The organism is Streptomyces tanashiensis, from assembly GCF_014648895.1.
GTDB classification, from domain to species: Bacteria; Actinomycetota; Actinomycetes; order Streptomycetales; family Streptomycetaceae; genus Streptomyces; species Streptomyces tanashiensis.
The window spans coordinates 1-230,686 of the sequence record NZ_BMRZ01000002.1; the positions used below are offsets into that span (position 1 = coordinate 1).

187 protein-coding genes and 13 pseudogenes (1 of these 200 cut by a window edge) are annotated in these 230,686 nt (G+C 69.9%); 91 read left to right on the forward strand and 109 right to left on the reverse strand.

Annotated features, from left to right (window positions below):
* Nucleotides 1–485: 485 nt before the first annotated feature.
* From IE237_RS05590 to IE237_RS05605, 4 genes are all read left to right on the forward strand, one after another.
* Entirely contained in the window at nucleotides 486–1,331 is an 846-nt protein-coding gene (locus IE237_RS05590) for an IclR family transcriptional regulator domain-containing protein (protein WP_189800698.1), read from the forward strand.
* Between the two features lie 467 nt (nucleotides 1,332–1,798).
* A complete protein-coding gene (locus IE237_RS05595) occupies nucleotides 1,799–2,089 on the forward strand; it encodes a hypothetical protein (RefSeq protein ID WP_189800699.1) in 291 nt (96 codons plus the stop codon).
* Between the two features lie 318 nt (nucleotides 2,090–2,407).
* Nucleotides 2,408–3,262: a helix-turn-helix domain-containing protein gene (locus IE237_RS05600; RefSeq protein WP_189800700.1), complete on the forward strand. Its 855-nt coding sequence runs from the start codon at nucleotides 2,408–2,410 to the stop codon at nucleotides 3,260–3,262.
* A 535-nt stretch (nucleotides 3,263–3,797) separates the two neighbouring features.
* The gene (locus IE237_RS05605; protein ID WP_189800701.1) at nucleotides 3,798–4,628 is read left to right on the forward strand and encodes an SAM-dependent methyltransferase; all 831 of its coding nucleotides are present in this window, start codon (nucleotides 3,798–3,800) and stop codon (nucleotides 4,626–4,628) included.
* Here the strand turns inward: IE237_RS05605 and IE237_RS05610 are convergent.
* Together IE237_RS05610 and IE237_RS05615 are read right to left on the reverse strand one after the other, a co-directional pair.
* Entirely contained in the window at nucleotides 4,549–5,556 is a 1,008-nt protein-coding gene (locus tag IE237_RS05610; RefSeq protein WP_189800702.1) for a helix-turn-helix domain-containing protein, read from the reverse strand. The two genes, IE237_RS05605 and IE237_RS05610, sit on opposite strands and share 80 nt — an antisense overlap.
* An 88-nt stretch (nucleotides 5,557–5,644) precedes the next feature.
* Nucleotides 5,645–5,878 (reverse strand): DUF397 domain-containing protein, encoded by a 234-nt coding sequence (locus IE237_RS05615; protein ID WP_189800703.1) that lies wholly within the window; start codon nucleotides 5,876–5,878, stop codon nucleotides 5,645–5,647.
* A gap of 257 nt (nucleotides 5,879–6,135) precedes the next feature.
* Here IE237_RS05615 and IE237_RS05620 point away from each other — a divergent pair, with 257 nt between their 5' ends.
* A complete protein-coding gene (locus IE237_RS05620; protein ID WP_189800704.1) occupies nucleotides 6,136–6,597 on the forward strand; it encodes an ATP-binding protein in 462 nt (153 codons plus the stop codon).
* 302 nt (nucleotides 6,598–6,899) lie between these two features.
* Here IE237_RS05620 and IE237_RS05625 read toward each other — a convergent pair whose 3' ends face one another.
* The 5 genes from IE237_RS05625 to IE237_RS05645 all read right to left on the reverse strand — a co-directional run bounded on the left by IE237_RS05625 (nucleotide 6,900) and on the right by IE237_RS05645 (nucleotide 12,035).
* The gene (locus IE237_RS05625) at nucleotides 6,900–7,322 is read right to left on the reverse strand and encodes a hypothetical protein (RefSeq protein ID WP_189800705.1); all 423 of its coding nucleotides are present in this window, start codon (nucleotides 7,320–7,322) and stop codon (nucleotides 6,900–6,902) included.
* A gap of 238 nt (nucleotides 7,323–7,560) precedes the next feature.
* Entirely contained in the window at nucleotides 7,561–8,277 is a 717-nt protein-coding gene (locus tag IE237_RS05630) for a helix-turn-helix domain containing protein (protein ID WP_189801554.1), read from the reverse strand.
* Nucleotides 8,277–10,370, reverse strand: a complete 2,094-nt coding sequence (locus tag IE237_RS05635; protein WP_189801555.1) for a hypothetical protein — start codon at nucleotides 10,368–10,370, stop codon at nucleotides 8,277–8,279. Before IE237_RS05635 ends, IE237_RS05630 begins: the two co-directional genes overlap by 1 nt.
* Nucleotides 10,370–10,984 (reverse strand): helix-turn-helix domain-containing protein, encoded by a 615-nt coding sequence (locus IE237_RS05640; protein ID WP_189800706.1) that lies wholly within the window; start codon nucleotides 10,982–10,984, stop codon nucleotides 10,370–10,372. Before IE237_RS05640 ends, IE237_RS05635 begins: the two co-directional genes overlap by 1 nt.
* Nucleotides 10,985–11,393: 409 nt before the next feature.
* On the reverse strand, nucleotides 11,394–12,035 hold the full coding sequence (locus IE237_RS05645) for a hypothetical protein (protein WP_189800707.1): 642 nt from the start codon (nucleotides 12,033–12,035) through the stop codon (nucleotides 11,394–11,396).
* A gap of 361 nt (nucleotides 12,036–12,396) precedes the next feature.
* On the opposite strand from IE237_RS05645, the gene IE237_RS05650 reads away from it, so the two are divergent.
* Nucleotides 12,397–12,600: a cold-shock protein gene (locus tag IE237_RS05650; protein ID WP_147981444.1), complete on the forward strand. Its 204-nt coding sequence runs from the start codon at nucleotides 12,397–12,399 to the stop codon at nucleotides 12,598–12,600.
* A gap of 76 nt (nucleotides 12,601–12,676) precedes the next feature.
* Here IE237_RS05650 and IE237_RS05655 read toward each other — a convergent pair whose 3' ends face one another.
* Nucleotides 12,677–13,948 (reverse strand): cytochrome P450, encoded by a 1,272-nt coding sequence (locus IE237_RS05655; protein ID WP_189801556.1) that lies wholly within the window; start codon nucleotides 13,946–13,948, stop codon nucleotides 12,677–12,679.
* 791 nt (nucleotides 13,949–14,739) lie between these two features.
* Between IE237_RS05655 and IE237_RS05660 the strand changes: the two genes are divergently transcribed.
* Nucleotides 14,740–15,054, forward strand: coding sequence for a hypothetical protein (locus IE237_RS05660; RefSeq protein WP_189800708.1), 315 nt, complete (start codon nucleotides 14,740–14,742; stop codon nucleotides 15,052–15,054).
* 77 nt (nucleotides 15,055–15,131) lie between these two features.
* Entirely contained in the window at nucleotides 15,132–15,440 is a 309-nt protein-coding gene (locus IE237_RS05665) for a hypothetical protein (RefSeq protein ID WP_189800709.1), read from the forward strand.
* 242 nt (nucleotides 15,441–15,682) lie between these two features.
* On the opposite strand, the gene IE237_RS05670 is transcribed toward IE237_RS05665, so the two are convergent.
* The gene (locus IE237_RS05670) at nucleotides 15,683–16,603 is read right to left on the reverse strand and encodes a helix-turn-helix transcriptional regulator (RefSeq protein ID WP_189800710.1); all 921 of its coding nucleotides are present in this window, start codon (nucleotides 16,601–16,603) and stop codon (nucleotides 15,683–15,685) included.
* Between the two features lie 109 nt (nucleotides 16,604–16,712).
* Between IE237_RS05670 and IE237_RS05675 the strand changes: the two genes are divergently transcribed.
* The 7 genes from IE237_RS05675 to IE237_RS05700 all read left to right on the forward strand — a co-directional run bounded on the left by IE237_RS05675 (nucleotide 16,713) and on the right by IE237_RS05700 (nucleotide 22,390).
* The gene (locus IE237_RS05675; protein ID WP_229842309.1) at nucleotides 16,713–17,402 is read left to right on the forward strand and encodes a DsbA family protein; all 690 of its coding nucleotides are present in this window, start codon (nucleotides 16,713–16,715) and stop codon (nucleotides 17,400–17,402) included.
* Entirely contained in the window at nucleotides 17,399–18,160 is a 762-nt protein-coding gene (locus IE237_RS05680; RefSeq protein ID WP_189800711.1) for a nuclear transport factor 2 family protein, read from the forward strand. The genes IE237_RS05675 and IE237_RS05680 overlap by 4 nt, the downstream gene beginning before the upstream one ends.
* A gap of 30 nt (nucleotides 18,161–18,190) precedes the next feature.
* Nucleotides 18,191–18,514, forward strand: coding sequence for a MoaF-related domain-containing protein (locus IE237_RS05685; RefSeq protein WP_189800712.1), 324 nt, complete (start codon nucleotides 18,191–18,193; stop codon nucleotides 18,512–18,514).
* Between the two features lie 446 nt (nucleotides 18,515–18,960).
* Complete coding sequence (locus IE237_RS05690; RefSeq protein ID WP_189800713.1) at nucleotides 18,961–19,878, forward strand: protein-ADP-ribose hydrolase; 918 nt, start codon at nucleotides 18,961–18,963, stop codon at nucleotides 19,876–19,878.
* A 14-nt stretch (nucleotides 19,879–19,892) separates the two neighbouring features.
* On the forward strand, nucleotides 19,893–20,219 hold the full coding sequence (locus tag IE237_RS40490) for a hypothetical protein (protein ID WP_229842311.1): 327 nt from the start codon (nucleotides 19,893–19,895) through the stop codon (nucleotides 20,217–20,219).
* Nucleotides 20,219–20,791, forward strand: coding sequence for an SIR2 family NAD-dependent protein deacylase (locus tag IE237_RS40495; protein WP_229842313.1), 573 nt, complete (start codon nucleotides 20,219–20,221; stop codon nucleotides 20,789–20,791). Before IE237_RS40490 ends, IE237_RS40495 begins: the two co-directional genes overlap by 1 nt.
* 132 nt (nucleotides 20,792–20,923) lie before the next feature.
* The gene (locus IE237_RS05700; RefSeq protein ID WP_189800714.1) at nucleotides 20,924–22,390 is read left to right on the forward strand and encodes a DUF2971 domain-containing protein; all 1,467 of its coding nucleotides are present in this window, start codon (nucleotides 20,924–20,926) and stop codon (nucleotides 22,388–22,390) included.
* 267 nt (nucleotides 22,391–22,657) lie between these two features.
* Here IE237_RS05700 and IE237_RS40500 read toward each other — a convergent pair whose 3' ends face one another.
* Together IE237_RS40500 and IE237_RS41595 are read right to left on the reverse strand one after the other, a co-directional pair.
* A complete protein-coding gene (locus IE237_RS40500) occupies nucleotides 22,658–23,137 on the reverse strand; it encodes a hypothetical protein (RefSeq protein WP_229842315.1) in 480 nt (159 codons plus the stop codon).
* Between the two features lie 409 nt (nucleotides 23,138–23,546).
* Nucleotides 23,547–23,975: pseudogene (locus IE237_RS41595) on the reverse strand (glycosyltransferase family 32 protein); the annotation flags it as partial.
* Between the two features lie 742 nt (nucleotides 23,976–24,717).
* Here IE237_RS41595 and IE237_RS05710 point away from each other — a divergent pair.
* Nucleotides 24,718–25,152: a hypothetical protein gene (locus tag IE237_RS05710; protein ID WP_189800716.1), complete on the forward strand. Its 435-nt coding sequence runs from the start codon at nucleotides 24,718–24,720 to the stop codon at nucleotides 25,150–25,152.
* Nucleotides 25,153–25,366: 214 nt separating this feature from the next.
* On the opposite strand, the gene IE237_RS05715 is transcribed toward IE237_RS05710, so the two are convergent.
* The 11 genes from IE237_RS05715 to IE237_RS05765 form a co-directional block, all read right to left on the reverse strand.
* Nucleotides 25,367–28,117, reverse strand: coding sequence for a P-loop NTPase fold protein (locus tag IE237_RS05715; protein ID WP_189800717.1), 2,751 nt, complete (start codon nucleotides 28,115–28,117; stop codon nucleotides 25,367–25,369).
* Nucleotides 28,118–28,591: 474 nt separating this feature from the next.
* Nucleotides 28,592–28,882 carry a hypothetical protein gene (locus tag IE237_RS41485; protein ID WP_308433040.1) on the reverse strand — a complete coding sequence of 97 codons (291 nt, stop codon included), beginning with the start codon at nucleotides 28,880–28,882 and terminating at the stop codon, nucleotides 28,592–28,594.
* Nucleotides 28,879–32,013, reverse strand: coding sequence for a hypothetical protein (locus tag IE237_RS05725; RefSeq protein ID WP_189800718.1), 3,135 nt, complete (start codon nucleotides 32,011–32,013; stop codon nucleotides 28,879–28,881). The genes IE237_RS41485 and IE237_RS05725 overlap by 4 nt, the downstream gene beginning before the upstream one ends.
* Nucleotides 32,014–32,147: 134 nt before the next feature.
* Entirely contained in the window at nucleotides 32,148–32,960 is an 813-nt protein-coding gene (locus IE237_RS05730) for an AAA family ATPase (protein WP_189800719.1), read from the reverse strand.
* Nucleotides 32,957–34,510, reverse strand: a complete 1,554-nt coding sequence (locus IE237_RS05735; RefSeq protein WP_189800720.1) for a TnsB C-terminal domain-containing protein — start codon at nucleotides 34,508–34,510, stop codon at nucleotides 32,957–32,959. Before IE237_RS05735 ends, IE237_RS05730 begins: the two co-directional genes overlap by 4 nt.
* Nucleotides 34,511–34,537: 27 nt before the next feature.
* Entirely contained in the window at nucleotides 34,538–35,188 is a 651-nt protein-coding gene (cas6e, locus tag IE237_RS05740; RefSeq protein ID WP_189800721.1) for a type I-E CRISPR-associated protein Cas6/Cse3/CasE, read from the reverse strand.
* Nucleotides 35,185–35,979 carry a type I-E CRISPR-associated protein Cas5/CasD gene (gene cas5e, locus IE237_RS05745; protein ID WP_189800722.1) on the reverse strand — a complete coding sequence of 265 codons (795 nt, stop codon included), beginning with the start codon at nucleotides 35,977–35,979 and terminating at the stop codon, nucleotides 35,185–35,187. The genes cas6e and cas5e overlap by 4 nt, the downstream gene beginning before the upstream one ends.
* The gene (gene cas7e / locus IE237_RS05750) at nucleotides 35,976–37,130 is read right to left on the reverse strand and encodes a type I-E CRISPR-associated protein Cas7/Cse4/CasC (protein WP_189800723.1); all 1,155 of its coding nucleotides are present in this window, start codon (nucleotides 37,128–37,130) and stop codon (nucleotides 35,976–35,978) included. Before cas7e ends, cas5e begins: the two co-directional genes overlap by 4 nt.
* Nucleotides 37,131–37,265: 135 nt before the next feature.
* Complete coding sequence (gene casB, locus IE237_RS05755) at nucleotides 37,266–37,916, reverse strand: type I-E CRISPR-associated protein Cse2/CasB (protein ID WP_189800724.1); 651 nt, start codon at nucleotides 37,914–37,916, stop codon at nucleotides 37,266–37,268.
* On the reverse strand, nucleotides 37,913–39,481 hold the full coding sequence (gene casA / locus IE237_RS05760; protein WP_189800725.1) for a type I-E CRISPR-associated protein Cse1/CasA: 1,569 nt from the start codon (nucleotides 39,479–39,481) through the stop codon (nucleotides 37,913–37,915). The genes casB and casA overlap by 4 nt, the downstream gene beginning before the upstream one ends.
* 371 nt (nucleotides 39,482–39,852) lie before the next feature.
* Nucleotides 39,853–42,771, reverse strand: coding sequence for a CRISPR-associated endonuclease Cas3'' (locus tag IE237_RS05765; protein ID WP_189800726.1), 2,919 nt, complete (start codon nucleotides 42,769–42,771; stop codon nucleotides 39,853–39,855).
* A 249-nt stretch (nucleotides 42,772–43,020) separates the two neighbouring features.
* Between IE237_RS05765 and IE237_RS05770 the strand changes: the two genes are divergently transcribed.
* The 4 genes and pseudogenes from IE237_RS05770 (at nucleotide 43,021) to IE237_RS05785 (ending at nucleotide 46,901) form a co-directional block, all read left to right on the forward strand.
* A complete protein-coding gene (locus IE237_RS05770) occupies nucleotides 43,021–43,617 on the forward strand; it encodes a hypothetical protein (protein ID WP_189800727.1) in 597 nt (198 codons plus the stop codon).
* 526 nt (nucleotides 43,618–44,143) lie between these two features.
* Nucleotides 44,144–45,252: pseudogene (locus tag IE237_RS05775) on the forward strand (IS110 family transposase).
* A gap of 61 nt (nucleotides 45,253–45,313) precedes the next feature.
* On the forward strand, nucleotides 45,314–46,081 hold the full coding sequence (locus IE237_RS05780) for a hypothetical protein (protein ID WP_189800728.1): 768 nt from the start codon (nucleotides 45,314–45,316) through the stop codon (nucleotides 46,079–46,081).
* An 85-nt stretch (nucleotides 46,082–46,166) separates the two neighbouring features.
* The gene (locus IE237_RS05785; protein ID WP_189801559.1) at nucleotides 46,167–46,901 is read left to right on the forward strand and encodes a transposase; all 735 of its coding nucleotides are present in this window, start codon (nucleotides 46,167–46,169) and stop codon (nucleotides 46,899–46,901) included.
* A 2,041-nt stretch (nucleotides 46,902–48,942) separates the two neighbouring features.
* On the opposite strand, the gene IE237_RS05790 is transcribed toward IE237_RS05785, so the two are convergent.
* The 4 genes from IE237_RS05790 to IE237_RS05805 form a co-directional block, all read right to left on the reverse strand.
* Entirely contained in the window at nucleotides 48,943–50,640 is a 1,698-nt protein-coding gene (locus IE237_RS05790) for a PLL family lectin (protein WP_189800729.1), read from the reverse strand.
* Between the two features lie 183 nt (nucleotides 50,641–50,823).
* Nucleotides 50,824–51,921 (reverse strand): helix-turn-helix transcriptional regulator, encoded by a 1,098-nt coding sequence (locus tag IE237_RS05795; RefSeq protein WP_189800730.1) that lies wholly within the window; start codon nucleotides 51,919–51,921, stop codon nucleotides 50,824–50,826.
* Between the two features lie 126 nt (nucleotides 51,922–52,047).
* Entirely contained in the window at nucleotides 52,048–52,947 is a 900-nt protein-coding gene (locus IE237_RS05800; RefSeq protein WP_189800731.1) for an aminoglycoside phosphotransferase family protein, read from the reverse strand.
* 353 nt (nucleotides 52,948–53,300) lie between these two features.
* Nucleotides 53,301–54,458 carry a serine hydrolase domain-containing protein gene (locus IE237_RS05805; protein ID WP_229842317.1) on the reverse strand — a complete coding sequence of 386 codons (1,158 nt, stop codon included), beginning with the start codon at nucleotides 54,456–54,458 and terminating at the stop codon, nucleotides 53,301–53,303.
* 169 nt (nucleotides 54,459–54,627) lie between these two features.
* Here IE237_RS05805 and IE237_RS05810 point away from each other — a divergent pair, with 169 nt between their 5' ends.
* The 4 genes from IE237_RS05810 (at nucleotide 54,628) to IE237_RS05825 (ending at nucleotide 58,559) form a co-directional block, all read left to right on the forward strand.
* The gene (locus IE237_RS05810) at nucleotides 54,628–55,908 is read left to right on the forward strand and encodes a sensor histidine kinase (RefSeq protein ID WP_189800732.1); all 1,281 of its coding nucleotides are present in this window, start codon (nucleotides 54,628–54,630) and stop codon (nucleotides 55,906–55,908) included.
* Nucleotides 55,905–56,579: a response regulator transcription factor gene (locus tag IE237_RS05815; RefSeq protein ID WP_189800733.1), complete on the forward strand. Its 675-nt coding sequence runs from the start codon at nucleotides 55,905–55,907 to the stop codon at nucleotides 56,577–56,579. The genes IE237_RS05810 and IE237_RS05815 overlap by 4 nt, the downstream gene beginning before the upstream one ends.
* A gap of 204 nt (nucleotides 56,580–56,783) precedes the next feature.
* Nucleotides 56,784–57,326, forward strand: a complete 543-nt coding sequence (locus IE237_RS05820) for an SMI1/KNR4 family protein (protein ID WP_189800734.1) — start codon at nucleotides 56,784–56,786, stop codon at nucleotides 57,324–57,326.
* 627 nt (nucleotides 57,327–57,953) lie between these two features.
* Nucleotides 57,954–58,559, forward strand: coding sequence for a dihydrofolate reductase family protein (locus IE237_RS05825; RefSeq protein ID WP_189800735.1), 606 nt, complete (start codon nucleotides 57,954–57,956; stop codon nucleotides 58,557–58,559).
* Between the two features lie 889 nt (nucleotides 58,560–59,448).
* On the opposite strand, the gene IE237_RS05830 is transcribed toward IE237_RS05825, so the two are convergent.
* The 3 genes from IE237_RS05830 to IE237_RS05840 form a co-directional block, all read right to left on the reverse strand.
* Nucleotides 59,449–59,823 carry an ArsR/SmtB family transcription factor gene (locus IE237_RS05830; protein ID WP_189800736.1) on the reverse strand — a complete coding sequence of 125 codons (375 nt, stop codon included), beginning with the start codon at nucleotides 59,821–59,823 and terminating at the stop codon, nucleotides 59,449–59,451.
* A gap of 154 nt (nucleotides 59,824–59,977) precedes the next feature.
* The gene (locus IE237_RS05835; RefSeq protein ID WP_189800737.1) at nucleotides 59,978–60,352 is read right to left on the reverse strand and encodes a hypothetical protein; all 375 of its coding nucleotides are present in this window, start codon (nucleotides 60,350–60,352) and stop codon (nucleotides 59,978–59,980) included.
* A 271-nt stretch (nucleotides 60,353–60,623) separates the two neighbouring features.
* Complete coding sequence (locus IE237_RS05840; protein ID WP_189800738.1) at nucleotides 60,624–60,935, reverse strand: transposase; 312 nt, start codon at nucleotides 60,933–60,935, stop codon at nucleotides 60,624–60,626.
* Between the two features lie 173 nt (nucleotides 60,936–61,108).
* Here IE237_RS05840 and IE237_RS05845 point away from each other — a divergent pair, with 173 nt between their 5' ends.
* Together IE237_RS05845 and IE237_RS41285 are read left to right on the forward strand one after the other, a co-directional pair.
* On the forward strand, nucleotides 61,109–62,281 hold the full coding sequence (locus IE237_RS05845; RefSeq protein ID WP_189800739.1) for a HEAT repeat domain-containing protein: 1,173 nt from the start codon (nucleotides 61,109–61,111) through the stop codon (nucleotides 62,279–62,281).
* A gap of 430 nt (nucleotides 62,282–62,711) precedes the next feature.
* Complete coding sequence (locus IE237_RS41285; RefSeq protein ID WP_268253677.1) at nucleotides 62,712–62,846, forward strand: hypothetical protein; 135 nt, start codon at nucleotides 62,712–62,714, stop codon at nucleotides 62,844–62,846.
* A gap of 1,202 nt (nucleotides 62,847–64,048) precedes the next feature.
* Here IE237_RS41285 and IE237_RS05850 read toward each other — a convergent pair.
* Nucleotides 64,049–65,644 (reverse strand): FAD-binding oxidoreductase, encoded by a 1,596-nt coding sequence (locus IE237_RS05850; RefSeq protein ID WP_189800740.1) that lies wholly within the window; start codon nucleotides 65,642–65,644, stop codon nucleotides 64,049–64,051.
* A gap of 1,373 nt (nucleotides 65,645–67,017) precedes the next feature.
* Between IE237_RS05850 and IE237_RS05855 the strand changes: the two genes are divergently transcribed.
* The 3 genes from IE237_RS05855 to IE237_RS05865 all read left to right on the forward strand — a co-directional run bounded on the left by IE237_RS05855 (nucleotide 67,018) and on the right by IE237_RS05865 (nucleotide 71,482).
* The gene (locus IE237_RS05855; protein ID WP_189800741.1) at nucleotides 67,018–68,835 is read left to right on the forward strand and encodes a serine/threonine-protein kinase; all 1,818 of its coding nucleotides are present in this window, start codon (nucleotides 67,018–67,020) and stop codon (nucleotides 68,833–68,835) included.
* Between the two features lie 195 nt (nucleotides 68,836–69,030).
* Nucleotides 69,031–70,191, forward strand: a complete 1,161-nt coding sequence (locus IE237_RS05860; RefSeq protein WP_229842318.1) for a HEAT repeat domain-containing protein — start codon at nucleotides 69,031–69,033, stop codon at nucleotides 70,189–70,191.
* 406 nt (nucleotides 70,192–70,597) lie between these two features.
* Nucleotides 70,598–71,482, forward strand: coding sequence for an alpha/beta fold hydrolase (locus IE237_RS05865; RefSeq protein WP_229842319.1), 885 nt, complete (start codon nucleotides 70,598–70,600; stop codon nucleotides 71,480–71,482).
* Nucleotides 71,483–71,932: 450 nt separating this feature from the next.
* Here the strand turns inward: IE237_RS05865 and tpg are convergent.
* Nucleotides 71,933–72,488, reverse strand: a pseudogene (gene tpg / locus IE237_RS05870) (telomere-protecting terminal protein Tpg).
* Nucleotides 72,489–72,793: 305 nt separating this feature from the next.
* Nucleotides 72,794–74,491, reverse strand: coding sequence for an ISL3 family transposase (locus IE237_RS05875; RefSeq protein ID WP_308433056.1), 1,698 nt, complete (start codon nucleotides 74,489–74,491; stop codon nucleotides 72,794–72,796).
* Between the two features lie 32 nt (nucleotides 74,492–74,523).
* Between IE237_RS05875 and IE237_RS05880 the strand changes: the two genes are divergently transcribed.
* The 3 genes from IE237_RS05880 (at nucleotide 74,524) to IE237_RS40510 (ending at nucleotide 76,836) form a co-directional block, all read left to right on the forward strand.
* Entirely contained in the window at nucleotides 74,524–74,934 is a 411-nt protein-coding gene (locus IE237_RS05880; protein ID WP_189800743.1) for an Imm10 family immunity protein, read from the forward strand.
* A 755-nt stretch (nucleotides 74,935–75,689) separates the two neighbouring features.
* Nucleotides 75,690–76,280, forward strand: a complete 591-nt coding sequence (locus IE237_RS05885) for a hypothetical protein (RefSeq protein WP_189800744.1) — start codon at nucleotides 75,690–75,692, stop codon at nucleotides 76,278–76,280.
* A 319-nt stretch (nucleotides 76,281–76,599) separates the two neighbouring features.
* Nucleotides 76,600–76,836, forward strand: coding sequence for a hypothetical protein (locus tag IE237_RS40510; protein ID WP_229842320.1), 237 nt, complete (start codon nucleotides 76,600–76,602; stop codon nucleotides 76,834–76,836).
* A 379-nt stretch (nucleotides 76,837–77,215) separates the two neighbouring features.
* On the opposite strand, the pseudogene IE237_RS41700 reads toward IE237_RS40510, so the two are convergent.
* From IE237_RS41700 to IE237_RS05915, 5 genes and pseudogenes are all read right to left on the reverse strand, one after another.
* Nucleotides 77,216–77,323: pseudogene (locus IE237_RS41700) on the reverse strand (IS5 family transposase); the annotation flags it as partial.
* A 99-nt stretch (nucleotides 77,324–77,422) separates the two neighbouring features.
* The gene (locus IE237_RS05900; protein WP_189801563.1) at nucleotides 77,423–78,169 is read right to left on the reverse strand and encodes a hypothetical protein; all 747 of its coding nucleotides are present in this window, start codon (nucleotides 78,167–78,169) and stop codon (nucleotides 77,423–77,425) included.
* Entirely contained in the window at nucleotides 78,097–78,834 is a 738-nt protein-coding gene (locus tag IE237_RS05905) for a hypothetical protein (RefSeq protein ID WP_189800745.1), read from the reverse strand. The genes IE237_RS05900 and IE237_RS05905 overlap by 73 nt, the downstream gene beginning before the upstream one ends.
* Before the next feature lie 842 nt (nucleotides 78,835–79,676).
* Nucleotides 79,677–79,952 carry a hypothetical protein gene (locus tag IE237_RS05910; protein WP_189800746.1) on the reverse strand — a complete coding sequence of 92 codons (276 nt, stop codon included), beginning with the start codon at nucleotides 79,950–79,952 and terminating at the stop codon, nucleotides 79,677–79,679.
* 41 nt (nucleotides 79,953–79,993) lie between these two features.
* Nucleotides 79,994–80,146 (reverse strand): hypothetical protein, encoded by a 153-nt coding sequence (locus IE237_RS05915; RefSeq protein ID WP_189800747.1) that lies wholly within the window; start codon nucleotides 80,144–80,146, stop codon nucleotides 79,994–79,996.
* A gap of 1,600 nt (nucleotides 80,147–81,746) precedes the next feature.
* On the opposite strand from IE237_RS05915, the gene IE237_RS05920 reads away from it, so the two are divergent.
* Nucleotides 81,747–81,935, forward strand: a complete 189-nt coding sequence (locus IE237_RS05920; protein ID WP_189800748.1) for a hypothetical protein — start codon at nucleotides 81,747–81,749, stop codon at nucleotides 81,933–81,935.
* Between the two features lie 656 nt (nucleotides 81,936–82,591).
* Here IE237_RS05920 and IE237_RS05925 read toward each other — a convergent pair.
* Both IE237_RS05925 and IE237_RS05930 read right to left on the reverse strand, forming a co-directional pair.
* A complete protein-coding gene (locus IE237_RS05925; RefSeq protein WP_189801565.1) occupies nucleotides 82,592–82,789 on the reverse strand; it encodes a CDGSH iron-sulfur domain-containing protein in 198 nt (65 codons plus the stop codon).
* A 40-nt stretch (nucleotides 82,790–82,829) separates the two neighbouring features.
* On the reverse strand, nucleotides 82,830–83,519 hold the full coding sequence (locus tag IE237_RS05930) for a HemK2/MTQ2 family protein methyltransferase (protein ID WP_229842321.1): 690 nt from the start codon (nucleotides 83,517–83,519) through the stop codon (nucleotides 82,830–82,832).
* Nucleotides 83,520–83,745: 226 nt separating this feature from the next.
* On the opposite strand from IE237_RS05930, the gene IE237_RS05935 reads away from it, so the two are divergent.
* The 3 genes from IE237_RS05935 (at nucleotide 83,746) to IE237_RS40520 (ending at nucleotide 85,953) form a co-directional block, all read left to right on the forward strand.
* Entirely contained in the window at nucleotides 83,746–84,306 is a 561-nt protein-coding gene (locus IE237_RS05935; RefSeq protein ID WP_189800749.1) for a hypothetical protein, read from the forward strand.
* A gap of 16 nt (nucleotides 84,307–84,322) precedes the next feature.
* On the forward strand, nucleotides 84,323–84,985 hold the full coding sequence (locus IE237_RS05940) for a hypothetical protein (RefSeq protein ID WP_189800750.1): 663 nt from the start codon (nucleotides 84,323–84,325) through the stop codon (nucleotides 84,983–84,985).
* Nucleotides 84,986–85,797: 812 nt separating this feature from the next.
* Nucleotides 85,798–85,953, forward strand: a complete 156-nt coding sequence (locus tag IE237_RS40520) for a hypothetical protein (protein WP_229842324.1) — start codon at nucleotides 85,798–85,800, stop codon at nucleotides 85,951–85,953.
* Between the two features lie 180 nt (nucleotides 85,954–86,133).
* On the opposite strand, the gene IE237_RS05950 is transcribed toward IE237_RS40520, so the two are convergent.
* Nucleotides 86,134–86,487, reverse strand: a complete 354-nt coding sequence (locus IE237_RS05950) for a PRC-barrel domain-containing protein (protein ID WP_189800751.1) — start codon at nucleotides 86,485–86,487, stop codon at nucleotides 86,134–86,136.
* 380 nt (nucleotides 86,488–86,867) lie between these two features.
* Between IE237_RS05950 and IE237_RS05955 the strand changes: the two genes are divergently transcribed.
* The 4 genes from IE237_RS05955 to IE237_RS05965 all read left to right on the forward strand — a co-directional run bounded on the left by IE237_RS05955 (nucleotide 86,868) and on the right by IE237_RS05965 (nucleotide 92,896).
* Nucleotides 86,868–87,290: a helix-turn-helix transcriptional regulator gene (locus tag IE237_RS05955; RefSeq protein ID WP_189800752.1), complete on the forward strand. Its 423-nt coding sequence runs from the start codon at nucleotides 86,868–86,870 to the stop codon at nucleotides 87,288–87,290.
* A complete protein-coding gene (locus tag IE237_RS05960) occupies nucleotides 87,287–87,886 on the forward strand; it encodes an STAS domain-containing protein (protein WP_189800753.1) in 600 nt (199 codons plus the stop codon). The genes IE237_RS05955 and IE237_RS05960 overlap by 4 nt, the downstream gene beginning before the upstream one ends.
* 1,433 nt (nucleotides 87,887–89,319) lie before the next feature.
* Nucleotides 89,320–89,451 (forward strand): hypothetical protein, encoded by a 132-nt coding sequence (locus tag IE237_RS41290; RefSeq protein ID WP_268253686.1) that lies wholly within the window; start codon nucleotides 89,320–89,322, stop codon nucleotides 89,449–89,451.
* A gap of 733 nt (nucleotides 89,452–90,184) precedes the next feature.
* The gene (locus IE237_RS05965) at nucleotides 90,185–92,896 is read left to right on the forward strand and encodes a fibronectin type III domain-containing protein (protein ID WP_189800754.1); all 2,712 of its coding nucleotides are present in this window, start codon (nucleotides 90,185–90,187) and stop codon (nucleotides 92,894–92,896) included.
* A gap of 252 nt (nucleotides 92,897–93,148) precedes the next feature.
* Here the strand turns inward: IE237_RS05965 and IE237_RS05970 are convergent, their stop codons facing one another.
* From IE237_RS05970 to IE237_RS05995, 6 genes and pseudogenes are all read right to left on the reverse strand, one after another.
* Nucleotides 93,149–93,793, reverse strand: a complete 645-nt coding sequence (locus IE237_RS05970) for a hypothetical protein (RefSeq protein ID WP_189800755.1) — start codon at nucleotides 93,791–93,793, stop codon at nucleotides 93,149–93,151.
* A 13-nt stretch (nucleotides 93,794–93,806) separates the two neighbouring features.
* The gene (locus IE237_RS05975) at nucleotides 93,807–94,697 is read right to left on the reverse strand and encodes an HAD family hydrolase (RefSeq protein ID WP_189800756.1); all 891 of its coding nucleotides are present in this window, start codon (nucleotides 94,695–94,697) and stop codon (nucleotides 93,807–93,809) included.
* A 236-nt stretch (nucleotides 94,698–94,933) separates the two neighbouring features.
* Complete coding sequence (locus tag IE237_RS05980; RefSeq protein WP_189800757.1) at nucleotides 94,934–98,833, reverse strand: type VII secretion system-associated protein; 3,900 nt, start codon at nucleotides 98,831–98,833, stop codon at nucleotides 94,934–94,936.
* Nucleotides 98,830–99,225 (reverse strand): hypothetical protein, encoded by a 396-nt coding sequence (locus IE237_RS05985; RefSeq protein WP_229842326.1) that lies wholly within the window; start codon nucleotides 99,223–99,225, stop codon nucleotides 98,830–98,832. The genes IE237_RS05980 and IE237_RS05985 overlap by 4 nt, the downstream gene beginning before the upstream one ends.
* A gap of 291 nt (nucleotides 99,226–99,516) precedes the next feature.
* A pseudogene (locus IE237_RS05990) lies at nucleotides 99,517–99,803 on the reverse strand (DoxX family protein); the annotation flags it as partial.
* A 359-nt stretch (nucleotides 99,804–100,162) separates the two neighbouring features.
* Nucleotides 100,163–100,777: a hypothetical protein gene (locus IE237_RS05995; RefSeq protein ID WP_189800759.1), complete on the reverse strand. Its 615-nt coding sequence runs from the start codon at nucleotides 100,775–100,777 to the stop codon at nucleotides 100,163–100,165.
* Between the two features lie 484 nt (nucleotides 100,778–101,261).
* On the opposite strand from IE237_RS05995, the pseudogene IE237_RS41705 reads away from it, so the two are divergent.
* A pseudogene (locus IE237_RS41705) lies at nucleotides 101,262–101,795 on the forward strand (hypothetical protein); the annotation flags it as partial.
* Here IE237_RS41705 and IE237_RS06000 read toward each other — a convergent pair.
* The 3 genes from IE237_RS06000 to IE237_RS06010 all read right to left on the reverse strand — a co-directional run bounded on the left by IE237_RS06000 (nucleotide 101,713) and on the right by IE237_RS06010 (nucleotide 103,448).
* Entirely contained in the window at nucleotides 101,713–101,889 is a 177-nt protein-coding gene (locus tag IE237_RS06000; protein ID WP_189800760.1) for a hypothetical protein, read from the reverse strand. The pseudogene IE237_RS41705 and the gene IE237_RS06000 overlap by 83 nt on opposite strands.
* A gap of 11 nt (nucleotides 101,890–101,900) precedes the next feature.
* Nucleotides 101,901–102,098: a hypothetical protein gene (locus IE237_RS40530; protein ID WP_229842560.1), complete on the reverse strand. Its 198-nt coding sequence runs from the start codon at nucleotides 102,096–102,098 to the stop codon at nucleotides 101,901–101,903.
* A gap of 549 nt (nucleotides 102,099–102,647) precedes the next feature.
* Nucleotides 102,648–103,448, reverse strand: a complete 801-nt coding sequence (locus IE237_RS06010) for a maleylpyruvate isomerase family mycothiol-dependent enzyme (protein WP_189800762.1) — start codon at nucleotides 103,446–103,448, stop codon at nucleotides 102,648–102,650.
* 422 nt (nucleotides 103,449–103,870) lie between these two features.
* Between IE237_RS06010 and IE237_RS06015 the strand changes: the two are divergent.
* From IE237_RS06015 to IE237_RS06025, 3 genes and pseudogenes are all read left to right on the forward strand, one after another.
* Nucleotides 103,871–104,065: pseudogene (locus tag IE237_RS06015) on the forward strand (hypothetical protein); the annotation flags it as partial.
* Nucleotides 104,066–104,846: 781 nt separating this feature from the next.
* Nucleotides 104,847–106,880 carry an RICIN domain-containing protein gene (locus IE237_RS06020; RefSeq protein ID WP_229842328.1) on the forward strand — a complete coding sequence of 678 codons (2,034 nt, stop codon included), beginning with the start codon at nucleotides 104,847–104,849 and terminating at the stop codon, nucleotides 106,878–106,880.
* A gap of 165 nt (nucleotides 106,881–107,045) precedes the next feature.
* Complete coding sequence (locus tag IE237_RS06025; RefSeq protein WP_189800763.1) at nucleotides 107,046–107,672, forward strand: hypothetical protein; 627 nt, start codon at nucleotides 107,046–107,048, stop codon at nucleotides 107,670–107,672.
* Nucleotides 107,673–107,804: 132 nt separating this feature from the next.
* Here IE237_RS06025 and IE237_RS06030 read toward each other — a convergent pair whose 3' ends face one another.
* From IE237_RS06030 to IE237_RS06045, 4 genes are all read right to left on the reverse strand, one after another.
* Nucleotides 107,805–108,017: a hypothetical protein gene (locus IE237_RS06030; RefSeq protein ID WP_189800764.1), complete on the reverse strand. Its 213-nt coding sequence runs from the start codon at nucleotides 108,015–108,017 to the stop codon at nucleotides 107,805–107,807.
* A gap of 331 nt (nucleotides 108,018–108,348) precedes the next feature.
* Nucleotides 108,349–108,600 (reverse strand): DUF7660 family protein, encoded by a 252-nt coding sequence (locus tag IE237_RS06035; RefSeq protein ID WP_189800765.1) that lies wholly within the window; start codon nucleotides 108,598–108,600, stop codon nucleotides 108,349–108,351.
* Between the two features lie 508 nt (nucleotides 108,601–109,108).
* On the reverse strand, nucleotides 109,109–110,617 hold the full coding sequence (locus IE237_RS06040) for a hypothetical protein (protein WP_189800766.1): 1,509 nt from the start codon (nucleotides 110,615–110,617) through the stop codon (nucleotides 109,109–109,111).
* Between the two features lie 525 nt (nucleotides 110,618–111,142).
* Entirely contained in the window at nucleotides 111,143–112,348 is a 1,206-nt protein-coding gene (locus IE237_RS06045; protein ID WP_189800767.1) for a hypothetical protein, read from the reverse strand.
* A gap of 299 nt (nucleotides 112,349–112,647) precedes the next feature.
* Between IE237_RS06045 and IE237_RS40540 the strand changes: the two are divergent.
* Nucleotides 112,648–112,836: pseudogene (locus IE237_RS40540) on the forward strand (hypothetical protein); the annotation flags it as partial.
* Here IE237_RS40540 and IE237_RS06050 read toward each other — a convergent pair.
* Complete coding sequence (locus IE237_RS06050; protein ID WP_189800768.1) at nucleotides 112,814–113,386, reverse strand: GNAT family N-acetyltransferase; 573 nt, start codon at nucleotides 113,384–113,386, stop codon at nucleotides 112,814–112,816. The pseudogene IE237_RS40540 and the gene IE237_RS06050 overlap by 23 nt on opposite strands.
* 901 nt (nucleotides 113,387–114,287) lie before the next feature.
* Between IE237_RS06050 and IE237_RS06055 the strand changes: the two genes are divergently transcribed.
* From IE237_RS06055 to IE237_RS06065, 3 genes are all read left to right on the forward strand, one after another.
* A complete protein-coding gene (locus IE237_RS06055; RefSeq protein ID WP_189801567.1) occupies nucleotides 114,288–114,608 on the forward strand; it encodes a UBP-type zinc finger domain-containing protein in 321 nt (106 codons plus the stop codon).
* A 147-nt stretch (nucleotides 114,609–114,755) separates the two neighbouring features.
* Entirely contained in the window at nucleotides 114,756–115,265 is a 510-nt protein-coding gene (locus IE237_RS06060; RefSeq protein WP_189800769.1) for a DUF427 domain-containing protein, read from the forward strand.
* A 68-nt stretch (nucleotides 115,266–115,333) separates the two neighbouring features.
* A complete protein-coding gene (locus IE237_RS06065; RefSeq protein ID WP_189800770.1) occupies nucleotides 115,334–116,032 on the forward strand; it encodes an SDR family NAD(P)-dependent oxidoreductase in 699 nt (232 codons plus the stop codon).
* A 386-nt stretch (nucleotides 116,033–116,418) separates the two neighbouring features.
* On the opposite strand, the gene IE237_RS06070 is transcribed toward IE237_RS06065, so the two are convergent.
* From IE237_RS06070 to IE237_RS40545, 5 genes and pseudogenes are all read right to left on the reverse strand, one after another.
* Nucleotides 116,419–116,760, reverse strand: coding sequence for a YbaY family lipoprotein (locus IE237_RS06070; protein WP_189800771.1), 342 nt, complete (start codon nucleotides 116,758–116,760; stop codon nucleotides 116,419–116,421).
* A complete protein-coding gene (locus IE237_RS06075) occupies nucleotides 116,757–117,737 on the reverse strand; it encodes an MvdC/MvdD family ATP grasp protein (RefSeq protein WP_189800772.1) in 981 nt (326 codons plus the stop codon). Before IE237_RS06075 ends, IE237_RS06070 begins: the two co-directional genes overlap by 4 nt.
* 8 nt (nucleotides 117,738–117,745) lie before the next feature.
* Complete coding sequence (gene legP / locus IE237_RS06080; protein WP_229842330.1) at nucleotides 117,746–119,002, reverse strand: Dot/Icm T4SS effector Zinc-dependent metalloprotease LegP; 1,257 nt, start codon at nucleotides 119,000–119,002, stop codon at nucleotides 117,746–117,748.
* A 355-nt stretch (nucleotides 119,003–119,357) separates the two neighbouring features.
* Nucleotides 119,358–121,205 (reverse strand): N-acetylmuramoyl-L-alanine amidase, encoded by a 1,848-nt coding sequence (locus IE237_RS06085; protein WP_189800773.1) that lies wholly within the window; start codon nucleotides 121,203–121,205, stop codon nucleotides 119,358–119,360.
* A 195-nt stretch (nucleotides 121,206–121,400) separates the two neighbouring features.
* Nucleotides 121,401–121,602 (reverse strand): annotated as a pseudogene (locus tag IE237_RS40545) (IS5/IS1182 family transposase); the annotation flags it as partial.
* Between the two features lie 156 nt (nucleotides 121,603–121,758).
* Between IE237_RS40545 and IE237_RS06090 the strand changes: the two are divergent.
* A complete protein-coding gene (locus tag IE237_RS06090) occupies nucleotides 121,759–122,391 on the forward strand; it encodes a hypothetical protein (protein ID WP_189800774.1) in 633 nt (210 codons plus the stop codon).
* A gap of 970 nt (nucleotides 122,392–123,361) precedes the next feature.
* On the opposite strand, the gene IE237_RS06100 is transcribed toward IE237_RS06090, so the two are convergent.
* The 4 genes from IE237_RS06100 to IE237_RS06115 all read right to left on the reverse strand — a co-directional run bounded on the left by IE237_RS06100 (nucleotide 123,362) and on the right by IE237_RS06115 (nucleotide 128,817).
* The gene (locus IE237_RS06100) at nucleotides 123,362–123,793 is read right to left on the reverse strand and encodes a hypothetical protein (RefSeq protein ID WP_189800775.1); all 432 of its coding nucleotides are present in this window, start codon (nucleotides 123,791–123,793) and stop codon (nucleotides 123,362–123,364) included.
* Between the two features lie 917 nt (nucleotides 123,794–124,710).
* Entirely contained in the window at nucleotides 124,711–126,174 is a 1,464-nt protein-coding gene (locus tag IE237_RS06105) for an amidase (RefSeq protein WP_189800776.1), read from the reverse strand.
* Between the two features lie 88 nt (nucleotides 126,175–126,262).
* Complete coding sequence (locus tag IE237_RS06110) at nucleotides 126,263–127,570, reverse strand: amidohydrolase (protein WP_189800777.1); 1,308 nt, start codon at nucleotides 127,568–127,570, stop codon at nucleotides 126,263–126,265.
* Nucleotides 127,567–128,817: an MFS transporter gene (locus tag IE237_RS06115; RefSeq protein ID WP_189800778.1), complete on the reverse strand. Its 1,251-nt coding sequence runs from the start codon at nucleotides 128,815–128,817 to the stop codon at nucleotides 127,567–127,569. Before IE237_RS06115 ends, IE237_RS06110 begins: the two co-directional genes overlap by 4 nt.
* A 101-nt stretch (nucleotides 128,818–128,918) precedes the next feature.
* On the opposite strand from IE237_RS06115, the gene IE237_RS06120 reads away from it, so the two are divergent.
* Both IE237_RS06120 and IE237_RS06125 read left to right on the forward strand, forming a co-directional pair.
* Nucleotides 128,919–129,974, forward strand: a complete 1,056-nt coding sequence (locus tag IE237_RS06120) for an Lrp/AsnC family transcriptional regulator (protein ID WP_189800779.1) — start codon at nucleotides 128,919–128,921, stop codon at nucleotides 129,972–129,974.
* 312 nt (nucleotides 129,975–130,286) lie between these two features.
* The gene (locus IE237_RS06125; RefSeq protein ID WP_189800780.1) at nucleotides 130,287–130,931 is read left to right on the forward strand and encodes a GAP family protein; all 645 of its coding nucleotides are present in this window, start codon (nucleotides 130,287–130,289) and stop codon (nucleotides 130,929–130,931) included.
* A gap of 159 nt (nucleotides 130,932–131,090) precedes the next feature.
* Here the strand turns inward: IE237_RS06125 and IE237_RS06130 are convergent, their stop codons facing one another.
* A complete protein-coding gene (locus IE237_RS06130; RefSeq protein WP_370468151.1) occupies nucleotides 131,091–131,975 on the reverse strand; it encodes an EamA family transporter in 885 nt (294 codons plus the stop codon).
* A gap of 69 nt (nucleotides 131,976–132,044) precedes the next feature.
* Between IE237_RS06130 and IE237_RS06135 the strand changes: the two genes are divergently transcribed.
* The 3 genes from IE237_RS06135 (at nucleotide 132,045) to IE237_RS06145 (ending at nucleotide 135,400) form a co-directional block, all read left to right on the forward strand.
* Entirely contained in the window at nucleotides 132,045–132,899 is an 855-nt protein-coding gene (locus IE237_RS06135) for a LysR family transcriptional regulator (RefSeq protein ID WP_189800781.1), read from the forward strand.
* A 51-nt stretch (nucleotides 132,900–132,950) separates the two neighbouring features.
* Complete coding sequence (locus tag IE237_RS06140; RefSeq protein ID WP_189800782.1) at nucleotides 132,951–133,847, forward strand: helix-turn-helix domain-containing protein; 897 nt, start codon at nucleotides 132,951–132,953, stop codon at nucleotides 133,845–133,847.
* Between the two features lie 143 nt (nucleotides 133,848–133,990).
* Complete coding sequence (locus IE237_RS06145; protein WP_229842535.1) at nucleotides 133,991–135,400, forward strand: alpha/beta hydrolase; 1,410 nt, start codon at nucleotides 133,991–133,993, stop codon at nucleotides 135,398–135,400.
* A gap of 173 nt (nucleotides 135,401–135,573) precedes the next feature.
* On the opposite strand, the gene IE237_RS06150 is transcribed toward IE237_RS06145, so the two are convergent.
* Complete coding sequence (locus IE237_RS06150) at nucleotides 135,574–138,891, reverse strand: DNRLRE domain-containing protein (RefSeq protein WP_229842335.1); 3,318 nt, start codon at nucleotides 138,889–138,891, stop codon at nucleotides 135,574–135,576.
* Between the two features lie 738 nt (nucleotides 138,892–139,629).
* Here IE237_RS06150 and IE237_RS41490 point away from each other — a divergent pair.
* The 4 genes from IE237_RS41490 to IE237_RS06165 all read left to right on the forward strand — a co-directional run bounded on the left by IE237_RS41490 (nucleotide 139,630) and on the right by IE237_RS06165 (nucleotide 148,770).
* Entirely contained in the window at nucleotides 139,630–140,619 is a 990-nt protein-coding gene (locus IE237_RS41490; protein ID WP_308433041.1) for a hypothetical protein, read from the forward strand.
* A 12-nt stretch (nucleotides 140,620–140,631) separates the two neighbouring features.
* Complete coding sequence (locus tag IE237_RS06155) at nucleotides 140,632–146,352, forward strand: RHS repeat domain-containing protein (RefSeq protein WP_308433042.1); 5,721 nt, start codon at nucleotides 140,632–140,634, stop codon at nucleotides 146,350–146,352.
* A gap of 8 nt (nucleotides 146,353–146,360) precedes the next feature.
* Entirely contained in the window at nucleotides 146,361–146,750 is a 390-nt protein-coding gene (locus IE237_RS06160; protein ID WP_189800785.1) for a hypothetical protein, read from the forward strand.
* 172 nt (nucleotides 146,751–146,922) lie between these two features.
* On the forward strand, nucleotides 146,923–148,770 hold the full coding sequence (locus IE237_RS06165; protein WP_189800786.1) for a protein kinase domain-containing protein: 1,848 nt from the start codon (nucleotides 146,923–146,925) through the stop codon (nucleotides 148,768–148,770).
* Between the two features lie 144 nt (nucleotides 148,771–148,914).
* Here IE237_RS06165 and IE237_RS06170 read toward each other — a convergent pair whose 3' ends face one another.
* Nucleotides 148,915–149,688 carry a glycosyltransferase family 2 protein gene (locus IE237_RS06170; protein ID WP_189800787.1) on the reverse strand — a complete coding sequence of 258 codons (774 nt, stop codon included), beginning with the start codon at nucleotides 149,686–149,688 and terminating at the stop codon, nucleotides 148,915–148,917.
* Nucleotides 149,689–150,102: 414 nt separating this feature from the next.
* Here IE237_RS06170 and IE237_RS06175 point away from each other — a divergent pair, with 414 nt between their 5' ends.
* Nucleotides 150,103–151,302, forward strand: a complete 1,200-nt coding sequence (locus IE237_RS06175) for a calcium-binding protein (protein ID WP_189800788.1) — start codon at nucleotides 150,103–150,105, stop codon at nucleotides 151,300–151,302.
* Nucleotides 151,303–151,593: 291 nt separating this feature from the next.
* Here the strand turns inward: IE237_RS06175 and IE237_RS06180 are convergent, their stop codons facing one another.
* Together IE237_RS06180 and IE237_RS06185 are read right to left on the reverse strand one after the other, a co-directional pair.
* Nucleotides 151,594–152,583, reverse strand: a complete 990-nt coding sequence (locus tag IE237_RS06180) for a nucleotidyl transferase AbiEii/AbiGii toxin family protein (RefSeq protein ID WP_189800789.1) — start codon at nucleotides 152,581–152,583, stop codon at nucleotides 151,594–151,596.
* Nucleotides 152,580–153,173 carry a hypothetical protein gene (locus IE237_RS06185; protein ID WP_229842337.1) on the reverse strand — a complete coding sequence of 198 codons (594 nt, stop codon included), beginning with the start codon at nucleotides 153,171–153,173 and terminating at the stop codon, nucleotides 152,580–152,582. Before IE237_RS06185 ends, IE237_RS06180 begins: the two co-directional genes overlap by 4 nt.
* Before the next feature lie 119 nt (nucleotides 153,174–153,292).
* On the opposite strand from IE237_RS06185, the gene IE237_RS06190 reads away from it, so the two are divergent.
* From IE237_RS06190 to IE237_RS06215, 6 genes and pseudogenes are all read left to right on the forward strand, one after another.
* Nucleotides 153,293–154,183 (forward strand): phytoene/squalene synthase family protein, encoded by an 891-nt coding sequence (locus tag IE237_RS06190; RefSeq protein ID WP_189800791.1) that lies wholly within the window; start codon nucleotides 153,293–153,295, stop codon nucleotides 154,181–154,183.
* A gap of 61 nt (nucleotides 154,184–154,244) precedes the next feature.
* Nucleotides 154,245–154,709 (forward strand): transposase, encoded by a 465-nt coding sequence (locus IE237_RS06195; RefSeq protein ID WP_440862279.1) that lies wholly within the window; start codon nucleotides 154,245–154,247, stop codon nucleotides 154,707–154,709.
* Between the two features lie 712 nt (nucleotides 154,710–155,421).
* Nucleotides 155,422–155,793 carry a CU044_2847 family protein gene (locus IE237_RS06200; protein ID WP_189800793.1) on the forward strand — a complete coding sequence of 124 codons (372 nt, stop codon included), beginning with the start codon at nucleotides 155,422–155,424 and terminating at the stop codon, nucleotides 155,791–155,793.
* Nucleotides 155,794–155,848: 55 nt separating this feature from the next.
* Complete coding sequence (locus IE237_RS06205) at nucleotides 155,849–160,114, forward strand: nSTAND1 domain-containing NTPase (protein ID WP_229842339.1); 4,266 nt, start codon at nucleotides 155,849–155,851, stop codon at nucleotides 160,112–160,114.
* A gap of 74 nt (nucleotides 160,115–160,188) precedes the next feature.
* Nucleotides 160,189–160,550, forward strand: a pseudogene (locus tag IE237_RS41785) (transposase); the annotation flags it as partial.
* Nucleotides 160,551–160,893: 343 nt separating this feature from the next.
* Nucleotides 160,894–161,700, forward strand: coding sequence for a DUF4253 domain-containing protein (locus tag IE237_RS06215; RefSeq protein WP_189800795.1), 807 nt, complete (start codon nucleotides 160,894–160,896; stop codon nucleotides 161,698–161,700).
* A 479-nt stretch (nucleotides 161,701–162,179) separates the two neighbouring features.
* Here IE237_RS06215 and IE237_RS06220 read toward each other — a convergent pair whose 3' ends face one another.
* The 5 genes from IE237_RS06220 to IE237_RS06240 all read right to left on the reverse strand — a co-directional run bounded on the left by IE237_RS06220 (nucleotide 162,180) and on the right by IE237_RS06240 (nucleotide 166,895).
* On the reverse strand, nucleotides 162,180–162,785 hold the full coding sequence (locus IE237_RS06220; protein WP_189800796.1) for a cysteine peptidase family C39 domain-containing protein: 606 nt from the start codon (nucleotides 162,783–162,785) through the stop codon (nucleotides 162,180–162,182).
* 475 nt (nucleotides 162,786–163,260) lie between these two features.
* On the reverse strand, nucleotides 163,261–163,899 hold the full coding sequence (locus IE237_RS06225; protein ID WP_189800797.1) for an HAD family hydrolase: 639 nt from the start codon (nucleotides 163,897–163,899) through the stop codon (nucleotides 163,261–163,263).
* 650 nt (nucleotides 163,900–164,549) lie between these two features.
* On the reverse strand, nucleotides 164,550–165,719 hold the full coding sequence (locus IE237_RS06230) for an esterase-like activity of phytase family protein (protein WP_229842341.1): 1,170 nt from the start codon (nucleotides 165,717–165,719) through the stop codon (nucleotides 164,550–164,552).
* Between the two features lie 244 nt (nucleotides 165,720–165,963).
* The gene (locus IE237_RS06235) at nucleotides 165,964–166,353 is read right to left on the reverse strand and encodes a hypothetical protein (protein WP_189800798.1); all 390 of its coding nucleotides are present in this window, start codon (nucleotides 166,351–166,353) and stop codon (nucleotides 165,964–165,966) included.
* A gap of 140 nt (nucleotides 166,354–166,493) precedes the next feature.
* Nucleotides 166,494–166,895 carry a hypothetical protein gene (locus tag IE237_RS06240; RefSeq protein ID WP_229842537.1) on the reverse strand — a complete coding sequence of 134 codons (402 nt, stop codon included), beginning with the start codon at nucleotides 166,893–166,895 and terminating at the stop codon, nucleotides 166,494–166,496.
* Nucleotides 166,896–167,060: 165 nt separating this feature from the next.
* Here IE237_RS06240 and IE237_RS06245 point away from each other — a divergent pair, with 165 nt between their 5' ends.
* Entirely contained in the window at nucleotides 167,061–168,209 is a 1,149-nt protein-coding gene (locus IE237_RS06245) for a hypothetical protein (protein ID WP_189800799.1), read from the forward strand.
* Between the two features lie 110 nt (nucleotides 168,210–168,319).
* Here IE237_RS06245 and zapE read toward each other — a convergent pair whose 3' ends face one another.
* Nucleotides 168,320–168,592: an AFG1/ZapE family ATPase gene (gene zapE, locus IE237_RS06250; protein ID WP_189800800.1), complete on the reverse strand. Its 273-nt coding sequence runs from the start codon at nucleotides 168,590–168,592 to the stop codon at nucleotides 168,320–168,322.
* Between the two features lie 476 nt (nucleotides 168,593–169,068).
* Between zapE and IE237_RS06255 the strand changes: the two genes are divergently transcribed.
* Both IE237_RS06255 and IE237_RS06260 read left to right on the forward strand, forming a co-directional pair.
* Nucleotides 169,069–169,437, forward strand: coding sequence for a hypothetical protein (locus IE237_RS06255; RefSeq protein WP_189800801.1), 369 nt, complete (start codon nucleotides 169,069–169,071; stop codon nucleotides 169,435–169,437).
* A 313-nt stretch (nucleotides 169,438–169,750) separates the two neighbouring features.
* Complete coding sequence (locus IE237_RS06260; RefSeq protein WP_189800802.1) at nucleotides 169,751–170,062, forward strand: hypothetical protein; 312 nt, start codon at nucleotides 169,751–169,753, stop codon at nucleotides 170,060–170,062.
* On the opposite strand, the gene IE237_RS06265 is transcribed toward IE237_RS06260, so the two are convergent.
* On the reverse strand, nucleotides 170,044–173,175 hold the full coding sequence (locus IE237_RS06265) for a phosphocholine-specific phospholipase C (protein WP_189800803.1): 3,132 nt from the start codon (nucleotides 173,173–173,175) through the stop codon (nucleotides 170,044–170,046). The genes IE237_RS06260 and IE237_RS06265 overlap by 19 nt on opposite strands.
* A gap of 348 nt (nucleotides 173,176–173,523) precedes the next feature.
* On the opposite strand from IE237_RS06265, the gene IE237_RS06270 reads away from it, so the two are divergent.
* On the forward strand, nucleotides 173,524–174,096 hold the full coding sequence (locus IE237_RS06270; protein WP_229842343.1) for a hypothetical protein: 573 nt from the start codon (nucleotides 173,524–173,526) through the stop codon (nucleotides 174,094–174,096).
* Nucleotides 174,097–174,475: 379 nt separating this feature from the next.
* Entirely contained in the window at nucleotides 174,476–175,339 is an 864-nt protein-coding gene (locus IE237_RS06275) for an alpha/beta fold hydrolase (protein ID WP_189800804.1), read from the forward strand.
* 77 nt (nucleotides 175,340–175,416) lie between these two features.
* Here the strand turns inward: IE237_RS06275 and ybiA are convergent, their stop codons facing one another.
* Complete coding sequence (gene ybiA / locus IE237_RS06280; RefSeq protein ID WP_189800805.1) at nucleotides 175,417–175,920, reverse strand: riboflavin biosynthesis intermediates N-glycosidase; 504 nt, start codon at nucleotides 175,918–175,920, stop codon at nucleotides 175,417–175,419.
* A 383-nt stretch (nucleotides 175,921–176,303) separates the two neighbouring features.
* Here ybiA and IE237_RS41295 point away from each other — a divergent pair, with 383 nt between their 5' ends.
* Nucleotides 176,304–177,638, forward strand: coding sequence for an outer membrane protein assembly factor BamB family protein (locus IE237_RS41295; protein WP_189800806.1), 1,335 nt, complete (start codon nucleotides 176,304–176,306; stop codon nucleotides 177,636–177,638).
* 67 nt (nucleotides 177,639–177,705) lie between these two features.
* Here the strand turns inward: IE237_RS41295 and IE237_RS40565 are convergent.
* Together IE237_RS40565 and IE237_RS06295 are read right to left on the reverse strand one after the other, a co-directional pair.
* A pseudogene (locus IE237_RS40565) lies at nucleotides 177,706–178,284 on the reverse strand (IS5 family transposase); the annotation flags it as partial.
* A 3-nt stretch (nucleotides 178,285–178,287) separates the two neighbouring features.
* Nucleotides 178,288–178,827, reverse strand: coding sequence for an ArsR/SmtB family transcription factor (locus IE237_RS06295; protein ID WP_189800807.1), 540 nt, complete (start codon nucleotides 178,825–178,827; stop codon nucleotides 178,288–178,290).
* Between the two features lie 57 nt (nucleotides 178,828–178,884).
* Between IE237_RS06295 and IE237_RS06300 the strand changes: the two genes are divergently transcribed.
* Nucleotides 178,885–179,790: a S41 family peptidase gene (locus IE237_RS06300; protein WP_189800808.1), complete on the forward strand. Its 906-nt coding sequence runs from the start codon at nucleotides 178,885–178,887 to the stop codon at nucleotides 179,788–179,790.
* A gap of 206 nt (nucleotides 179,791–179,996) precedes the next feature.
* Here IE237_RS06300 and IE237_RS40570 read toward each other — a convergent pair whose 3' ends face one another.
* Nucleotides 179,997–180,179 carry an SANT/Myb-like DNA-binding domain-containing protein gene (locus IE237_RS40570; RefSeq protein WP_229842345.1) on the reverse strand — a complete coding sequence of 61 codons (183 nt, stop codon included), beginning with the start codon at nucleotides 180,177–180,179 and terminating at the stop codon, nucleotides 179,997–179,999.
* A gap of 185 nt (nucleotides 180,180–180,364) precedes the next feature.
* Between IE237_RS40570 and IE237_RS06310 the strand changes: the two genes are divergently transcribed.
* The 3 genes from IE237_RS06310 to IE237_RS06320 are packed head-to-tail and all read left to right on the forward strand — an operon-like array spanning nucleotide 180,365 to nucleotide 182,393.
* Nucleotides 180,365–180,820 carry an ester cyclase gene (locus tag IE237_RS06310; protein ID WP_189800809.1) on the forward strand — a complete coding sequence of 152 codons (456 nt, stop codon included), beginning with the start codon at nucleotides 180,365–180,367 and terminating at the stop codon, nucleotides 180,818–180,820.
* Nucleotides 180,817–181,422: a TetR/AcrR family transcriptional regulator gene (locus IE237_RS06315; protein ID WP_189800810.1), complete on the forward strand. Its 606-nt coding sequence runs from the start codon at nucleotides 180,817–180,819 to the stop codon at nucleotides 181,420–181,422. Before IE237_RS06310 ends, IE237_RS06315 begins: the two co-directional genes overlap by 4 nt.
* A complete protein-coding gene (locus IE237_RS06320) occupies nucleotides 181,419–182,393 on the forward strand; it encodes an oxidoreductase (RefSeq protein WP_189800811.1) in 975 nt (324 codons plus the stop codon). Before IE237_RS06315 ends, IE237_RS06320 begins: the two co-directional genes overlap by 4 nt.
* Before the next feature lie 89 nt (nucleotides 182,394–182,482).
* Here IE237_RS06320 and IE237_RS06325 read toward each other — a convergent pair whose 3' ends face one another.
* The 5 genes from IE237_RS06325 to IE237_RS06345 all read right to left on the reverse strand — a co-directional run bounded on the left by IE237_RS06325 (nucleotide 182,483) and on the right by IE237_RS06345 (nucleotide 187,866).
* Nucleotides 182,483–183,424 carry an SMP-30/gluconolactonase/LRE family protein gene (locus IE237_RS06325; RefSeq protein ID WP_189800812.1) on the reverse strand — a complete coding sequence of 314 codons (942 nt, stop codon included), beginning with the start codon at nucleotides 183,422–183,424 and terminating at the stop codon, nucleotides 182,483–182,485.
* Between the two features lie 226 nt (nucleotides 183,425–183,650).
* Nucleotides 183,651–184,076, reverse strand: a complete 426-nt coding sequence (locus IE237_RS06330; RefSeq protein ID WP_189800813.1) for a contact-dependent growth inhibition system immunity protein — start codon at nucleotides 184,074–184,076, stop codon at nucleotides 183,651–183,653.
* A 44-nt stretch (nucleotides 184,077–184,120) separates the two neighbouring features.
* Complete coding sequence (locus IE237_RS06335) at nucleotides 184,121–184,927, reverse strand: phosphatidate cytidylyltransferase (protein ID WP_189800814.1); 807 nt, start codon at nucleotides 184,925–184,927, stop codon at nucleotides 184,121–184,123.
* Nucleotides 184,924–186,708, reverse strand: coding sequence for a histidinol-phosphate aminotransferase family protein (locus IE237_RS06340; RefSeq protein ID WP_229842348.1), 1,785 nt, complete (start codon nucleotides 186,706–186,708; stop codon nucleotides 184,924–184,926). Before IE237_RS06340 ends, IE237_RS06335 begins: the two co-directional genes overlap by 4 nt.
* A 258-nt stretch (nucleotides 186,709–186,966) precedes the next feature.
* Nucleotides 186,967–187,866 (reverse strand): GNAT family N-acetyltransferase, encoded by a 900-nt coding sequence (locus tag IE237_RS06345; RefSeq protein ID WP_189800815.1) that lies wholly within the window; start codon nucleotides 187,864–187,866, stop codon nucleotides 186,967–186,969.
* 344 nt (nucleotides 187,867–188,210) lie between these two features.
* Here IE237_RS06345 and IE237_RS06350 point away from each other — a divergent pair, with 344 nt between their 5' ends.
* Complete coding sequence (locus IE237_RS06350) at nucleotides 188,211–189,026, forward strand: SDR family NAD(P)-dependent oxidoreductase (protein WP_189800816.1); 816 nt, start codon at nucleotides 188,211–188,213, stop codon at nucleotides 189,024–189,026.
* A 177-nt stretch (nucleotides 189,027–189,203) separates the two neighbouring features.
* Here IE237_RS06350 and IE237_RS06355 read toward each other — a convergent pair whose 3' ends face one another.
* A complete protein-coding gene (locus tag IE237_RS06355; RefSeq protein WP_189800817.1) occupies nucleotides 189,204–189,551 on the reverse strand; it encodes a VOC family protein in 348 nt (115 codons plus the stop codon).
* Between the two features lie 129 nt (nucleotides 189,552–189,680).
* Nucleotides 189,681–190,292, reverse strand: coding sequence for a hypothetical protein (locus IE237_RS06360; RefSeq protein WP_189800818.1), 612 nt, complete (start codon nucleotides 190,290–190,292; stop codon nucleotides 189,681–189,683).
* Between the two features lie 151 nt (nucleotides 190,293–190,443).
* On the opposite strand from IE237_RS06360, the gene IE237_RS06365 reads away from it, so the two are divergent.
* Nucleotides 190,444–194,349 carry a HEAT repeat domain-containing protein gene (locus IE237_RS06365; protein ID WP_189800819.1) on the forward strand — a complete coding sequence of 1,302 codons (3,906 nt, stop codon included), beginning with the start codon at nucleotides 190,444–190,446 and terminating at the stop codon, nucleotides 194,347–194,349.
* 53 nt (nucleotides 194,350–194,402) lie between these two features.
* Here IE237_RS06365 and IE237_RS06370 read toward each other — a convergent pair whose 3' ends face one another.
* Nucleotides 194,403–194,663 carry a hypothetical protein gene (locus tag IE237_RS06370; protein WP_189800820.1) on the reverse strand — a complete coding sequence of 87 codons (261 nt, stop codon included), beginning with the start codon at nucleotides 194,661–194,663 and terminating at the stop codon, nucleotides 194,403–194,405.
* 42 nt (nucleotides 194,664–194,705) lie between these two features.
* Between IE237_RS06370 and IE237_RS06375 the strand changes: the two genes are divergently transcribed.
* Complete coding sequence (locus IE237_RS06375; RefSeq protein ID WP_189800821.1) at nucleotides 194,706–195,368, forward strand: hypothetical protein; 663 nt, start codon at nucleotides 194,706–194,708, stop codon at nucleotides 195,366–195,368.
* Nucleotides 195,369–195,538: 170 nt separating this feature from the next.
* Nucleotides 195,539–196,279, forward strand: coding sequence for an ATP-grasp domain-containing protein (locus IE237_RS06380; RefSeq protein ID WP_189801577.1), 741 nt, complete (start codon nucleotides 195,539–195,541; stop codon nucleotides 196,277–196,279).
* 47 nt (nucleotides 196,280–196,326) lie between these two features.
* On the opposite strand, the pseudogene IE237_RS06385 reads toward IE237_RS06380, so the two are convergent.
* From IE237_RS06385 to IE237_RS06395, 3 genes and pseudogenes are all read right to left on the reverse strand, one after another.
* Nucleotides 196,327–196,509, reverse strand: a pseudogene (locus IE237_RS06385) (GNAT family N-acetyltransferase); the annotation flags it as partial.
* A 38-nt stretch (nucleotides 196,510–196,547) separates the two neighbouring features.
* The gene (kilB, locus tag IE237_RS06390; RefSeq protein ID WP_189800822.1) at nucleotides 196,548–197,228 is read right to left on the reverse strand and encodes a plasmid transfer protein KilB; all 681 of its coding nucleotides are present in this window, start codon (nucleotides 197,226–197,228) and stop codon (nucleotides 196,548–196,550) included.
* A gap of 29 nt (nucleotides 197,229–197,257) precedes the next feature.
* Nucleotides 197,258–198,106, reverse strand: coding sequence for a MurR/RpiR family transcriptional regulator (locus tag IE237_RS06395; RefSeq protein ID WP_189800823.1), 849 nt, complete (start codon nucleotides 198,104–198,106; stop codon nucleotides 197,258–197,260).
* 52 nt (nucleotides 198,107–198,158) lie between these two features.
* Between IE237_RS06395 and IE237_RS06400 the strand changes: the two genes are divergently transcribed.
* The 4 genes from IE237_RS06400 to IE237_RS06415 all read left to right on the forward strand — a co-directional run bounded on the left by IE237_RS06400 (nucleotide 198,159) and on the right by IE237_RS06415 (nucleotide 203,042).
* The gene (locus IE237_RS06400; protein ID WP_229842353.1) at nucleotides 198,159–199,037 is read left to right on the forward strand and encodes an EamA family transporter; all 879 of its coding nucleotides are present in this window, start codon (nucleotides 198,159–198,161) and stop codon (nucleotides 199,035–199,037) included.
* Nucleotides 199,038–199,260: 223 nt separating this feature from the next.
* Nucleotides 199,261–200,664 (forward strand): CBM96 family carbohydrate-binding protein, encoded by a 1,404-nt coding sequence (locus IE237_RS06405; RefSeq protein ID WP_189800825.1) that lies wholly within the window; start codon nucleotides 199,261–199,263, stop codon nucleotides 200,662–200,664.
* Nucleotides 200,665–200,754: 90 nt separating this feature from the next.
* Nucleotides 200,755–202,032 carry an MFS transporter gene (locus IE237_RS06410; protein WP_229842355.1) on the forward strand — a complete coding sequence of 426 codons (1,278 nt, stop codon included), beginning with the start codon at nucleotides 200,755–200,757 and terminating at the stop codon, nucleotides 202,030–202,032.
* On the forward strand, nucleotides 202,029–203,042 hold the full coding sequence (locus IE237_RS06415; protein ID WP_189800826.1) for a TolB family protein: 1,014 nt from the start codon (nucleotides 202,029–202,031) through the stop codon (nucleotides 203,040–203,042). Before IE237_RS06410 ends, IE237_RS06415 begins: the two co-directional genes overlap by 4 nt.
* Before the next feature lie 51 nt (nucleotides 203,043–203,093).
* On the opposite strand, the gene IE237_RS06420 is transcribed toward IE237_RS06415, so the two are convergent.
* From IE237_RS06420 to IE237_RS06435, 4 genes are read right to left on the reverse strand one after another with little or no spacing between them, the layout of a single operon-like run.
* Nucleotides 203,094–204,335, reverse strand: coding sequence for an ABC transporter permease (locus IE237_RS06420; RefSeq protein WP_189800827.1), 1,242 nt, complete (start codon nucleotides 204,333–204,335; stop codon nucleotides 203,094–203,096).
* Nucleotides 204,335–205,120 (reverse strand): ABC transporter ATP-binding protein, encoded by a 786-nt coding sequence (locus IE237_RS06425; protein ID WP_229842356.1) that lies wholly within the window; start codon nucleotides 205,118–205,120, stop codon nucleotides 204,335–204,337. The genes IE237_RS06420 and IE237_RS06425 overlap by 1 nt, the downstream gene beginning before the upstream one ends.
* Nucleotides 205,120–206,265, reverse strand: coding sequence for a peptidoglycan-binding protein (locus IE237_RS06430; RefSeq protein ID WP_370468152.1), 1,146 nt, complete (start codon nucleotides 206,263–206,265; stop codon nucleotides 205,120–205,122). Before IE237_RS06430 ends, IE237_RS06425 begins: the two co-directional genes overlap by 1 nt.
* On the reverse strand, nucleotides 206,262–206,759 hold the full coding sequence (locus IE237_RS06435; protein WP_189800828.1) for a hypothetical protein: 498 nt from the start codon (nucleotides 206,757–206,759) through the stop codon (nucleotides 206,262–206,264). The genes IE237_RS06430 and IE237_RS06435 overlap by 4 nt, the downstream gene beginning before the upstream one ends.
* Nucleotides 206,760–206,848: 89 nt before the next feature.
* On the opposite strand from IE237_RS06435, the gene IE237_RS06440 reads away from it, so the two are divergent.
* Both IE237_RS06440 and IE237_RS06445 read left to right on the forward strand, forming a co-directional pair.
* Entirely contained in the window at nucleotides 206,849–207,508 is a 660-nt protein-coding gene (locus IE237_RS06440) for a response regulator transcription factor (protein ID WP_189800829.1), read from the forward strand.
* Nucleotides 207,509–207,591: 83 nt separating this feature from the next.
* Nucleotides 207,592–208,812 carry an ATP-binding protein gene (locus tag IE237_RS06445; protein ID WP_189800830.1) on the forward strand — a complete coding sequence of 407 codons (1,221 nt, stop codon included), beginning with the start codon at nucleotides 207,592–207,594 and terminating at the stop codon, nucleotides 208,810–208,812.
* A 64-nt stretch (nucleotides 208,813–208,876) separates the two neighbouring features.
* Here the strand turns inward: IE237_RS06445 and IE237_RS06450 are convergent, their stop codons facing one another.
* The 7 genes from IE237_RS06450 to IE237_RS06480 all read right to left on the reverse strand — a co-directional run bounded on the left by IE237_RS06450 (nucleotide 208,877) and on the right by IE237_RS06480 (nucleotide 217,105).
* On the reverse strand, nucleotides 208,877–209,680 hold the full coding sequence (locus IE237_RS06450; RefSeq protein WP_189800831.1) for an MBL fold metallo-hydrolase: 804 nt from the start codon (nucleotides 209,678–209,680) through the stop codon (nucleotides 208,877–208,879).
* 117 nt (nucleotides 209,681–209,797) lie between these two features.
* The gene (locus tag IE237_RS06455) at nucleotides 209,798–210,532 is read right to left on the reverse strand and encodes a dienelactone hydrolase family protein (protein ID WP_189800832.1); all 735 of its coding nucleotides are present in this window, start codon (nucleotides 210,530–210,532) and stop codon (nucleotides 209,798–209,800) included.
* A gap of 367 nt (nucleotides 210,533–210,899) precedes the next feature.
* Nucleotides 210,900–212,348 (reverse strand): cellulose binding domain-containing protein, encoded by a 1,449-nt coding sequence (locus tag IE237_RS06460; protein WP_189800833.1) that lies wholly within the window; start codon nucleotides 212,346–212,348, stop codon nucleotides 210,900–210,902.
* A gap of 85 nt (nucleotides 212,349–212,433) precedes the next feature.
* A complete protein-coding gene (locus IE237_RS06465; RefSeq protein ID WP_189800834.1) occupies nucleotides 212,434–214,002 on the reverse strand; it encodes a beta-N-acetylhexosaminidase in 1,569 nt (522 codons plus the stop codon).
* 53 nt (nucleotides 214,003–214,055) lie between these two features.
* Nucleotides 214,056–214,910 (reverse strand): carbohydrate ABC transporter permease, encoded by an 855-nt coding sequence (locus IE237_RS06470; RefSeq protein WP_189800835.1) that lies wholly within the window; start codon nucleotides 214,908–214,910, stop codon nucleotides 214,056–214,058.
* On the reverse strand, nucleotides 214,907–215,833 hold the full coding sequence (locus IE237_RS06475; protein ID WP_189800836.1) for a carbohydrate ABC transporter permease: 927 nt from the start codon (nucleotides 215,831–215,833) through the stop codon (nucleotides 214,907–214,909). The genes IE237_RS06470 and IE237_RS06475 overlap by 4 nt, the downstream gene beginning before the upstream one ends.
* 3 nt (nucleotides 215,834–215,836) lie before the next feature.
* Nucleotides 215,837–217,105 (reverse strand): extracellular solute-binding protein, encoded by a 1,269-nt coding sequence (locus tag IE237_RS06480; protein ID WP_189800837.1) that lies wholly within the window; start codon nucleotides 217,103–217,105, stop codon nucleotides 215,837–215,839.
* 259 nt (nucleotides 217,106–217,364) lie between these two features.
* On the opposite strand from IE237_RS06480, the gene IE237_RS06485 reads away from it, so the two are divergent.
* Nucleotides 217,365–218,213 carry a GntR family transcriptional regulator gene (locus IE237_RS06485; RefSeq protein ID WP_189800838.1) on the forward strand — a complete coding sequence of 283 codons (849 nt, stop codon included), beginning with the start codon at nucleotides 217,365–217,367 and terminating at the stop codon, nucleotides 218,211–218,213.
* A 76-nt stretch (nucleotides 218,214–218,289) separates the two neighbouring features.
* Here the strand turns inward: IE237_RS06485 and IE237_RS40575 are convergent.
* Nucleotides 218,290–218,478, reverse strand: a pseudogene (locus tag IE237_RS40575) (DUF5990 family protein); the annotation flags it as partial.
* 30 nt (nucleotides 218,479–218,508) lie between these two features.
* The gene (locus tag IE237_RS06490; RefSeq protein ID WP_189800839.1) at nucleotides 218,509–219,426 is read right to left on the reverse strand and encodes a LysR family transcriptional regulator ArgP; all 918 of its coding nucleotides are present in this window, start codon (nucleotides 219,424–219,426) and stop codon (nucleotides 218,509–218,511) included.
* Between the two features lie 69 nt (nucleotides 219,427–219,495).
* Here IE237_RS06490 and IE237_RS06495 point away from each other — a divergent pair, with 69 nt between their 5' ends.
* Complete coding sequence (locus tag IE237_RS06495) at nucleotides 219,496–220,116, forward strand: LysE/ArgO family amino acid transporter (protein WP_189800840.1); 621 nt, start codon at nucleotides 219,496–219,498, stop codon at nucleotides 220,114–220,116.
* Between the two features lie 35 nt (nucleotides 220,117–220,151).
* Here IE237_RS06495 and IE237_RS06500 read toward each other — a convergent pair whose 3' ends face one another.
* On the reverse strand, nucleotides 220,152–221,483 hold the full coding sequence (locus IE237_RS06500; RefSeq protein WP_370468153.1) for a geranylgeranyl reductase family protein: 1,332 nt from the start codon (nucleotides 221,481–221,483) through the stop codon (nucleotides 220,152–220,154).
* Between the two features lie 610 nt (nucleotides 221,484–222,093).
* A complete protein-coding gene (locus IE237_RS06505) occupies nucleotides 222,094–222,381 on the reverse strand; it encodes a WhiB family transcriptional regulator (RefSeq protein WP_189800841.1) in 288 nt (95 codons plus the stop codon).
* Nucleotides 222,382–222,785: 404 nt separating this feature from the next.
* On the opposite strand from IE237_RS06505, the gene IE237_RS06510 reads away from it, so the two are divergent.
* Nucleotides 222,786–223,799 carry a PI-PLC domain-containing protein gene (locus tag IE237_RS06510; protein ID WP_189800842.1) on the forward strand — a complete coding sequence of 338 codons (1,014 nt, stop codon included), beginning with the start codon at nucleotides 222,786–222,788 and terminating at the stop codon, nucleotides 223,797–223,799.
* Nucleotides 223,800–223,903: 104 nt separating this feature from the next.
* Here IE237_RS06510 and IE237_RS06515 read toward each other — a convergent pair whose 3' ends face one another.
* On the reverse strand, nucleotides 223,904–224,422 hold the full coding sequence (locus IE237_RS06515) for a hypothetical protein (protein ID WP_189800843.1): 519 nt from the start codon (nucleotides 224,420–224,422) through the stop codon (nucleotides 223,904–223,906).
* A 187-nt stretch (nucleotides 224,423–224,609) separates the two neighbouring features.
* Here IE237_RS06515 and IE237_RS06520 point away from each other — a divergent pair, with 187 nt between their 5' ends.
* From IE237_RS06520 to IE237_RS06530, 3 genes are all read left to right on the forward strand, one after another.
* Nucleotides 224,610–225,821, forward strand: a complete 1,212-nt coding sequence (locus tag IE237_RS06520; RefSeq protein ID WP_189800844.1) for a low temperature requirement protein A — start codon at nucleotides 224,610–224,612, stop codon at nucleotides 225,819–225,821.
* A 254-nt stretch (nucleotides 225,822–226,075) separates the two neighbouring features.
* Nucleotides 226,076–226,549 carry an SRPBCC family protein gene (locus tag IE237_RS06525; protein ID WP_189801582.1) on the forward strand — a complete coding sequence of 158 codons (474 nt, stop codon included), beginning with the start codon at nucleotides 226,076–226,078 and terminating at the stop codon, nucleotides 226,547–226,549.
* A 312-nt stretch (nucleotides 226,550–226,861) separates the two neighbouring features.
* Entirely contained in the window at nucleotides 226,862–227,755 is an 894-nt protein-coding gene (locus IE237_RS06530; RefSeq protein ID WP_189800845.1) for an alpha/beta fold hydrolase, read from the forward strand.
* Here IE237_RS06530 and IE237_RS06535 read toward each other — a convergent pair.
* From IE237_RS06535 to IE237_RS06545, 3 genes are all read right to left on the reverse strand, one after another.
* Nucleotides 227,737–228,357, reverse strand: coding sequence for a hypothetical protein (locus IE237_RS06535; RefSeq protein ID WP_229842357.1), 621 nt, complete (start codon nucleotides 228,355–228,357; stop codon nucleotides 227,737–227,739). The two genes, IE237_RS06530 and IE237_RS06535, sit on opposite strands and share 19 nt — an antisense overlap.
* Nucleotides 228,358–228,819: 462 nt before the next feature.
* Nucleotides 228,820–229,698, reverse strand: a complete 879-nt coding sequence (locus IE237_RS06540) for a GNAT family N-acetyltransferase (protein ID WP_189800847.1) — start codon at nucleotides 229,696–229,698, stop codon at nucleotides 228,820–228,822.
* 394 nt (nucleotides 229,699–230,092) lie between these two features.
* Nucleotides 230,093–230,686, reverse strand: the 3' portion of a protein-coding gene (locus tag IE237_RS06545; protein WP_229842358.1) for a suppressor of fused domain protein. It continues 183 nt past the right edge of the window; the window shows 594 of its 777 coding nt (coding positions 184–777); its start codon lies beyond the right edge, outside the window — the gene reads right to left on this strand; the stop codon is at nucleotides 230,093–230,095.

Here is a 230,686-nt window from a genome sequence, read left to right on the forward strand (position 1 = left end):
TGGGAAAAGATCTCTAAGTCGCCGCGTCGTGCCTGATGGGGCCGACTCGTGAACACCCCCCGTCGGCAGCGGGATGTGCTCCGGCCTCTGCGAGCGCAGCGTTGGCGTCACACCCCGTGCCGGACGGGAGTGGGACGCGTCCGGCAGCTGGCGAGCCGACCTCGGTCTGCGTAGAGCGCTGGCCGGCACCTGATGCGGATGGCAGGCCATGCGAAGACGTAGCAGATCATGCAAGCGACTGCCCGATTCCCCTTCCCCGCCGGGTGCCCGCAGCGCCGGCAGCGGAGGCCGATCTCCCACACGCCAGGGTGACACCGCAGGCCGGGGATGCGGCGCCAGAGGGGTCCAGGGCCACAAGGCCGTGGGAGGAGTCCGGCAGCGGCAGGTTGTGGGCTCCGCCCCGAGGCCTCTGGACATCGTCCACCCCTGCATCCGAGCCCGGGCAGGGGCCGCGAGAATGGGAGTCGGCCCTGCGCGTACTGGACGTGCTCTACCTGGTCCGCGACGCCCGTTGCCCCGTCACCGAGGCCGAAGCCGCCGCCACGGCCGGTGTCACCCTCCGGGCGGCGGCCGAGCTGATGGTCTGGCTCAGCGAGAACAGCCTCACCACGGCTCTTCCCGACGGCACCTACACGGCTGGCCCGCTGCTCGAGGCCATCGGACGCGGGGAGAACGTTCTGCAGCAGGTTCTGGACCGGCTGCGTGAGGACACCGAAGCCGCGGTCTACGTCAGCGCCTACGAGGACGGGGAGGTCTCGGTCACCCATGCCTCTTTCGCCAATGACACTCCGAAGGTCGATGAGTACGTGCCGTTCAAACAGACCGCGCACGCCAGTGCGGTCGGCCAGAGCTTGCTGGCCCAGCTGACGATGGAGGCCCGCAAGGAACATCTCTCCCGTTGGCGCCCGTTCTCGTTGACATCCAGGACCGTCACCGACCAGAAGGCTCTGTTCCACAAAATCGACAAGCACGGCCCCACTGGTGCTCACTTCGACGTCCTGGAGTACTCCGACAGCGAGATGTGCGCGGCGATCTCCCTGCCCATGCCCGGGCAGGCCCGCTGCGTGGCGCTCTCCCTGCCTCTTGCCCAGCGTCACCGCCTCACCGAGGCTGCGAACGTCCTGAGCAACCGCTCCACCGGGCTCCTGCTGGCGCTCATCAGTGCGGTAGCCAGCAAGGAGGAACCGGACCCGGAACAGAACGAGAGGACGGGCGCCAAGGCCGGCACTGCGCAGTCTTCGACGGGTTCCGGGAGTGGGCTGCTACTGCCGCCTCGGCTCCACGACCGGCTTGTCACCCCGCCCGTGTTCGTGTTCATCGGGTGGGGATGACCGTGCGCGCGTCCCGTCCTCTCCCCAGGAGCCGTGAACCTCCGGTCCAGGGCTCCTGGGACAGCGCCGCGGATACCACGCTGCCTTCCAGGCAGCTTCGCCCGGCGCAGCGGAATGTCTTCGCGCCCCCTCGCCCCTTCTTGCATCGGATCACCCGTTTGGGTGAACATCGCTTACGCGTCACGCCTATAGCACTTATGAGGTCTTGAGGGAGGGTCCTGTGCGTCTTTCTCCCTGCAGACACATGAATCGATCGACAATCACTGAAGGCGGATCGAATCTGAGCGGTTTGGTGACGGTAAATCACGCGAGTGGACGTGCAAGTTTCTTGCAGTGGAAGAGAGGTCTCTCGGTACGGGATATGAGGCGGCGTGGGGCGGGAGGCGAGTGCCTGTAGGTTGCTCGTGTTCTACAAGCGATCAGGCATGCAAAAGGCCCCGAGGTGGCTGACTCCACACTCAGGGCCTGTGCCGATCGAGACGAAAGGAAGACCGTTGTCCGACCGTAACCGGGGCAGGTACCTGCCGCCCCCGGCGCATCGTGAAACTATCATTGGGAACTGGCTCGATCCACGCCCGGGCGTGGTTCGTGCCTGGGATGTAAAGGTGAATCTGAGCATCCTCATCGTGGTGGTCATCGTGATCTGGATGGCCCTGTCGGGTGGTGATCCGGTCGTCTGGGGTGGGACCTTCCTGCTCTGCCTGACCGGTATCGCCGGCCGCTCCACCATCCGCCACCTGCGGTTCACGCATCGCTGAGTCCTGACGTGAGAGGTGCCCGACGGCCTGTACGGCGTCGGGCACCTCTTCGCGTACAGGCGCGCGCCCGGCGATGCGTCGGGCGTCTCACTCGTCTCCCCGAGAGGGGATTCGGTTGTTTCTGCGGAGGGACTTTCAGGCGTGAGCGGGACTCAGGGTTCGGGGTGCTGCGGGTTCTGCGGCGAGAGCTTCACGCATCGGCCGGGTCCGGGCCGGCGTAAGCAGTACTGCGACAAACGGTGCCGGCGACGGGCTCAGCGGGAACGGGACGGCCGCAAGGCCCCGCCTCCCGCGGCTGCGCTTCCTTGGGGGGCCGGGTTGGCCGAGAACGTGCAGGTCCTGGCGGTGCAGCTGGTGGAACTTGAGCACCGTCAGTCTTCGCTGGCAGATTTGCTGGACTGCGCCCGGCGCATCGAGCGAGAGATCGGCCGCTACGTCACGGCGGCGGTTAAGGATGCACGTGGTGGCGGCATTTCGTGGGAGGAGGTGGCTCAGGCTGCGGGCGTGCAGGCCGAAACGGCGCGGTTGAGATGGAGCGCGGCGCGCGTGCAGCGTCTGTTGCACGGGCGGACCAGGGCGTCATGGGGGCCCGGTCTGGATCATGAGGGCGTGGGGCCGTCGGAGACTCATTCGGGCCTGCCCCGTCACGGGTTGAGCGCGGCCCTGTGCAGTCTGCACCGGCGTTCGGGCATGACGATCGGGGAAGCGGCGCGTGAGGCGGATATGTCGTCGCCTTACCTGTCCAGGATCCTTGCTGGCGAGAGAGTTCCTTCATGGCCGGTGGTGCACATGCTGGCGACGATCTTCATGGGTGATCCTCAGGAGCTTCGGTTTCTGTGGGAGGCGGCGCGGGGTGTCACGCTGCCTACTCGGCGTCCGGTGGCGGAGGCGGCCGCGCGCCTGCATGCCGCGTTGAGGGGGCTCTACCTGGCGGCCGACTGCCCCGATCCTGTCCTTCTTGCTCAGAAGACACCGCTGTCGGCGTCAGTGGTCCGTGATGTGCTGGCGGGTCATCACATTCCTGACTGGCACTTGACCTCGCAGCTGGTCCGTCAGCTTGGCGCTCGTCCTGCCGCGGTTCGTCCGCTGTGGGAGGAGCTGCACTATGCCTTCCTGGCCTCACACGACATCTTCCCGCATGGTGGACTCCCCGCCGTCGCCACGGACCTCTAGCAGCAGCGGTGAAGGGCCCCGTTCCCCGGCGGGTGGTGCGGCTTCGAACGACGCTGCAGGGTGGCCGATCGGCGCGGAGTCACGGATGATTCGGGCCTCGCCGCAGCGGCCGCACCCCGTTGCGGCGGAGAGGTGCAGGTAGTGCGCCGGCAATGCCGTCCGTGGCTGCGCGCTGTGCGAGCGGGCCGTGGGTGTCCGCTCGTTCCGCAACGTGGGGCATCGCGGGTTACTTCGCTCTCCTGGTGTCGCCGGGCGCGCTCTGTCCTGCCGGGGCGGATGGTTCCTGCACTCCCGGACAGCCAGAGTTCACGAATTTTCATTTGGCACATGCCATGCGTGAATTCACGAGAGCAGTCCGATGGCACTCCGCACGGCGGCTCATGGACATACTCCCTACCGCATTGAAATAGTTTTCTCTCCCTGCGAGAAAATCCTCTTCCCAGGCCGACCGGTTCCCTCGAACGTGGCCTGTCTACCGTCCGGACAAGCCGACTAGCATTGCTTTCTTGCGCTACTCGCGGCTTTTGGGGGTCTGATGAGCGACGGAGAGAATCGGATTTCTCGCACCATTGACGTCACCACACCAAGCGTGGCACGCATGTCCGACTGGCTGCTGGGAGGCGTGGAGAACTACGAGGCGGACCAACGGGCATGCAGGAGGGTTCTGCGGATCGCACCTGAGATCAGACAGGCGGCGCGCGACAGCAGACGGTTCCTGCAGCGCGCAGTGCGCGTACTGGCCGAGGAACACGGTGTCCGTCAGTTCATCGAGCTCGGTTCCGGTCTGCCCACCCATGACAACGTGCACCAGGTGGTTCAGCGAGTCGATCCACGCTCCCGCGTGGTGTACGTGGACGCGGACCCCACAGCGCTCGCGTATGGCCGCACGACCCTGCAGGAGAACAGCAACACCATCTTCCTGCATGCGGACTTACGCCTCACCGACCACATCTTTGGCCATAGGGACATGCAGCGGCTGATCGACTTCCGGCAGCCCGTCGCTGTCCTTCTGGTGTCTGTGCTGCATTGCCTGCCCGACGGGGACAACCCCGCCGGCCTGGTCCGGAACGTGGCGCGCGCGCTGCCCCGCGGGAGCTTCGTCGCCGTCAGCCAATTGGTGTGCGAGGTACCGGAAGTCCAGGAGGCCGTGTCTGCGGTGATGCGGGAGGAGACGCGCGGGAACTGGGGCCGTGTGCGCCAGGCAGAACAGGTTCGTGCGTTCCTCGAAGGTATGGACGTTCTGCCGCCGGGGCTGGTAGATGTCGCCGCCTGGCCCGACAGCCCGGCTACCGTCCAGGGTCCGGCGGCGGGGTGTGTCGAGTGGGGTGGTGTTGCTCGTGTACCTGTAGGCCGGGCCGGCTTGTGACCGTGCGGTTGGCCGCGCGAGCACGGTAGTACGTGATGTAGGCATCGATGATCTGCAGGCTCTCGGACAGATCTGCCACGGCCAGAGCCGCTGTGTTAAGTACTGAGCGGTACTGCGCGACCTGAGCAGGTCTGCTGATGTACAGCGCGCTGTCGATCAGCTCGACGTAGATGAGCTCCTGAGGGCCGCCGTCCCTGAAGGTGAGCTGCGTAATCGGGGTACTGGGTGCGGCCCCAGTTGCGCGGTCGAAGGGGAGGATCAGCACGTTGACGCGGTCGAGCTCCTGGACCCTCTTGAGGTGTTCGAGCTGCTCGACCATGACCTGGGGGCCGCCGGTGGGCTGGCACAGGACTCCCTCGTTGAGCAGTACGGTCACCTGCGGCCGGTGTTGCCGCTGCCGGAGCATCTTCTGGCGCTCCTCTCTCATTTCGACACGCAGGTCGATCTCCGCCGGTGCTGCATTGGGCAGACCGCTGGCGACGACAGCCCGTGCGTAGGAGCGGGTCTGCAGCAGTCCGGGGACGACGTTGTTCTCGTAGGTGCGGATCGACTTTGCAGAGCCTTCCAGGCCGATCAGACGTCTGAGCCAGTTCGGAGTGACGTCGGCGTACTTCTGGTACCAGGTGCTGTCTTGGCTGTAGCGCAGAAGGTTGTCGAGTTCGCGTCGGTCCTCGAGCCCGTAGAACGCGGCCAGGTCATGGACGTCGCGTTCTTTCGCGGGACTCTCGCCGCGCTCGAGACGGCTGATTTTGGACTCGGATCCGCGGATGGCTGGCGCTACCTCGGCGAGGGTCAGTCCGCGTTGCTTCCGCAGGTTGCGGAGATAGTCGCCCAGAAGTCGCGCAGCGGCTTCCGGCTTGGTGTGCGGCTCTTGCCCCGGGATGACTTGGGCGAACGGAGTCTCGCTCCGCGCGTGCCCGTCGGACATACGTGCTCCTGTGGACGACCGGCTCTTGCTCGCCAGTTTTCCAGAAACGAACCCGCATGTCCGACGGAACTAGTCACACAATCCCGCCTCAGCCGACGAGGTGGTCGAACTCACCGGCCTTCGCTCCCTGGATGAAGGCCCGTACCTCCGCGGTCGTGTAGACGAGGGCCGGCCCCTCGGGGTGGCGCGAGTTACGCAGCCCCACCCCTCCGCCGGGGAGGACGGCGGCTTCGACGCAGTTGCCCTCGGCCGAACTGGCCTGACTCTTGATCCAGACCGCGCCCTGGATCTGATTCGAGGGGACACCGTTGTCGAACTGCATGGTTCTGTCTCCTTCTCAGTTCAATGACGACTCCCCACCGCACGAGATGGTCTCGATGACCGCTGTGCTCGGGCCTCACAGCCGGTCGCTTTTGGGCGTGCAATCCCATATGCATTTGCATGAGGGGTGGGTTGCTGAGGATCTTATCGGTCGCGTACGGCCGGGGAAGTCCCCCGAACGAGTGCCTGAAAGGCGGCAGTTGGAACGTTCATGGTTCAAGATGTAGGCGCTGGCCGATCATCAGAACGGAGCTCGTCATGGATGTCCAACCTGATGGCCCTAGACCCCTCGACTGGGGGCTTACTCAGGGGCTCGGTGTGCCCCGCTTCGCTGCACGGCGCTTCACGGCGAGCAGCCTCAGCCTGTACAGCGCACGGCACTTCGCCCACGAGACGCTGACCTCGTGGGGGCTGGAGCAGTGCGCGGACGATGCCACGCTCGTCGCCGTGGAGCTGATGACCAACGCCGCTGAGCACGCCCTCGAAGAAGAGGGGCGTGATCCAAGGGGATCGGCCTGGCTGGGCCTGAGCTGTACCGGCCGGACCGTGACGTGCACGGTCAGCGATCCCAGCACCCAGCTTCCCCGAGGCGGATCTGGGGATCTGCTGGCCGACACAGGCCGGGGCATGAGCATCGTGACAGCGCTCAGTGACGACTGGGGCTGCAGCGTTCTCGACGACGGCACTGGCAAGGCCGTCTGGGCGCACCTGCCGGTCTGAGGTGCAAGCTGGCTCCGCGGGACGCGGTTGTCCGCAGCGAGGCAGGCCGTTGGCCGGGCGTGGCGGTCTCTGCCCGTGATCCGCCGTGGACGTACACGGCTGCGGTGCGCTCATGACGAGCACGATGCCAGCCGGCTCTGACAATGCACGCCCGGGCCCGCCGCGATAGAGCAGCCGACGGAGGCAAGCGTTTCGGACAGCAATCAAGACGACGCTGGTCTCTCGCGGGTGAGGACGCTGGCGCCCGAGTCCAGTCGTTCAGAGTCTGGAGCGCTGAGAGGGCTTGTGTGTCGGTTTTGCCCTCACAAGTCAGTGGGGTCGCACAGGGCCGGCCAGGCTACGCCTTGTCCTTGTCCGCGAATGGCGCGCCACTCCCCCACGGCTACGCGGCCTTCGGCAGCGATGAACCAGCCGCCGTAGTAGGCGCGGTCGGTGATGGCGTCGAGGGCGTGCCAGTCGGCCTGGTGTCCGCAGTGGCCGCATGTGTTGGGGTTGAAGCTGCGGCCGCTCTGCCAGGCGGGCCGGTCGTTGAGCACAGGACCTGCGGTGGCCGCAGCGGTGAGGATGGCGCGGGCGACGCCGACAGCGCCGGGGAAGTCTGTCGTTGTGTACTCCTCGGCGCGCGGCCGGTGAGCGGGCAGGAGGCCGAACACCCACGGCATGGGTCTGGCGCAGTGCTGGCATGGGGCCTCGTAGGCCATGACGTTCACGCGCAGGGTGCTCATGTGCACCACCTTTCTGGGCTCCAGCCTGGCACAGCCCGGTCTCGCTCACGCACGCCACCTGGAGGAGGGCAGAGACAGGCCCTTTCTGTGCGGCTCGGGCGAAGCCGTGGCCGACTTCCGGGAGGGGCGTCCGTGATTCGGCGGCTGGTGACGTTCCCTGCTCGAGTGGCGTTCCGCCCCGCCTCGAGCATTGCCCAGAGCCGCGATCGGTGCCTCACCGCCTGCCTGGACGCGCTCGTTAGGTGTGGCGCCAGGTGCGGATTTCGAGGTGGGTGATGCGGGCTTCGGCGTGGATGCGGCTTGTTTCGACGAGCCATTGGTGGATGGCGGCGGTGACGTCTCCCCCGGCTTGGTCGGTGCGGTGGGCGAAGTCACGGGCGTCGAATCCGCCGGTGGAGGAGGAGCCGTAGGAGCGTTCTTCGGTGTGGTCGGCTCGCTGGATGACGTCGCGGCGGATGCCGGGTGAGTCGGTGCGGCTGCCGGAGGGGTGGACGTATCCGGTCTTGAGTAGGCGGACAGTAAATGCGAGGCGCAGGTTCCGGCGGGCGGCTTCGGCGATGAGGCTGCGCAGGCGGGTGGAGCCGGAGGCGATGGCCTGGGCTCCGGCGCGGCCGGTACCCGTTCCGGCGGGCGTGATGAGGACGGCTTTGGTCCGGACGCGTGCGCGAGTGCCGGAGGTGGTGGTGCGGCGGCTGATACGGGGGGCGGCGATGGCGGCGAGCTCGGTGGTGTCGGTGATGCCTGCGGTCTGAACGGCGGTGAGGACGTGGGTGAGGGCGGGGACGAAGGCGGCGCCTTTGTGGCGTGTGTAGAACTGGGAGACGAGGGAGGGGTCGCGGCCGATGATGCGGGCGATGTCTCGTTTGGTGAAGCCTGCGGCCTGGAGCTGGTCGGCGAGCTGGGCTGCCTCGTTGCGCTGGGGGTTCGGTGCGGGACGACGGGTACGCGGGGGCATCATGCCTCCCTGGGTGTGGCGGTGGGGGCCTGCTGCAGGGCGGCGCGGCCGGCGTCGCGCAGGGCGAGGAGTTCGTCCTCGGTGGTGGGCGCGGCGACCGGGCCGGCGAGGTGGCCCTTGTGCAGGTAGTCGCCGGGCTGGCCTCGGTAGGGCCAGGCCTGGGGCTGGGTGAGGTAGATGGCGTCGGTGCGGAAGGCTACGACGCTGCCGGGCGGGGCGTGGAGGGCTCCGGCGTAGGTGTTGTCGTCGCGGTGGCGCTGGGAGAGCAGGGCGGCGCGGGCGCCGGACCAGATCGCGGCAGCCCATTCGGGGTGGGCGTTGGGGTCGCGGGAGAAGCCGGTGGGGCGCTGCCAGGTGATCTGTTCGTCGGTGAAGCCGATGATCTCGGCGTCGGCGGGGACGTCGCGTTCCATGGTGCGGGGGGTGGTGCCGGTGACGATGCGAGGGCGCTGGGCGAAGGCGCCGATGCCGTAGAGGAGGAGGGAGCGGACGGCACGGGAGGCGAGGCGGGCGGCGTGGCGCTGTGCGGGGTCACCGTGGAGGTCGGCCTGGGCGGCGAGGGAGGACCAGGCTTCTTTGAGTTTCTTCGACCAGTCGTCCAGGGGTTTGCCGTCATCCCACAGCAGACCGTCGATGATCTCGATGTGCCAGGGAGTGATGGGGTTGGTGAGGGCGGTGTGGATCTCCGGGCCGCCTGCCCAGGTGGTGAAGGTGGTGCCGGGCTTGGCGGGGTAGTGCCAGGCGCGGTCGCCGGGGGCTGGGGCGGGGAGGATGCCGACGTGGTTCCAGGTGTCTGGGACGGTGACGCGCACGTGCCAGTGGCCGCAGCCGTAGAGGGCCTTGATCTGGTCTTTCTCGCTCCAGGAGGCGAAGGTGGCTGCGGTGATGCGGCGGGGGGTGCCGACTGGCGACTTCCAGGTGTGCTTGGCGTAGGCGAAGGTGCGGTCGTACTCGGCCAGGGCGGGCAGCTTGTCCGGTACCTGGGGCGGGGTGATGAGTTCGGTGCGGCCCTGGCCGGCGGTGGCGTGCAGCAGGCCGCGGAGTTCCTCGGACAGGACGGGGTAGCCGTCGGCGTGCTGGCCGCGGGTGGGGATGGTGCGGGTCCACAGGTCGCGGCCGGTCTGGGAGGGGGAACCCATCAGGACCGCGTCGTTCCAGTGGGTGCGCAGGGCCTTCCAGAGATGCACGAATGCGTCGCGGACGACCGTGGGGTCGGCGCCTTCGGGGTCGAACCACTCCCCTACCGAACGGATCTCCACGTGGTACTGGCCGTTGTCGCTCTGGTAGCGGCCGACGGGGTTGCGGGGGTGGATGAAGTGGCCGGCCATGCGGTCCTTGCCACGGCCGGTGTCGGTCCGCCACCCGGGAATGGGGGCGTTCAGCCAGGCCGCGACGGCGTCTTTGAGGAACGGGTGCTGATCGGCCTGGTGGTGCCAGGGGTCCCCGGCGGTGATGAAGATCCGCTCGGTGCCTTCCGGGATCGTGTGAAACACGGCCTGGAGGATCGTGGCGGCCGCCGTGTCGGGCAGTGTCAGGCGCAGCGTCTGGTCGCGATGGACCAGGATCCCGGTGGTGGTGTCGAGGAAGACGGTCGAGCGTGCCTGCTGGGTGAAGTTGGGGTGTGTGGAGGCGAGGTTCGGGGTGTGGGTGAACCAGTCGTCGCCCTGCGGTCCCTGGGGGATGGAGGGCAGCTCACGGGCCTGGCCGGCCTCGGGTGCTGAGGGTGGGGTGGGTTCCTGGCTGTCTGCCTGGGCAGGGGCTTGCGGATCCGTGGGGGCTGATTCGGTTCTGCGGGGATCCTGGACGGTTTGGGTGTCACGCCCGCGGTCCGCCTCTTCCTCGGTCGGTGGGCGGCTGGTGTCATCCGCGAGGCTGGCTGGGGTGAGGGCCGGAGCGATGCGGACGATGTCTGCCAGGCCCAGGCCTGCTGCGGGGGCGATGCGTTCGGCGTTGGCCTTCTCGTATCCGGCGAGCGCGCGGATCTTCTTGTCCCGGGCGTCCTGGAGAGAAGCGAGAGTGGCCGTTGCCTTCTTGATCTGGTCGCGGTCCCTGCGCAGGTCGGCGAGCATCGCGTTGTAGGCCTTGGCGTCCATCATTTTCCCTGGGTCACGTCGAGGTTGTGGGTGCGGACGTATGCGATCGGCCCGCCGGAATCGGAGGCGAGCCGTGTGCCGAGGAGAAGTTGTGCGGCTGTCCGGCTTTCTGTGTCCGGTGCTGTGAGGCGGATCGTCGGCCGGGTCAGATCGGTGACGTGGCCGGCCAGTACGGCGTCAGGAAAAGCACTTCTCCCTGTGTCACTGGTCTCCCATCGCTGCAGGTTGGTGAGGACCGCGACGACGTACCCGGCGACAGTGACGGGGAGGACTCCCCCTGCCGCCACGCTGGCAGCGTCGCAGCGCCACCAGCCACGGAGGTTTGCCAGCAGGTCGTCGGCCAGCAGCACGGTGGAAAATCCTGCCGTTCCCTGAGCGGTGCCGCTAGGGCTGGGGTCCGCTCCGCGCATGCGGAGTACTGCGACCTCGTGTGCGGGGAGCCGGTGGAGTGGTGCGAGGGGCCTGCTGCTCAGAGCCTGCACCGTTTCCAGAGGGATCATCACGCGGACGCCTCTGGTGGACAGGCCAGGCAGCAGGCCTGCGTGGACGAGGCGGCGGAAGGTGGTGATGGCCATGCCGAGTTCGGAGGCGGCCTGCCCGGTGGTCAGCAGCATCCTCATCCCCAACAGTGCCTCGATACATATCTGATCTGGCATGGACGATAGCAGCTGGACCGCTCTGCGCGGCTGACGGAGGTGCGGGACGGTGTCCTGCGCATCGCTCCCTCTACGGGAACGCTGCTGTCGGCGTTGGGGCCGTTGCCGAAACGGTCGTCGTTGTTGCCCCAAAACGCGACCGTCTTCTCGGCCCGGCGTGCCGCGCTGTACCAGCCACCGCCTGCGATGTCGGTGGCGCTGGAGAGGTTGAAGGCCTGGCCGGGCGGTCGTGGCTGAGCACTGTGCCGTCGCCGAGCTGCCCTGCTCGTTGGCGCCCTGCACGTGGCAGGCCCCCGCCCTGGTAGGGCGGGGGCCTGCGCCCGGCAACGGGCGAATCACTGAGATTCATTGACACCTCGGTGAACGGTCAGCTGGCGGGGGCCTGGTAGAGGCCGCGGCCGGCGCGGGCGGCCCGCGAGGTGGCGACGAGCCGGTCGAGTGTGCTGCGAACGGTGTTGATGGCGCTCGAGGAGGAATCGCGGCCGAGTGCCTGCGCGACGTCACGGGCGCGCATGGGGCTGTCCGGCGATTGCGAGAGGACGGCTGCCACCTGCTCGGTGAGGCCGCCGGGTTCCTGTGGCGCAGAAGCGGTCGTCTGTGCAGCCTTGGCGCGGGGCTTCTTCGTCGAGGGACGTCCCTTACGCCCGCTGGCGTTGGATGCGGACTTGCGCCGGCCGGTGGAGGCCGACTTGGCAGCCTTGCGAGGCGCGGGCACCGAACCGGATTCCTCCGGTGTCACCGTCGGGGAAGGCTCGGCTGCGGCTTCGCTCTGCGCCGCGGCCGGTTCCGGCTCCGTCTCCGTCTCCGTCTCCTGCACGGCGCGCGGTGCGGGAGTGTCGACCAGGGCCAGCAGAGCTGTCAGTGCCGTGCGGACTGTGAGCACGCGTTCGGAAACTGCGGCCAGCTCCTTCTCGAGATCCTGCTGAAGCTGCTCCAGCAGCGGAAGTTCTTTCTGGAGCGCCGCAGTTGTCGCATCGATGTTGTGAACGGCGGTACTTGAAGAGGGCACTAATAGCTCCTACGTGTTGGGGACCGGGCAGAAGGGAAACGGATCTGCTTGTCGAGCAGGGTACGTCTTTCTCTTCGGAGTGCAGAGGCTGAAGCGCCGAATCGCAGTCCGCTGGAAAGACTGGCCTCCTGGCGTTTCGGCAACGGTGCCGGGTGCTCGCACGCAGCATGCATCCCGGCCGTGGCCTGCGCGAACCCACCTCCTGTGTTCGGTTCGCGGGCATGTCACGGCCTTCGAACAAGATCTGGTGAATGAGTGTAGGAACGGGAGTGCGGGGGGAGGACTGGTGCGGGCGCCCCACGTGGAGGGCCCGGAGTGGCTCGGACCCGGGCCACCGCTGAATTTGACCAGAAGGACGAGCATGGCCAGCGGCACCGTGAAGTGGTTCAACTCCGAAAAGGGCTTCGGCTTCATCGCCCAGGACGGCGGCGGACCGGACGTCTTCGCCCACTACTCCAACATCTCCGGCAACGGATACCGCGAACTGACCGAAGGCGAGACGGTGACGTTCGACATCACTCAGGGCCAGAAGGGCCCGCAGGCGGAGAACATCATCCGCGGCTGAGCGCCGCCCCCGCTTCCGGCGGCGCCTGCATCATGTGGAGGCGCCGCCGGCGACGGCTATAAGCGCCTCGTCGGCGTCAGTTGTGGCGGACCAGTACACGCGTCGGAGCGCGGAAGGACAGGAGCCCGAGCATCTGTGGGTCTGCGCCTTTGGTGAGAGTGGCGTCAGGCAGCAGTCGGGCGGCTACCCGGAGCGCTACCGCTGCTTCGGTGCGTGCCAGCGACGCTCCCAGGCAGCGGTGGCGGCCTGCCCCGAAGGACAAGTGGTGGCGGATGTTCGCCCGGTACGGGTCCATCCGATCCGGCTGGTCGAAAATTTCGGGATCCGAGCCTGTCCCCATCAGCATCAGCAAGAGCTGGGATCCGGCGGGGAGCCGCACCTCAGACAGCTCCACCTCCCGCGCCGTCACCCGGCGCCAGGTGGTTACCGGCGGCTCGCGCCGCAGTACTTCCTCCACCCATGCTGACGCGAAGCTCTCATCAGAAGCCGAACGCTCCCACACATCGGCATCGGCCAACGCGTGGCGGAGCACGGTGGAGATGAGCTGGCCGGTGGTGGATTGTCCGGCGATGAAGGCGAAGAAACACACCGCCACGACAGTCGCCGGGTCCACAGGCTCGCCAGACGGCATCCGGTGGCTGCGGAGCGCGCCGATCAAGCTATGCGACGGGGCGGCATCAGTGACCTGAGAGGTCAGCCAGCGGTAGAAGTCGCAGACAAGATCAACCAAGTGAGCCTGCCGCTCCGGGGAGGGCCACCCGTAGAACAGCTCCAGTGACGCATCGCTCCACGCCAGCAGGGTGGAGGCAGGCATATCTGCGATACCGAGCAGCTGCAGCATCACCATGCACGGAAGCGGGCGGGCGTAGTCGGCGGCCAAGTCGCAGTCGGCACCCGGCACATAGCGGTCCTGCATGCGCGTCAAGATCTGGCGTGCTGTTGCATCGATGAGCGGCGTGGCAGCGGCAACGCGAGCGCTGTTGAAGAACCGTGTGACCACGCGGCGCAGCCCTGTGTGGGTGCTGCTGCTGTTGTTGGCGAGAGCCGGCGGGAGTTTGAATCCGGCTCGTGCCAGCGTTCGAAGTGTCGGCACAGACAGTGCAGCGACGGCTTGCTGGGCATTGTCCGGCCGGTACGTAGCAGGGTCCAGCAGTATCTGCCGGACATCCGCGTATCGGCTGATCAGCCACAGTCCGGTTGCCGAGTCGTAGTGGACAGGCGCGGCACGGCGCAGATGTCCCAGCAGAGGGTACGGGTCGCGAACGAATCCTGTGTCAAAGAGGTCCAGCCCCGCGGCGTCCTCAAGGGCAGGGCACCCGGCAGCGCCACGTGCAGACGTCTGGTGCATCACGCCGCATCGGCCCCTTGAGTCAGGCTCCACGTCCACGGGATCGAGGAAGGCCCGGACTCGCAGGATCCGGCGGAGCCGCCCGCGCCGCGCTCGGCCTGCCACTCAGGGAACGCCCTGGCGACTGCGGCGCAGGGTTCACATAGACGGCGAATCCTCGAGGTGGTCATGTGCATCGTGCGTGGCCCCTGCGTCGAGGATCGAGATGGTCCGGAAGCGACGTCGGGTAGGTCGAGCGAAATCTTCCGTCGCAACAATAGAAGGGACGGAGTGGGCAGGCACGCAAAGGCGCTGTGACTAGTGCTACACCCACGCCGGGGGCTTGTGGCTCTGCCGCGCGAGGACGTGCGCGGCGCCGGAGCGGATGCCGAGCCGGTGGAGAAGGTCTCTCCCGCAGGCGTTGCAGGCTAGCGCTCTGCTCTCTGATGGCAGTGGCCGGCCCGGTCGTCGCACAGACACCGGTGCCGGCCGACACCGCGCTTTGCCTCGTTCACGTTCGGAGCGAGATCACGAGGCTGTCGCGGCGGCCGTGCCGAGGCCGACGAACCTCGTGCGGGCCTGCCCGAGGACCAGCGCTCTTGGCTTGGGCAGCGACTGGCCGCGGCCACCGTTGCGCTCACCGATTGAGCAACGCAGGGATCAGCAGCTCCGCCCGTGCTTGCCTTCAACGAGCTGCGGCATGTGGCCCAAAGGGCCTCTGGTCTATTCGGGGTCACCCGCGTGTCGGTCCCGCACAGTCGGCAGTGATACCGATACCCAGTAAAGACTGCCGATAGGATTAGAGGACACCCATGCAGGCTTTCCACCCCTCCTTCCCGGGCGTATCTTCGGGAACCTTGCTCGGCTTCGAACTGCTGAAGGATGCGGACATTGACGTAAACAAAGAGGTCATTCACACCACCGTCAAACACGCGCAAGAAATCCTCATCGAGAAGCACGAGCCCGGATCACCCATTCCGGAGCGGGCGGTAAAACTCTTCACGGCAAATATTGTGGTTGCCGCTGGCGCTCGCTACAGATTTTCGGAAGAAGAGCTGAGCCAGGCGGACCTTGAGGCTGCTCTCGAATTCTTCCGAGGTCTTTTCAACAGCCTCTGGCATTTCTGAACCGGGGTGACTGCATGACCGCAGCTCCACCGGGGTCGCCTCCTGAGCCACTGGAACTGGCACGATATCGGCGGCTCGTGAGCCTGACGACATACGTCGGCGGCGGACTGGGGGCGCTAGCTCTGTTCGGCGACCTCGCCAAAGATGTCCTCAACGAGTGCGTCTGGCTTCGCGCAATATTCTTCACCCTGGTGTTTCTTGGGGCAGCTCTTCTGGTCCATGCACGCCAGTCGGCTGAATGGTTTCTCATTGAAGTCGAGAGAGGAAACAAGACCGCATCCGACGCAAGTAGCGAACCATTCAAAAGCTACAAATTGGCGACGGTGGCGGCGGCGGCTTCAGGGGGAATTCTGGTCGCAGCCTCGTGGTACGTCGCAACCAAGTAGGACGATTCCTGATTTCGTGAATCCGAGATTCCTGGTTCGCTGCCCTGCCGGACACTCCTGACGTTCGCAGAGATGCTCGGATTGATTGCCCAGGCGGGCTGTCACTGGCATGCGGCCGGGGCCGAGGGGTGGGCACTGTGAGTGCCCGAACGGGTCAACATGAAGAATGCGGGCGACCAGCGCATTCAGAACCGCCCGGGATGCGTGCAGTACCGGGACGTGAGTCCAAGACTCGCTGCTGCTCACTGACCAGGAACGGTGGCTCTCACCTTGTGGGTGTGCCCGCGGACTGTGTCACGGAAGGCGATCGGGGTCTGGTTGGTGCGCTGGTGGAAGTACTTGCTGAAGTGTGTCGCGCTGGAGAAGCCGAGGCGGTCGGCGATGCTGGCGGCGGTCTGGTCGCTGTGAGCCAGGAGGCGTTTGGCTTCGAGGATGACGCGGCGGTCGATGAACTCCTTGGCGCCGAGGCCTGCGGCGGCAAGGGCCGCGCGGGAGAGGGTGCGGGTGGAGTAGCCGAGTGCCTCGGCGTAGTCCTCTACCCGTCGGGTGCGGGCGAAGTCCTTTTCCACGGCTTCACGGAAGCGCAGGTAGGTGGCGTCGGGTTCGGGGACGGGGCTGCCAGCGGGTGTGGTGAGGTGGGCCAGGCGCAGGACTAGGACGGCCAGCAGGTGGCGCAGGGCTGTGGTGTGGACTTCCAGGGGCAGGTGCCCGAGTGCGTGGAATTCGGCGTTGAGGTGGTCGGCGGCCTGCTGGAGGGCTGCGGCGTCATCGGGGAGGGGCTGGCGCAGGATCGGGGCGTGTGGGTCTTCTATGCGTGCGTCGGTGGTGGTGGCGGGGTCGAGGAAGTCCTGGCGGAACAGGATGAGGGTGCCTTCGGCTTGGGTGGGGTCGCTCCATTGGTGGACTTGGCCGGGGCGTACCCAGAGCCAGGAGCCGGGGGTGAGTGCGTAGGCGGTGAAGTCGACCGTGTGCCAGAGGGTTCCGCCGGTGAGGGCGATCAGGTGGTGGAAGTCCGGGCGCTGGGGGGCGGTGAGCCGTTTGGCGGGTACGCGGTGGCGTAGTTCGGCGAGGGACAGCACTTCGACGCCGGTGGGGGTGCCGGCGGGCGCTGCGTAGGAGATCTCGGGGATGCCGCGATCGGCATTGTGTCGGTTTTTGACCATCGTAAGTCGCCAGGGTATCCGGTTCAGCCTGTTCAGGGGCTTTAGCTTGGAGGTGTCGATCTCTCCAGTATCTGGTGGTGTCGGAAAGCGGTAAGAGAGGAGGAGTGTGGTGGCTTCGGCGGAGTGTGTCTCACTGACGTACGCCTTCGACGTGTACTGCCCCTGGTGCTACGGCTTCGGTCCGACTTTGCGGGCCTTCGCCGGGGACAACGCACACCGCATCCGGCTCAGTGCCGTGCCGGCCGGCCTCTACACCGGCGTCCGGGTGCGGCCTGTGGCGGCGTATCCGGATCTGTCGGCAGAGCGTGACCGTATTGCGCGGCTGACTGGTGTCACGTTCGGCGCTGGCTACGAGCGGGCTCTGGCGCGGGGAACGAGCGTGCTGGACTCCACGGCAGCGGCGGCCGGGCTGATCGCGCTGCGAGAGCAGCCCGGTGTCAGCGCTCTGGACGCGGCCGAGGCCGTGCAACGGGCCTGGTTCTCCGACGGCCGCAGCCTGTCCGGCGTCGAGGTCTTCCGGGACATTGCCGGCGAGCTCGGTGCCGACGCGGATGCCGTGGCTGCGGCCTATGTGTCTCCGGCTGCTCGGATGCAGGCCCTTTCCGGGTTCCGTGCGCTGCGCCGTATGCACGTCACCTCGTATCCGACGCTGTTGCTGCACACCAGGTACGGAGCCGACCAGTTGGGTGGCATGGCTTCCTCGGCCGCTTCCCTGACTGCTGCGCTCGACCAGCGCCTGTACGCATCGAAATTCCAAGTCCTCACCCCTGTCCCGCCTTTGCAAGGAGAACTGCCATGAGCAACGCCAAGCACACCGTGCTGACCGCCGCCGGCGAGCTGTTCGGTGAGAAGGACCCCAGTGCGGTGGACCGCTGGGTCGCCGCCGACTACCGCCAGCACAGTTCCCTGGCCGCGGACGGCCCCGAGGCCCTGCGTCAGCTGGTCGCCGGCCTTCCGGAGGGCTTCCGGTACGAGGGCGTCCGGGTGATCTCCGACGGCGATCTGGTCGCTCTCCACGGCACGTACTACGGCTTCGGCCCCGCCCCGCTGGTCGCCTTCGACATCTTCCGCGTCGACGCCGACGGCAAGCTGGCAGAGCACTGGGACGCGCTGACGCCGCAGGTCAAGGAGACTGTCTCGGGCCGCTCGCAGACCGACGGTCCCACCGAGAACGCCGAGACGGACAAGACCGACGCCAACCGCGCTCTGGTCGCCGAGTTCGCCCAGAAGGTCCTGGTCGGCGCCGACTACTCGGTGCTCACCGACTACATCTCCACCGAGGCCTACCACCAGCACAACCCCGAGGCCGCCGACGGCCTCGACGGGTTCGGCGCGGCGGCCGCGAAGTGGGCCGGGCAGGGCAAGAACCTCGTCTACAAGACCGTGCACAAGGTCATCGCCGAGGGCGAGTTCGTCCTGCTCCAGTCCGAGGGCGAGTTCGGTGTGCCTGTCGCGTACTACGACCTCTTCCGCGTCAAGGGCGGCAAGATCGTCGAGCACTGGGACGTCATCGCCCCGGTTCCGGCTGAGCTTCCCCACGGCAACGGCCTGTTCTGACGCTTCCCGGAGCCAGAAAGGACACGTGCGATGAGTGAGCTCACCTACGCCGGGCGGGCCTTCGTCTTCCGGGTCGACAACGGGGTCGTCTTTCGCAACACCTATGCGGCCGACGGCACGAGCCTGCACTACGAGACCCTGGAGGGCCCGGCCAAGGGCTCCGAGGAGACCGTCACCCTCCACACCGCCGAAGTGGCTCCCGGGCTGTTCATGCTCGGCTGGGCCGAGACGTCCGGCATGACGGTCACCCACGTCATGAACCTCAACACCCTTACGGTCCACGCCTTCTGGACGGATGAGGCGGGCGACGGCCGTGTCGCCGAGCTTCACACCGGGACCCTCGAACCCGCATGAACACCGCGCGCCGCCGTGGCCACCGGCCAAGCCGGGTGGACACGGCGGCGCGTCGCGCATCACCAGAGGCGCTCCCGCACTCTCCCGTCCGGCCGCTCGGACTCATGGGCCCCTGCGCCACCGGACCGTATGCCGGCCGATCCTGCCCCGCTGTCGGCCGGTCACGGCGGAGCGAGGGAAAGTCACGCCATCACGTGACGGGCCTGGCATGGTCCGCAGCCGCGCGGTCACGGTTGTCGCTATCGCTGTCGTGAACGTCTGCACCCTGTTCCTGGAGACGGTCCCTGCGGACCCGTGCCAAGCCCGAGCCCCGCAGCCTGGGAGACGACCTCCATGGGCGCCCAGGCGAACCGCTCACCAACGGGCCTCGGCAGCACACGCTCCTGGGCTCCCCCGCCGGACCTTCGAACCCGTCCGAACGCAACCACGTGCCGACCGGAGACCCCATGCCCGCCACAACACTGCCGCTCACCGCCTACCGCACCGCCATCGCCCTCGACGAGCCGTTCACCCCGCCCCCAGACCCGGACCCGGCATCCCGGCCGGCCGATCTGGTCCGCCAGGTGCTCGCCAAGCTGGCACTCGACCCGGCCGCAGCGCAAGCCGGCCTGCGCCCTGGCGCCGCGGATCAGCTCGACGACCGTGCGGCCCGACAACTGCTGCGTGCCGTCCTGACCTTGCGGGAACCGGTCCCCCCTCCCGACGAGGCCGCCCACGCGCTCGATGCGCTCCTGGCCGCCGAAAGCCGGGCGCGCCCCACCACCGACGCGAGGGCCCTTCCCTCCATCCGCGACGCGTTTCCCCACGCCGCGTACCGGGCCGCCGACCGCACGGTGCTGTGGCAGGGGGACATCACCATGCTCGGCGCGGATGCGATCGTGAACGCCGCCAACAGCGCCCTGCTCGGCTGCTTCGCCCCCATGCACCGGTGCATCGACAACGCCATCCACGCCGCGGCCGGGCCCCGCCTGCGCGAGGACTGCCACACGATCATGACCCGGCAGGGCCACCCGGAGCCGACCGGCACCGCCAAGGTCACCCGCGGCTACCACCTGCCTGCCCGCCACGTCCTGCACACGGTCGGTCCGATCGTCGACGGGCCCCTGCGCCCGCAGCATCAGCAGGCTCTGGCGGCCTCCTACCGTGCCTGTCTCGACCTCGCCGCCGAGATGAACGGCATACGCACCGTCGCGTTCTGCGGCATCAGCACCGGCGTCTTCGGCTACCCCAAGGCGCCCGCAGCCCACACCGCTCTGGACACCGTGGCCGACTGGCTTGACCACCACCCGGGACGGCTCGACCGCGTGATCTTCAACGTGTATGCGGACGACGACTTCGCCGCCTACGCAAGCACGCTGACCTAAGGAGACCAGCCCCGTTGAACCAGCCCGCCTTCGACCTGGAAGCCGCTGTCGGCACGATACGCACCTGGCTCAGCGAGGCCGACCGCGTCCTGATCACGGCCGGCGCCGGGCTGAGCGCCGCTGCCGGATACCGCTACGACGACGAAGACCGCTTCCGGGAACTCTTCCCCGCCCTGCACCGCCTCGGCCTGCGCTCCCGCTACATGGTCGGCGTGCCCCTGCCCCCCGCCTGCTGTGGGGCTACTGGGCCGTCCACATCGACGACATCCGCTTCTCCCCTGCTCCCAACCTCCTCTACCGGCGGCTGCGCACGCTGGTCGGCGAGAAAGACCATTGGGTGATGACGTCCAACGTGGACGCCCTCTTCGCCCGCAACGGCTTCGCCCCCGACCGGATCTTCACCCCGCAAGGCGACTACGGCCGCTACCAGTGCACGACCCCCTGCACTCTCACCACGTGGGACAGTCGCCCTCTCGTCGCGCAGCTGCTCGCCGCCTACGATCCGGTCACCGGTGCCGTCGCGGACCCTGGAGCACTGCCCCGCTGCCCGAACTGCGCAGGCGGTGTCGAAATCAACATCCGCGTCGGCCCCCAGTTCCTCGACGCCCCCTACCTGCCCGCCGGCCACCGCCTCCAGGACTGGATCGACACGACCTGTGCCGACACTCGCCTGCTCATCCTGGAACTCGGCGCCGGATTCAACACCCCCAGCGTCATTCGATGGCCCGGGGAACACCTCACGCGCCACCGCCCCCACACGCGTCTCGTCCGCGTCAACCCCACCCACCCCGAGATCCCCGCCGCCCTTGCCGGCCGGTCTCTGTCCGTCCCCGCCGACGCCCAGGACCTCATTGGCGCACTCGGCCACTGCCAGCAGCGCCGCACGCCGGACACACCGCCCCGCTCGACCTGATCGACCGGCACCTGAACCAGCCCACAGGTCGCGAAGGAACCCTTGTTCTCGTCATAGTGACGAGAACAAGGGTAGGGTGTCTCTGCCGGCTGGACGAGCCGGTGTCCGAGCCCGACAGCGGAAGGAGCCCTCATGCCTTCGGATCACGAACAGGACAGGGCGTTGACATACGAGTCCTACAGCGAACTGGAGATGGCGGCGACTCAGTGGACTCCGACCGAAGATCTCTTCCATTACACGAGCGCTCAGGCTGCCGCAGCCATGCTGACCACGGGCAAGCTGCGCCTTTCGCCCTACCCCAGGACCAACGACCTGTGGGAGACGGAGCCGCACCCGCCGGGGCTCAGCGGCCCTCAGGGCGAGGACCTCAACGCCACGTTCGCCGTGTGGGACGAACTCGACCGGCATCTTCGCCTGCACACCAAGGTCGGATGCCTGACCCGAGACTTCGTACCAGCAGCAGACATCACCAACCGTGACGCCGCGCGAGGGTGGTCCCATCTCGCGCTGTGGTCTCACTACGGCGACAAGTACGGCGGCGTCTGCCTCAGAGTGGACCAGGGCAGGCTCATCGAGTCCTTCCTCCGCGACTCGGAGCAGGCGACCTTCGCCTTCCACGGCCCGGTCCGCTATCTAAACAGCCAGAACGGACTGTTCACGGGGAGTCACATCGACCTCGGCCAAGTGGCAGAGTTCGGAGCAGATGCGGTGGCCCTGGCTTACGCGGAGGCCAACAAGGACCTGCTGTTCTTCCGCAAGCACCGCGACTGGTCCTACGAATCCGAGTACCGGCTCGTCGTGCTGAACCAGTCCAGCGACTACGACTTCATCGACATTCGAGATGCTGTCACCGGCGTCATTCTGGGCAACAGGTTCCCATCGAAGGATCTACGAGTCATCGAGGCGGCCCTTGAGGACTACCCCGACGTCGAGGTACAGCAGCTGCACTACCACCAGCGCAGACTCTCCTGCGTTCCCTTCGACTTCCCACCCCCCGCCCAGCCGGCCTTCGCGCAGACACCCCCGGCGCGCCGGGACGGCTCACTGGCCGAACGCCTCCTCGCCCTGCAGAACGCCGAAACCAAGGCGGCATCAAACTGGCAAGATGCCGAAGCACTCGCCCACACACCGCTAAAGCAACTCCAGGCGGGTATCTCCGCCCTGGAATCCCAGCTGAGGCTCTGGCCCGGAGTGGAAGTCAGCTCTTCGCCGTCCACCGCCGGCACCGTGCCCGAGGAGATGCGAGCCCGCAGACCCGGCGTTCCGGGAGAGACCATCCACTACCAGCGTGGATTCCAGTGCGTGGTCGAGCATCTCCCTCTGCACTCACTCACCTTCAGCGCCTCAGCGGCCATCCAGGTCCTGGACGGGGAACGCCTGCGCCTTCACGCCTTGGTCGCCATGGAGCACTGGCACGAGGGCGGCAACGACCGCAAGGAGGTCTGGCGCGACCAGAGGGAGGTGGTCGCGTCCGACGCGCTTGCCGCGGTAATCGCTCTCCTCCATGCACTGACCACGGCCGCAGACGAAGCGCGCGTCGCCTTCGACCGCGTACGAGGAACCAGCCCCGAGGAACCGCCCGGGACGGAACTGCCCTGAGAAGCGCCTCTCCCCCGCGCCCAGGCCCTGCGCAGGTGCCGGCTGACCGGTCTTCGCAGGCCCGGCCCGCAGCCACCGGCGCAACCTGCGCTCCGGATCCGCCTTGCGGCCGTGCGAGGAAACCTGGCTGTTCGGCAGAATCTAGCAAGGAGCGGTGGCGCCCACCCGGCAGCCGGTCGGGCACCGCCACCAAGCCCGGTCCTCCAGAGCCGGGTCAAGTTGACGCTGGCCAGATGGAGCTGAGATTGGGGCCTCTGGTTATCCGGGTCAGAGGCCCGTGACCTTGGCAACGAGGTCGGCGAGTATCTGCTGGCTGAGGTAGCGCGTGACAGCGTGGGGTTCGGCAATGCCGTTGTTGACGGTTTCGTCGCGGATGAACGGCGCCACGGATGCAAGCCCTGAGTGGGCGACGACGTCACCGGCTGCCCGGAGGTTCACCCAGTCAACGCCCTCCGGAATGGTCAGGGCGTCTTCGCATCCCAGTGAGCGGCGAACGGTCAGCCAGCCGAGCGGGGAGCCACAGGTGACAAGCGTGGTGAGGCCGTCGGGGCCGGGGCCGGTGTCCGGGCGGGTGAGCATGTCGTAGGCGATGACGCTGCCGAGGGAGTGGGCGATGATGAGGCGGGGCCCGGGGCGGTGGAGTTCGGTGCGGACTTCGTCGCGGATGCGGTCGCCGATGTCGTGGTGGAGGTATCGGTAGACCTGGCGTATGGGCTTGAGCAGGTGGCGGTCGCCAGTTCCTGTCATCACTGCGGTAGCTCAGTGGCCATCGGCTGACGGCTACGTGATCCCAGTGGGAGAGGATCTCGACGTCGACGGGCTGCTTCTGTTGCTGTTTGTCGTAGGCGTACCGGGCCAGTGCGGCGGTGAGGTTGCCTGGGCCCGTCATGGACTGGATGTCGATTGGTCCGCCGCCGTGGGAGAGGACCGCGCGGGTGCCTGCTTCCAGCGCGGCTTCGATGACAGGGTGATGGGCTGGCGCGATGATCGGGTTGTTGTTGATGTAGTGGATCCAGGTGTCCGGATCCTCATCGGTAGTTGCCGCGTGGTGTGCGTCGACCATCGTGTCGGTCGCGGTGTCGTAGCACAGCGCCTGCACCCTGAGCCGGGAGTCACGAAAGAGGTGCTTCCAGTCGGTACCTTGGTAGGCATCGTCAGCGTCCACGTAGAAGCCTCCGCGTTGCGCGAGGTAGCACAGCCGGAAGTAGTCGCTGCGCATCGCCGGATGCGGGCAGGCGTCGAAGGCTGCGACGTGCGCTGGCGTGTGAGCGGAGCGGATGAACGCACGGGCGGAGTCGTCCCCGTAAACCTTCCGCCGAAAGCCCTGGCGTTCGAGTGCCGACCAGCTCCTCATGCACTGCGCCACGTCGGCAGGAACACTGTGGGGGTCGTCCCAGAACTGGACGATCACCCGGGGCACGGAGGCAGTCGGCCATGCTCCGTCCTGCGCGGACAGCGCGCGGGTGAGACCCCTGAGGTATGCGGACCTGAGTTGGTAGTCGTCGATGATCTGTTGGATGGCGGGCTGGCCTGCTGCAGGCTGCTCACTGTGGCCAGGCAGACCGCGCGCAGAGGGAACGCTCATCAGCCCTCCTTTGTAACTTCCCAGGCTGTATCACTCTCGGACCTTGCCACATGAGCTTAGTGATCTCCTGCAGAACACCCGGCGTCCCGCAGCCGGCCCGGGGGTGAGGTCGGCAGCACGGGCGAGGAGAGGGGTCAGGCAGCCACCAAGCCGGTGTGGTGGGGAACCCGGCCTCGCGGTGGCGGAGCCGGGGGCGGCGAGTGCCTGTGTTCTGTGTTCTCGGGTTCAGAGCCACTCGGGAAGTACGGCCGGAAGGCGGCACCAGGAACGCATCCGAGAAAGTTCTGCTGTTGCCTGGGCTGACGTCTTCCCGAGGCGCTTGTACCGGATGACTCCGGTGAGCGCCCAGGCGAGCTCATCATCGCCTGCGAACTTTGCCAGATCACGGAAGCTGCGCAGGCGGGTGATGGCTCTGCGGGTGCCTGGTGCATGGTTTGCGCGGCTTGCAGGGCGGTCCATCGGCGCACGTGGTGGGTGGAGAGGACGGGGGCGTTGTTGTAGGTCCAGGAGAGCTGGGCTCGGAAGTAGGCCATCATTTTCGCCTCGCTGTCCTGGGGTGCTGTCGCGACTTCGTGCCAGGGAGCGAGAGGGCCGGCCAGTGTGTGGACTTCGTCTTTCTGGTGCACGGTGAAACTGAGCTCGTCCACGTGGGCTGGCAGGTAGGGGCGGATGAGGGCCAGGTGAGTGGTGAGCGCAGGGGTGGATTGGGTCCGGGCTTCCACCTTCCAGTGCTTCTCCCCTGGTGGTCGAGGCCGTTCGTGAGGCTGTCTATTTCGGACGGATCGACGATGAGATCGAGGACTACCTCGACGGTGCTTACATGATCGGGCTCGGGATCCGCATGTCGAGCAAGCGGAGGCCCGATGGCGGCGTCGGGTGGGTCGTCCAGCTGCTCAGCGAGGAGGTTTCTGTGCCGGCCAGCGCCGAGCTGCGCACCTGGGCCGTCCCCGCAGAGGTGAAGCTCCTGCGGACGTGGACGAGTAAGCAGCTGACCGGTGGTACTGGTCCTGTTCGCGGCGCGCTCCAGGTGGCGGAGGACGCAACAGCTCAGGGTCAGTGGGTGAGGATCCACACGCTGCTGCACAGTCGCTACGACGTCGACTTCGAGGGCAGCGGGACCTCTGAGTTCGTCGTCGACGTCTTCGATGCCCCGATCCCGCTGGAGCACCCGGAGTAGAGCAGCGCCGTCGCTGGGCCTTGCGGCTTGACCAGCCGACGCCAGTGGGGTTGCGTGCAGCCGTTGCCGCCCCAGACGTGGTCATGTGCGCCAGCTGTTTGAGGAGGCCGCCCAGAGTGACGCTGGACGTACCGAGTGTGGCATGCAGATGGCGCTGGCATGGGCCGGAGGGCACGGGGAGGGCAGGCTCGCTGTCCGCAGGGCGATCGGCTTCCTACGCGTTGTGGATCGTGCAGTAGCCGTCCCACGGAAAGGGCGTGGGGTTGTCGGCGGGGCTGAGGGGCAGGGACCACGCTTTGCGAATGGCGTCGATGAGCGCGCGGCCGCTGTGGGGCGAGACACCTAGCTCCTGTCGGGCTTCGGCGAGCCTTTCCACGTTGCCGTCCGGTCCGTGGTCTGCCGCCTGTCGAGTCCGGCGTTCGAGCCTTTCGTGGGCGAAGATGTCGAGGAGGGTGAGAGCGAAGTAGGCGTATGCCGATGCCTCGTCGATGAGCTGGCCTGCCTCATCGGTGACCTCTCTGTCGGGGCTGCCGGCAGGGAGAGCACCGCGAGGGTGGAAGGCGAACTCCTGCAGGCTCCGGTGCAGTTCGCGCTCTGTGCAGGGGCAGGGGTTGGGGTCCCGTAGCAGGGCTACGAGGGCTCTGAACGAGCTGAGCACGTCACTGGTACTCCGGGTCCACCGTTGTTTGGCGAGAAGGATGCGGAAGCCCGCAAGTGTCTCGGAGAGCTCCTCGAGCACCAACTGGCGCGCGATGCGCACCAGCTCACCGGATCCGGTCTTGTCCTTCATGTCCATCACGCGGCGTCCGTAGCGGATGAGGTCGCGTGGGATCCCGCCTGCCAGTGCGTGGGTCAGGGCGGTGTAGGGGCCTGTCAGTTCGGCACGTTTTTCGAGCATGGTGTGCGATTCGTCCAGGGTTGCGGGCTGCACATGGACGACGTCGTCAAGTGAGCTGTCGGTGATATCGCGGTGGGGCAGGCCACGGCGGACGAACGCGGCTCCGACGTCCTCGGCGACGGCAAGGACGTAGTGGACGTGTTCCACGCCGAAGACGGCCTTGATCTCGGCCAGGAAGGCCAGCACGCGGGTGTCGGTTCCCAGCCTGTCCAGCTCGTCGATAGCGATCACGACCGTCTCGTTGCGGTCTTTGAACTCGCTGGCGATACGCGTCAGCAGCTCTTTGAAGTCCTGTACCAGCTGTGGGAGGTTGGGCGGGAGGGTCGCGACGGACGTGGTGTGGCTGGTGCCCAGGGACAGTAGCTGCGAGGTACCCGTCGTCAGTGCGGTGGAGGCCGACAGCTGGGCCTGGAGGCGGAACAGGTGGCTGCGGCACCGGGACACCAAAGGCGGCTCGGCTGCTTTCGGCGTCCAGTTCCTCATACGGAAAAGGACAACGCCGGCAATCAGCGAGGCCAGCCTCACCGGGTTGTCCTGCGCACCCAGTACCGTCTGGATCTGCGGCGAGCGCAGCCCGTACACCAGCCCCGCCCAGCCGACCAGCCCGGCCAGAAAGACCAGCATGGCGCGAGGGCGAAGCGTCATCGAGCCGACCTGGATCTCGGAGACGGCGAGAGAGGCACTGGACAGCAGCATCCACAGGCCACCCGCCAGGACGAGCGGACGGACCGTGGCGAGGATCGCGTCTGTCAGGTGCTGAGCAATCCAGACGTCGCGCACGACCCCCACCACCGCTACCCCGATCAGGGCGATGCCGGCGCCGGACGCCAGCATGAGCCACGCATCGCGCAGCGTGTCTTTGATCCACCCGGAATGCCGCGCACGCCACCACATCACGCCGAGCACCGCGATGGTGACACCCGTGCTGGTGGCCGCGTGCCCCTGCCAGATCCCTGTGATCTCAGCGAATCGTTCCTCGAAGGTGCGCCGGCTCGCCTCGAGCAGCGGCGCATGGCTGTCGATGCTCCTGCGGACGGCCGCGCCCACACCCAGGACGACAGCAACAGCCGCTGGAACGGCGAAGGCCGACCACCACAACAGACGCACCCCGCGCACGCGGGCACGGCGCAGGAGTCGCCTGAATGGCGACACCTGGACCAAGGCGGGAACGGCGTAGCCGTGATGCCTCATGTATGCCTCGCACAGATCCACCGACAGCGACAGGAGGAACTCGTGAGGCGTATAGCTCGCGGGGGCATGCGACAGGAGACCGAAGTCGGCCCGGGCTACGGCCGTCTCAAGGAGTGTGGACTTTCCCGCCCCGCGCGGTCCGCACACCGCGATCGTCCCTGAGTCGATCTGCCCCAGCTTGCGGCTGAGGGTTCGCATCGCTGTGTTGTCGACCCGGTAGACATCGCTGCGCGGCGACCTCAGACCTTCATAGGACTCCGACACCAGCAGCGAGTCGGGGTCGTCTCCCAACAGCTCCCGCGTCGCACGCCACACCGTGGGTTCGATACCCCGCTCCGCGGCCTCGCCCCACACGGCCGACTCGACACCGAGAACAACCCGCGACACCCCCCACCGTGCACCCAGCCACCCCGCCCGCAGGCACTCCAGCACGTAGAGGCCGGCCGACCAGCCCCGCACCACGGACATCCCCACGGACACCGACAAGGCCAGGACAGCGATCACAAAGCCGAGAAATCCGAAGGGCATCCCTGCGGCGAACACAAAGGCGAACAGCCCAAAGCACACGGCCTTCCAATCCCAGCCGAGTCGTGCATCGGCCAGCCGGAACCGTTCACAGCGCAGGTCCCGGTCGGCGATCGCAGCATCCAGCCGCGCATGGGGCAGCCCTGAGAGAACCGCGCTCATCACGTCATTGCGCAGCATCTGTCCGTGCACCGCATCACGCGTCGCCCGCGGTCTGTGCCCCAACAGCTGTGCAATCCTGGGGACCTCAAGACAACTCAGCACACAGCGCTGATAGATCAACCGGACATCAGCATCGCGAAAGTCCGAGACCCTGGCGAACCAGCGGCCCACGAGCGATAACGGCAGCATCAAACCCCTCCCCCGACAGCGATACGCCGGAGCAGGCTAGCCGGTGTCACCGACAGTCGAAGAGCCCTCGCTCAAGCTGCCCCAGAGAGCCGGCGAAGGACACGAGTCCAGCAGCCGGCCCGCCGCATCCTCACGACACCGAGTCGGGCTTTGTCGCAGCACCTGTCCGAAGGACGCAGGACGAGATAAGAGTCGACAGCGACGACGGGGCCGCCTGCGGGCTGCCGTTCGCTGGACCAGCGTTGGTGGGTGACGAGGCTTGTGGAGTTTCAGATGCCACTGGCAGCGGCCGCGGGGCGGCTCGAGGGTGATCGCGGACGGCGTCTGGCGCCACGGGGCGGCGGACTGCCCGAGATCGGGATGTGCTGGGCGTAGCCGTCCTCGTTCCCGCCCCGGAGGCCCGCACAATACGGCGCGGGCCTCCGTTTGGCACCGAGCCCCGCTCCCCTGCTCAGCGCAGGACAGGGCGGGTGGTCACCAGCCAGTAATCGCAGTCGCTGCGGCGATGAGCGCTGCGGCCACCGTCAGCGTAGCCGCGAACGCGGCTGCGGCACGGCTGATCGCGGCCGGATAGGTAGCGTCGTCACGGCGGGCCAGATAGCCGGCCCCGGCTGCGGCCAGCACGGCGAAAACCAGAACAACCACAACAGCGAACATCAGCACAGTGAACCGGTACGGCACGGTCGTTTCCCCTCTCAGCGACAGCGCGTCTGCTGCGCTGCTCTGTAAACGAATCTGCCGGTCCAGGTGCTCGCCATGGTTCACGTGAACAATGATGGACACTCGCGAACAGCCGACGCTGCGCTGTCGTCGCCGGTGGTGGAGGGCGGGCGCGAGACGAACATGTCTGCGTGCTCAGCGTCGTCGGTCCAGTACCCGTACCGGTCACCGAGCAGACGAAGCAGTGCTTCGGGTCGGAGGCTGGTGCTGCGGACGACCAGGCCGAGGTTGCCGGCTGTTGCCAGGGCTGCGCCGTGCAGGTGGGACCTGAGAGCGCTCAGCGTGAAGGCTTGGGGCGGCACGGGTTCGTCATCGGGAAGCTCGTGCGCCGTCATGACGGCCTTGAATTGGATGCGACGTTCAGCCGAGTCGTTGATAGCAGGTCGAAGTCCTCGCTGCTCAAGCCGACGGTTTCCGACGAGATTGGCGATGGCGGTCAGCAGGTGCCAGTCCTTCCACCCCTGCTCGCGTAGCAGCACCGCAGTGCGCATGAATTCCCGGTCAGCGCTCAGGCGCGGGAGCGTGTAGCGGATGATGGGGACCAGGGCGGTGTAACGGTGGCGGACGTTCTCGAGCGCGGTGCTCTGCTCGTATCCGGGGCCTGGTCCGGTCTTGGCCTTAAGGGCGGCTGACTTGGGGCGGCCATTGAGGGCTGTGGCGGCGCCGACGGCTGGTTCGGCCAGGGCTGCCATGGCTTCGTAGTCCCCCGGGTTGAGGAAGTCGGCCAGTTCGTCATAGGGGCGGCCCGCTACGAGCTTGTGCCACAGGCCGGCGGCGAAGCTCTCCTCGATGAGCTTCGTGAACGCCTCGTTGGGCAGTAGCGACTGGGAGATCAGCACACTCACTGCTGCAGCGGTCAAGTCGTTTAGAGCTGCTTCCAGGTCCTGGCTGTCGACCGCAGCAAGTCGCAGAATCCACCGGTTGGCGTTGGGGTCGGATACTTGCCGCCAGCCGTCGTGCCGGTCGGACGTCGCTACGGTCTCGGCTTGGATCTCGACCGCAAGCCGGCCAGGCAGGAGCAGGGGGTCGCGGGTGGCCATCTCGGCGACGAGTACCTGTACTGCTGCGGTGAAGCGCTCGGCGGCCAAGGCCGATGGCCGGTCGTTGGCACAGGTGACCTCCCAGTCGACACCAAGCGCACTCCAGGTGTAGCGGCGCTTTGGGCCGGCGTCGCTGAATGGCCTGCCTACTCCTTGGGCGTCTGCTTCGTTGACGTACATGTCCTCGGTCGCGGCAGGCTCGCTGGGGATCGAGGCGACGATCTCGTCGATGGCGGTGGCGAATCCCACTGATGCCATGACTTCGCGGAGCATAGGGGCGAATCGGGGGCGTACGGCGAGCGCAGCGTTCACCGTGAGGGCCTGGTTGGCCATCATGTCCCAGACGTACGGGTAGCGCTCGGCGTTGAACGGCTCGTCGAGATAGGCATTCTGTGCCATCAGTCCGATGCGGAACAGATGGGTCGCGGACAGCCAGTTCCCGGCCTGATGGTCGTATTGGGCAGCGAGGATGATGCCTCGCGGGACGAAACGCGTCAGTTCCTGGTCGGGTGCGGACCTCGCAGCCGCGGCGGCGGCCAATGCGCATTGTTTGGCGGCCATGGCCAGGCCGAGCTCGCTGTAGATCCGTGAGCACAGCAGCAGCATCGTCAGTCCCCCTTCCAGAGTCTCGCCGCGCCACCAATTGAGCTTGGCCTCGTGAATCTCTCGCAGCGCTTCGAGGAGGCGATCGCTTTTGACCAGCGCAAGGCCGCGGGCCTGTGCTCGCTCACCTCGGGCCGACTGGCCGGCGACCCTGTCGATTGCCGTGTCGAGCAGGTCTCGGACCTCCCGGTACAGCGGGTGGTCCACCAGCGCAGGTGCAAGCAGGTCGAAGATGTCGGCGACATGCTCGACCGGGAACAGCGGGGCGTCATCCAGATGCCGCCCCAGCAGGGCCAGGGTCTGCATGCCGGTGTCGATGTCGGTGAAAGCCGGCTGGGTCTCAAAAACGGGCAGCGGTTGCCCACCTGCCATCGCCTCACGAACCCGAGCAGTGACTTCTGCAACACTTGGCAGATCCTGCGTAGCCTTTCTCAGGCCAGTAGGAACCTCCGGGTGCAGGGCCAGCCGAGCCCGCAGGGCGAGTAGATGTGCCGTGGCGTTGGGCGCGGGGCGCTCGTCCAGGAGTCGGTCGGTCTTCTCTTCCAGCTTGCGCTGCCAGTTCCGCAGTTCATCCGGGGTTACGGCGGTCAGGCCGCGCATCAAGGCCCCGAAGGTGTAGCCGAGCAGTACGACAGCATCCTCGAGCAGGCCAGGATCCTCGAGTGAGTCGTCCGTTGTCAGCCGGGTGAAGATGTCACGGGCCAAGCCGTCCACCGGCAGCATCGTCTCTAGGCCCCGGAGCGTCGCGACCACAATCTCGTAGCGGACTCGAAGCGCCGTATGTGTTCCTGGCGTAGCGTCGAGCAGAGCATGGGCGTGGCCGAGCCAGTCCGGCAGATCGGCGCGGGCTTCAGCATGGAACGTGGCGTGGCGCAGCGGCGCCTTCAGGTCGATCAGGTCACCCAGAGTGCAACCGGGCTCCTCACGCTCGCGCCACCTTTGGCGGGCCTGGATGTACCAGTCGGGAAGGTGGCCGGCCGCCTCCGGTCGGGCAGGGGCCAGGTCCGACGGCAGATGGAGGTACTGCACGGCAAGGTAGAAGAGATCGTGGTCGGCAAGATGCACAGCGAGCGCCGCAGCGTCCCAGATGTCCAGCTCAACCTGGTGCGTCCGCGCCGCCTCCTCGATCAGCTTGTGTTGCTTCCCGGAGGGGACAGGGGCCACCGTGAAGTAGATGACACGGTCGACGGCCGTGCCCTGCCCGCAGATCGACGAGAGGTCCTTAAGGATCTTCGCCGGCACCTTGGTCTTCTGGATGGTGCAAGCCATCACCACGCGCTCCGTTGAAGCCAATGCTTCGAAGACCGAGGTTCCCGGCAGCTCGCGTGGAATGTTCGTCCAATGGCTCTCAGCGTCTCGCCCCTGGTCGCCGCCGCTGCTGACAGGGCCGGTCGCAGGGTGCAGATTGCTGGTGATCCGCCGGCGTGCCAGGCCGAGGCACAGCAACTCGAACTCGTGGTGGCTGTTGTTCTCGGCGAGAGTATCCAGTGCGAACCGGATCCGTCGCTCGAGTTGCACGGCATCGTCCGCCATACCTCTACCCCCACATCAAACCCAGTGACAGCGCCTCCCCTAGTGTCGGGCACGGCACTGACAGCGTCTGAATCAGCGTTGTCCGCTGATGCCTGCCCGCCCCTGGCGCTGTCACCCCGCCCACGTGATGAGGTTCAGCGCGGTGCTGGGAGGCGGGTGGTGGAGTCGAGGCGGCTGAAGGCCCATCGGATGAGGTCTTTGCTGAGGGTGAGGTCGGGGTTCTCCTCCAGTGCGTCGGTGAGGTGGATGGTGAGTTTGGCCCAGTTCCTGAACGATCCGTGTCCGGCGTGGTCGTCGGTGTAGAGGATGAGGTCGGGGTCGGCGCCGGTCCAGATGGGGTGATAGGCGGGGATGGTGGCGAGGACTTCGGTGGGGGTCAGGGGTGCGAACTGGTACCAGTCGAGGATGCGGGAGTGCAGGGCCGGGCAGCTGAGGATCTTCTGGCGGGTGTTGCCGCTGCCGACGAGGACGACCGCGGCACGCCGTGCGTGGTCGCCCCACAGGTCGCGGATGTATTCGAGAGCGGTCTTGCTGAGCCATTGGACTTCGTCGAGGAGGAGGACCGCGTCGGGGCTCTGCTCCAGGGCTTGCTTGATGCGTATACCGGACTCGTCAGCGGACTGGGGTGGCTCGCCGGGAAGGTCCAGGGCGCGCCAGAGGGCGCCGCGGAGTTCGCTCATGTTGGGTGCTTGGCGGAATTGGAGTCGGTGGGTGGTGTGGGGGGCGCGGCGGCGTAGGGCGGTGTGGACGGCGAAGGTTTTTCCGAGGCCGACGTGGCCGTGGATGGCGACGATGGCTTTGTGCTTGATGGCTTTGCGGATGCGGTCTTCGGTTGCGGCGAGGGCTTGGGTGCCCATGGTGTGGGCGCCGGTGAGGCCGATGTAGTGGTCGCGGTCGGGTGGGGGGAGCTGGCTGGGGCGGCGTTGGGGGTTGTGGGGCTGGTTCACGGGTGGTCCTGTTCGTTGTTGGGTTCCGGGTGGGTGGGGGTGTTGAGGGGGCGGGTCCAGTCGTCTGCGGGCTTTGGCAGGGGCAGGAGGTCGGGCAGGGCCTGGTCGCGCAGGTCGTGGCCGCCGAGGTCTCTGAGGTGTTCCAGGGCGGTGTCTTCGGTCATGGCGAGAAGAGGGGTGGGCGGCTGGGGCTGGGTGGCGGCGGCGTAGCGGATGTTGCGGTTCTTCTCGGCTTTTTTGAGCTTGGCGCGCAGGCGGTCGGCTTCGCGGCGTTGGGCTCGTTTGAGGTCGCGGATCTGCTGGGGTGTTGCTTGGTTGGCCATGAAGGCGGGTCCGAGGTGGTGTCCGCTGGTGGGGTCGTAGAGCTCGACGCGGTGGTCGTGGTGGGGGAGGTAGCGCAGGGTGACTTTGTCGCCGACGAAGCCGTGCATCCAGTCGGCGATGTAGTCGGCGTTTCGCCAGCGGATGCCGGTGTTGTTGATGGTCAGGGGCTTGCCGTGGCGTTCGAGGGTGTAGGTGTGGAGGCTTGCGGCGTCGATGGTCTCGATAGGGGTGGTGTCGTCGTTCCACGCTTGGGCGGGGGTGCGGCCGTCGAGGCTGTCCAGGGTGTGTTCGTGGTTCCACCAGTGGATCCAGGTGCGGACGTGGGCGACGAACGCTTCGAAGTGCAGGAGTGGCTGGTCGGGGTCGACGGGTTTGCCGCCGAGGAGGGTGGGGGCGTGGGTGTAGCCGGGCATGCCGGCGAACAGGGTTTTCTTGATGGCGCCGTTGACGGCTTCGACGACGGGTTTGCCTTCGGGGGTGAAGGGGGGCAGTTCGATGCGTTCGGTGCCGAGGACTCCGAGTGCTTCCCCGACTGTCTTGCAGAGGAATTCCTTGCCGCCGTCGACGCGGACGCGGTCGGGGATGCCGCCGAAGGGGCCGTGGTCGTCGTCGATGAGGACGGCGTCACGGATGGCGACGAGGACTGCCTCGCGGCTGGGCCGTTGGGGGGTGATCGCGAAGCCGCAGATGGCGCTGGCGGCGCAGTCTGCGAAGAAGGTGATCCAGGGTTTGCGGATGTGGCCGTCGATCCGGACACGGACACTGGCTTCGACGTGGTCGGTTTCCCATGCGTAGTTGCGGTGGTGGCGGGGGCGTTTGCCGGCGACGTCGTAGGCGCGACGGGCTTTCTCGCCGTGGCGTAGGCCGGCGCGCATGCCGGGTGTGAGGGCGCGGGTGACGGCGCGGTGGAAGGTGGCTGGTGAGGGCAGGTTCGGGGTGTTTTCGGCTTTGAGTTCTCGGTAGGCGGCGGTGGCGTTGCCGCGCCAGCGTGCGACTGCGTCGAGCATCACGAGGGTGAGCTCGAAGCGCTGGCGGGCGGTGGGGGTGTAGGTGCCTTTGTTGGTGCGGGCGTTGGCGAGCCACCGGTCGACGGTGCGGGGGTCGACGCCGAAGGCGTCGGCGACGCCGGTGATGCGGGCGCGGGTGAGCTGGTGTTCGTCGGCGAGTTTGAGGAGTCGGCGTACGGCGGTGGTCCGCAGGGCGGTGATGTCGGGGCTGGGATTCATGGCAGAGGTGTCGTCCCTCGGGCTGGGTTAGGCGGGTGCGAGGGAAAGGAGGCCGGCGCCGTAGGACTTGGCGCGGCCGATGCCGGTGGTGAGGGCGGTGGCTAGCTGGGTGGGGTCGGTGATGCGGGCGAGGCCGTCGAACTGGGTCAGGACGGCGTGGGGGCTGGGGGTGTCGTTCTTGCGGGGGAAGCGGCGGGGGGTGGGGGTGGCGTCGATGGTGAGCAGGTGCAGTCCGGCTGCGGTGGCGCGGCGCTGCCACCAGGTGATGGCGTCGTCGCCGGTGAGGGGGGTGAGTTTGCCGCGGGTCTTGCCGGTGACGGGGTGGGGGGTGGCGTGGGCGGTGAGGGAGGCGACGGGGGCGGCGGTGATGCGGTAGCGGACGGTCAGGCCGGTGCGCAGGGCGTTGAGCAGGGGGGTGAGGCTGCGCATCTGGTGTGTGGCGTAGCCGTGGGGCAGACGCGCGGGGTCGGGCTGGTGGTGGCTTTGGATGAGGAGGGTGGGGGTGGGGTGGGTCTCGAGGCGGAACAGCAAGCCGGCCTGGGCTCTGGGGGTGGGGCCGAGGGTGTCGGGGACGAGACGCATGAGGGTCTTGTGGAGGCTGACGGCGTCTTTGAGGTCGGCGCGGGCGGTCTTGTGGTGGGGATTGAGTGTGAGGAGCGTCAGGGTCGGCGCGGTCATGGTCGTCCTTGGGCGATGTAGGTAGCGAGGGCGTCGATGGGCCGGGGGCCTGCGTAGAGGGATGGGGGCAGGTTTTCGGTAGTGATCCACAGGGGGCGGGGTAGGTGGCGCCGGTTGGTGGGGGTGAAGTCGACGGGTTCGCTGGTGCTCTCCCGGTCCGGCAGACCGCTTGCGTACGCGGTGTCGGTGGGGCGTTCGTGGACGAACGTGACGGGCACGTGGGTGGCGTCGTCGGCCGGCGGTGCGGGCAGGGTGAGGGGCACTTTGTTGCGGAGCTCGCCGGCGGGGTCGGTGCTGTGGGTGGCCAGGACGAGCGGGGTGTCGGGCGGGCAGGCTCGGCGGCCGAGGTAGATGCCGAAGGCGGGGTGCTCGAGTGCGTCGGCGATGTGGTCGAGGAGCGGCCTGGGTCCTTGGACGGCGAGCGTGAAGACGGCGCCGGCGAGGTAGGTGCGGTGGGAGACGAGGGTGGATTTGGCCTCGCTGCGTCTGCCGCCTTCTGCGGTGTGCAGGCGCTGTTCGGGTGGGTATCCGCCGCCGACGGTGTGGAAGTCGTGGTGGAGGGTGCCGGGGCTGTCGATGCGGATGGTGAAGGTCAGGTCGTGGTGGCTCGGGCTGCCGGGGAGCTGCTGGTAGGGGGTGAGGGCTTCTTCGCGGCTGCGGCCGCCGGCTGCGGCGAACATGCCGATGAGGGCGGAGCGGGTGGGGAAGGCGGTGGTGTCGCGGTGGTGGAAGACGCCGCGTTCGCCCCATGCCTGCTGTAGGCCGGCCAGGCGCAGGATGAGCCCGGTCACCGGGTGGGGGTGGGGGTGAGGGCCGCTTGGGCGCAGGCGGTGGCGAGGTCTTCGAAGGATTGATGGTGGGTGCCCAGGGGGTCGAGGGGCTTGTCGAAGCTGGTGTGGCCGTGGGCGATGCGGCGGCGGGTGCCGACGAGCCGGTCGATGGTGGTGGCGTAGTCGGTCAGGGTTTGGCGGGCGGTCAGGGTGTAGCCGCCTTGGGGTGCGGCTTTGACGGGCTGTTCGAATGCGGCGCCGTAGGAGATGGGGCGGCTGTCGCGGACGACGTAGTGGACGAGGTCGGGGATGGTGTGTGGGGCGGTGGAGGTGGCCTTGGCCCGGGGCATGCTCATGATGAAGTGCCACGTGTACAGCTCGATGAGCTCGGCGAGGGTGCAGGTGCCGTCGGTGTGGTTGCGCGCCAGTTCGGTGATGTTGACGGTGGAGTAGCGGTAGAACAGGCCGCCGGTGAGGTAGGCGGTCTGCAGGTGGGCGCTGCCGGGCTCGTCGGGCTGGGGCCAGTCCTCGACTGTGGTGAAGAAGTCCGGCTGGGGGTCGCTGGGGTGGACGGTGAAGGCGGGGGCCATCTGGACGGCGGCTTCGACGTGGCCGCTCGGGAGTTCGGCGAGCATGCGCCCGAGCAGGCTGATGCTCGCGGTGCGGCGGGTCAGCTGGGCGGCGATCGCTTTGGCCGGCAGGACCGGGGCGGGGGTCTTTTTGGTGGTGGAGGCGGTGTGGTCGGCCAGCGCCTCTTCGAGGTCGGGGCGGTGGGTTTCGCACAGGGTGACCAGGTCGTCGACTGCGTCCTTGGGGAGGTAGAGCATGGCCTGGGTGCGGTACTGCTCGTTCGCGTTGTGCTTGAGGCCTTTGTCCTTGGCGGACAGGACGATCTGTGCGGAGGTGAAGGCGGCCAGGTCGTCGGGCCATCCGGCTTCGCGCAGCCGGTCGGCGACGACGATGGGTACCAGGCGGGTGCGGGCGGCAGGCTCGTCCAGGTCGCGTTCGACACCGAGGCGGATCTGCCGCTTCCACGACTGGCTGGACACCATCGCGCGGATCGCGTTGCCGACGAGGATGGTCTTGGGTTCCTGGTTCTCGTCCCGGTTCAGGTTCGCTGGAGTGACGGGCTGCAGAATGTGCAGGTCGAGAAAGCGGGCGGGGGTATGCACGAGGGGGTCCTTTACTGGGTGCCAGGGGGCACGATCCGGTCGGATCGTGGTGCTGAGCAGGGCGATGCCACTTGGCCGCTCCGAGGACGGCGCTGGCGGCGGGTGAGGGGCGATTACCCGGGGCGGGGCCGCGGTTCAGGTGCGGCCGGGGGTGTTGAGGCTGAGGTAGAAGGAGTCGCGCCAGCGCAGTGCGACCGTGTCGCGCTGGTAGGGCCGCTGGATGAGGTCGTTCAGCAGCACGGCCCAGTCGGGGGTGAGGCCGTCGCCGAGGAGTCGGGTGATGTAGCTGGGCAGGCGGCGGTGGACCTGGTCGTCGCCGAGGCGGGTCAGGACATGGAGTTGCTCGCCGGTGCGTTCTTCGCTGTGGCCGCGGGTGTTCACGGCGGCGGCAAGGGTGGCGCCGAGGTTGGGGCGCTTGACCCAGTCGGTCGCCACGGCAGCAGTCAGCGCGACAGGGGTGATGGCGGGAGCATCGGATACCACCGGCAGGCCGCTGATGTCCTGCGGCCGGCCTGCGGAGGCGGCCGGGTGTGGCGGGTGGAGGCGGACGCCGGGGGTGTGGACCGCGGGACCGGCCAGGGCGATCAGGCCGGCGATCGTGTAGTGGGCGCGTCGGCCGGGGCGGCCGGCGGTACTGCGGGTGAGGTAACGGTCCATGAAGCCGCACTGTTCGACCGGGCGTCCTCGGCCCTTGGCCAGGGTGGTGCGAATGCCGGGGCTGGTGCACAGATCGTGGATGTGGACGACGAAGTCGTCGTAGCGGGCGCGGTGTTCGTCCGGAGTCATCGGTGGCTGCTCTTTTTGGGCGGGAGGTCTTTGCTGCGGAGTGTTCGGACGGCGATGGCGACAGCGCGGGCGGCCTGCTGGTTGCGGGCACGCGCGGTGCGGGTGGCCTGTCTGAGGGCGGTTGCTGCCTGAGGCGCGAAGGCACGGTCGGCGGGGGTGTCGTCGTTGAGGATTTGCCAGAAGGCGGTTTCGGCAAGGGGCCAGTACAGGGCGGCGGCTTTGGTGGCCCACACGCTGGCCTTGGGCTTGCGCCGCTTGGCCGGGTCACTGTCGTTGCGGGGTGTGGTGGTGTCGGCCCATGCCTGATCTGCGGCCTGGGTCAGGCGGAGGGCGAAGTCTTCTGCGGCCTGGCAGCACTCGGCGATGCGCTGTGCCCGGGCGGGGTCGTGTTCCTGGGTCCACGCCCACACAGGTGGGGTGAGGGCCGTGTACCACTGGCGGTTGTTGACCTTGCCGTCCTGGTCGAAGCCGTGGACGCGGACGCGCAGGGTGCTGCGCACGTCGGCTGGGAGGTCGTTGAGGGTGTCGAAGACTTCGGGGCGCCGCTGGGTGCGGTGTTCGTCGGGTGCGAGGAGCAGGCTGTCGAGTTCACGCCACCAGGCGCGCTGTGCGTCGGCGCGGCGGGCGGTCCGGCGTCTGTCGACCGGCTTTTCGGGGTCGATGCGGTAGACGAGGTAGGGGTCGGTGGCCTCGAGTCTGGGCTGCTGGGTGGACCAGGTGATGTAGGCGTCGGTGACGGTCTCCTGGTCGTCGCCGGGCACTAGGAGGACGGCGTGGCGTGAGCGGCCGGTAAGGATCCGGCCTGGCCAGGTGACTGGGTGGGGGTTTGCCGCTGGGTCGTCGGGCACGTGTTCGTCTTCCCAGGGGCAGGTGTCGGCCAGGAGCTGCTCGTCGCCGAGGAATTTGGGCAGGCCGGCGAGGAGGGTCTCGTGGAGGGTGCGCCCGAGGGGGTGGAAGGAGACGGTGGCGCGCAGCGGTCCGCTCGACAGCGTCCTGCTGGTTGTGCTGTTGACGGTGCGGGGTGTTCCGGTCCCGGATGGGCCGTAGAAGTGGTGGATGAGGAGGTATTGCAGGGCCTGGCCGGTGGGCAGGGGGGTGGCGAGCTCGTGGTGGTGGGGGCTGAACCAGGCGAGGTTGTTGCCGCCGGGGCGTCCGGGGGTGAAGCGGTTGATGCCTTCGGTGCGGGTGCACTGGTCGGGCAGTCGGGGGTCTTGCAGCCAGGGCCGGGTGGGGTGGAACACGTCGAAGTGGTGTCGGTCGAAGTAGGCGTGGACCGCTTTGGGGTCGAAGGCGCCGCGTGCGAGTGCTTCGCGGCGTAGGCGGGTCCACTGCGTGGCGGTGAGGTCGGGGTTATCCAGGCCGGTGATGCGGGCGGTGATGGCGACGGCGATCCGCAGGAGGGCGGATGCCGCTGGCGGGTACGGGACGGCCAGGTCGTCGATGGTGTGGGCGGTCAGGAAGAGGTCTCTCAGGCCGGTCGTGTCGTAGCGGTGGCCGGTGCGGACGTCGATCCAGGGGTGGTCGGCGGCGCTGAGGGAACGGGTGGGTGAGGGTATGGAAGGCATCGGTGTTTCGTCAGGGTGTGCGGGATCGATGACGGGATACAGCAACGAAGGGGGCGCCTCTCCCCCGGTGCCCGTGAGGGCATGGCGCGCCGGCTGGGGCCGGGGGTGTGCTGAGGTGTGGTCGCACCGATGGCGGGCCATGCCGTCATGGCCGGTGGGAGAACCGGGGAAGGCGGCTGGCGGGTTCGCGTCACCAGGCAGGTGGTCTCGTCAACTTCCTTGTGGGATAGGCGAGTTACTGCCGGGTGTTTGCGGTGGCGGGTGCGTTGCAGTAATCGAATCACCGGGACATTCGTGCGAACAAATCCTGAGATAGTCCGGTGATCAACTGCTGTCCGTATGTGATCGACGCCGACGGGGGGTGTGACGGGTCAGTGCTGGTCACGGCGATGAACGAGGCCGAGTTCGGCGTCCATGCGCAGCTCGTAGTGGCCAGTTCTGTGTAGCTCGTTCGGGTGATCCGGATCAGTGGGGAGCAGGATCGTGTCGGCGAGCAGGGCGTGGCGCTGCCAGCTGGCGGGGGGCGCGGTGCGGGGGTGTGGGCGGGTGACCCATGCGGCGGGAACGGGCAGCGAGTGGGCGAGGATGCTGCGGACGTCGCCGGGGGTGAGGCTGGGTTTGTCGGGGAGCGGGTGCCGGCCGTCGGGGTCGAGGGTCCAGGTGCCCTGGGGTGTTCGGTAGCAGGGGACGAGGCGGCGCGGCATGGTTCCCAGGCGGGTTGCGGCCTTGGCGGTGGTCAGGTGCTGGCGGTGGAGGTCTGCCAGGGACGACACCCGTGCGGGGGGCGGGATGAGGTGGACTGCGCCGGTGTGGAGCTGCCGGTCGGTTCGCGCGTGGTGGCCGGAGAGGAGGCGCTGCAGGGTGTCGGTCTCGGCGGCGAAGGCCGAGTCTGCGCCGTGGACCTGTTCGACGAGGTCCTGGACGTCGTCGGGAAGGGTGAGTGTCGTGAGGGCCCGGGTGGTCAGCAGGTGGGCAGTGGCGTGCTGGGTGACGGCCGGCTCGACGCTGCCCCATCCGGGCGGCAGTGCGGTGGCGCCGCGGACATTCACCGGGTGCAGCACGGTGAGCGTCGGGCCGGCGGCCTCGTCCCACCAAGGCGGGCGCCATCCTTCCCGGCCGGCCCACAGGTGGGTGAAGCGGCCCAGACGTCCCGCGCGCTGCATGAGGCGGCCGATCGAGGCGAGGTCGCTGACCATGAGGTCGACGTCGATGTCGAGGCTCACGTCGAGGAGGCTGGTGGTCACCACGACCAGACGCCGCGGCCTGGGTCCGTGCTTGCCGAGCCGGTGCCGCAGCCGTCGGATCGTGCGCTCGCGCCGGTGGTCCTCATGCCGGGCATGGAGCAGGACGAGGTCGTCGGCAGGCCCCTGCCACCGGTGGCGGAGGAAGGTGTAGGTGTCCTGCGTGTCGGCGACGGTCGCGCACACCACCGCCACACAGCCCGAACCGCTCTCGAGGACGGGTGCGAGCGCGGCCTCGACGGCAGCGAGTCTCTCCCCTTCCTCGATGGGGCGGCCCGGCTGGCCGAGGCGCCGGTAGGTGACCGGCACGGTGCTGATCCTGACGCGGCGGCGGTGCGCGGCCGCGTGCTCGTCACGGGCATCCTTGTCCATGTGGTGGGCGGTGGCACTGTCCGCGTCGACGAACACCCATCCCGGATATCCCGGATCCCAGGACTTGCCGCGAAGTGTGCGGGGTGTGTGGCCGGCGCCGGTCAGGTAGGCGCGGATCAGGTCTCTGCTGGTCGAGGCCGGCAGCGTCGCGGACAGCAGCACCACCGGGCAGCGTAACGCCCCGAGCCAGTTCAGCAGACGGCGCAACTGCAGCTGACTGAACGGCTCCAGCGCGTGTGCTTCGTCGACGACGACGGTCTTGCCACAGATCCCCAACATGCGCAGCGCGTTGAACCGGACGGGCAGCACCGCCATCTGGGCCTGGTCGACCGTGGCGACCGTGAACTGCGCGAGCAGCGCGCGGTCCCATCCCCGCTGCCACGAATCCGGCACCGGCCCCTTCGCAGGGACACCACCTCCGGTGGGATCGCCGTCCGCCTGGGTGGCTGGGCCGCTCCCTGGGCCTTGCGGGTCTTCCGGGCCGTCGGGGCCGTCGGGGCCGTCGGGGCCGTCAATGACCGATCCGCCATCGTCGGCCAGCGCGGGGTCGGGGTAGGCATCGCTCAGCCACTGGCCGCTGTGCACGACAGCGGTCGGTACCCGCTCGGGCCCGTGGGCCCGCACGTAGCGGTCGAGGCGCTCGAAGGCGGCGTCAGCGGTCGCGGTGGTCGGCAGCAGCCAGAGCACACCGTTCGTGCCGCACTCTGCGTTGAAGATCCGGGCCATCTCCAGGCCGTTCACGCTCTTGCCGCTTCCCGTGGCGTCGGTGACCACCGCGATACCGCTCCCCCGCTGCCGCACCCACCCGGGCAGCTGCTCCAGCACGGAAGCCTGCAGCGTGTTCGGGCCCGCAACACCCTCGTGCACCGTCGCGAAAGCGGCCCGGGGCAGGGTGATCCGGTCAAGACCCGCCCGCTCGACCGCTTCCCACGTCAGCTCCCTGACACGGGCGGCATGCTCGAAGGCCCCGAACGACACGGTGTTGGCCAGGGGTATCCAGAACCGGCGCCGGCTCACCAGCCGGTCAGCCATCATGACGAGCCCGGCAATCAGGACGGCAGCCTCTGCCGAGAACTCCTTCGAGGCTTCCTCAACCTCAAAGATGTGCCACATCAGGCGGGTGTAGCGCCGCCGCAGATCCCGCCACAGCGGCCCGCCCAACGACGCCTCCATTCGCCCAGCCGACGCGCCCTGGTCAACATCGATCTGCAGGAACCGTCCATGGTGCCCGCCGAGAACCTGCGCCCCGCGTACCGCAGGAGAGTCGTTCCCCTCCCGGGCGAAACCCAACTCCTCCAGCAACCCCAGCCCGACATGCATCGACGCCCGCGCATGCGAAACCTCCACCACCCGCCCCATATCGCCGAGCAGGTCCTCCCCCAGCCGGCGCATCGCAGCAGGCACGTCACACTGGAAGCAGGGAATCAACTTGCCCACATCGTGCTGCGCCGCAAGGAACGCCACCACCTGACGTGCCCTCGACTCGCTCTCACCGAGACCGTCGGCGATCTGAGCACGCTGGCTCGGCGACAGGAACCGGTCCCACAGAGCCTCCGCCGCAGCACCGGCATCGATCTGGTGAAACAACAACGGATACACGGCGCCGGTCAGCACATCGAACTTCCCCCACGGCGCCTGATCAATCCCAGCGAGCCGGCCGTCTTCAAGAACACTCATGATTCAACTCTCCATGAAAATCCCACACTTCATGGAGCAATCAGGACCTGAGCCGGTAAGCCTTCACCAGCGAGGAGTACCGCCCGAGCTGGGCTACAGTCACCTCGGCATCGCGAGTTCCGCGCCAGCGCGGGGTTTCGACCCTCGCAGTCAACACCTGCCTAAGGGTTGTCCCGCTATGACCTGGAGTCCCCTGTCGGGGTTCGAAAAGTGGCGATGCCGTGCGAGCAGTGTGTGTACGGTGCCGGAGTGATCGACACTGATGGCGCTCGGTTGGGTGCGGAGGCCGCGAGGCGGTTGGCTGAGGCGGACTGCTGTGAGATAGCCCCAGGGCTCACGGATGAAGAGTTCAGCCGGATCGAGGCGACCTATGGGTTCGAGTTCTCCCCAGAGCATCGTGCCTTCCTGGCGGCAGGGTTGCCGGTTGCCTCACCTCCCGAGGAAGGTGCGACGTGGCAGCAGCCCTGGCCCGACTGGCGTCACGCGGATGTAGACGACCTGCGCCATCGGCTGGAGTGGCCGGCACGAGAAGTGTTGGGCGACGTCGCTCACGGCAGCTGGCATCCGGCCCTGGGGGTGCGTCCCGCCACCACTGAAGAGGCCGTGGAGGTAGCCCGAGCGGTACTTGCGCAAGCGCCGCACCTCGTTCCCGTATACGCGCACCGCTTCGTACCCGCGGGTCGCGACACCCCAGGACATCCGGTCTTGTCGGTGTGGGGAACCGACATCATCTGTTACGGCCACGATCTGGCCGATTACATCGACCACGAGTTCGGCGAGGTAGACGAGGATGCGCCTTGGGCTCCGCAGGCGGCCGTGCCGTTCTGGAAGGACTTCCTCGGCTGAGACTGCCGCCAGCTGGCGCCGACGGTAAATGATCTCTGTCGTGCCCAGTGCGATCACGGCCTCGGAGCCGTCCTAATTCCTAATTCCTTGGTAACGGGCCGTGGGAGCCGGGGGTAGCCACCAGTCCGTTCGAGCGCCGGGGGCCGATGCCCTTCGCTCATCCCGGCCTTCCACAGTGCAGGTGGTGGCAGCCTCGCGGGCACCGAACGTACGCCTGGAGCCGTCTGGGCACTCGATCCCTTTATCCAGAGCGGCGGCGCTCGGTGTCTTCGAGGTCGCCACCGTCAACACTGGCCGCTTGATCACTCGTTGGTGTTGGTGGTGCGAGCCCTTCGCACGGTGACCTCCTGATACTCCAGAGCCGTCAGAGCTCCCGAGGAGACCGGGGCCCGTGGGGTGCGCTGGTGCCACGAACGGCTAGTGAGGTGGCGGACCGACCGGATGGTCGAGTCCTGGAATTAGGTCGCTGCGTGGCCCGCATGCGCTCGCAACCAGCGCAAACACCGCACCTCTGGGGAGGAAAGAGTTGATCTACTGCGGCATCGACTGGGCCGAGAGGACACACGACGTTGCCTTGGTCGACGACACCGGCCAGCTACTTGCGAAGCGACACATCACCGACGACGCGGCCGGCTACAGGAGCCTGATGGACCTGCTCGCTGAGTACGGCGACACGGAGGAGACCCCGATCCCGGTCGCGATCGAGACCTCCCGCGGTCTGCTGGTCGCGGTGCTGCGGGCAGGCAAGCGGAAGGTGTTCGCGATCAACCCGATGGCTGCCGCCCGCTACCGCGACCAGCACGCGGTCTCCCGCAAAAAGTCCGACCCCGGCGACGCCCTGGTCCTGGCGAACATCCTGCGCACGGATATGCATGCCCACCGGCCGCTGCCGAACGACAGCGACCTGGCCCGCGCCATCGCCGTACTGGCCCGCGCTCAGCAGGACGCGGTCTGGAACCGGCAGCAGGTCGCCAACCAGCTTCGCTCGCTGCTGCGCGAGTACTACCCCGCCGCTCTGGAGGCCTTCGCCAAGTGGGACAACGGCTTGTGCCGACCGGAGGCCCGCGAGCTGATGAAGCTCGCGCCGACACCGGCCAAGGCTGCGAGCTTGACTCGCACTCAGATCACGTGTCGCGCGGCGGCTCTCAAGCGTGCGGGCCGCAAGCGCGGCATCGAGGCGGACGTCGAGCGGCTGCGCGGGGCATTCCGCACCGACTGGGCCCGTCAGCCCGAGCTTGTCGAGGATGCGCTCGGCAAGCAGACGCTCGCCCTACTTGGACAGCTCACGGCCGCCTGCACCGCAGCCGCCGACCTCGCCCAGGCCGTCGACGAGGCGTTCCCGCAGCACCCGGACTCCCCGGCAAGAAGTCCAGCATCACCAGACGATGGGTGAAGAACAACCGGCTCAACCACGCCGGCTACCTCTGGGCGTTCTCAGCGATCACCGCCTCGCCCGGTGCCAAAGCCCACTACCGGCGGCGACGTGACGACCACGGAGACTGGCACGCTGCTGGCCAGCGCAATCTGTTCAACCGGATGCTAGGCCAGCTCCACCACTGCTTCAAGAACCGCCGCCTGTTCGATGAGCACACCGCGTTCCCGGCACCGCAGGTCCCAGCACTGGCGGTGGCGTAGGTGATCCCGCTCACAACTCACCGCCCCCGGCGGTCGCTCCGCAGCGTGCTTGAATCACCGGATGATCGACTGGTCCACACTCCACGATGCCTACGGCCCGGCACACGCGATACCCAGGCTGCTGGGCCGAGCCATCGGTCGTGAACAGGAGGCCATCGACCGGCTTTGGGGGCGCTTGTGCCACCAGGGGACGATCACCCCGGCGAGCATCGCCGCACTGCCGCAGCTGGCGGACATCGCGAAGACCGAGGACGCCGGGGATTGGGCGCTCGATCTGGCCGGAGCCATAGCGGGTGGCCTCCTTCAACCTCACGGCGCCGACGAAGAAGTCGCCCGCTGCGCGGAGACCTTGGCCGAGCTTCGCGCCATGGCCGCCGCCCGGCTGCGGTCTGGCCTGGACGGGAAGATCTACCTGAGCCGGCTGCGGGCCATGCTCGCGTTCGACGGCCAGCCCTTGTGGTTCGAGGCCCTGGACGACTTCACCGATTCCTTCGTCACTGTCGCTTGTCCGCACTGCGACGCACCGGTGACGATCGCGGTCGGCGACTACGGCTGCTACTCCTCAATCCGGGACTGGAATCTGGGGGATGTCCACCAGGTCCCGCTCCGGCCGGCCGTCCCTCACGAGCTGACCGGCACCGGGAGGATGTTGCACGAGTCGGCCGTACGGGATGGCCAGCAACGGCTCGCCTGGGGCCTGACGCACCTGTTCGGCCAGGCGGAATGCCCAGGATGCGGGAGCGTCTTCGGCATCGCAGACGAGTACGCGGCCGCCAATGCACCCGCCCCATGGGACTTCGCCCGAGGCCACACGAAGGACGCTCTCTGATGACCACCGGCAGGGCCCTCGAAATCGAACAGCGAGTTCGTGCCCGCTGCCCCGTCTTGACGGCTTGGCGCCGTGAGGTGTCTGGATAGCCCCATTCACGGGGCTGAGCCCGCGCTGCTTCGGCAAACTTCTGACCGCGCTGCGGCGCGATGGAGCAGATGCAGTCCACCGAGGCTGGCCGTGGAGCCTGCCGCTGGAGGACCGGGTATTGCTGGTCACGGCCTATTGGCGTACCAATCTGACGTTGCGGCAGCTCGCTCCGCTGTTCGGCGTCTCGAAGTCCACGGCTGGCCGATTCATCAACCACCTCAGCCCCCTGCTCGGGCTCCGGCCCCGCAAGCGGTTCGCCAAGAACACTGTGCTCATCGTGGACGGCACCCTGGTCCTCACCCGGGACCAGACCATCGCGGAGCGGTCGAAGAACTATCGGTACTCCACCAACCATCAGGTCGTCATTGATGCCGACACCCGCCTGATCGTGGTGGTCGGTCGGCCGCTCGCCGGGAACCGCAACGACTGCAAGGCGTGGGAGGAGTCCGGTGCCAAGGCCGCCGTCGGCAGGACCCTCACGATCGCCGACGGCGGCTACCCGGGCACCGGGCTCGTCATCCCGCACCGCCGGCAGCGTGGCCAGACCGAACTCCCAACCTGGAAAGAGGATCACAACAGGTCCCACAAGCAGGTGCGGGCACGGGCCGAGCACGTCTTCGCCCGGATGAAGACCTGGAAGATCCTCCGCGACTGCCGCCTCAAAGGCGACGGCATCCACCACGCCATGCTCGGCATCGCCCGGATGCACAACCTCGCCCTCACCGGATAAACCAACGAGCTTCACCATGATCAACCCTGCCCGAGGCGACCCGGAGATTGCTTACGGGACAACCCTTACGTGAACTCTCGTCCCCCGCGTCCGCGGGGGTGCTGCGGCCTCCGCCTTCCTCGTCCGGCGGTGGAACTTCTACGCCCTGTGCAAGCAGGGGTGATCCCTTGCCAGGGTGTGCGACCGTCCCGGACTACCAAAGCCCTACACAAGCAGGGGTGCTCCGGACTGCCGGACGTGGTCGTGGTAAATCCAAGCCCTACCACCACGTGAATGGGGGCAAGTCTGCCTCAGCCTCCTTGGCCACGGTGACTCCACTGGGACGATCATCCGGGCGATGTTCATCGTGCCTGATGCCCCGGAACTCGTGATCGGCAACACTGAAGTCAGCTGTCAAAACGCGCACATGCACGAAACCGTGTCCTCTCAAACATCGGGGCTGGTAAAGCCAGAACACCTCGGCGTGTCCTCTGCAAGGAGCTCGCAGTGCGCAAGTGTGGCACCGAGCTCCGACACTGGGGCGGGACCAGCAGCAACACCAAGCGTGCCCGGAACATCGTCCCCCCACAGAGGCGCCGCCTCCCGGTACCCGCCAGCACGCTCGCTAGATGCTCCTACGTGCGCCGGTCACCTCATGGCATGATGTACACAAGCCGGGAGTTCAACGGCGAAGAGCACGCAAAGCCACAACAAAAGGCCAGTTCAGAAAGCCTACGCCCCGCGCCAGCAGGGGTGGTTCGCAGTGCGGGTCCCTCGCACAGTCAGAAGCAGCCTACGCCCCGCGCCAGCAGGGGTGGTCCGGGGCGTCACCGCTACCTCGCCACCGACGCTCACTACGCCCCGCGCCAGCAGGGGTGGTCCGCAGTGCGGGTCCCTCGCACAGTCAGAAGCAGCCTACGCCCCGCGCCAGCAGAGGTGGTCCGGCCGGTGTCCATCTCATCACTCCCTCCGACTGCCACGCCCCGCGCCAGCGGGGGTGTTCCGCAGACCGGCCGCGCGCACTGGTCGCTGGAGGAGTCGGTCCCGCGTAAGCGGGGGTGCTACGACCCTCGTCGCCCTCGACACCGTCTAGAAGACCTACTGCGCCCCGCGCCAGCAGGGGTGTTCTGACACGGGAACTGATCGATCAGGCCGACCACAACTATGCCCTGCGCACGCAGGAGTGTTCCGATCGAGAAGTCCGTCCCGCGTCCCTCCTCGTCCTCCGCCCCGCGCCAGCAGGGGTGGTCCGTCCCAGTTGTCGGCCCACAGGCCGTACATGCGCTACGCCCCGCGCCAGCAGGGGTGCTCCGTTCTCGTACATCCGGTGCGCATTGATTCGGCCCTCAGCCCTGCGTCAGCAGGGGTGTTCCGGCAGGGCCGGGCAGTGCGACGCTGAGACGTTCCTACGCCCCGCGCAAGCGGGGGGTGTTCCGGCCCTTGTCGCCCTCAACACCGTCCAGAAGACCACTACGTCCCGCGCCAACGGGAGTGCTCCAGACACCCAGTCCGCGACCATCACCGGGTCACGCTACGCCCCGCGCCAGCAGGGGTGCTCCGCCGTGGGCCGTCGTCCACGACAACACGCGGATCTCAGCCCTGCCCAAGCGGGGGTCCATCGGCCTACGACAGCGGAGTACCGACCACGCGCTTCTCGGCCCTGTGCGCTCCTACCACACCCTGCTCATCCCCGCCGGTCCGTAGCTGATGGGGCTGAGTCGCTCACGAAGCCGTCGCAGACGATCACCGCAGGTCACAGGAGGCGTCGTATACCGAATCTCACTACAGCGAACAGGCACTTCTCATCAGAGAGCCGCACAGATTCTCACCCGATGTCTCGCCAGGTGCCCCTCAACGAACAGTGGATCAGGTCAGATTCGAGTACCGCTTCCAGACATCTCAATGAGAAGGTCCGTGGACAACAGCGTGAGACTCAGCACTGAACGCCCCGGACACCCCGGACGATCCCCATCCTCGTCCGGGGCGGCCGGCACACCCACCCTTGAGACGTCCTGGCCGTGCCCCTGTCGATGGGGCACGGCTGTCCTGAGTGGTGGTGTCCTCACGTGACGTTCCAGTCGTAGAGGATCTCGTACACGCCTCCGAACTGCTCGACTCGTTGGGTGAGCTGGGTGCCCACGAGGGGGTGCCTGGCGAAGTGGTCCGGATCGTTGACCGTGAGGGTGAGCGGGATGGGGGTGAACGACTCGTCCGCCAGGCCCGATCGGATCCTTTCGTTGACCGCGTCGAAGACGGCCCCGGCCAGTGCGCCGATCGCGCTGGAGATGAGGGCCCCGGTGATGACCCTTCCCGCCGACTCGACGGCGCTCACGATGGCCGACCGGATCTCCTTGCCGAAGGCGGCGTACAGAGCGTCGAACCCGTCCCTGAGGTCGCCGTTGTCGTGCTCGATGAGGACCAGGGTGGTGGTGTACGAGCGCGGCCAGGGACCGTCCTCGTCGAGGTCGAACTCCATGAGCACGTGGGGGTGATCACGCCAGCGGTCCCGTACGTCGTCGTCCGAGACGTCCCCGATCTCGCTGCCGTGCAGGACGGGGGCGCTGTATGTGCCGTCCGGCTGCACGCGGACCGATGAGGAGTCGACGCCGAGCGCGGACATGTACACCTCGTCGCTGGCTCCTTGGAGTACGTCGTCCGTCGACTCCTTCTCGATGAAGTACCGGAGCCGGAACTGGACGGACCGGTGGTTCCAGTACGTGGTCCAGACGTGGCTGTCGTACCCCAGGACGAAGAGGTCGAGGTGGGCCGGGCGGCGGGAGACGGCCGTGATGTGCTGGGCCTTGTCGAAGACGGCCTGTCCGGGCACCGGGAACCACTCCGGGGCCCAGCCTGCTGTGTCGACCCAGTACGTCGTCCAGATGTGGTTGTCGTTGCCCATGACGTACAGGTCCATGTGCGAGGCGGTACGCGTGGCCGGGGTGATGCTCCGGCCGCCCCCGAACACGGCCTGGCCCGGCACCGGCGACCAGTCGGGGCGCCAGCCGGAGTCGGCGCTCCAGGAACTGGTCCAGACGTGGTCGTCGTACCCCATGACGAACAGGTCGAGTCGCCCGCTGTGACGCGAGAGCGCGGAGACGGACTGTGCGGCGAACAGGGCGGCGCCGGGGGTCGGCAGCCAGTCGGCGTGCCAGCCGGTCTCGGCGGACCAGAACTGCGTCCAGATGCGGCTGTCGTACCCGTGGACGAACAGGTCGAGATGGTCGCGGTCGCGGGAGACCGCGGCGACGGCCTGCTTCTCGAAGACCGCGGCACCGGGGAGCGCGAACCAGTCGCCGCTCCAGCCGTTGTCGGCGCTCCAGAACTGGGTCCAGATGCGGCTGTCGTATCCGACGACGAACAGGTCGAGATGGCGCTCGTCGCGGGAGACCGCGGCGACGGGCTGCTTGTCGAAGATCGCGGCGCCGGGGACCGGGAGCCAGTCGCCGCTCCAGCCGTTGTCGGCGCTCCAGAACTGGGTCCAGACGCGGCTGTCGTATCCGACGACGAACAGGTCGAGATGGCGCTCGTCGCGGGAGACGACGGAGACGGACTGCTTGTCGAAGACGGCGGCGCCCGGCAGGGGGAACCAGTCGCTGTGCCAGCCGGCCTGGTTCCAGAACTGGGTCCAGACGCGGCTGTCGTACCCGACGGTGAACAGATCGACCTGGCCCTCGGAGCGTGACACCGAGGTGACCTGCCCGCCCGGGTCGAAGACGGCCGTGCCCGGCACCGTGAACCACTCGGCGTTCCACTTACCCATGAGAGATCACTCCTTGCGGGGTGCGCCGAGACCGAGGATCGGACTCTTATTCCAGCGTGGGCCGGATCCGGGGCGAGGGGAGTCCCTGAAATGAGGGATGGACGGGGCGGGGCAGCACTGCTGGCTGCCGGCTGCCGCCACCGGCTGCGGGCCGGCGCGGCTGCGGGCCGGCGCGGCTGCGGGTCAGCGGGTCAGTGCTGTGATCAGGTCGTCCCGGCCGTAGGCGCCCGTCTTGCGGAACACGGCCTTGAGGTGGTCGTTGACCGTGTACGGGGAGACGCCGAGGCGCCGGGCGATCTGCTTGACGGCCGCCCCCTCACGGAGCTCGGCGACGACGTCGCGCTCCCGGGCGGTCAGGCCGTACCGCGCGCAGAACGACGGGACGACGAGGTCGGCCGTGGCGCCCTGGACGACGACGGCGACATCGCCGGTGCCGTCCGCGTCGAGGGGCTCGGCCTGACAGGTGAGCCATCTGCCGCAGACGGCCGGCGGCAGGCACACGAGCGGTGCTGGAGACTCGGCCCCATGGGTGCCGACGCCCCGGACTCCGCTTCCCGGCGCGGCGGCCTTTGGGGCATCGGCTCGGGCCGCGAGGGAAAGACCGGCGAAGAAGAGGTCCGACACCCACGGGGGAATCGCCTGCCCGCTCCCCGTCGACCATTGGTCGTGCCATGCCCGCGCCTGCGGGCTGACCGCCTTGACGCGGTGGTCGGCACCCACCACGACCACCCCGGGCCGCAGCGCCGGCACATCGGGTTCCGGGCACAGCGGGCCCGACGTCCCGTAGCGGCGCAGGGCCTCCACCAGCGCGGGCCGGAGCCGGACCGCCCGCCGCGCGTCCTCCTCGCCGAACGGACGGCCCCCCGCCGACCGCAGCATCCGGAGCACACCCCACACCCCCCGCGCGTCGGCCAGCAACAGCCGCAGCTGCGATCCCGCCCCGTGCTCGGCCAGGAGCCGGTCCATGTCACCGCTGTCCGGCTGCTCGCCTGCTTCGATCGCCCCCGTTCGGCCGACCGGCCGGTGCGGGTCCCCCTCCACGTCCCGGTGCACGACGAGAGCCCTCACCAACGCGGGCTCGTACCCGTGGCAGAAGCTGAAGCCGCCCAGCAGAGGGCCCGAGACGGGATCCGTGCCCATCAGGCTCAGCGCGTCATGCGGGACGACGGGGGCGAGCAGCCGCGAGATGCCCTCCCCTGCCTCCTGCGGGTTCGCACTCAGGCTCGCGGCGTCGTATACGCCCCGCGTCATCCTTCCGTCGTCGAAGAAGATCAGGCCCACGGTCTTAGTGTCGCGTCCGGAACGCCGCCTCGCAGGGCGAGGCCGGCGACCTGGGCCCGCTCGTGGCGGGACGACTCCCTGGGCGGCTCGCGATCAGCGCAAGCGGTGTGCCTTTGTCCCGATCGCCTAGCCGATGAGGGCCTCGGTGATCTGACGGGTGGTCTGCGCGGCGATGCGGGGGTTGACGGCGGCGTAGGAGGTGTAGGCGTTCAGGCCGGTGGCCAGCGCCCAGCCGCGGCCCCGGATCCAGGTGGCGTCGTCCACGCCGAGCGCGGCGCGGAATGCGGCCCGGCTCCCGGCCGACATCAGGGTGAAGGCGAGGATCAGGTCGCAGGCCGGGTCGCCGATGCCGAGTCCGCCGAAGTCGATGACCGCGCTGAGGCGGCCGTCGACGGTCAGCAGGTTGCCGGTATGGAAGTCGCCGTGGAACCAGACCGGTGGGCCGTCCCCATCGGGGGCGCTCAGCGCCGCCTCCCACAGCTCGGTCATGGCAGCGGTGTCGAACGGGCCGTCGACCTCTGCGATGGCGGCCCGCGTAGCCCGGTCCCGTGCGACCAGCGGCCGGGCGGTGAGGTCCTCGCGGGCACCCTGGGCCGAGATCTCCCCGGGCTCGAACCGTTGGAGAGCGGTCAGGAACCCGGCCAGTTCGACAGCGGCCTCGGACGAGTCGCCCAGTGCCTCTGCAGTCGCCACCTCGCCGTCCAGCCAGCGGGAGACCGCCCAAGGCCACGGATAGCCGAAGCCGGGCTCGCCCACCCCCACGGGCACGGGGACGGCCAGTGGCAGGTGCGGGGCGAGCCGTGGCAGCCACTCGGACTCCTTTGGGGCCTGTCCGATGGCACCGGCATGGCGGGGCAGCCGGACGGACAGCCCCTCGCCCATCCGGTAGATCACATGGTCCGAGCCGGCCGGGTCGACCAACTCCAAGGGCAGCTCGGCCCACTGCGGGAACTGTGTATCGACCAGGCGCCTGACCAGCGCGGCATCAATCGCGGGACGGGCGTCTGTGATTCTCCCGGTTGCCAAGAGCAGCTCCTGCAGTCGGCCCGCCCCGTGCGGCAGGCAGTCGGAGCCATCACAGTGCCTCGGGGCGCCCGTCGACCGGATTTCCCCACCGGCGTCACCGCTGCAGGACTGCGCGCGCGAGTTTCTCGAAGCCGGCCCGGCATGCCCCTTTTGAGGCATCCGCTCGGGCTGGAGTGCCGGCGTCGTGGAGACAGTGGTCGCAGGCAGCGGGCGAGGGGCCCGACTCGTCTGTCGGCTTGCGTGGGAAGGGCCCCTGATCAGGTTGATGCCTGGTCAGGGGCCTTTCTCGTGTGCCGGCCACCGGTGCGAGGCGATCCCCCGGCGCGAGGCGGCGTCAGCGGCGCGAGGCGGCGTCAGCGGTGGCAGAGGGCCGTGTCCACGACGGTCTCGACGCGCCTGGTGCCCGAGATGTCGGCCGGGATGCTCGTCACCGCGATGTTCGCGGCGTAGCCGTCGTCGGTCGCTCCGCCGCGGGTCTCGTATCCCACGATGTCGCCGCCGTGGCCCCAGTAGACGCCGCCGCACGACAGCTTCCTGCTCATGAGGCCCAGGCCGTAGTGGGCGCCGGTGTCGCCGACCGGGACGGTGGTGCGCATCTGGGCGAGCTGGGCGGGCGGGAGGAGGTCGCCGTCGAGGAGCGCGGTGAAGAAGCGGTTGAGGTCGGAGTTGGTGGAGATCATCTGGCCCGCCGCCCAGCCTGCCGACGGGTCGATCTCGGTGTACTGGCGCAGCTCGCCCGACGGCATCACGCGGTAGCCCTTCGGGTGGGGTTGCCTGATGGTCCTGTCGCCGGGGGCGGGGAAGTAGGTGTGGTGCAGCCCGAGGTGCTGGACGACGCGCCGGTCGATCTCCTCGGCGAGGGGGCGGCCGGTGACCTTCTGGACGATGAGGCCGGCCAGGACGTAGTTCGTGTTGCTGTAGCTCCACTTCGTCCCGGGCCGGAACTCGGCCTTGTGCTTCAGGGCGATGTCGAGGAGGTCGCGAGGCTCGAAGTACCGGTGCGCGATCTCGTCGTCGCTGATGTCCGCCCCGTATTCGGGAAGCCCGCTGGTGTGCTGCAGGAGCTGACGGACGGTGATGCGGCGGCCGTCGTTGCCCTTCCCGCGTACGAGGCCCGGGAGGTAGGTGTCGACGGAGGCGTCGAGGGCGATCTTCCCTTCGCCGACCAGTTGCAGAACGACGACGGCGACGAACGTCTTGGTGTTGCTGCCCATCCGCACCTGGCCGTCGCTGGGCACCTTCGCACCGGTGGTCAGGTCGCCGACGCCCGCGGTGTACGTGCGGGTGCGGCCGTCAGGGCCCTGGACGGTCGCCAGCGCGGCGGGCTGGCCGTCGCGCACCAGTGCGTCCAGGCCCTGCTGGACGGTGTCCGGCCGGGCGGCGGCGGATGCCGTGGGCGGAGTCAGGGCGCCGGTGGTCATGACGGCGACGGCCACCGCGGCCGCGGTCGCCAGCGCTGTGCGGCGCCGCGTCGTGGAGGCACTAGGCCCGTGCCAGGTCTGCTCACGCATGGTCAACTCCAGGGGAATCGTGGGGTGCTGTCGGCTGAGCCGCCCGTCGACCGGGCAGGGCACGATCATGGATTTCCGGGGCTTTGGCGCGCATCGCGGGAAAGCGGGAGAACGTGCTCCCCCGATCGGGGGAGGCCGCGCGTGTGCCGCCGGTACATACTGGCCGATCATGATCAAGGGACTTCGGCCGCTGCTGCGCCGCTCCACGTACTCGGGTGCGTTGTTCGCCTATGGCGCCGCCCTGGCGAGCCTTCCTCTGCTGTCCTTCGCGCTGCTGCCGGCGCTGGCGTGGCGCTCGGCTCCCGAGGGCGTGCAGATCGTCGTGGTCCTGCTCGGCTGGGCGGCGCTGATCGGCCTGGTCGGTCTCGCGCGCACCACGCGGCGGGTGCTGGTCGTCTCCGCCCGCCGGCTGCTGAGGGTGTCGTTGCCCGAGCCTGTCGCCGTACGTGCGCGCGGCAGGCGGCCCGGCGACGGTCCGGCGGGCGCTGTGCCGTCCCGCGTGGATCGCTGGCGGACTCCTCTCTGGCTGCTGCTGCACGTGGCGCTCGGATGGGCGGGAGCACTGGCGAGCGGCGTGCTGCTGTTCGCGGGCCTGACCCTTCCGGGGGGCTGGCTCGGCGCCGAGATGGGGCTGAGCCTGTTCGGCCGGACGGTACGGGTGGAGGGCGGCTGGCAGAGCTGGGCGGTCGCGCTCGGCTGCCTGCTGCTCGCGGCGAGCGTGTGCGTGGTGGTGACGAAGGCCCTGCGCTGGTCGGCGCCCCGGCTGCTCGGGCCGTCCTCGGCCGAGCGGCTCGTGCTGGCGGCCGAGCGGGAACTGCGCCTGGCCGAAAGAAACCGACTGGCCCACGAACTGCACGACTCGATCGGGCACACGCTCACGACGACCACGATCCAGGCGGCGGTGGCGGGAGAGGTGCTCTGCGCCGACCCGGTGGCGGCGCGGGCCGCTCTGCGCAGCATCGAGGAGGCGTCCCGGGCCGCACTGGAGGACCTGGACTACGTGCTCGGCGTGCTGCGCGAACGAGAGGCCGAGACGGCGCCGACCCGTACCCTGGCCGATCTGCCCGAGCTGCTCGACCGGTTGCGGCACGCGGGCGCGGTGGTGGAGCTGGAGCTGTCGGGGGACCCGGCGCAGGTGCAGGGGACGCTCTCCCGCGCGGCCTACCGGATCCTTCAGGAGGGGCTGACGAACGCGATGCGGCACGGAGCGGGCGGTCCGGTCGAGGTCCGTGTGGCGGCCACGCCGGAGCGGCTGGAGCTCGGTGTGGTCAACCGGACCGGGGACGGGCCGCGTACGGGCATGGGGCCGGGCGCCTTCCCCACGTCCGGGCACGGCCTGCCCGGCCTCGCCGAGCGCGTGCGACTGCTGCACGGCGAGATCGACGCGGGCCCGGACGGGCCGCGGCACTGGCGGTTGGCCGTCCACCTCCCCGTACGGGTCTCGCCATGACCGGCACCGACGGCACACCCGTCACCCTCCTGATCGCGGACGATGACGAGGTGACCCGCAGCGGTCTGCGTACCCTGCTCGCGGCGCAGCCGGGGCTCGCGGTGGTCGGCGAGGCCGCCGACGGCGTCGAGGCGGTCGAGCAGGCACGGCGGCTGTGTCCGGACGTGGTCCTGATGGACGTACGGATGCCGCGCCGCAACGGGATCGAGGCCACCCGGCTCCTCCTCGCCGGGTCGGCCGAACCGCCGAAGGTCGTGGTGATCACCACCTTCGAGAACGACGACTACGTCACCGCCGCGCTCAGCGCGGGCGCCAGCGGGTTCGTGCTGAAGCGGCTTCCGGTCCGGCAGATCGCGCAGGCGGTGCGGGTGGTGGCGGCGGGCGAGGCGATCCTCTTCCCGACGACCCTGCGCCGCATGATCGCACCCCGGCCGCTGCACTCCGCCGAGGCCCTGCCCAGGGCGGCGCTGACGGGGCGGGAGGAGGAGGTGCTGCGACTGATGGCCACCGGCCTGTCCAACCCGGAGATCGCGGAGTCGCTCACGGTGAGCCTGGAGACGGTCAAGACGCACGTCGGGAACGTGCTGACCAAACTCGGCGCACAGAACCGGACCCACGCGGTGGTGATCGCGTACGAATCCGGCCTGGTGGTTCCGGGGTTCGCCGGCTGAACCCCGCAACCGTGTCGGGACCCGCACCGCAGCCGCCCCTCTGGGTTCCCCACCCTGGCTTTGTCCATGAGAGCGGACAGCGAATTCATCACTTCAGAAGGCATCTGCCCCGGCCCTGTTCGATGTTCATGACGTGGGGCGGCGCGGGGCTCTGGGGTGAGGCGGCCGCGATGGGCTGTCGGCCCCTTCTGCCAGCATGCTGCCGTGGCAGACACACATGATCAGCGCCCTGCCGAAGCCGCCCTCGGCTTTCTGCGCTCTGCGTTTCCGCCGGAATGGCGAGAGCCGGCGCTCGGATATGAAGCCGTCGTGGAGTGGGAACAGGAGAACGGGGTGGTCCTCCCGGAGCCGTACAGGACCTTCATCGCGGAGGTCAGCAACGGGTCCAGCCTGGGACCCGCCGGCGACGGCGGTCTCCAGCCGCTCGGCTGGCTGCCCGACACGTGGCCTGACCTCGGCCCGCGACAGCCAGGAGAACCGTTCCCTCTAGAGTCGGCTTGGCCCTGGGAGGACGATGAGAGTGCCGACGCCGAGGACCCACGGATCGACGCCGCATTCAACAAGGGATCCGTCGTTCTCGGGTCAGAAGACGGGCAGTCGTTCTGGCTCCTGCTGACCACCGGCACCCGCCGCGGCGAGGTGTGGATGATCGCCGACGTCGGCGCCATTCCGGCGCCTGGTGACCAGGCATGGGGCTTCGAGGAGTGGGTGCGACGCTGGCACGCCGGCAACGAATGGTGGGACTGAGCGGGCCGTCCTGCGCACCTTAGGGCGCGCACCGTTCGAATCGTTGGTGCCTCCCGAAGTGGTGAACATTCGCTGTCCGTTCTCATGGACAGAGCCACCACCCCAAGGGGATGGGGGGCGGCTCTCGTGCACTGCCGGGGTGGGGCCGTTTCGTGTGGTTTCCCCATGAGGGCTCGCCCGGCAGCGCAAGCCCGAGGTGTGGGCGGCCCTGTCCGACGGGCAGCGCGAGCGACTGGGGTGGCCCTGTTCACGGCAGCAGTCGACGTGGTGAAGAAGGAGAGGGCTCCCACGATGGCCCCCCCATTCGACGTACCGCCCACAGGGGCAGAGGTGACACACCGCCATCCGGGACGGACCGCCGCCGCGGCCGCCCGTGTTCATGGCGTCTCAGAACAACCTGGTCGTCACCACGGCCTTTCCCGGTCAGGCGCGTACGGCTTGCCTATGCGGCCAGAGGGCCCTGCCACGTCAGGCTCCAGGGTGGCCGGCCGCTCCCAGCAGCCGGCCACTCCGCTGACCTGATCGGCTGCAGCCTCATAAGTTTTCTCGTTACTCCACAGCGCGGCCGACGAGTTTGTGTCTCCCGGCCGGCCCAAGCTCGTGACACCCCCTAGGAAGGACACCGCCATGTCAGAGCTTCTCGTCGACTTCATCACCTCCCTCGACGGCTACGCATCGGGAGAGGGCTGGCCCGGGTTCTGGGGCCTCGAGGGCCCGGAGTACCTCGCATGGCTCAGCAAGCAGCCCGAGGCCACCTACCTGATGGGAGCGAACACCTACCGCCTGATGTCGGGCTTCGCCGCAGGCGAGGTCCCCAAGGGCCAAGACGAATTCAGGCCCGAGGAAGAGGCGTCCGTCGACGAGCTCACGCAGGCCTCCAAGGTGGTGTTCTCCTCCTCCCTTCAGGAGCCACTGACGTGGGCCAACTCCACGCTCGTCCAGGGCGACGCCGTCGAGGCGGTCCGCGCCATGAAGTCGAGCGGCTCGGGGCTCCTCAGCACGATCGGCAGCCTCACCCTGTGCCGGTCCCTGCTACGGGCCGGACTCGTCGACCGCTTCCGGGTCGTGATGTTCCCGGTGATCACCGGGGCCACGGGCGAAGAACGCATCTACGACGGCTATCCGGATGTCGCCCTTGAGATGATCGAGCACCGCACCTTCGACAACAGCATCCAGCTGGTCGAGTACAAGCCCCGCGTGCTCGAGCACCCGCCGCTCGGCACGCCTGCGTGACCACGCCCCGTCCGCCGGCCTGCTCTCCGCTCTCACAGCGGTCGACCAATGCGCGGCTCCGGCCGGCCGAGCGCTCAGCCGACCGACACCACGGTTAAGCCCGCCGCCCTTGGGCCGACCTGTTCGCCTTGATCCAGCAGCGCTGCCTCAGCTGTCGTGAGCGGGTCATGCAGTTCAGGTGCGCGGCAGGCTCGGTCGTCAGCTCTTCGGCTGGATCAGCTCGGGGCATTCGGCCGCGACCCTGGGATCGAGTTCGGGGTTCGGGGAGGCGGAGGTCCTTCCCCGCGCGTGCGGGGAGCAGTAGACCGGCATGTCGTCGCCGGGGACGTCGTAGGGACCGTCCAGCAGGGAGCACGCGTCGATCGCCGGCGGCTGCTGGGTATGCGCAGGGCCATCCCCACGCGTCCGGGGAGCAGCCGGTCGGTGATTCGGGTGGCTGCTTCCGCGTGGATGGCCTGCGGAGGCGGACGGGATCATCGACCAGGTCCGGTATCGGAACGCTCCGACCGGCGCAACGTACACGGCGCTCCGTACCGTAGCGGTGCGATCTTCACCGGTCTCACCCGTACCCGGGAGTCGGTCAGCGCGCCGAAGGGGCGGCGCCCCTCTGACGGGGTCAGCCGGTCACGTCCCTGTAGAGGCGTCGGCGCAGTCGCAGGAGTACAGCGGCATCGGTAATCCGGGTGAGCTGGGCCGGCAGGCCCGGGTCGCCGGATCATCACCGGCCCGGACCGTCGCGGCGATCTGGTCGATGAGCAACTCGGCGGCCTCCGTGACGGCCGGCGGCCGGGGGGACGAGGCTCAACCATGGTCGTCTCGATCGCCCAGCGGCTCCGGATCCATGTGTTCTGAGGGCATCCACATGTTCAACGGCCCCAGCGGCCGGGGGTCATATCCCCTGAGGGGGAGAAGCCGAGGCTCCTGCCTGCTCCGAGCTGTCGGTGTGTCGGAGTTCGGCGAGGAGTTCGTTCTGTCCGGCCAGGAGTTCGGTGAGGATGCGCCGTGCGGCGCGCAGGAGTTCCGCCACGTCGCCGCCGGCGAGGGCGTAGCTGACGGTGGAGCCGTCACGGATGGAGATCACGATGCCGGACCGTCTCAGTACCGCGAGTTGCTGGGAGAGGTTCGACGGTTCGATCTCGATGACGTTCAGGAGTTCGCGTACAGGTACGGGACCGTTTTGGAGCAGCTCCAGTACACGGATCCGGACGGGATGCCCGAGCATCCGGAAGAACTCCGCCTTGGCCTGGTACAGCGGCACCTGCATGCGACAACACTCCTATCCCGCGGTTCGACCGTGGCAGCTCCGGCCATCCTCCTGCCTCCCGGCTCTGCCTGCCCTGACCTGATCACATTCAGATGTGACGAGTTGAAGACTCTTTCAACTCGTGGGCATGCGGAGCCGGGAAACAAAGAGGCGGCTACAGCTCCAGTTCCGTCTCGATGCGCCTGAGCTGGTGCCGGGCCATGGCCAGGTTCGCCCGGCCCTTGTCCAGGACGAGGTACAGGAACAGGCCGTTGCCCCCGCGGCCCCTGATCAGCCGCATGAGGTGGTACTGGCTGCCGAGGGTGATCAGCACATCCTCGATGTCCTCCTTGAGACCCAGCATCTCCATCGTGCGGACCTTCGCCCGGATCACATCGGTGTTGCCCGCCGCGGCCACCGTCAGATCGAGGTCCTTGCCCCCGCCCAGCGTTCCCAGCGCCATGCCACTCGTGTAGTCGACCAGCGCGACCGCCACGCTCCCCTCGATCGAGGTCATCGCCTCCTTCAGAGACGTCTCCACAGTCAGCATCGGTACCCGCTCCCTCTGTTCTGGACGATGCCGGCCAGTCACACGCCCCGGCCGGGTGATGACCGCAGACGCTACCCACACGTTGCCGGGCGTTACGGGAGCACCGGGAATTTGGCCGGAATCAGCCCTCCTTGCCCTGGCGTTCGCCCCGCGACATACCCATCGGCACACCGCCCGAGATGAGGGCACCACCGGGTTCGGGGCCCGGCCGGACGAGCCGCATGGTCCCCTGTGGCCGCGCTCGCGCGAAGGCCGGGACCTGTCCGGCCGATCATGTTCGCAGCCGGATGACGAGTGCTGCGGTGGTCGCGGTCCGGAGGGAGACGTGACGGCGCTTGTCGTGGCGCGTGGCCACCGCCCGGGACTGTTTCAGGCGGTTGATGGTCCGCTCGACAGTGTTGCGCTTCGTGTGCCGCTCTTCGTCGAAACCAGGCGGCCGGCCACCGGGTGAGCCTTTGGGGAGGCGGGCGGTCTGGCTGTCGGTCTTCTCCGGGATCGCGTGGCGGATTCCTCGGCGCCGCGGGTACCTGCGGCGGAGCCCGTTGCTGCATGCCTTGTCGGCAGCAAGGCTTTCCGGCTTCACACGCGGTGGCTTTGTCGGTGAGTTACGGGTTCTGGCACAGATCTTGGGGAGCGGTCACGGAGCGTGGTCTGAGTGTTCGATTGTGTAGGGCGGATGGGTCGGCGACGGCGCACCCGACCGACTGCGAGGAAAACCCGTTGGCTGTCGGTGTTCCCTGCTGGAACGATCCTGGGATGAGCGACCACCGTGACGCCGTCCTCCGCCTGTGGGGTCGCCAGCTCTACGAGCGTCAGGGCGAGCCACTTGCCTGGGCGAAGGCGGTCCTGGAGGCCACCGGTCGCCCGCCGACCGCCGTCACCGCGGCGATGTCCGGCCGACTCGGTGCCCTCGCTGATTCCCCATCGGACCGCGCGCAGCTGCTGTTCCGTACGGTCGCCAAGCTGGCCGCGAACCTGCGGGGCGACGGCCGCTACGACGCGGACGTCGGCACCCGAATCGGCCCACTGGCCCTGTGGTTGGGCGAGCTCGAACCATCGCTCGCCGGCCCGATTGGGGACGCACTCGACCACCCGCCGGACGGTCCGACATCCCTAGTCACCGTCCACGCCGCCGATTTGAGCAGGAACCACACGATCCGGCTGCGGGCGATCGACGCGCTGCTGGAGTGGGCCGAGCTCGGCCATCCGCAGGCCAGGGCGGCCCTGTCCGAAGTCGCCGCCGACCACCGGACGCAGGATGTCACCGTCTGGACCAAGGTACTCAACCGGATCGCCTTGTTCGGCGACGCGAGCGTCGAACCGGGCCTACTGCGCGCACTCGCCGACACCGGGCACCGCGGGGTGCGGTGGTCGGCGCTCGCCTGTGCCGAACTCGGCTTCCACCGAGCCGTTCCGCTGATCACCGCCCTGCTGGAGCATCCCGATCCGATGGTTCGCGAGGGTGCCTGCGAGGCGCTCGGTCTCTTCGAGGAACACGCCGCCGTGCCCGCCCTGACAGCCCGGCTGAACGACGAGACGAGCTGGGTACGCAGCAGGGCCGCCCTGGCGCTCGGTCAAATCGGCGGCGATCGGGCACTCGCTGGGCTCTGGCAGGCCATGATGGAATGCCGGAACCCGAAGGCCACTTATCTCGCCTCAGCGATTGCCGCCTTCGGCCCGCCGGTGGTGGACGACCTCATCGCCCTCACCACCAATCCCGACCCGGACCTCCGAGCACTGGCCTGCCGTGCTCTCGGCTCCACGGCCGACGACCGGGCCCTGCCAGTACTGGAACACCTCGCCGCCCACGACCTCGCAAGAACCACACTCGGCGGCCTCGTGGCAACCGCCGCCAAGCAGGGACTGCGGACCGCGCACCGCATTCGCGCGCGCACCGCAGCGACTGAGCTCGACGCTCGTCTCGACTGACGTTCACTCTGAACCCCGACGGTCGACCTGACCGTTCAGCGGCGGGGCGTGAGACGGTGGGGAATTGTCCGACGTTTGGCATGGGGAACCCGCCGAAGCGGCCAACCGGGGACTGATCTTTCACGACGATGCCGGGCACTGGGCGATGCTGGCGATCCACGGCGATCGGCACGAGGTCGCCGTGGATCGAGCTTGTTCATCCGTCACGTGACTACCTGACCCTCGAATAGTCATTTCGTGCACACTTTCGAAAGTCCATCACTCTCTGTGATTGCTCCCCAAGATCTGTGCCAGAACCGCATTACGAGAGCGCCTGTAGCTCTGGAGCGAGAGCGCTCTCTTCCACGGGAGAGTGATGCCGCCGAGTTTGAGAGCATCTGGATGCTTGCTTCGGGATCATGGTTGTGCCCTGTACAACGAGGGGGCCCAGGTGCTGCCGAAGTCCGAGGTCGATCTGTACGCGGCGATCCGCCGTGACTCGCTTCAGGGCCTGTCGAGCCGTGCCCTTCAGCAGAAGTACGACGTCGGGTTCCTGACGGTGCAGAAGGCGCTGTCGCCGGCCTGACACGAGCCGCGGAGGCCGCTTCCGCCGAGGGCGACCCGGCTGGATCCGTTCAAGCCGGTGATCGACGAGATGCTCCGAGCGGACCTGGACGCGCGGCGCAAACAGCGCCACATGGTGAAGCGGATCTTCGAGCGGCTTCGCGTCGGCCGGGCAGGAGGCGATCTTCGAGGGCCACGTCCACGCTCTCAACGAGGAACACCTGGCCCCTCAGCTCTCCATGAGACGCCGACGCCACCACCCGCACGCACCCCACGGGCGTGCCGGCGTGAGGTGAGGGCTGAGGGGAACAGTCCGGCGGTCGAATTCGGCATCGAGCCCGGCGACGAGCCTGCCTAGGTCCGCCCGAGCACCCTGGGGAAGCCACAGCAACACGTCCTCCAGGCGGTCTCTCGCCACCAGAGGATCACAGCACTCGCAGGCCATCACCGGATCCGGCAGCACGCGCCCTGGCTGTTCCAGATACCACTGGCACTCGGCCCGGGGCAGCGACTACAGCCCCCGGCCACAGCCTGTCCTCTTCCAACTTCCGGATCGCTACACGAGTCGCGGCAGACACACCGCCGATCCGGCGAACCGGGACACCTCTTCTGGGCCGCCAACGCTTCGCGCGCAGCCCCTTCGGCGCCTACGCGGCATCGGCCTTTCGGATCAACATCCCGCCATCCTGCCACGGGCCGACCGCCTCCACACGTGATCGCCGAGAGCGCGCACCACTTCAGCTGCTCTCACGTCTCACCGACACTCACGCGTTCTCCGGACGTCGAGTGATGCCAGAACCCACCGACGAACGCTCTCGCTTGAGACCTCTGTAGCCACACGCGGTCTCCCCGGCCCGGGTCTGGGCACTCGGATCTTCTCCATCACGGCTCGAACTGTGTACAGTCCGCCCGCCGGCCTGGGGTGACGATCAGACACAACGGGCGTCAGCGGCCGTCCGCGCTCAGGTGGAGTTTGGTGGTGAACCCGCCGCGCGAGCGACCCAGGCCCTCACCTCCACCAGGCGGGCGACCGACTCCGCCACGACGTCTCGTGCTGGTGTTTTACCGCTGCGTCCCCTTTTGATTTCGCTGCCTCGGTGGCACCGTCCCCGCGCCCGTGCCTTCTCCGAGGACACGACAGGCCTCGCGGGGCCGGGCAGCGCACACCGAGCTTGCGGCGGTGGTGGTTCGAGGTGCCGCTGGGTGGCGGGGCCTCGTGTCGGTTCACAGAGCCTGTGGGAAGTCGAACGTCCTGTCCGGGTCGTAGCGCCTCTTCAGCTCGGCCAGTCGGTGAGCGGCCGAGCCGTAGTACGCGGAGCGCCAGTTGCTCAGATTGGCGTCCGTGTAGTTCTGGTATGCCGCACCCGAGGCGTGCCGGCGCATCGCGGTGTGTGTGCCCTCCAGCCAGGCCGTCGCCGGCCCGGCGGTGCGACCGGCGGGCCAGGATGCGGTGTACTGCGCCAGGAAGCGTGAGTTGCGGTGTACGAAGGCGGTCGCCTGAGGGGAGACGCGGTTGACCGCGCCGCCCAGGGCGGTGAGCGCGATGGAGACGGCGCCGCTGTTGCTGCTGCGTCCGTGGCGTTCGACCTGGGCGAGCAGTGATTGGATGCCGGCCGTGCTCAGTGAACGGTTGAAGAAGTCCGAGCGTGCCGCGTACGTCTCGCGCTGCAGTACGCCGGTGGGCTGCCGCCCTGGGGTTGTGCCGGGCAGGTGGCACTGGGTGGTGGTCTTCGTCGCGCAGCCCGCGTACATGCGCATGGTGTCGAGGTAGCCGCGGCGGCGCATGGTGATGCGGGAGGCGGCGCCGGGGCCGCCGGCACGGTTGGCCAGTCGGTCGACGGCGTTCTGCAAGGCGCCGTACGTGCCGAGCGAGAAGCAGCTGATGGAGACGGTGGGCGTCCGGCCGGCGACGGCGGACAGGTGCAGTGCCGACCAGATCTCGTCGGGCTGGGCGGGGCCCCACTCCTGCCAGGAGCGCAGTGCGGCGGCGGCCTTGGACCAGGGCCAGGTCATGTGCGCGGTGACGCCGTCGGCGGCCCTGTGGGTGCGGAACCGCAGTTCGGTGACGACGCCGAAGTTTCCGTTTCCCGCGCCGCGCAAGGCCCAGAACAGGTCGCGCTCCCGGTCCTTGGACACCTCCAGGGTCCTGCCGTCGGCGGTGACGATGCGGGCGCCGGTGAGGTTGTCGCAGGTGAGCCCGTAGGCGCGCGAGACCACGCCGTGACCGCCCCCGAGCGTCAGGCCGGAGATGCCGACCGTGGGACAGGAACCGCCAGGGATGGTGACGCCTCGTGCGCCGAGCTGGGTGTAGACGTCGATGAGCTTGGCACCGGCCCCGATGACGGCACTGCCGGAGCCGCTGCGAACGGATTTCAGAGCGGAGACGTCGATGACCAGGCGTCCGTTGCCGCTGGACCAACCGGCGTAGGAGTGCCCGCCGTTGCGGATGGCGACGGGGGTACCGTGGCGGCGTGCGAAGGCCAGGCACTCGGCGATGTCCGCGGTGTGGGACACGTAGGCGACGGCGGCGGGGCGCAGACCGTCGAAGCGGGTGTTGTACAGCTGGCGGGCGGTGGCGTAGTCGGCGTCCCCCGGACGTATCAGACCGCCCTGAAGGCCCCTGTCGAGCGCGGACCAGTCAGCGGCGCGCGGCGCGACCGGACGTCCGCCGGCCGCGGCGGATGCGGGGCCCGGGGGTCGTTGCCCGGCGGTGACAGGGGCGGGACCGCTGCCGGGCGCGGCCCTCACCCCGGTGCTGCTCGCCCAGGCGACGGCCGCCGCGGAGCCGGTGCCCGCGGCGAGCAGGGTGCGCCGGTTCATGGCGGCCTCCGTTCACGATGCTCTGCTGTCGCTCAGACAGAGTGCGAAAGGGGCGTGGTGGTTCCGCGAGGCGGGCATGTGTGCTCCGGGGGGTTCGCCCGCAACCTGACCGTGCTGTGTCGTGGACCGCGCCGGTGCTCGTGGCAGCGAGGAACCCGGTCGCGGTCGAGGCGGGCGAGCCGGGGCGCGGGGAAGCAGATCTGGTTGTCGTGACGGACATGGGACAGCCGGGACCGTCCTGCACGGGGCGGGGAAGCTGACCGGCTCGGGGATGCGGCAGCGGGTGTAGTTACGGTGATGACCGCCGTTCAGACATCGATGAGGCCGTCTCCGCGTCAATCCGAGAAGCGCTTGTCCGGCGCGATCAGGCGCTCGGAGTCTTCTGGAAAGCGGCAGCCCAGGCGCTCGGGTTCAAGCAAGGAGATCGACCGAGCCCGGCGTAGTGCCCTCTCGCCTCAGCCCGGCGTCGCCGCCACGATGGTCGCGGCCGGCCCGTCGGGTCGTCGTCCGCCCAGAGAACAAGGAATGCCGCTCCCTCCGGTTCAGGCGGAAGGGGGCGGCTTCGCCGTACCCGGGGTCAGTCCGGCGGGAGTGTCTGGTGTGCGGCAACGATCGCGTCGATCCGGCGCGCGAGGTCGAAGTCTGCTTCGGTCGGCCGGAATCCGGCGGCCTCGCGGCGGCTGCCTTCTGGCGGGGCACCACTCAAGAGACAGTGCTCCGTGCCCGCGACCCCCACCTCATCGGCTAAGCCATGGAACGGCCTGGTCGCCGGCGGGCACAACCATGCCGTCGCGGTCACTCGAATCAGTGCGGGGACGGCCATGATCGCCTTCGACCTGTCGCCCAGCCCACTCGATGCGGACGACTCACTGCAGTGGGAGCACAGCGCCGGATTCGACCACACCTCCACCACTGGAGTCACCCACCTTGCCGTCGGCATGGGGCCCGACGAAGAGGACGACGACGTGGAGGCCTACGAGATCGACCTCGCCTTCGACGGCCCGGGCGGCTACCGCATGCGCCTCCACGCCCGAGGCCGGGAGCTCTGCCCCGACGGTGTCGGGACGAGGACGAGCCCGTCGCCGAGCACTCTCTGCTGCAGGTATGGCCAGCAGGCGGCGGAGCAGCGCCTCCTGCACTGTGACAGGCGCGGCCGCCGCCCGAGCGGTATCTCTGGTGCTGCGAGGCGCGGACTGAGAAGTCGCCGGGGACTTGTCGCCGCTGGTCAAGGCCCATGCGGGTCACACCCGTAGTGGTGCGACCGCCACACCCCGGTGGCCGGCCCCTCGTCAAGGGGCGTCAAGGAGAGAACCGGGGGTGCCATCCGCCACCCGCTCTGCGGCGTGTCACCGATGCCCCGTAGGCTCCCGCCCATGAACGACTCGGAGCCCGGCAGACGGGTGATCGACGGTCGCTTCGAGCTCCAGGCGCGGCTCGGCGGCGGCGGGATGGGCACGGTGTGGCGTGCGAGGGACATCGTGCTCGACCGGGCCGTCGCCCTCAAGGAGGTGCGCCCACCCGACCCGGGGCTCGCCGAGTACGACCCGCAGGCGGCTCGCATGCTGCGCGACCGTGTGCTGCGCGAGGCACAGGCGCTCGCTCGGGTCGAGCACCCTGGTGTCGTGACCATCCACCACATCGTGGACGCCGGCGAAGACACCTACCCCTGGCTCGTCATGGAACTGGTGACCGGCGGCTCGCTCGCGGACCGGTTGGCGATCGGGCCCATGGAACCCCTCCCCGCGGCCAGACTCGGACGCGAACTGCTCGCCGCGCTGCGGGCCGCGCACGACGCCGGCATCCAGCACCGGGACGTGAAGCCGGCCAACGTGCTGCTGCGGCCCGACGGCCGTCCCGTGCTCACCGACTTCGGCATCGCCGCCATCCGGGAATCGACCGCACTGACCGCCACCGGCTCCATCATCGGAACCCCCGACTACATGGCACCTGAGCGCATCTCCGGCGACGAGGGCGGCCCCGCGTCCGACCTGTGGTCGCTCGCGATGCTGCTGTACGTCGCCGTGGAAGGCGCGCACCCGCTGCAACGGGGATCCACGCTGGCCACACTGGCAGCAGTCCTCAGCGAGCCACTGCCGCCGCCGCGCCGGGCAGGAGCGCTCACCACAGCGCTGTCCGCCGTCCTGGTCAAGGAGCCTACGGCGCGGCCCGACGCCGCCGCTCTGGACGCACTCCTGGCCGCAGCCGCCCAAGGCGCGCCCCCCGGCACCGTCCCGGACTCCGCCACGTCCACCTCCTACCACCTCCTGCCGCCCGCGACGGCCACCGCACCTGCGCCGGCGACCCCGCCCGCGACCGGCTTCGGCCCGGCGACAGCGTGGCCGCCCGGAGGGACGGCACACCCCTCCGTCAGGCCGACGTCCTATCCGGCCGGCCCCACCTCCCACCCCACACCGGGCCCGACCCCGTGGGACAGCGTGCCGCCGATCGCTCCGCACGGGTCGCACGGGTCGCACGGGTCGCACGAGCCTGGGGACGCCGAACGGGCCCGGCGTCGTGCCCGCGCACTCGCCGTCGGCTCCGCCGTCGCCGCGACGGTGCTGGCAGGCCTCCTCGCGTGGAATCTCATCCCCGGTCTCGGCGGCTCCGAGAACCAGGGCGCCCACTCCCCCGGCCCGACCACGTCCGGCGCCCGCACTCCCGCCCCCAGCGCCTCCAACGCGGCAGACGTGCCTGCGAACACGGGCGACGGCCATGGGAAGCCGGCCGTGCGCAACCTGCTGACCCCGGACGGCATCCGCACGGCGCTCAAGGCGCTGAAAGAGGCCACGGGCACGAACCAGGTGTGCGACCTCACCGTCTACCCCGAACACGTCTCGGCCCAGGTCATGGTCAAGGGCAGCAAGAGCCGCTACGACAACTGGACCTACCGCCCCGAAACCGGCCCCGAAAAGGGCATCACCAGCGGCAGCGTCGGCCCCATGGACAGCCCCTTCAGCATGGACGAGTTCAACTGGGACGCCCTCCCCGCCCTGCTGAAACGAGCAGACAGAGAACTGAACGTCAAAGACATCGCGACGCGGTACCTGCTCGTCACAGGCGACGACCCGACCTTCGGCGACCCCAAACACATGTCGATCTACGTCTCGAACACCTACAACCAGAGCGGCCGCATCGAAACCGACCCCACCGGCAAAATCACCAAAATCATGCCCAACGACACAAAAGACTGACCCTGCCCCGACGAGCCCGCGGGTGACAGCCGACCGGCACCTCCAGCGGGTCAGCGGCGGGTTCGCTGAGGACGCTCCTTGAGTCTGACCACGAGACTTGTCAGTGGCAGGGGCGTTGCTTTCCGTGTGACGACACAGGATGAGCACCCAGTCTCCGGTCAGACCGTGGGTGGCCGACTGCCTGATCCGCGTTCCGTGATCGAGTGCACGGACTGGGCCGCGCTGGAGCATGCTTACGGGCAGGCGCATGACACACCGCATCGTCTGCTCCAGCTCCTGGATGACGACCCGGAAGTCCAAGCGGAAGCACTGGGGCTTCTAGACATGTCCGTTCTGCATCAGGAGTCCTTGTACAGCGCGACGGCGCCGGCTGCGCTGTACGTAGCTGCGGTGTTGAACGACCCCCGCACTCTGGCCTGCCACGAGGACCACTCGACCCGGGGTGACCGAGCTCGGCCACTGCGCGCGTCCTTGCTTGAATGGCTCGGCCAGATCGCGGATTCGGCCGCCTACGGCGAGACGACCGACGATGAGGACGGCAACGATCCGGGCGTCACGGGTACGGTCCGTGCGGTCCGTGCGGTCCGTGCGGTCCGTGCGGTCCGTGCGGTCCGCGGCACGATCCACGACGCCGTCTGCGCTCACCTCCTGGACCCGGATCCCACCGTCCGAGAGGCAGCCCTCAACGCCACCACCGCGCTCCTGCGCTCTCCCGAGCCGGCCGGTCGAATCTCGGCAACCACCCAGATCCTCCGACAGCTGCCCGCCGAGAGCACCGACCGCCGCGAACGCGCCACCACCATTTTGACCATCGGCGCCTGGGGTGAGGACACCACCTCTTGGCTCACCGACCCCGACCCCGCCATCCGTGCCTGCGCCGCCCTCTCACCGGGATGCGCAGGCAACACCGAGGCGACGCGGACGATCCTCCGTGCTCTGCTCGACCCTGCGGCCATCGACTCCTGGTTCCTCGAACCCACCCGTGCCGACCCCTGGGCCGGGAACCCGCTGCCGTACGTCGAAGGCCGCCTGCGACATGCCCTCCTTGCCGTAGCCATCGAACGTGCTGACGACTTCGACGAACTCCTGCCAGCCGCTATGGCCTCCATACCGTTCTGCAGCAACCTCACCATCGCCGAAGACTGGGGACCTCTGCTCGCCGCGGCCTTCCCTTCCGGCTATGACCAGGGTGCCGAGCTGACTCCGGCCCAGCACTGCTATCTGGAAGCGCTCGCCGACCGTGACGTGTGCTGGCGATACACCCACCACATCACGTCGTGGTTCGACGACGTCGGCCTTCCCGCAGACCGGAATGCCGTCAGGGCACTCCTGGGCCGGCCGCAACCACACCAGTAGGGATCCCGTCTCCGACACCGCCATCACCAGGGCCTGGAAGGAATACCGGGCGATTCACATGACGCCCTCCGCCGGCTGAGCAGACGCTGTGGAGCCCGGCGCGCCGCGAGGCGTACGCGAACAACCAGGACAGCCCCCGACAACCTCATCGCCGTCACAGCGGCTTCGAATCGGTCCAAGGCCGACAAGGACCCGGCCGAGTGGCTGCCCTCGGACACCTCCCACCACTGCACCTACGCCGCGACCCGGGCCGCACGAAACTGCGCTGGGACCTCGCCGCCGGCCCGGGACCCGGGCCTTGAACCCATGTCCGTTCCCGGGACATTCTTCGTGTCGGCCGTCTCCACGGCCCCGGGCGGTCTCGCCGCACCGGCTGAAGGAGACCGAACAGATGGGAGAGGTCCGCGTGACGACGCGTACTGCACAGGAACTCGCCGTCCCCGTGCGAGGAGGCGACCTCGCCGTGACCCGCTGGCCGGGCGAAGGGCCCGCGGTCATCGCCCTGCACGGCATCACCGGCAACAGCCTGTCCTTCGGCGCCGTCGCCGAACACCTCGGCGACATCGATCTGTACGCCCCCGACCTGCGCGGCCGGGCCCACAGCGCCGCTCTGCCCGCCCCCTACGGCATCCCCGCCCACGTCGAGGACGTCCTCGCCGTCCTCGACCACCTGGACCTGCGTCAGGCACTGCTCCTCGGCCACTCCCTGGGCGCCTTCACCACCGCCGTGGCCGCCGCCCGGCACCCGGACCGCTTCCCGCGCGTCGTCCTCGTCGACGGCGGCCTCGGATTCCCCATCCCGGGCGGCGCGGACACCGACGAGGTCATCGAGTCCGTCATCGGCCCGGCCATGCGCCGGCTCAGGACGACCTTCCCGGACCGCGACGCCTACCGCGCGCTCTTCCGTGAACACCCCGCCTTCACCGCCCACTGGGGCCCGCACATCCAGGCATACGTGGACCGCGACCTGACCGGCGAGCCCCCCGAGATACGCAGCAGCTGCGTCCTGGACGCGATCCGCGCCGACGGCGCAGGCCCCATCGGCGACCCCGAAACGCTGGCCGCCATCCACCAGCCGCAGGTACGCGGCACCATGCTCTGGGCGCAGCGAGGAGTGATGAACGAACCCCAGGGACTCTACGACGAGGAGCGTCTGGCCACAGCCGACCTCTCCCCGGACCGGATCACCACCCGCCGGATCGACGACACCAACCACTACACCATCCTGTTCGCAACCAACGCGACGGCAGCCATCACGGAGACGGTGCACGCGGAGCTGAAGCAGATGTAGCACCGGACCCTACGCGTGACACAACGGGCCGAATGTGCGTCTGATTCTGCGGAACAGCGCACATTCCGGCCCGGTGCGCGACCGGCGTCACCACGGCAGCCGACCTACCGACGAGCTACTCCAGAAGGCGCGACCGCGGACGGGTTGTTCCAAGGTCCCAATGCTGTGGCAGACGGCGACGGCGTGGACCCGTGCCGATCACAGGCGTCACACTCGGTGCAGCCCTGGCAGGGAATCGAGAACTCAGAACGTGGACGCGATTCCTCGGCCCACGGTCCAACTCACCCTCCAGATCACCATGGTCATGGCGTCAATGCCGGGTGGGATGCCGGCCACGGCCGGACTCGACCGCGAGCCGGGGTGGAAGGGCGGCGCACATAGGCGTCCCGCCGGGGCCGCCTCGACGATGCGTGCCGCGAGCCGCATGGGGCGCTGCGCGGCCTGCCGTGGTCACAGGTCGAATTCGATGTGCTGGATGTTCAGCACCCGCACGTCCTCCGGGCTCGCCGCGCGGTGCCGCGCTGCTGGACGTAGACCTCCTTCAGCGCCTCGGCGACGGCCTCGCGCACCCGGCTCTCGCCGGTCTGCCGGACAGCGAAGATCCGCTCGGCGTGGTGCGGGGGGGAACGTGGGGGTCAGAGGGCGTTCACGGGCCTCGTCGGTGGTTCCGGCCGGGGCTTCGTAGCCGAAGCCGGCGCGGACGTTCCTCATCAGACCGTTCGTACCGGCCACCGCCTACTTCGCTGAGTCGCCGTTGGCCTTGGGCTGCCACCGTTTGCTCGCCTCGCCCTGCAGGAGGGCGGCAAGGCGGGGGCGCGGCTTCTTGATCTCACCCTTTCGCGTCCCGCTCGACAGTGCGCTGGGAGACGCCGAGGAGCTGGACGACGGCCTTGGTGCTCTTGAGTTGCTTGACCAGGAAACGCATCTGGGCGCCGGCGGTCTTGGGGACCGGGCGGGTGAGGGCTTTGTCCAGGACGCGGTCCAGGCCCTCGCCGACCGATGTGATCACCATGGTCCACTCCCCCGAGTCCGGGCCGGACGTGGCACCGGTCTTGACGGAGCGGGCCACGTTCAGCAGAGGAACCCGGGTCTGATCGCGCAACTGTTCCGCCCACAGCGTGCTCCGGGGTGCCCTCGTGCTCGACCATCCCGGGCGAGATGCCGATCCGAAAGGACCCCGGGAACCGTCTGGCCGTCGGGCGTGCAGGGCAGGACGTCGAGCGGGGCCGGGCCGCCGTCCACGATCCACAACCACACCAGCTGTCGGCGTACACATGAACATGGCTCTGGCGAGAATTCCGTAGGCGGAGATCATCTCGGTGACACGGTCGGCCGGTCCGCGTAACGGCGGCGGAGGTGGGCGATCAGAACGACGCGGTGGCGGAGGAGTGGGACTCCGGCGCGTCCGGCCATCAGTCGTTTGTGCAGTTTGACGTCGGTGATGCGGCCTTCGTTGACGCCGGAGTTGTAAGGGGTGGTGATTCCCTGGGCGACAGCGTGTCGGTCTTTTCGGAGGGCTCCGGCGAGGCCGACCAGGGGGGCCAGGCCGCTGTGTGCGAGGTCGTCCAGCCAGCCCGGGAGGAGTGCGGCGTCGCGGTTTTCGAGCATGGCGGCGAACCGTCGGACCAGGTCATGAGTCTGCCTGAGTTCGGGGCAGTGGTCGAGGAGCCGGGGCAGGCGGTCGTTGATGTGGAGATTCCGGCGATGCGGGTGGGCTGTGATCCAGCGGGCGGCTTCGCGTGGGGAGGGCGGTCGCTCGCGTGGCTCGTCCAGGGGCAGGCCCCGCCGGAGGGGTGCGACGGCCATCTTCACGCGCTGGTAGTGGCCGAAGTAGCCCTTGGTCTGGAGTTCCTCGTGCAGGATTCTCGCACTGTGCTGGCCCTCGTCCCAGCGTTGCTGCAGGTAGTCGAGGTAGGGGTCCAGAGTGGAGGGCTTGCGGGGCGGGCGGCGCATCACTTCCTGCCAGGTGTTGGCCCGGGTGTATTTGCCGACCGTGCGGCGGTCCAGGCCGAGCTCGCGGGCCACGGAGCTGTGGCTCCGGCCAGTGCGGGTCAGAGCCTGGACGGCTTCGAAAAGCCTGCGGGCATGACGCCCGGCCCGGGTGTCGGCCGCGGTGTTCATGGCGCTCTCCTTGACCGGTGCGGGATCGCCCTCGCCGGCCGGGGGCAGCGCTGCGGGCAGGCAGCCGCGGTGGGCGGAGGTGATGTCCTGGACGCGGCGGGAGAGGCCCTGCCAGAGGTGGAAACGGTGGCTGACCTGCACGGCACCGGGGGCGCCTCCCGTGATTCCTTGCCGGTAGGTGAGGGAGCCGTCGCGGCAGGCGACCTCGACACCAGGATGCTCGCGGAGCCAGCGGCTGAGTTGTTCGGCGTCGCGTCCTTCCCAGAGGGTGAGCGGGAGCCGTGTGGTGGCGTCGACCAGGAGGGTGCTGTAGGTGTCGCCGTGGAGCGCGAAGTCGTCCACCCCCAGCACCCGCGGCGTCTCCGACGGAGGGAGCGGCACCCGCATCAGCTGGGACAGGACGGTGCACCGCGAGAGCCTGATGTTCAAGATCCGCAGCATCCGGGCACCTCCCCGACCGGCCAGCACCACGCCGACGTCCTCCACCAGTCGCTGCAACTGCGGCGTCCGCCGCTGATAGCGCAGAGTAAGACCCGGCACCTGCTCCGCGAAGGTCACCTTCGGGCACGTGGTGTTCTCGCAGTACAAACGGCGTACGGACAAGTCGATGCGCACAGGCCGGCCTGCGAGAGTGATGTCGGCGAGGCGCCGTGTATAGCGGCTGTGGCACCACTCGCTGAGCCGGCCGCATCCCGTGCATTCCGCTGGATCAGCGCACCTCGTGCGGGCTTGGACCGCCACGACGGCATCGGAAACGTCGACAGAGAACACCACCACGTTGGCCAACTGTGCTAGGAGACTGTCAAGTTCGACAGAGCACAGCCACAGGCTGCCCGTGGGGACGACCACGTAATTTCCCACGTAGCGTCGCGCTCGCCCCTGCCTCACGGCATGGTCGAGCACACTGATAGAACCCCGTCATGACATACCGATTTACCGCCCGAGCCGCCAGGACCGAGATCGACCCTGACGGCTACTTCACCGAAGCCGCCCTTGCCGAGAGTGAGGATGGAAGCGGTTTCATCATGATGTTCATGGCAGGAGAAGAGGAGCCCGATGACCAGGAGGTCGCCCTTGGGATGGACACACACTGCCTGGTCACGGCCGGACAGGGCACCGCATACGGCTGTGTGCGGGAAGCTGTCCTGACGGACAACGTTCTCCGCGTCTCACTCGACCCCGAAGCGCTGGAAGACCTGCGGCTGACCGACCCCGAGATCGAGGCCGTCATCGATGCGCCGGCCGAAGACATCAGGCAGTTCCGCGAAGTCCTCGCTCAGGTGCTCCGATACGGGCGTGTGGACGCAGTGACCACCCGTGTAGGCATCTGACGCGCCATCTGTGCGGAAGGCCTGATTGTCGGCAGCCCGCTATGAGGACCGGTCGACCGTGTCACCGAGATGATCTCCGCCTACGGAATTCTCGCCAGAGCCATGCTGAGGAGTACGCCGACATCAGCAGCTCGATCCGGCCCCGCATCGCATCAGTGATCACCGATCGGGGAGCTGCCCGTGTTCGTCGGCGCGTGGTCCGGCAGCCACAGCACCGCGATGCAGACACCTCCGACCAACTACCCCACCCGGCAAAGACACACGCGCCAGCCAAGAACCCCCAGCCGGCTGCTCCCGCAGGGCAGTCAGGCTCCAGGGCACCTCCGGAAAGCAGCGCCGCCTGCCCTCAGGGCAGCGCTCGCGGCGTCCGGTGCGTGCGAGCGCAAGACGGAGGAGGTCGACCATGGCGGAGCCACGGCGGCCGACGACAACGCGGCGACCGTGCGTGCCCGACCGCCGCGAGCCAGGCGGGACTCTCCGGAAAACGCCCTCCCCCAGTCAGATCGTGACCGGGCCGTGGGCCGTGGCGAACTCGCCTGTCACGCGCCGACGGCGTGTGGTGGCTGGAACTCGGCGAAGGCGACCCCGACAAGCCCTGAACCGTGCCCCGTAACTACAGTTGTGGGTGTGGCTGAGCACGGCAGGTGGCCAGGATGGCCCCCTCCGATGCTCAAGAGTGGGCACTGGACGTTGCAGCGTCTGCGGACGCGGGGCCGGGCTCAGGGTCGCTGGGACTGGTGGCTACGCTCTGCGGCGTGACGGGATCAACAACGGTGATTGCCCAGTGCAGGGCCTCGCTCGGGGAGGCGCCGCGCCGTTTCTCCTGGTTCGACAAGTTCAGATATCTGCGCATACCCAGGTCCGACTGGGTGGAGCGCGAGGATCCGCTGGCGGAGATCTTGAAGGCCCAGGACGTGCTGCTGGCCGAGGGCCGCCTGGTCTGGGGCGCCATCGTGCAAGCGAACTCCGATCTGTTCGTACGCGGCTGGCACGACCTCCCGGCTGCCGTGATCTACAGCCCCGACACCGCGGTGTTCGACGACAGCCCTGACCTGCTCCTCGACATCGCGCGGAAGCTGTACAGATTGAAGGGGACCCGGCAGCAAGATCCGGAACTCGCCGCGTTCTCGCGCATGCTCGCCAGCGAGATGGACCGGGAGATGCGGTTGGAGGTCCCCCGGCGGCTCACCGGCAGTGCCGCCGTCTACTGCACCGACATCATCGTCGCCCGCAGACATCTCCCAGGCCGGGCACTGAGCGAGTCGATCTTCCCGCTGCTCATCGCTCCGGAACACACCGCGATGACGATGATGCTGCCGAGCCGCTTCTGGCCGACATCGGTCTGACGACACATGGCCGCGAGCGAGCCGTGCGCTTGTGGCCGCTTCGCCATCATGGGCGGATGACATACAGCGACGCTGACCTGAACGCTCTCCTTCATCACCTGGATGATCCGGAGCTGGTGGAGCATCCACCTGGCTACGACCACGTGGCGACGCGAGCGCTTTTCGAACGACTGGTGGACAGGCTGGATGCGGACTTCGACACACGATGCACGGCGGATCGCCAGGTGCAGGACGCGAGCCTGCACGCCCGAGTCGAAGTGCCGGCAGAGACAACGGCTGCGGGGAGCGGATCGTCATCTCGGTCAGCAACTTCGGATCGATGGCAGTTGTGGCCGCCGAGAACCCGGGCGTCTACTCCGATACCGATGAGGCGGTGGAGGCAGGCGCGCTCGACATCACCGACTTGCGCAAAGTCGAGCGTGCCCTTGAAGACCTGGGTTACGTGCCGATCCCAGAGCGCCTGCTCACCCGGCCGTACGACGGGCTGAGTCCGCTGGCCACGTACCGCCCGGGGGAACGAGTGGACTGGTGGATTCGGTACTTCGACTACATCTAGAAGCTTGTCCGCACAGGGGCGTGAGCTGGGGGCGATGAGGGTGGGCGAGTGCCCGTTGCACGGGGTCGGTGTGCGTCCTGACTATCTGGATCCTGCCGCAGCGTCGCCAATGGTGCGGCGGCCGTTTCGAGTGCTCGGCAGATCCGGTGAAGGCGTCGCCTTGGTTGCTCCGTTCCACATTTCATGGGGCGGGCCCGGTCGTGGGCCCTGGAAGCGGGGTGGTCAACAAGGGACTGTTCCGTCTGTTGTCACTGCAAGCAGCTGATCGCTACTGGGAACTCGCCGTTCCCGCTGCGGACGTGGCTCTGGTCCGTGCTGCGCTGCGCGGGGACGACAGCGGAAGGTAGCCAGAGAGCCCGCGCCAGACCGACGAAGTACGTCACAGCCACTCGTTGAGGACCACCAGCACGGTCGCTTCGTAGCGGACGGCAAGTTTGTCGTACCGGGTGGCGACCGCGCGGTGGCGCTTGAGCCGGTTGATGCCGCGCACTCGACCGCGCGGCGGACAAGCAGCGCAACACCGTCGAACGCTGAATCAACCCCCTGAAGCAGTGGCGGGGCATCGCCACCCGCTACGACCAACGACTCAAGAGCAGGAGCGAACCGCATCGTCCCAGGCACCGGGGCTGCGGTAGTGGTTCTTGTGGCCCGCGGCGAGTACGTGGCGCAGTTCGGCGAGGTGCTGGGTGTCCGTGGGAAGATCCAGCCGGCCGAGGAGGGCCAGTGCGGCAGCCGGCTCCAGGTCGCCGTAGACGTCGTGGAAGCTCGCCCGAAGGCCGCGGAAGACGGCCGAGTGCAGGACAGGAAGCCGCATGGCGGTGCGGTACGTCAGCTCCTTCACCGTCCAGCGCACCGGTCCCGAACACTCCAGAACCCGACGGGCTCGGCGGAGCAGGGCTTCCGATCGCTCGGCCACCACCCGGTCGATGTCGTTGCCGAGAACCTCGGCGAAGGCCGTCGCGGAAGTGGCGTGGTCCTCGAACCAGTCCACCCACAGCGAGTAGGTGACGGCTTCGGCGTCGCGGTCCGCCTCCAGCCGCTGACGGTAGCCGTCCCACAGTACGTCGGCCGGCAGGGGACCCTCTGCACCCTCGTTCGCGAACCGGATCTCGCACGTGACCCAGTACTCGTCGAGGAGGTCCAGCAGCCCGAAAGCCAACCGCACCTGATCGGCTGCATCCAGGTCTTCGGCGAACACATCACCGGCCCAGGAGTGCGCCACCTGGTTGGCAGTGAGCAACACGTCCGGTTCCTCGTCGTTCACCCACCCGTCGCGCGCCCGGCGGACGCCCTGATCAGCCAGCCAACGCCGCGCTGCCTCCTCGGGTTGCATCTCCACTCGGGAAGTATGACAAGCCTCGCAAGATCCAAACGAAACGGCCCAGGGCGGCCGCCTTCGAGGAGCAGGACGTGGCCGAGGTCGGCGTGGGACGGGGACCGCAGGACCCCGCCCTTCACACGGCTCCCCCACAACGGCGAGCGCTCGGCCTCACCGAGGAGTTCGGCTTCCAGGCCGCGGCCGACGGCACGCTGGTGCATCCAGACGATCTGAGCCGGCGTCGCCCGCCGCGGCACGATCCCGCCACCGAGTTCGGCCTCCACCTGCCCGGCCCGCACCCGGTACTCGGCCACCTCCCGGACATTCACCGGCACCGGTGGCAACCCCAGCAGCCCCGCGAGCTGCGACCACACGGTCCCGGCCGTCGCCCGCCACCGCCCCAGGCCACCGGGCCCGGGCAGCGGCACGGCCAGCCACAGAAAGCGCCGGTGCATGTCCACCGGCTCCTCCAGGTCCTCGCCCGCCAGCAGCCGCAACGGGGCCTCGGCGACCTCCGCCCACGCCTCGTGCCGCCGGTAGTCGACACCGTCCAACGTTGCGGCGACGACCTCGCCCGCGTCCATACAGGCACACAGCCCGAACAGACGGGCACTGCCGGGCAGAGACCGCACCAGGGCGGTGACCTGGGCAGTGATCTGCTCACGGGAACGGTCGGGCATGTAGCGGGAACCGGCCGGGGCGAGAGACCACACCGCCCACACGGTGCCGCTGGTCGACCAGACGAGATGGTCGACGATATGCCGCAGAGGGAGCTTCATCGGGCTGCTGCCTTCCTCTTCGATCGGTCATGGAGCATCTGCTGCAACGGCGTGGGAACCGGGCCCCCGCCCACCCGGGCCGAAGCCCGGACGGCCACGCGAGCGGGTTCCGGGGCGTGTTCGGGGGCGGGGGCCGGGGCGGCCGGACCGCTGCAGGCCGCGCGACGCCCTTGAGACGGCCGGACGGCCGGGCGAGGAACGGAACGCTTCCTGGCCCCGTCGGACCCGGCCGGCGAAGCGGAACGTGCGGACGACTCGACGGGCCCCGCCGACCTGATGGAGTCGGCGAACCCGGCAGGCTCGGTGGGGCCGATGGGCCCAATGGGGTCAGTGGGGTCGGTGGTGGGGTCGATCAGGAGGGTGCCGGTCAGGCGGTGTGTCCCCGGGGGACGCGCGGCCTTGCCGCCGATCCGGCCCGACCTCGGCTGCAGCGCCCGCCGGGCCAGTCCGTACAGCACCCACATCGGACGGCGGCCACCGACCCTGTGTGCGCGGGCCGCCCACACCACAACACCCAGAGCGAGGACCGGCAGAGGCCCGAGCCCCGACCACCAGTCGAACGTCTTGATCAGGACCAGGACACCGACGGCCGCGATGACCAGCTGGCCGGCGTTGCAGGGGCCGAACCAGAGAACGAAGTCGCCCAGCTTGCCCAGCACCCAAGGATGGGTACGGCCCTTGGTGTGGTTACGGCCGACGCGGGACCCGGGCCCGGCGGGAGTCGCGCTCACGCTGCGCGACCGTCACTTGCCGGCCGGCACGGTCGATGCCGGCGTCGGGGTGCTGACGTTGGTGAGCTCTTCCCTGAACGCCTGCGCCAGCTCGTCGCGGGACTGGTAGACCCCGACGCACACGACCAGACCGATCAAGGCGCCGATACCCGCCTTGACGCTCATCTTGCTGCCCACAGCGATGACGACGGACAGGAGGGCCTTCTCACCCCACTCGCCGCTCACGCTCAGCAGATGGTCACCGATGTCCTTGATCGGGACGGCCAGGACGACGGACGTGGTGCTCATGACGGACTCCTCGTGAAAAACAGAGGGTGGGTGGTGGCAGGTCAGGAACGGGGAGCGGCCGCCGTACCGGTGCCGGTGTCGGTGTCGGTGTCGGTGTCGAGGGAGGCGATCTCCCAGCGGCCGTCGCGGGCAGTGAGCATGAGCGCGTACGCCATCGGCCACGAGCGGCCGGCCGCGTCCGTGGCGGAGACCACGGCACGGACACGGGCGGGGTCGCACCGTCCCGGCCGGCGCCGGCGGGCCGGCCCCCGGAGAGGACCTGGAGGGTCTCCACTTCGGGGAACCGGGCCTGGGGGCGGGCCAGGACCGTCCCCGGCACGAGGTAGCGCTCGACCGTGCCGCCGCCGAGGAACGCGGACAGAAACCCGCGAACGGTGTCGATGAGTGCGGGGTCCTCGACGCGGGCGGTGCAGGGCGAGGCGGGCTCCCGCCCGGCCTGCGGCCCGGCCGCCTCCCTCGGCGCCCCGGCCGCGAACACCCGCCGGGCAGCGCTGCCGGTCTCGGTGACAGGGATGGTGAAGAACCGAAGCCCATGCACCGACTGCTCCCCCGGTACACCGGCGGCAGCGTTCGTGAGGCGCGCAGCGACTGTCACCGCCCAGGTGCCGCGCCCCTGCCGCTCGGTCCGCACGGCAGCCACCTGCAGGACCGCGACCGGCCGGCGGCCCCACCGCGGCGCCTGCACACCCGGTGCCAGCAGCCGCAACCGGGCCATCTCGGGAGACGACTCGACGGCCGTGCCGGACTCGAGCCACACCCCGAGGACCGTCTCCGCGAACCCGGCCGCCTCACCGGCACCCGCCCCGTCGACAGCCCTCTGGACGGGAGCGGGACGGGCCACAGTGGCGCCGGCTTCACCGGCACCGCGGCGGGACGGCCCACCGCGACCAGAAGAGCTGCAGGGCCGGCGCCGAGCGCCGCCCACACCCCGACACGCACGAGGAACGCACGCCGCCCACGCAGAGGATTGACACGAGAGCGAGTTGCTGCCGGGCCGGGGCGCAGCAGGGCGGGCGGAGGCATCCGGAACTCCTCGAAGCAGTCGGCACAAGCGGATGCCTCACCCTTCGACAAGCCCCTCACCACCAGGCTGACCACCCACAGCCCGGGCCGTCACAAAGCCATACATCCACACGGTGACTTCGACGGCAAGAAACCCGGCGACCCGCGTCGTGAGCCCGGTGGAAAGCACCGGAACAGCCAGTCAGGGCGCATACCACAACAGGCCGGAACGTCTCCCCCACTCACCACGACACGTCACCACCATGCGGCGGCCAGACCAACACCCCCACGCCAGGCCCCCACCCACACAGGGCCCACCACCCACACCCCGACCCAGCCCCGCGCAGGCCAGCCTATCGAAGGGAGAGCTACCTCGCACCAGCCCCACACAGGCGCGAGCCCCACACCCCAACCCCGCATCGGCCGAGCCATCGAGGCACCGACGCCACGCCGCGACACCTCTCGGTATGAGACGAGTACCGCCGCCTCGTGGCCGGAGACTCCGCACCACCTGCCAGTGCTGTACACGCAGCGTTGACGCCCATCGTGACCAGGCCCGCTGCTGCGCCGCCGGAGCGTTCCTCCACGCCTACGACCACGACCCCTGCCACACCGCACTCAACGGACACCCGCCCGGTCAGCCGCGTCAACAACGCTGCGGGTCAAAACACTCAGGCCTCCGCAAGGGCGCAGACAGCTGGCATCGGTCCCATCCTCCACACACCCCGGGCGCCGACAGGCTTGACGCCGGCCGCGTGGCGCAGTGCCATGAATACGGACGGAGGGGGCGGGATGAACGACAGGAACAGCGACACCGAGAACCAGGGCGACGATCCCTCACGGCGCACGAGTCTCACAGACTTCCCAGGAACCGTCTGGACCGTGCTGCTCGCGCTGCTCGTGCTGGGGCTGTTCCTGTACGGCCTGACACGGGGCGAGGGTGGCGGAGGGCACCCCGACGGGTACACCGGTTGGCATTGAGCCGATGAGCGCGGACCGCGCCCGGCCCATCAGAGACAGCGCTCTGGTCGCACCCTTCCACGTGATGCCGACCCCGCCGGACACGAGCAACCACGGTCACCATGACTGGACACTGCCGTCATCGATCCACGCTTCGTCGACCATCACAACGCCCCCCTTCAGGTTCAAGAGACCCCGCCAGGTCGCAGGTAGACGACGACTCAGGAGCATGAGGGTGAGCCCTTCAGTCCCGCAGCGTCCGGGCGACGCCGGCCCGTGCAGCGACATGACGTCTGGCAATGGCTGACGCTGCTGGTCGCCTCCACGGGCTCGACGAGGAGGGGGTCGAAGGCCTCCTCGACCGTCCGTGGGGCGTCGCGCAGCTCTGCCCGCAGGCTCTCCACGACGGTGGACTCCAGCTCCCCGGCGTAGACGGAGCAGGTCCGGATCCCACTCCCGGTCGGCGTCGACACCGGCGAGGCCGCGGTAGTGCAGTTCGTAGAGCAGGTACAGGGCGAGTTGGAGGTCCTCGCCCCACGGATCGGTCCCGGCCGCCTCCCTGTGGCTGCACAGGGGTGGCGCGCCGGTACTCAGGGCCCTGACGACGGCCTCCGAGATCTCGCCCCGCCCTTGGACCAGGCTGGGGTCGTGCGCGAGGGCGTCGGAGTGCCGCGGGATCACGGGCAGCTTCCTTTCCCTGGGGCCGACGTTTTCCGACGGTGTGCGCGATGGCTGGTGTCGCACCAGGGGTAGCTTCGGCTGCGCCGGCAGGTACAGACGGCGACCACGAAACGGTCCGAGCGCGCGACCGTACCGTCCTCCAGGACGATCTCCACCGGGCCCTCGATCAGCACGGGCCCTTGGTGGTCGAGCATCACGCGGCGGGCGGAGCGGAGTGGAGAGGCCGGGGAGCGGTCAGGGGTGCTGGGCACGAATGATCACCAACTCTTCCCACGCGTCGCCCTCGTCGGCCAGCCCCTGCTCCTCCAGCCACGCCCGTCGTGCCCGCAGGACCGGCCCCCATGGCACGAGCGTGCGGAAGGCCACCCGGGCGGTGAGCCCGGTCCCCTCCAACTGCCGCACTGTGGACCGCGCATCGCACATGCCGGAGTGGACCATGAGCAGAACGCCGCCGGGTCGCAGCATCGACGCGGCCTTCGCGCAGATCCTGTCGATGACCATGCGTCCGGTCGGACCGGCGTCCCAGGCCCTTTCGGCGCCGCGTGTCGGCAGCCGCGGGTTCGGCGAGGGGACGTAGGGAGGGTTGGAGAGCACGAGGTCGAAGCGCTGCCCGCAGGCGCGGGTGGCGAAGTCCCCGTGGAGGACGCGGAGCGGCAGCCGCCGCCGCAGGGCGTTCAGGTACGCAGCGATCACAGCTGCCCAGGACACGTCCACCGCCGTGACACGGGCTCCCCTGGCGGCTGCGTGGAGCGCGAGGGCACCGGTGCCGGTGCCGATCTCCATCACGGTCGTGCCTGGCCCGAGCTCCTCTCGGGCGAGGGCGTCGGCCAGCAGCCAGGTGTCGGCCTGTGGTCGGTACACACCGGGCAGTGCGCACAGCCGCAGCTGAGGCATCTGCGCGGCGGACAGTACGGCATGGGGCATGGCACCTCCCGGGCGACCGTGGCCCGCGGCAGCGGACCACGTCTGACGTCGGCACGGGGCGGCTACCCCGAATCCGATTCCCGTACCCGCCGCACGTTTCGCCCGGTGAGGCGCTGCGGCCGGGCGCTTCGGTGCGGCGGCGGTCCGCGCGGGGAGAGCTGTTTCAGGCCGCTCCGACTGGGCAGCCGCCGTGCGCACGGGGAAGAGACCCAAGGGAGCGAGGCCGATGTCGACAGGAACGATTCTCGCCATCGTCATACCCGTCGCGGTGGTGATCGTGGTGATCGTGCTGGCCATCACTGTGGGCGGGCGGCGTCGTCGGCGGCTGCGCGAGCAGTTCGGGCCCGAGTACGACCGGACGGTCGATGACGCCGGAAGCAAGCGGGCCGCCGAGTACGACCTCGAGGCTCGTGAGAAGCGTCATGAGGCCCTGGACATCAAGCCGCTGTCGAGCGGGACGCGGGAACGCTATGCCGAGCGGTGGCGTGGTGTTCAGGAAGAGTTCGTGGACCACCCTGAGGGAGCGGTGCACGACGCGGACGGCCTGGTGACCGCGCTCATGCGCGAGCGGGGCTATCCCACGGAGGGCTTCGAGCAGCAGACGCGCGACCTCTCGGTCGCACACGGCCAGACGCTGGAGCACTACCGGGCGGCGCACGAGATCAACGCGCTCAGCTCCTCGCAGCAGGCCACCACCGAACAGTTGAGAGGAGCGATGGTGCACTACCGGGCCCTCTTCGACGAACTTCTCACCGACGGTGACGCTCCCCGTCCCGGCCGGACCTGACGAGGAGGCGCACGACATGCGCGAGCACGACCCACGGGAGCAGTCCGGCGACGGTGCGGACGCGGCGCCGCCCATGTATCCCGGCGAAAGCACCGACGTCGGCCGCGACGAGCGCGACGCCGGTCGCGGCAGGGGAACCGACACGGGCGCCCCCACCCGGACCGAGGCCGGGAGCGCCTCCGACACGGCCGCGGACAGCGGCGTGGACACCGGCACGGCCGCAGACACCGGACCGGAACACGAAACCGGCGCCGGCAATGGCCTCCGCACCGGCGACCGTTCCGGCACCGACACCGACACGGCCCCCGAGCGCGACCGTGAACCCGACACCCCGACAGGGCTCGGCGAGGACGCCACCGTCCGTTCCGGGGAGGCGGGCCGTTCCGGGGAGGCGGGCGAGGAAGGAGCCCCCGCGCGGCTGCTCGACTCCGCTGACGAGGAGGCCTTCCGTCACCGCTGGCACGAGATCCAGAGCCGGTTCGTCGACGACCCCCGCGAGGCCGTGCACGAGGCCGACGCGCTCGTCACCGACGTGATCCGAAAGCTCGCCGCAACCTTCGGGGACCGAAAGAAGGACCTGGAGGGCCAGTGGAACGAGGGCGAGGACGTCGACACGGAGAGCCTGCGCAAGGCGTTGCGGCAGTACCGCTCGTTCTTCAACCGGCTCCTCACCACCTGACGCACACGGCGGGCGCCCCCGACGCACCAGGAGGCGCCCGCAGCACTACGAGATGCCAAGCCAGGAGCGACGACGTGATCAAGACCTCCTCAAGCCCTGACGGCGCGCAAGGGATCCAGGTGATCACTCATGTGCCGCTGGCTCGTGTACGCCGGTACGCCGGTGCGCTTCGGCGGCTGCCACGCCCCGTGCCTCCATGTTGATCTCCATCAACTTCCGCCGTGTGCATGAAGCGGCACACCACGGGCATTCGCTCGACGGGTGCCGCCGTCCGGCCTCCCCCTGGATGGCGGCGCTCCCTGCTTCACCAGGCTGCCACCCTGATCCCGGCGCGCGGCGACAGATGCGACACGGTCCGCCCCTACGGCCCCCGCTGACCTGTCGATGCGCTGGGCGGGATCACGGCTGAAGGTGTCCCGTCTCCCATGACTGATCCGAGGGGAGAGGGCCGTGTCCACGTCGAGCCACGAGATCGCGAGCGCCCCGTGTTGGGTCAGTCTCGGTCGCACTTCAGGAGGGCGTGCCCGCTGCGGGGATCGGAGCACTGTCCGAACGACTGGATCTGCCGGTGGCGTGGACACCCTACTTCGATCTGCCGGGGCGTGGACGCCCTACTTCGCGATCTGCCGGGGCGTGGACGCCCTACTTCGCCGACGCCGATGTCACCGCTGCCGCAATCGGCGAACGTGGAGCGACGATGGCCGTGGGCCCCTGCGCCTTCGGTACCGGCAGAGCCGGGCTGCCGGCCGACCCGGCCGGAGCTGTCTTTGGGTTCTGGGAGGGACCGGTCGTCCCGGACTGGACAGTAGGCCGTGGCAGTGCACCATGGTCACGCCGCCGTCGCCCACATCAGCGGTGGCGCGGTCGACGACGTGCCGGACCCTCGGATCCGCCAGCGCTGGAACGTCCACTTTCCCGTCCCGGATCTGGAAGAGACGATCGCGGCAGCAAAAGAGGGGGAGGGATGACTGCCGCTCCCGTCTACACGACCACCACGAGCAGGTGGATCGACCTCACCGACTCCTGCGGGGCGATGTTCACCGTGGTGGCACCGCGACACGGGTTCCGCTGAACCCGTGTCGCGGGACTTGGGCGTGCGCCCCATCACCCGAGGCCGGCGTGTCTTCGTGCCGCGCGCAGCCGCTCCGTCACATGTGGGGCATGCCGTAGTAGCGGGCGAACTGTTCGAGGTAGGTGGGCTCGCCTGCGTGTCGGGCATCGTCGTACTCGGGCGCGTTCTTGATCTCGTCCTTCGTACGGTCGACGTGGACCTTTTCCTCCGCGGTGTCGATCCGGCGGATGGTGCCGGCGGGAAGCAGGACGTGCTTGCCGAAGATCCAGGCTCCGGTGTCGACGACGAGGTAGGAGGAGCCCACCTCCTCGGAGTGCTTGTCGATCTTTCCGATGGGGCCGTCCGTCGCCTCGACCGTGTAGCCGATGAGGTCGACTCCCAGCCGATGGCCGACGTCCTGGGCGTATCCCCAGATGTTCGTGTCAGGCATCGCTGTCGCCTCGCTTCTCCTCGCGGGCCTTCGGGCCGGTCCAGCGCCGTCGTCCCGTCACAGGGTCCGTTCGGGGTTCTGGGCGGTCGAAGCGGCTCGCCTCGTCGGTGTCGGCTGCGGCTGTGCCTTCTTCGCTGCGCCGTCCGGTGCGTCGGGGGCTGTGAGGCACGCCCCCGGCACCGCCTTGCTCTTCCATTGCGGTCTCCTCTTAGTCTCCAATGTCGCGCCTGCCCGATTGTTCCTGGCGTGAAACGGTGAGAGTCGTCGCGTACTGGACTGGGGGGATTCAGCTTGCGCCGGGTGTCGGCCGGGGGCCGGAGATACAGGAATCGGGGCTCACGTCTGGCGAAACCGGAGTTCCAAATCGTATAATTCCGGACATGGAGCCGGTAGAACCTCGGACCAGCTGGACGTTCGTCACGCAGCACGCCCGCATCCTCGCCATGATCCTGGGCGACCCGGAAATCCGGCTGCGGGACCTGGCCGAGAACTGCCGGCTCACCGAACGGGCGGCCCAGGCCATCGTCACCGACCTCGAGACCGCCGGATACCTCACCCGGGTACGCCACGGCCGACGGAACCACTACGAGGTCACACCCGGGACTCTCTTCCGTCACCCGGCCGAGGGCCACCACGAGATCGCTGACCTCTTGCAACTGCTGGTCGACCTCGACCAGCCGACCCCACGCCCTACCGCAGACGACCACCGCAAGCACGGCGATGGATCCGCTCACTCGGAGGCCCGGACTCCTCCCACTGGGCCGCCAGACCTTCCTTCGAGACAACGGAGGGACAGGCCATGACCATTCACCCCCGCCGCCCGACCACCGTCGTCGGGGCAGACATCAGCGGAGACGCTCAACCGTCCGTCGTCGCCGTGGACTTCGAACCCGGGCACCAACGGGCACTGGCTCGCGTATGCGGCGAGGTCGACATCGAGGACGCCGACGAGCTGGGTGCGGATCTCGCCGCGGCCCTGGACGTCAGCGTCTCCGGCCTCGACGTCGACCTGTCCGCTGTCACCTTCTGCGACTGCTCGTGTCTGCACATGCTGTTCCGCCTGAACCGGCGGGCCGAACGGGCCGGGAAAACCCTGGTGCTCACCGCACTCGGCCCCCGGGTCGACCGCCTGCTGCGCCTGACCGAGACCGAGCACCTGTTCACCGTCCAGGCCGCCCGGCCCGCGTCCGCTCCGGCCGAGCCCGGTCCGCAGATCGAGACACTTCTCTTCACGCACCGCCCGCGTCACGTCCGGATCCAGCTGCCCACCCCCGACCCGTCACCGGCGTCCGTCAGCGTCCTCGCCCGCGCCCGCCGGCTGTGTGAGGGACTGGAGATTCCGCTGACGGTCGTCGGCCCCGCCGCAGCACGCCCACCGCACCGTCCGGCAGCGGCGTGACGGACCCCACCGTGGGAGATCGCAATGGCCCACGAACTGCTCGACACCGTCCGGGGTCGTACTCGCCACCGCCGGATACGGCCCCGACAGCGGCCAGCGCCTGCACGAGCACGCATACGGAGTCGATGTCACCTGGCCCACAGACCACCTCGTCCAGACCACGATCCGCGCACACCCCACCCACACTGACCGGCCCGCACTGGCCGAGTTCGCCCATCTCAGAGCCGCCACAGCCACCGCCCTCTCCACCGTCCTGCGGCAGGGCCGGCCTCAACGCCGCGCCCCACCCCGACGGCGTCATCCTCACCACACCTCTCGGGTGGAACGGCGACGCGTACGCATCATTCAGTGCCTCTCCGGACTGCAGAGCCTGACGAATGACATTCAAGATCTCCGCGTTCGCAACGCCGCATGCCCCAGCGTGCGGGCAGGCCACGCACCATCAGGTTGCGCCGGCCCGTCCAGGGGGCACCCGCCGCGGGAGGGAGCCGGCCGGTGAGGGTACGGACCCGTCCGGCGGATCATGTGACTGTCGGATCGCTGGCTCATTGTTCCGAGTATGTGGGACGGGGCAGTTTGACGACTGCACCGCGCGCGCCCACCATGGCTGGGCGGGACCGGCGTGTCCCGGGCGGCGCCATGTGGGCGACGAGAGTGACCCCAACACGGCGAAGGAGCGCGCGGCAAGAACTCTGGCGTCCGAGGGAACCGTCGGATCCGCGGCCCAGGCCGAAAGGAGTTCGACCGAGCGTTCTACTCCGCATTCAGCCAGCGTGGAGGTCGCGGTGATCCGGTCACATACCTGGACGCCGCCGTCCCGGGCGATGCAGAGGAGCAGCACGACCCCCCTCCTGGCGATGCCCATCCAGATCGGCCAGCGCCGCAGCGGCATCTCCGCGGTGGTGGACCTCTACGGTGCGGTAGCCGGGAGCAAGGCGCAGGTCAGCGCTCCTCAGAGGCCTATCTGAGCATGTCAGCGCCATGAGGGCGAGGTCGTCAAGACGATCTCGGCCTGGGCGGGCCATCCTCTTTGCACCCACGTTGGGGGGGAACCAGTGGGTCCACCTGCCAGAGAAGTACGGCAACTGGAGAGGCGTCTACAACCGGCTGCGGATGTGAGCCCTGTACGGCACCTGGGAACAGGTCTTCACCGCCCTGGTCGCCCGGGCCGACGCCGATGAGAACCTGCAATGGGCGGTCGCGGTCGACTCCACGATCGTGCGTGCCCACCAGCATGCCGCCGGGGCCCGCAACACGGGGCCTCGGCCGGCGAGCCGGCCGATCACGCCATCGGACTATCCCGCGCCATCCGCCACCATCTGCGCAGACGCGGCATCCGGGCCGTGATCCCCGTTCCGGCCGACCAGGCCGCACACCGCAGGCGGCGCGGCGGCGGAAAGGAACGAGGTGGTCATGCCGACAGGTGGCGCTGCATGACCACCTGCCCCTGCCGTTGGCGCCACGTCAGCTTCGACGCCGGCTGGGCGTTCGTCGTCACCATCGCCGTCGCCCACGGCTGGGTGAAGAGGGGATCCCGTAGGGCTACTGCTGAGTCCACCACGTGAGCCCTGCGCCACCGAGTGTGGTGATCAGACCGATGAGCCATCCGGGCACGCGCTCCACCGTCAAGTGCACTCCACCCATGCGGAGTTCGATGAGGGGCTGCGTGCTGCTCTCAGACATGGTAGTGCGCTTGGGCATGGACGTGCCTTCTCTCAGGTGGGGTGAGTCGGCTGTTCAGAGCCTGGGCCGCCGATCGTAGCTATCCGCACCAGGGCATTGATCGGCGTCCGGGAGCGCAGGGGGCGCATGACCCCGATCAGCGACTAACGACTTGCAGCACCACCAACGCACCGGACTTGAGCCCGCCTGGGTGAACGCGCAGCTCAGGTGACGAGCGCCTTCCAACGGCGACTCGATCATGATGCCTATCCGCATAGCTGTTCCCAGTTGATGCACCGGACAAGGCATCCGCCCCTCCATCTGAAGCAGCCCCATGTCCAGGCACATGCAGGCCAACGCTGCCCGCATCTACAGCTACCACCGCGAGGAACACGACACGGCCGACATGAGCCAGCACCACCCGCCACGCCGCCACCTCGCCCCCCGACACCGTCACCGCCACCCACCTCGTCGTCGCCGGCGTCGTGCACCCACTGGCGCAGCGATGGCGCCGCACATCGCAAACCGTCATGAGGCCCCCGGACCCCCGGTCAGGGCCCTGGCACACCCGACTACTACTGATCAGTAGGGTTAACCGCCCGCGAATCGTTCTCTCTTGAAGTCGGAGTGAAACAGGTGGACTTAACGCCCAAGCACACTCGCCGCTGGTTCGCCGTGTGTGCCACGCTCGCGCTCATCGCCGCCCTGCTCGGCGTCCTGGGACCGGCCGCCGCGCCCGCGCAGGCCGACCCCCCGTTCAATCGGACGATCGCCCAGTGGAACATGCTCGGCCAGAGCGACTGGGGCGGTGGCATACCCGAGTCGCGCTGGACGACCGTCCTTCCGAGGATCCTCAACGACCGGCAGACGGACGTGGTGGCCCTGCAGGAGGCGGGGAACGAGCCGCCGCCGCGCGCCACACTGACCGACCGGGTGTTTCCCAATCCCGGCGTCCACGAATTCGTGTACAGCGTCGGGACCGACGCGGACCCCGACGTCGTCAACATCTACTGGATGGACACCGGCCAGCAGGGCAACGGCCTGGCCATCGTGTCCCGCCTGACGGCTGTCAACGCGGTGCAGCTCTACGCAGGGCACGAGGAAGCGCGGCCGATCATGGGAGTGCAGTTCGGCACCACCTGGTACTTCAACGCCCACGCCCGGTCGCTCGGACAACGCCCCAACAACGACTCGGACATCATCTACGCGGCGATGATATGGATGAGGGATCACGCCCCCGGACAGGACTGGGTGGTCCTGGCCGATTTCAACGGCGATCCCGGCCACATCGAGACCAGGTTCCAGAATCACATCGTGGCCACCGGCGAGGCCACCCACCAGGGGCGCCGGGAGCTCGACTTCGCGTACATCAGCTACGGGAACAACAACACCATCGACGCGCTCCGCGTCGGGTACAACTCCGACCACTACTACGTACGCTACATCGTGGACGGGAGCTGCGTCGGCCTGCCCGGGCCACCACGACCTGAGCGGTCGGTCTCCGACTGCGACAGGCCGATTCCGGGCATGACGTACGTGCTGACCGCATCGGACGTCCCCGGGGCCGCGCTCACCGACGTCACCACCCCCATCCGCCTGCGCGAGATGACGGCCGCCAACAGGTCGCGGCAGACCGTCCAGGTCCGGTTCAGCAGCGCACCGGACCGGTACCTCCTTGCCTTCAAGAGCGGCTGGTGCGTCTCGCGGTCGGGGCGGGGCTCGATCGACGTGAGCCAGTCCGGGTGCGTGTCCGACCTCCCCGAGGTGCAATGGGCGTTCGACAACGGGCGCATCTCCCACCGGGCGGCGAACGTCGAGGTCTACCTGCAGCCCGAGCGGAAGTTCCTGAACTCCACGATGATCATCGCTACGGCGCCGTACACCTGGGGCTTCGAGTCCACGGCGGGCGACGACGACGTGGGCACCCCCGAGCCGCCCGCCCGCTGGAACATCGGCAACGTGCTCGTGGTCGGAGACTCGATCAGCAACGGGTACGAGGGCAACCACACCTGGCGACAGCGGCTGTGGGAGTGGACCCGCGAGGAAGGTCTCGGGGCCACCTTCGTCGGTCCTCTGTCCGGGACCCACAACGCCGACGAGGCCCGCGCCCCCGAACCCCCGTCCGTGGAACCGCCGGCGCCCGCCGATGAGCCGGATCCCGCCAGGTTCACGGGCGTCTACTCGGCGAACACATCGCCGCAGTTCCTCGCCACCGGATCACGCCACTACGCGATGTGGGGCCGCCAGCTGGGCCAGAGCACCCGCACCATCGCCTCGGTCATGAACGGGCTGAAGGGGAGCGGCGAACTCCCCGACACCTTGCTGGTCGAACTCGGGTTCAACGACATCGGATGGCTCGGCGCCGGTTCCGGCCTCGTCCCGACGATGAAGGAGTTCGTCGACAACGCCCGCAGCGTCAACCCACACGTCCGCATCGTGGTCGGCAACGTCCCCCAGCGCACCTCCCTGGGCAGGGCCAACCCGCAGCTTCCCCAGCGCACGGCCGACTACAACCGGGCTCTGGCCGAAGCCGTTCCCACCTGGAGCACTCCCGACTCACCGGTCGCGCTGGCCGACATCGACGCCGCCTACGGCTGCGACCCGGCCGGCACGACGTGCCCGTCGACGTACGACGGGCTGCACCCCAACGCCTGGGGCGAGTACCGCATCGCCCGTGCCTTCGGCAGCACCCTGCACCACGCGTTCGGCATGGGCGAGCAGGACCCCAGGGAGCCCGCCGCGGTCGTGCCCTTCAGCATCGTCACCCCGGGCGACCTGCGGTTCGACGGGACGCAGCAAGGAGTCACCGTCACCTGGTCCAAGATCCTGGGCGCGCACTCCTACGACATCCAGTGGCGCGACACCACGAACGCTCCGGACGCCGCCTGGCAGCCTGGCGGTCCCACCCCGGCCAACCGCTTCGACCTGTCCTGGCAGTTCACCGGCCAGCCGTACGAGGGCCACACGTACGAGGTCCGCGTGCGCGCGGTCGCAGGTGACACCGGCGATCGCGTGTCGGAATGGTCCGCGCCGGTGGGCGGCACCGCCCGCCCCACCACTGCTGCGCCACCGGAGAGCGTGACCGTGACGCCGGGGGCCGGGGCCATCGACGTCAGCTGGACCCCGTCCACCGGCCCCTACTCCGACACCATCACCCGCTACGCCTTGTGGGTGTACGACCTGGACACACCGCTCGTGTGGTCCACGATCCGCGGCTACGCCCCCTCGGCCCGCTCCGCTCGGATGGAAGGCCTCACCCCGGGACACCATTACGTTGCCTTCGTCTGTGCCTGGAACGCGGCGGGAGAGGGCAAACCCCGCATCCCGGAGGCGGTGGTCGTCCGCTAGACACACACACCTTCTGCACTTCGACGACGCCGGCACGGAACGCCTCGCTCGCACCCTCGCCGATTGCACCAACGGCGTACCGCTGCCTCTGTGGGGGAACCGTCTCAGTCGACGCCACCAGCCGCACCGCGATGGAAGGCCGGTAGCCCGGCCAGATATCGTCCGGGGCCCACCGGCGCGGCAGGAGTGCCGGAGGGCCTCGACGCCTGAGACACCTCCGGGCCCGGGCTGGTCAGGTCAGGTCAGGTCAGGTCAGTCCGTCGTGGGCCAGCTTCGGAGGAGCTTGCGGGCGGCTCCGTTGTCTCCGAGCTGGTACACGGCGATGCCGGCCGGGCGGACGGTGAAGGCGTCGAACGGTTCGGCCTCGATGGTCCTGAGGTCGTCGAGGGTGGCGAAGCCGACGGTGATGTGAGCGGTGTACCGGTCGGGGCCGATCTGGGCGGGGACGTAGCCGTCGACCCAGTCGAGAGTGCTCTGGCTGATGTCTTCGCCGGGGTCGGTGACGAAGGCGGCGGCCGTGCCGCCGGACTCGGTGGACGGGGAGATCGCGGCCTGCAGCGCGGCCTGCAAGGCGAGGACCTGCGGGCTGGGGCGCAGGAGGATGACCGCGAGGCCCTGGCCGGGCACGCCCCAGTCGGCGTGGCCGATCGCGAAGGCCTGGTAGGTGAGGGCACTGGTGTCGGTCGCGGCCAGGGTCCGGTGGACGGCGTCGTACACGTCGTCCAGGTCGGCCGTTCGGACGTAGCGCTGGAGCGTGGTGATGTGCGGTTGGTGGGAAGCGTCCAGGGCGAAGCCGTCCGGGACGCTCTCGCGCATCCGTGCGTTCCAGGTGTGGGCGTTCCGCAGAGTCGTCTCGTCCGGGTCGACGAGCACGTCGATGGCGGTCAGGTCGTGCAACGCGGCCTCCTGGTCAGAACAGGGTCGCCCAGTCGTTCTTCATGCTCACGACAGTCCAGCCGAGCTGCTTCGCCGTGGCGAGAGAGGTCTCGGCGCCCTTGGTGTAGGCGTACTCGCGCTGGTCGTCGTCGTGGCGGACGAGCAGTGCGAACGCGGCGCTGCGGAGCATCTCGATGTCGACGTCGGCGTTTCCGCCCGCGAAGGCGGGCAGTCGGCCGGTGTGGGCGAAGATGTGCTCGGGCTTGCCGGGTCCCAGATCCAGGCCGCCGAGGAGTTCGCGGGTGCGGACGATCCTGCCGTCGGTGTAGGCGTAGGAGGCCGCGGAGCCGATGACGTTCTCCTTCAGGATCCCCCAGGTGTCCTCGGCGAACGCGCGCATGAAGTCGCGGCCGCCGCCCGAGCACACGAACACCCGGAACCCGTTCGCGCGCAGGAGGTCGAACAGCTCCAGCATCGGCCGGTAGACCAGCTCCACGTACGGGACACCGAAGCGCGGGTCCCGGACCGTCGTGGTCCACTCGCGCACCTGCGCGTCGAACTCTTCGGGAGTCGTGCCCGCCCACGACCGGGCGAACGCCTCCAACAGGGTTGCCACCGCCTCGGGGTCCTGTGTCGCCAAGGCCTCGAAGAACCCCTGATCCCGCTCCACGAGGGCCTTGTACGGCTGCCGAGCCGCGAGCGAAGGGTCGGCCTTCACCTCCTCCTCCCAGGCGCGAAAAACGAAGTCGAACTGTGGTGGCATCGGCTGCTCGACCCACAACGTGCCGTCGTTGTCGAACGTGGCGATGCGGTCGGCCGGCTCGACGAACGCCGCCCCCGGTGTCGTCGCCCCGTGGACGTAGTCCAGGACCGCCTGCCTGACCGGGCCCTCGTTCCAGCTCGCCAGTACCAGCTGCTCGGTCACCGGACCCTCCTCTCGTCGACGGCGATGCAAGGGCGCTCCTGAGACAATGGTCCCTCCAGAAGGCGGCGGGCGCCGTTCAGGCACGCCTCACATCACGCGCGACGAGATCATCCCGCTGCTGAGGATCTCCAGACCCGCCCGCACCGCGCCCGGTCCGAGCGGGAGGCGCTGTCCAGGACTCTGCCGTGGCCGGTGGAGCCGATGCCCGAGTCCGGCGGGCCCGCACCGCGCGCCGCCTAGCCGTAGGCCAGCAGCGCGGAAGCCGCGATCTGCAACGCATGGGGGCCTTCGTTGTTGATCACCACGTAGGTGGAGGCGGGGATCTCTCTGAGAAGGTCGCTCATCATCGCCTCGGCCAACCGGCTCCCTTCGACGAAGCCGAGCACGCCGACGGCGGGGGCGTACGCGCGCGAGCTGTAGACGAAGACGGCGGAGCGGCCGTCCCACACCCGAGCGACGACGATGCTGCGCTCCTCGCCACGTTCAGCGACGACGTACCAGACTCTGCTCCTGCTCAACGTGGCCGCGAGCCGGCCGAGGACCGGCTCACCGGCGGCATGACGGGCGCACAGCTGGGCGATCTCGTCCTCGGGGAGGGCGGAGGGGGACGGGGAAGGCGGTCGCTGTGTCGATGGAGACGGGGGCACGGTCGGAGAAGCTGCCTCAGTCGGAGAAGGGGACGGGGGCACCGTCGGAGAGGCTGTCTCAGCCGGGGAAGTTGTCTCGTCCAGGGCTCGTGTCTCGTCCGAGGCGGGTGTCTCGACCGGGCCGGGAGCGGCTGCGCCCCGGTCAGGGCTTTCCGACCTGTCGAGGCGGTAGGCGACCGGGGTGCCCGGGTTGATGCGGATCACGGTCCGCGGCGGGAGTGACGCCAGCAGTTCCGCTCCCGACATCCAGGTGAGCTCGACGCCGTCGGGCACGTGACTCGGTGCGGTGAAGACGGCCGTCTCCCGGGGTTTCCTCCGGAACACCTTCCTGGAGGGGGCCGGGCCCGCCACCCCGATCGTGGCCGACTCGAGCGCCCGCACCACCGCCTGAGGGGGCGCGTAGCCCGTCCCGGCCGCCTGTGCGGCTTGGTCCACGGCGTCCGTAGGCGGAGGGTAGTTCAGCGCGACGGGCGTTGGACGATAGCGATCGTTGGCCAGGTACCCGGTGATCTCGCCGTCGGCGTCGATGCTGAACCCACCCTGGACTCCGTGCCCCGGCACCTCACCGTGCGGATCGAAGGCGGGGTCGATCACGTACAGATAAGCTCCCGGCATCCGTCGTGCGGCGGCCCTCATCTCGTCGGTGACCGGCGGGATCTCGGCCTTGAGCTCCGCGACCGTTCGTGTGCCGGACGGGAGTCGTTCCTCCTGCCGAGTGTCCAGGTGGTAACGGGCCCGGACTTCCCGCGCCCGTCCGTCGTCCCCTGATCTCCACAGGGCCAGCGACAAGTTGTGCGCGGTGGCCTTGACTTCGTCGATCGAGGCCTCGCTCCGCGGAGCCCGGTTCTTCTGGAGGGCCAGCGCCTCTTCGAGCAGGCTCACGGCGCGCGCCGTATCGCCGCACGAGCTTTCCAGTGCCCCCAGGTTGAGCAGCGCGCTCGCCAGTTCCTGTTCCGCCTGTGGCTCGCCGTGCGGGCTGCGCAGTCTGCCGACGGCCTCCTCGAGGTGACGGCGAGCGGCATCCGCAGAGCCGGCCTCAGCGAGCATCGCCCCCAACTGGCCTAACGCGGCGGCGAGTTCCAATCCCGAGTCGGGATCCAGGGCGGTGAGACCCCGCTGCACTCGCACCGCTTCCTCCGCATGGAGGATCGCCTGATCCGCCCGTCCGAGATCGCGCAGGACGGCTCCGTACGAACGGAGTGCCCTCGCTAGGCCGTACCGGATGCCCGGCCGGTCGTCAGCCGCGAGATGCCTCCGGTAGGCGGCGAGTGCCTCGGCGAGGTGGGGCGCCGCCTGCTGCGGGCGCCCCAGGGCCCGTAGCTTCGCGCCGTAGTCGGCCATGGCGCCGGTCAGCTCCAGGTCGTGGCGGCCAGGGTCGCGCAGGGCGGCGTCGTGGTACAGCTGCAACGCCTCCCCTGAGCAGTTGACGGCGGCCGTCGTCTGTCCGCGGTCGAACAGCCTCTGGGCGTGCCTGCTCATGACAGTGGCTCGCTGCGCGGCGTTCAGAGGTGCCGGAGAGGACAGCGACGCCCATGCGCTCTCCGCTGCCGCGGTGCTGACCGCCAGGGCAGCGTGGTCCATGCCGGCGGCGGCCAGATCGCCGCTCGCCCGTGACAGTTGCTGGGCGATGTGTCCGTTGACCGCCGCATCGCCGGACTCACGCATCCGGCGCGCCAGTGCCACTGCCTCCTCCGCGGCGCGGGTGGCGCCCTCGGCGTCGTCGGTCCGGCGCAGATCGCGAGCGTATCTTGCGAGTCTCGCCACCCGGGCGCTCGTCTGCCACGCCCCCGTACCACCGTGCCGCGCCGCCGCCCCTTCCGAGTCCAGCAGACGTGCGGAGATCGCCACGGAGATCCTCGCCCGGCTGTCGCCGGCCGGGGCTGAGCCGACGAGGAGGTCGAGCGCCTCCAGTTCGGAGCGTGCCAGAACGGAGGCGCCAGAGGTCGCACTCCCTGCTGCGACCGCTGCCAGGATCTGATGCTCGAACCTGTCGGGGGCCAGGTCCAGCGCGGCCGGCACAAAGGCACGCGGGTGCTCGAGAAGCAGAGTGCGTACGACGCCGTCGACGCGGCGAGAAGCCTCGGCCAAGGTCGTCGGCTCGTCGTACGCCGTCGCCAGCGCCCTGATGAGGACGCGGGCACAGGCCCTGCCCTCGAACCAGTCGTCCGTCGCGCACAGGCGGCGGAACAGCTGCTCGGATTCTCCGTCCGAGCGGCTGCGGACCGCCAGCATGTGCAGCACCGAGTCTGCCAGGCGGTCCGGTCCGGGGGCCCGCCACCGCGAACGGTCACCACCCGGGTAGAGGACCTGCAGTTCTCTGGCCATTCTGGCGAGGTCGCCGTCCGGTGACGTCGTGTCGACACGCCGCAGGGTACGCAGCGCGGACGGTTCGTCCGGTGGGGCGTGCAGACAGACCAGGGCCAGGAGCAACCGCGCCCGCTCGTGGTCGACCGGAACGCCGGCGGCGGTGAACACACCTGCCACGTAACGCTGTTCGTGTTCGATGAGGCCCGTGATCGGGTGCTCCACCTCGTGCAGCGACGTGGTCCGTCCTTCCACGGCGTCGAGGACACGCAGCAGCGCCGCGGCATACAGATGCAGGGTGGTGTGGACGGCGGTGCGGCGGCCTTCAGTGATCCTGTGCGCCGCGTCGGCGGTCACGCGCATGCCCGCCTGCTCCGCGGCACGCAGGAATCCGCCGGTCGCGTCGCGCCACACCGCGTCCAGCTCGGCGGCCCCCATCCCCTCCGTGACGGGTGGGAGCCGTGCCACTCGTCGTTCGATCCACTGATGGCGGTGGCTGCCGACGGACAGCTCCTCCCACCACTCCCCCGTGTCCCGTGCGAGGAGGAGGAGCTTGACGGGCGACACGTCGTGCGTGGTGGAAAGTTCCGTGACGGTGCGGAGCAGCTCTTCGATCCGGGACCGGTGCACCTCGGCAGAGTCGACGACGAGCAGAGCCCGTCCCGACAAGCGCGGCAGTGCCGCGACGGCGGCGAGCTGCCGGTCCCAGCGGCGGACGGACCGGGACAGGGAGCCGGCCATCGCCGCCGCGCCGGCGGAGTGCGGGGCGGAGGCGCGTTCGAGGTCGAGGATGCCCGCGGTCCAGCCCAGGCCCCTCAGCCGGGCGCAGACCTGTCGCGCCAGGGTCGTCTTGCCCTGGCCCGAGGGGGCGCAGACGAGCCTCGCCACGGTGCCCCGCCCGTCGCGGGCCCACTCCACCAGGTCGGATTCCTCGGGCCGGCTCACCAAAGGGTGCGGCGCGGCCTCGGGGCTCAGCCAGGTCCAGGGCCGGGACGTCGGGGCGGCCGGCTCGGGGCCGAAGAGCAGGCGCTCCGCGTCGGCGCGTGAGGCCGGCGCGGCGGGTTCTGCGTGGCCTCCGTCGGCGTAGTAGATGACGATGTTCCCGTCACCTGCCACCACGACGGAATCGATGATGTGCTCGGCCGCGACCCAGCGGCCACCGGGAGGTGACGGCTCGGAGGTCACCCGTTGATCCGGTTGTTGTCGCCGGTGACGACGGTCCCGCCGGACATCTGCCCGACGCTCACGGAACGCTCACCGGTGGCCGCGACGCGGGCGCCCGACTGGGCGAGCAGTGCGGCGAGTTCGTCGCCCAGCTCGGGGTCGCCTTCGAGGATGCGGCGCAGCTGACCGCGCAGGGCCGCCTGGGAGTCGGCGTCCTGAGGGTCCTCCGCCACGTCTCGGACGGCTGATTCGAGTTCCGTCCGGCGTCGGTTGCGGCGCGTGAACCGCTCCAGGATCTCCCGGCCGAGCGACACGGTGGCGTCGGCTGCCTGGTCTCTGGCACTGGTGAGTACGGCCGTCCCGTAGGCACTGATCGCGGTGACGACGTAGGGCGTGACCTCCGCTGCGGTCAAGCCGGCATCCATAAGCGATCCCTCCGCTCCACTCGACCGACGCGATCCCGAGAGGTACGCGCGTGGCTCCCCGTGACTCCACGGTAGCGTCGACGCCCACCGGAAGCTACGCGTCAGCATGGCCCCAGACCCGAGTCAACCGCCCCGGCACCGCTCACCGGCGACCCTCCTGTAGGCGCCAGCCGTAGTCGTTGATCCAGTCCCCAGGAATCAGGTCCCGCATGCGGTCGAGGTCCTCCATCGTCCGGATGTACGGAACGGCTCGATTCCCCCACCCTGCTCGGCCGAGGCTCATCTGTCGGCGGTCCCGGCCGCCTTGCGGGCCCACAGGTTCAGCGGAACCTGAAGCGGGAGCCCCGCGTAGGCGAGTGCCTTGGCCGGCGTGGACCGATGGCGCCAGTCGTGCGCCATCTTCACGGTGGCCGGAAAGACCGCCGCCAAGAACAGGGCCGTGGCGCGTGCGCTCGTCCGGTGCGTGGCCGGGTGAACGAGGCCGGCGGCCAGGGCGAGTTCCACGGCGCCGCCGGCGAGGGTCCAGTCGCGGGGGGGGTGCCCGGCAGGACGCGCGGCACGTCGGCGGGTCGGTGACTGTGGCTCGCCCTTGCGGGGAGGGAAACTGGCGGGTTCGGACCGGCGGCAGGCCGCCAAGGAGTCCAGGGTGCGCGACCGCGCGGCCCTGACCGTGAGGGACCGCGTGACGGCCGCCGAGCCTCTGTGGTTTCCTCGGGCCGTGCCGCCGGTCACCCACCCGGTGTCAACTCCCGTCATCGTGGCCAGCGGCGTCCAGGAGCACTGGATCCGCACGCCATCCTCCTGCAGGTGCGTGATCCATGCGTAGCAGTACTGGTGCTGAGGGCTGATCGCGTGGGGCCGGCGGATGATGAGGGGGCCGCCACGGCGTGTGCGGCCATGGCACGACCGCGTGGGCGGCCCGGCGTCAGCGGGCGGAGCCGCTGTCCGCCGCCTCGGCGCGCAGGGCCTGCGCCACGCGCTGCTCGACGACGCGGGCGACGGCCCAGCAGGCCGCCGCGTCCAGCCGCTTGTACGTGGCCGCTGGACGTGCCTCCACAACGGCGGCCGTCTCCTTCGGCCCGGTCGTGATGCGCACCCGTACGGAGACCGTCGTGTCTGACGGCCCGCGCAGGGACAGGTCCAGGGCGCCGTGCCCGAACGCGGTGATCTCGTCCAACCGCAGGACGGGGTCCCTCTCGACCTCGTACCGCACGCTGTCCGTCAGTTGAAAGGCGGTTCTGCCCTCGATGACAGGTACCCGCACCTCACGGACGGCGGGCAGGGCCACGGCTTCAGGGCCGAGCGTGATTCCGTACCGGCGGGCGGTGCGGGCCGCGCTCACCACGGTGGAGGTGGACAGCACAGCAGCGAAGGCGAGGGCGACCGCCGCACCTGCGACCAGAGCCTCGGGGGCGGCCCCGCTCCAGGGCGTGCCGCCACCCAGGACCAGCGCGGCGGTCATGGCGGCCGCGAACACCGCGCCGCTCGCCAGCGCGGGTAGAGCCAGCCGGCGGGCGACCGCCAGCCAATAGCCGAGCATCGCGTCGTTCCTCTCGCATGGGTGAAGTCGAACCATACGGCGCCCGGCGCCCGGGGGCTCCACCGCCCGGGGCGCCCGCCGACGTCAGCCCGGCGGGGACCGGTGCCCGCGCCGTTGTGTGCAAGCAGCTGCGCTCCGGAGGTCGCGAGGAAGCGACCGTGTATGCGCGCTCAACCATGTCGGTCAGCTCTCGTTTGGCCGGGTCACGGGGTATGCAGGTTCGCCCCCAGAGAGTTCGCCTCTGTTGGGACCGTCCCCGCGCAGGCGGGGAGCAACGCAGGATGACCGACGTGGGTACCCGCCCGTGGTTGACGCCCTGAGCGTCGGCGCCACGGATGCGGAACTGATCGGCAAGCGTGGCTGCGTAGGTGAGAGGTTGTTGCCTCTCCGGGCTTGAGGACTGCGTTCTCGCTGGTCAGGCACAGGGCCGGCGGTCTCGTCGCAATGGTGGCGTGTCGTGTCGTTGCTTTGGTGGAGGTCGAGGATGCCGTCGGTCGTGGGACTGCTGGAACAGCGTGAGCTCACCGCTCCGCCGTCGTGTCGACGATCTGCGAGAGGAGGCCGACCGCCTCCAGGCGGAGCTGGCCGTGGCTAGGCGGGAGTGGAACGAGTGGGTCATCGCCCGCTCACGCGTTGGCGAGGTACTGGCCCCGGGCAACGACGCCGTCGTCCACCCCGCCGCCTCCGAGGGACTGCCGGCTCCCACTGTGCCGGCGCGGCCCGAACCGGCGAAGCCGAAAACAGCGGTGCCGGTGTGGCGCGCGGGGCCAGCCTGGGCGGCACCGTCGGTCGAGTACCAGCACATCCTGCAGGCCCTCAGCGACCGTAACGAACTCGGTCAAGGAGCTTTGACGTGCCAGGAGATGGCCGCCTGCTTCGGCCTGGACCCCGTACCGGGAAGGTGGAGGCACAGCGATCGAAGGCCAAGCAGCAGCTCACGGCGGACGGCTGGCTGATCGAGCCGGCACCTGGCCGATGCACGCTCGCGAAGGACGTGGCCGGCAACGCGGCCGGGTCACGAGCATCGTCATCGACCAGTGGGCCGTCGCCTCCGCGCCGGCGATGGTCATCGCGAGCAGCAGGCCAAGGGTTTCGACCACGACGTACCGCATGCGCCCGTTGATCAGCTTGCCGCCGTCGAAGCCACGGCTGTCAGAGCCGACGACCGCTTCCGCTTGACCGACTGCGAGTCGATCACGCCCGCGCAGGGCTCCGAGTCCCGCCCGCCCCGCTCGCGGACCAGGCGGCGGAGCCGGTCGTGGAACTCGCGGACCAGATCGTGGTTGCGCCAGCGCCGGAAGAACGCGTAGACCGGTCCCACGGTGGGAAGTCAGCAGGCATAGCCCGCCACTTCGTGCCGCTGTCGGCCAGGTAGCGGATCGCGTCCAGCATCGCGCGGTGCCGAAAGGCCTCCGGTTGCCCACCCCGGCCCCGCAGTCAGCCCGGCATCGGCAGCAGTGGCCGGACCACCGCCCACTCGGCGTCCGGCATGTCGGTGGGATACCGACGCTTGTGCGCCCTGTGGTCTCTGGCGTTCCCAAACCTGTGGGCCAGACAGTCACACGCGAGAGTGGCTGAAGTGGACCCCACTCTCGCGTTGCCGTAGAAATGCGACAACAGGGCCTCCTGGACCGCACGTTGGATTCGAGACCCTTCGAGCCACCAAGAGGCCCTGCTGTCATGCACGGCAGTCGCGTCGCTTCTCGTGATCGCTGGGACGGACAGATTCGCACGGCCATCCAGGTAGACGGTCGGCTTGGTGACGCCCCGACGCCGCCTCGCGGGTTTGAGCCCGGTGCCGCGACTGACGAACCTGGCGAAGAGTCGTGTCCTACCGGCTCGAGGCGCGGCCAACCGCCCCCGCTACGTCCTACTTCTCCTCCGGCTCCCAGGCGCGGAGCAGGTCGAGCAGCCCTGCGTCTCCGTCGACGTGCAAGGATTCGGCCTTGATCCGGTCGTACAGGTAGAGGACCAGCTCACTGGCCGTGCCGTGGACGGAGGCGCCGGCTGCGTCCGGGTCTTCGCCGGTCGCGGCGGTGGGCGCGGGTATGCGGGTGATGCGTGCGCCGTCGCCGTCGACGGTGAGGCGCCAGGAGCGGCCCTCGGCGGCGTGGAAGTCGAAGGCCGTGGGCTTGTGCGGCCAGGCACTCGGCGTCGCGCAGACGGTGAACAAAAACTCCTCCACACCGTCGAGTGCCAGCTCGACCGGCAGCGGCTGCGGGGAGCCTCCGGCGAGCTGGGCGTCGTAGGTGTGCACCGCGGTCTCCTGGACCCGGTGCCGGGCGGTGCCGCCGGCGGTCTGCGGTGACTGCGACGCGGGCCACCACGTCCAGCAACCGCTCTCCGGTCCCGCCGCGCGCAGGGCGTCCAGCAGAAGCTGCGTCGACGCGTCCAGCCAGGCCAGCAGGGCCTCACGCTCCTGCGGCAGTTCCAGCGCGGCGCGCGCGGCGACGGCCTCGGCCGGGGGACCGTCGGCAGACCCCGCGGCGACAATGGCGGCCCAGAAACGGTCTCCCCCACCCAGGTGCTTCACCAGATCGAACAGCGTCCACCCGGGGCAGCTCGGCACCTGCGCGTCGAGACTGGGCGCGGCGGCGACCACGGCGCGGAAGGCGGTCGACCGTTCATCGATCAGTCGCAACAGGTCAGGGAACTCAAGAGTCTTTTCCACGCCGGATGTCTATCACCGTGCACCGATGATCGGACAGCGATTTTCACAGTCGCCGCCGGTTGGCCGTTGGGGACGTCCTCGTCTCCCACCGCTCGGGTGACAAGCTGCGCACTGCCGCGAGGACGCCGGTGGTGGCGGCACGCCAGGTGTCGTGCCTGTGGGTGCTCTGGCCTCGCCGTGCGGCCGGGCACCTCGGCGACGTGACGTCCACCCGGTGCGCGCGGTCATGCTGCCGCTCGATGTGATGGACACGGAGGTCACGATGGCGGGGGGGGAACCGGTCGGGTCGGGAGTTCAGGTGACTTCCGTTCGACCGGCACTCCTCAAGTTCGGAACAACAACAGCCGCTGAGACCGGAGGGACCTTATAGGCGGTTTCCGGAGGGCGATCTGGTCTCGAACCTCTGAGGCATGGCTGCGAGCCGGCTGCAGGCAGTCCGACTGCTTCCCGGGCAGTCGGTCCGCTGGCAGTTGAACTACCGGTTCACCAGAGCCCTGGGAATCCGCGGTTGGTCGTACTGGCTCAACACATTCAACATCGCTTACGACCCTGTCGATCAGGATGTCTTTCTGCTGGAGCCGACCGTGATCGTCGATGAGTGCGGGCCAGTTCGATAGAGCGGGCTGACCGCACTCGGACGAGCACTCGTTGGCGTCACGGGCTCCGCCACCGAGACGAGACGGTTACAGCGGAGCCAGCCGGCCTGCCCCTCGGCCCCGCCCCTCTCATGGGCGCTGCGGGATTCCATGCCGGCAACAGGGGGCCCTTCCACGCCGTAAGGGGAGCGGAGCGCGGTCCAGCGCGCGGCCTCGACGCGGCCTTCGGTCATGACGGCCTGTGTTGGCCGGCGGCCAGCCCTCCACACCGGCCACGGCTCGGTTTCCCCCTCAAAGCGGCAAGCCGCAGTCCCCGGTACGCACTTGCCGGCGCCCAACCGACGCCTCGGCACCTGTCCTTGCGGGCAGGAGGACGAGCCCTTGGGGCGGTTTGCCAGCCGGGCGCGCTGCCGGTGCTCACGGGTGGTGATCGAGAGGATTCGCCAGGTGAGAAATTAGATGAATCCTTCACTGAATTCGCGTCAATAGCCGACTGCGTTTATTTCGATTGCATAACAGGATCCCCGGAAAGGCCTGGACCAAGGCTCCATGACGCGCGTAACTCTCCTTATTCTTAAGGACATTGAGTGTTCATCAGATACGGTGGCGTAGGTAACGGAATGGATTCTTTGACCACTCTCCCGTTTGTCCGAATTCTTCACCGGGAGGTTCTGACAGGCTTCCGCGCACCCAGTCTTCTGACCAAAGAGTTGAGGTGTGCATGTCTAGACATAGGAAGCCGAAGGAGAGCCAGGCACGCGGGGCACGGCCTCGCAGACCCTTCATAGGCGTCACCGCCGCGATGGCCATCGCAGCCGTCATCGCCGCGGGAATCGCCTACGAGGCGGGGCGCGCGGATGCGGGCGGAACTCCGCTCGCTCGACCCGAGACCCCCGTCAGCGACATCGCCGTTCCCGCCGCCGCGCCTGCCAGGGCCGAGGAGCCCGAGCCTCTCCAGAAGAAGCCGGCCAACGAACCGGCCCGGGGCATGGTGTACGACGGGCTCGCGGTAGCCCCCGAGAAAGACCGCTGCGCGGGCGTCTACTCCACCGCCACCGGTCTGTGCACCCACGGCCCCGACGCGCCACCCAAGGGCGTCGACATCAAGAAGGACACCCCGCCCGCCGTCAAGTCCGTGGCACCCGCCACCGATCCCGCAAAGCCGGCCGCGGGGCAGCCCGCGCCCCGCACGAGCCAGGGCCCCTCAGAGGACGCCCCCGCCGTCGACGCGCAGGCCCCACGTACCACGGCCGCCGGCCCGTCGCCGAGCCCGTCCACGGCCACCGGCGCGGCCGCCACCGGGACCACCACGACCGCCGCCGCAGGGCCCGCAGGGCAGACCGTCCAGTGCGACAGCGACGGCAGCACCGGCAACCGGGTCCAGGTCGTCTACGTCCACGGCCCCGGACGCGACCGTTACTCCCAGTACCTCGCCTCCTTCCGCAAGTGGGCCGCCGACGCCGACCTCATCTACTCGGCCAGCGCCGAAGAGACCGGCGGCGTCCGCCACATCCGGTACGTGACCGCCGCGGACTGCACGCCCACCGTCCTCAACATCGAGCTCCCCGACTCCGCACTGGCCGAGTTCAGCGCCACCAACCGCGCGCTCGCCGCCAAGGGCCTGGACCGGCGCGACCGCAAGTACATGATCTTCGCCGACGCCCAGGTGTACTGCGGTATCGGCACCTTCAACGGCGACGAGCGGCCGGCCCAGTCCAACCTGAGCAACTTCGGCCCTTCCTACGGCCGTACCGACAGCGGCTGCTGGGGCGGGCACACCGCCGCCCACGAACTCGGCCACAACCTGGGCGCGGTCAACAACAGCGCACCCAACACCAGCCGAGGCGCGCACTGTACGGACGAGTGGGACGTCATGTGCTACTCCGACAGCCCGTACTACCCGCAGATGCGCAACGTCTGCACCAACCGGGCCTCCGAGAACATCCTCGACTGCAACCACGACGACTACTTCCACACCAGCCCCAGGCCTGGCAGCTATCTCGCCACGCACTGGAACATCGCCGACAACCAGTTCCTCATGCGGACCAAGGGCGGCGGCAGCGGACCGGACCCGAACCCCACGCCCAGCCCGACACCTACCCCCACTCCCACGCCTACTCCTACGCCTACCGGGCCGCGGCCAGGCGCCGGACCCGATGTGACGGTCGGCCAGATCCAGGCCGACTCCGCCGTCGCGAGCTGGTCGCGGATCAGCACGGCAACCTGGTACCAGGTGCTCCTCGACGGCAGGCACCTGACCTGGGTCCAGAGCACCGCGCTGCGGATCTACAACCTCCGGCCGGGCACCTCGCACACCATCGCCGTCTCCGTCCGCGACGACCAGGGCCGTGACAGCGGACCTGGCCGGGCAACAACCTTCCGCACCGCCGGGGCAGGCGGCACCACCACTCCCAACACCCGCTACCTGCTCTCCAACGGCAGCACCGGACTGAGCGCCCAACTGTGGGGCGGCCGCAATGCCGACGGCACCGTCCTGGTCGCTGCCCAGAGCAACGGCTACGAGCAGCAGCAGTGGTACTTCGACGACGCCGGCAACGGACTCGTACGCATCCGCTCAGCCGCCTCCGCCAAATGCCTGCAGCCCGGCGGCACACCCGCCCCCGGTATGTGGGTGGCCCAGCAGCCCTGCGGCACCGGCTCCCCCGCCCAGCAATGGCGCATGACACTCCGCAACGGCCAGGTCACACTCACCGACCGCAGCGGCTCATACGCGCTGACCGTCAGCAACCGTCCGTACTACGGGACCTGGCTCCTCGACCTCCAGCAGGCGGACGGACGCCCGGCACAGACCTGGACAGCCCGCCAGACCGGCTGAGCCCACCCTCGCAGGCCGGATCGGCCGACGCCGATGGACCTGCGCATGCTCCACCGCCTCACGCCTAGGGGGCGGGCCGCCGACCGGCGGCCCGCCCCCGCAAGCCTCACACCGGCCCAACCCCCACCCACCGCCATCCCTCCACCGCCGGACCGGAGCACCGCCATGCACACCCCGACCCGACCCGCGCTCCTCCTCACCACAGCGCTCGCCCTCGGCCTTGCCCTGCCACAGCCGGCCGCCGCACACGGCCACAACCTGGAGATCGTCATCACCGGCCACCAAGGCGGCCACCTCCTGACCAAGGTCACCTGGGAGAACGACGGCGACGCCGTCGACCAGCCGGTCGCGGCACTGGTCAGCGCCGTCAGCACCGACGGCCGCCGCACAGCCGGCCCCTGGAAGCTCGTACGCGGCACCCGCCCCACCGACTGGACCACCACCGAAACCCTGCCGGCCGGCACCTGGAACATCACCGTCGACGCCGGCCAGCCCGCACTGGGCCACGCCGAGCAGCGGCTGACGGTCACCACGGCCCCCTCATCTCCCGGCACCCCGTCGGCATCGGACACAGACACATCGACCCACACCCCTGTGCCGGCGCAGGATCCCTCGCCTGTTACGGATGCCACCCGGTCTCCGCGGGCTCCGTCGACGTCGCCCTCCACGCCCCAAGACCACGACCAGCAGACCTGGGGCCCCGGGCCGACCACGGCCGCGCTCGCGGCCGCCTCACTCCTTGGAACCGCCGCAGGAATCTGGATACGACACAGACGCAAGGAACGACACTGATGCCCGAACTCAGCTGGGCGCGTCCGCAGGTATCGCTTACGGCCCAGCGGCGGGGCGAGCGAAGCACGCTGCTCGCCGTACTCGGGGCCACTGGACGAGAGGCAGTTAGAAGAGGCGTAGGACCGGCTTCGGTCAGGGGATCTTGACGTTGTTGAGGGCGTTGTGGGTGGGCAGGGTGTCGGCGGCCTTGTGCTGCTGGTCGCCGTTTCCGAAGCTCTGGGACAGGAGTCCGAGCCCGGGAAGGTTGTTGCCGACGCTGTCGGCCGACGCCGCTCCGGCCGAGGCGAGGACGGCGGTGGCGGCGATGGTCGCGGCGGCGAGAACGCGGCAGTTGAAGATCGTCATGCCGGGCTCAACGACGCGGGGCGCAACGGGACACGGGGCTTGGCGCTGCCGCGGGTCGAGCGGGTCTCGTCGAAGCCGGCGTCCGCCTTCCGGGTCGTGTTCGACACCACGAGCGAGCGGGTCGACACCAGCACCGGGGAAGTTCACCGCGCCCCAGGGCATCCGCGCCAGATGGCAGTCCAAGAGCATCACGCTCACCGCCGCCGCCCGTCACTTCGGACTCTCGCCGACCGCCGACTCCACTCTCGAACATGGGCTCCGTCGCGACGGCGAACTCGCCAGCGCCTACCGGGAGTGGCTCGATGCGGCCTGACCGTTCGGAGCGGACGGCTCACTCATAGACAGTGGCAGCCTGCAACGCTCGGGCCAGGAAGGTCCAGTCCCCACCTTCGGGAAGCTCCTTCCCGAAGTTCCGGTACCAGCCCGGTGAATCCTGCATCCACGCCGCCAGAGCCTCGAGGAAGGTATCAAGGGTCGGGTTCTCCCATTCATGCCCTTTGCGGACAAACTCCTGATGCAGCTCTCGCACGAAGGAGACCAGTTCGTCGCGGCTAAGGACTTCGCTGTCGGGAGTCAGTGACATGAAGTGAAAGTACCTTGCGACTCGGTCACGGGGATCAGCCCGTCGCAGGTGGTTAGGGACTGCAGCGGACAGCTGACAGCCCGATCCAGAACAGGACCACGCCCCGTCCACAGCGCAGAAACGGGGGCACGGGGCAAGTCGACGAAGCAGCCCCTCGCAGGTGACCCACCACCGGCCTCCGTACTTGCGGGCTACTCCAAAATGGTTTCCCCACGGAGCGCTTGGCCGACACGGACGGGGCTCAGACCGATCGTGCGGGCGATCGTCTCCCTGTCGACACCGCGCCCGTGCGCGCCGCGCAGGGTGGCGTTCCGGCGGGCAACGAGAGCCCGGCGGCGGTCACGGGACGCGACCGTGCGCTGGAGAAGGCGCGACCAGTGCAGGAGCACGCGGCCGGTCCACAGGGTGAAGGGTCGGGGTTCGGATGCGGTGTCGGTCCGGCCTGTTGGCGTCCGTCGCTTCCCGACAGTGATGGCCATGCCCGTGATCGCTGCATGAGTGTCGTCTCTCAGCGTCTGGTGACCGTCGGCGGGGTGGCGGCGCCGTTCAGGCAGTGGTCGAGGAGTGCGTGCATGCGGGGGACGGGGAGGGACGGGTTCGCCGCAGCGCCCTCCGCGGTGCGGAGGTCGGGCAGGAGGGTTTCCAGGGTCTCCGGTGTCAGGGTCGGGTTGGTGGCGGCTGCCCGGCGTACCGCATCGTCGGGGTCTTGCAGCGGAGGTTCGGGCAGGGTGGGGTCTGCCGCGGCCAGGGCGCGCACCTCGGGGTCCGGGTGGTCGATGAGGTGGGTTCGGCCGGTGCGGGGGAACCCAGGCAGGGTCAGCAGGTGCGGGCGGTGGGCCGGCCGGGTCACGAAGACGTCCAGGAGGAGATGCGGCGGAGCCAGTGGGTGGTGGCAGGCCAGCTGGATCCGTACCGCCTCGTCATCGTCCAGCGCCAGTGTCCCGACGAGCTCGGCGGGCAGGCCGGGCCAGCTCGCCGCCACCCGGCGGAGTACCGGTTCCTCGGACACCGCGCAGGTGGCGTACCAGTCAGGTGACGGCTCGGTGGCCGGCCGCGTGATCGGGCAGGTGCAGTCGAGACCGTGATCGACGACCCCGCGTACCGCCTCGAATTCGACCCAGGTGCGGATCGAGGGCTGGAGGCGGGCACGCATCCGCACGTCTCCCTCCGGATCCTGCCGCAGCAGCTCCGCCGCCTCGGGTCCCAGGTCAGGCCGGGTTGCGACCAGCCTGCGGATCTCTGCATCGGGGTGGCGGGCGAGGCGGGCCAGCGCGTCGGACGGGGTATGGCGGTTACGGGCCAGCGGGTTCACCTCGTCGGCCGCGAAGCACTGCTCGACCACCGCAGGTGACAGGGCACAGGTGCCGAGCACGGACACCGCGTGGCGTGATCCAATGGGCGGCAGCTCGGCCTCCACCGCCTCCGGGTCCAGCTGCCGGTTGCCCCTCCTGGCTGCTTCCCGAACGGCAGGGTCGGGGTCGTCGAGCAGGGCACTGCGCTGCGCGGCGGTGAGCGACTGCCACTGGAAGGCGGCGTACAGACGGAGTGCGGGGTGGTCGTGACCGGCCATGTCCCGTGGGAAGGACAGAGGGACCTGCCGGGAGGACCAGAGCTCCCCGACGATGTCCTGTTCGGTGACCTTGCCGTCCTCGCCTCCGTCCTGGGCGGTCAGGAAGGTGACGAGGATGTCGTTCGGCAGGGGCCGGACCCACCGGGGCTGGAGCCAGGTGCGGCTGCCGCCGGCGAGATACCCACGGACGAGTCCCGAGGGGTCCGACGCCAAGGGAGCGAGTCGTGCGGGGTCGACGTGCAGGTTGCGGGCGAGAGCGCGACGGATCCGCTCGACCGGATGGCGCAGGGCCGCGTCGATGACGGCGTCGGGCAGGTCGCGGCCCTCGCACATCAGCAAGCCGGCCTCACCGGCCGCCTCGTCCAGGAGACGTATCAGCACGTCGGCGGGCGCCGCCGCGTTGAAGGCGATACCGCGCAGCCACAGTTCACGGAGAGAGTCGGACACCACGCCATCGTGCCACCTCGCCTCCTGAGCCGGGCCGCCCGGTGGCGCCCTCGTCGGCGCTGGCCGACGGCTCCGGTCGCAGGGCTTCCGACCACGTGGCGAGAGCCTTGCCCACCATGCACACCTGCCCCGTACGCGGCACACCGCCAGGCTCCCCGCACCCCCTTCCGGCGGATGCACGACACCTCGGCGGCGCGCCAGAGCCCTGCCGTCGGGTGTCCCAGGAGACACGCTTCCTGCGACGTCCTCTTCGCCGGGGTCCTCCTGCCCGGCCGTCTCCTTGACCACGGTCTTCATCGTCGCGGCGGTCTTCTTCGGCTTGGGCACCTTGTGCACGGTCGACCCCGCCGCGTCTGGCCCGGGCTCGCCTCGGCGCTCGCGGGCCTCGGCGGCGGACTTCTCCAGCGCGGCCATCAGGTCGACGACCGGCGCGGCCGGCGCGGGCTCCCGGTGCTCGGCCTTCACCTCGATGACCTTGTGGAGCGCCTCGGGGTGGTGGTCGGTTCGCCGCCCCTGGGCCGGGTGTCAGTCCTGCCAGTAGAAGAGCAGCGTGTCGACGTCGCGGGACCCGCGACTGCCGAAGTAGTAGACGTCCAGGCCGGTGACCCCCGTGTCCGCGGTCTCACGGTCGATCCAGCGGAAGCCGGCCTCCTCCAGCGGGAGCCGGGCGACGTGGTCGTGGTCGTGGCTCATGACGAAACGGCCGAGGGTGCTCACGAGCACGTCCTCGCCGTCGCACTCGATCACGTAGTACGTACCGTCGCCCTGCCGTTCGTGCTCCCCGCACGAGACCGGCGGCTTCGGCGCGAGTCCGGCCGCGGCAAGTACGGCAGCTGCCCGAGCCGCCTGTTCCGTCGCATCGGGGCGGGCGGGCTGCTCGGTGCACAGAGCCTCCAGACGCCACCGGGGGTCGCTCGCCCGCTCACAGCCGGGCGCGTACTCGTGGACGATCGCGCGGCGCAACTCCTCGTCCAGTCCGGGGACCTCTACCCGGGGGTGGTCGAGGTGCTCGTCGAGTCTGCGGGTCTCTTCGGGGTCCTCGGTGATTCGGTGCAGGGCGAGCACGGCCCATACCGACGCCTCGACGGTCGGCGCCTCGTCGAGATAGGCGCGGAGCCGGTCCGGATCTGTGGCGAGTTCGTGGACTACGTAGGCGACACCCCGGTCGGGGTCGGCAAGGTACGGGGTGACGTCCTCTCCCGCCCGGTACTTCATCCACACCGCGAACGCCCGGTCTTCAGGCCTGTCCTCGCCAAGGTCGGCCACGATCGTCTCGGCCCCGTACCGCTCGACCAAGCCCATGAGCCCGGCCTCGCCGAGCTGCTGCCGGTGCCACCAGGGCGAGAAGGCGAGCGTGGCCAGCTCTCTGGCGGACGTGCGGTCGCCGAGCAAGCCCCGTGCTTTCAGCACCGCCTCCGCAATCTGGTACGAGGACTCGTCGTTCCGGTCCTCGTGGCACAGCCAGGGCAGCAGCTCCGCCCGGTCGCAGAGGAGGTCGAGGAGCGCGATGCGGACCTCGCCGGTTTCCCCTTCGTCCTGGATCCGGTCGAGCAGGGCCAGGACCCGGGATTCGGGGACCCTGCCGGCAAGCGCCTGCACACAGATCCGGCGGCGCCACCAGACGTTGCGGTCGTCCAGCACGTAGCCGGCGAGGGCGTCGGGGTCGTAGGCGTGCAGGGCCGCGGTGTCATGCGCGCCGCGTTCCGGTATGAGGCTGTCGATCGTCGGCATCGCCTGATGCTAGTGCCGATACCGAAAGCGATCACCGGGTGCTGACTGTCCTCGCGCCGGCTGGGTGTGACGGTATGTCCGATCGGTGCGGGGAGCTGGATGGCCGGGCTGGTCAGGTTCCGTGGGCTTACCGAGCGGGAGGGGCGGAAGCTGCACCGGCTGGTAGGGCGCGGCGGTGCCAGCACGGTGCGTCTCCGCACGGCGATGATGCTGCCGGCTTCGGTGAGCGGGAACAGCGTTCCGGTGATCGCCCGGCTTCTCCAGGCCGATGAGGGCACCCCCGGCCGAGGTCGCCAGGTCAGTCCCGCGCGCTGCGCTGCTACCTGCGCTGGCGCAACCAGAACGCCCGTCACCCCGATGTCCTGGCCGCCCAGCGCCGTGAACGGGCCCGTGTCCGCCGCGAGAAGGGCATCCGGTGGGGCGGCCTGTCCATGGAGCCGGCCGTCCAGGCCCATGACGCATTCGTCAGCGCAGGTCGAGTCGCATGAGGACGCGGGGATGACCGGCCAGCACCGAGGTGGTGTCGGCGGCGTAAGTGAATCCCGCGCGCTCGAAGTTCTTCCGGATCCCGGCGTACGCCATCGTCATGTCCACCTGGGCGTCCCCGCTGTCCAGGGGGTACGCCTCGACCACCGGTGCGCCGTGCGAGCGGGCGAACTCGACTGCCCCGGCGATCAAGGCGTGCGAGACCCCCTGCTTGCGATGACCGGGGCGCACGCGGATGCACCACAGTGACCACACCGGCAGTTGGTCAACGTGCGGGATGGTGCGGCTGCGGGCGAAGGACGTGTCCGAGCGCGGGGCCACGGCGGCCCAGCCGACCGGCTCGTCGCCGTCATAGGCGAGCACCCCGGGAGGCGGCTCCGTACGGCACAGCTCGCCGACGTACTCCCCACGGGCCGGCCCACGGAGTTCGTTGTTGAGCTTGGACGGGATCCGGTAGCTCAGACACCAGCAGACGTTGGCACCAGGAGACTTCGGACCGATCAGGGCCCGGACGTCCTCGAAGACCGACGCCGGGCGAACTTCAAAGGTCATGCCGCCACCATGTCACGATCTCCATGACGACACGGCTCGGCCGTCGGTGGCGCGTGACAACCCACCCCGGTCAGGTTTCCGGTCACGGTACGAGTGATCCGTGGCCAGGACTGATCACGCGGATCTCGACGCCGTGCTTGGCCCGGGCGTCGACGGTCGATCAAGCGAGTCGCACCGGGCAAGATGAGCAACATGACCGACAAGGGAAACACGAGCTTCATACTGCCGCGGGGGGGGCGACAGGCTGTTTCCGGCCGGAGGACGGCCCGCTTCCGGAGGCTGACCTGCGGGCGTTCCGAACCGCTCTGTATGCCGCTGCGCGAGTCGCCGAAGGCCAGGTGGGCGAGATCGAGGTCCAGGAGTACCCCCGGACCTTCCACACCGCGTCGGTCATCGACCGCACGAACGAGAGCGTCGTTCTGTGTCACGCCCATCATCCCTGGGATCGCCTTCGCCCAAGAACGCCGGAATTGGTACGCAGAGGAATTCCTCCCGCCTCCGTCGTGGGCCACTACCTTCGCTGAAGCCGGCTTCGTCGTCCTGAGCAGCGAGCAGCTCGCCACACCTCTCTCCAGCATGGACACGTCGGTGCTTTCGAAGGGCGAGTGGCGCCACATTCGCACCTACGGCATCACCACGCTGGGCGGAGCATGCTTCAACGCATGGGCTTGACGGTCAGGGCTGCGCCACCGGCAAGGCACGCAAAGTGGTGCTCTTCACCGCGGTCCCGAAGGTTGGCCATGCCACGGCGATCGGTCCGCGTGTACGGATCAGTCGTGGATGCATCCGTCAGTGCACCAGGCGCCGAAGGAATCGAGTACGGATACTTCGGTGGCGGAAGCGGAGGCGGGTCGACGCAGGTGAGGAGCGTCTGATGGTGGATGACCCGGGTTGGGAGGTCATGCCGGACGGCGGACGGCCGAACGGGCGTTCCTGCGCGCACCTCCAGCTCCTCGGGACGCCTGGGGTGACGCAGGTGGCCGGCTGCAAGGACTGTCTGTCGCGCGGCTGGCGTTGGGTGCGGCTGCGCTTGTGCGTGACGTGCGGGAACGTCGGATGCTGCGACAGCTCGCGGGGAATGCACGCGCACGACCACTACATGCGGAGCGGTCATCCGGTGGTGCATTCGCTGGCTTCCGACGAGGACTGGGCCTGGTGCTTCGTCGACCAGGTCTTCCTCACTCACCCACGTGAAAGCAGATCGGGGCATCCGCGGCCGTAGCCGTGCCGACCGCGCCAGATGGTCGTGGCCGCGGCAGGCCGCCTGCCCGGCCGCTGCGTCCGCGAACTCGTGGACCACGCGTGATCGGGTCACCCGGGCAGACCCGGGCGAAGTACCGAAGGTCTCGATCGAGCGGGAGGTGGAGTCGTGAGCAAAGCATCAGGAGAGGGCCATCGCTCCCCCAAGGAGTCGGTCTGGGACTACCCGCGTCCGCCCCGGATCGAAGCCGACACACGACACGTGGTGGTGAGGCATCGAGGCGTGACGCTGGCAGACTCCCGCCGTTGCCTGAGGGTGCTGGAGACCAGCCATCCGCCGACGTTCTACGTACCCCGGTCGGACGTACGGGTTGCGTTGCTGTCCGTGTCCGAGGGGCGGAGGCGGAGTGTGTGCGAGTGGAAGGGCGTCGCCACCTACTGGACCCTGCGGGGAACGGCGGACCATCCGCCCGTCCCGGATGCCGCCTGGAGCTACGAAGAGCCGAGACCCGGCTACGAGGCCATCGCCGGCCACATCGCGTTCTACCCCGAGCTGGTGGAGGGATGCACGGTCGATGGGGAGGCGGTGCGTGCGCAGGCGGGCGGGTTCTACGGCGGATGGATCACGGACGAGGTCACGGGCCCGTTCAAGGGCGAGCCCGGCACCTTGGGCTGGTGATCGGGCTTCGCCTCGCATCCGGCGGTTCCGTGGTCGCCACGAGGCAGGAGCATAGAAGGGAGCAGGCCATGGGCGACACGAGCCTGCGGGTGCTTGTGGTCGGTGCCAGCGGCGCGGTCGGTGGCGCGGCCGCTCGCCAGTTGACCGGAAACGGAGCGGAGATCGCGCTCGCCGGCCGGAACCAGGGCCGCCTGGAGGAACGGGCTCAAGCGCTCGGCGGCGCGCCGTGGCGTGCGTGCGACGCCTACGACCTCGACCGGTGCGCAGGTCTGGCCAGGTGGGCGTGCACCGCGCTGGGAGGTCTTGAGGCCGTCGTGGTCGCAGTGGGCGTGGCCGGTTTTGGTCCAGCCTCTGAGATGCCGATCCCGGTAAGCGAGCACCTGTTCACCGTCAATGCCCTGGCCCCCATCACGGTGGTACGCGGCGCCCTTGAGATCCTTCCAGCGGGTGGCGCGGCCGTCGTGGTGACCGGGGAGATCGTGGACCGCCCCGCCCTGGGGATGGCCGACTACGCGGCGGCGAAGACGGCTCTTGCCACGTGGCTGGGGATCGCGGGGCGTGAGGTCCGCCGCCGAGGCATCGCCGTCACGGACGCACGCCTGCCGCATCTGAACACGGGGTTCGCCGAGCGCCCGGTGGTGGGCCGCGCCACGGCGCTCCGGCCGGGCGCCGACCCCGAGGAAGCGGTGGCGCGACTTGTGGTCGCACCGGTTCTGACCGCGCACCGGGCGTCGGTGGAACCGCGCGGCACCGCAGGGACGGTTTAGGAAGGTCGCGTCGATCGCGCATGGTGGTGCCACAGGCAGTCTGTCGTTCTGCGGGGCATCGGGTGTGTACCGGGGGTGCTGTATGAGGGGGAAGAATGCCGCGAACGCCGGATTCAGAAGCACCCGATTCAGATCAGCCCGGCGGAGTCAGGCCGATACACGGGCCCGACGGCCACTGGTCAACTGGTGGGACCAGATGAATCCTCGAGCCGGAGGAAAGGGCTCGATCAGCGACCACAGTGCATCCGACACGATCCGTGGCTGCGACTAGCGTCTCCCCACGGCCAGAGGAACGACCACCCGAACCGACAGTCACAACACCCTCTAGTACGCCCGCTCTTCCAGAAGTCATCCGACCGGCTGGGACGCACGCTCGCCTCATGGGGTCACAGGAGACTGACCGGTGCCTCCAGGCCCTCCGCGGATTCTGACCGAACAGGTACGGCTTGAGTGTTGATGAGGTCGCCCGATTCGAGCGTGCCGTTCCCTGAGCGGTCGATGTGCACGCGCAGTCCGTAAGAGGCCGAGGGGTCGAGTTCGGGCACGTTCACATGGAAGGGAACCCGGCCTCCCGGAGACAGCCACACGTCCGTCTGAACCTGCGCACCGACGACCCTGGAAGGCGCGTCGGCCAGGGAAACGTCATGGACCTCCACCACGAGAGAGGCAGCCGTTCCGGACGGCGTGTCGGACGGCAGGGACACGAAACCCGTGATGCTGTGTGTCATCGCACCCCTACCGAGAGGGAGCCTGACGCCACGGCCGGTTCCGGCTCGCGATCGTCGAGGCGCGACAGGAGCGCGGCCACCTCCGCCGTGATCGGCAATCCGGTCCGTTCCTCCACGAACAACCACTGACCCGCCGGGTTCACCTCCAGGAACACGTACTCCCCGTCGGCCCGCCTGCGCAGATCCACCGCGCCGAACACCAGGCCGAGAGCCCGCATGACACGCAGGAGATTGTCGGTGACGGCTGCGGGCAGATCGACCGGTCGTACCCGCGCCTCGCCGACGACCATGCGCATGTCCACCGGATATCCCGTCTGCGAGGCGTCGATCTCCGCGGCGAAGACACGGTCGCCCACTACGGTCACCCGCAGATCCGTTCCCGGCACGTACTCCTGAAAGATGACGGGCGCGTACCGTACGGCGTCCAGAAGCGTCAGGTCCTCGGCCCGTACGAGCCGGGTCTCCCGCCACGCGTCGGCCGAGGCGATGAAGGCCTTGAAGACGGTTCGGCCGACGCCGATCTCGCGGATGAAACGGCGGGCCTGCTCCTCCTGGTTGGTGACCAGGGTCCGGGGCAGGGAGAGCCCCACGCGGCGTGCCACGTGCCACTGGTAGGGCTTGTGGTGGGCGATCGCGTCCAGCGCGGGCGGATTGACCCATGTGCAGTCGAGTGAGTGGAACAGACCGTGCAGCGCCTCGCCGGTCTCGCTGACCGCGAACCTCTGATCGCGAATGGTGCCCAGCTGGTGGTCGACGGTGAAGGGGCGCACGCGCCGCCACCAGGCGGCCCGGCAGCGCTCCAGCCGAGCGTGGGCGGTCGGCGTGCGCACCGTGTAGACCGGTTCCCCGGCCGCGGCGTACTCGAGCGTGATGTCGCCGCGGGCGGGGAAGTCGGCCAGGTCGATACGGACCACCTCACGTCCGGCCGCCTCCAGCCTCCGCACGACGCCCCGTGTGTGGTCCTCGTCGTGCGACACGATCAGGATCATTGAGGCCGCCCAGCAGCACCGGGCGGGGTGCCGACCTGCGCCAGCAGGAGGTTGTAACCGGCCTGCACGGCGGACAGCCCCTGTTGCAGGGATGCGACCATCTGGCCCAACTGGCGTACCTGTTCGGCCACTCCGTCCGGCTGAGCGATCATCGCCGGGGACTGATGCGGCGTGGCCAGCACGAACGGACTGCTCGCCGCCGGCGGGCTCATGAGTTCGGTCCAAGGTGGTTTCACGGGGCCATCGAACACCGGGTCCTTGGTCATCTCCTTGATGGTCGATTCGAAGCCGGGGTCCTTGGAGATCTCCTTGACCGTGGGAGCCGGCGGGGCCGGATACATCATGTGGACACCGTCGATGTCACCCTGGGAGAGTCCCGAGCGCTGTCCCATCGTCACACCGGGAGGAAGCTGCTCCCGGGGAACAATGGTCGGCTGGCTCGGGTCGATCGCGAAGGCCTTCGCCGGGTAGTGCATGATCGAGGCGAAGTCGTACGGCCCCAGGTCGTCGCCGTCGGCGATCTGCTGCAGGAAGTTGTGCTGCATGTCCGGCTTGATGTTCGCGAACATGATCGTGACGTGCTGGTCCCGGTCCTCGCGGCTCTGCTCGTGCCACAGCCCCACCGTGTGACCGATCTCGTGAATGGCGTTACCGGTGGAGCAGTTGGGGCCCAGCGTCACCTTCTGCATGCCGCCGCGTCGGCCCACGCTGGACGAGCAGCCGTCGCCCGGCACGAAGCGCACGAAGTCCGGGAACCGGGCCGCGTCGGCAGGGGTGCGTTCCACGAACCGGATGCGGGTGCGGGACTCCCAGTGGGCGATGGCGTCCGTGACACGCTGTGGGTCGGGCAGGCTGGGGTCGATCTCGTACGGCACCGTCGCATCGGGCCAGCGTCGCTGCTGCCCCTGCTCGACCGCCACGATCCCGACTGATTCGAGGACCGGCCCCGCGTCGGACTCCCGTGTCAGCTCCTCGACCGTACCGAGCACGATGTCGCCTTCGAACATCGCGAGCCCGTCCACCTCGGCGTAGTGGAGGGCCTTGGCACGGAAGGTCGCACCGTCGACCAGAATGGTTCCGGCGACGGGCCCCGACCGGAGCTCGCCGCTGCCCTGTCCGTTGCTGGAGGCGGTGGTCTTGCGGGCCGGCTGCCGTTTGGCGGGGGCGGTCTTCTTGGCCGTCTTCTTGGCCGTAGCACTGCGGGCAGCCGTCTTCCGGGTTCGCCGGGAGGATTCCGATGGGTCGGCGTTCATACGTCACCTTCACTGCGGCGGGGGACAAGAACCTCGGAAAGAGGACTTCCTCACCAGCGTTCACACACGGTGCGCCATGCTGCCCGCCCAGCGCACCCATGCGGGTGGATGCCAGACGGCCGTCGCCCGGGATCGCCCCGGTGACCGGGACAGCCGGTCCGCAGGGGGTGTAGAGGTCTGCGTCGTCGACGATGCGGGGCCCCGGCCCCGGTCTCCTGGGAGCATCGCAGCGCGCACAGCCGGGCCGCGTCCGCGCCGATGCAGGCGCGCCTGTCCAGGGCGTCGCGGGCGAGCCCGTCGAGGCTGTGCTCTTCGTCGGCGCGCGGCCCGCTCCGAGCACTGGCCGGCTCCAGGGTTATCGGCCTGTCTCCCCGGTCTTCACGGTGGCCAGGCGCCGGTTGTACTGGATCACGTCGTACTTCTGGTCACCAGTGACCACAACCTCCCGGCGCGTGGGTGTGGCGGGGAAGAAGTCGTCGGCGTCGACCGGTGTGCTGGCGGCCACGTACGCCTGCCCCTGGGGGAACGTGTACACGTTGAAACGCGTCTGGTCCGACGCCGGCAATCCCTGGGGGTACTCGTCGGCGCGAGGGTAGGCCGTTGTGTAGAGGGAGATCGAATTCGCCCCGCTCGCGGGACGGACGATCCGCGCGTTCGGTGCGGGGCGGGTGTTCACGCCCGCCGGGTTGTGGATCCACCCCTTCTGCCCACCGAACCAGATGGCCGTCCAGTCTCCTTGCACGTCGGCGACCACGAATTCCTGTCCCCACATCGCGGTGGATCCCCAGTCGTCGATGTGGTTGGTTCCCGCCGACCCGTCCGGATGGAGGGCAAGGTCGGAGACGAGCGGAGCGCCGTCGCGGGGCTCCGTACGGACGTAGAGGAAGTTCGAAGGCTGTGTCTGAGTCCGGCACGTCGAGGCGCACACCGTCACCGGCTGCGAGTTCTTGCCGTACGTCGGGGCGATCGTGACCGCCTGACCGATCCCGATGCTCCCGCCTGCCGCTCCACGCTCGGCTTCGACCGCCTGGCGGTGATCGGTGGCGAGGAGCGCCATGAACTTCTCCCAGTCCCAGTAGGGGCCGGGGTCCCAGTGCGCGTCCGGCGCGCGGGCCGGCCGCGGCGGAAGGACGTTGTCGTGCCCGATGATGTGCTTGCGGTCCAGGGGGACGTCGAAGCGTCGTGCCAGGTAGGCCACCAGCGCGGCAGTCGCCTTGTACTGGGCCGGAGTGAACCAGGTGGGCCCCTGGGCGGCGTATCCCTCCAGTTCGATACCGACGCCGTGCAGGTTGACCCAGTAGTTCCCGGCGTGGAAAGCGATGTCCTTGGTGGCAACCATCTGCGTTGCCTCACTGCCGTCGGCCTTCATCACGTAATGCGCGGAAACCCCGCTGACGGGGTCCTGGAACCAGCTCACTCCCCCGTCGTAGGTCCCTTCGAGGTCATGAATGACGATGAAGTCGACGTCGATGCCGTTCGCGCTCCGCGAGGACACCTGATAGTTCGAGGCAGCAGCGTGAACGAACCGGCAATTCAGCTCGGCGGGGCACTCCGGCACCGCCGCGGCGGCCAGCGTCCGCAGCCTCAGGGAGGCGAGCTGTGTCGTCGCCGGACGGACGGACGGCACCTTCGGCAACGACACCCTCTGGCCGTCCTTGCGCACCCTCTGCCGGCCGGCGCGGATCACTTCGAACACGCCATCGGCGAACCGGCCGGCCGTGGCGGTGTCGGCGGCCTGGCTGTAGCGCGCCACAGCCCCGTACCAGCCACCCGGGTCGGTCGGCAGTTCCCGGGTGATCTGCCGTTGGTACGAGGCGAGCAGTGCGGCGCCGCCTCGGAGGTTCTGCAGTTCGTCCCGTTGGAGGGTCCGGGGTGCGACGCCGATCATCGCGGCGGCGGCCTGCAAGGTGTGCTCGGACGGATCGTCGGTGCCCGTGGCGTCCACCGGCCCTTCGCCTGGGCGATGGGCGTACGTCGTCCCGGACGTCGTGTCCGTCAGGTGCATCGGACCGTAGCCGCCCTTGGTGCTCGGGCGGCCGTGATTGGCCTCCCACCAGGAGGACTCGTAGCTGACGCCGAGAAGTACTTCCTTCGGCACACCGAATTCCGCTGCCGCCTGCTCGGCCGCGCGCTCGAAGTCGCCGGGTGTCCCGTCGGAGGGCCGGGCGTTCCCAGCCGTGGCACATCCCCAGATGAGGGCCACCGCCACTCCCGCAGCGCCGAAACTCCGATGCCGCCTGTGTCTTCTGGTCACACCACGTCCATTCGCTCTGGCGGTCGTTCCTTCGTCGAGGCCTGATGCTGCGGCCGTCACCATCCTTTGGACGGGAGCCTCCCGGTCCCACCGACACGCCCAACACACGCAGGCCCGTCACCGCACCAGACCAGTGATCCTGTGCGTGGGCAACGGGCTGCCGTCGAAGATCAGCACGGTGTCCCTCGCACACCGCTTGCGGGGCTGGAGCGCGGGCATCGGCCCGAGATGGTGGGTGATCCGGTCCGCCCCTGACTTGGGTTCCGAACAACGCGGCCGGCTGGCGTACGGCGATGTTCGTGCGCCAGGAGGCTGCGCCCAGCTCTGGGGGAAGGCTCCCGGTTCGGGTCAGTCCTGCCAGAACGGCCACCTCTCAAGCGGGCCGCACTCTCGCCCGTCTTCGGCATTGCCTGCCCAGCGTCCCCTGACGGGCCGACGGGCGCATAGGGAGCGTGCTGCAAATACGATGTCTTGCGATGACAGGCCGTGGCACAGTCATCGGATGTCCAACGACGTCGCCTATCCCGTCTTCTGTACCCCCGATCCGTTCCTCGCCCTGCACACCGCGCGCCGTCTCATGGAGTTCGGCCGCTGCGAACATTCCGAGGTCTCCGCGTATGCGGAGCTTTCCTCCGTCGCCGAGGTGCGGCGGATGGCGAAGGCCATGCCCGGGGGATGGTTCCGCGGGGCGTCGGAGCTGGAGGAATTTCAAGGGGTGCCGTTCGAGGACCAGCCTGCTCTCGTCGTCGGTGTCCCGGCGAGCGGCCTGCCGGCCGAGGCAGCCGCGTTCGAGGGACGGCTGCCGGTGGAGTGGGAGGTGTGGCACCTGCCGGTCGGCAGCATCGAGGACGCTTTCTCTTCGGCGATCGGTCCGAATGTGGGCTTGATCAACTGGGAGTCACTGCAATGGCCGGACGCGCCCGAGGCGGGATTCCACGGCGAGTCCAAGCACGCTGAAGTAACACTTCTCTTCAACACCCGTACCCGCGAGCTCGACGAGCCCGCCGATGACCACACCGTCCTCGTCCACGTCCGCAGCGTCAACATCGACGGCCACCAGAGAAGGGAACCGTACGCCCACTGGCTCGCCGCGCAGGTGGGACTCACGGTCCTGGGGCCCGCGCAACGGTGCTGAAGGCGACCCGTAGCCCCTGGGCTGCACAGCTGACGGCGCAGCCGCCGGAACGCCGACGTCGTCTACTGAAGCCCGTACCTCCCAGAGGCTGGGACGACACCCATGGACCATCGAATGCACCATGGCCTGGCTCGCCGACTGCGCTGCCGACTCACCGCCGTTACGAACGCAAGGCCGACCACTTCCTCGCCTTCAGCAGCATCGCATGCACCCTCATCTGCTACCGCGCTCACGCGTTGGCGAGGTACTGGCCCCGAGCCACGACGCCGTCGTCCACCCCGCCTCCTCCGAGGGTCTGCCGGCTCCCGGTGTGCCGGCGCGGCCCGAACCGGCGGAGGCGGCGAAGCCGAAAACAGTGGTGCCGGTGTGGCGCGCGGGGCTGGTCATGGTGTTCCTTGGGGCGGTCGGGCGGGCCGGCCGGGCCAGGGCAGACACCCTGTGCCATCGAAGTCCGAGCACGTGCCACCGAAGCTTGAGCGCCTGACATGCCAGGGCCGACGGTTGGCTTCACACGTCGATGGTCCTTCGAGCGTGCTCGACGAACTTGGGTGCGCTTCGATGATGCGTGGTCCAGGAAACGTCTGACACCTTGGGGCCCCGTCGCGGCGGAGGGACTACCAGCGCCCTGCCCGAGGGTGGCCGCGTTGATGGCGGCGACGCAAGCCGAGAGCGAGCGAGACAGCTCTTCCGCCATGCGTGCCGACTTCTCCTGGCGAGTTCACCCGGACACGCGGACGGCACATGGCATGCGTGATCTCTGGGCCTTGTTGCGGCCGTGCTGGTCACCACCCTTCGTCGAGGGCGGTGACCAGCACGGTGACTTCCCCAGTTACGGCGAGACGATGGGGACCGCTGTGGAGAGCGGCATCGCCCGCGGCCGGTGTGGCTCCCGCGACCCGTTCGGCACGCCCTGGGGGTGCCGCTCATGGTGCCCGCGGCCGGCGATGCTTCGGCGAGCTGTGGGGGCGGATCAGCGGTGCCAGCCGCTCCAGCCGCCGCTGGAGGTGCCACCGCGGTTGTTGTACCACCAGTTGCCGTCGGCGCCGATGACGCTCAGCGTGATCGCCCAGCCGTAGCCCTCCGCCGACACGCTGCTGCGGGCCTGGCCGCCTAAGGACGTCCAGGAGCTGAGCGTTCCGTTGGTCCGGGACCAGCGGGTCCACACCGCGCCGTCCGTGCCGACGCCGAAGACCTGCTCCTCGCCGTTGGGCAGGGCGTACTCGCTGCAGCCGTAGCCCGCGATGACGTTGCCGCCCCAGTTACGGGTCGAGGTGACGCAGGCGGCGAGTGTTCCCGTGGTGCCGCTCTCGGCGGCCACCGCCGCCCCGGACACGCCCACCGTGGTCAGCAGGATCAGCCCCGCCACCGCTGTCGCCGCCTCGCGCACCAGACTTCGCTTCATCTTCGGTCCTCCTGGATTCCGGATCAGTGGCCGGCCGCCGTCCCGACACCGAGTGGTGCGGCGGGGGTCGGCTGCTCGCCCCGATCCTGGGCGTCACGGGAGGCCTCGGGGAAGGCACCTCCGGTGTCCCGGACGGCGGGTGACCCGTCCCACCTGGTCAGGGTTCTGTCCGAGTCCTGTCCCGGATCGTCCCGAATCGTCTGGGGCTGGACCCGCCCGCCCCCGTCAGCGGTATCCGTCGGGGCCCTGCGTCCGGGTGTCGATGGGCAAGGTCTTGCGCCGCTCAGGGTCTCGAAGGGCCGGCCGCCGCCGAGTTCGCGTCGCGCTTCGCGAGCGGCTCGGTCGATCGATCGATCGATCGGGGGGCGTGCTCGGGCCCCTGGGGTTCCGTCTCGACGTCCAGTTGAGGGCGCTGTTGTCCGGGGTGCACGCGTCGTGAGCGTGGCCTGCAGCCCCGCGATGCTCGCCGACGCGCTCGGGTTGGGGCGGGGGCGCGTCGGCCGGCCCCGCTATGCCTCAGGTTGACGGCCACTGCCGTGGCCACCGCCACAGGGTTCCGGAAGCGCCGCGGTCCCATCCGGCGGGAGGCGGAGACATGCGTGTGCCGCGGCGGCGATGCGTCGAGCGCCGCCGTCTGGAACATCAGCCGCTTCAGGGGGTTGAAGAGGTGGTCTTCGCGACGTCCGCGGCCCGGCGCCGGTGGCCGGGCAGCCGATGGAGGTGGATGCGGGCGTCCCGGATGAGCGAACCGTCGAGGTCGCCGCGACCAGTGGCGGCTGGGGGCGACAGCCTCCGCCGGCCGTCGCACGGAGCCCGCGGTGGCCCCGTCTCCACCGCGGTTCCTCGTCGTGCACTCACCGGGGGGCGACGTCGTCACACCCCGAAGCTGAGCACGCTACGCGAGTGGGACCGCCAGTTCAGGTCCCCGTCCGCTGCCAGCCGGTCGGCCGGTGGTCCGGCGTGTACGTCCAGGGGCGGAGCCGCTCCAGAGCCTTGCCGATGCGGAAGACGGTCGGGTCGTCGTAGGTGTGGCCGACGATCTGAACGCCGGTGGGGAGGCCCCAACTGGAGTGACCGCTGGGGACGTTGAGGACCGGGCAGCGGTTGCTGATGTTGAAGGGGGCGGTCATGGCCGCCCACAGGGGCTCACCGTGGTCCTCGCCGTTCACGACCAGGCGCCCCAGGAGGTCGTCTCCGGCAGGCAGGCCCGGTACGGCCGTCGTCGGGCATATCAGGGCGTCGAAGGGTGCCATCGCCTCGCCCAGTTCACGCTGCAGGCGGGTCTCGACGCGCAGTCCATCGAGGTAGGAGACGCGTTCGCGGGCCTCGGCCATGGTGTCCGCGAAGGCCACCGTGTAGGCCGACAGGCGGTCGCGGTGCTTCGCCTCGATCTCGGAGACGACGGCACCGAAGATGCTGGAGAAGTGAGCCGCGAGCGTCACGAGGAGGTCGTCCTTGGTCCAGGGGAGTTCGACCTCCTCGACCACCGCGCCCGCGTCGGTGAGGGCGCGGGCGACCGCGCGGGTGTTGGCCTCCACCTCCGGGTGGACGTCGTACGCGCCCAGCCTGAGGCACAGCGCCACGCGCATGCCCGCGACCGTTTCGTACTCGGTCGGCAGGATGAGCTTCGGGCGCAGCGACACGTGGTCGCGCGGGTCGGGTCCGGCCAGGACGTTGGCGAAGGCGACACAGTCGTCCACGGTCCGTGCCATGGGTCCGTCGCCGCGGTAGTGGTCGGCGGAGAGCGGCGCGACGCCGGGGATTCGGCCGTACGGGGCCTTGAATCCGACGGTGCCGGTGAAGGCGGCGGGGATCCGGGTGGAACCGCCGATGTCGGAGGCGGAGGCGAGCAGTGCGGTACCGGCCGCGAGCGAGGCTCCCGCGCCGCCGGACGAGCCGCCCGGCGTGAACTCGGGGTTCCAGGGGTTGCGGGTGACGCCCCACAGACGGCTGTGGGTGAAGGTGGCGATGGAGAACTCGGGGGTGGCGGTGCGGGCGTGGATGATGCCGCCGGCCTCCAGGATGCGGTCGACCACCGGGGCGTTCTCGGTCGCGAGGGTGCCGGCGTGGACGAGCGAGCCCTCGGTGTGGGTACGCCCGGCGATGGCGTGCTTCTCCTTGGTGGCGACGGGGATGCCCTCCAGGGGGCGCGGTGTCAGGCCGCCTTTGCCGAGGAAGCGGTCCTCGGCGTGCCGGGCCTGTGCGAGTGCCTCGTCGAAGAGTCGCTCGGTGAAGGCGTTGACGACCGGTTCGGTCTTCTCGGCGCGGTCGATCACCGCGCGCATCAGCTCCACGGGCGACAGCTCGCGGGCCTCGAAAAGCCGTCGGGCCTCGGTGGCGCTGACGTAGGCGAGATCGGGTCCGGAGTCGTACTCGTTCATGCGGAAGCCTTTCCGGAAGGTCGGGGTGGGGAGGAGGAAGGGAGGATGGGCCGGCGGGGAGGTGTACGGGGGCGGGGAGAGAGGGAGGTCAGTCCTCTTCGCCGTCGGCGGCTCGCGCCTCCTCGGAGCACAGCCACGGGGCGGCTGCCGCGAGCAGGGTCGTCACGCCGATCCCGATCGTGGGGTCGGGCACGGGGGCGAAGTGCGGCGAGTGGTTGGCGGGGACGGTTTCGGGCAGGCCGTCCGTGAGCAGCGCCTCGGGGTCGATGTCCCGGAAGAGGGCGGGGTCGGCGCCGCCGAAGTGCCAGAAGACCGAGGGGACGCCCAGGGCCGTACCGAAGACACCGAAGTCTTCGCTGCCGGTGAGGGTCTGGGGCAGGGTGAAGACCCGTTCCTGGCCGAGGGCCTCGGCGATCGCGGTCATGACGGTGCCTGTGGCGCGCTCGTCGTTGACGGTGACGGGGAAGGAGTTGAGCCCGGTGATCTCGGGTTCCTTCGGGGCGCCGGAGGCGGCGGCCTCGGCGCGGACGATCCTTTGGACGGCCGTGAGGACCCGCTCCCGTACCGCGGGCGCCGTGGAGCGGATGTTGATCCGCAGGTCCGCGGAGTCGGGGATGATGTTCTCCTTGGTGCCGGCGTGCAGCGAACCGACGGTCACCACCGCGGTCTGGGCCGCCCCCGTCTCCCGGGAGACGATCGTCTGCAGCCGCATGACGACCGCGGCGGCCATGACGACCGGGTCGATGGTCGACTCCGGCGTCGAGCCGTGTCCGCCTCGGCCGAAGAGTCGGACTCGCAGGCTGTCGGAGGCGGCCATCACCGGTCCGGGCCGGGTGCCGACGAACCCGGCGGGCGCGGGGGCCACGTGCTGGCCGAGGCAGATGTCGGCGCGGGGGAAGCGCTCCAGGAAGCCGTCTTCGATCATCGCCGGAGCACCGCCGACCTCCTCGGCGGGCTGGAACACGGCGACGACCGTGCCACGCCACTCCCCACGGGCGCCGGCCAGTTGGGCGGTGGCGCCGAGAAGACAGGTGACGTGCATGTCGTGGCCGCAGGCGTGCATCACGGGCACCTCGTCGCCGTCTCCGTCGACGGCGGTCGCCCGCGAGGCGTACGGCAGTCCTGTCCGCTCCTGGACCGGGAGCCCGTCCATGTCGGCGCGGAGCAGGACCACCGGGCCCTCGCCGTTGGCCAGGACGCCGACGACGCCGGTGCCGCCGACGCCCTCGGTGACGTCCCAGCCCTGCTGCCGCAGCCGGTCGGCGACGATCCCGGCCGTACGGAACTCCTGGAACGAAAGTTCGGGGTGGGCGTGCAGGTCTTCGTACACGGCGCGCAGGCCGGGCAGCCGGTCGGGGAGGGAGGCGAGCAGGCGGGTGAGGGGGGCGGCGGTCATGAGTGCTCCTTTGCGGGCTCGGGAAGGTGGGACGCGCCGGTGGCGGTCCGGAAGGAGGCGGCGTCCTGCGGGGTCAGGAGCGCCATGACGGCGGCGATGACGGCGCCGAGGACGAGGGAGGCGAAGGCCACCTGGAAGGAGAAGGCGTCGGCGATCGCGCCGACGACGGGCGGGACGACCATGCCGGCCACCTGACCGCCGAGGACGACCACCGCGCTGCCCACGCCGACCTGTTCCGGGGCCAGTCCGCCCAGCGGGACGGCGAGGATGGGCATGTAGCAGAGGGCGACGGCGACCGACGCGATCGTGCCGAAGACGACGAAGCCGGTGAGCGAGGACGAGGAGGCGACGAGGAGCAGGGCGACGGCGGCCACCGTCATGCCGGGCACGATCACCTTGCGGTGATGGCCGCCGAGCCGGTCCGAGATCCGGCCGCCGACGACGATCGCGCCGGCCGCGGCGAGGGCCGGGACGGCCACGAGGGCTCCGGCCGCGGCGAGGGACACTCCGTACTCTTCGCCCAGGTAGGAGGGGACCCAGGTGTTGAAACCCCAGACGATCGCGCTGTAGCCGAACATCATGGCGCTGAAGCGCCAGACCACACCCAGCCGCAGGACGCCGCCCACGCCCGGACGGACGGTGCCCGTCGCCGGTTCCGTACGGGGCAACGGGGCGGGGAGCCACATCCGTACCGCCACGAGGACGAAGACTCCGAGCGCCGCCGTCGAGAAGAACGCCGAGCGCCAGCCGAAGGCCGCGATCAAGGGAGCGACGAGAAGCGGGGTCAGCACACCGGCGACCGCGTTGGAACTCATGATCAGACCATTGGCGGCCATCCGCTCGTCCGGGGTGGTCCGTTCCACGAGGACCTTCAGCGAGGCGGGCGGGAAGACGCCCTCGGCGGCGCCGAACGCGAACCGCAGCACGAGCAGGACGGCGAACGACCAGGCGAAGCCGGTCAACGCGGTGAACACGGACCAGGCCAGTAGGGCCCAGAGCGTGACCCGCCGCGCGCCGTGCCGGTCGGCCAGCATCCCGCCGGGTATCTGGGCGAGGGCGTAGGCGAGGAAGAACGCGGAGACGATCAGACCCTGCCGGCCGCGGCTGAGTTCGAACTCGGCGCCGAGGGAGGGCAGGACCAGATTGATGACGAGCCGGTCGGCATAGTCGACCAGCCAGGCGGCGAACAACAGAACGATCGTGATCCGGACGGTTCTCCGGGCGGACTGCGGGGACGGAGCAGACACTCGGCACTCCTCATCACCGTGGCCGAAACTGGGCATCGGCCGGAAGTGCCCCTACCATCCGGCCCATGACCGGAAGCCCCGGAGAATTGCAGGAAAGCATCATGGACAGCGCCGTGACACCCGATTCCCGCTCCCCCGGTGCGGACGTACGCTTCTCCGAGCTGGACCTCGCACTCGTCGACGCCTTGCAGGCCGCTCCCCGGGCGCCGTGGTCACAGATCGGCCGGGCGCTCGGTGTGGACGCGACCACGGTGTCCCGGCGCTGGGAACGGCTGCGCGCGAACGGTCTGGCCTGGGTCACCGCGTACGACGCGGCGAAATCGGCCACTGTCGCCTACGTCGAGGTGCGGTGCAGGCCGCGGTCGCTCGAAGCGGTCAGCCACGCCCTGGCCGATATGCCCTGGGTCTTCAGCGTCGACGAGACGGCCGGTGACTTCGACCTCCTCGCGTCCGTGGCCGCTGCCGACCTCCCGTCCCTCGGCCGCTCGGTGCACGGCCTGATCGGCGGCCTGAAGGGCGTCCGGTCCACCCGGACCCGGCTCGGGATCACGCTGTACAGCGAAGGCGGCGACTGGAGGATGCGGGCCATGGAGCCCGCCGGGCACGCGGAACTCGGCGCTCCGCGGGCCTCGGGCTCGACCGTGTACAGCGCCCGCATGCACCACCCGCCGGCGCCGGAGGACCAGGCCCTGCTCGCGGCCCTCGGCGTCGACGGACGCCTCGGCTACACCGAGCTCGGGGCGAAGGCCGGGATGAGCGAGCACACCGCCCGTCGTCGGGTCCGGCGGATGGTCCGCGACGGCGACATCACGTTCCGCTGCGATCTGGCCCATCCCCTCGCGGGACTCTCGACCGTGGTGCTCTACCGCACAGCGGTCCCCCATACCCATCTCGCGGCCACGGGCCAGGCGCTGGCCCGGATGGAGGAGGTCCGCCTTGCCGTCTCGGTCAGCGGCTCGGACAACCTCCTCGTGATGGTCTGGCTTCGTGGCCTGCATGCCATCGACCCCTTGGAGGCACAGCTCGCGGAACGCTTTCCCCTGCTGAAAGTGAACGACCGCACCGTCTTCCTCCACTCCCGCAAACGCATGGGCCGGCTCCTCTCCCCCACCGGCCTCGCCACCGGGCACATTCCCTTCGCACTGCCACGGGTGTGAGTGTCCGCCGCCGGATCCCGCCGCCGCAGGGGAACCGACGGAGCCGATCGAGCTGGCCTGCCGGTCCTGCGGCGCGCCCCGAGAAATGCCCGGGCGATTCCGGGGCCGGCCGCGCGCTTGCCCCACACCGGTGGAACGGCTTCGGGCAGCGGAATGAGCTGATGTGTCCCGTGCGTGGCCTGCTTGACCGGTCGGCCGGTCGGCTGCAAAGTCGGGTTGCGGCCGGTTTCGTAGCAGCGTCCCGTGCTCATGCCGGCCGGTTCCTCGTCCAGCGGCGGCGGACAGCCCCGAGCCCCAGGAGTGACTGATCCGGTGGTCCTCGACCTGGTAGTGATCGGTTTGGCTATCTCCATGGGGCCTCTGCACAACAGCGCCTTCATCCTGCTGCTCTCCTCGCGGGGCGGTGTCCGCAAGGGTCTGGCGTTCCTGCTGTCGTGGCTGGCCAACCTGGTCGTGGTGATCGCTCTTGTCCTCCTGCTGACGGGTGGTCAGCCTCCGACGCGTCACACTGTCCCTTCGACCGGCGCGATCGCCGCGAAGCTCGCCATCGGTGTGGCACTGGTGCTGTACGGCGCCCACCGGCACCATCGGCCGCCCCGCCCGCACGGGCCGCCCCGCTGGACCGCCCGGATCGACAACGCCTCTTGGGTCACAGCGGCCGGTCTCGCGTGGGTGCTTCAGCCCTGGGGACTGGTCGGCGCGGGCGCCGCGACCGCCCTCGACGCGGATCTCTCCACCCTCACCGACTGGCTCGCGCTGACCGGCTACTGCCTGCTGGCCACCCTCAGCCTCGTCGTCATGGAGATGTACGTGGTCTGGGCGCCCGCGAGCGCGCACGCCCGCCTGAACGCACTGCGGAGCTGGCTGGGCGGGCACCAGGAGCAGCTGATCGTCACGCTCTCCCTGGTGGTCGGCCTGTGGCTGACGGCCCACAGCATCTACGAGCTGGTCGCCTGAGGGGCCCCGTCTTTCGGTTCGCCGCGCCGGGGGGCGCTGCCCGTCAGAGTGGACACCGGGGGCTCATCCGGGCCGGCGTCCTGGGGCACCCGCCGGCGCGCAGCCGACGACTGGCGGTCGCCTGGGTTCGGGCACCGCGGTCCCCTGCCGGGTCCGGGGTCAGCGGCGTGAGGTGGCGATGCTGAGCACGTTGGCGCCGACGACGGCTCCGATGGCGGCCCCGTCGATCCAGCCGAGGCCCTGTCCGAGCCCGATCCATCCGACCAGGGCGGCGAGCACGGGGTTGACGCTCATGAACAGGCCGAAGGCAGCGGCTGGTACGTGGCGCAGCGTGAACAGGTCCACGAGGTACGGCACGGCCGAGGCGAGGACGCCGGCGGCGACTGCGTACCCCAGGGAAGCGACAGTCGGCGGGTGGCGCAGCACGACGTAGAGCCCGACCGGCAGGAACGTCAGGGCGGACAGCAGCGCGGCCGCCGCGGTGCCCTGCGCCCCTGGGACGCGGCTGCCGACGGTCCGGTTGAGCAGGATGTACGACGCCCAGCAGACGGCCCCGAGCAGGCCGGAGCCCATGCCGACGTAGTCGGTGGTGGGCTGCGGGCGCATGAGGATGACGACCCCGGCCGTCGCCAGCAGGGCGCACAGCACGTCGACCCGGCGGCGGGTGGCGGCCAGGGCGATGGCGAGTGGGCCGAGGAACTCGAGGGTCACGGCGAGCCCGAGGCCGACGCGGTCGATGGCGGTGTAGAGGGAGAGGTTCATCGTCCCGAAGACGACCGCGAGCAGGATGACGGGCCGCCACTGCCGCCAGGTGAAGCTCCGCAGCGCGGGTCGGCCGACGGCCAGCAGCACGGCGGCGGCGACGTACTGGCGGACCGCGACGACCCCCACGGGTCCGAGGACGGGGAAGGCGAGGGAGCCGGTCGCCGCGCCGATCTGGTTGGACAGGCCACTGCCGAGCATGGCGGCCACACCGGTCGGGGAGGTGCGGTGCGTCGGCTCGTGGCGCGTCGTCGGGGCAGGTCCGGACGGGGCTGTTCGCATGGGCCGATGCTGACGCGCGATCGTCCTTGCACATAATGCATACAAGGATCGGATCTATACGCTGGAGTCATGGATCTCGAACTGCGGCAGCTGCGCTGTCTCGTCGCGATCGTCGATGAGGGCACCTTCACCGACGCCGCGCTCGCCCTCGGCGTCTCGCAGGCGGCCGTCTCCCGGACCTTGGCATCACTCGAACGAGCGCTCGGTTTGAGGCTGTTGCGACGCACCTCCCGGTCCGTGACCCCTACGAGTGCCGGGGTGCGTGTGGTGACGCACGCGCGGCGGGTGCTCGCGGCAGCGGAGGAGCTGGTCCGGGAGGCGTCGGCGGGACAGCACGTCCTGCGGATCGGATACGCCTGGTCGGCCCTCGGCCGCCACACCCCGGCCTTCCAGCGCCGGTGGGCCGCGGGGCACCCGGGGACCGAGCTGCACATGGTGCGGGTCAACTCGGCGACCGCCGGGCTTGCGGAGGGCTCCTGCGATCTGGCCGTGCTGCGCAGACCGCTGGAGGACCGGCGTTTCGACACGGCGATCGTGGGCCTCGAGCGCCGGCTGTGCGCGATGGCCGCCGACGACCCGCTGGCCAGGCGCCGGTCGCTGCGTCTGGCGGACCTGAGCGGCCACACCCTGCTGATCGACCGGCGCACCGGCACCACGACACCGGAGCTGTGGCCGCCGGACTCACGCCCCGCGATCCAGGAGACGTACGACGTGGACGACTGGCTCACGGCGATCTCCACCGGACGGTGCATGGGCATGAGCGCGGAGGCCACCGCCAGCCAGTACCGCAGGCCCGGCGTGGTGTACCGCCCGGTCCGCGATGCCGAACCGGTCGCGGTGCGGCTGGCCTGGTGGCGCGACGACCCGCACCCGGCGACCCAGAACGTGATCGAACTGCTCACCGACCTCTACCGCAAGACGTGACAGCGCCCCGGAGACGGGCGAGCCTGAGCAGGTCACCGGGGAGGGGATGCAGTGGACGGAGACGAGCGGACCATCGCGGAGCTCTTACGGTCCGAGGTGGTGCGGGAGCGGCGGGGGGCGTTACGGCAGCGGGTCCATTCCGCGGGGATCCGCCTCCAGGACATTCTGTGCTGCGAGGACCGCCGTGGGTTCGTCGGGCCCGGATACGCCGACGAGTACAGCGTGGTGCTGGTCAGGGCCGGTTCGTTCGTGCAGCGGATCGAGGGAGAGGAGCTCTTCCTCGATCCCACCGGTGGCTACCTGCTGCGGCCGGGTGACGAGCTGCGGGTCGCCCATCCGTCGGGTCCGGGCGACCGGTCCAGCGAGCTCCGGTTGTCCGAGAAGGCGTTCGCCGATCGGTTCGACGGCTTGGCCGGGGTCTCCCGTGGTTTCCACGTCGACGGGGTCACCGATCTGCGGCACCGGGCGCTGCTGTCCGCCGCCCGACGGGGCGCCGAACCGTTCGAGCTGGCGGAGCACCTGCATCGTCTGCTCGACGCGGTGGCCGCTTCCGTGGACTCGCGGCGCGCCGAGGACCGTGGCCCCGCGCGGCAGGCGACCGCGCGTGTACACGCCGGACTCGTGCGCGACGTCTGTGCCGTTCTGGCCACCGGGCCCGTGGCGCTCGGGCTCACCTTGGAGGAACTGGCCCAGGTCGTAGGGGTGTCGCCGCACCACCTGAGCCGGGTGTTCCATGCCGTGACCGGGAGGACCCTGACGCGGTACCGCAACGAACTGCGGCTGAGGGGGGTCCTGCACGCCATCGAGGGCGGGGCGGGCGCGGGCGGCCTGCGGGCGTTGGCGTACGAGTACGGGTTCGCCGACCAGGCCCATCTGACCCGGATGTGCCGCAGCCATACGGGGCACGTGCCCAGCGCCGTACGGAGGTTGCTCGCCGATCGCGCATGAATGTTCAACGCGGGGCGGGCTTCGCGACCCAGGATGACGGCAGCCGGGCCTCCGGCCGTGCCATGGCGGCCGACGCTCATGGCACCACGTCTGCCGACGGGGAAACGACGATGACCTTGTTCAGTCGATCTTGTACGGCCTTGGTGGCTGCGCTGGCCGCCGCCGCGTGTGTGGGGTCCACGGCCCCGCCCGCGGCCTCGGCCGCACGGCCTGCCTCCGCCACCGCCACGGCCACCGCCTCCGCCACGGCTGCCGGAGCGGCCGGCCTCGCGGGCCTCGGCGGCCTCACCGGGCATCGGCCGTGCCCCGGGCAGTCCGACGTCGTCTGCGCCGACTTGACCGTGCCGTTGGACCGGAGCGGGTCCGTGCCGGGCACCCTCGCACTCCAGGTCGCCGTGTCCGGCCGGGCGGACGCGCCGCGCGGGACGCTGCTCTTCCTCACCGGCGGGCCGGGGCAGCCTGGAGTGCCGTTCGTTCCGAGGATCCGCTCACGACTGCCCGGGGCGCTCGCCGAGTACCGACTCGTGATGATCGACCAGCGCGGCACGGGTACGTCCGCCCTCGATTGCCCGGCGCTCCAGAAGGAGGTCGGGAGCAGCGACACCGTCGCCCCGACGGCGGGGTCCGTCACGGCCTGCGCCGAAAGCCTCGGAGAGCGACGGAACTTCTACACCACCTCCGACACCGTGGCCGACCTGGAGGATCTCCGCCGGGCACTCGGCATCCCGTCCTGGACCGTGGACGGCGTCTCGTACGGCACCTTCACCGCAGGGCATTACGCCCTCACCCATCCTCGGAGGGTCCGCAAGCTGGTCCTGGACTCGGTCGTGCCGCTCGACGGCTCCTCCTTGTTGTACGAGGATTCGCTCGGCCACTCCGCGGGCGTCCTGCGCGCCGCCTGCGCGGAGCAGCGCTGCGGGTTCGACCCGGCGTCGGACCTCGCGCACGTCGTACGGCGGGACGGCAATGGGGTCGGCGTCTTCAACCTGCTGGTGATCGCCAGCATCATCGACCCGAAGCTGAACGATCCACGGTTCGGCATCCTCGACGCCCTGCACGCCTCCGCGGGCGGTGACCGGACCCGACTCGATGCCCTGGTCGCCGGCTTCTCCGCACCGAGCGACGAGACACCGGCCGAGTTCAGCTCGGGGCTGCACGCCGCGACTCTGTGTGCGGACGGGGCGTGGCCTTGGGGCGACGCGTCGGTACCGGTGGAGGGGCGCCAGCGGGCCCTGGAGCGGGCGGTACGACGGATCAAGCCGGCGGCGACGTGGCCGTTCCCCCGGGAGACGGCGGGTGAGCAGGGGATGCCGCAGACGTGTCTGCCCTGGCCGGTGTCGCGGCCGAACCGTGCGGCGCCCGGCCGCACCCTGACCATGCCGGTCCTGATGCTCGCCGGGGACCGTGACCTGTCGACTCCGGTGCGGTGGGCCCGGGAGCTCGCTGCCGTGACCCCTCGGGCCGAGCTGGTCGTGCTCCCAGGGATCGGGCACTCGACCCAGAGCCGCAGTGACGAGGGCGCGCGGGCCGCGCAGGAATTCCTGCTGCGGTAGCTCCGCCGGAGGCCTGGAGGGGTGGCGGGTCGGCGTCCTGTCGGCGACACAGCACGCCGGCCGGACCGGGGCTGGCTCTCCCGGTTCGGTACGGGGGTGAGCATGGCGTGCCTACGGAAGGGGCCCCGGTCGGAACGTCCGACCGGGGCCCACCACCGCAGGCGTGCCTGGCGTCAGCCGATGGCCAGCTTGTTCTTCCAGCCGATGCCGTTGCTGTTGCCGATGATGGTCACGCCTGCGTGCGCCATCTCGCCGGTGGTGCCTGCGTAGAAGCGCACCGAGCCGTCCACCCGCAGGGTCCAGATGTCCGGGACCTTGTCCCCGTTCGCGTCCGGCGTGCCGAGGAGCAGCCGGATGCTGGTGGAGTTCCAGCCGGAGCGGCCGTAGATCGCGTCGCTGCCCGTCGCCGAGGCGGCCGCGCTGCCGAGCGAGGTGAGATCGACTCCGCCGCCGGCGCCCGGCTTTCCCTGCCGCAGCATCAGCTGCGAGGTTGCGTCGGTCCGGAAGATCAGGTCGGTGACGCCGTCTCCCGTGATGTCCATGACGGAGACGATGTCGCGGTCGGACCAGGCGGAGGACGAGAGCCGGAGGGCCTGGTCGACCGTGGCGCCGTTGTAGCCGACGAGGACCCAGAGCTCCGCGCCGATGTTCACGAAGAAGTCGGCCTTGCCGTCGCCCGTGGCGTCCCCGGCGGACACGATCTGCGTGTAGGTCGAGGGGTCCGGCGCACCCGTGGGCAGCAGGATCTGCTGCCGCTTGTCGATGTTGACCGCGCCGTAGCCGTCACCCGGGTACACCCACAGCTTGCCGTCCTTCACGGCGATCAGGTCCTGGAAGCCGTCTCCGCCGTAGACGTCGCCGTTGTGGGTGAGGAGAGTGTTCTTCCAGTAGCCCGACGGAGGCCTCGAGTACGCCGGCAGGCCGTCGTTGCCGTTGGGGTCCTTCGCGGGGTTGTTCCGGTACGCGCCCGCCATGGAGAACCCGAGGTCACCCGTGCCCTTGGTCAGGTCGGGCTGGTGCTCGGACGGGTAGAGCCGCAGGTTGCCGTTGGCGTCCACGACCATCATGTCCGGCAGCTTGTCCCCGGTGAAGTCGCCGGGGGTGTCGGCCTCGTCCCTCGGGGAGAGGTAGAAGAGGTGCTTCCGCGGCTCCGAGCGGTGTCCCGCGTCGTCGACCGCCCACACGTACAGGACGTTCGGCCCGGCCAGCGGCGGCTTGATGCTGCTGAGGGTGGTGAGCGTGTCCGTGGAGGCTCCGGCCGTGCGTTCGACCTTGAAGTCCCGCGCGCCCTGGTTGAAGCCGTACTCGTAGTAGTCCACGTCCGTCTGGGCGGCCTTGAACTGGAAGGTGCCCGTCTCGCCGAACTTCTTCTTGCTCCAGAGGGAGTCCTCGCCGTCGCTGCCGAAGCCGTTGTCCAGGGCGTCGGCGTCCGGGAAGTCCGTGGAGACGACGGTCGGCGGCGAGGGCCGCGTGCTGTCGAAGACGAACCGGCACGGGGTCTTGGCCGGCGCGTACGACGTCGAGGTCGAACCGGTCTTGTCGACCGTCTTGGCCCGCCAGGAGTAGGTCTTGCCGTCGACCAGCTTGAGTCCGGTGGCACCGGTGGAGAACGGATCCGTGTGGGTCTTGCCCGAGCTGCCGCCGACCGGAGCCTTGCCCTTGGTGCCGAGCATGTTGCCGCTGCCGCCGGTGGGCCACATCTCGAAGTTGACCGACGACAGGTTGCCGTCCTTGTCCTTCGCGTCCGCCCAGAAGGTCAGTGTGGAACTGCCGACGTTGATGTACGGGGCGGTGGTGTCGCAGCTGAAGTCGGGAGCCAGGTCCAGGTTGGTCGGGGCCTCGGGACGCCGGTTGTACTCCAGGAGAACGTGCGGGTCGTTGCCACCGTCGGCCTGGAACTTCTTCCAGGCGAACTGGTCGTTCTCGTTGACCGCCTTGAAACCGATGGTCATCGTCGGCCAGCCGCCGTTGACCGCGCGCTGCGCCGTGGACTTCACGTCGAAGCTGACGTACTTGTCCGGGCACGAGCTGGACTTCCAGCCGTGGGCGAACTTGCCGCCGCCGATCCGGTTGCCCGCGTGCATCGACGGCGCGTTGTTCCAGTTGGTCTTGGAGGAGATCGGTGTCGTGATGTGGACGTCCATGCTGCGGGCGTTGCAGGACCAGGCGTAGGTCTCCAGCGCGTACAGCCGGGCGGCGGTGACGACCGCTCCCTTGAGGTCCGGGTCCCAGTCGATGCTGAAGAAGGACCGGGACGTACCCCAGGTGTCGGACTCGTAGCCGACCCGGGCCTCGTGGGTGCCACCCTTGTTGAAGTTCTTGCCGTTGTAGAAGGTGGCGTTCTTGTGGCGGCTGTAGGCCGTCGTCCAGTCGTTGGTGTGCTTGTTGACCGAGGGGTCGATGAACACCGGGTAGACCGTCGAGGGGGCGGTCAGGAACTCCTGGTCGGCGCTGATGGTCCAGTTGGAGCCGTCGAGGTCGGTGGCGACCACCGTGCCGTGGGAGTCGGGCTGCGGCCCGTTCAGCGCGGGCAGCGACAGCGTGGCCGCGGCGCCGGTCTGCGAGGGTTCGGGCGAGGCCTCCGCAGGGGCGGAGGGATCGGGTCCGATGCCCGAGGTCGCCGAGGGGTCGGCGGCCTCGTCGGTCGCCTCCGGCAGGGTCTCGTTGAACAGGTCCCCGTCGTCGCTGTCGTTGACCGCGTCGGTGGGCTCGGGGGTGGCCGTCCCGGACTCCGTCGGGTCGGACGAGGGGACCCCGGTCTCGCCCTCGTCGGGGGTCTCGGTGGGGAGCACCTCCTCGCCGGGGGTGGCCGTGCCGCCGGCCTGGCCGTCGGTGGTTGCGGGCACGCCCGCGCTGTCCCACATCAGCGGAGTCGGGGACTCGGCGATGTCCGCACCGTTCTCGTCGACCGCGCTGACCACGTTGGTCAGCGGGTCCAGGGTGAAGGTGAGGTCGGGCGAGGAGAGCCCGTACGAGAGCTGGGCCACCTTCGGATTCGCCGCCGCCTCGCGGGTCTTGACCACGAGCAGCTGCGCGAAACCGCCGTCGTCGGCGGTCAGGACAAGGTCGGCGCCGGGCAGGATCTCGGGGTACAGGGCCCGGGATCCGTCGACCACCGGTGTCGGGATGGCCTCGGGCCAGGTCACGACGATCTGGTGTTCGCCCACCGTGAGGGTGGCCAGGGTGTTGCCGGTGCCCGGGGTGACGCCGGACAGCAGGGACACCCGGCGGACGGAGGCGCGCGAGGCGCGTTCCGTACCGGTCTTGCCCGCCGTGGATCCGGGTGCCGGGGCTCCGCCGGAGAACAGCACGGGGCTGTTGACGGCGCGGGGTGTCCAGCCGCCGTCCACCTTCCTCAGACGGGTGTCGATGGGCTTCCACACCCCGTCCACCTTGGCCCGGACGGGGCTGGCGTGGATCTTCCGCACCATCCTCCCGTCGGGCTTGGCCCAGGTGGTCGAGTACGCCGTTCGAAGGGTCGAAACCTCCACCGGTTTACGGGATTTGGCGGCCTGTGCCACTGCCTCCGATTCGCCAACCGGAACGTTTGCGCGCGGACCCTGTGCGTCTGCTGTGAACGTGTCTTCCTCGGTCCTGTTCAGACCGACGTACGTCACTCCAGTGGCCAGCACGGCCGCCGCCGCCCCGGCCGCCAGCGCCCGGCGCCCGGGCGCGCGGCGCCATCTGCTCGTCATGAGCGAACTTCCCTTTCCCCCCACCGGCCGTCCCTTCCAGGGCTGTGGCCAGGCTCTTTTCACGTATCCGAGTGCGCCGACGCCTGATGTCCCCCAGGCGTGACGGTGCCTGCGCATCATGACGGACGCGGCGGAAGGCGTCATCTGAGCGGGTTCGGGGCTCCGGAGACCCTGTCCTCCGCTCCGCTGGCTCCGCGATGGCGTCTCTCGCCAGGTGAGCGCCGATCGAATGGCTTGAATGCGACTTAATTCGACCGAAAACCCTGTGGACTTTCTTCCAGTCTGACCGAAACCAACCGCGTCGCACGGCTGTCAGGGGGTTTGGTGCCGGGTGCTCCACAGGGCTGTTTGGTCCGCCTCCTGCGCTCCTGAACTCTCTTGCCCTGGTTGGCCCCGTGGCGATCGTCACTTGATCTGGTCTTTATGCGTCGCATCCGCACACAATCACCAACGATCACTGTGGGATTCCTGTGCGCACGCACGGGGTCCCGAACGAAAAGTCCGGGGGGACTTGCTTTGCCTGCACAGCCATCCGTGCGCAGACGCCTGCGCGCCACCTTCATTCCGGCGCTCGGCGCCGCCACGCTGGTAGCCCTGCTGCCGGCGCAGGCGCTGGCGCAGCCGCCGGACCCGGATGCCGGAACCGTCTCGGTGCCTCGCGAGACCCTCGCCCTCGAGGGCCTGCCCGACCCGCGCTTCGTCACCGGAGCCGACCGGGACGCCAATCTGAGCCGCCTCGGGGTGCCCACTCCGACCACCCAGACGGCACCCCCGTCCGGGACCACCACCAAGCCCGCCGGCGCCGGCGACGTCGTCACCTTCGGCGCCTCGGCCCAGCAGGCGTCCTTCGCCGTCCCGGCCGCGGACGCGGATCCGGCTCCCCCGCAGCGGGTCGGCGCCCTGCCGGTGAAGATCGGCCAGGCCGAGGGGGCGACGCCGCCCACCGGAACCTGGCGCGTGGACATCGCCGCCCCCACGTCCGCCGTCTCGGACGGTGTCGAGGGCTCCGTGCTCACGGTGAGCGCGCCCAGCACCGGCTCGGTGCCGGTCAAGGTGCAGGTCGAGTACGGGGCGTACCAGAACCTCAACGGCGCCGACTGGTCCTCCCGGCTGCGTCTCGTCCAGTTCCCCGAGTGCTACGCGACCACTCCCGACGTGGAGGAGTGCCAGCAGTACACGGAGCTGGAGACGGTCAACGACGCCCGGACGAAGACGATCACGGCCACCGTGGACACCGCGGCCGACGGCACCACCGTCCCGGCCGTGGCCGCGACCACGCCGCAGGCCACCGGCTCCGGCGTGATGCAGGCGGCCTGGGTCCAGCCCGCCGCCGCCTCCGGTGACAAGGCCGTCATCGGTGCCGTCGACTCCGGCGCCTCCGAGAGCGGATCCTTCAAGGCCACCCCGCTGGCCTCCAGCGGTACCTGGGCCGCGGGCGACGCCTCCGGCGGCTTCAGCTGGGAGTACCCGCTGACCGTGCCCCCGGCGCCGGCCGGCCCCGCACCGAAGATCAGCTTCAAGTAAAACTCCCAGTGGGTGGACGGCAAGACCGCCACGTCCACTCCTCAGTCCTCCTGGCTCGGCGAGGGCTGGGACTACGACCCGGGCCGCATCGAGCGGCGCTACCGTGCCTGCAAGGACGACACCAAGGCCATCGCGGCGGGCGGCGCCAACAACACCTCGAAGAAGGACAAGGAGTCCTCGGACCTCTGCTGGGTGTCCGACAACGCCGTCATCTCGCTCAACGGCCGGACCTCCGAGCTGGTGAAGGTGGGCTCCACCGACACCTACCGCCTGCAGAACGACGACGGCACCCGCGTCGAGCGCCGCACCGGCATCGACAACGGCGACAACGACGGCGAGCACTGGGTCGTCACGACCACGGACGGCACCCAGTACTTCTACGGTCTGGACAAGATCGGCGGCGGCCACGCCGACACCGACTCGGTCCTCACCGTCCCGGTCTTCGGCAACCACCCGGGCGAGCCCTGCCACGCGACCGCCTTCGCCGACTCCCGCTGCGGGGCCGGCAAGCGGCAGGCATGGCAGTGGGGCCTCGACAAGGTCCTCGACGTCCACGGCAACGTCATGATCGTCAACTGGGCCCGCGCCACCAACTACTACGCGGTGAACAAGAAGTTCAAGACGCCCGAGGTGTACCACCGCGGCGCCCTGCCGGACTTCATCGAGTACGGACTGCGCAACGACAACCTCGGCGGCACCCCCGCCGCGAAGGTCAACTTCGGTCTCTACCAGCGCTGCCTGTCCGCGGCACCGGCCTGCGACTCCGCGAACTTCGACAACACCAAGGACCCGGCCTCCTACCGCCCCTGGTGGGACACTCCCGGCAACCTGAACTGCAAGTCGGACTCCAAGCTGTGCCCGGCCTTCCCCTCCTTCTGGGTCCGGATGCGCCTGGGCTACGTCTCGACCTACGCCCACCGGCCCGGCGCCACCGGACTCGTCAAGGTCGACCAGTACCAGCTCAAGCAGTCCTTCCCTCGTGACTGGTACAGCACCTCGCCGGCCATGTGGCTCAGCGGCATCACCCACTACGGCTACACCCCCGGCGCCTCCAGCGGCACCCTGATGTCCAAGGAGGGCGTGACCTTCGAGCCGTACACCGTGGGTCCCGGCGAGCCGCTGTCCGGCTACCTGAAGGACAAGCAGCTGCCCAACCTGGTCCGCAAGGACAGCCAGGACCAGCGCCCCGGCTTCCCCCGCCCCCGCATCGGCACCGTCTACACCGAGCACGGCGGCCAGATCGACGTGACGTACAAGGGCGGGTGCCAGTACCAGCCCTCGGTGGCCCCCGAGAACAACACCAAGACCTGTTTCCCGGTCCGCTGGTCCCCTGACGGCGACGAGAAGAAGCCGGGACTGGCCTGGTTCAACAAGTACCTCGTCCACACGGTCACCGAGAACGACCGCATCACCGGCGTCTCCGACCGCGTCACCACCCGGTACGAGTACTCCGGCCCGGCCTGGGCCAAGAGCGACGACGAGTTCACCCGTCCCGAGCTGCGCACGTACAGCGACTGGCGCGGCTTCCAGAAGGTGAGCACGTACAAGGGCAAGAAGAGCAGCGCCGCACCGCAGACCCAGTCGTACTCCGTCGCCCGCTACTTCCGCGGCACCGGCGGAGCCGTCAAGGACTCCACGGACACCGTGACCCTGCTCGCGGACGACTCCGACGCCTATTCGGGCATGGTCGCCGAGACCATCACCTACGACGGCACCGGCGGCAAGGTCCTCAAGCGGACGCTCAACCAGCCCTGGTCCCGCCAGACCGCCTCCCGCACCCGAGAGGGCACCGACCCGCTGGTCGCCTACCAGACCGGGGTCAAGCGCAGCGAGGCCATCCAGACGGTCGGAAGCAGCTGGCAGGCCGTCCGCACCGACACCACCGTCGACGGCACCTACAACCTGCCCGCACAGGTCGAGGTGTCCGTGGTCAAGCCCAACGGCACGGGTGAGACCCTCAGCTCCCAGACCTGCTCCACCACGCAGTACGTCCACAACACGGACGCCAACCTCATCGGCCTGGCGAGCCGGATCCGCAAGACCGGCGTGCCCTGCAGCCAGCACAACACCGCCACGGGCACCGCCGCGCTCATCACCGCGGAGATGATGTCGTACGACGGTCAGGCCTGGGGCGCCACGCCCGTCAAGGGCCTGATGACCGTGTCCGCGGAGTCCAACTCCGACGGGACCCACCACAGCATCGTCACCTCCAGCACCTACGACCCGCTGGGACGCATCCGCACCGTCAAGCGGCCGGTCACCGGCACCACGGAGACCCGCTACACCCCCGGTGACACCGGCGGGCCGGTGACCTCGGTCACCACCGTCGACGAAAAGGGCCACACGACCGTCAGCGAGCTCGACCCGGGCCGTGGCCTGCCCGTCACGATCACCGACCTCAACGGCCGGACCGTGCGCAACGAGTACGACGCCTTCGGCCGGCTGGTCAAGGGCTGGACGGCGAGCCGCTCCGGCGGCACCCAGAAGCCCGACGTGACGATCTCCTACCAGATGGCGGAGGCCGCCTCCTCCACGACCAAGCCGTCCGCGGTGACGGTCTACAAGCTCAAGGACGACGAGACCTACACCAAGGGGGTGACGATCTACGACGGCCTCATGCGCGTGGTCCAGACCCAGGCGGAGGCCCACGGCTCCGGCCGCATCGTCACCGACACCCGCTACGACGACCACGGTCTGACGGCGGAGTCCACCAAGCCGTACCTGGTCCAGGGCGAGCCGACGACCGTGCAGTTCAAGAGGGTCTCCGACACCCTCGTGCCGATGCTCACCCGCACCCAGTACGACGGTCTCGAACGCCCCGTGCGCGCCAGCCACTACCGCGGCGGCGCCTACATGAACTACAACAAGTGGGTCTACGGGGACACGAACACGGTCGCCTTCCCGGCCGGCGGTGCCGCCCCCGCGGTGAACACCTGGACCGACGCCCTGGGCCGCGTGACCAAGATCCAGCACGCGTCCAGCATCTCCAGCACCCCGATCTGGCGGAGCACCTCCTACGGTTACGACTCCCGCGGCAACCGGGAGAAGGTCACCGACCCGGCGGGCAACGTCTGGTCCTGGACCTTCGACACCAGGCACCGCACCCTCTCCAGCACGGACCCCGACACCGGCACCGTGAGCTACGGCTACGACGACGCCGACCGGAGGACCACCGCCACCACCGCCGACGGCCGGGGCACCGTCCACACCTCGTACGACGTGCTCGGCCGCATCACGGCCGTGCGCACCGGCGGCGCGGAGTCCGCACCGGTCCGGGAGTTCACCTACGACACCCTGCCCGGCGCGCTGGGCAAACTGGCCTCCTCCGTCCGCCACGACGCGAGCGGCGACTACGTCAACCGGGTGACCGGCTACGACACCGAGTACCGGCCCACCGGCCGCGAGACGGTGATCCCGGCCAACTCCATGACCACCGGGGTCTCCGGCACGTACAAGTACGCCTTCGCCTACACCCCCACCGGCAGGCTGCTGAGCACCACGCTCCCGGCCAAGGGCGGACTCGCGGCCGAGAAGGTCGTCACCCGCTACAACTCCGACGGACTTCCGGAGAGCACCTCGGGTGCCACCTGGTACACCTCCGACGTCACCTACTCCCCGTACGGGGAGCCGATGCGCACCACCAGCGGTGCCCAGCCCTACCGGGTCTGGACCACCAACTTCCTCAACGACTACACCGGTCAGCTCCAGCGCACCGTCGTGGACCGCGAGTCCTCGGCGTCCCCGCGGGTGAGCAGCACGCACTACTCATACGACTACGCGGGCAACATCACCTCGCAGGCACGCAAGCTGACCGACAACGGCACGTCCGTGTGGGACACCCAGTGCTACTCGCACGACGTCGCCGGGCAGATGGTCCACGCCTGGACCTCGAACATCACCCCGACGCTGGCCAGCACCGGCTGCAAGAGCGCGGACGGCAGCACCTGGGGTCCCCGCACCGACCAGAAGGCGATCCGCGGTCCGATCGCCCGGGCCGCGGACAGCGTCACCGACACCACCGCCCCGGACAGCACCCTGACCGCCTCCCTGGCGGCCAACGCCCCCGCGGCGGGCACGGTCGCGGGCGGCGCCACGGGCTACTACGACAGCTACACCTTCGACGTCATCGGCAACCGCGCCACCCAGGTCAAGCACGACCCGGCCGACCCCACGAAGGACGTCAAGCTCACCTTCGAGTACGGCAAGACGGACACCGGAAACGGCACGTCGGCCCCGACCGAGACCCAGCCGCACACCCTGACCTCGGTCACCTCCGAGCCGGGGACGGGCAGCTCGTACGCCTACGACGACGCGGGCAACACCACCACCCGCACGCTGCCGGGCGGCACCCAGGACCTCACCTGGACCCCGGAGAACCGCCTCGACACGATCAAGGCGGGCGGGGTCACGACCCGGTACGTCTATGACGCCGACGGCAACCGCCTGCTGGAGAACACCCCCTCGGGCAGCGTGCTCTACCTCGGCGAGATGGAGCTCACCACCTCCGCCGGCACGATCACCAAGGCCAGCCGGGTCTACACGCACGCCGGCGCGCCCACCGTGGTCCGGTCCACCCTCAACGGCGCCACCACGGGGCACAAGCTCGACGTCCTGATCGGCGACCAGGTCGGCACCGCCACCACCGGCATCGCCCTGACCTCCGGCCAGGCGGTCACGCGCCGCTCCTACAAGCCGTACGGCGAGGTGCGTGGCACGAAGCCTTCCTCCTGGCCGAACAAGCGCGGCTACCTGGGCGTCGGCGTCGAGGACCCGTCGGGTCTCACCCATCTGGGTGCCCGCGAGTACGACCCCGCCACCGGCCGGTTCGTCTCCGCGGACGCGCTGATCGACTTCGCGGACCCGCTCCAGGTCAACGGCTACGCGTACAGCCACAACAACCCCGTCACGCGCAGCGACCCGTCGGGCCTGTACGACCCGGACGAGCGCGCCTACTGCACCGGCACCCCCGGTGACTGCAGCGGTGGCCGATACGTCGGCAAGGACCAGGGCACCGACAACGGCACGGGCAACGGCGACTCCCCCGGCGACAAGCGGCCCTCGTACTGGGACGAGCAGCACAAGTACGACAGCGATCGTGCCGAGACCCTGCGCAAGGCACGCCTCAAGCAGATCATGGAGGAGCACAAGTTCAACGTCGGCCGGTTCCTCGACAAGGTCGAGGACATCGACCGCCGGACCTGCCGCCACATGGGGCCGGAGAAGGCGGGTTGCTACGGCGCGTCCCGAGGCACCCAGTGGATGGTCGCGAACTACCTCGAGGACATCCTGGAGCTGATCGACGAGTCCTGGAACAAGACCACGGACGGCTCCAAGCCGGACAAGGAGCAGCGCCGGGGCAAGGACGGACCGCATTTCGCCTTCAACAACGACGAGTTCGAGCTGGCGCTCTACCTCGCCGGAAACGGGCAGGAGGTCAAGTCCCGCAACGACCAGCCGGGCGGTGACGGCAAACACTTCGACGCCTGGGTGGGCGGGTCCGCCGCCGAGTTCAAGGTCCTGAAGTCGAACAAGGCGAGCACGGTCCAGGAGGCCATCAAGGCCGGCCGCGGCAAGGGTGCCGACGTGGTCATCATCGACGGCCGGAACGCCGACATATCCTTTGACACGGCCAAGAAGGGGCTCGACTCGTTCGCCTTCAACAGCTCCTCGCACGACTTCACCCACGTGCGGCTGATCGGCTACGGCTACGACAAGACCTTCCACGTGAGGTGAGGGCGACAGTGAGCGAGTACAACATTCACGCCGGGTTCCGGGAGCCGCAGACTCCCGGGGCCGTCCTCGCGGAGGCCCTGTGGGCCGACCTCGAAGCGGCCTTCGGCATCGGGTTCACCGACAACAGCAGCAGTTACGGCCCTTCCTTCACCTGGGGGGACGGTGACCGCTGGCTGAGCGTGTTCGTCACGGTGCCGCCGGACCTGGACGAGCCGTCCCGCTCGCATCCCGCCCGGATCACCGCCAACCAGCCGGACTCGGACGCCTGGGCGAACCAGGTCTTCGAGGCCCTGGACGCGACCGGCCGGTACTCGATGTACACGATCGAGGACGACTGGAAGCTCGTCCGCACCAACTCGGAGCTCGCCCGCACCCAGTGGGAGGAGCAGCAGGACTGAGGTCCCGAACCACCGATAGGCCGGTGCCCCCGTGCGATCCGCACGGGGGCACCGGCCTATCGGCTCCTCCTCCACACTCACGGCTCCTTTGCTCGGCATTCCGGATCCATTCGGGTGAGCCGTGGCTAGTCTTGATCCGCCGCAGTGATGTTCCAGGGGGGAGCTACTTTCCGTGCAGCCGTTACAAGCGCATGACCCCGAGCGGGTCGCCGACTACCGGCTCCTTGGCCGGCTCGGGGAAGGCGGCATGGGGGTGGTCTATCTGGCCCGGTCCCCGCGTGGCCGGATGGTGGCGGTGAAGACCATCCGTGCCGAGCTGGCGGCGGCGCCGGACTTCCGCCGCCGGTTCGCCAAGGAGACGGCCGTGGCACAACAGGTCGGCGGGGACTGGACGGCCGCCGTGCTGGCGGCCGACCCGGAGGCGGCACTGCCCTGGGTCGCCACGACGTACGTCGCCGGTCCGACCCTGCAACAGGTGGTGGCGGAGCAGCACGGGCCGCTGCCGGAGCCTTCGGTGCGTGGCCTGGCCTCGGGATTGTGCCGGGCTCTGGGGGACATCCATGCCGCCGGTCTCGTCCACCGTGATCTGAAGCCCTCGAACGTCATGGTGACCATCGACGGCCCGAAGGTCATCGACTTCGGCATCGCCCGTGCCTTGAACTCCACCACGGGCGGCCTGACCAGTACCGGGGTGGTGATCGGGTCACCCGGCTTCATGTCGCCGGAGCAGATCCGCGGTGAGCGGCTGACCGAGGCGAGCGACATCTTCTCGCTGGGCACGGTACTGGCCTTCGCCGCCTCAGGGCGGCTCCCGTTCGATGCGGCGGAGGGCCAGGCTCACGCGCTGATGTACCGGGTGGTGCACGAGGCACCGGACCTCGCCGGTGTGCCCGAGCCGCTGCAGGGGATGCTTGCGGCCTGCCTGGCCAAGGATCCGGCGGATCGACCGACTCTGGCCGAGCTGCGGGAACGGCAGGAGACGCAGTACCGCTCGCTCGGCCCCTGGCTGCCGCTGGAGGTACTGACCCGGCTCGGGCAGGAAGCCGTCCAACTCCTCGACCAGGAGGATCCGCACACCCGGATGGGTCCGGTCGCCGACATTGCTCTGGACGTGGGCCTTGCGGACGAGGCGACTTCGGAGGGCCCGGCTCAGCCGCTGCACCCGCCCACCGCCGTCGACCAGGCGCGGGAGGCGGACCGGCTCGGTGCGACCGGGCGTGCGGAAGAGCCGCAGCCCCTGCTGGCCGACGAACGCCGCCGCGCACGCCGGCGGACGGAAACGGCCGACGGGTACCGGGCCGCCGTCTACTGGATGCTCGGACTCTCGGCCCTGGTCTCCGGACTCACGGCCGTCCACCAGTTCGTCGTCTCCGTCACCGTCCCAGGGCGTCAGTACGACGACGATGATCTCTACCCGGACTGGGAGGAGTCCTGGGAGAACATCGCTGACGTGACGCGATGGGAAAGCATTCCCTTCCACATCCTCTTCGCCGCCCAGCTTCTCGTCGGCGCAGGGCTGGTGGTGAGCTGGGTTCTCTGGTTCGCCCGGGTGCGTGCCGTCGCCGAGCGGTTCACGCCCGGTCGGCTGCGCTACCACCCGTCCATGGCGTGGGTGGGATGGTTCATCCCCGTCGTGAATCTCTTCCTTCCCAAGCAGATCGCCAACGACGTCTGGCATGCCTCCAGCCCACCCGGCCAGGGCGACGGCACAGCCCCGGCGCCGCGTCTGCTGCAAGCCTGGTGGGCGGTCTGTCTGGTCACCGTCGTACTCGGGCCGCTCGTACTGAGTCCATGGACCGCCCTCCTCGGCCGCGTGCCCTTCAGCGCTGAGGTCCAGGAAGGACAGACCTGCTGCGAGACGGACTACAGGTACGAGTTCAACCTGGAAACCTGGCTCACCCTGGTCCTTCACGTGCTCGTCGTGCCGGCGGCGGTCGTCGCCGCCCGCTACGTCCGCCGGCTGACCGCCATGCAGGCGGCCAAGTCGACGGCTGAACGACGTGGTCCGTCCGATCTGTGATCTTGCGGCGGGCCGGAGCGTCGGCGCACTACCGCCACTCACTCCACCAACCGTCGGGGCGGCCTGGGTGGGGGAAGCCGCGTCGGAACCGCCCGCCTCGGAGGCCGAGCGGACGGGTGTCTGGCCAGGTCGCGGCCAGGGGTTCTAGATTCGCGAGTTGCGCAGCGACTGCCACGCGGCGCCGGCCAGCGCACGCGTCGCCCGGGGAACCGAAAGCCCCTCGTGCTCGCGGTACAGCTCCCAGTTGTAGGGGATCAGCGACAGCTTGTTGGAGGACAGTGATCCGGCCTGGTGGGCCCTGTACACCGCGAGCGGCTCGGCCAGGCCTCGGGCGTCAGCGCCGTCCCGCATGATCGACAGCCACAGGGCGTAGTCCTGCCGCTTCCGCATCTCCGGCATGAGGCGCGTGCCGAGGACGTTGCGGTCGTACATGGCGGTCAGAGCGCCGATGTAGTCCCGTACCAGCATCGCCTGGTAGTCCACGTGCTCCCGCGCGCTGACCACCCGCCCGTTCGGGACGAAGTCGGTGCTCTCGCCGGCGTGGTCGGCGTCCATCTTGAAGTAGGAGGTGAACGTCAAGGGCGCATCGCCCTCTGCGGCGAACGCGATCTGCCGCTCGGTCTTCTCGGGAAGCCACATGTCGTCGCTGTCGAGGAAAGCGACGTAGTCCCCCTGGGCCCGCGTGATCGCGAGGTTGCGTGCCCGGCCGGCACCGCCCTGTTCCGGTGCCGACTCCGGCTTGACGCGCTCGTCCTGCCTGGCGAAGTCCATGAGCAGGTCCATGGACTCATCGGACGACTTGTCGTCGGTGACCAGCAGCTCCAGGTCGCTGTGGGTCTGTGAGAGCACCGACCGAACCGCTGCACCGAGCGTCGCTGCCGAGTTGTATACGGGCATCACGACGGAAACCAGGGGCACAGCGCTTCTCCTCGCTCGGGCAAAGACGACGTTCCATTCAAGCACTGGAATTGTAGTGGGAGCTGCCATGCCCGTTGTCGCTGGTCAGGGCTGCGTGGGACTGTCGCCGAAGCTGCGCGCCGCGGAGGTGGGTCACCGGGCCCTCGGCCACGACGTGGACGCTCACTGTGGGTGATGGTTCCCACACCGGCCATCGCGTGGCCGGGCGGCGACCGGCCGTGTCGCCTTCTGGTGACGCACGTGCGGAGGGCGCGCGTCCGCACCCATCCGACTGCCACCCGTACGAACGCCCAAGGCCCACGCTCGCTGGCCCGTTGGAGCGGACGGCGTGCGGCAATCGGATTCACATGCGTCCGAAGCACGATGATGTGAGGCAGACCTCCTTCTGCTACCCCTCAGACCTGGAGGCCTCACATGGCTCGGCTCCTCACGGCCGGCATTGTCTCGGCGGCGCTGATCACCCTGGGAATCCCGGCGACGACCGCCGCCGCTGCCGCTCCCACCTGCTTCGGCATTCCCGCGACGCTCACCGGAGCGGGCACCCTCACGGGCACGCCCGGGCGCGACGTCATCGTCGGTTCCGCAGGGGCCGACGTGATCGACGGCCTCGGCGGCAACGACGTCATCTGCGGCCTCGGCGACGACGACCGCCTCGTCGGCGGCCTCGGCGACGATCGGATCGACGGCGGGGACGGCAACGACGCGATCCGCGGTGATGTGTCGGTCGAGAGCGGAGACGCCAAGGGCGGCGGCAACGACGTCATGTACGGCCGCGACGGAGACGACGACATGGTCGGCGACTCACTGACCGGCAGTGGCAATGCCGAGGGCGGCGGCAACGACGTCATGCACGGCGGCGACGGCAACGACTTCATGGTGGGTGACTCGGAGACCGACGCCGACGGCAACGCCAAGGGTGGGGGCAACGACCGGATCTTCGGCGAGGACGGCGACGAAGAGCACATCACCGGCGACAGTGTGGCCCTCGGCGGCAATGCCGAGGGCGGCGGCCGGGACCGCCTGGAGGGCGGCAACGGCGACGACGGCCTGCTCGGGGACTCGGCTGCCCCCTTCCAGGGAACCGGAACCGGCGCGGGCGACGATGTGCTGCTTTCCGGACCGGGGCTCTTCGAAAGCATCATCGGGGACAGCGAAGGCATCGACGCGGCCCGTGGCAACGGCGGCGACGACATCATCGACCTCGGCGCCGACGGCGGACTGTTCGCCATCGGAGACCACAACATCGGCGACCCGCAGGGCGGGCAGGCGACCGGGGCGGGCAACGACCGGATCACCGGCGGCACGGCGGACGACACGCTCATCGGCGAGAGCTCGGTCGGGGATGCCACGCAGACGTTCGCGGGCCATGACGTGATCGACGGTCGTGGTGGCAACGACCACCTCTTCGGCGACAACGTGAACTTCGACGGGGACGCGAGCGTGGGCACGGCCGGCGGCCGGGACCAGCTCCACGGCGGCACCGGCGACGACGCCATCCTGGCAGGCCCCGCCAACGACCTCCTGGACGGCGGCGCGAACACCGACTCCTGTGACGGCGAAGCCGGCAACCACGACATCGCCCTGCGCTGCGAGTCCGTCACCGACGTTCCCTGATCGCGGACCCGCCCGGCCGGACCGTCGTCACGGCCCCTACACGGCGGGCGCCGACAGCAGGTCCCACGTTCGCCGGCTCGCACTGACGGCGTCGCCCTGCGCGGTGGTGAAGTGGGTGCGCGCGGTGACGTGTGACGGGCTCCGACGGAGATCGGGCGTGCCGAGGGCCACCGGGCAGTCGGCGGTCCGGTCTCGGGTGGGTCGGCGGAGGCGCCGGGGCGGAACGGGGTGCGGGTGGCGTGCGGGATCTCGTCCGGGTCGCTGCGGCGCCGGTAGGCGTGCGCCGCGACGCTAGGCCGCCCCCAGTACCGGAGCCAGGGCGGCCAGCAGACGGGCGCCGAGGTCGCGCCGTGCGGCCTCGGTGTTCGGGTGGGCGTCGTCGAAGCCCGCCCAGTCGACCGCGCGGGCGGCGTCCTCGAACATCGCGAGGCTCAGCGGCTCGTCCGGGCGGCCCGGCCACTCGTCCGCCTCGCGCAGCACGGTCTCCAGGAGGGCGCGAGGCATGGTGCAGTTCTCGGCGAGGAGGACCGCGTCGTACAGGTCCTTGGCCTGCGGGTACATGTCGCAGCTCAGCCACATGAGCTTCCAGGCCAAGGACAGTTCGCGGTCCGCGGCCGGCAGGCGGACGCCCGCGACCTCGGCCGGGCGGGGCGGCGTCGGGGGGCGCTCATGGAAGACGAAGTCGAGCTGGACCTGACCGCCGGGCAGCCCGGGGGCGGTCCACGGCAGGACCAGACGGTGACCGGGCACCCGCTCGTAGGTCCAGATGTACTCGGACACGGCTTCGGCCGCCGAGACCGACAGATCCGCGCCGCGCTCCTGGGCGAGGCGCTCGGCCGCCTCGGCGATGCCGTCGAGCATCGCGCGGGTCCGGGGCTCCTCGATGCGCCAGGTCTCGGGGACGACAACGAAGTCGATGTCCTTCGGAGCGCGGGCCGCGTCGCCGAACCAGGCCCCCATCAGCATGCTGCCGCGCAGCACGAGGGAGCCGGCCCACGGCGACCCGGCGACGGCCGCGAGGACGAGCTCCAGCGCCGCGCGCCGGGCCGCCTGCCAGCGGACCCGCAGCTCCGGGTCCTCGACGACCCCGTCACCGGGCCGGAAGGCCCCGTCGAAGTGCTTCAGCGCGGGGTCGAAGACCAGGTGCCGCACGGCCGCCTCGCCGACGCCCGCGGTCAGGGTGTGCGGCAACTCGTGCTTACGGTGCACCCGGTCGGCGGCGGGCTCCGTGCCGCTGTCGGGCCCGTCCGGGATGGACGGCGCCCACTGCTTGTCGGTCATACGGTCTCCTCCAGCCAGCCCTCGTCCCACGACAGGTCGCTGTCGGAGACCACGAACTCCCGCTCCTCCGCCACCAGCTCGTGCCCGGCGGCGAGCAGTGCGCCGACGAGTGCGTCGCAGGCGCGCCCCGCCTCATCCGACGGCCCCGGGTGCCGCTGGGTCACGAAACGTTCGTGTCGCCCGCCCGGCCCCGGCAGCGCCCGGCGCGCGTTCCACGACACGTGGGCCCCGTGCGGCACGACGAGGTCCTCCAGCGCCGCCCGGTCGTACGCGGCGGGCAGCGCCAGCTTGACGTGGTGCTCGAAGTAGCCCCCGCCGGGCCCCACGGGCTCCGCGCTCCACGGCACCGTCTCCACCTTGACCCGCGCCGGCTCGAAACCGGCCTCCCGCAGCCCGGTCACCACCGCCGGATGTCCCGCCCGGCCGCGCAGGGTCAGCATCGGCTGGACCGGCGTGCGGCCACGCGCGAGGACGATGGTGGTGACCTTCAGGTCCCGGTCCGCCGCCCACGCGCCGAGGCGGGCCAGCTCGCCCTCGGTCCGGCAACGCACCGTCACATGCGTCTCGAAGACGTCGTCGACCCCGTTCACAACCACTCCTGGAACCCCTTGCGTATCGCCACGAGTCTGACAGGCGACTGGCCGGGGGCGCCTCCGGGTTTCCGCACCGGGAACCGTAGGCTCACAGCCGACGACGACAGGAGACCGGGATGTGGAAGCGGGCCCTCGACCGGGCCGGGGTGCGGGACCCGCAGCTGCGGCGCGACTACACCGACCAGCGGCGGGCGGTGCGGAGGTTCGCGACGGCCGAGTACGCGGCGGCGCGGATCCTGCTCCCCGCCGCGCTGCTCCCCCACGTCGTGGTGGCCGTCGCGTTCATGCACGACACCGACGACCGGATCGACCGCGGCACGCCGGACGAACGGGCGGCCGCGCTCACCGAGTGGGACGGCCTCGTACGCAAGGCCCTCGCCGAAGGCGACTCCGCCCTGCCCGTCCTGCGCTGTCTGGCACGCACCGCCGAGCGACACCCCGATGTGCGCGCCCACGTGGACGAGTTCCTGCGCGGCTGCGAGCGCGAAGTGGCCTGGCGGACCATCGCCGACGACGAGGAGCTGAAGCAGTACGTACGGGAGTACTCGCTGCCCGCGCTGATGCTCACGGCCTGCCTCCTCGCGCCCGAGGACGCGGCCACGCGGACGACGTTCACCGAAGGCTGCCACCTGCTCATCCGTGCCATGCAGCGCATCGACTTCCTGGAAGACCTGCCCGAGGACGTGCGCGCGGGCCGCCACGGCGTCCCCGTCGACGCGGTGACCCGCCACGGCGCGGACCTCACCCGCCCCGGCCCCGCACTCGGACGGCTCGTCGAGGAGCAGGCCGACCGTGCCGCCGCCGACCTCGCGGCCGCCACCCCACTCCCGACCCTCGTGGCCCCGCCGTACCGCCCCTTCGTCCGTGCTCTCGTCGGCGTCCAGAGACTCCGCCTCGACGCCGTGCGCCGCGCGGGCGCCTCCCTGGCGACCCGCCCCTCGGGACCCTCGGCACCGGGAGCCGCCCTTCTGCTGCTGAGAGAGGCCGCGAGGCGGATTCGGAACTAGTCCTCCAGTCTGACTTCGCGATCGTGCCGCGGACCCGGCTGGGAACGGGTATGGGCGCCGTGTGATCACCGATTGGTGTCTGGGCATACGAAGATCGTGCGGTGACCGCAGGTCACCGCGTCGACCCTGCCCGGATGGCGGGCGATGTTCGCCGGAGCCGATGCGACTGCTGCTGCGCTGCGCCCGCTGGGGCGCCGACGCCGTCCGCAACGACATCCACCCACGTCGTCGAGCACCTCACCTCCGCGCCGAGGGCGCGGTGCTGATCGTGAATGAAACGGGCATCGTGCACAACAGCCGCGCCTCGGCGGGCGTGCCGCGCCAGAACACCGGCACCGCCGGACTCATCAAGAACTCCCAGGGCGGTGTCTTCCTCACCTACGCCACCAGCCGGGGACGGGCACGGGTCGACCACCGCCTCTACCCGCCCGAACAGTCCTGGCCCACCGATCCCGAAGGCCACCGAGCCGCCGAGATGCCGGACGATGGCTGGTTCGCGACCAAGCCGGCCTTGCCTGAGAGATGAGCGCCGCCGCACCGGAGGCCGGAGTGTCGGCGCCTCGGGTGACCGGTACGAAACCTACCGCCAGGACCTGCGGCTGCGAGCTGCTCTGCAGACACTTGAGACCGGCTGTGTTCTCGCGGTCGCCTGCGCGGCCCGGGTACGGACCAACTCAGGCCGCACCCCTGCTCGCGCCGACACCCTCGCCACACGGTTGCCCGCCGCCGCGTGGCAGCGGCAGAGCACCGGCTGTGGCGCGAAGGCCCGGCTACTACAGGCCTGGATCCACATCGGCACCGACGAACACCGACGTCGGGGTCGGTAGTCACCGGCAGGCGGCCGAAGCAGGGCACCCGGACGTCAGCGAGGTGGCGGAGCACGACCCGGGCCTGAGGTGGCGAACTCATCTTCGGGGCCGCTCGCACACGAGCTGACAGATGGTGTGTGGGCACGACACGGAGCCGTCATGACGGCTCGTTGGCGGATCGGCGGCCGGCCGGTCCCGACCGGTCCAGGCGCATCGGCGTCGACGCCAGCGGGCAGGTAGCGGCCTCGCCGTCGCAACGCCCCCAGCGAGTCCCTCAGATCGCCGGAGCGGGAGTCCTGCACCGATTCCCGCGGCCCGAGGCGGCGCCTTGTGACTTTTCGTCAGAATAGGCAATGACGGCTCCCGAGCGAAGAGATGGTGCCTACGCTCGTCGTGCACCCACCGCTATCGGAGCTGAGACGAGGATCCATGGCCCTGACCGAACGCCGCCCCTTCCATGTGGTCGAAGTGCCCCTCGGCGACGGGCAGGACGTTGTGCGGGTCCAGGTCGACGAGACGGACGAGGCTGTGGTCCGGGTCGGCCGGGGCAGCCGGGCGGCGGCCCGTGCGGAGGAATCCCTGGACCGGATGCTGGACGTGGTCCGCCCGGTGGCCGACGCGTTCGTCGGGCACTGCCGGGACATGTCGCGACAGCCCGACGAGGCCACCCTGGAGTTCGGCATGTCGCTGTCGGCGGACGCGAAGATCCTCATCGCCGGGTCATCGGCCACCGCGAACTTCTCGGTCAGCCTCACCTGGCGCAACGACACCGCGGACGACGCGCCGGTTCCGGCGCCTTGAGGCCCTCATGACCGGGCGGGGGACAACGGTGGGCAACCCGGCACGCGAACCTGCCATGGCCTCTTCGGTCGTGCGGATCAGGGGCGCGAACGGCGCGATCGTGGGCGCGGGCTTCCTCGTTGCAGGGGACACGGTACTGACCTGCGCTCATGTGGTGTCTGACGCGCTGGAGAGGCCCCGGGACTCAGCAGTCGAGGCAGGGGCTGTGGTCGGACTCGACCTGCCGTTCGCCGTCGGCCGCCCAAGTGGGACGGCGAAGGTCGTGCACTGGGTACCGGTCCGGGAGGACCAGGGCGGTGACGTCGCCGTGCTGCGCCTGCAAGCCCCCCTGCCCGGTGCCCACCCTCTCCCGATGGCCGAGGTCGGGGATGTCTGGGACCACGGGACCCGGGCAGTCGGCTTCACCGACGACGCACCCGACGGCACCTGGCAACAGGGACGCTTCCGCGGTCCGGTCGGGAGTTCGCTGGTACAGCTCTCGCGGGCGGACGGACAAGCCGTTTACGTGAGACCGGGGTTCAGCGGGAGCCCGGTCTGGGACGACGCCCTGGGCGTCGCGGTGGGCATGGTCGTCGCCTCGCAGCCGGTGCGGGAGGCACAGCAGGCATTCGTGATGCGCACCGCGGCGCTGACGGACGAGGTGCCCGGTCTCGCGAAGTCACTTCTGCCGCCCAAGCCCTTCCTCGGTCTACAGCGGTTCGGGGAGGACGCCAAGCACCTGTTCTTCGGCCGGGACGGTGACATCGACCGGGTGGTGACCGCACTCCGGGGCGATCAGCCGGTCATCACGGTGTGCGGTCCCTCGGGCTGCGGCAAGTCCTCACTCGTCTTGGCAGGCGTTGTGCCCGAGCTGCGCCGGTCTGGATGGGACATCCTGACCGTCGACTGCGGCAGAGCGGGGACGCCGGGTGCGGCCCTGGCCACCGAGCTCTTCGAACGCGCGGTGGGCGGTTCCGGTCCCGCGCGGGCGGAGCACGCCGACCGGGTGGCGGCGTGGCTGCGGGAGTTGGGGCTCGCCGACGCCTTCCACCGGGCCACCGGCCGGAGCGCGGACCGTCTGCTCGTCGTCCTCGACCAGGCGGAGGCCCTGCTCTACCTGTCCGAACCGGAGCTCGCGGAGACACTGGCTCTGCTGTTCCCGCCCCGCCGCGCCGGTCTGAAGGTTCTCGCCACGCTACGCGCCGACGTCGTCGACACGGTGCTGGGACACCCCCGACTGGCGACCGCACTGACGACCGGGGTGATGCTTCCCCTGACGCCCATGACCAGGGAGCAGCTCCACGCCGTCGTCACCCGCCCCCTCGAAAGCGCACCCGGGGTGACCTACGACCCGGGCCTGGACCTGCGGATCCTGGACGACACCGGCTCGGACCCGGGCGTTCTGCCCCTTCTGGGGTTCCTGCTGGAACAGCTGTGGGAGCGGCAGCGCGGCGGACGGCTGAGCGCCGCGGTGTACCAAGAGATCGGAGGCGTCCGTGGTGCCCTGCTCGACCACGCCCGACGTGTGTGGGAGAGCTGTGTCCCGGCCGGCGCGGAGACGGAGGCACGACGTCTGTTGGCTGGGCTGGTCCGTGCGGTCCCCGGTGGTGGATCCGTACTGCGACGCGCGCTGACGCGAGAGGAGTCCGGTGAGGAGCGCTGGAGCCTGGCCCAGGCCATGGCCGGCGAGGACGCGCGCCTGCTCGTCCTGCACGGTGGAAACGGCAGGCCCGAGAGCGCGGAGCTGGCACACGAGGCGCTGATCACCCAGTGGCCCCAGCTCGTCGAAGTGGTCCGTGACGACGCCGACTTCCTCGACGCACGGGCCGAGGTCCAGCACGACCTGGACCGCTGGAAGCGGACAGAACACCGTAGCGATCTGCTGCCGGGAGGCTCCCAGCTCGACGCCCTCACCAAACGGATCGGTACACGCGAGCAGGAACTGAGTTCGGAGCAGCGCGAGTTCCTCATGAGGGCGCGCAGCCGCCGGAACATCGTCCGCTGGTGGATCCGGGCCGGCTGGGTGGCCGGCGCTCTGGTGCTCGCACTGATCGCGACCTTGATCGGCGCCAATGTCCTGGAGTCCCGGCTCAGTGCCCAGCGCGCCGAGGAGGCGCACTCCCGGGCACTGGCCGTCCAGTCAGACGAACTGGTGGGCACCAACCCCGGCCACGCCGCCCTGGCCTCGGTCGCCGCGTACGAGACGCAGCCGACGCAGGAGGCCCGCAACGCGCTGCTGCGGCGCTACTCCGAGGTCCGGCACCTGGAATGGAGCCTGTCAGGAGCCGAGGGGACGTTCCGAGACGCCGCGATGAGCGCGGACGGCACGGTAACGCTCGTGGCGACCGACGGCGGGCGTGCGTTGCTGTTCGTCCGCACGGCTCAGGGCTCGGTGCGGCAGGAGACCATTCGCGTACGTTCGCGCGTCAGGTCCCCCCAGGTGAGTTTCGACGGACGGCGCATCTCCTACGTGCACGCCGACGGCGGACAGATCGTCTGGCACGACGTCAGCCCTTCCGGAAGAAGTCTGGCCGGACCGGCCCACCCGCTCGGGACCCATGGCCTGGACGGCGGCGGTGACGACTTCGCAGCGGGCTACAAGGCCACGGCCTTCTCCCGCGACGCCCGCTTCCTGGTCGAATCGTCGAATGATACCTGGACGCTCGGCGTGATCGGCCAGCCGAAACTCCCCGTGCGGGTGTGGGACCTGGAGACCGGGCTTCCGCGTGTGCTGCCGGAGAGGTACTCCATCGCCACGGCGGTATGGTTCGGACCCGACAACCACACAGTGGTACTGGAGTCGCCGGTCAGGTCGCTGATCGCTGTCGACATCAGGACGGGCACGATGCGGCGGCTCACCGATGCCTCGGACGTCACGTCCGAGCGGGCGGACGGCGGCAGCTGGGTGTCGGCCGACGGAACCGTGGCGCTCTCCTGCCGGAAGGGCAATGACGATGTCACATCCCCACGGAGCGGTGCCCTCTACCGGGCGGTGCGCGTGGCGGACGGACGCGTCCTACGCAAACACCGCTGGGACGGCCCCGGTTGGTGCGGCGGCAACACGCTCCTCGCCCCGTCGGGGAAGCGCTTCGTCCGGGGCGACAACAGCACCTGGAACGTCCTGGAGACCACCGGCGACACCCGCCCTCGGACGTTCGTCGGCCCATCACTCTCGATCGGCGCCAGCACGCCGTTCCCCCTGCTCGGCACCGCCGACGAGCCGGTCGTGCCCGCCCTGAAGGACACCACGGTCAGCGGGGAGAAGCTGACCACCGCCGAGGGCGACACTGCCTACGGGCAACCGCGGTTGCTGGGAGACGGCAGCACCATGCTGGTCCGCACAGGGAAGGGCGGCAGCCGGCTGGCCCTGGTGGAGACCGAAGGAGTCAACCGCGTGGTGTCCGAGGTGTCCGACAAGTTCAGGACACCTCCCTCCAGGGACCAGATCCTCGCCGTCAACGACTCGGAGACCCTCATGGCGGATGTGTCCGACGAGTCCCGGGTGACGGTCCGCCGACTCCCGTCGCTGGAGAAGGTCTCCACCTTCACCGCGGCGCGCCCCGCCACGAAAGGCGGTCATCGGGAGAGTGAGCCCGTCTCGCTGGACTTCCAGGCTGACGGCCGGCTCGTAACGCTCTCCGGCACCGTCGTCGAGCACTGGGACACCGGCAGCGGGCGCCGTCTGAACTCGCCGATCGACCTCAGGGATCTCCGGTTGACGTCCAGCGACGAGCCGGAATATATGGTGGGCGAGCATCGCGTCCCGGGAGCGATCGCGGTCCACGTGCGCGGGGAACCGCACCTGCATGCCGTCGACCTGCGGACAGGCCGTGAGCGCAAGGACCTGCGCATCACACTCGGCGATGACCTGCTTGCGGTGGAATTCCTCAAGGACAGGCGGTACCTGTCCGTTCTTACCACGGGCCGCATCGTAGAACTGTGGTCCGCCGAGCCGGGGCAACCGCCGCGGCGGGTGCTCGGTCCGTTCGGGCCGCTGGAACCAGGGGAGTTCACGGTCGGCAACCCAGCGGGCGCCAAATTCATCGTGGCCTACGGCAGCACCGCCGTCTTCCTCGCCGCGGACGATCCCTCCTACCGGGACACCTACAAGTTCGGCGCGAAGCAGGGCTTCGCCGCCACCATCGCCACGGACGGAACAGCCTTCCTCGGGACTCCCGCGTTGGAACCCACAGGGCTCTCCACGAGGTCCGCCCTGACGCTCACCCGGCTCGACCCCGCGCTGTGGAAGCGGCATATCTGCAAGGTCCTCGGCCGCGGCCTCACCGACGACGAAGCCAGCGCCCTGCCCGGACCGCTACCGGACACCGTCTGTCTCCCCTGAGCCGCGGGACTGGGCATGGCAGGGCGGCACCGCGTCGACGCCCCCGTCACAGGGTGCCGGCGACTGGCCGAGCAGCCGGCCATGCCCTCCCTGGCCCGATGCCGCGGCTGCTGCGAACCGGCCGCTGGGACGCTGACGCGGGGCTGCGATGACATCCGCGCTACGTCCTCGAACATCTCGGTGCCGACGACGGCGTCCTATTCGTGGACGAGACCGGCTTCCTGAAGAAAGGCACCGCCTCGGCAGGCGTGCAGCGGCAGGACACCGGCAGCCTGGGCCGATCCGAGAGTACTCAGGTCGGGGTGTCCTCGCCTACGCCTCCGACAGAGGACGGGCGCTGATCGACCGCCGGGTCCACCTGCCCGACGCCTCGTGGTGCCAGGACTCCGAGCACCAGACCCGTTCCGGAGTGCCCGACCAGGCTCCAACAGGGACTCTCTTCGCTCCCACGCCTCATCCGTCAACCCACCTCGACAACAACTTCCCACCGTCCCGCGTCCGGCGCGGTGCGAGCAGCAAGCCGCTGGCGCGCGTCCTCTTGCCGCCGCCTTCTCTTCCCCTGTCCTGGCACGTGCCCAGAATCACTGGCCGGCGTCAGGCCGGCAAGGCAATTGGGCCGAGCAGGCACGTCTCCACTCGGTGATCATTTGTCAGACAGTCCCTAAGGGCCGTCCGGTCGGTCAGGGGAAAATGGTGGCGCGGTTCTTGCCGACCGCCTCTAGGGTCCTGGGTTCATGACGCCATTCCTTCGCCCGCCTGCCCTTCCCGCCGATGATCTTGTGCGTCTCCTGCAGGAGTGCTGCCCCGAGGCCGAGATCGCGTGGGCCATGACGGGCACGGGCGTCGACATCGTCGGAGCGCGCGTGCCCGTGGAGCGGGTTTGGGACCTGTGGGAGATCGGGCGGCGCAGGCACGGAGAGACCGGATGGTGGCCGTATGTAACGTCCGCCTCGCCTGGAGGAGAGGCCGTCTACCAGGACAAGCGGGGTTGCGACACGGCCGAGTGGGAGCGTTCGGTCACCGAGGTAGTCCTTCAGGATCACGACGCCCGGGCCGCGTCGGTCGTGGTCTCCAACTTCCGGTGGTCGACCACGGGCCTCCCTTTCGACGACGAGGACTTCCTGGGCTGGCGGGACGAGTACGATCCCGACCGTCTGGCACCACTGCTCCGTCCGGCGGTGGTGGGGCCAATGCTCGGGGTGCCGCGGTGGGCCACCGACCGCGGCGAAAGCCGCGCCGGCATGCGCTGGGTCAACTTCGTGGCCGCTAGGGGTGGTTACGAGCTGCCCGTGCTCCTTCCCTATCTGTACGCCAATCCGAACTGGTTCGGGCACGGCAGCCGGTGCCTGACTCCCCTTGACGACGCAGCTCTTCTGCGCCGCTGGCAGGAGCAGTGGGGCGCAGAGCTGTTCTTCGCCACAGGTCCCTACCTGGAGCTGGTGGTCGACCGGCCGCCCCTGGATCCTCAGGGCGCCGCGCAGGCCGCCATCGAGCTGTTCGCCTACTGCGGCGACACTGTGCAGGACGCGGTCAGCGCCGGGAACGGCATGGCCCGCTCGATGATGTGGTCCCTCTGGTGGGACTGAGCTGGACGGTTCGGGATCCCCGGCCCGGCCCGTTGCCTTCGGCGTCCGGCACGGTGCGGCATGGGGGCATGAGCAGAATGGCGCAGGTCGTCGCGTTGGCGCGGTACGAGGACGAGGTGATGGAGCCGCTGGCGCGGCCGGACGAGTCCAGTTCCTGGCATGGCTGCTTCGTGCAGATCCCCTGGTTCGTCGGGGCTGGCACATCGATTCGCCGGAGCACGTACGGGACCCGCGGTCGTGCTGGTGCCCCGGCTCCGTGCATGATCGGCGAGACACCCCTAGGCCGTGCCCGGAAGGTGCCGCCCGGCCCTGCTTCCCGGGCACGACCTACCGGCGCATGGGCGTGGGTGGGCGTGGCGAGCCGCTTCCTGTGGGGAAGGATCACGCGTTCCTGCTGCTCCATGGGCCCGCCTCCCCTTCGACAGGGCACGGCGGGAGCCCGGCGAGGTCGAGTGCCGGGGCCCCGCCGCGGTTCCTGGTCACTTCAGGGACATGCCGCGGCCTGCGAAGAAGCCGGCGAACGTGGCCGTGTGGAGGCGCGCGGTGCGGGTGCGGTCGGTGTCGCCGGAGGGGTTGCGGAAGTGGAGGGTGTCGCCCTGGCGATGGGTGACGAGGACGAGGTGGCCGCCCTTGCCAGGTGCCGGCCGGTCGGGGCGGCGGATCTCCTTGTGTACGGAAGCCATGACCAGGCGGCCGGCGTCGAGGAGGTCGAGGAGGTCGGGCATCGACAGCTCCCGGTGGACGTCGGCCTGGAGGCCGAGTTCGGTCGCGGCGTAGACGGCGGCGGGGGCGTAGATCATGCCGCGGATCGTGCCGGTGTCCTCGTCCTCGGTGTAGGCCCCGTAGCGGCGGGCGCCGTCGAGGAGTTCGAACAGGGTGGGCGCCTCGCCGGTGCGCGCGAGGAGCGCCATGCGCAGACAGGCGATGCCGCACATGTGGCCGCACCACCGCCGGTAGGTGTCGGCGTCCGGGGCCCCGGACTCCGGCCAGCGGGGGTCGTCGCCCTGGTCACGGCCTCCGTAGACGATGGCGTGGATCAGCTCGGGGCTGGCGAACTGGGTGACGGTCGGCAGGTGTTCAGGCATCTGCTGCTGCTCCTGGTGCTGAGGGTGCCTTCGCGCGGGGCGACCAGCCCCGCCCGGCTCGGCGAGCGTGTACGAGGGGGCGGAGTTCACGGATCTCGTCTCTTCCGGGGGCGCTGCTGTCGGGCTGGGTGCTGACGGTGCGTCGAAGGAACGGGGTCACAGCAGCTGAGAACGCTTCGGGTTGATCGACCACGGGAGGTGGCCGGCGCCGAGGGTGACCCGCTGCCCGTACGGCAGGGCGAAGACGAGGAGTCGACGGCCCGTCGAGGGCGGATGTCGTGCGCGCCGTCCACGACGGGCACGGGCACGGTGAGCGTGACCACCGGGCTGGTGTGTCGATGCGGGCCCTGGAGCACAAGTACGGGGTGACGTACCGGACAGTGCGAAGGCGCCGAACTCCGCCAGGCCGGAACCGCGGGCTGATCAACTCCTTCAACGCCTGGCCGCTAAATGCTGAAGGCCGGTCAGGCCGACGTCACGCTATCGGGACACGCCCTGGCACCAAGGGCCCGGCAGCCAAATGAGCCTCGATGCGGGTGATGGTCCGGGCGTTGTCCTCGAACAGGTGCGCCTGCATGCCCGCCGTCTGAGCGGCCTCGACGTTGACTGCGACATCATCGATGAACAGGCAGTCCTCCCGCCGCACGTTCAAGCTGGAGCACACGGCCTCGAAGGCGCGCAGGTCGGGCTTCTCGATGCCGATCTCGTGGGAGTAGACGATCTGCTCCACCAATTCGTCGAAGTGGTACAGCGTCGTCTCCCGCTCCCGGGCACCGACGAAGCTGTTGCTCAGGATGCCCAGCCTGCAGCGTCCCTGCAGCCCCCGCACATAGTCGATGAGGTCCTCGTTCGGCGTCCCCAGATACTCCGTCCAGAGATCGGCCATGAAGGCTTCCCCCTGGGAGGAGTCGAGACCCAGCCGGAGTGCCACCTGCTCGTGAACCTCTCGCTCGCTGATGCTCCCGACGCTCCCAGCTCGCCACACATCGTGCATCCGCTCAGTGACAGTGCCCAGTGGCAGCTCCAGCCGCTCTTCCCACCGTTGCACCCATCCGGTTTCCGGCGTGATCTCCAACACGCCGCCGATGTCGAGAATGACGCAGGTCGCGGTCACGCGAACTCCCCCTCTTCGTCCTTGACCAGCGAGCACAGACCGCCCGCTCATGTGATCGACAAAGACACTGTCTTCTCTTCCTCTGGGGCAAGGTCAAGGGATCTTCGAAGCTTGTGACAGCCCTGTCGCAGTCAGCATTGCCTTCAACTCGTGACGATCTGCAAAGCCGTCGATCGGACGTTGCTGTCCCCACTCGTCAACAACCGCTGTTGCAAGAAGTGATCGAAGCCAACGGTTGGGTGTCCGGTGTGGGCGCGGATGGTGTCGAGGTCGTCGAGGCCTCGGCCAGGGAGTACGGGCCGGTGCGGTCGGAGCGACCGCAGCCGCGTCGGTCCCATCGCCATAAAGTGGCGGGCGGGGTGATGAGGTCGGCAACGGGGGCGAGGCTGCGGCTACACCGACGCCACTCCGCAGCACGACGGGACCTGGTTGCAACCCTTCCCCACCTTCCTCAGGGAGTCCTGAGTCGGGGGATTCTCATCCTCGGGGTGGAAGTCGTCCCGGACGGGGTCCAGAGGCTTCCGGCCGGGGGGGAACCCCACAGGGTGACAAGGCGCCCCGCCCTCCAGGGCGGGGCGCCCGCGCGCAAGCCGGTCAGTCTGTGCTGCCGCCGACTCGGCAGGTCACCTCGGTGGTCCCTCGCCCTTCGGTCAGCGGACGGCGAGGGCGACGATCTGTGTGACCGCCTCCTTGTCGAAGTTGTCGTCGCTGACGAGGATCAGCGTCCGTTCGCCGGACGGGAGAGCGGGGCCCCAGGTCATGCCCTCGGTGTTGTCGACGGTCGACAGGCCGAGGGTGTGGAAGTCCGCGACCAGCTTCTTGCGCATCGGCACGACCCGCTGTCCGGCCAGGGAGTCCATCGCCCGCACGTCGGTGGCACCGCGCGTGGTGGCGTCGTACAGACGGATCTTGTATCCGGAGCCCGCGACCCAGGTGCGTTCGAGCACCAGGTAGCGGTTGGGGTCGTCAGGGAAGGCGAGGAGGGACGGTACGCCGGTGTCGGGGCCCCAGGGGCTGTTCGGGTCGGACTCGGCGAAGATCTTCTCGATGGGGTACGCGAACTGTCCGAGCACCCGGCCGCCCCGGCTCTGCTGCGTGACACGCACGAGCGCGCCGTGCGTCAGGTCCGGCACCGGGCCGTCCTGGAGCAGCGGGCCTTCGATCGCGCTGGTCACCACCCTGCCCCGGGCGCCGAAGGTGAGTGCCTCGACCGCCTGGTTCCGGCGCGGCCCGCGCTCTGCCGTGATCAGGTAGTTCTCGGGCAGTCGCAGGCTGCCGCGGTGGGTGCCGTCCGGGTCGGAGATCTCGATGGACGGCTGGATCACCGGCGGGCCGGCGACGGCGGGCCGGTCGCCCTCCTGCCCCCACCAGTAATCGCAGTCGAGCGGGTCGACGCGGATCTCCTCGGGATCGATCGCCTTGCCGTCCCCGAGCGCGGGCGACGGGTAGACCGATCCGTCCGGCTGGAGGAGGGGGTGGGTGCCGGTGAAGTCGACGGAGTGCACGCCGCCCGCGTCGACGTCCAGCTTCGCGGTGTAAAAGCGCGCGGGCTGCAGGAAGGAGCGGTCGTCGCTGATGAAGACGTACTCGCCGGTGCAGCGGTCGCGGTCGATGCCGGAGAGGCCGCCGACCGTCGTTCCCTGAAAGTCGAGCTTGTACGGAACGATCTTCTCGCCGAGCAGCCGGGCCTGGACCGCGCGCCTGGACTCCGGCTCCGGGGAGACGGATTGTGGTGCGGCCGCGACCGCGATCGCGGGAGCCAGCGTGGACGTGAGAATCAGGGCCGCGGCGCAGGCGCGGCGGATCAGGGAAGCACTCATGCGGATGATCATGGCCCGGCCCGCGGGCGCTCCGCAGTCCCCCACGCGGGTGTTCCTCACGCGTACCCGGACGCCTCCCCGCCACCTGGATCAACAGTCTGATGATCAGTCACCCGTCGCGAGGCCGTCGCGTCGATCATCGATCGTGTCGGCAAGCTTTGATGCTTTCGTTCGACCGGCAGCCCTGTCAGGTGACCGACGTCAACCGCGAGAGCCTGACCTCGCCGGTCCGATGTGGTCCCGTCTACGGACCATCCAGTCGGCTGAAGCCCGCCTGAAGCGCGTGGAGGGTGACGGACGCACCGCCGAGGTACTCGGCCTTCTGACGGAGCCGGTCGACGACCGACGGGCTCGGCTGCCCGTACACGTCGATGGAGCGCATACGGATGAGCGAGCCGAACGCACGGAACTTCGGCCCGCCGAGCTCCAGATGCCGTTCCATCGACGCCGAGTCGGGATGCACGGCGACGACACTCATCGTGGACACGGACTCGTCGAGATAGACGTTGTACGCGATGAGCTGCGGCTCGCGCTCCGCCACGAACGCGACCAGGTCGCGCATGCCGTCCCTGACCTCCTCGATCCTGCCGTCCAGGATCTCGGAGCGGTCGACGTAGAAAAGGGGTTCCGCCATGACTCCGAAGCTAACGCGTGACCCCCTGCCGGCCTGCGCGACGCGCTCCGCGCCCCTACCCCCGCGCCGGTTGAGTCTTCCGACGTGCCCATGGCACCGCCGCTTGGGCCCGGAGCCGAGCGCACGCGCGTACGAGCACGTCAGTCGGCGCGTCGGTTCTCGGACAACAGCCACATCCAGCGGCGGCGCTCGGTCACCACCGTCGCGGCGGCCAGTACGGTCACGGATATGGCCGCCCAAGCGGGCCAGGCGGACCAGGAGCCCACCACGGCTACGACCAGCTGGAGCAGCACCAGGAGGACCGTGACCCACCCCGGCACCGCGACGATCACATGGGCCTTGTCCCCCGGGGTGGACAGGAGGGTCGGAAGGCCGATCAGAACCAGCACGGACAGGGCGGCGAGCAACCACGAATGCTCGGCGAGGGCCCATGGAGCGGCCACCCAGGCGATGAGTTCGGTGGCGAACCTCAGGGCGGACGCGGTGCGGTCGTCAGGTCGCTCCGACTCCGGCTCTCCACCAGCGATGTTCTCTGTCATCATCACCTGCGGACGATCTCATGCGCCCTCCCCCTCCGAACAAGGGGGATGCCGTCGGCCGAGGCGGCTCGTCGGACGACGGCGCTGTGGACCGAACCGATTCGGCCTGGTGGACCCGACGTGCGCGGACCATACTGGTCGGGCCCCGATCACCCACTGAATGGTTCCATGGCCAAGAACAGCACTTCATCGACCACCGCCCCCGTCACCGCATGGCTCGGGCGTGGACGTCACCTCGGGCCCGAGGCAGAGCGGGACGTCCGGCGTAACCTGATCGCGCTCAAGGCGGCCGGGGTGATCGACGACTTCCTCGACCTCGACCCCGTCGAGGCGGCGCGCTCCACCGACCTGTTCCCTCGGGACGAGTCCGCCGACCCGGGTCCTTTGGCCCGCCGTGTCTTCGAGGCCCGCTGGCGCGTGGCCGACGACGTCACCGTACGCGCTCAACTGACCACGTACGACCCCGAGTCCCGCCGCGTCGAGCGGGATGGCACCACCTGGGTCCTCGCCGCCGAGGCGGAGCGGGCGTGGGAAGGGGACTGGCCCTCCCCCGCCACCATGTTCTGGCCCGACAGCGACCAGGTCGCCTGGGACCACGAGGTGCCGGGTGTACGTCTGCGGACGGCGAACCACCTGCCGAAGGACGACGGCGAGTTGCGGCGTCTGCTGCGGGAATGCACCCAGCAGAGCTGGTCCATCCACATCGTGGTGCACGAGGCGATGACGCCGGACGCCCCGGGTCGGCGACCGGTCTCGGTGTTTCTGCCGCCGAGCCTCCGGCACCGGGTCGTCGAGCACCGGGCCACTCCGGATCAGGCGCTGATCGCCGACTTCGCGATGAAGCGTGAGCTGGGCGTGGGGCTACCGCGCGGCGGTGCCGTCGTCCTGCCCCCGGTGCCACGGGCGCCGGACTATGACGCGGAGCGCTTCACGGTTCGCGATGTCTTCCTGGACGGCACAGTGCCGGCCGAACTCCGCTCACGAATCCTGGAGTTCGCCTCACTGCCGCGGCCACTGCCGACCGAGGCCGAGCAGGCCCTGACACGATTGCGTCAAGGCTGGCACCTCCTCACCCAGGACGAGGAGCTTGTCCACGCACGGGCCATGGTCACCAAGTACGCCAAGGCGCTTGAAGCCATGACGGCGTCCTGCAACCTGTATCAGGAGGCAGCCGAGGCGGCCCTCGCCGCGCTGGCCGAGACGACCGGCGGTGACCCTCCGCCCCGGACACCCGCGCCGGCGGCGGCCAAGCAGGACGCTTCTCCCTTGAAGAGCCTGACGAAGACCCTCACCGCCTTCCGGCGCCCGAACAGATGAAGCCGACGGGGAGGTCCGGGGACGTCCGGCCGCCCTGTCCAGCCCGCACCGGCGGGATTGCGGTGATTCGTACGCGTGCCCGCCGGACCGCTAGTACGTGCCCGGTGCCCTCAGGGCACCGTCGGCACGGACTCCTCGGCCAGCGGTGAGAGGCGGCTCGCGGCGTGGTCGATGTCGGTGGGGAGACCGTCGCCGCTGAGTGCCTCGGCCAACGACGTGCGGCCGATGGACATGGGGTCGGTCTCGCGGTCGCCCTGCACGTCGACGAGGTCGACAAAGCGCTGAGCGGCCTCACGGTCGGCCTCGGTGAGGCGGGGCACCCCGGGGAGCACCGATCCGGGATGGGCCGCGGCTAGCGACCAGGAGTTGCTGGAGCTGCACACGGCATTCGGGTCGGCTGCCGGACGGTGTGACGTGGATGCGGGCCACGTAGAACAAGCCTCGGTTCAGACGTAAGTGGGCCGGGGGGCCGACCGCGCTCGGGCGGTCGGCCCCCGGGTGGGGCGCGAGCTGCTCCGGTGGTGTGACCAGACCTGCCGCCAACAGTCCGCCTTCGAGACGTACGTCGACGACAAAGACTGGGACAACGCTTCGGTGTGCGCGCACGTCTCCGAGTGAGGTGCCATGAAACCCGTTGGGGTCTCACCCGACCCGGGCCCAGCCAGAGGGGCCGCAGGCGTGCGCCCAGGGTCTCTGTGATGCCGCGGCCGTGACTGCACACAACCCCCCGTAGCAGGGGCGGCTTCGAGCCGTGCCCGCACGGGGCCGGGCGGAGCGGTACCGGCCGCGGTGGCGCCAAGGCGCGCCCGTCGTCCCACGGTCCCGAGGTGATGGGTCGCCGCCAGGGAACATGGCGGGCATGACCACTGATCATCCCGCCGAGCGGGGCGGCGCCGGACGCGACCGGTTCGCCGCGTTCTCGGACCGGGCATCGAACGTCACCAGCTCCCCTCTGTTCTATGTTCTGTGCGTGCTCCTGGTTCTCGGCACGGTCGCCCTGCATCTCGCGCACCCGCCGTTGTCCTGGCTGATCTTCGCCGGCGATCTCATGACGTCGGTCAACCTCCTGCTGCTCGCCCTCCTGAAGAACACCGAACGGCGCGACACCCACGCCGTGCACCGCAAGCTCGACGCGATTGCCGCAGCCCTGCTGGAGCAGCGCGAGGGCACGAGCCACGAAGCGGCTGACGAGCTCCGGCGTGCCATCCGCATGGAGGAAGAACAGTGAGGGCGGGGCCTGAGGGCGACACTGCCCTCGACTGCGGACGCGCCTGCCGAGACTGTCGTGCCGAAGGAGCTCGCCGGGGACCTCTGTGACGCCACTGTCGTCCCCTGCACGCACGACGGCCGTGGATCCTGTCGGTGTACGGGGCCTGGCTCGGGCCCCGCACACCGATTCGGCGTCCCCGGTCTTCCCCGGCAGGCGCAGCTTCCTGGATGTCCCTCCTGCATGGCGGGACTACGGCCTGGCCAACGCCTGCGCGGGCGTGATCGCGCCGCCGACGGCGCGTACGGGGCCGGCAGATTCTTCGGTGCCTGACGTGGAGGAGAACACGCACCGTGACGAGGCCGAAGCCCTCACCGCCCTGGAGGCCGGCCTCGGCGCCGCGGCCGCCGCCTCGAAGGCGGCCGAAAGGCCGCGCCCGGACCCGGTGGCCCGCCGCCTGCTCCTGCGGCGCAGAGTCGGGCTCTCCGAGCGCCGCTCCTCCGGCGTCGAGCCGGAGTACCTGCGCGGCGGCGGCTCCACCCCCGGAGCCAGCACCCCTTGGGCGAGGCCGAGACCGCCGAGGCCTCGGGCGGTGACCGGGGGCGCCGGCCTCTGCCCGTGCGCGCGTCAGCCCAGGCGGATGTGATCCACCGCCCAGTACCAGTTGTTTCCGGCGTCGTACATCCGGAAGCGGAGGGTTACCGTCCGAGCGCCCGCCGGGACGGTGAGGTCCTTGCCGATCGCCGTGTTCTCGGCGTCCGGCGAGCCGGGGCCGTACCGCAGCACTATCTGCTCCTGGCCCGTGTCGAAGACCGCGCGGACCTCGGCCTTCTGGTCGCCCTCCTGCCGGTAGTGGGAGTCGAAGTCCACCCGGAGGGTCGTACGGCCGGCCGGGATCGGGGCCGCGGGCGAGACGAGGGTCGAGTCGAAGCGGCCCTTGCTCGCGGGCGCGCCCGTGTCGTCCCAGTCGTCGGGGTCGGCGACCGCGACGATGCCGAGGCCCCGGGTGAAGTTGGGCCGGTTCTGGGCGCCGGCCGACCAGGCGCGCCGGGTGTGGAAGGTCCAGCCCTGGAACATCGGCGTGCCCTGCGGCATCGCGGTCGCGTTGAGGACCGACCAGCCTTCCGGTGCGGTCGCCGTCCAGCCGAGCACCTGGCCGCGCTTGACCAGCTTCCCGGCGAGCGACTGGAAGTCCTCCGCGAGCAGATGGCCGCTCATGGAGGGAGCGATCCGGGCCTGGATCTCGCCGTCCGCGAGGCGCAGGCCGTCCGCCGCGCGGGCGCGGGTGACCGCGAGCAGCCGGGCGGAGCCGTACGCGGGGGCGTCGGCGGGTGCGGTGACGTCCCAGCTCGCGGCGGACGAGGAACCGGCGGGCAGGGTGCGCGGCGGGGTGTCCGCGACCGGCTTCGCCGTCCACCCGGACGGCACCGTGAGGGCGACGGTCACGTCGTGGAGCTCGACAGGTCCGCGGTTGGTCACGGTGGCGGTGAACCGGACCGTGGTCCCGCCCGCGACGACCGGCTCGTCACCGGCGGCCGTGGTGACCTCGGTGGTGAGGGCGTCGGCGAGACCCATCGCCGGGTCGGTGACCCCACGTGTGCGGCCCCCGTCGTGGCCTCGGTCGCGGCCCGAGTAGCGGTCCTGGTGCCGGTCGGCGAACCGGCCCGCGAAGCGGCGCAGGAACCGCGGGTCGTCGGCGGCGCTCACGGCGACGTCGTACCAACGCTCGGCCGGAACCCGCAGCTTCACGGTGCGCTCGTCGCGTGCGCCGACCCGGACCTCGCGGACCCCGCCGCCGTACGCCAGATCGCCGACGAGCACGGTGCGGGAGCGCCGGCCGCGGTTCTCGATCTCGATCTCCACGTACGCGCGGCCGTTGTCGGACTCCTCCTTGAGGCGGGCCTCAAGGGCGTCGTCGGCGTCTCCGCGCAGTGCCCACAGCGAGCCGTTGGGGCCGTGGATCCGCAGGTCGTAGGCGTCTCCCTGGAGGGCGCGAGCTCCGGTGAGCCGCTCGCCCGCACCGACGGTGTAGAAGTCGGGCGTGCTGCCGGGCTCCGCGTACACCTGGAAGACGGCGGCCTGGCGGCCCTTGTTGCGGAGGTCGAGTTCGACCTTGCCGTCGCGGACCTTGGAGCGCAGCGACAGGGCGTACGGCACGGGGCGGGCGGGCCGGGTGCCGCGCTGCTGGCGCGGGAGGAACTGCGGCGAGGGAACGGCGATCGACGGCTTCCCGGCGGCCGCGTCGGCCTTCGCCACGTTGCCGCTGGTGTCGGGCAGCTCGGGCCAGACGATGTCCTCGCCGGAGAAGTCGAAGACGGACGTCAGGTCGCCGGAGACGGAGCGGCGCCAGGCGCTGATGTTGGGCTCGCGCACCCCGAAGCGGCGCTCCAGGAAGCGGATGACGGAGGTGTGGTCGAGGACGGTGGAGTCGACGACGCCGCCGCGGGTCCACGGGGACACGACGAGCATCGGCACCCGCAGGCCGAGGCCCATGGCGTGCGGTCCGGATACCAGGGTCTCCCCGGCCGGCAGGGTGTCCGACCAGGCGAGGATGCCGTCGGCGGCGCGGACCCGGTAGCGGCCGTCCTGGGAGACGACCCGCATCGCGATGGCGCCGTCGGCCTGCTTGACCCGGACGACGACCTCGCCGTCCACGGACATGGTGGCCTTGCCCCGGTCTGCGGAGAGCGGCGGCACGGGCGGCATGCAGTGGTCGAAGAAACCGCCGTGCTCGTCGTAGTTGAGGATGAAGACGGTCTTGGCCCACACCTCGGGGTGGTCCGCGAGCGCCTCGATCAGTCGCGCGGTGAGGTGCTCGCCGTACGGCGGGGGCCAGCTGGCGTGCTCGGAGAGGGCCTCCGGGGCGACGATCCAGGACACCTGCGGCAGGCGGTCGGCGGCCACGTCGGCGCGGAACGCCTCGACGAGCGCGTCGCCCATCTTGTGGCCGTCGCCCTGGTCGGCCGCGGCGCCGACCATCGCCATGCCCCGGTCATGGAGCGGCTCGCCGGGCTTGGCCTGCTGGAACGGCCGGAACCAGGCGAGGGCGTTGTCGTCGTAGTTGTCCCGGGCCTGGTATGTCTTCCAGGTGACTCCGGCGCTCTGCAGCCGCTCGGCGTACGTGGTCCAGGTGTAACCGCCCGGTATGTAGCTGTTGTTGTAGACGACGGTGTCGTTGACCGTGCCGCCGCTCGTGCCGGTCATGAAGTGGTCGCGGTTGGTGTTCGTGTTGCACTGGACCGACGCGTGGTACTGGTCGCAGACCGTGAAGGTGCTGGCGAGGGCGTTGTAGAACGGCATGTCGGCGGGCTCGTAGAAGCCGTGACCGAGCCAGCCGCTGCTGCGGCCGGTCACGTAGCCGTCGGCCCGCCCGTCGTTCCAGAGCGGGAAGGAGTCGACGAAGCCGAAGGCGGGGGCGCCGTTCCGGTAGGCGTTGGTGTGGGCCGCGTTCATCGCGAAGGGGACGAGGTGGCCCTCGGGGCGCGAGGGGTCGGGCTGGTGGAAGACCGACCTGCCGTTGACGCCCCGGACGGCGGTGCGGTCTCCGATGCCGCGGACGCCGGGCAGAGTTCCGAAGTAGTGGTCGAAGGAACGATTCTCCTGCATCAGGACGACGACATGCTCGATGTCTTCCAGCCGGCCGGGGCGGGCGGGCGCGGCCAGGGCCTCGCGCACGCTGAACGGCAGCGAGGCGAGCACGGCGGCACCGGCAGCGCCGCCGAGCAGCGCGCGACGGGAGACGTCGGGGGAGGGAGGCATGACGGGGGGACTCCTTGGATCTTTCGCATCGGGACCTCTTTGGTCCAGACGCGTTATATTTAAGAGATCTTGGAGGCGCGTCCTCGGGTTGTCGGTGAACGGAAGACGAACACCACCGCCGAATCGGCGCACACCGACTGGATCCGGGCGCAGGGTGTACGCACCGGCACCGCCTTCATGGGCCACCTGACCTGCGGACGGAACCCACAAGGGCGGCCTGCCGGCCGGTCGGATCCAGGTGTGGCGCTCCCCCACATTCCCCGCGCTGTCCAGGCCGCAACGCAATGAGGCGAGGAGCGAGGCTGGCCGGCTTTCAGGAATCGCCGTCACCCATGGAGGAGGAACTCGATGGCAGCACCGTCTGCGACTGTGCGACGCTCCTTCTCCCGGATACCGATCGAGAAGACAGTGATGACCCGCGACGACGCTCTCAAACAGCTCAGCCATATCGCGCGTGAAAGGGCATTCGGCAGGCACGTGGGGTCTGATCGGCTCATCCAGGCAGGGCTGAACGCGCTGATGGCCGGGGTCGAGAGTCCCTCGCTCGCCTTGCTGGCCGGTCTCCTCCGGAGCGAAGAGCCTGAAGCCCCCGAACTCTTCGACCAGGTGCTGGAGGAGTTGGGAATGCTCTTCCAGCCGCCCGCTGACCCTCGGGCCGCGAAGTGGGCGCTGGCCTCCTGGATCGCCGGCCAGATCGCCGACGGATCCTTGGAGCCCGCCCACGGCACTCACCTCATCTGGGCAGATGTCGCCTACGACCTCGGCTACCCCGAAGAGCTGGCGCCCCTCGTCCACTCCGCACACAACCTGGACGGCTGGGAGGAGAGCTGGGGAGTCTCCTTCGAGGAACTCGACAGCGAAGCGGTTGAGGCGGCGAAGCAGTTCCTGAGCACACGGTCGGCAGCAGAGGCTGGGGACTGACCGCCGGTTCATTCTCGCCACCGGGATTGGTCACCCGCTACCTGAATCCTTCGCTCGGCGTCGCCGCACCACAGAAGCCGCCAGAACCCGAGTTCGACAGCAGAAGGTCACCAGCTCTGGCGACCCCTGTGGACCTGCTTGTCGAAGGCCGGTGGGCGGCCACACCGGCTGCCTCGCCGTGCCCGCTGGGCTGACGAGACGGAAATCAGCTGTGCGCGGCGCGGAGGCGGCTGTTACGGTCGGCCGCATGTGTTCCGTCATCCACAACTGGCAGGCCCTGCGCACCCGGTCGACGCGCTGACCGTGGTGTCGGCCGTCGCCGACGCCGGGTCCCCCGTGCACCGTTGACCGTTCCCTCAGGATGACGAGGATCTTCACCATGCGCGCAGACTCGCGCCCCACCTTCGTATTGATTCACGGCGGCTCCAGCAACGCCCGGGCCTGGGGTCCGTTGCAGAACGAGCTGGCCCTGCTCGGCTATCGTTCGCTCGCCGTCGACCTGCCCGGTCACGGCGACTTCGCCGATACCCCTGCCGCCTACTACCAGCAGCCCCAGGACGTCACGGCACTGGCCGCTGCGCCCTCCGCGCTGCGCGGTGTCACGTTGCAGGACAACGTGCGCCACGTGGTGGACATCCTGCGGCGGCTCGCCGCGTCGGGGCAGATCGTCCTGGTCGGCAACAGCCTCGGCGGTCTGACGATCAGCGCCGTCGCCAACGCCGTCCCGGAGCTGCTCGACCGGGTGGTCTACCTCTCGGCGCTCTGCCTCAGCGATCCGGGCATGCTCGACGAGGCGTGGGACGTGGCCGACGACAACCTGCTGGACGCGGCGGTGGCCCGGATCGCCGTGCCGGGCGTGCGCGATCCGGGCGTGGTCCGGCTGAACTGGCGGGCCGCCCACGCCGATCCGGACGTGTTCGCCGCGTTGAAAGCCGCCATCATGGCCGACTCGACCGACCACCAGTTCCGGCTGTTGCTCGACTCCCTGGACCCGGACGAGACCTACTCCGCGATGGAGCCCGGTGCGTTGGTCCGGGCCGACGCGTGGGGGCGGGTGCCGCACACCTACGTCCGGCACTCCGCCGACCGAAGCCTTCCCCTGGCGGTCCAGGACCACATGATCCGCGCGGCGGACGCGTTGACCCCGCACCATCCCTTCGACGTGCACACCCTCGAGGCTTCGCACGTCGGCTACTTCAGCCGGCCGCAGGTCTTCGCGGAGCTCCTGACGAGCCTCGTCTGAGGCGGCCCCCGCACCCCGGACGACCGGGGTGCGGGGCACACCCCTCGGAGTTGTCGTCAAAGCATTGGGCCCACACATCAGGAGCGATGCGAAGATGGCGGCTGCCTCGGGCGGCTGCCGTCACCTTCCGGGGCTTCGGCGAGTTCGGCCCGCAACCGGCTACGGGTCCGCACCAGAATCCGTCCGAGCATGTTCTTGCCGTTCCCGGTCCTGCCCCGACCCCAGTAGTGATCGCTGGTGGTGTCCTCGACGATCTCTTCGTCACCGGTGGACAGGAGAACGTCACGGATATCGGCATGCGCACGGAACTTGGTTGCCACCGCACGGCGCATCACGTCGTCCTTGACCCGCTCCCAGTCCCTCCGCAGAGGTCTGGACGCGTCACGGCCCAGCTCCGCCGCCCGAAGCGGCGTGCGCGCACGCCGGATGAGATCAGCGTGGCGGGTGCCCTTGAACTTCTGCGCCTGGAAGTAGTGCTCCGAGGTTGGCCACCACACCCCGTCTAGGTCGAAGCCGTGATCGGAGAAGTTCGAGAAGCACCCATAAGGGACTTCATCGGCGCCGTAGAAGTAGACCGTCACGGGAACCTCCCGGATGATGCGGAAACCCGCACCGTGTCAGGCATGCCTCAGCCCCCGCAATCAGTTTTCTTCACCAGGACCGTCCTTCACCACACCAGCGACCCGGTGTGCTGTCTCGTGAGGTTGATACCGCTAGGTCCTGTTGTCGAATACCAGGCTCACTGTGCTGCAAGGGTGGCCGCTCCCGCGTACTTCCCTTGCCCCGCCCACGTCAATTCCGGCGGAGTCGTCTCCGTTCGGGTGGTGCGGGCCCCAAGCGGTAGCGTCCTCGGTCGGCAGGAGGGCCTTCCGTCCAGGAGGACCGGCTTCCTAAGATGATCGCCGCCGAGGAACACGGGAGATCCTGTGGCCCGTCGACGGCGATGCTCTCGGGGGAAACGGACATGACCGCGCAGGTGGACGACCTAGCATCCGGCAGGCGGGCCAAGCGCGCCCTGGCAAGGACGGCGGCCGTTCTGGTCGCCCTGTGCTCGCTCACCGCCGGGTGCTCCTCCGCAGGCGAGGAGATGGACGTCGTCTGGGACACCGCTGCGGATCGCAAGGCCGAACAGACGGGCAACGGGGCCTGGCTGTCCGGCGACACGCTGGTCCGCAGCCGCTTCGACGCAGTGAGCGGGTACAACGCCCCTACCGGTAAGCAAAGCTGGGAGTACATACCGCCCGGCCGCTCGGCGGTCTGCCACGCCACTGCCGACACCGACAGCTCGGTCCTGGTCCTCACCCGCGACGGGAACGGCACTTCCGCCTCCGGGAAGAGCGAGGTCTGCGCCACCGCCGTCGCGCTCGACATGAAGAACGGCCGTGAGATCTGGCAGGCCCCTCTCTCCCCCAGCGAGTCCGGCCTCCACCGCCTCCAGCCCTATCCGGTGTCCGCCGGCAGCGGCATCGCCGTGCTCCTCACGAAGAACGAGCTGCACGCCGTGGACGTGCGCACCGGGAAGGCCCGCTGGAAGGCATCTCTCCCCAAGGGGTGCGTCCCGGGCCGGACCATGGTCGCCGAGCACCAGGTCGCCGCCCTCCTCGCCTGCGGCGGCACCGACAACCGCTGGGGCGACAAGATCCCGAGGGACGCCGAACTCCACGCCGCCGCCTTCGCCCCGGCCACCGGCGCCCTCCTGTGGTCCACCCCGCTCGGGGGCCGGACCGTCATCCCCTGGGATGCCCGCGCGGAGTTCGTCTCGGCCGACCCGCTGGTCGTGGCCGCCTCACAGAGCGGCGACTCCGACTCCGGGGCCTACTTCTCCTTCGACGGGAACGGCCGCCCGAATCCGGCGATCGATTCCAGCGGTCCCTACGGCGAGATCCAGCCCGACCGACGGCTCACGGCGGCGGTGGACGGCGGCAGGCTCTACGCCGTGACCTTCCATCGCGTGCGGAACAGTCGTGTCGACGCCTACCGTCTGGCCACCTTCGACCTCGCCAGCGGTGAACTGCTCTGGGGAGGCACCGTCGACGACGACCGCCTCGACCGCTGCCACCCCTACCGCATCCTCCCCCGGGACGGACAACTCACAATCCTCACTGTCGTCCCTCGCGATTCCGGCTGCGGACTCCATGTCCTGGACGCCGCTACGGGCGAGCGGCGCGACGGCCACACCTTTCCCGAGGGCGACGACTTGCCGGACACGGTCTTCACGTACAAGGACTGGTTCATCGGCGCCCGCTACGGGTCCTACTGGGCGCCGGAGAAGCCTTTCACGGCCTACGAACGCCGCTGACGGCCGACCGTGCTGCTGCCACCGCGCGTCGCTCCTGAAGGCAACGCCTGAGTGGTGTCCCCACATGTCACGCCCACATCAGCAGCGAGGCGAGAGTGACGGCTGCTTCGTAGGGCTGGACGGTCTTGTCGTACCGGGTCGCGATGCCCCGCCACTGCTTCAAGCGGTCGAAGCAGCGTTCCACGACGTTGCGGCGCTTGTAGACCACGCGGTCGAAGGCCGGCGGGCGGCCACCCCGGCTGCCTCGCCGGACCCGGTTGCGGACCTGGTCGGCCCGCTCGGGAATCGTGTGCGGGATGCCGCGGCGCCGCAGCCAGGTGCGGATCGCCTTCGAGCTGTAGCCTTGTCGCCCAGGACGTGATCGGGCCGGGTGCGGGGCACCGCCCGGGTCCGAGGCGGGGCACCCGGATCGCCTCCATCACAGCGGTGAACCGGATGTAGTCGTTGGTGTTGCCGCCCGTGACGACGAAAGCCAGCGGACGGCCCCGGCCGTCGCAGGCCAGATGAATCTTGCTGGTCAGACCACCTCGTGACCGGCCGAGTGCCGGGTCTCGAAGCCCCCATTTCGAGCCCCGGCCGCATGCTGGTGGGCCCGGACAATCGTGGAGTCGACCGACACCAGCCACTCGAGGTCGCCCGCCGCATCCGCCTAGGCCTTGGTGGTGCTCGTAGGAAGAGCCTGCTGATAGAGCGCCACCAGCACGCCGTGCACGGGCTGGTCCTCTGCGTTCTCCTCCGCCTCGTCGACCAACCGGGCCAGGGTCTCGCCGAGTTCTCTGGCCTTCTCGGGGCTGAGACTCAGGTGGCGCAGTGTCAGGTGGGTGTCGGCGGGAGAGCGGCTCAGTTCCTGGGCGACCGCGGCGAGCATCGCGGCGGTGCCTTCGGCTTGGGGTTCGGCGACGAGCATGTGGCGGGCCGTGCGCTGGTAGTACTGCTCGGTGCCACCGCGGACCTGACGGGTCTCGGCGATGTGGATCAGCCCGGCTTCGCGGAGCACCTTGAGGTGGTGGGCCACGTTGCCCTTCTTCGCGTCGAGCTGCGCCGCGAGCTGGCTGGTGGTGGCAGGCCGGTGACCGAGGGCGAAGAGCAACCGCTGACGCAACGGGTGGGCGAGCGCCGCGAACTGCTCAGGCGCACCGATCTCCAGGACCTCCTCGGGAGGAGGCGGATAGGGAGGATGATCGCTCATACCGAAAGTGTCTATTCTCTTTGACGCTTGCGCAAGGGTAGTGCTCTACTCCTTGCCATGACGACTTCAACGAAGCTTTCCGCGGGCACTGTTATCGACGAGACGGCCCGACTCCTGGTCGAGCACTACGTCTTCCCCGAGATAGCCGAGCAGCTCGCCGGCCTTCTGCAGCGGCGCCTTGCCGAGGGTGCCTACGACGTCGACGGTGCCGAGGAGCTCGCCCGTCTGGTCACCGCGGACCTGCAGTCCGTCAACGGCGACCGACACCTGAGGGTGAAGCACCATGTCGACCCGGTGTCCCCGAAGCAGGGGGCGGCCACCCTGGACGCCATGCGCCGGGACTTCGACACCTCGCTGGGCGGGGCACGCGGGGTGCAGTTGCTCGACGGAGGGGTCGCCGTGGTGGAGATGGCACCGATGCTGTTTCCGCTGGAGTGGGCCGCCGAACCGCTGGGCGCCGCGCTCACCGTGGCCTCCCGCGCCCAGGCGCTGATCGTGGACCTTCGCGCCAACCGGGGCGGCGACCCGGACACGGTCGCCTTCGTCTGCAGTTACCTCCTGGACGAGCGCACCCACCTCAACACCATGCACTGGCGCAGGGACGGGCGCGTCGAGCAGTCCTGGAGTCTGCCGCACGTTCCCGGTGCGCGCTTCGGTGGCAGCAAGCCGTTGTACGTGCTGACCAGTGACAGCACCTTCTCTGCCGCTGAAGAGTTGGCGTACAACCTCCAGCAGCTCGGCCGCGCGGTCGTCGTCGGCGAGCGCACCCGCGGCGGCGCCCATCCGTGCAAGGGCTGGACGGTGCACCCCCACCTGGAAGCCACCATCCCCGTCGGCCGCGCCGTCAACCCCGTCTCCGGCACGAACTGGGAAGGCACCGGCGTGCAGCCGGATGTCGCTTGCGCCGCTGCCGACTCCCTCGACCACGCGCACTCGCTGGCTCTCGCCCGGCTGGCCGGCTGACCGGCTGACCCAGTCCAGTCCATCGACAGCACCGCGTGTGGAATGCCCCCATACCCGGGGGCAGGCCGGCACCGCGGCAGTACGGCTTACGGCCTCCCCCGGCTCTGCTCATGCAGCGACAGGCGCGGGATCGAGGGTTGCCGAGTCGAAGCCGACCTCGGTCAGGACGGTGGCGGCCACTCCGCGGCCAACCCGGGCCAGGCCGATCAGCAGGTCCCGCAGCCGATACGGTCCATCGCCTGGCGGCGGTCGTCGGTCATCGCCTCGGGGCTGTAGCGCTTGCGAGGTGCGTGGAAGCGTTGCTGGACCGCCTTCCGGGTCACGCCCAGGGCGGTGCCGATGTCCGTCCACGAGTTGCCGTGCATCCGGCAGTACTCCCCAAGGCGCACTTGCCTCCTTCTTCCGATGGGCCACCGGTGTTCAACCCACCATCGATCACCGAGTGATGCACGTACGCCTGCACTTGACGGAGCGCTCAGAGCAGTCAGCCGACAAGGGGTCCCCTCCAGGTTCAACTTGGTTACACCGTACACACCGTGTACGGTGTAACCACATCGCCCGACTGGAGGATCTGATGTCCCAGCAGACTGTCGCGCACGCCTTCGCCGCACTGATGAACGGTCACGACCCCGACGCCGTGGACGGCTTCGTGGCCGAGGACTACGTCAACCACAACCCCTACGTCGAGAACGGCCGTGAGGCCAATCGGGCCTTCTGGGCCCGCTGGTTCGCTGCCTTCCCCGACACGCACGTGACCCTCGAGGACGTCCTGGCCGTCGACGACCGTGTGGTCGGCCGGTTCACCTACCGTGCCACCCACCTCGGATCGCTGCTCGGCGAGCAGCCCACCGGCCGCCCGGTGGAGATGCGGTCGCTGGACATCTGGCGTGTACAGGACGGCATGGCGGTCGAGCACTGGGACGAGCTCAACACCGTCGAGTTCTTCACCCAGCTGGGTCTGCTGGCCCCCATGACCATGCCCGGCGCGCCCGCCGGCACGCACGGCTCTGAGGAAGGCGATGCGGCGTGACGCCTTCCGGGCAGGAACCCGAGCCCTCCAAGTCCCGGCAGCGCCGGGAGCGGGAACGGGCCGAAACTCGGAACGAGATCCTGCGGGCCGCCCGTGAGCTGGCCCGCGCCGAGGGCTGGGAAGCGGTCAGCATGCGCCGCCTGGCCGACCGGATCGGCTACTCCACCAACTACGCCTACCGCTACTTCAAGGGCCGCGACGACATCCTGCTGGCCTTCGTGAAGGACGGCTTCGCCCGCCTCGCCGACAACATGCGCTCCAGCGGCACGTCGGTCCAGGCCGCGGCGGCCGCCTACCTGGACTTCGCACTCGACGAACCCGACCTCTACCAGGTGATGTACGGGCTCGGCGGCGTCCACGTGCCCGCCGCCGAAACCGTCAGCGAGGGCGACGCGGTCGGCGCCGTGATGGCGGACGCCCTGGGAATCACGAACCCCGACGATGACCGTATCGCCCGCATCTGGGCCACCGCGCACGGCCTCGCCGCGCTGCACGCCATCCGCAAACTCCCCGTCGACCGCGCCCACCTGCACCGGCTGCTGGCGGCGAGCGTCGACGACCTGCTCCGCGCCCCGCGGCAACCAGAAGGAGACGCCCGATGACCACCGCCGCTCCCACTCCCCGGTGGACCGCCGACGACATCCCGGACCAGAGCGGCCGTACCGCCATCGTGACCGGCGCCAACAGCGGCCTGGGCTACATCACCGCCCGGGAACTCGCGCGCCGTGGAGCCCGCGTCATCCTCACCGCACGAGACGCGGACAAGGGCCGAGCCGCGCTGGACAGGCTCCGTGGCGAACTCCCCCACGCCGTCGTGGAACCGCGCACCCTGGACCTGGCCGACCTGGACTCGGTCCACACGTTCGCCGACGGCATCGACACACCCGTGGACGTACTCGTCAACAACGCGGGGATCATGATGCCGCCCCGTTCCCTCACCAAGCAGGGCTTCGAGTCCCAGTTCGGCACCAACCACCTGGGGCACTTCGCACTCACCGGCCTGTTGCTGGAGCGCCTGAAAGGCAGCGACGACGCACGCGTGGTGACGGTCTCGTCGACCCTGCACAAGAACGGGACCATCCACTACGACGACCTCGACGGCGCACGCTCCTACTCACCGCGAGGGTTCTACGCCCAGTCCAAGTACGCCAACGTCCTCTTCGGCCTCGAACTCGACCGGCGACTGCGCGCGAACGCCCTCCACATCCGCAGCCTCCTGGCCCACCCCGGCTACTCGGCCACCAACCTCCAGGCTTCCGGACCGACCGGGCTGCTCAAAACGATCCTGAAGGTCACCAACCGTCTCGTCGCCCAGGACGCCGAGACGGGCACGCTCAACCAGCTCTACGCCGCGACGTCCCCGCACGCCCGAGGCGGCCAGTTCATCGGACCCGACGGACGCAACGAATCCAAGGGCCACCCCACCCTCGTCCACCCGACCCCGACCGCCACCAACCCCGAAGCCGCGCAGCGCCTGTGGAACCTCTCGGAACAACTCACCGGGGTCCACTACGACCTCGCCACCCCGACACCCCACACCCAAGACCCCACCGCCCCCGCGACAACACCCTGACCCCACGGCTAGGGCCGGCAGGCACGGCCTCCGCGCCACTACGCCGGGCCCGCTCCTGCGCGCGGCCACAGGATCCGGATGGTGGGGATTCAGGACCGGCCGCCCAGCGGTGGGAAGGCGAGGCCCGTCGGCGTGTTGAGGCCGGCGGCCGGGAGGGTGGTCTGAGCACCGCCTGTCTCCTGGACGCGGACCACCCGGTTGTTGAAGCCGTCCGCGATGTACAGGCCGCCGCAGCCGTCGAGCGCGAGGCCGAGCGGGTCGCTGAGACCGGTGGTGGGGACCGTGGCCTGGCCGCCGCCCTCAGCGATCTTCACCACGCGGTTGTTGCCGCTGTCGGAGATGTAGAGGTCCCCCGCGGCGCTGAGGGCCAGGCCGGTCGGCTGCGAGAGGCCGATGGTGGGGATCGTGGACTGGCCGCTCCCGTCGCCGGCGACCTTGACGACGCGGTCGTTGACGAAGTCGGAGACGTACAGGTTCCCGGCGGCGTCCAGCGCCAGCCCCCAGGGGTGCAGCAGCCCCGTGGTCGGTACGGTCGTCTGGGTACCGCTCGCCAGGGACACCTTCACGACCCGGTCGTTGAAACTGTCGGCGACGTAGAGGTTCCCGGCCCGGTCCAGGGCGAGCCCCAGGGGGCGCGACAGGCCGTCGGTGGGGACGGTGGACTGGTCTCCCCCGTGCGCTGCCCTCACGACCACGCGATTGTTGCCGGTGTCCGACACGTAGAGGCGGCCCACCTCGTCCCAGACCATGCCCGTCGGCCGTACGAGACCCTCGAAGGGCACTGTGGTCTGATCGCCGCCCTGCGCGGGCAGGGCGACGACCCGGTTGTTGCCGTAGTCGGACACGTACAGGGGCGCATGCGCGGAGGGCCGACCGTCCTGCGAGGGAGTCGCGCCCGCCGTTGTCGTGGGCAGCGTGCACAGCGCCACGAGGCCCACGGCGGCGGCGAGCCGACGGGCCCAGCGGCGTGTCGTACGCCCCTTCGAGGGCGCGCACGTCACCGTTCCTGACCTGGCCGTCGTACGCACCATGACTCCCCATCGGGTCTGAGCGGCCGGCCCAGTGCCGTACCTGCGCCGACCCTAGGAAGCGTCGCCGGCAGATGCGGGAACCACGCCGCTCGCCCGCCCCCGGGCCACTCCAATGTCCCGATCGCCGGCCCTCCGATGAGATCCTCGACAAGGTCGCCGTCCCCTGCCACCGCATCTGTGGTCCGGATCGGTGACCCTTCGTGAGTTCCTTCACCCGCTCCTTCGGTCAGCGCAGCGATGCGGGCCGGGCGACGAAGCGGGCGAGCTCCTCGGCCGCGCCGCGGGGCAGGCCGGCCACTACGGCCTCCGGCAAGGCCGCGATCACGGTGCGCAACCGCGTCCCGATGTCCGGGAACAGGTCCCAGGCCGAAGCAGGGACGTTCACCACGGCAAGCAAGAGGTCGCCCTCGTAGAAGTAGGCGTCGAGCAGCGGCTCCTCGAGCAGCAAGCGCACGGCGAGCGGAAGAACGTACGGCAGTGCCACGTGCTGAGAGACGAGGGTGCGCACATCCGCCGGACCGAGTTCGCCCAGCGGGACCCGCCGCAACTCATTCACCTTGCGCACCAAACCGGTCGCGTCGGAGGCAGGAGGCGCCCAGTGAGGCGGGTCCAGCTCATCGAGCGTGCGGTCGAGGTGCAGCAGATGGTCCATGGGGCTCATTGTCGCCGGAGCAGGTAGGAAACCTCGGACTCCGGTCATCGACTGAGCACCAGCAGCACCGCCAGAGCGACGAGGAGGGAGTCGATACGGTCGAGCAGACCACCGGAGCCGGCAAGCCAACGACCGGCGTCCTTCGCCTTGGCACCCCGCTTGACCATCGACTCCAGGAGGTCCCCGAGCGGCCCGCCGACCGCCACGGCCACCGCCGTCTGCCACGTCAGGGACGACAGCACGGCGAGCGCCAGGAGACCGGCCGCCGCCCCGGCCAGCGTGCCGCTCCACCGTTTGGCGGGCGACAGCGGGGAGAGACGGGGGCCGCCGAGACGGCGACCGGCCCCGTACGCGACGATGTCGGCGATCGACACGGCCACGAACAGGACGAGGCCCACCGCACCCGACGGGACGAGACCGGCCAGGGCACCCAGCCACACGAGCCCGAGCAGGCCCGCCCCCAGGCGGCGGAGCCCGTGCTCGGCGTCGCCGCCCAGCAGGGGCACCCCGGCGATCGCGAGCGCCCCGACCGCCGCGACCCGAAGCATCTCCCCGGGGGCCAGCCAGGCCGTCAGGACGAGCCCGACGACCGCTGCGCCGAGCACCGCCCGGTCCACCGGGCCCAGCCGCAGCAGCCCGCCGAACTCCGCCACCGCGACCACCCCGACCACGGCGGCGAGCACCGCGATCCCTGGCGGCCCGAGCCAGAATGCGCCCGTGACCACGGGGACGCCGACCGCCCACACACACCAGCGGATCATCAGCTCACGCTGCCGGGTCGCCGCCACCGCGAGCCCGCCGACCGCCAGTGCCCCACCGAGGTACGGCACGAGACCGGGGACCGTCGTCACAGGGAGACCCCGCCGCCCGGCACACCCGCCGCGACCGTGTCCGGCGTCGCCGCCGTCGTCCGCGCGCGCAGCGCGTCCAGGGCGCTGCGGCATGCCGCCACGACCCGCGCGTTCTCCGCCGTGTCACGGACGGCGATGCGGACGGTCCGCCCCTCGTACGCCGGAGACATCGGCGACAGATCCCGCAGGTAGACGTCGTGGCGCCGGCACTCGCGCACCAGCCGTGCCGCGCTCGGTCCACTCGGCGGCAGGGTCACGGTGAGGTAGTTCGCCACTCCCTCGTCGACCGAGAAGAACCCGTCGAGCCGCGCGAGTTCGGTGGCGAGCCCCCGTCGCAGCTCCGCGGTGCGCGCCCAGTGTTCCGCGTAGTAGCCGGGGTCGCGCAGTGCGGTCACCGCGGCCAGCTGGGCCGGCAGGCTGACGGGCCACGGCGGCGTCCAGCGGCGCAGCTCCCCGGCCGTGTCCGGGTCGGCCACGAGATACGCGGCCCGCATTCCCGACAGCGCGTACATCTTCGACAGGGACGTGCACACGACGACCCTGGGATCGACCGAAGCGAGACCGGCCAGCGACTCCGCAGGGTCGACATAGCCGAGATACGCCTCGTCGATCCACCACCGCGTCCGCGCGGGAGAGGCCTCGATCACGGCGCGCAGCGCGTCGGCGGGAGCGTGGCGGCCCGTCGGATTGTTCGGATTGACCACCACCACGAGGTCGTACCGCCCGCTCGCCGTCGCGGCTGCGAGCCGGGCCGGATCGAGCAGCCAGCCGTCCTCCCGGCGCAGCCGGAGCCGGTCCACCTGGCAGCCGATGACCCGCTCGGTGACATGGGCGTACTCGCCATAGCTCGGGTCAAGGAGCAGCACCCGGCTTCCCGGAGTCAGCCACCGGCCGAACGCCCGGAAGATCAGGTCGGACGAACCCGCCCCGACCACGAGCGAGTCCACCGGCAGCCCACGGACCGCGGCGATCTCCGCGAGCAGTCCTTCCGCACCGGTGGGCGGCGAGGTCCTCGCCGCCCACCCCGGATCCTCCGACAGCGCCGCGCGGACCTTCGGAGACGGAGGGAACCAGGCGTCCAGCACATCGGCCGCGACCACCTCGTGCCGGCGGGCCAGCGTCCGGAAGTCCGTACCGATCGCGGAGAAGAAGGCACCGCCGTGCTCGCAGCCGTCCGCGCGCGGTGCGAACTCCACGTCCAACTGCCAGTCGAGGCCCGCTCGCAACCGCTCCAAGGTCCGGCCATGACGCTCCCGGACCGTCCTCGTCAGCTCGTCCACGGCACCGCTCAGCACCTCGAACGAGACCGCGCCCGAACGGACCGTCCGCCCCACCGGCCGCAACCCGGCGGCGAGGTACATGTCCAGCAGCTCCGTGCGCCCCATCGCCACCACCTGACGGCCGCCCCGCGCCGCGACCCAGCGCAGCGCCGCGTACATGAGGAGCGGCCCGGCCACGGTGGACCGCCAGCGCTTCTCGACGGTCAGGACGCGGATCTCGAACGGCGCCTCTTCCGAGAGGAGCGGCAGCTCCTCGCGCGTCAGGTACTTGTCCAGCGAGTAGCGGCCGACCCACGGTGGGGTGAGGCTGACGAAACCGATCCGCGTCTCCCCACGCGCGGCCACGAGATACACGTTGTGGCCGTCGAGCCCGTCGCTCAACCGCCCGGACGGATGCACCTGGTGCTGGCCGAGTTCCTCCGCGTACACCCGATGCCGCAGCTCGTGGATCCAGTCGTGATCACTGGGTGTGGCTGCGCGCAGCTGGATGGCATGGTGCATGAGTGTCTCCCTGAGGCGTTCCGGCGTTCGCTCCTCAGGATGGAGAAATGCGGTGGACGACACCTGAGTACGTGTACTCACTTCGGTCACTGCCGCCGGAGACGTGCGAGGGCGGTGCGGCCGCGTTCGACGTGAGTTCGCGGCGGTTTGCAGCTTCAGCACGCACCCCCGCGTCGAACCCCCGACTCCGTTTCCCTGCGTGCGAGCGGTCCGGTCCTGCCCCGTCGGACCGGACCACTCGCCGCGTGCTACTCCTCGCTAGCCCGCGTGGCCCGCCGGGTGGAAGTTGATGCGTTCACGGACGACGGGGAAGCCGGCCTTGGCGAAGTTCGCGACCATGGGGAAGTTGCCCTGGTCCGTCGCTCCGCTGATGAACTCCGCGCCCTGCTCGGCAAGGAAGTGGGTGCACTCCGCGAGGAGGTCGTAGGCGTAGCCGCGGCCGCGCTGTTCCGGGACGACTCCGATGAAGCCGATGGTCGGGCCGGAGGGGTTGTGCGCCGGGATGTGGATGCCGGCCAGGTCTCCCTCCGGGGTGCGCGCGATCTGCCACCACTCCCGTGGGGAAGGGCACCAGTGGAAGAAGTCGAGTTCCTCCTGGGCGGCCTGGTCGAGTCCGCCCTCCTCGATGGCTCTGAGCGCGTGGACGTCCAGGGTGACGGAGTGGATGCGGCGCAACGCGTCGAAGAACACCGCGTCGTCGGGTTCGGCGCTGAAGCGCAGGCGCCCGGGCCGCTCGGGCAGACCTCGCTCCGGGGTCCACCGGTACAGGAAGCGTTCCACCAGGGGTTCGTACCCTGCGGCTCGTGCGGCGCCGAAGCGGGCCTCGGCACCGGCGCGCAGGTCGGCCTTCTCCCGCCAGCCGCCGGGCAGGTTGATCTCGAGTTCGACCCGCCAGGGAGCGGAGCGCAGGAGTTCGGCCCCGGCCTCCTCCTCGCCCTCGGCCACGTCGAACCAGTTGATGTTGACGGGTTCCGAGTCGTCGGGGCCGCCCCACCACGCGCCGCGTGCGACGACCTCGCCGTCACGCAGGGCGACGCGCTTCCAGTCGGGGCGGAACTGGGTACGCCGATGGCCCTCACGGGCGCCCAGGGGGTCGGGGTGTGCGTCGAAGAGATGTGCGTCGCTCGCGGTGAGCGTACGGATGACCGGATCGGTCATGGATTCCTCCGGGATACAGGCTGCTTGGAGCGCTCCCGGTCAGAACTGACGAACCACGCCGGGACAGCGGAAGCGGGAGCGCTGGAAAGGTGTGACTCGCACGGCACTCGCCTCCTTCCGTTCGTCTCAGGGCGTGAAGCCACAGAGTATGTGGTCGTCCGCGGGTCCGTCCACGGATTTCCGCGCCCCTTGACGGGGCGGTTCGCGGGACGATGAGGAGCGCACCGGTCCCCCGACCGCTCCGCCCTGCCGTGTGGCTCGCCTGCCTTCCCGGCCCCGGAGCTTCGCGTGTCTAAGATCATCGGAACAGGGGCGGCGGACGAGACACGGGAGAGGCGGCGGACATGGCGGACGAGCGCGTGTACCTGGTGACCGGGGGCGGAACGGGGATCGGGGCGGCGACCGCGCAGTCCTTGGCCCGGGCGGGACACAAGGTGGCGGTGTCCGGGCGCCGCCCCGAGCCGCTGCGGCTGGTCGCCGAGGAGACCGGCGCCCTGGCCGTACCGTCGGACATCGGGGACCCCGCCGCGGTGGCCTCGCTCGTCGAGACGGTGGTCGGCACGTACGGTCGGCTCGACGGTCTGGTGCTCAACGCCGGCATCGGGCGGGGCGGCGGCGTGGGCGACGTGACCCTGGAGGACTGGGACGACGTCATGCGGACCAACCTCACCGGTCCGTTCCTGCTGCTGCGCGCCGCCCTCCCGCACCTGCTCGAAGCCCGTGGCGCGGTGGTCGCGGTGGCCTCGGTGTCCGCCCTGCGCAACGGCGTGGGGAACGCCGCCTATGCCACCTCCAAAGCGGCGCTCCTCCAGCTGTGCCGCTCGCTCGCGGTCGACTACGGGGGCGCGGGATTGCGCGCCAACACCGTGTGCCCGAGCTGGGTGCGCACCGACATGGCGGACCGCCGGATGAACCGGTTCGCCGACGATGCGGACCTGGAGGGCGGTCTGGAAGCGGCGTACGAGGAGGTGACCCGGGTCCTGCCCGCCGGGCGGCCCGGTGAGCCGCGAGAGGTCGCGGAGGCCATCGCCTGGCTGCTGTCGCCCGCCGCCTCGTTCGTGAACGGTGCGGTGCTCACCGTCGACGGCGGCGCGACCGCACTCGACCCGGGCACCCTCGGCTTCGAGTTCCGGATGGAGCCACGCGCCCCGCGGGCCTGACCGACCGTCACGGCCGACGACGGCCTGCGGCCGGACCCACCGGATGACGTCCTGACGTCAGGGCTGTTGCGTGATCGGACGACATCCGACCCAGGAACGCGGATCGTCCTGGGTGGATCGCTGACATTCTCACGACCGGTGACGGTCATGGCTCTCATGCGGCTGGCACGTCCTGGCTCAGGGGCCGACGTACTCGTACACGCCGCCATGAGGGTGCCGCAGCACCGCTCGGTGGCCGTTGGGGGTGGGCTGCGCCGGCATGACGACCGTGGCGCCGGCGGCGACCGCTTCGTCCACGGCTTCGGTCAGATCTGCGACCGTCAGGGTGGCGCTCACCCCGGCGACCCTCTGCACTGCCTCGTCCGGACCGCTGAACAGCAGGAAGGGCCCGACGCTCGCCAACTGCACACCGGCGAAGGCGAAACGGCCGGCTGTTCGGCCCGTCAGCCTCTCGTAGAAGGGGACGGCCGCGTCCAGGTCGTCGACGCGCTGTCGTGCGATCACCGAGTCGATCTCCGTCGGCATGCTGGAACTCCTTCTCTGCGTTGGGGGCTTCGTTCGACCGTCACCTGCATGAGGTCGGTCGGCATGGGGGTCCCACGTCTGCCAGTCTGCTTCATCTCCCTGACTACGTCGCATCTCCCCCTCGGACGTTCAGCCGTTGACTGTCGCCCAGGGGAAGAACACCTGGACCCTGGGGCGGGTTCGTAGCTCATAGTCAGCAGAAGGCGAACGCTCGACGAGGACGCTGCCGGAGCCGGGCCCCCAAAAGCTCCATGCCGGTCCTCGTAGGCCTTCCCCGCACAGTCCTTCCGGCAGGTCGCGGTCGTCGGCGCCCAAGCCGTATGCGTCACCGTGATTCCGATCGAGGACCGGCGGAGCGACGTCGGGGATGAGGTTCGCGCGCAGGAGATAGTCCGGAACCTGGCTACTGACGAAGGAGACAACGGCTTGCCCCTCGTGGGTGTAGTAGCGGACCTCAGAGGCATCGGAGGGCAGACTCACACCACCGGCGACGATGTCACGCGGCAGCGCGGCGTCGCTGCCGGCGCACGCACGAGGGTCACCGAGGGGGTACATCAAGTCGTCCCAGAACAGCCAGGTCAGTGAGCCGGCAACGAGGAGACAAGCTGCAGTCATCAGCCCGAGGAAGGGCAGCCATCTGTGATGCCGGCGTTCTCCTGTCTCCCCAAAGTGCTCGTCCAGGCTCTCGCGAACCACCTCAGAACCACCGAAGCCATCCGCATCACGCACCCGCTGACCCATTGCCGACCTCCCCCGCCGCCGCTGACAAGATAGCGCCATCACCCTTCACCGGGCCGTCCCGCCCGAGCGACTTCCGGCGAAGAAGAGCCTCGCTCCGCTCTCCGCGGCTAGCCTGCGTAGATCGCTGTGCTCTGCGTCGTAGGGAGGCCCTTTGCCCGAGACCGAGGTCCCCGAGCCGACGCCCCGGCCCAAGTCGTGGAAGGTTCCCCGGCCGGGCCGGCCGGCTTCGCCCTCGGCGCGGGCGGACGGCGAACGGGCCGCGGCCGTGGCCGGGGACGCGCGCGACGTGATCACCGGTGACAACGTCACGGTGATCGGAAGCGTCACCGTGCACCCGGGTCCCCCGCCGCCGGCCCTGCCCTCCGACCAGGCTGTGGCGCGGGCGGTGGCGGACTACGTGCGCCGTTTCACGGAGGTGTACGGGGGCGTGGACCTGGAGGTCCTGAGTCCCGATGCGGAACGGCATCTCGCGGTCTCGCTGTCCGAGGTGTTCGTCGCTCCCTCCGTGCGAGCGGATCCGCCTCCGCTGGAGCTGCCCCAGGAACTGCGCAGGCGGCTGGCGCTGTTCGGAGAGCTGCCCGATGAGGACCTGCTGCCACCGGGGGTGGGCAGGGACGATGTGGAGCGGCTCCGCAGTTCGTACCTGGAGCGGCCCGAAGAGGACGTGCTGGAGGTGCTGGCCGGGCCCTCGGGCAGGCGGACGGTGCTGCTGGGAGATCCCGGGGCCGGCAAGTCGACGCTGGTCCGCCACCTGGTCCTCGCTCCGGCGGCGGAAGTACCCGGCGAGGGGCCCGGTGGGCCGGTGGGGCGGGTTCCGCTCGTGGTGGAGCTTCGTCGGTACGCCGACGCCCCGGGTCTCCACGGCGACTTCGAGGACTACCTGGATCAGCAGCACGCGACCATGGGGCTCTCGGTCCCCGCCCTCGTGCGGGAGCGCCTGCTGTCCGAGGGGCGGGGCATGGTCGTCTTCGAGGGCCTCGACGAGGTCTTCGACCCCAAGGTGCGGGAGGAGGTCGTCCGCCGCATCGCCGCGTTCGCCGCGCGTCGGCCCACTGCCCAGATCGTGGTGACCTCACGGATCATCGGCTACCGCCGCGGGCTGCTGGCGCGCGCGGGGTTCTCGCACTTCACGTTGCAGGACCTGGACGAGGATCGGATCGACGCGTTCGTACGGCGTTGGTACCGGCACTCCCTTCCGGACGAGCCGACGCGGGCCGAGCAGCTCGCCGTACGGGTGGCTGCGGAGGTGGAGGGGTCACGGTCGCTCCGTGAGATGGCGGGCAACCCTCTTCTGCTGACGATCCTCGTGATCATCGGAGCCGATGGTCCGCTGCCCCGCACCCGGCGCGGTGTGTACGAACGCGCTGTCACGTTTCTCGTCGAGCAGTGGGATCAGGCGGCCAAGTTCCTCAGGGCTCCTCTGTCACCACCTGTCGCAGAGGCGCTGGACGCTCTCGGGCCCGGCGAGCGCCTCGCTCTCCTGCGCCGGCTGGCCCGCACTCTGCAGGAAGGCCTCGACGGCGTCTCCGGCAACCACATCCACGCACGCGACCTCGAACGCGTCTTCCGCGAGCATCTCGCCGGATGTGGGCTGCCGTCCCTGCACGCCTCGTCTGCCGCCCGCGCCATGGTCACACAGTTGCATGAGCGCAACTTCATCCTGTCGCGCTACGGCGGCGACGTCTACGGGTTCGTCCACCGGGCCTTCCTGGAGCACTTCGCAGCGGCGGACATCGCGTACCGCTACCAGGAGGAAGGTGAATGGACGGCCGAGGAACTGATGGGGCAGGTCATCGCCGCCCGCTCCACCGATTCCGCGTGGCACGAGGTCCTGGTCCTGCTCATCGGGCAGTTGGGGGTCGAGGACACGACGGCCGCGATCGACCGGCTGCTCGGCCTGCACGCCCGGCGCACCGATCCGGACGACGCGAGTCACGTGGTCCTGGCCCTCCGCGCGCTGGCCGAGACCGGTGGGAGCGGGGTGCCGGCGGACCGCAGCATCGCCGTCGTCGACGCCGTGACCGCGGCCTTGGACGTACGCGGCTCGAAGGGACCGTGGCTGCTCGCCGAAGCGGCTTCCGCGCTGGCCTCGTTCGGCCGGTACTGGCCGGGCCGGGAGCGCTACCTGCGCTGGTTCCGGCTGAGCGGCCAGTTCTCCGTGAGCGACGAGCCGGTCGGGCTCCTGGCCTTCCACCTGCACGTCGATGACGACGAGCTGACCGCCCTCGGCCGCGGCAGCTACGACAGCAGCGACCGCGTCATCCTCCTCTACGAGCGCGGTCGCCGCCGCCCGGACGACGAGGTCCGCGAGCTGGTCGTCCGGGAAGCCCGGGGTGGCCCGAACGGCAGGCTGCGTGCCACGGCGCTCGAGGTGCTCGGCGAGTTGTGGGCGGACCACGACGACGTCCGCGCCCTACTGGCCGGGTGCGCGGTCCAGGACTCCGACCGCCGAGTCCGGTCGGCCTCGCTCGAGGCCCTCGCCGCGGGGCTGCCGGACGACGCGACCGTCCGGCAACTGGCCATGGACGCCGCCGCACACGACCCTCACCCGTTCGGCCGCAGCGACGCGCTGCGCCTCCTCGGCCGGCAGTGGGCCGCAGAGCCCGCCGTGCGCGCCCTGCTCGTCCGACGGGCACGCGAGGACGAGGACGAGGACACCCGGAACACGGCGCTGAAGACGCTCGGGCGGTACGCCTGCCGGTACCCGGAGGTCCTGGACTTCCTGTCCCGATGTGTGGAGGACGACGGCGTACCGGATCTGTCCCGCTCTGCGGTGTGGCATCTCCGTGATCAGGTCCCGGGCGACGCCGGCGTACGCGCACTCCTGGTCCGACGGGCGGCCGACTCGCCGCACGGCCAGGTGCGGTGCGCGGCCCTGGGTGTTCTGGGCACGCAAGGGACCGGGCATCCCGCCGTCCGCGAGCTGCTGTTGCGCGCTGCGGCCGAGGACCCCTGGCCGGAAGCGCGCTCGACGGCGGTCCGAGAGCTGGGAGAGCACTGCCCCGGCCACGAGGGCGCCCTGGAGGTCATCCTGCGCCGCGCCGCCGAGGACCCGGACCCGGGGGTGCGACGCGTCGCCCTGGAGACACTGGGCGACCGCTACCCGGGGCACGGCGAGGTCCGCGAGGTACTGATCCGCTGCACGGCTACCGCCGCCTCGCACGAGGACACGGGCCAGGAGGACGTCAGGCGGACCGCCGTGCGCATGCTCGCCCAGTACTGGGCGGGCACGCCGGCCGTTCGCGACCTGCTCCTCCGGCTCCGCACGGAGGGGTCCGACGCGTACACCCACGCGACCGTCCTCCGCGCACTGGCAGAGCACTGGCCCTCTCGGCGCGACGTGCGCGAGCTGCTCCTCGCCGCCGCCGCTCACCCGAAGCGCACCACCGTCTCGACCGTACTCGACGTCTTGGAGGACAAGTGGCCCGATGACGAGGACGTCCGGACCGCCCTCGTGAGGGTCGCGACCGAGTCCGGCGACTGGCTCGTCGGCAGTGCCGCTCTGAAGGTGCTGACGAAGAGGTGGGCCGACCGGCCGGATGTCGGGGAGTTCGTGATGAGCATCGCCCGCGACGCCACACACCCCCGGCAGAGCACCGTCCTGAACAGCCTGGGCCGCCACTGGGCGCAGCGGGACGGCGTCCGCGAGGTGCTGGTCCTCGCGGCCACGGACCACCCCGACGAGCACACCCGTTCCGATCTCGTCCGGACCTTGGCCCGGCGCTGGCCCGGCCATCCGGACGTACACGCATTGCTGCGCCGGTGCGCGGAGTCCGATCCGGCCCCCGGGATCAGGTTCTCGGCGCTGCGCTGGTGGGTGGTCCGGGCCGGTGACGAGGAGGGGGAGGCTCTGGTGAGCACGCGGGCTGTCACCGAGCCGGATCCGACGACGCGGCGCATGGTGCTCCACATGCTGGCCCTGGGCTGGCCTTCGCGTGCGCGGACCGCCTCCGTACTGCGCGACCGCGCCCGGCTCGACGAGGACGACGCCACGAAGGCGGCCGCGCGAGAGCTCCTGAGCGCCGTCGTCTCCGACGGCCACCCGGGCGGGCGATGACCGGCGACGCACCGAGGAGCAGCTTCCCTCCCTCATGGCCGGGCGCACAGGGTTCAGGGCAGTCGGAACTGTGCGACGTGGCCGAAGGCGACCGCGGGGACGACGTGGTGGGCGTCGAGGGTCCCGAACTCGGGGACGGTCTTCTCGTGACCCGGTGCCTTGACGTCTCCCTCCAGGGCGGAGTCGGAGAAGTGCACCCAGGTCACCCGCCCGTCCGCGGTGTGGCCCTCCTCCGCGTGGACGCCCTTCACGGGGACGCGCGGCAGTCGGGTGACCCTGCCCTGCGGGACCAGCGGTCGGCCCAGGACGCGCACCCGGTGTAGGGGTGGCGTGTTCGCGCCCGTACGGTGGCCGTCATGACGATCAACCGTCCGGGACTGCCGGAGGACCTTCCACCCGCCGAGCGACTGTGGGCCCGCTGGGCCCTGGTCGCCGCACTCGGGGCGACCACCGCGGACGAACGCCGGCCCAGCGCGCACCGCAACGGTCGCTGGATCGACGACGACGGGCTCCACTGGGACGACGCCGGCTGCACCTGGTGGGTGATGTCCAGCATGGGCGAAGGCCGTTACGTGCTGTACGGCGAGGACGAGTCGAGCGAAGTGAAGTGGCACGAGCCGCCGGTCGACATGCTCGCGGGTGGCCCGGCGTGGCTGCCGTGGGACGAGCTGCGCGACCGGCTGTCCGGCAACGAGCTCGGCTGCGTCTACTGGTACGAGAACGGGATCTGGGCCCGCGCGCCGTACCCGGACACTCTCGAAGACGACGGCCTGGACTGCGGAATGAGCGCGCTGGCCGACCGCGCGGAGGCGGTGGAGCTGCTGGCCCGGCGCATCGCGCCGGCGGACGGTGAGCCCGGCGCCGACGCAGTCCTCGCCCAGGCGGAGGCCGGCCGACTCCGGGACGTGGACACGCTGCTGGCGCGCGTACGCGACCCCGACGGCGACGGGCCGGACCCGGCCGCCGTGGCCCGCGCCCTCGCCCGCGGCGGCCTGGTGGGCGACGGCGCCACCGGCTGACGGAGAACGTCCGTCGGCACCGCCGGGGTCCGGGCGGCGGTGAGCCCTCGCCCGGTCCACCGGGCGGGAGACTCGGGTGTGCCCGGGACCGGGCGGGTCTGGCGTGGCGGTTTTGTACGTCGTGAAGGAGGGGTGCGGTGCTGGTCATGCCCGGTCGGCGGACGTCGACGATGGAACTGTTGGCCGGTGAGGCGACGGGGCGCGGGATGGCGGTCCTGGCGGCGGAGGAGATCCGTGGGGAGGCGGGACCGGCGTACTGGTACGGCGGTCCGGTGGCGGGGGCGCGGTTGGCCGGACGGCTCGGGTTCGCGCTGCTCGAACCGGCGGATGACTGGCTCGCCCGGCTGCCGGAGGAGTTCACCGGGCGAGAGGTCCGTGCGGCGACTCTCGCGGACGCGTGGGCGGTCGAGCGGCCGACGTTCGTCAAGCCGCCGCGGGACAAGTCCTTCCCTGCGGACGTCTACGCCGATGGTTCCCGGTTGCCCTCCGATCTGGCCCCGGCGACGCCGGTGCTGCTCTCCGAGGTGGTGACGTTCGCTGCCGAGTACCGACTGTTCCTGCTGGACGGGCGGATCGCCACGGGCAGTCGGTACGCGGTGTTCGGTCGGCTGGACCCCCGCCCGCTCGACAGGGGCGGGGCGGTCGCCGGGGAGATCGCCGAGTTCGTCGACCGCCTGGTCGCCGGGGCCGGGCCCGCCCTGCCGAGCGCCGTCGTCGTGGACGTCGGACAGCTGCTCGACCCGTACCGTCCGGGCCACCGGTGGGCCGTGGTCGAGGCCAACATGGCGTGGTTCTCCCATGCGTACGCCGCCGACCCGGCGCGCGTGCTGGACGTGGTGCTGCGGGCGGCGGGGCCGCGCGAGCAGGTGCAGCCGGGGGATCTGCCCTTCGTGCGGCACTGCGCCCCCTGAAGGGCCCTCGGGGAAGGCGGGCGGAGAGCTCCTGGAGTCTGGTGGGTTCAGGAGTTGACGGCGTGTTCGGTGAACTGGCGGCAGGCACGGAACCCCAGGCGGCGGTGGTCGGGCTCGCCGTCGGCCGACGCCTGCAGGACCGCGATGCGGTGGTCTCGGGCGCGGGCCGTGCGGAGTGCCGCGAGCATGATGGCGCCGCCGTAGCCGCGTCGGCGATGAGCGGCCAGTGACTGCGGGGCGACCTGGGACCACCGCCCCCTGCACAGGTTCATTCCTCGGAGGCGGCCAGCACCTCGTTGGCGCAGACGGCGAAGGCGTCGCAGGACCGTTCCACTGCCTCACCCCGGGCCAGCATGTCGGCCCTGTCGGCGGCGAAGAAGATCTCCCGTGTCCTCACCTGAATCTCGGCGGCCCGCTGGGCAAGCCGCTGTGCGGGAAGACCGACCGCGACGAGGCGGAGCCTGAAGACGCTGCTCCGGAGTGCGACGTAGAGCCTGTACGACTCCGCTCGGGCGTTCAGAGCCGCCTCGGACTCCGGTGCCGTGTGCTGGCTTGTCCAGCGGTCGTACTGTGCTCGCCTGTAGTCCTCCGCCAGGGCGATGAAGTCGGCACAGGCATCGAGCAGCCGCTGATGACTGCGCTCCCGGTCGGATCTGGCCGCGGACCTGGCCGCGATCTTCTCCTGGTACCGGTGGGCGACGACGGCACCCAGCAGCGTTCCCAGAACGGCGATGGCGGCCGCGACAATCCCTGACACAGCGACCAGGGCATCATCCGGGTACGGGTCGCCGGTAGGGCGCGAATCGGCCACAGCTTGCACCCGCACCTCCCTGCTCCACGACGACCGCGAATCCGAGGCGGCCCGACAGACGGCGAAAGCGGCGAAAGCGGCGAAAGCGGCGAAAGCGGCGAGCAGGGCCTCTCCCCCGCCGAACCGATCACGCGTCACGCCCGCCGTTCCTCGCCGCATGACGCCGCTCAGTACGAGTGGTCCACCGTGACGTCGGCCGACAGGCGCAGCGCGGCTTCGGCGGGCGCCCCGCGCAGCCCCAGCAGGGTGAGGGTGAGGGCGTCGATCACGGTCAGGTGGGCCAGCCGGCTCGCGACGGTCTCGAGGCCGAAGACCAGGTCCTGCCCGCCCGCGACCAGCGTGCAGCCGCTGGATTCGCTGAGCGGCGAGCGGGCGTAGCTGGTGAGGGCGACGACCTGGGCCCCGGCCTGCCGTGCGCCTCGGGCGGCGTCGACCGTGCTGCGTGTCGCGCCCGTATGGCTGATGGCCAGGCAGACGTCTGCGGATGTCAGTTGCGAGGCGGCCAGCTGAGCCGTCAGCGGGTCGGCCGGCGCGTCGACCGCGCAGCCCAGGGCGCGCAGTCGGTAGGCGGTGTCCAGAGCGACCGCGCCGGACAGGCCCGCGCCCACCACCAGCACCCGGGGGGCCGCGTCGAGCAGTTCAGCGGCCGTACGCAGCAGCTCGGGGGTCACCGTCACGGCCACCCCGTCCAGCGCCTCCCTGGCAGCGCGAATCGTGTCGGCCAGCGCGCGGGCGGCCGGGTCCTGATCCTGGGAGGGCTCCTGAGCCGGCGCCTGTCGCGCGGCGGCGATCTTGAGCTCCTGATAGCCCCGGAAGCCAAGTCGCTGGCAGGCCCGTACGACGGAGGACGGCGCCGTGCCGGCGAGCGCCGCGACATCGCTGACGCTGAGGTGCACCAGCTCCGCGCCCTTGTCCAGTACGACCTGTGCCACCCGCGCCTCGGTGTCACGCAGCTCGGACAGGTGGGCCCTGATGTGGGCGGCGAGCCCGCCCCCCACTGTGGAATGAATTTCCATGCGGATAGTCTACCAAGGAACCAGATTCCATCGCCCAGCAGTGGGAGCGACCGTGCCCGCACACCTGACATCCCTGACGGGCACGGCCGCCGTGCCCGCCGTCGTCCTCGCCTCGGCGGTGCTGCACGCCGTCTGGAACGGCCTCACGCACGGCCTGCGCGACAAACTGGCCGGCTTCACGCTCATCAGCCTGGCCTCCAGCGCGTGCGGAGCGGTCCTCGTCTGCCTCGCCCCCCTGCCCGAACCGGCGGCCTGGCCGTACATCGCCGCCTCCGCCGCCCTTCAGGTCGCGTACCAGCTCCTGCTCCTCCGCGCCTACCAGCTCGGCGACTTCGGCCAGATGTACCCCACCGCCCGGGGCACCTCACCCGTCGTGGTGGCCCTGGTCTCCACGACCCTCCTCGGCCACTCGCTGCCCGCGGGCCAGGCCCTCGGCATCGCGGTGGTCGCCTGCGGCCTGGCCGGCCTGGCCTTCGCCGACGGAATCCCCGGCTGGGCCCAACTTCCCGCGCTGGCCGCCGCGCTCGGCACCGGCGTGATGATCGCCTCGTACACGCTCGTCGACGGCAGTGGCGTCCGCGTCTCGGGCAGCGTCTTCGGCTACATCGCCTGGCTCTTCCTCTGCCAGGGTCTCGTCCTGCCCCTGGTCGCCTGGGCCCGCCGGGGCCCCGCCCTCCTCACCGCGCTGCGCCCCTTCTACGGTCGCGGCCTGGCCGGCGGCGTGCTCTCCCTCCTCGCGTACGGGCTCGTCGTATGGGCCCAGTCCCGCGGTGACCTCTCCACGATCGCCGCCCTGCGGGAGACCAGCATCGTCTTCGGCGCCCTGATCGGCGCCATCGTCTTCCGCGAACGCCTCGGCCACCGCCGTATCGCCGCCAGCATCGCCGTCCTGGCGGGCATAGCGGTGCTCCAGCTCACGAGCGCCTCCTGAGCGCAGCACAGGGCCGCCCGCTCACCCCTCCCACCCCCGGCCTCCCGCCGGCTCCCCTGTCCGGAAGTCCGGCTCGCGTCGCAGCGCCCCGCGACACGTCGCGGCTCCCTCGACTCCTGTGGTTCACCCGGCCGCTACCAGGGCACCTCCGTTGCAACACCCGGGATCCTCGCGCACCCCCTACTTTTCGAATCGCTCCCGTTCCCGGAACGAAAGGTTTGGCATGCCCATACCAAAGGCCCTCACGGCGGCCCTCGCCGCCGGCGCGGCAGCGGCCACCGTCGCCACCGCCCTGACCGTGCTCGCCCCCACCGCGTCCGCTGCGGGCACCACCTTCGTCGCGACGGCGGACACCTACGTCGACGCCCAGAACAGCACCACCAACTACGGCACCGCCCAGCAGCTCGGTGTCGACAACAGCCCCGTCAAGCAGATGCTGCTGCGCTTCCAGGTCTCCGGGCTGTCGCAGCCCGCGACGCGCGCGATCCTCCGGATCCATGTCGACGACGTCGCCGGAGCGGAGACCGGCAACGGCGGCACGTTCCGCGCGATGTCCAACACCACGTGGGCCGAGACATCCGTCACCTACGCCAACAAGCCCGCCATCGACGGGTCCACGCTCGGCACCCTCGGCGCGGTCGCCCGCAACACCTGGTACGAGGTGGACGTCACCTCGTACGTGAAGGGCAACGGCACCTTCTCCATCGGCGTCACCTCGTCCAGCAGCGACGGCGCCGACTACGACTCGCGCGAGACCGGCGCCACCGCCCCGCAACTGGTCGTCGAGACGGGCAGCACGCCGACGCCGACCCCCTCGACCTCCACCTCGACCCCGCCGTCCGGGGATCCGGTCCTCGTGGGCGCGGGCGACATCGCCACGTCGGGCTCCGGGGACAGCGCCACCGCCAATCTCCTCGACAACATCCCCGGCACGGTCTTCACCCTCGGCGACAACGCCTACCCCAACGGCACCGCGTCCGACTTCTCCACGTACTACGAGCCGACCTGGGGCCGGCACAAGGCACGGACCAAGCCCGCACCCGGCAACCACGACTATCTGACCTCCGGCGCCTCCGCCTACTACAGCTACTTCGGAGCCAACGCGGGACCGTCCAACCGGGGCTACTACTCCTACGACCTCGGTGACTGGCACGTGGTCTCCCTCAACTCGGAGATCTCCATGGCGGCCGGCTCGGCGCAGGAACAGTGGCTGCGTGCCGACCTCGCCGCCAGCGGCAAGCAGTGCACGGTGGCCTACTGGCACAAGCCGCGCTGGACGTCGAGCTCCAGCCACGGCCCCGCCACGGCGACCGGTCCGCTGGTCCAGGCGCTCTACGACTACAACGCCGAGGTCATCCTGACCGGGCACAACCACCAGTACGAGCGCTTCGCCCCGCAGAACCCGAGCGGACAGCTCGACACCGCGCGCGGCCTGCGGCAGTTCGTCGCCGGCATGGGCGGTGCCGACAGCTACGGCTTCGGCACCATCCAGCCCAACAGCGAGGCCCGGAACAACAACACCTTCGGCGTCCTCAAGCTGACCCTGCACGCCGGCAGCTACGACTGGCAGTTCGTCCCCGAGGCGGGCAAGTCGTACAACGACAGCGGCACCGGTACCTGCCACTGACCCCGCCCGGCCCGCCCGCCGGTCGATCCCCCACGGGGTCGGCCGGCGGCTCGGCGGGTCTCCATCAGCGCCCCGGAGGTCGCAACTCCCGTGTATCTCTCCACGATCGGCAGTCCCCTGCCCTCGTCCGACGGCACCACAGGGCCCCAAGGGTCACGCCGCCGGTGGAAGTTCGTCGGAGGCAACGTCCTGGCCCTCGGCACCGTCAGCCTCATCACCGACATCTCCGCCGAGATGGTCACCGCCGTGCTGCCTCTCTATCTGGTCGTGGGTCTGCAGCTCAGCCCGGCCGCCTACGGCGTCCTCGACGGGCTCAACACCGGCGCCACGGCTCTGCTCAGGGTGGTGGGTGGCTACGTCGCCGACCGGGTCGACCGTCGCAAGGCGGTCGCGGGAGCGGGTTACGGCCTCTCCGCCCTGGCCAAGCTGGGCCTGGTGGCGGTGGGGAACTCGGTGACGTCCATCGGGCTCGTCCTGGCCGCCGACCGGACCGGCAAGGGACTGCGCACCGCACCCCGCGACGCCCTCATCACCCTCTCCACCCCCGAGCACTCCCTGGGCCGGGCGTTCGGCGTGCACCGGGCGATGGACAGCTTCGGCGCGTTCACCGGTCCGCTCGTGGCTCTGGCCGTCCTCACCGCCGCCGGCCAGTCCTTCGACGCCGTCTTCGTCACCAGCTTCTCCCTCGCGGCCCTGGGCGTGCTGGTCCTGCTGCTCTTCGTACGGGACCACCGACAGCCCCGGCCACCCGCCGGCACCGTCTCCCCGCGCGCCGTGGCCATGCTGCTGCGCCAGGTACCGGTACGACGCCTGATCGGCGCGGCCTGCCTCCTGGGCCTCGCCACCGTCGGCGACGGCTTCGTCTACCTCCTGCTCCAGCGGCGCGAGTCCCTGTCCATCGGCTGGTTCCCCCTTCTCGCCGTCGGCACCAGCCTCTCCTACCTCCTGCTGGCGGCTCCGCTCGGCGCGCTGGCCGACAGAATCGGCCGCGTGCCCGTCCTGCTGGGCGGCTACGGCGTTCTTGCGCTGGTGTACGTGCTCCTCACCGGCCCCCTCGAAGGGCCGGCGCTCCTCGTCGTGGTCCTCTTCCTGTACGGGCTCTTCTACGCCGCCACCGAGGGGACCTTGATGGCGCTCGCGGGACCGGTCCTGCCGGAACGGCTGCGGACCACCGGCATCGCGCTGATCCAGAGCGGACAGGCCCTCGCCTACCTCGGTTCGTCGGTGCTCTTCGGTCTGGCCTGGCAGACATGGGGCACGAGGACGGCGAGCTTCGGAGCCTCGATCGCCGTGATCATCGCCGGCCTGGCCACCGCACTCCTCCTGACTGTCCGCCGCCCGGGAGAAAGGACCTCCTCCCCCTCATGAAGACCCCCACCCAGCGCACGAAGATCCTCATCACGGCGGTGGTCGCAGCCCTCCTGGCCGCCCTCGCGGCCACCACCATCGTCAACGCCCGCCGCGACGCACGGGCCGACACCACCGCCTCCGCCGCGGCTCCGGCCGGCGCCGACGCCGCCCCGTCCGCGGTCGGCCCGCCAGGCGGCCGACTCCGGGTCCTGAGCAACGGACTCCTCTCCACCGTCCCGCTCGCCGACCCCCACGGACCTCGTACCGTCACCACCCGACGTTGCGACCGCTCGTACACCGCCGGTGGCACCACCGCCTGCCTGACTCCGGCGACAGCCCTCGCCGGCCCCAGACTGCTGGTCCTCTCCGAAGATCAGCGCATCCGTCGCACCGTCCCCCTGACCGGTCTGCCCAACCGCACCCGCGTCAGCGCCGACGGACGCATGGTGGCCTGGACACTGTTCGTGGGCGGCGACTCCTACGCCGGTGGTGGTTTCTCCACGCGAACCGGCATCCTCGACACGCGCACCGGCCGGCTCACCGGCTCCCTCGAGGAATTCACCGTCTACCGGCAGGGCCGCCGCTACCAGGCCGCCGACATCAACGTCTGGGGCGTCACCTTCGCCGACGACAACCGCTTCTACGCCACCGTCTCCAGCGCCGGCACCCGCTCCCTCGCCGTGGGGGACCTCACGGCGCGCACCCTGCGCACCCTGGCCGACAACGTGGAGTGCCCCTCCCTCTCCCCCGACCACACCCGCATCGCCTTCAAGCAGGCCGTCGACGCAGACCCCACCAAGGGCTGGCGCCTCACGGTCCTCGACCTCGCCACCCTGCGCCGCACCGAACTCGCGGAGAGCCGCAGCGTCGACGACCAGGCAGCCTGGCTCGACGACGACAGCGTCGCGTACGCCCTCCAGCGCGACGACGGAACCAACGACATCTGGACCCTCCCGGCCGACGGCACAGGCACTCCCCGCGTCCTCGTACCGGGAGCCAACTCCCCCGCGGTCCTCCCGAAGGCCTGAGACCACGCGGCCGCCCGTTCTGGTCCGCCGGGCGGCCGCGGGGCCGGGGCCTTACGCTGCGGCCAGGGCCAGGGTCGGTGACTGGCGGGCGGCGCGGACCGCCGGGTACAGGCCCGCCACCGAGCCGATCGCGAGGGTCGCGACGAAGCCCGCCCCGGCTGCCCAGGGCGGGACCACCCAGGGCAGTCCGCCGGTGGACGCGTACACGGCCGTCGCCGCCGCCCCCATAGCCACGCCCGCGATGCCGCCGAGGCCCGACAGCATCAGGGACTCCGTCACGAACTGGATCCTGATCTGGCCTCGCGTCGCGCCGAGCGAGCGGCGGAGGCCGATCTCGTGACGCCGCTCCAGGACCGAGATGATCATGGTGTTGGCGACGCCGACACCGCCCACGAGCAGGGCGATCCCGCCGAGCCCGAGAAGCAGCGTGGAGAAGGCGCCCTCGGTCGCCGCCTTCGCCTTGAGCACCTCGGAAGGGTCGCTCACCGACACGTTCTGCGGGTTCTGCGGATCGATCGTCGGAGCGAGGAGCCGCTGGACCTGCCGGACGGAGGCGTCCGTGGACCGCTCGTACACCGCGGTCGGATGCCCGTCGAAGCCGAGGAGCCGTTGGGCACTCTCCCAGCCGACCAGCGCCGAGCGCTCGATCTCGGGGGCGAGCGGCAGGGGGTCGAGGATGCCGACGACGGTGAAGTACCGGTCGTCGATCCAGACCTGCCTGCCAGGCCGGTCGATGCCGAGCCGTTCCGCGGCGACGTGCCCGAGCACCACGGAGGGGTAACGGCCGTTGGCCGCGTTCAGCCAGGTGCCGGACGCCGTCGTGCCGCGCAGTACGCCGAGCAGTCCCAGGGACGCCGCCTTCACGGAGATGCCGCCGGTCTCCGCCTCCGGGATCATCTGCGAGCGGCGCACCGTGTGCTGGAGGTCCCCGCTCGCGCCGGCCTTCTCCACGCCCTCGATGCGCCCGACCATGCCGACGGCGTCCTTGGGCAGCTTCACCTCCTGCCCGCTGAACATCCCCTCTCCGGGTTTGGCGACCAGCATGTTCGTGCCGAGGGCGTCGAGCCGCTGGAGCAGCTGCGCCTGGCTGGACGCCGAGATGCCCACCACCGCGATCATCGTCGCGATGCCGATGGCGATCCCGAGCGCCGACAGCACCACCCGCACGGGCCGGCTTCGCAGCCCGGCCGAGCCGACGTGCAGGACGTCGCGCGGGCCGAGCCGGCGTGCTGTGAGCGCGACGGCCTGCCGTTCGGTCGCCTGGGACGCCGTCCGCTTGCGCCTGCCGGGCATCAGACCACGACCTTTCCCCGGGCCGAGTCCGCGACGACCTTGCCGTCGCGGATCCGGACCGTTCTCGGCAGGCGCTGCGCGATCTCGGTGTCGTGGGTGATGACCGCGATCGTGGCGCCCTCCTGGTTCAGGGCGTGCAGCAGTTCCATGACCGCCTCGCCCGAGGCCGTGTCCAGAGCGCCCGTCGGTTCGTCGGCGAGCAGCAGGTCGGGCTGCCCCACGACCGCGCGGGCGATGGCGACGCGCTGTTTCTGGCCGCCGGACAGCTCGTGCGGCCGGTGCCTCGCACGGTCGGCGAGGCCGACGCGGGCCAGCGCCTCGGTGGCCAGCCTGCGGCGGCGGGCCCGGGGCAGGCCGGAGTAGAGCAGTCCCTCGGCGACGTTGTCCACGGCGCTGACGCCGGGGGCCAGATGAAAGGCCTGGAAGACGAAGCCGATGTGGCGGGCGCGCAGGGCTGAGAGCCGACGGTCGGTGAGGGATGCGACGTGGTGACCCGCGATCGCGACCGTGCCGGCGGTCGGCCGGTCGAGGGTGCCGATGATGTGGAGCAGGGTCGACTTGCCGGAGCCCGAGGGGCCGACGATGCCGACGAGTTCGCCCTCGCCGATGGTGAGGTCGACGCCGTCGAGCGCGCGGACGCCCCCGGCGTACTCCTTGACGACGCCTCTGAGCTCGACGACCGGGACGGCGGCGGCAACGAGGGCAGGGCCGGCGATCGGGGGCGGGGTGGGGCCCGGGATCGGGGCAAGGCCGGGGTTCTCGGCGGATCGCATGGTGTCGGTCATCAGGACGGCACCCCGACCTTCATGCCTTCGCGCAGTCCGCCGCCGCTGATCTCGACCCTGCCCTGTGCGAACATGCCGAGCTCGACCTTGACGTCCCTCGCCGCGCCGTTCTCGACGACCTGGACGCCGAAGCCTCCGTCGGGGAGGGCGAGCAGGGCGTTGACGGGTACCGAGAGGACGTCCCTGCGGGTGTCGCCGGTGAGCTCGACGGTGACCGGGGACTGATCGACGCCCTTGGCCTCGGCCGGGTCGTCGAAGGAGACCGTGATGTCGATCTTCGGGGTCCTGTCCTGCGGGTCGTCCCCGGCCGACGCGGTCTTGCCGACGGCGGACACCTTTCCCGGCAGCCGGGTTCCGTCCGGCAGCGTGACCTGGACCCGTGTCCCGGTCTTCGCCGATCCGGCCTGCGAGGCCGGCACCTTGAAGCTCACGACCCGCTCGGATCCGGTCACCGTCAGCACCGGCGAGCCGGGGGTGACCCGGTCGCCGGGAGCGATCCGGTCGCCGCCGCCGGTGCCCGTGCCGGAGTCGGAGCCGGCGTCCTTGACCCGTACGGCACTGCCCGCGAAGGCGATCCGCTCCGGGCCGAGGGTGCCGGTCTGCTTCAGGCCGTGGGACTTCTGCCAGCGTTTGACCGCCGCGGCGGTCTTCGCCGTGTACTCCTCGTCGACGTCGAAGCCGGTGTACCCGAGGGCGGCGAGGTTCTCTTCCAGCTGCCGTACGTCCCTGCCCTTGTCGCCGGTCTTCAGGGGCCGGTACATGGGCTCGTCCCCGTACATCAGGCGGACGGCCTCGCCGTCGACCTCGTAGAGCCGCTCGTCCCTCTTCACGACGGAGCCGGGCGGGGCGAGCCAGGTGAGGGTGCCGCCCGGTCCTCCGGCGTTGATCTTTCGTTCCCCGAGGTGACCGAGGGTGCCGTCCTGCTGGGAGCTGTCGGCGAGGTCGCCCCGGGTGACGGGAGCCGTGGCGTGCGGCAGCCCCTTGGTGCCGGCACGGTCGGCCGCGGGTTTCTCCGGGGTGGCCAGAGCGGTGACGGCGACGCCGCCGCCGGCGATGGCGACGACGGTGAGGAGGGCCATCCCGAGTCGGCGCCGTCCCAGCGGCCGCCGCTCGCCCGCTTGCGGGTCGGTCGCGTCGCCGCTCATCGGGCCGCGCCTTCGCACGCCTTGGCCGCCTTGTCGAACTTCTCCTTCTGCGCGCCCTGCGGTATCGGCATGGCCTGCTGTGCTCCGCCGTCGAACCTCGGGTCGGGCATGTTGAAGCCGCTCTCGCGCATGCACTTCGCGTAGGCGAGTGCCTTGTCCTTGTCGGCCTGCGTCGGCTCCTTGCCGAAGCCTGCGCCGCCGGCCTTGCTCGCGCACGCCTTGAACGCCTTCTCCATCTTCTCCTTCGACATGCCGTCGCCGCCGATGGTGAGGCCGACTCCGCTCTCGCCCGGCTTGGGCTCGGGCACGTCGAGTCCCTGCTCGCGCAGGCACTTGCGGTGTTCGAAGGCCTGGTCGGCCTTCTTCCCCTCCTCGTTCACGCTCCCGTCGTCCTTCGCGCCCGGGGCGGTGCCCGAGCAGGCGGTGGCGAACAGGGCGAGGGCAGCGGCCAGCGAGGGGGCGGCGGCTGTCCGGATGATCCGTCGAATCGTCATGCCGCCGAGGCTGCCCCGCGGGCATGTTTCGCTTCTCTCAACGGTTCCGTTTACATCGGCGAAAGGTCCCCTTCGGATAGACAGGGGCCATGCGCGTACTGGTGGTGGAGGACGAGGCGTTCCTCGCGGAGATGATCGCCGAGGGGCTGCGCCGGGCGGCGCTCGCCGTGGACGTCGCGGCCGACGGCCTGGAGGCCCTGCGGAAGATGCAGCTCGGGGAGTACGACGTCCTCGTCCTGGACCGTGATCTGCCGGGGATGCACGGCGACGACGTGTGCCGTCGGGTGGTCGAGCAGCGGCTCATGACCCGGGTCCTCATGCTGACGGCGGCCGGCACCGTACGAGACCGGGTCGAGGGCCTCGGTCTGGGCGCCGACGACTACCTGACCAAGCCCTTCGCGTACGACGAACTCCTCGCCCGGGTGCTGGCCCTCGGACGGCGTGCCAGGCCCGCGCTGCCGCCGGTCCTCGAACAGCGCGGCATCGTCCTGGACACGGCACGCCGCCAGGCCAGCCGCGACGGCCGGCACCTGCATCTGTCGCCCAAGGAGTTCGGCGTCCTGGAGGCGCTGCTGCGCGCCGAGGGAGCCGTGGTCAGCGGCGAGGACCTGATCGAGCAGGTCTGGGAGGAGCACACCAGCTACCGCACGAACGCGGTTCGGGTCACGCTCAGCAAGCTGCGGGCCAAGCTCGGCGAGCCCCCGGTGGTCGAGACGGTCCCGGGCGCGGGCTACCGGATCGCCTCGTGAACGGCGTACGGAGGCTCCGCACGTCACTGCACCCGCGCCCCCGCCGGTCCCGGACGCCGGACCTCGACGCACAGCCCGGCCGCATGCTGCCGTTCCGGAGCGAACGGGCCCGGCTGACGGCCCTCTACACCGGCCTCCTCGTGCTCGCCGGGGCGCTTCTCACCGGAGTCGTGTACGTGCTCGTGGAGGAGGGCATGTACTCCTCGATCAGCATGGCCGTCACCACGGCCGTGCCGGCGCAGCGGCTGGAACGACTGCCGTCCTCCTGGCAGACCGCCGTCCCCACCGGGGTGCCGAGCGCCGCGCCCGCGAGCCCCGCACCGAGCAACGCCACCGTCGTCCCGGGCGAGGCGCTGGCGATCACGCGGACGCTCAGCGACGCGGCCGAGTCCGCGGCCCTCGACCGTCTTCTCACCGTCTCGGTGACCGTCTTCGTCTGCTACGCGATTCTGTCGCTCGCGCTCGCGTGGTGGACTGCGGGCCGGGTGCTCCGGCCGATCGCCGTCATCACCGAGACCGCCCGCCGCCTCTCCGGTGAGAACCTGCACGAAAGGATCGCCCTCGACGCACCGCCCGGCGAACTCAAGCGGCTCGCCGACACCTTCGACGGCATGCTCGGCCGCATGGAACGGCTCGTCTCCGCCCAGCAGCGGTTCGCCGCGAACGCCGCCCACGAGCTGCGCACCCCGCTGGCCGTGCAGAGGGCGGCCGCCGAGATCGGACTCGGCGGAGATCCCTCCCCCGAGCGGGTGGCCCGCATGCGGTCGAAGCTGATCGAGGTCGCGGACACCAGCGAGCGGATCATCGAGGGGCTCCTGCTCCTCGCAGCCTCCGAGCAGGGTCTCAAGGAACGTCGCCGGGTGGCCGTGGACGCGCTCGCCCGGCAGGTGGTGGCGGCGCTCGACGACGAGGCGGCGGAGCGGGGTGTGCACATCACCGTCCGGGCCCTGCCGCTGACCATCGACGGGGATCCTGTACTCCTGGAGCGCCTCCTGCACAATCTGGTCGCGAACGCGGTGCGGCACAACGTCCCCGAGGGTCGGGTCGAGGTGCGCACCGGCCCGGACATCGGCATCGAAGTCGCCAACACCGGGCCGGTCGTGCCGTCCGCCACGGTCCCTCTGCTCTTCGAGCCCTTCCGGCGCCTCAACGAACGCACCCACGCGCCCGGCGAGGGCGCGGGCCTCGGCCTGTCGATCGTCGACGCCGTCGCCCGGGCGCACGGGGCCGGGGCAACAGCATCGGCCAACCCGGAGGGGGGCGGCCTGACGGTTCGTGTGGTGTTCCCGCCGACCGCGCCGTGATGGACAGGGCCGCCCACGTCGCGGACCCTGGACGGCCGAGGTGTGGCCGGTGTGGACGAATGGGTCAGCGGGCGAGGAACGGCTCGGTCAGGTGCGGTGTCGCAAGGTAGAGGGTGTCACCGTTCCGCCGGCGAAGCACCCGTTCCCTTGAGGCCCTGGCCTGCGCCGCATCCTTCTCGTGGGCGTAGGCGAGTTCCGGGTGGAGCAGCTGGATGGCGTGCACGAGCAGGTCACCGGTGACGGCGACCAGTTCGCGCCGGGACGCGACGAGCACGCTCTGGTGCCCGGGTGTGTGACCGGGCGTGGCGAGCACGCGTTCGCCGCGGCGCAGAGAGGTCTCGCCATCGAGGAGACGGAGCTGGCCGGTCTTGCGGAGCGGGTCGACCACGCGGGATCGCAGGTGCGGGTTGACCTCGTCGATCGCGTCGAGTTCGGCCCGCTGCAGCAGGTACTCGGCGTTCGGGAAGAACGGCCGCGCCTGCGCGCCGCCGACGACGGCCCAGCCCACGTGATCGGTGTGGAGGTGGGTGAGCACCACGGTGTCCACTTCGGCGGGTTCGATGCCCGCGGCGGCCAGCGAGGCCGGCAGTTCCCCGGGGACGGGCGCCCAGGAGGCCGCCGGGCTGTCGGCCGGGCCGATTCCCGCGTCGACCAAGGTGACGCCCTGGCTGCTGCGGATCGCGAACGCGCGGAACTGGAGCCACCACCGCCCGTCGGGGTCGCGCGCCCCGGGATCGAGCCGGTCGGCCGCCGCCCACTGCTCGGTGGTGGCGTCGGGGAACGCCTCCGACCTGGAGGAGAAGAAGGGGCCCGCGCCGTCGGCGAGCGCCGTGACGGTGTAGGGGCCGACCTGGAGGGAAGGGGGCATCCCGCAGATCGTGCCACCGACGGGCGGCCCCGGCCAGACGCGGGATGGTCCCGTTTCCGAGCGGGATGGGAGTCCCGTGACAGCCGGGGACGGTCGCGAGGCGTCCTCGATCGGGGTCTAGCCGGCGGCGAGGGTACGGCCGAGCAGGGGCAGCAGGCGGTCCCAGTGGAGCCTCAGCGCGGCAGGGTTGAAGGCGTCGGTGTCCGACATGGTGAAGCCGTGGACGGTGCCGGGGTAGATCTCGGAGGTGTAGTCGACACCCCTGGCGTCCAGGGCCCGGTTGAGCTCGCCGAGGGCCTCGGGCGTCAGGTCGGTCTCGGCATGGCCGAAGTGGACCTGGGCGGTGAGGCCGGAGAGGAGGGAGGGCCCGTCCGCGCCCACAGGGCCGTGGAATCCGGCGAGGGCGGCCACCTGGTCGGGGTGGGCCGCGGCGGTGCGCGTGGCCAGGAGTCCGCCGATGCAGTAGCCGGTCACCGCGACCGGCCCGGCGCTGACCTCGGGCTGGGCGCTGAGAAACCTGAGGTAGGCGTCGGCGTCTCGGAGGACGCGGTCGGCGGTGTGCGCCTCGATCAGGGGCATCAGTTGGGCGAAGATCGCGGACCGGGCCTCTTCACCGATGTACCGGGGAAGTGCGATCAGCGGTGCGGGACCGTGCCGGTAGAAGATGTGGGGGACGAGCACGTAGTACCCGTGCCCGGCCAGTTCGCGGGCCATCTCCCGCAGCGCGGGCCGGACACCGAAGCCGTCCGGGTACATCAGCACCCCTGGGTGCCGCACACCGTGGTCGGGGAAGGCGGCGAACGCATCGGCCTGACCGTCGGCGGTGGGAATCAGCAGCGTGTTGACGGGCATGGAACGGATTCTCCTGTCGTGGTTGATGAGGGGAGCCTGTGATCAACACGACGAGGCGGAGCCCGCGAAGCAGCGCAGGATCCTCGTTCGGACATCGGGCACGCACCGGCCCGTGCGGTGCTCAGGAGAGCACCGGGTCACCCATCCGTGTGTGGCGCGATGCCGTCCCGGTAGTCATGCCCGCAACTTAGCCCACCGTCTGAAGCCGGCGCCAACCACTTCTGCTCTGCGTGCGGTTGGCGGGATGGGACTCGGCGGGCTCATGGATGCCCCCTTCCGGACGCGAGGGGGCATCCACGTCCCTGCCGACGCGCGGTCTCCTCACCGCCGTCCCGGGTCCGGCGATGGCACCCGTTCACTCACGCTGTCAGGAGGCGGGGACCTCGTCGACGAAGGTCGTTCCGGCGCCGCGCAGGGAGGCGATCTCCGTGGCGACCTGGGCCGGGGTGAGGGCCTGGTCCTTGACGTGCAGGACGTAGTCGACCTGCTGGTCGTAGGCCCGCGGGGTGGTCGACGTCTGGCCGTTGAGGTCGATCAGCCACTGGTTGAAGTTGATGGACATGGGCCGTTCGGGCAGATAGGCGGCGTCATGCGTACCGAAGAGCGCGCCGTCGATGTAGTAGGTGATCCTGCTGTGGTCGATGGTCACGACGAGGTCGTGCCAGCCGGCGAAGCTCTGTCGGCTCTCGCTGTGCTGGTTGACCGCCTGCCAGGGGTCGGGGTTGTAGGTCTCCCACGAGGTCGTGTAGAGGATGTTGGCCGGCTCGCCCCAGCCGCCGTTGGGCAGGTACTCGAAGTCGTACTCGGCGTAGTCGTCCGCCATGGGGGCCTTGAGGTCGTTGATGGTGAAGAAGGTCTGCACGATGCGGTCGCCGTCGGGCCCGTACTTGGGGGCGTCGGAGAACTTCACACGGGCCGCGTACGTCCCGTTCTTGAACTTGCTCGCCTTGGTGAGGACTTCGGTGTGGGTGGTGCTGGAACCGGTGCCGGCACTGGACGTCTCCAGGTTCATCACCGTGTTGCCGCTCTGGTTGACGAAGGTGACCTTGGAGGGGTCCCAGGTGGCGCCGGGGACCCCGGGGCCGCCGGAGTTGGAGCGGACGTTCCATCCGTGGGATGCCAGGGCCGGGTCGGTGTGCGAGGTGTAGGAGAAGTCGTCGAAGAGCGTCTCACCGCCGCCGGTCGGCGGGTCGGTGGGCGGGTCGGTCGGGGTCGGCGGGTCCGTCGGCTCGTTCCCGGCGGGGGCGGTGCCCCACACGATGGTGCCGCCTGCCTGCGCGGTGACCTTGGGCCAGTCGGCGTAGGTGGTCTGGGTGCCGCCGAAGGAGTAGTCGTCGCTCTGGTTCAGGGGCTGCCAGGTCGACTGGTAGAAGCGCAGCTGCATGTCGCCGGTGTCGGCGCCGGGAGCGAGGGAGCCGGCAGCGGGGGTGAAGCCGATCTCCAGGTAGCGGTCGGCCGTCGCCGTGGGGTGGGCGAGCGTACCGAAGGTTCCGGTGATCACCGAGCAGCCCTTCACCGCCCAGGAGCAGGCGAAGCGGTACGAGGCGTTCGGCGAGTCGGCCTTGAAGTAGTAGCGGACCTTCACCTGACTCAGCTGTACGGCGCTGGTTCCGGTGTTGCGCACCTTGAGCCACGGCTCGGTCTGGTCGGCGGTGGCACCGCCGGCGCCGGTGCGGTACTGGACGACCAGGCCGTCGCCCGCGGAGGCTGAGGCGGACGCGGTGGTGAGGGGAAGGGTCGCGAGGGCAGCGCTGCCGACGAGGGCGGTCAGGGCGAGGGCGGCGCGCGTGGTGCGGGAGGTCGTACGGCTACTCATCCGACAGATTCCTTTCCTTCGCTCCCGCCGGCCGGCGGGAGAGATCGGGGGGTGGGGCGGGGGGTGCGGCGGGGGTGCGAGCACTTCACACAGGGGCGTGTGCGGTCCGGTCCCGGAGGATGTCGTGCGGGACGCCGAGCGCGGTCAGCCGCGCCCGGTGCCCGTCCAGACGGGTCCGGAAGTCCCGCCAGTCCTCGGTGGAGTCCCACGCCCGTTCGGCGAGGGCGCACAACCGGGGGTAGGTGAGGTACTCGATGTGCTCGGGCGTCGGGACGAACTCGGTCCACAGCTGCCCCTGGACGCCCAGGACCTTTCCGGCGAGCAGCGGCTCGTCGGGGGGCGGCTGGAGGTCGACGCCGTAGACGGTCCGCAGGTCGAGGGCGTGGCCGGGCTGCGCGGGAGGTTCCGTGGAGCCGGGGCCGCGTGCGTAGTCGAAGTAGGTCGAGCGGTGGTCGGCGTGGATGACGTCGTGGCCCCGGCGTGCGGCCGCCCAGGCGTGCTGCGGTGTGCGCCAGCTCATCACCGTGCAGGTCTGGGGAAGTGTGGCGCCGTTCTCGGCCCAGGCGACCGGGCGGCGGCCCGCCTGTACGACGTGGTCGACCATCGTGGACATGAACCAGCCGTGCAGCTCCCGTGGGCCTGCCAGCCCTTCCCGTGAGGCCCGGGCGATCGCCGCCGGGCTCGCCTCCCATTCGTCCGTGGGGACTTCGTCGCCTCCTATGTGGAGGTAACGGGAGGGGAAGAGGTCCATCACCTCGTCCAGGACCGTACGGAAGAAGTCGAGGACGTGGTCGCCGACGCCGAGGACGTTCGAGCAGACGCCCCAGTGGGTCCACACGTCGAGCGGCCGCTCGGGGCGGTTGCCCAGTTCGGGATAGGCGGCGAGCGCGGATCGTACGTGTCCCGGCACGCCCACCTCCGGCACGACCGTCACACCGCGCGCGGCCGCGTACGCGACGAGCTCGGCGAGTTCGGCGCGGGTGTACGAGCCGGCATGCGGGCGGCCGTCGAACCGCCCGCTGCCGGCGGGGCCGACCATCGACTGTTCCCGTCGGCCGCCTATGTCGGTGAGCCTGGGATGGGCGGCGACCGGCATCCGCCAGCCCTGGTCGTCGGTGAGGTGCAGCTGGAGCGTGTTCAGCTTGTGCAGGGCCAGGAGGTCGACGAAACGGCGCAGGTAGGACACGGGCTGGAAGTGGCGGGCGACGTCCAGCAGCATGCCGCGCCAGGGATGCGCGGGGACGTCCGTGATCTCCACTCCGGGCAGCTCGATCCCCTCCGAGGGCGCCGACAGCGCTTCGTGGGGCAGGAGCTGGCGGACCGTCTGCACGCCGCACAGCAGACCGGCCGGGCGGGCGGCGCGCAGCAGCACGCCCTGGGCGGAGACGGTCAGCCCGTATCCCTCCTCGCCCAGGCCCGTGAGTGCGGAGTCGAGGGCAAGGACGAAGGCGCCGTCCTCGGCGTGCTCCAGCCGCAGTCCCGTTGCGGGCTCGAGATACGTACGCAGGAGGTCGGCGGCTCCTTCGGCGCCGGGGGCGACGCGCAGCCGTGTGGTGTCGTCGAGGCGGAATCGGCCGGGGCGCGGGGACAGCCGGGTGGGGCGGGGAACGAGTGCGAGTTCAGGACGCGGGAGTCGGGGGTGCAGGGGGTCCACGGGGCTTTGTCTCCGGTGTTCGGCGGGACACGGAAGGGGGAAGGATGTGCCGGCTAGCCCTTGACTCCCCCGGCGGTGAGGCCTGAGGTCACGTGGCGCTGCAGGGCGAGGAAGACGATCAGCGCGGGCAGGGCGAAGAGGGTGGAGGCCGCCATGGTGGCGCCCCAGTCCGTGCCGAAGGTCGTCTGGAAGGAGGAGAGCCAGACGGGCAGCGTGCGGCTGTCCTGCTGCTTGATGATCAGGAAGTTGGCGTAGGTGAACTCGTTCCAGGCGGTGATGAAGCCGAAGAGCGAGGTGGCCATCAGTCCCGGGGCGAGCAGCGGGAACGCGACGCGGCGGAAGGCTCCCACGCGGGTGCAGCCGTCGACCTGCGCCGCCTCTTCCAGTTCGGGTGGGATGCCGGCGATGAAGCCCCGCAGCACCACCACGGTGAACGGCAGGGTGATCATGAAGTAGACCAGGGTGAGCGTGGGCAGCCGGTCGAGCATGTCGGTGTCGCGGGCGATGATGTAGATCGGGATGATCAGTGATTCCCAGGGCGCCATCTGGGCGATGAAGACCGCCAGCATGAACTGCCTGCGCCCGCGCCATCGCAGCCTCGCCACGGCGTACGCGGCGCCGAGTGCGACGAGCAGCGCCAGGAGTACGGCGCTGAGGGTGACCAGGATGCTGTTGCGCCAGAACAGGGTGAAGCCGTCGGCCTGGACCGCTGCCCGGAAGTGGTCGAGGGTCCATGCGCGTGGGACCAGACGGGGTTCGTAGGACTGGATGTCCCGGGACGGCTTGAGGGCGGTCGTGACCATCCAGTACACGGGAAAGAGGCAGATCACCACCGTCAGGCCGGCCGCGGCGTTGAGCGGGAGGCGGCGCAGGGCGCGCCGCGGGGTGGGCCTGCGGTTCGTGGTCACGTGTGCTCCCCTTCCTGGCGGAACAGTTGGCGGAAGTAGAGGACGAGGACGCCGCTCATGAGGAGGACGGTGACCATGGAGGCGGCCGCGCCGAGGTCGTAGCGCTGGTTCGCGAGGGCGGTCTGCACGGCGTACACCGGCAGGATCGTGGTCGCGTCGCCCGGTCCGCCCCGGGTCATCACCCAGATCTGGACGAATGCCTTGAAGGTCCAGATGACCTCGAGGGAGAGCACCAGCATGAAGATCGGTCTCACGAGGGGGAAGGTCACGGAGCGGAAGATCCTCGTGGCGCCGGCGCCGTCGATGCGCGCGGATTCGTAGAGCTCCTCGGGGACGGTGGTGAGGGCCGAGTAGAGGGTGATGGCGGCGAAGGGCACGGACTGCCACACGATGAGGACGACGAGGATCGTGAAGGCGGCGCTGCCGTCGGCGAACCAGGTGTAGCCCTCGAAGGAGGTGAACCCGAGGCGGGTGAGGGTTTCGTTGACGATGCCGAACTCGGAGTGGAACAGCCACTGGAAGACGGTGGTGGCGGCCACGACGGGTACCGCCCACACCAGGACCAGCGAGCTGAGGACGACGGCTCTGGCGGGTCTGCCCAGCCGTTCGATCATCAGGGCGACCAGGGTGGAGAGGATCATGATGGCGACGACGTTGACGGCCATGAACAGGAACGTGCGGCGGACGACGTCCCAGAACCTCGGGTCGGTCAGCAGGGTCCGGTAGTTGCGCAGACCCACGAACTCGGCGTCGCCTCTGATCAGTTCGCGCAGCCGGAAGTCCTGCAGGGAGATGAGCAGAGCCCGGCCGAACGGATAGAGCAGGAGGTAGAGCATGCCCAGGACGGCCGGTGCGATCAGCAGGTAGGGGCCGAGGGTGGGAGGGCGTCTGCGGGGCAGTCGTCGGGAGGGTGTGGCCGGCATCTGTCAGGAACCGCTGTTCAGCGTGGTGGTGATGGACCGGGACGCCTTGCCGGCCTCGGACGTCGCGTCGCGGCCGATCAGCACCGCCGTCATGTAGTCCTTGATCGGGTTCTTGGCCTCGACCGCTGCCCACTGCGGGGTGTTGGGCGTGGCGTGCCCGTTGGCGGCGCCGACCGCCATGGCTGCGGCACCGGGATCGGAGGCGACGGCGGCAGCCAGGTTGGTCTTGTTCGGGACGTAGCTCATGGCGAGGGCGAGCTTCTTCTGCCAGGCCTCGCCGGTGAGCTCCTTGATGAAGGTGTACGCCTCCTCCTGGTGCGCGGCGGCGGAGGGGACGACCAGGTCGGAACCGCCGGTGAAGACGGCGCCCGGGGTGTCGGGGGTCTTGCCGGGGATCGGGAAGAATCCCAGCTTGCCCTTGAGGTCGGGGTTGCTCTGCGCGATGAGGTTGGCTCCGCCGGGGGCGGCGATGACCTGGGCTATCCGCCCCTTGGCCACGACTTCGGCCTGCAGGGGGCGGGACTCGTCGGAGTCCTTGGGGCCCTTGCCGAGGGCCTGGAGCCGCTGGTAGAACTCCATGGCTCTCAACGCTTCGGGGCTGTCGAGGCCTCCCTTCCATGTCGCGCCTTCCCGCGCGGCGAGGTCGCCGCCCTCGTCCCAGACGAAGCCCGCGAGGGCGAACCAGTTCTGGCCGGGGAGGTAGATGCCCTGGGTGCCGTTCCTGTTGAGCTTCTCGGTGGCGGCGAGCCACTGGTCGCGCGTCTTGATCTTCGTGGCGTCGATGCCCGCCTCCTGGAAGAGGTCGGTGCGGTAGATGACGACGCGATTGGCGGCGTAGTACGGGATGCCGTACTGCTTGCCCTCCCAGGCTCCCGGTTCGGCGAGGCCCTTGAGCCAGGAGTCGCCGCCGAGCTCGGCGACCTTGTCGCTGAAGTCGGTGAGGCCGCCGCTCTGGGCGTACTGGGCGACCTGGGTGTTGCCGACCTCGATGACGTCGGGGGCGTCGTTGCTGGCCAGGGCCGCGGTGACCTTCTCTCCGATGCCCTCCCATTCCTGGATCTGGATCTTGAGGTCGATGTCCGGGTGAGCCTTCTCGAAGCCGGCCTCGAACTCCTTCTGGAAGGTCTCGGAGACGCTGTCGCGCATGAGCCAGACATCAAGGACGGTCGGGCCGTCGGCGCGCTGCTCGGAGTCACCGCCGGAGGTGGAGCAGGCGACGAGTCCGGAACTCAGCAGCATGGCACCGAGCAGGGCAAGGGGGCGGTGCTTCACGGTTCACCTCTGGGGAGCATGAGAAGGGCAGGTACACCTGGACCTGACCAATCGCCGATCGAGTGTTTACCAGTTGGCGCGGAGATGAAGGTGGCATAGACCAATATCAGCGTCAACCCCTGCGGCAGAGCGGGGTTTTGACTAGCAGGCACTCAGAAAGAGCCGGATAGCCCCGGACCTGCACACCCACCCCAACCTGACCACTTGACCAGTTATAGTTGACCAGAGAACGTACCCGACGAACGAACGAGAGCCCCGTATGGAGATCGACGCGGCAGCCTCCGGCGCGATGCTCAAGCGTGAGCGCGTCCGTGACGCGATCCTCGAGCTCATCGAGGCACGGCACCCCGGTGACGCGATCCCGTCCGAGCGCACCCTCTGTTCCGAGTTGGGAGTGTCACGCCCCACGCTGAGGGCGGCCGTCGACGAACTGGTCGTCGCCGGGCTGCTCGTCCGGGAGCACGGCCGGGGCATGTTCGTGGCCGCGGAGAAGATCACCCAGGAACTGGTCGCCGACCAGAACACGTTCAGCCTGCCGCGGGCCGGCGGGGTGTGGACCAGCCGGCTGCTGGAGTTCAGCACGCTGCCGGCCGGCGCCCGAGTCAGCCGCAAGCTGCGCATCTCCCCCGCCGCCGAGATCCTGTACGTCGCCCGCCTCCGCCTCGTGGACGGCTCCCCCGTGGCGATCGAGCACCTGCACGTGCGGACCGACCTCGCCCCGGGCCTGACCAGGGGCGAGCTGGAGCAGGGCGACCTCTACGAGCACCTTCGCGACCGGCACGGCGTCCAGGTCCACGAGGCGGTCCAGTCGATCGAACCCACCGTCGTCACCCGCGCCGAAGCCGATCTGCTCGACGTGCCCGAGCTGTCCCCCGCACTGCTCTTCGAACGACTCACCACCGACACCCGCGGCCGCGCGGTGGAGTACGTCCACTCGCTCTACCGCGGCGACCGCTACCGGATCGTGTCCCGCCTCACCCTCAGCGGCGGCGAGGCGCAGCCCACGCCGAAGGAGGGGCACCACCACCCGGGCATCCCTCCAGGCGACTTCACCGGGGGCGACCCCGTCACCCTCTCCACGCGCGGTGTCGTCCAGCACGACGTCTGAGACCGTCGCGGAACGTCGATTCGTTCAGGCCGAGTTCGTCGAGCGCCCACCCGGCGGAGCCGGCCGACTCTGGCCAAGAGACGGCGGCGGTGCACTCCAGCGTCCAGGTCGCGCTCGCCGCGTCTCTGGGCTGCGGGTCCAGGAGCTCGGCCGGGCGGTCTCGGCGTTGGACCGCCACATGGACGTTCCGGTAGGCAGCACCTGAGGGGTCCCCTGGCCGACAGGTGAGGCCGGGCAGCTCGACGGTGTCGATACGGATGCGCATCCCACCAGCATCCCGGAACTCCCGGCGACCTCATGGCCTTCCGGTCGCTCGACCAGGCAGCAGCGCCTCGGCGGCGACCTCCGCGACCGCCTCGGCGACGGCGGACAGAGCGGGCGAGTCCAGCTTCCACTGCTGCCAGTACAGCGGGACGTCCATGGGTCGGCCCGGGGCAAGCTCGACCAGTCGGCCGGCCCGCAACAGCGACGTGGCCTGCGGTTCGGGCACCAGGCCCCAGCCGAGGCCGGCGGCCACGGCGTCCCGGAACCCGTCCGAGGCCGGCACCATGTGCCGGATCTTCCCGGCCCCCGACCGGCCGCGCGTCAGAGCCCGGACGAAGGTGTCCTGCAGCTCGTCACGCCGGTCGAACACCACGGTGGGCGCCTCGCACAGGTCCTGGGCCAAGGCGCCCGTCAGGTGCCGGGCCGCGAATTCCGGAGTCGCCACAGCCAGATAGCGGGCCAGTCCCAGCAGACGTACGGTGCACCCTGCCACCGCGTCGGGCGAGGAGGTGACGGCCGCCATCACCTGTCCTTCGCGCAGCAGGGCGGTGGTGTGGGACTCGTCCTCCCGGTGGAGCTCGAAGCAGACCGGAGGGTCCTGCGGCACCCGGGTGAGTGCGGGCAGGAACCAGGTGGCGAGGGAGTCCGCGTTGACCGCCACCGGAACCCGCGCGGGGCCCTGCTCCGCAGCCAGCCCGAGTTCGGCGCGGGCATCCCGCTCCAGCCGGGCCAGCTGCCGGGCGAACCTGACCACCACGTCGCCGGACTCGGTGGCCCGTACCGGCTTGGTGCGCAGCAGCAGGACCCGCCCGGTGCGCTGTTCCAGGGCCTTGACGCGCTGGCTGACGGCGGAGGGTGTCACGTGCAGGGCGGCGGCCGCGGCGTCGAAGGTGCCTTCGTCGACCACCGCCAGCAGGGTTCTGACCTGATCCAGGGGAAGCTCATCCATAAGTACCGCTAAGGGTACGTAAGAATCCTTAGCTGTACTCATTCCCCGCTGATTCGTACGGTCGACGTCATGACCAGCACTGTCGCCGCCCTGCTCGCCGGATTCGGTACGGGCCTCTCCCTCATCGTGGCCATCGGAGCCCAGAACGCCTTCGTCCTGCGCCAGGGCGTCCGCCGCCACGCCGTCCTCGCGGTCGTGGTCATCTGTGCCGTCTCCGACGCGGTACTGATCGCGCTCGGAGTCGCCGGGGTGGGGGCGGTGGTCACGGCCTGGCCGGCGATGCTGACCGCGGTCGGCCTGGCGGGCGGGGCGTTCCTGCTCTGCTACGGGTTCCTGGCCGCCCGGAGGGTGCTGCGCCCGGATCCGGCGGCCACGCTCTCCGCCGGCGGCCCGGACGCGGGTTCCGCCCGGCGGGCGGTCCTGACCTGCCTGGCCATGACGTGGCTGAACCCTCACGTGTACCTGGACACCGTTCTTCTGGTGGGCTCGCTCGCCTCCGACCGGGGCGACCTGCGCTGGGCCTTCGGCGCCGGCGCGGCCCTGGCCAGCCTGGGCTGGTTCTTCGCCCTCGGCTTCGGCGCCCGCCTGCTCTCGGGTGTCCTCTCCCGCCCCAAGGCATGGCGGGTGCTGGACGGTCTGGTCGCGGTGACCATGCTGGCGATGGGCGCGCTGTTGGTCGCGGGGGCGTAGACCGCCCCCGGCCTTGGTCAGGAGCGGCGCACGGGCTACCGGCGAGGGACGGGAACGAGGCGCAGGAGTGAGTGCAGGACGGCATCGATCGTGTCCTGCGCGGGCTCGTCGCTCACATGGGTCAACAGGCGGGCCAGGACCCTCAACAGGTGCGGCGAGGCCATCACCCGGGGGTGCAGGAGGGGACGGTAGCCGAACCGGGAGAAGAGCAGATCGCCCGCGACGTTGCCCAGCCGGTAGTAGCGGGCCCACCGACGCTGGATCTCGGCCGGGTAGTGGTGCAGCGCGTGTTCCCGGCGTGGTCCGGCCGGCCTGGCCAGCGCGAGGGCGATGATCTCCGCCGCCACCTCGGCGGCCTCCATCGCCTGGGCGATGCCCTCGCCGCTCCACGGGCTGACCATGCCGGCGCTGTCACCCACGAGCAGCAGGCCACGGCGGTACTGCGGACGCCGGTTCAGTCCCATCGGCAGCGGCGCGCTGCGCAGCGGGGAATCGGCGCTCCCTTCGTTCACGTCCCACTCCTCGGGCAGGCGGGGCAGCCAGTGGTCCAGCGCGGCCCGCAGGTCCACGGGTCGGCGCCGGCGCTGCTGCGGCAGCGCGCCGAGGCCCACGTTGACGCGGCCGTCCCCCATGGGAAACACCCATCCGTATCCGGGCAGGTCGAGTCCGGTGCGGGGACAGCGCAGGTCGGCCCAGAGCTCCAGGTAGGGGTCGTGGGTGCGGGCCGCGCTGCGGTAGTACCGGCGGGCGGCCGCCGCGACGGGGCGTTTCGCGTCCCGTTCGAGCCCGAGGCCGAGAGCCGTACGTGCCGAGGCGCCATCGGCCGCGACCACCAAGGGGGCCAGGTACCGCACCGGTTCCGCCCCCGGCCCGTGGGAGGCGGTCACGCCGATGACCTGCCCTGCCCTGTCGGTCAGTGGGCCGGTGACTTTGACGTTGGTGCGCAAGCGCGCTCCGGTCGCGGTCGCGTGCGTGGCGAGCAGGTCGTCGAAGTCGTGCCGGCTCCGCGTGAGTCCGAAGTCGGGGAACGCGCCCAGGCGCGGCCAGTCCAACTCCGCTCGGTGTCCGCCGCAGACCCAGCGCATGCCCTTGTTCCGCATCCAGCCCGGCGCGTCGATGTCGATGCCCAGCCGCACCAACTGGTGCACGGCGCGCGGGGTCAGGCCGTCACCGCACACCTTCTCCCGGGGGAAGCCGCTCTTCTCCAGGAGCATGACGTCCACACCGGCTCGTGCCAGGTGCACCGCGGCGGCGGAGCCCGCCGGCCCCGCCCCCACCACGATGACCTGGGCCTGCTCGTCACCTACGCCGTCAGATGCCCCACGGCCGCCGTCACTGCCGCCACCCTCGTCACTTTTGGTGATCACTCCCCTACTATGCCCCTCGACGGGCGGTCGCAGTCCGCGCGGCGCGACCGAGACACCAGCTCGTTCACGTCCCGGAAGCGGGCCTCGCGGTGGGTCGGCAGGGTGAGCCGGAGCAGCTCGGTGTCGGGACCGGGTCCGTCCGGATCGCCGTTCTCCTGCCGGCCTGCCCGCCTGCCCGCGCCCCGGCTGCCTCGTATGGAGGCGATGAGCTGCAGCGCTCCCGCCGCACGTACGGCTGCCGCTGGCGCCGCCTCCGCACTCGCAGTTGTCGCCGTACCCCGGACCGCGGCCGGCGTCCGGTCTGTCCGTCGTGTCCCGTCCGCGCGGCGCGACGGGGGTAGGGAGAGAGCCATCATGCGGCTCCCACCGCTCCGGCCCGTGGCACTGGGGTCGTCGGACGGGACGGCGGCCGGCGGCTCGGTCGGACGGTGCCGTGGGATGGCCGGTTCGTGGGACGGGCACGGTCACGGACGTACCGCCATGCCCAACAGGCGCACGGCCGTCGGTGGCTCATCCGTGCCGGGGACGTCGGGGGTTCGGGCCGGCCCTTCGCGGATCGCCGCTCTCGCCCGCTGTCTCCTGGACTCGCCGTCGCCGCCGCCGGACCCGGCTACGCCGCGGCGGCGTCAGTCGCCCCGGACGGCTGACGCTCGCTCACCGTACGACCGCCCCAGACCCCGTACGGCTCGGCCGCACTGACGGCGTGTTGGAGACACCGGGCTTGCACGGGGCACCGGTCGCACACTGCCTTGGCGGCCTTCTCCCGCATCACCCGACTCTTTCCGCGCTCGCCGTCCGGAGGGAAGAACATCTCGGTACCCAGGCCGCGGCACGCGGCCGCCCTCTGCCAGGCCCACTGATGCTCCGCCCGTCCGGGCAGATGCGAAACCTTCGACATGTCAGTCCTCCCTTTCGCTCCGGTCGCCGAACGACTCCACTCACTCGTCTGGCCGCGAAGCCCGGCACGAAACGTGCCGAGGGCGCGCGCTGCGGGCCGACGTATCCGCACAGGAAGGCAAGCGGGGGCGAACCGCTCACCAGGGGCCCAAGGTCCGTGCCACCGTTCGGCCGGGCCACGAAGCCCAGCAGTCACAACACGAGCACGATCACGGGCCTGCGGATCCAGGCGGTGTGCCGGGCGCCAGTCCCTCCGAACAGGGTCGAATCGACTCTGGGGGCGCTACGCTCCCCCGCATGCCAACCATGGACATGTCACCTCGGGACGCCCACCTCGGCGTGGGCCCACGGTTCGGACCGCGCCCGGTCGGGGCCGCTTCGTCACGGAGAGCCGGACGACTTTCCGTGGTCCTGCTGCTTCTGGTGAGCCTTCTCGGGATACCGGCCCTGGCCAGTGCCGCGCCACCCCGCGCACCCGCCCACGCGTTCGCGGTGGCGTCGGACGCGAACAGCACGGCCGTGGCCCAAGCCCGGGCCCGCTGGGGCGACCGGCGACTCGACGAGGTCTCCTTCCTCGGCACCCACAACGCGTTCACCAACTACGAGGACGCCCGTTGGAGTTCAGTGTCCCAGTCCGAGTCCCTACGCCACCAGCTCGACAACGGGGTGCGCGGCCTCAGCCTGGACACCCATTGGTACGAGCGCAGCACGTGGCTCTGCGTCATCAGCTTCGGCAGCGACTGCTACCCCAGCGACGTCTACCTGTGCCACGGCGACTGCAAGACCTTCGCCGGCGCCACGTACGCACTGCCCCGGCAGTCCTTCCAGAGCAGCATGCAGACCGTGGTGGATTTCCTCGCGGCGAACCCCCAAGAGGTCGTGACCATCTTCCTGGAGGACTACGTCAGCGCCCAGCAGCTCGGCAGCTCGCTCGGCCGGGTACGCGGCCTCGAGCAGCTGCTCTTCCGGCCCGACGCGTGGAACGTGCGCCAGCAGGGGTGGCCGAGGATGACGGACCTCGTCGGCTCCGGAAAGCGCCTGCTGATCTTCAGCGACGCGCCCGACCGTGAATACCTGGGGGTCATGTACGACAAGGCCTGGACCGTCAGCAACTTCTGGAGCCTCGGCGACCTCGGCAACGACCTCTCCTGCGTCAGCCGGTGGTCCGACGTACCGCTCGACCGTCAGGAGCCGGGCTTCCGGAGGCTCTTCACCATGAGCCACCATCGCAACGTACCCACGGTCATCAACGCCGCCCTCGACAACGGAAGCAAGCTGCGCGACCGCATCGGCCAGCAATGCCGGCCGGCAGCCGGCGGTCGCGACCCGAACTTCGTCTCGGTCGACTTCCACCGGGTGTCCGACAGCAGCGGCCACACCCCGGCTTCGATCGTCGCGGAGCTGAACGCGCGGAACTGAAACCCTCCCGACACCCCCGCGCGGCCCGCCCGTCCCAGCCTGCGGCGGGTGGGCTGCCGTTTCCTGAGGAGGGGGTGGCCGGGACGAGCTCCTGCTGACAGAACCTAGCAACTCGCCTCGGCGCCGCTGTACACGTACGAGTCGATGCCGACCGAGTAGCCGGCCCCGGTGGTGAGGTCGGGGCGGCTTCCGTGACCGTCCTCCGCGAGGCGCTCGGCGGTGAGGAAGACGATCGACAGGGCCATGTCGTCTCTGGTGAAGCACAGGTCGCCGGGCAAGGCTTCGGGGTCCGGATTCCATCCGTCCCGTACCGCCGCCGTTCGGTAATGCGAGGTCACCTCGGCCTGTGTGCCGGGGAAGGTGTACGTCCGGCCGGCGTACACCACGACATCGCCGCTGTCCGCCCAGCAGCCGGCGTCCACCTCCTCGAAGCCCCGGGCGACGGCGGCCCTGTCGGGCCGGGAGTCGAGAATGTCGAGCGCCGCCATCTCCTTCACCCGGCCGTCGGTTCCCTCGCAGTCCCTGGCGAGTTCCAGCAGCGCGCAGCCGGTGAGCGTCGCGGCCGCGAGCGCGGCCGCCAGAAGCAGGGATATCGGTCGGGTGGTGCCTGTCCGCAGGGGCAAAGCGGGCTCCATGGTGGGGGCAGGGGCGGAGTGAGGGTGGGGCCGCCGGGCAAGGGAGTCTTCCGTGCCGGCTCCGGAGCGGGCACCGCCCAGTTCTACCAGCCGCCGTGACCCTCACTCGTCGCGCGCCGTGCGGACCAGGTCATGCGCGTTGAAGTGCGGGTGGGGTCCGGCCGATCTCTCGGGTATGGCTTCCGAGAACACGTCCCCCGGCACACAGCCCGCCCTTCCTCCGGCCGAGTCCGAACGGCATGCCTCCTGGCTGGAGCTGTTCTTCGATCTGATCGCCGTCGCGGGTGTCGCCCAGCTGGCGCACCTGCTGCACGGCACCCCGGGCGCAGGTGATCTCGGCTTCTACTGCCTCCTCTACCTGGCGTTCTGGACGGCGTGGATGTGCTTCACGACGTACGGAAACGTCGCCGCGGACAAGGTGCACACCCGAACCGTCCTGATCGGCATGTTCGGGCTCGCCGTCATGGCCGCCGCCGTTCCCGGTGTCCGCACGGACCACGCACGGGCCTTCGCCCTCGCCTATGTGCTCGTGCGGGTCCTGGCGTCGAGGGTCTGGCAGCACCGCGGAGAGGTCGTCGCGGACTGGCCGATCGCGCAGCTGTCGGTGGGGGTCGTCCCGTGGCTCGTGTCCCTGTGGGCCGAGGCGCCGACCCGCTACTGGCTGTGGACGGCCGGACTCGCTGTCGACCTGGGGCTCACGTTCGCCCTGTCCCGCAACCGGATCCTGGCCCGGGCCCAGGAGGAATGGGAGGAGCGCGCTGCCGTCCACGAGCGGGAGACCGGCCCGAGGCCGGCGGCCGCCCGCTTCGACGCCCGGCATCTCGACGAGCGGCTCGGGCTGTTCACCCTGATCGTGATCGGCGAAAGCGTCGCGCTGACAGTGGAGGCTTCCTCGGAAACCGAGTGGACGTCACGCCTCGGTTCGATGGCGGCGGGCTCCTTCGTCCTGCTGCTCGCGCTGTGGGCGCTCGCGGTGCGCCGCTCGTGCGGGGTGCCCCTGCTCGGCTTCGGCGTGCTCGCTCCGCGTTTCGCGCTGCCGCTGCACTGCGTGTCGACGGGTGCACTCGGCGCACTCGCCGCCTCCCTGGGCGGGGCCGTGGAGCACGTCGAGGAGCGCCTGCCGGCGGGGATGCGTTGGCTCATGTGCGGCAGCGTCGCCGTGTTCCTGGCCGTCGGCCTCGTTGCGGGAGTGATCTCGGGCCGAGGCGCCCGCTGGGCCCTGGGGGCCGGCGGGCCCATGGTGGTCGTGCCGATCCTCCTGGGCGCCTTCGCGGGCCGTGGGTCCCCGTCCGTCCTCGTGTGGGCGCTTGTGGCGGTGGCCCGCTGGCCCTGGCTGTACGAGAAGCTGGACACGCGTCGTACCAAGCAAGGCACTGCGCCGGCGTGAACTCGGCGCGGGTTCTGCAGGGCGCGCGTCCGGGGGACGGCACCGGGACGGTGCGGGTGACCGTACGCTCCGCCGCACCCCCGTGCGGATGCCCACGGAGCGCGATGCGGTTAGTGTCGATGAGCGCGCCGCGGCCGAGGAGGTGTTCCGTGTGCGACGCGGCGGCGGCAGTGCTCGATCCCCCATGGATCAGCTCCAACGCCCATGACTCGCTGTGCTTCCACATCCTCACCTGGTCAAGGAGCGTGGTCGATGTGGCCCGCAATCGCCGTCTGATCCTCAGCTCGCCGTCCGAGGTCTGGAGCCTGCTGTCCGACGGCCATCGCTACGGAGAATGGGTGACGGGCACCCAACAGGTCCTCGCGGCGGACGCACACTGGCCACAGGTAGGCGCGCGCCTGCAGGTCCGGGTCGGCGCAGGTCCTTTCACCCTCGACGACACGTGCGTCGTCCGCATCTGCGATCCGGGACACCGTCTGGAACTGGAGGCCCAGGCCCGTCCATTCGGCGCGGCGCGCATCGCCATGAAGCTGATCCCTTGGGGCGACAACACACTGTTCATCCTGGATTGGCATCCACTGCGCGGTCCTGGTACCCGGATGCATGGACTCCCCGTGGACTACATCGTCGCGGTCCGCAACGGCATGATGCTGACGAAGCTGTCACGGATCGCGGTGCGCGAACACGGCAGAGACGGTGATCGCCTCACAGAGAACACGCGCGGCTGAGAGCGCGGGAGCGGATCACGGGAGTCCCGGCCGGCCGTCGGCCCGGGCGGGCGGGTCGTGGTCGCCGCCTCCTGCGCCGCCGGCACCCCGGCCCGTGGCTGCCGGCCACCCTCGACATGCGGGTGAGGTCGCCGCCTTCCTCTGCGTGGCCGAACCGGATCCCGCAGAAAGCACCGGATCGCCCGCTGCGACCCGCTCGAATGCGCCCCGGGCGCCTCGCCCATCCCACGGGGCTCGGCACCGAACACGCGACGCGCCCGCGGCGACGGCGCCCTCTCCCACCACGGCCCGCCCCGCTCTAGGCTGCCCGTCATGGGACACCCTGTGCGCACCGACGACGGTCGGCTCCTGGTGGCCGAGGAGTGGGGCGATCCTTCGGGGACTCCGGTGGTTCTCTTCCACGGGACGCCCGGTACCCGTCTGGGCACCCTGCTGCCCGGGCTCACCTCGCAGCACCCCGGCTTCCGGTTCCTCGCCTACGACCGTCCCGGCTACGGAGAGTCCCAGCGCGCCCCCGGCCGCCGGGTCGCCGACGCTGCCCGGGATACGGCGGCCGTCGCCGACGCCTTCGGCATCGAGCGGTTCGCGGTGGTCGGCCGGTCGGGCGGAGGCCCGCACGCGCTCGCGTGCGCGGCGCTGCTGCCGGAGCGGGTCCGGGCGGCCGCCGTGCTGGTGGGGCTCGCCCCGCCGGACGCGACCGGTCTGGACTGGCAGGCGGGAATGACCCCGTTCAACGTGCGCGAGTACGGCCTGGCCCGCGCCCGTCTGGACGGGCGGGACCCCGACGGGCTCGAACAGGACCTGGCCGCCCGGGCCGCCGTCCTCCGGCGTGACCCGGTGCGCCTCCTCGACGACCTGCGTGCCGAACTCTCCCCCCATGACCTGCCGGTCGTCGAGGATCCCCGGGTACGCACGGTGCTGCTGCGCACCTACCAGGAGGCTCTGCGGGTCTCCCACCACGGCTGGCTCGACGACTGCCTGGCCTTCGTCAGCCCGTGGGGCTTCGACCTCACCTCCATCACCGCACCCGTGTTGCTGTGGCACGGCCTCGACGACGCCTTCTCCCCCGTGGCGCACACCCGTTGGCTGGCCGGCCGGATCCCCGGCGCCGAGCCCGTACTCGTACCGGACGCCGGTCACTTCGCCGCTCAGCTGGCGCTGCCCGACGTACTGGGCTGGCTGGAATCTCAGGGCGACGGGCGCTGATACGAGGCCGAACGGGCGCCCTTCAAAGCGTCGAGGATCCGCTCGTGGCTGTCCCCGACGACATCACCGACACGAACCCTGAAGTGGAGCGCCTCGACCTCGTCGACGAAGCGCTGGGAGAAGGCGCCGAGCATCGTCGTCTCGTAGGAACCGGTGCCCACCAGCGGGAAGTTCCCCATGGTGACCAGCTGGAAGTCCTCCCCGACGACAAGCCCGGCCCCGGTCAGCACCTCCGCCACACTCTCGACGTCGGTCCATCCGGCGGTGTGCTCCGCGTCCTGGCCACGCAGGACGGCCCGGCACTCGTAGGCCTCGACCACCACCGTGTGCGAGCCGCCGTTGAGCAGCCCGACGCGCCACTCCGGCACACCACCCCGCAGGTTCCCGGTCATCCAGTCAGCGCGCCAACCCAACAACGGCCGTACGGTACGGGCGTACTGGGCCCTGGCAAGGACCGCACCGGCCGCGACCGCAAGCAGACTGCCCAGCGGCTCCATGTCGAGCAACTCCAACCGCCACGGCCAATCGGCCCGCGCCGCCTCCGTCACATTGGCCCGAGCGATCTCCCAACCCAGCACCACCGTCAACAGGACCAACAGCACCACCGGCACCGTGAAGAGCAACGGGCTACGCCGCACCCGCCGTTGTGCGTCTCTCTCGACTGTCGGCCCACCCCGCCTGAACCAGCCCACGGCCACTCCCCCGGTCCTCGAACAACGGTCCCCCGACCACGCGCACGGCCCTGGGGGGCCTCACCGGCTCATCGTGCCCCACCCCCGGCACGACCCACCAGGGCCTGTTGTGAACGTCCTGGTCGCACACGACACTCCTCGGCCGTCCCTGCCAGGTCGCCTGCCTCCGCCCGGCAGTCGAGCCGGCCTGCGCGCAGGCCGGCGCGCAGGCCGAGCGTGCTGCGGGTCGTGGAGGCCGGCGCCCGCCTCGGAATGGTCGTCCGCCTCGCCGCGCCAGTCGAACAGTTGCGTGCGGGTCGCGAGGGTGAGGGGGTAGGAAAGTACCGACGGGCCGGACGAGGTGATGCCCAGGTCCGGCCCGTCCGTTCGTCTCTACAGGTCGCGCTGATACTGCAGTGTCGTGTGCGTGGGCAGGTACCCGAGACTCTCGCTGATGTGCCTCATGTGCGTGTTGCTGTCGGCGGTGTCGGTCAGGAGGCCGCCGAGGTCCGGGTAGTCCCCGTGGGCTTGCCGGATCGACTCGGCCTTCATCCAGCGGCCGAGGCCGTGTCCGCGGTGCTCGGGCAGCACGCCGGTGCCGTAGTGCTGGGCATCACCTGTGCCGCCGCCGGGCACGACGAGTTCGGTGAACCCGGCGATCGAGCCGTTGGAGGTGTCGATGGCGACGACAGTGTGCAGGTGGTCGCCGCGCTGTTCGACGGCCTTCGCCGCAGCCCGGACCCGGTCCACGTCCCAGATCGTGGTGCCGTGGTCGGTGTCCTCCATGGGCATGTCGTCCATGGCGCGACGTGAGTCGGCGAAGGTCTGGGCGAGATCGTCGGGGACGGTTCCCTGCCAGGACGCCAGCCGGTAGCCGGAATGCGGACGCTCAATGATCTCTGCCAGGCAGGGGATGTCCACATCGGCCAGGGGCAGGCGGGAGTACCTCAGGGTGAGGACCCTGCGGAAGCCGCGGACCGGCAGGAAGTGGTCGCCAGGCGATCCGGCCCCGGCCTGCGCGACGACACAGTGCCGGGCGTTGTCCCGGGCGGCGGCCACGGCAGTGGCGAGGAGCCGGGAACCGACGCCCTTGCGGCGCTCCACGGGATGCACATGGAGGGTCAGTTCGGCCAGGTGCGCTTGTCCGCCGTCGAACAGGCGCAGAAACGCCGTCCCGACAGGGTTGGCATCGGCGTCGGACGCCAGCCAGGCAAGGCGTCGGCTGTGCGCCCCGTGAGCGGGGTCGGTCAGTGGGGTGATGCGGAGGGACAAGGTGTCTCCGTCGTGAGGAAGTGGCAAAGGGCAGTACGCGGACTCAACTGCTGGGCGCTCCTGCGCATGTGCTCCACACCTCCTCGTCGACAGTGCCGGTCCGGATCAACACGGACGGCTGGGAGAACGTAGCTGGCCCATCGGCTCCTCGGCAAAGGGTTAATAGGAGGCTGTTGCGGCCGCGGGGTCACAGCCACTCATTGATGACCGCGACCAGCACGGTTGCTTCGTAGCGGACGTCTGACGATTCCCCATTTGACGGCTCCGGCGGCGTACTGGTGGGCGCGGCAGATCGTCGAGTGGACACGGACGTCCCAGGTGATCAGGTCCGACTGATCAAGCGCAACGGCCGGGGAGCCCCATCGCCTTCCATGTCGTCGACGGCTACGACAGGTCACGCCACAGAGGCTCGCTTCGGGTCGGCCGGGTCGATCTCGTGCTCTTCGAATCGCGCCTCAAGGGCCTCCAACCCGTTCTCACGGCGGAAGTCCTTCTCGGCTTCGGTGATCGGCAGCAGCCACAGGATCCGGGCATGGGATCCTCCGTTCCACTCGCAGATCTCGAACTCCGGCCCAAGGGGGTAGGGCAGGCTCACCAAGTAGTGGTCGCATGCCGAGTCGTCGAGCCATGGCCTGCCGATCGGGACGGTGTGCCCGACATCGAGTCGTTGGCGGGCCGGCCCGCAGTGGTAGTACGCGTTCATGGTGAGGCTCTCCAGGTTGAGCCGCTCGTCGCGTGGCGCCGCGAGGAAGAACTCGACCCCGTGACCGTCGTGCTGAGCCGCCTCCCAGCAGCCTGACGTCACGTACAGCCACCAATCGCCGGGGTAGGCGGGGTGAACCCGGAACACCCGAAATCCGGGCACGCGCTCCTCGATGGGCCCGTCGGCACCCGAGACCTCATCGATGACACGGCCTGGCAGCGTCGTGCGAAGGTGATCGAGAAGGGCGGATCGTGCTGCGGTGTTCGGCATTCGATCATGATGCCG

Excerpts from the sequence above, each read along its gene's own strand:
- IE237_RS05605 (WP_189800701.1), top strand. The coding sequence starts at position 3,798 with ATGAGCGACGGAGAGAATCGGATTTCTCGCACCATTGACGTCACCACA.
- IE237_RS05610 (WP_189800702.1), bottom strand. The coding sequence starts at position 5,556 with ATGTCCGACGGGCACGCGCGGAGCGAGACTCCGTTCGCCCAAGTCATC.
- IE237_RS05615 (WP_189800703.1), bottom strand. The coding sequence starts at position 5,878 with ATGCAGTTCGACAACGGTGTCCCCTCGAATCAGATCCAGGGCGCGGTC.
- IE237_RS05620 (WP_189800704.1), top strand. The coding sequence starts at position 6,136 with ATGGATGTCCAACCTGATGGCCCTAGACCCCTCGACTGGGGGCTTACT.
- IE237_RS05625 (WP_189800705.1), bottom strand. The coding sequence starts at position 7,322 with ATGAGCACCCTGCGCGTGAACGTCATGGCCTACGAGGCCCCATGCCAG.
- IE237_RS05630 (WP_189801554.1), bottom strand. The coding sequence starts at position 8,277 with ATGCCCCCGCGTACCCGTCGTCCCGCACCGAACCCCCAGCGCAACGAG.
- IE237_RS05635 (WP_189801555.1), bottom strand. The coding sequence starts at position 10,370 with ATGGACGCCAAGGCCTACAACGCGATGCTCGCCGACCTGCGCAGGGAC.
- IE237_RS05640 (WP_189800706.1), bottom strand. The coding sequence starts at position 10,984 with ATGCTGCTGACCACCGGGCAGGCCGCCTCCGAACTCGGCATGGCCATC.
- IE237_RS05650 (WP_147981444.1), top strand. The coding sequence starts at position 12,397 with ATGGCCAGCGGCACCGTGAAGTGGTTCAACTCCGAAAAGGGCTTCGGC.
- IE237_RS05655 (WP_189801556.1), bottom strand. The coding sequence starts at position 13,948 with ATGCACCAGACGTCTGCACGTGGCGCTGCCGGGTGCCCTGCCCTTGAG.
- IE237_RS05660 (WP_189800708.1), top strand. The coding sequence starts at position 14,740 with ATGCAGGCTTTCCACCCCTCCTTCCCGGGCGTATCTTCGGGAACCTTG.
- IE237_RS05670 (WP_189800710.1), bottom strand. The coding sequence starts at position 16,603 with ATGGTCAAAAACCGACACAATGCCGATCGCGGCATCCCCGAGATCTCC.
- IE237_RS05680 (WP_189800711.1), top strand. The coding sequence starts at position 17,399 with ATGAGCAACGCCAAGCACACCGTGCTGACCGCCGCCGGCGAGCTGTTC.
- IE237_RS05685 (WP_189800712.1), top strand. The coding sequence starts at position 18,191 with ATGAGTGAGCTCACCTACGCCGGGCGGGCCTTCGTCTTCCGGGTCGAC.
- IE237_RS05690 (WP_189800713.1), top strand. The coding sequence starts at position 18,961 with ATGCCCGCCACAACACTGCCGCTCACCGCCTACCGCACCGCCATCGCC.
- IE237_RS40495 (WP_229842313.1), top strand. The coding sequence starts at position 20,219 with ATGACGTCCAACGTGGACGCCCTCTTCGCCCGCAACGGCTTCGCCCCC.
- IE237_RS05700 (WP_189800714.1), top strand. The coding sequence starts at position 20,924 with ATGCCTTCGGATCACGAACAGGACAGGGCGTTGACATACGAGTCCTAC.
- IE237_RS40500 (WP_229842315.1), bottom strand. The coding sequence starts at position 23,137 with ATGACAGGAACTGGCGACCGCCACCTGCTCAAGCCCATACGCCAGGTC.
- IE237_RS05715 (WP_189800717.1), bottom strand. The coding sequence starts at position 28,117 with ATGCTGCCGTTATCGCTCGTGGGCCGCTGGTTCGCCAGGGTCTCGGAC.
- IE237_RS05725 (WP_189800718.1), bottom strand. The coding sequence starts at position 32,013 with ATGGCGGACGATGCCGTGCAACTCGAGCGACGGATCCGGTTCGCACTG.
- IE237_RS05735 (WP_189800720.1), bottom strand. The coding sequence starts at position 34,510 with ATGAATCCCAGCCCCGACATCACCGCCCTGCGGACCACCGCCGTACGC.
- cas6e (WP_189800721.1), bottom strand. The coding sequence starts at position 35,188 with ATGACCGCGCCGACCCTGACGCTCCTCACACTCAATCCCCACCACAAG.
- casB (WP_189800724.1), bottom strand. The coding sequence starts at position 37,916 with ATGACTCCGGACGAACACCGCGCCCGCTACGACGACTTCGTCGTCCAC.
- casA (WP_189800725.1), bottom strand. The coding sequence starts at position 39,481 with ATGCCTTCCATACCCTCACCCACCCGTTCCCTCAGCGCCGCCGACCAC.
- IE237_RS05765 (WP_189800726.1), bottom strand. The coding sequence starts at position 42,771 with ATGAGTGTTCTTGAAGACGGCCGGCTCGCTGGGATTGATCAGGCGCCG.
- IE237_RS05780 (WP_189800728.1), top strand. The coding sequence starts at position 45,314 with ATGATCGACTGGTCCACACTCCACGATGCCTACGGCCCGGCACACGCG.
- IE237_RS05790 (WP_189800729.1), bottom strand. The coding sequence starts at position 50,640 with ATGGGTAAGTGGAACGCCGAGTGGTTCACGGTGCCGGGCACGGCCGTC.
- IE237_RS05805 (WP_229842317.1), bottom strand. The coding sequence starts at position 54,458 with ATGCGTGAGCAGACCTGGCACGGGCCTAGTGCCTCCACGACGCGGCGC.
- IE237_RS05810 (WP_189800732.1), top strand. The coding sequence starts at position 54,628 with ATGATCAAGGGACTTCGGCCGCTGCTGCGCCGCTCCACGTACTCGGGT.
- IE237_RS05815 (WP_189800733.1), top strand. The coding sequence starts at position 55,905 with ATGACCGGCACCGACGGCACACCCGTCACCCTCCTGATCGCGGACGAT.
- IE237_RS05825 (WP_189800735.1), top strand. The coding sequence starts at position 57,954 with ATGTCAGAGCTTCTCGTCGACTTCATCACCTCCCTCGACGGCTACGCA.
- IE237_RS05830 (WP_189800736.1), bottom strand. The coding sequence starts at position 59,823 with ATGCAGGTGCCGCTGTACCAGGCCAAGGCGGAGTTCTTCCGGATGCTC.
- IE237_RS05835 (WP_189800737.1), bottom strand. The coding sequence starts at position 60,352 with ATGCTGACTGTGGAGACGTCTCTGAAGGAGGCGATGACCTCGATCGAG.
- IE237_RS05845 (WP_189800739.1), top strand. The coding sequence starts at position 61,109 with ATGAGCGACCACCGTGACGCCGTCCTCCGCCTGTGGGGTCGCCAGCTC.
- IE237_RS05850 (WP_189800740.1), bottom strand. The coding sequence starts at position 65,644 with ATGAACCGGCGCACCCTGCTCGCCGCGGGCACCGGCTCCGCGGCGGCC.
- IE237_RS05855 (WP_189800741.1), top strand. The coding sequence starts at position 67,018 with ATGAACGACTCGGAGCCCGGCAGACGGGTGATCGACGGTCGCTTCGAG.
- IE237_RS05880 (WP_189800743.1), top strand. The coding sequence starts at position 74,524 with ATGACATACCGATTTACCGCCCGAGCCGCCAGGACCGAGATCGACCCT.
- IE237_RS40510 (WP_229842320.1), top strand. The coding sequence starts at position 76,600 with ATGGCAGTTGTGGCCGCCGAGAACCCGGGCGTCTACTCCGATACCGAT.
- IE237_RS05900 (WP_189801563.1), bottom strand. The coding sequence starts at position 78,169 with ATGCAACCCGAGGAGGCAGCGCGGCGTTGGCTGGCTGATCAGGGCGTC.
- IE237_RS05905 (WP_189800745.1), bottom strand. The coding sequence starts at position 78,834 with ATGCCCGACCGTTCCCGTGAGCAGATCACTGCCCAGGTCACCGCCCTG.
- IE237_RS05910 (WP_189800746.1), bottom strand. The coding sequence starts at position 79,952 with ATGAGCACCACGTCCGTCGTCCTGGCCGTCCCGATCAAGGACATCGGT.
- IE237_RS05920 (WP_189800748.1), top strand. The coding sequence starts at position 81,747 with ATGAACGACAGGAACAGCGACACCGAGAACCAGGGCGACGATCCCTCA.
- IE237_RS05925 (WP_189801565.1), bottom strand. The coding sequence starts at position 82,789 with ATGCTCGACCACCAAGGGCCCGTGCTGATCGAGGGCCCGGTGGAGATC.
- IE237_RS05930 (WP_229842321.1), bottom strand. The coding sequence starts at position 83,519 with ATGCCCCATGCCGTACTGTCCGCCGCGCAGATGCCTCAGCTGCGGCTG.
- IE237_RS05935 (WP_189800749.1), top strand. The coding sequence starts at position 83,746 with ATGTCGACAGGAACGATTCTCGCCATCGTCATACCCGTCGCGGTGGTG.
- IE237_RS05940 (WP_189800750.1), top strand. The coding sequence starts at position 84,323 with ATGCGCGAGCACGACCCACGGGAGCAGTCCGGCGACGGTGCGGACGCG.
- IE237_RS05950 (WP_189800751.1), bottom strand. The coding sequence starts at position 86,487 with ATGCCTGACACGAACATCTGGGGATACGCCCAGGACGTCGGCCATCGG.
- IE237_RS05955 (WP_189800752.1), top strand. The coding sequence starts at position 86,868 with ATGGAGCCGGTAGAACCTCGGACCAGCTGGACGTTCGTCACGCAGCAC.
- IE237_RS05960 (WP_189800753.1), top strand. The coding sequence starts at position 87,287 with ATGACCATTCACCCCCGCCGCCCGACCACCGTCGTCGGGGCAGACATC.
- IE237_RS41290 (WP_268253686.1), top strand. The coding sequence starts at position 89,320 with ATGACCACCTGCCCCTGCCGTTGGCGCCACGTCAGCTTCGACGCCGGC.
- IE237_RS05995 (WP_189800759.1), bottom strand. The coding sequence starts at position 100,777 with ATGCTCGGCTATTGGCTGGCGGTCGCCCGCCGGCTGGCTCTACCCGCG.
- IE237_RS06000 (WP_189800760.1), bottom strand. The coding sequence starts at position 101,889 with ATGCGGTACGTCGTGGTCGAAACCCTTGGCCTGCTGCTCGCGATGACC.
- IE237_RS06020 (WP_229842328.1), top strand. The coding sequence starts at position 104,847 with ATGGCCATCGCAGCCGTCATCGCCGCGGGAATCGCCTACGAGGCGGGG.
- IE237_RS06025 (WP_189800763.1), top strand. The coding sequence starts at position 107,046 with ATGCACACCCCGACCCGACCCGCGCTCCTCCTCACCACAGCGCTCGCC.
- IE237_RS06030 (WP_189800764.1), bottom strand. The coding sequence starts at position 108,017 with ATGACGATCTTCAACTGCCGCGTTCTCGCCGCCGCGACCATCGCCGCC.
- IE237_RS06035 (WP_189800765.1), bottom strand. The coding sequence starts at position 108,600 with ATGTCACTGACTCCCGACAGCGAAGTCCTTAGCCGCGACGAACTGGTC.
- IE237_RS06045 (WP_189800767.1), bottom strand. The coding sequence starts at position 112,348 with ATGCCGACGATCGACAGCCTCATACCGGAACGCGGCGCGCATGACACC.
- IE237_RS06050 (WP_189800768.1), bottom strand. The coding sequence starts at position 113,386 with ATGACCTTTGAAGTTCGCCCGGCGTCGGTCTTCGAGGACGTCCGGGCC.
- IE237_RS06055 (WP_189801567.1), top strand. The coding sequence starts at position 114,288 with ATGCCGGACGGCGGACGGCCGAACGGGCGTTCCTGCGCGCACCTCCAG.
- IE237_RS06065 (WP_189800770.1), top strand. The coding sequence starts at position 115,334 with ATGGGCGACACGAGCCTGCGGGTGCTTGTGGTCGGTGCCAGCGGCGCG.
- IE237_RS06070 (WP_189800771.1), bottom strand. The coding sequence starts at position 116,760 with ATGACACACAGCATCACGGGTTTCGTGTCCCTGCCGTCCGACACGCCG.
- legP (WP_229842330.1), bottom strand. The coding sequence starts at position 119,002 with ATGAACGCCGACCCATCGGAATCCTCCCGGCGAACCCGGAAGACGGCT.
- IE237_RS06090 (WP_189800774.1), top strand. The coding sequence starts at position 121,759 with ATGTCCAACGACGTCGCCTATCCCGTCTTCTGTACCCCCGATCCGTTC.
- IE237_RS06100 (WP_189800775.1), bottom strand. The coding sequence starts at position 123,793 with ATGAAGCGAAGTCTGGTGCGCGAGGCGGCGACAGCGGTGGCGGGGCTG.
- IE237_RS06105 (WP_189800776.1), bottom strand. The coding sequence starts at position 126,174 with ATGAACGAGTACGACTCCGGACCCGATCTCGCCTACGTCAGCGCCACC.
- IE237_RS06110 (WP_189800777.1), bottom strand. The coding sequence starts at position 127,570 with ATGACCGCCGCCCCCCTCACCCGCCTGCTCGCCTCCCTCCCCGACCGG.
- IE237_RS06120 (WP_189800779.1), top strand. The coding sequence starts at position 128,919 with ATGGACAGCGCCGTGACACCCGATTCCCGCTCCCCCGGTGCGGACGTA.
- IE237_RS06130 (WP_370468151.1), bottom strand. The coding sequence starts at position 131,975 with ATGCGAACAGCCCCGTCCGGACCTGCCCCGACGACGCGCCACGAGCCG.
- IE237_RS06135 (WP_189800781.1), top strand. The coding sequence starts at position 132,045 with ATGGATCTCGAACTGCGGCAGCTGCGCTGTCTCGTCGCGATCGTCGAT.
- IE237_RS06175 (WP_189800788.1), top strand. The coding sequence starts at position 150,103 with ATGGCTCGGCTCCTCACGGCCGGCATTGTCTCGGCGGCGCTGATCACC.
- IE237_RS06180 (WP_189800789.1), bottom strand. The coding sequence starts at position 152,583 with ATGACCGACAAGCAGTGGGCGCCGTCCATCCCGGACGGGCCCGACAGC.
- IE237_RS06190 (WP_189800791.1), top strand. The coding sequence starts at position 153,293 with ATGTGGAAGCGGGCCCTCGACCGGGCCGGGGTGCGGGACCCGCAGCTG.
- IE237_RS06200 (WP_189800793.1), top strand. The coding sequence starts at position 155,422 with ATGGCCCTGACCGAACGCCGCCCCTTCCATGTGGTCGAAGTGCCCCTC.
- IE237_RS06205 (WP_229842339.1), top strand. The coding sequence starts at position 155,849 with ATGGCCTCTTCGGTCGTGCGGATCAGGGGCGCGAACGGCGCGATCGTG.
- IE237_RS06220 (WP_189800796.1), bottom strand. The coding sequence starts at position 162,785 with ATGCCTGAACACCTGCCGACCGTCACCCAGTTCGCCAGCCCCGAGCTG.
- IE237_RS06230 (WP_229842341.1), bottom strand. The coding sequence starts at position 165,719 with ATGAGTGCTTCCCTGATCCGCCGCGCCTGCGCCGCGGCCCTGATTCTC.
- IE237_RS06235 (WP_189800798.1), bottom strand. The coding sequence starts at position 166,353 with ATGGCGGAACCCCTTTTCTACGTCGACCGCTCCGAGATCCTGGACGGC.
- IE237_RS06240 (WP_229842537.1), bottom strand. The coding sequence starts at position 166,895 with ATGATGACAGAGAACATCGCTGGTGGAGAGCCGGAGTCGGAGCGACCT.
- IE237_RS06245 (WP_189800799.1), top strand. The coding sequence starts at position 167,061 with ATGGCCAAGAACAGCACTTCATCGACCACCGCCCCCGTCACCGCATGG.
- IE237_RS06255 (WP_189800801.1), top strand. The coding sequence starts at position 169,069 with ATGACCACTGATCATCCCGCCGAGCGGGGCGGCGCCGGACGCGACCGG.
- IE237_RS06265 (WP_189800803.1), bottom strand. The coding sequence starts at position 173,175 with ATGCCTCCCTCCCCCGACGTCTCCCGTCGCGCGCTGCTCGGCGGCGCT.
- IE237_RS06270 (WP_229842343.1), top strand. The coding sequence starts at position 173,524 with ATGGCAGCACCGTCTGCGACTGTGCGACGCTCCTTCTCCCGGATACCG.
- IE237_RS06275 (WP_189800804.1), top strand. The coding sequence starts at position 174,476 with ATGCGCGCAGACTCGCGCCCCACCTTCGTATTGATTCACGGCGGCTCC.
- IE237_RS41295 (WP_189800806.1), top strand. The coding sequence starts at position 176,304 with ATGACCGCGCAGGTGGACGACCTAGCATCCGGCAGGCGGGCCAAGCGC.
- IE237_RS06295 (WP_189800807.1), bottom strand. The coding sequence starts at position 178,827 with ATGAGCGATCATCCTCCCTATCCGCCTCCTCCCGAGGAGGTCCTGGAG.
- IE237_RS06300 (WP_189800808.1), top strand. The coding sequence starts at position 178,885 with ATGACGACTTCAACGAAGCTTTCCGCGGGCACTGTTATCGACGAGACG.
- IE237_RS06310 (WP_189800809.1), top strand. The coding sequence starts at position 180,365 with ATGTCCCAGCAGACTGTCGCGCACGCCTTCGCCGCACTGATGAACGGT.
- IE237_RS06320 (WP_189800811.1), top strand. The coding sequence starts at position 181,419 with ATGACCACCGCCGCTCCCACTCCCCGGTGGACCGCCGACGACATCCCG.
- IE237_RS06325 (WP_189800812.1), bottom strand. The coding sequence starts at position 183,424 with ATGGTGCGTACGACGGCCAGGTCAGGAACGGTGACGTGCGCGCCCTCG.
- IE237_RS06330 (WP_189800813.1), bottom strand. The coding sequence starts at position 184,076 with ATGGACCATCTGCTGCACCTCGACCGCACGCTCGATGAGCTGGACCCG.
- IE237_RS06340 (WP_229842348.1), bottom strand. The coding sequence starts at position 186,708 with ATGCACCATGCCATCCAGCTGCGCGCAGCCACACCCAGTGATCACGAC.
- IE237_RS06345 (WP_189800815.1), bottom strand. The coding sequence starts at position 187,866 with ATGACCGATCCGGTCATCCGTACGCTCACCGCGAGCGACGCACATCTC.
- IE237_RS06350 (WP_189800816.1), top strand. The coding sequence starts at position 188,211 with ATGGCGGACGAGCGCGTGTACCTGGTGACCGGGGGCGGAACGGGGATC.
- IE237_RS06355 (WP_189800817.1), bottom strand. The coding sequence starts at position 189,551 with ATGCCGACGGAGATCGACTCGGTGATCGCACGACAGCGCGTCGACGAC.
- IE237_RS06360 (WP_189800818.1), bottom strand. The coding sequence starts at position 190,292 with ATGGGTCAGCGGGTGCGTGATGCGGATGGCTTCGGTGGTTCTGAGGTG.
- IE237_RS06375 (WP_189800821.1), top strand. The coding sequence starts at position 194,706 with ATGACGATCAACCGTCCGGGACTGCCGGAGGACCTTCCACCCGCCGAG.
- IE237_RS06380 (WP_189801577.1), top strand. The coding sequence starts at position 195,539 with ATGGAACTGTTGGCCGGTGAGGCGACGGGGCGCGGGATGGCGGTCCTG.
- IE237_RS06395 (WP_189800823.1), bottom strand. The coding sequence starts at position 198,106 with ATGGAAATTCATTCCACAGTGGGGGGCGGGCTCGCCGCCCACATCAGG.
- IE237_RS06405 (WP_189800825.1), top strand. The coding sequence starts at position 199,261 with ATGCCCATACCAAAGGCCCTCACGGCGGCCCTCGCCGCCGGCGCGGCA.
- IE237_RS06415 (WP_189800826.1), top strand. The coding sequence starts at position 202,029 with ATGAAGACCCCCACCCAGCGCACGAAGATCCTCATCACGGCGGTGGTC.
- IE237_RS06420 (WP_189800827.1), bottom strand. The coding sequence starts at position 204,335 with ATGCCCGGCAGGCGCAAGCGGACGGCGTCCCAGGCGACCGAACGGCAG.
- IE237_RS06425 (WP_229842356.1), bottom strand. The coding sequence starts at position 205,120 with ATGACCGACACCATGCGATCCGCCGAGAACCCCGGCCTTGCCCCGATC.
- IE237_RS06430 (WP_370468152.1), bottom strand. The coding sequence starts at position 206,265 with ATGAGCGGCGACGCGACCGACCCGCAAGCGGGCGAGCGGCGGCCGCTG.
- IE237_RS06435 (WP_189800828.1), bottom strand. The coding sequence starts at position 206,759 with ATGACGATTCGACGGATCATCCGGACAGCCGCCGCCCCCTCGCTGGCC.
- IE237_RS06440 (WP_189800829.1), top strand. The coding sequence starts at position 206,849 with ATGCGCGTACTGGTGGTGGAGGACGAGGCGTTCCTCGCGGAGATGATC.
- IE237_RS06445 (WP_189800830.1), top strand. The coding sequence starts at position 207,592 with ATGCTGCCGTTCCGGAGCGAACGGGCCCGGCTGACGGCCCTCTACACC.
- IE237_RS06450 (WP_189800831.1), bottom strand. The coding sequence starts at position 209,680 with ATGCCCCCTTCCCTCCAGGTCGGCCCCTACACCGTCACGGCGCTCGCC.
- IE237_RS06455 (WP_189800832.1), bottom strand. The coding sequence starts at position 210,532 with ATGCCCGTCAACACGCTGCTGATTCCCACCGCCGACGGTCAGGCCGAT.
- IE237_RS06460 (WP_189800833.1), bottom strand. The coding sequence starts at position 212,348 with ATGAGTAGCCGTACGACCTCCCGCACCACGCGCGCCGCCCTCGCCCTG.
- IE237_RS06475 (WP_189800836.1), bottom strand. The coding sequence starts at position 215,833 with ATGCCGGCCACACCCTCCCGACGACTGCCCCGCAGACGCCCTCCCACC.
- IE237_RS06485 (WP_189800838.1), top strand. The coding sequence starts at position 217,365 with ATGGAGATCGACGCGGCAGCCTCCGGCGCGATGCTCAAGCGTGAGCGC.
- IE237_RS06490 (WP_189800839.1), bottom strand. The coding sequence starts at position 219,426 with ATGGATGAGCTTCCCCTGGATCAGGTCAGAACCCTGCTGGCGGTGGTC.
- IE237_RS06495 (WP_189800840.1), top strand. The coding sequence starts at position 219,496 with ATGACCAGCACTGTCGCCGCCCTGCTCGCCGGATTCGGTACGGGCCTC.
- IE237_RS06505 (WP_189800841.1), bottom strand. The coding sequence starts at position 222,381 with ATGTCGAAGGTTTCGCATCTGCCCGGACGGGCGGAGCATCAGTGGGCC.
- IE237_RS06520 (WP_189800844.1), top strand. The coding sequence starts at position 224,610 with ATGGCTTCCGAGAACACGTCCCCCGGCACACAGCCCGCCCTTCCTCCG.
- IE237_RS06530 (WP_189800845.1), top strand. The coding sequence starts at position 226,862 with ATGGGACACCCTGTGCGCACCGACGACGGTCGGCTCCTGGTGGCCGAG.